The 199,369-nt window shown below is 37.7% G+C and carries 179 protein-coding genes, 1 tRNA gene and 3 pseudogenes; 97 read left to right on the top strand and 86 right to left on the bottom strand.

Annotated elements, in window-relative coordinates:
* The first annotated feature begins 289 nt into the window (after window positions 1-289).
* The 4 genes from ABN236_RS12240 to ABN236_RS12225 all read left to right on the top strand — a co-directional run bounded on the left by ABN236_RS12240 (window position 290) and on the right by ABN236_RS12225 (window position 4,065).
* A complete protein-coding gene (locus ABN236_RS12240) occupies window positions 290-1,075 on the top strand; it encodes an endonuclease/exonuclease/phosphatase family protein (RefSeq protein WP_102949462.1) in 786 nt (261 codons plus the stop codon).
* A gap of 185 nt (window positions 1,076-1,260) precedes the next feature.
* Window positions 1,261-2,454 carry an NAD(P)/FAD-dependent oxidoreductase gene (locus ABN236_RS12235; protein ID WP_349474096.1) on the top strand — a complete coding sequence of 398 codons (1,194 nt, stop codon included), beginning with the start codon at window positions 1,261-1,263 and terminating at the stop codon, window positions 2,452-2,454.
* Between the two features lie 11 nt (window positions 2,455-2,465).
* Window positions 2,466-2,864, top strand: coding sequence for a hypothetical protein (locus ABN236_RS12230; protein WP_194951114.1), 399 nt, complete (start codon window positions 2,466-2,468; stop codon window positions 2,862-2,864).
* Window positions 2,865-2,883: 19 nt separating this feature from the next.
* Entirely contained in the window at window positions 2,884-4,065 is a 1,182-nt protein-coding gene (locus tag ABN236_RS12225) for a methionine gamma-lyase (RefSeq protein ID WP_349474095.1), read from the top strand.
* Window positions 4,066-4,151: 86 nt separating this feature from the next.
* Here the strand turns inward: ABN236_RS12225 and ABN236_RS12220 are convergent, their stop codons facing one another.
* Window positions 4,152-5,519, bottom strand: coding sequence for an L-histidine transporter HutT (locus ABN236_RS12220; RefSeq protein WP_088494719.1), 1,368 nt, complete (start codon window positions 5,517-5,519; stop codon window positions 4,152-4,154).
* Between the two features lie 166 nt (window positions 5,520-5,685).
* Between ABN236_RS12220 and queE the strand changes: the two genes are divergently transcribed.
* Window positions 5,686-6,357 (top strand): 7-carboxy-7-deazaguanine synthase QueE, encoded by a 672-nt coding sequence (gene queE / locus ABN236_RS12215; protein ID WP_349474094.1) that lies wholly within the window; start codon window positions 5,686-5,688, stop codon window positions 6,355-6,357.
* A gap of 79 nt (window positions 6,358-6,436) precedes the next feature.
* On the opposite strand, the gene queD is transcribed toward queE, so the two are convergent.
* On the bottom strand, window positions 6,437-6,802 hold the full coding sequence (queD, locus tag ABN236_RS12210; RefSeq protein WP_349474093.1) for a 6-carboxytetrahydropterin synthase QueD: 366 nt from the start codon (window positions 6,800-6,802) through the stop codon (window positions 6,437-6,439).
* A 297-nt stretch (window positions 6,803-7,099) separates the two neighbouring features.
* Between queD and cysJ the strand changes: the two genes are divergently transcribed.
* From cysJ to ABN236_RS12125, 17 genes are all read left to right on the top strand, one after another.
* A complete protein-coding gene (gene cysJ, locus ABN236_RS12205) occupies window positions 7,100-8,911 on the top strand; it encodes an NADPH-dependent assimilatory sulfite reductase flavoprotein subunit (RefSeq protein ID WP_349474092.1) in 1,812 nt (603 codons plus the stop codon).
* Entirely contained in the window at window positions 8,912-10,642 is a 1,731-nt protein-coding gene (gene cysI, locus ABN236_RS12200) for an assimilatory sulfite reductase (NADPH) hemoprotein subunit (protein ID WP_270754540.1), read from the top strand.
* Window positions 10,639-11,370 (top strand): phosphoadenylyl-sulfate reductase, encoded by a 732-nt coding sequence (locus tag ABN236_RS12195; RefSeq protein ID WP_349474091.1) that lies wholly within the window; start codon window positions 10,639-10,641, stop codon window positions 11,368-11,370. The genes cysI and ABN236_RS12195 overlap by 4 nt, the downstream gene beginning before the upstream one ends.
* A 206-nt stretch (window positions 11,371-11,576) precedes the next feature.
* Window positions 11,577-13,001 carry a siroheme synthase CysG gene (gene cysG, locus ABN236_RS12190; RefSeq protein ID WP_349474090.1) on the top strand — a complete coding sequence of 475 codons (1,425 nt, stop codon included), beginning with the start codon at window positions 11,577-11,579 and terminating at the stop codon, window positions 12,999-13,001.
* Between the two features lie 11 nt (window positions 13,002-13,012).
* Window positions 13,013-13,921 (top strand): sulfate adenylyltransferase subunit CysD, encoded by a 909-nt coding sequence (gene cysD, locus ABN236_RS12185; RefSeq protein WP_194951108.1) that lies wholly within the window; start codon window positions 13,013-13,015, stop codon window positions 13,919-13,921.
* 11 nt (window positions 13,922-13,932) lie between these two features.
* Window positions 13,933-15,384 carry a sulfate adenylyltransferase subunit CysN gene (gene cysN, locus ABN236_RS12180; protein ID WP_349474089.1) on the top strand — a complete coding sequence of 484 codons (1,452 nt, stop codon included), beginning with the start codon at window positions 13,933-13,935 and terminating at the stop codon, window positions 15,382-15,384.
* Window positions 15,384-15,998 (top strand): adenylyl-sulfate kinase, encoded by a 615-nt coding sequence (cysC, locus tag ABN236_RS12175; protein WP_194951106.1) that lies wholly within the window; start codon window positions 15,384-15,386, stop codon window positions 15,996-15,998. The genes cysN and cysC overlap by 1 nt, the downstream gene beginning before the upstream one ends.
* 331 nt (window positions 15,999-16,329) lie before the next feature.
* Complete coding sequence (ftsB, locus tag ABN236_RS12170; RefSeq protein WP_036913758.1) at window positions 16,330-16,620, top strand: cell division protein FtsB; 291 nt, start codon at window positions 16,330-16,332, stop codon at window positions 16,618-16,620.
* Window positions 16,621-16,659: 39 nt separating this feature from the next.
* Window positions 16,660-17,406, top strand: a complete 747-nt coding sequence (gene ispD, locus ABN236_RS12165; protein WP_194951105.1) for a 2-C-methyl-D-erythritol 4-phosphate cytidylyltransferase — start codon at window positions 16,660-16,662, stop codon at window positions 17,404-17,406.
* A gap of 4 nt (window positions 17,407-17,410) precedes the next feature.
* The gene (gene ispF, locus ABN236_RS12160; protein WP_023582677.1) at window positions 17,411-17,896 is read left to right on the top strand and encodes a 2-C-methyl-D-erythritol 2,4-cyclodiphosphate synthase; all 486 of its coding nucleotides are present in this window, start codon (window positions 17,411-17,413) and stop codon (window positions 17,894-17,896) included.
* Entirely contained in the window at window positions 17,893-18,945 is a 1,053-nt protein-coding gene (gene truD, locus ABN236_RS12155; RefSeq protein WP_088494729.1) for a tRNA pseudouridine(13) synthase TruD, read from the top strand. Before ispF ends, truD begins: the two co-directional genes overlap by 4 nt.
* A complete protein-coding gene (gene surE, locus ABN236_RS12150) occupies window positions 18,923-19,687 on the top strand; it encodes a 5'/3'-nucleotidase SurE (protein WP_088494730.1) in 765 nt (254 codons plus the stop codon). The genes truD and surE overlap by 23 nt, the downstream gene beginning before the upstream one ends.
* On the top strand, window positions 19,681-20,307 hold the full coding sequence (locus ABN236_RS12145; protein ID WP_075673789.1) for a protein-L-isoaspartate(D-aspartate) O-methyltransferase: 627 nt from the start codon (window positions 19,681-19,683) through the stop codon (window positions 20,305-20,307). The genes surE and ABN236_RS12145 overlap by 7 nt, the downstream gene beginning before the upstream one ends.
* A gap of 153 nt (window positions 20,308-20,460) precedes the next feature.
* Window positions 20,461-21,579 carry a murein hydrolase activator NlpD gene (nlpD, locus tag ABN236_RS12140; RefSeq protein ID WP_311755821.1) on the top strand — a complete coding sequence of 373 codons (1,119 nt, stop codon included), beginning with the start codon at window positions 20,461-20,463 and terminating at the stop codon, window positions 21,577-21,579.
* A gap of 687 nt (window positions 21,580-22,266) precedes the next feature.
* Entirely contained in the window at window positions 22,267-23,250 is a 984-nt protein-coding gene (gene rpoS, locus ABN236_RS12135; RefSeq protein WP_023582671.1) for an RNA polymerase sigma factor RpoS, read from the top strand.
* Between the two features lie 170 nt (window positions 23,251-23,420).
* Window positions 23,421-24,680 (top strand): hypothetical protein, encoded by a 1,260-nt coding sequence (locus tag ABN236_RS12130; protein ID WP_349474088.1) that lies wholly within the window; start codon window positions 23,421-23,423, stop codon window positions 24,678-24,680.
* Complete coding sequence (locus ABN236_RS12125; protein WP_349474087.1) at window positions 24,677-25,831, top strand: hypothetical protein; 1,155 nt, start codon at window positions 24,677-24,679, stop codon at window positions 25,829-25,831. The genes ABN236_RS12130 and ABN236_RS12125 overlap by 4 nt, the downstream gene beginning before the upstream one ends.
* Before the next feature lie 115 nt (window positions 25,832-25,946).
* Here the strand turns inward: ABN236_RS12125 and mutS are convergent, their stop codons facing one another.
* Window positions 25,947-28,511 (bottom strand): DNA mismatch repair protein MutS, encoded by a 2,565-nt coding sequence (gene mutS / locus ABN236_RS12120; RefSeq protein WP_318619573.1) that lies wholly within the window; start codon window positions 28,509-28,511, stop codon window positions 25,947-25,949.
* A gap of 563 nt (window positions 28,512-29,074) precedes the next feature.
* On the opposite strand from mutS, the gene ABN236_RS12115 reads away from it, so the two are divergent.
* The 5 genes from ABN236_RS12115 to ABN236_RS12095 all read left to right on the top strand — a co-directional run bounded on the left by ABN236_RS12115 (window position 29,075) and on the right by ABN236_RS12095 (window position 40,404).
* Window positions 29,075-29,842, top strand: coding sequence for a Fic family protein (locus tag ABN236_RS12115; protein WP_349474086.1), 768 nt, complete (start codon window positions 29,075-29,077; stop codon window positions 29,840-29,842).
* A gap of 206 nt (window positions 29,843-30,048) precedes the next feature.
* On the top strand, window positions 30,049-31,185 hold the full coding sequence (locus ABN236_RS12110) for a YiiG family protein (protein ID WP_349474085.1): 1,137 nt from the start codon (window positions 30,049-30,051) through the stop codon (window positions 31,183-31,185).
* Between the two features lie 334 nt (window positions 31,186-31,519).
* Entirely contained in the window at window positions 31,520-37,465 is a 5,946-nt protein-coding gene (locus ABN236_RS12105; protein WP_349474084.1) for an alpha-2-macroglobulin family protein, read from the top strand.
* 42 nt (window positions 37,466-37,507) lie between these two features.
* Complete coding sequence (gene pbpC, locus ABN236_RS12100; RefSeq protein WP_349474083.1) at window positions 37,508-39,886, top strand: penicillin-binding protein 1C; 2,379 nt, start codon at window positions 37,508-37,510, stop codon at window positions 39,884-39,886.
* Between the two features lie 170 nt (window positions 39,887-40,056).
* Entirely contained in the window at window positions 40,057-40,404 is a 348-nt protein-coding gene (locus ABN236_RS12095; RefSeq protein ID WP_088494739.1) for a hypothetical protein, read from the top strand.
* 72 nt (window positions 40,405-40,476) lie between these two features.
* Here the strand turns inward: ABN236_RS12095 and ABN236_RS12090 are convergent, their stop codons facing one another.
* The 4 genes from ABN236_RS12090 to ABN236_RS12075 form a co-directional block, all read right to left on the bottom strand.
* Window positions 40,477-41,406, bottom strand: a complete 930-nt coding sequence (locus tag ABN236_RS12090; protein ID WP_088494740.1) for a Dyp-type peroxidase — start codon at window positions 41,404-41,406, stop codon at window positions 40,477-40,479.
* 190 nt (window positions 41,407-41,596) lie between these two features.
* On the bottom strand, window positions 41,597-42,175 hold the full coding sequence (locus ABN236_RS12085; protein ID WP_349474101.1) for a YebB family permuted papain-like enzyme: 579 nt from the start codon (window positions 42,173-42,175) through the stop codon (window positions 41,597-41,599).
* 226 nt (window positions 42,176-42,401) lie between these two features.
* Window positions 42,402-43,226 carry a VanW family protein gene (locus ABN236_RS12080; protein ID WP_311755815.1) on the bottom strand — a complete coding sequence of 275 codons (825 nt, stop codon included), beginning with the start codon at window positions 43,224-43,226 and terminating at the stop codon, window positions 42,402-42,404.
* Between the two features lie 120 nt (window positions 43,227-43,346).
* Entirely contained in the window at window positions 43,347-44,261 is a 915-nt protein-coding gene (locus tag ABN236_RS12075) for a LysR family transcriptional regulator (protein ID WP_349474082.1), read from the bottom strand.
* A gap of 109 nt (window positions 44,262-44,370) precedes the next feature.
* Here ABN236_RS12075 and ABN236_RS12070 point away from each other — a divergent pair, with 109 nt between their 5' ends.
* The 10 genes from ABN236_RS12070 to ABN236_RS12025 all read left to right on the top strand — a co-directional run bounded on the left by ABN236_RS12070 (window position 44,371) and on the right by ABN236_RS12025 (window position 53,644).
* Window positions 44,371-45,864: an SLC13 family permease gene (locus ABN236_RS12070; RefSeq protein ID WP_088494741.1), complete on the top strand. Its 1,494-nt coding sequence runs from the start codon at window positions 44,371-44,373 to the stop codon at window positions 45,862-45,864.
* A gap of 22 nt (window positions 45,865-45,886) precedes the next feature.
* A complete protein-coding gene (locus tag ABN236_RS12065) occupies window positions 45,887-46,492 on the top strand; it encodes a histidine phosphatase family protein (protein WP_075674356.1) in 606 nt (201 codons plus the stop codon).
* A gap of 610 nt (window positions 46,493-47,102) precedes the next feature.
* Entirely contained in the window at window positions 47,103-47,627 is a 525-nt protein-coding gene (locus ABN236_RS12060; RefSeq protein WP_088494742.1) for a fimbrial protein, read from the top strand.
* A 68-nt stretch (window positions 47,628-47,695) separates the two neighbouring features.
* Window positions 47,696-48,364: a fimbrial biogenesis chaperone gene (locus ABN236_RS12055; RefSeq protein WP_349474081.1), complete on the top strand. Its 669-nt coding sequence runs from the start codon at window positions 47,696-47,698 to the stop codon at window positions 48,362-48,364.
* A 24-nt stretch (window positions 48,365-48,388) separates the two neighbouring features.
* Window positions 48,389-50,896 (top strand): fimbria/pilus outer membrane usher protein, encoded by a 2,508-nt coding sequence (locus ABN236_RS12050; RefSeq protein ID WP_349474080.1) that lies wholly within the window; start codon window positions 48,389-48,391, stop codon window positions 50,894-50,896.
* Between the two features lie 86 nt (window positions 50,897-50,982).
* Window positions 50,983-51,504, top strand: a complete 522-nt coding sequence (locus ABN236_RS12045; protein WP_349474079.1) for a fimbrial protein — start codon at window positions 50,983-50,985, stop codon at window positions 51,502-51,504.
* A gap of 12 nt (window positions 51,505-51,516) precedes the next feature.
* On the top strand, window positions 51,517-52,014 hold the full coding sequence (locus ABN236_RS12040) for a fimbrial protein (protein ID WP_349474078.1): 498 nt from the start codon (window positions 51,517-51,519) through the stop codon (window positions 52,012-52,014).
* A 21-nt stretch (window positions 52,015-52,035) separates the two neighbouring features.
* Window positions 52,036-52,329 carry a helix-turn-helix domain-containing protein gene (locus tag ABN236_RS12035; RefSeq protein ID WP_349474077.1) on the top strand — a complete coding sequence of 98 codons (294 nt, stop codon included), beginning with the start codon at window positions 52,036-52,038 and terminating at the stop codon, window positions 52,327-52,329.
* On the top strand, window positions 52,310-53,293 hold the full coding sequence (locus tag ABN236_RS12030; RefSeq protein WP_349474076.1) for a fimbrial protein: 984 nt from the start codon (window positions 52,310-52,312) through the stop codon (window positions 53,291-53,293). Before ABN236_RS12035 ends, ABN236_RS12030 begins: the two co-directional genes overlap by 20 nt.
* Before the next feature lie 48 nt (window positions 53,294-53,341).
* Window positions 53,342-53,644 (top strand): helix-turn-helix domain-containing protein, encoded by a 303-nt coding sequence (locus ABN236_RS12025; RefSeq protein WP_349474075.1) that lies wholly within the window; start codon window positions 53,342-53,344, stop codon window positions 53,642-53,644.
* Between the two features lie 71 nt (window positions 53,645-53,715).
* Here the strand turns inward: ABN236_RS12025 and ABN236_RS12020 are convergent, their stop codons facing one another.
* The gene (locus ABN236_RS12020) at window positions 53,716-55,188 is read right to left on the bottom strand and encodes an anion permease (protein ID WP_088494749.1); all 1,473 of its coding nucleotides are present in this window, start codon (window positions 55,186-55,188) and stop codon (window positions 53,716-53,718) included.
* Between the two features lie 520 nt (window positions 55,189-55,708).
* On the opposite strand from ABN236_RS12020, the gene ABN236_RS12015 reads away from it, so the two are divergent.
* Entirely contained in the window at window positions 55,709-56,614 is a 906-nt protein-coding gene (locus tag ABN236_RS12015) for a LysR substrate-binding domain-containing protein (protein WP_088494750.1), read from the top strand.
* Window positions 56,615-56,689: 75 nt separating this feature from the next.
* On the opposite strand, the gene ABN236_RS12010 is transcribed toward ABN236_RS12015, so the two are convergent.
* Complete coding sequence (locus ABN236_RS12010; RefSeq protein WP_349474074.1) at window positions 56,690-57,562, bottom strand: pirin family protein; 873 nt, start codon at window positions 57,560-57,562, stop codon at window positions 56,690-56,692.
* A 280-nt stretch (window positions 57,563-57,842) separates the two neighbouring features.
* On the opposite strand from ABN236_RS12010, the gene ABN236_RS12005 reads away from it, so the two are divergent.
* The 7 genes from ABN236_RS12005 to ABN236_RS11975 all read left to right on the top strand — a co-directional run bounded on the left by ABN236_RS12005 (window position 57,843) and on the right by ABN236_RS11975 (window position 65,779).
* Window positions 57,843-58,520, top strand: a complete 678-nt coding sequence (locus ABN236_RS12005) for a hydrolase (RefSeq protein WP_109395416.1) — start codon at window positions 57,843-57,845, stop codon at window positions 58,518-58,520.
* 105 nt (window positions 58,521-58,625) lie between these two features.
* Entirely contained in the window at window positions 58,626-59,192 is a 567-nt protein-coding gene (locus ABN236_RS12000) for a YceI family protein (protein ID WP_088494753.1), read from the top strand.
* A gap of 547 nt (window positions 59,193-59,739) precedes the next feature.
* Window positions 59,740-61,407 carry an acyl-CoA synthetase FdrA gene (locus ABN236_RS11995; protein WP_088494754.1) on the top strand — a complete coding sequence of 556 codons (1,668 nt, stop codon included), beginning with the start codon at window positions 59,740-59,742 and terminating at the stop codon, window positions 61,405-61,407.
* Window positions 61,408-61,419: 12 nt separating this feature from the next.
* Window positions 61,420-62,685: a YlbE family protein gene (locus ABN236_RS11990; protein WP_100160111.1), complete on the top strand. Its 1,266-nt coding sequence runs from the start codon at window positions 61,420-61,422 to the stop codon at window positions 62,683-62,685.
* Between the two features lie 43 nt (window positions 62,686-62,728).
* Window positions 62,729-63,556 carry an oxamate carbamoyltransferase subunit AllH family protein gene (locus ABN236_RS11985; RefSeq protein WP_349474073.1) on the top strand — a complete coding sequence of 276 codons (828 nt, stop codon included), beginning with the start codon at window positions 62,729-62,731 and terminating at the stop codon, window positions 63,554-63,556.
* 47 nt (window positions 63,557-63,603) lie between these two features.
* Window positions 63,604-64,509: a carbamate kinase gene (locus ABN236_RS11980; protein ID WP_349474072.1), complete on the top strand. Its 906-nt coding sequence runs from the start codon at window positions 63,604-63,606 to the stop codon at window positions 64,507-64,509.
* A gap of 25 nt (window positions 64,510-64,534) precedes the next feature.
* A complete protein-coding gene (locus ABN236_RS11975) occupies window positions 64,535-65,779 on the top strand; it encodes an MFS transporter (RefSeq protein ID WP_349474071.1) in 1,245 nt (414 codons plus the stop codon).
* Window positions 65,780-65,837: 58 nt separating this feature from the next.
* Here the strand turns inward: ABN236_RS11975 and allS are convergent, their stop codons facing one another.
* The 6 genes from allS to ABN236_RS11945 form a co-directional block, all read right to left on the bottom strand.
* Window positions 65,838-66,752 (bottom strand): HTH-type transcriptional activator AllS, encoded by a 915-nt coding sequence (gene allS, locus ABN236_RS11970; protein ID WP_088494758.1) that lies wholly within the window; start codon window positions 66,750-66,752, stop codon window positions 65,838-65,840.
* A 380-nt stretch (window positions 66,753-67,132) separates the two neighbouring features.
* Window positions 67,133-67,954, bottom strand: a complete 822-nt coding sequence (locus ABN236_RS11965; RefSeq protein ID WP_349474070.1) for a CPBP family intramembrane glutamic endopeptidase — start codon at window positions 67,952-67,954, stop codon at window positions 67,133-67,135.
* Window positions 67,955-68,283: 329 nt separating this feature from the next.
* Window positions 68,284-69,219, bottom strand: coding sequence for a phosphatidate cytidylyltransferase (locus ABN236_RS11960; RefSeq protein ID WP_088494760.1), 936 nt, complete (start codon window positions 69,217-69,219; stop codon window positions 68,284-68,286).
* On the bottom strand, window positions 69,206-69,928 hold the full coding sequence (locus ABN236_RS11955) for a lysophospholipid acyltransferase family protein (RefSeq protein WP_311755808.1): 723 nt from the start codon (window positions 69,926-69,928) through the stop codon (window positions 69,206-69,208). The genes ABN236_RS11960 and ABN236_RS11955 overlap by 14 nt, the downstream gene beginning before the upstream one ends.
* A gap of 3 nt (window positions 69,929-69,931) precedes the next feature.
* Window positions 69,932-70,594, bottom strand: coding sequence for a CDP-alcohol phosphatidyltransferase family protein (locus tag ABN236_RS11950; protein ID WP_088494762.1), 663 nt, complete (start codon window positions 70,592-70,594; stop codon window positions 69,932-69,934).
* A 945-nt stretch (window positions 70,595-71,539) separates the two neighbouring features.
* Window positions 71,540-72,175 (bottom strand): response regulator transcription factor, encoded by a 636-nt coding sequence (locus ABN236_RS11945; protein ID WP_088494763.1) that lies wholly within the window; start codon window positions 72,173-72,175, stop codon window positions 71,540-71,542.
* A gap of 467 nt (window positions 72,176-72,642) precedes the next feature.
* On the opposite strand from ABN236_RS11945, the gene ABN236_RS11940 reads away from it, so the two are divergent.
* Window positions 72,643-73,638: a LacI family DNA-binding transcriptional regulator gene (locus tag ABN236_RS11940; RefSeq protein WP_349474069.1), complete on the top strand. Its 996-nt coding sequence runs from the start codon at window positions 72,643-72,645 to the stop codon at window positions 73,636-73,638.
* Window positions 73,639-73,667: 29 nt separating this feature from the next.
* Here the strand turns inward: ABN236_RS11940 and ABN236_RS11935 are convergent, their stop codons facing one another.
* On the bottom strand, window positions 73,668-75,134 hold the full coding sequence (locus ABN236_RS11935; protein ID WP_349474068.1) for a glycoside hydrolase family 32 protein: 1,467 nt from the start codon (window positions 75,132-75,134) through the stop codon (window positions 73,668-73,670).
* Window positions 75,135-75,407: 273 nt separating this feature from the next.
* On the opposite strand from ABN236_RS11935, the gene ABN236_RS11930 reads away from it, so the two are divergent.
* From ABN236_RS11930 to purT, 3 genes are all read left to right on the top strand, one after another.
* Window positions 75,408-76,355 carry a PfkB family carbohydrate kinase gene (locus tag ABN236_RS11930; RefSeq protein ID WP_349474067.1) on the top strand — a complete coding sequence of 316 codons (948 nt, stop codon included), beginning with the start codon at window positions 75,408-75,410 and terminating at the stop codon, window positions 76,353-76,355.
* 235 nt (window positions 76,356-76,590) lie between these two features.
* A complete protein-coding gene (gene rarD, locus ABN236_RS11925) occupies window positions 76,591-77,502 on the top strand; it encodes an EamA family transporter RarD (protein ID WP_194951078.1) in 912 nt (303 codons plus the stop codon).
* A 125-nt stretch (window positions 77,503-77,627) separates the two neighbouring features.
* Entirely contained in the window at window positions 77,628-78,815 is a 1,188-nt protein-coding gene (purT, locus tag ABN236_RS11920; protein ID WP_349474066.1) for a formate-dependent phosphoribosylglycinamide formyltransferase, read from the top strand.
* Between the two features lie 38 nt (window positions 78,816-78,853).
* Here the strand turns inward: purT and ABN236_RS11915 are convergent, their stop codons facing one another.
* Together ABN236_RS11915 and ABN236_RS11910 are read right to left on the bottom strand one after the other, a co-directional pair.
* Window positions 78,854-79,573, bottom strand: a complete 720-nt coding sequence (locus tag ABN236_RS11915) for a substrate-binding domain-containing protein (protein ID WP_349474065.1) — start codon at window positions 79,571-79,573, stop codon at window positions 78,854-78,856.
* Between the two features lie 11 nt (window positions 79,574-79,584).
* The gene (locus ABN236_RS11910) at window positions 79,585-80,637 is read right to left on the bottom strand and encodes an ABC transporter substrate-binding protein (RefSeq protein ID WP_349474064.1); all 1,053 of its coding nucleotides are present in this window, start codon (window positions 80,635-80,637) and stop codon (window positions 79,585-79,587) included.
* Between the two features lie 211 nt (window positions 80,638-80,848).
* Here ABN236_RS11910 and htpG point away from each other — a divergent pair, with 211 nt between their 5' ends.
* From htpG to ABN236_RS11880, 6 genes are all read left to right on the top strand, one after another.
* On the top strand, window positions 80,849-82,732 hold the full coding sequence (gene htpG, locus ABN236_RS11905) for a molecular chaperone HtpG (protein ID WP_349474063.1): 1,884 nt from the start codon (window positions 80,849-80,851) through the stop codon (window positions 82,730-82,732).
* A 182-nt stretch (window positions 82,733-82,914) separates the two neighbouring features.
* Complete coding sequence (gene adk, locus ABN236_RS11900) at window positions 82,915-83,559, top strand: adenylate kinase (protein WP_088494772.1); 645 nt, start codon at window positions 82,915-82,917, stop codon at window positions 83,557-83,559.
* Window positions 83,560-83,691: 132 nt separating this feature from the next.
* Window positions 83,692-83,979, top strand: a complete 288-nt coding sequence (locus ABN236_RS11895; protein WP_349474062.1) for a DUF2645 family protein — start codon at window positions 83,692-83,694, stop codon at window positions 83,977-83,979.
* Window positions 83,980-84,187: 208 nt separating this feature from the next.
* Window positions 84,188-85,168: a ferrochelatase gene (gene hemH, locus ABN236_RS11890; RefSeq protein WP_349474061.1), complete on the top strand. Its 981-nt coding sequence runs from the start codon at window positions 84,188-84,190 to the stop codon at window positions 85,166-85,168.
* A 163-nt stretch (window positions 85,169-85,331) separates the two neighbouring features.
* Entirely contained in the window at window positions 85,332-86,450 is a 1,119-nt protein-coding gene (gene wzz(fepE) / locus ABN236_RS11885; RefSeq protein ID WP_088494775.1) for an LPS O-antigen length regulator Wzz(fepE), read from the top strand.
* 103 nt (window positions 86,451-86,553) lie between these two features.
* Window positions 86,554-87,864: an inosine/guanosine kinase gene (locus tag ABN236_RS11880; protein ID WP_088494776.1), complete on the top strand. Its 1,311-nt coding sequence runs from the start codon at window positions 86,554-86,556 to the stop codon at window positions 87,862-87,864.
* 118 nt (window positions 87,865-87,982) lie between these two features.
* On the opposite strand, the gene ybaL is transcribed toward ABN236_RS11880, so the two are convergent.
* Window positions 87,983-89,743, bottom strand: coding sequence for a YbaL family putative K(+) efflux transporter (ybaL, locus tag ABN236_RS11875; RefSeq protein WP_349474060.1), 1,761 nt, complete (start codon window positions 89,741-89,743; stop codon window positions 87,983-87,985).
* 238 nt (window positions 89,744-89,981) lie between these two features.
* Window positions 89,982-91,220 (bottom strand): MFS transporter, encoded by a 1,239-nt coding sequence (locus ABN236_RS11870; protein WP_194951068.1) that lies wholly within the window; start codon window positions 91,218-91,220, stop codon window positions 89,982-89,984.
* 261 nt (window positions 91,221-91,481) lie between these two features.
* On the opposite strand from ABN236_RS11870, the gene ushA reads away from it, so the two are divergent.
* Window positions 91,482-93,146 (top strand): bifunctional UDP-sugar hydrolase/5'-nucleotidase UshA, encoded by a 1,665-nt coding sequence (gene ushA, locus ABN236_RS11865; protein WP_088494779.1) that lies wholly within the window; start codon window positions 91,482-91,484, stop codon window positions 93,144-93,146.
* 120 nt (window positions 93,147-93,266) lie between these two features.
* On the opposite strand, the gene ybaK is transcribed toward ushA, so the two are convergent.
* From ybaK to copA, 4 genes are all read right to left on the bottom strand, one after another.
* Entirely contained in the window at window positions 93,267-93,746 is a 480-nt protein-coding gene (gene ybaK, locus ABN236_RS11860; protein WP_088494780.1) for a Cys-tRNA(Pro)/Cys-tRNA(Cys) deacylase YbaK, read from the bottom strand.
* 34 nt (window positions 93,747-93,780) lie between these two features.
* Window positions 93,781-94,590 carry a TraB/GumN family protein gene (locus ABN236_RS11855; protein WP_088494781.1) on the bottom strand — a complete coding sequence of 270 codons (810 nt, stop codon included), beginning with the start codon at window positions 94,588-94,590 and terminating at the stop codon, window positions 93,781-93,783.
* Between the two features lie 109 nt (window positions 94,591-94,699).
* A complete protein-coding gene (locus ABN236_RS11850; RefSeq protein ID WP_349474059.1) occupies window positions 94,700-96,097 on the bottom strand; it encodes a YadA-like family protein in 1,398 nt (465 codons plus the stop codon).
* A gap of 379 nt (window positions 96,098-96,476) precedes the next feature.
* Entirely contained in the window at window positions 96,477-99,419 is a 2,943-nt protein-coding gene (copA, locus tag ABN236_RS11845; RefSeq protein ID WP_349474058.1) for a copper-exporting P-type ATPase CopA, read from the bottom strand.
* Between the two features lie 132 nt (window positions 99,420-99,551).
* Between copA and cueR the strand changes: the two genes are divergently transcribed.
* Window positions 99,552-99,965, top strand: a complete 414-nt coding sequence (gene cueR / locus ABN236_RS11840) for a Cu(I)-responsive transcriptional regulator (RefSeq protein ID WP_088494785.1) — start codon at window positions 99,552-99,554, stop codon at window positions 99,963-99,965.
* On the opposite strand, the gene ABN236_RS11835 is transcribed toward cueR, so the two are convergent.
* From ABN236_RS11835 to tesA, 5 genes are all read right to left on the bottom strand, one after another.
* A complete protein-coding gene (locus tag ABN236_RS11835; protein ID WP_349474057.1) occupies window positions 99,919-100,407 on the bottom strand; it encodes an NfeD family protein in 489 nt (162 codons plus the stop codon). The genes cueR and ABN236_RS11835 overlap by 47 nt on opposite strands.
* 2 nt (window positions 100,408-100,409) lie before the next feature.
* The gene (locus ABN236_RS11830; protein ID WP_349474056.1) at window positions 100,410-101,333 is read right to left on the bottom strand and encodes an SPFH domain-containing protein; all 924 of its coding nucleotides are present in this window, start codon (window positions 101,331-101,333) and stop codon (window positions 100,410-100,412) included.
* Window positions 101,334-101,370: 37 nt separating this feature from the next.
* Window positions 101,371-102,228 carry a co-chaperone YbbN gene (locus tag ABN236_RS11825; RefSeq protein WP_088494788.1) on the bottom strand — a complete coding sequence of 286 codons (858 nt, stop codon included), beginning with the start codon at window positions 102,226-102,228 and terminating at the stop codon, window positions 101,371-101,373.
* 84 nt (window positions 102,229-102,312) lie between these two features.
* Window positions 102,313-103,098, bottom strand: coding sequence for an SDR family oxidoreductase (locus tag ABN236_RS11820; protein WP_088494789.1), 786 nt, complete (start codon window positions 103,096-103,098; stop codon window positions 102,313-102,315).
* Between the two features lie 50 nt (window positions 103,099-103,148).
* Window positions 103,149-103,778, bottom strand: coding sequence for a multifunctional acyl-CoA thioesterase I/protease I/lysophospholipase L1 (tesA, locus tag ABN236_RS11815; RefSeq protein WP_349474055.1), 630 nt, complete (start codon window positions 103,776-103,778; stop codon window positions 103,149-103,151).
* Here tesA and ybbA point away from each other — a divergent pair.
* Both ybbA and ybbP read left to right on the top strand, forming a co-directional pair.
* Entirely contained in the window at window positions 103,749-104,435 is a 687-nt protein-coding gene (gene ybbA, locus ABN236_RS11810; RefSeq protein WP_349474054.1) for a putative ABC transporter ATP-binding protein YbbA, read from the top strand. The two genes, tesA and ybbA, sit on opposite strands and share 30 nt — an antisense overlap.
* A complete protein-coding gene (ybbP, locus tag ABN236_RS11805) occupies window positions 104,432-106,873 on the top strand; it encodes a putative ABC transporter permease subunit YbbP (RefSeq protein WP_349474053.1) in 2,442 nt (813 codons plus the stop codon). Before ybbA ends, ybbP begins: the two co-directional genes overlap by 4 nt.
* A gap of 88 nt (window positions 106,874-106,961) precedes the next feature.
* Here ybbP and ABN236_RS11800 read toward each other — a convergent pair whose 3' ends face one another.
* The 7 genes from ABN236_RS11800 to ppiB form a co-directional block, all read right to left on the bottom strand.
* Window positions 106,962-109,124, bottom strand: coding sequence for an ornithine decarboxylase (locus ABN236_RS11800; protein WP_349474052.1), 2,163 nt, complete (start codon window positions 109,122-109,124; stop codon window positions 106,962-106,964).
* 177 nt (window positions 109,125-109,301) lie between these two features.
* On the bottom strand, window positions 109,302-110,327 hold the full coding sequence (locus ABN236_RS11795; RefSeq protein ID WP_194951058.1) for a mechanosensitive ion channel family protein: 1,026 nt from the start codon (window positions 110,325-110,327) through the stop codon (window positions 109,302-109,304).
* A 67-nt stretch (window positions 110,328-110,394) separates the two neighbouring features.
* Window positions 110,395-111,654 (bottom strand): MFS transporter, encoded by a 1,260-nt coding sequence (locus ABN236_RS11790; protein WP_349474051.1) that lies wholly within the window; start codon window positions 111,652-111,654, stop codon window positions 110,395-110,397.
* Between the two features lie 123 nt (window positions 111,655-111,777).
* Window positions 111,778-112,845 carry a 5-(carboxyamino)imidazole ribonucleotide synthase gene (gene purK / locus ABN236_RS11785; RefSeq protein WP_349474050.1) on the bottom strand — a complete coding sequence of 356 codons (1,068 nt, stop codon included), beginning with the start codon at window positions 112,843-112,845 and terminating at the stop codon, window positions 111,778-111,780.
* The gene (gene purE, locus ABN236_RS11780; RefSeq protein WP_088494797.1) at window positions 112,842-113,363 is read right to left on the bottom strand and encodes a 5-(carboxyamino)imidazole ribonucleotide mutase; all 522 of its coding nucleotides are present in this window, start codon (window positions 113,361-113,363) and stop codon (window positions 112,842-112,844) included. Before purE ends, purK begins: the two co-directional genes overlap by 4 nt.
* A gap of 134 nt (window positions 113,364-113,497) precedes the next feature.
* Window positions 113,498-114,220 carry a UDP-2,3-diacylglucosamine diphosphatase gene (locus ABN236_RS11775; protein WP_194951055.1) on the bottom strand — a complete coding sequence of 241 codons (723 nt, stop codon included), beginning with the start codon at window positions 114,218-114,220 and terminating at the stop codon, window positions 113,498-113,500.
* Between the two features lie 12 nt (window positions 114,221-114,232).
* Window positions 114,233-114,727, bottom strand: coding sequence for a peptidylprolyl isomerase B (gene ppiB, locus ABN236_RS11770; RefSeq protein WP_006533972.1), 495 nt, complete (start codon window positions 114,725-114,727; stop codon window positions 114,233-114,235).
* A gap of 375 nt (window positions 114,728-115,102) precedes the next feature.
* On the opposite strand from ppiB, the gene cysS reads away from it, so the two are divergent.
* A complete protein-coding gene (gene cysS, locus ABN236_RS11765) occupies window positions 115,103-116,494 on the top strand; it encodes a cysteine--tRNA ligase (RefSeq protein WP_349474049.1) in 1,392 nt (463 codons plus the stop codon).
* A gap of 89 nt (window positions 116,495-116,583) precedes the next feature.
* Here the strand turns inward: cysS and ABN236_RS11760 are convergent, their stop codons facing one another.
* The 4 genes from ABN236_RS11760 to folD form a co-directional block, all read right to left on the bottom strand.
* Complete coding sequence (locus tag ABN236_RS11760) at window positions 116,584-117,027, bottom strand: hypothetical protein (protein WP_349474048.1); 444 nt, start codon at window positions 117,025-117,027, stop codon at window positions 116,584-116,586.
* 237 nt (window positions 117,028-117,264) lie between these two features.
* Window positions 117,265-118,206 carry a 1-phosphofructokinase gene (gene fruK / locus ABN236_RS11755; RefSeq protein WP_088494801.1) on the bottom strand — a complete coding sequence of 314 codons (942 nt, stop codon included), beginning with the start codon at window positions 118,204-118,206 and terminating at the stop codon, window positions 117,265-117,267.
* A 652-nt stretch (window positions 118,207-118,858) separates the two neighbouring features.
* The gene (ybcJ, locus tag ABN236_RS11750) at window positions 118,859-119,071 is read right to left on the bottom strand and encodes a ribosome-associated protein YbcJ (protein ID WP_088494802.1); all 213 of its coding nucleotides are present in this window, start codon (window positions 119,069-119,071) and stop codon (window positions 118,859-118,861) included.
* A 3-nt stretch (window positions 119,072-119,074) separates the two neighbouring features.
* Window positions 119,075-119,947, bottom strand: coding sequence for a bifunctional methylenetetrahydrofolate dehydrogenase/methenyltetrahydrofolate cyclohydrolase FolD (gene folD, locus ABN236_RS11745; RefSeq protein WP_075673948.1), 873 nt, complete (start codon window positions 119,945-119,947; stop codon window positions 119,075-119,077).
* A 190-nt stretch (window positions 119,948-120,137) separates the two neighbouring features.
* Between folD and ABN236_RS11740 the strand changes: the two genes are divergently transcribed.
* Window positions 120,138-120,214: transfer RNA gene (locus tag ABN236_RS11740), tRNA-Arg, on the top strand.
* 76 nt (window positions 120,215-120,290) lie between these two features.
* On the opposite strand, the gene ABN236_RS11735 is transcribed toward ABN236_RS11740, so the two are convergent.
* The 16 genes from ABN236_RS11735 to ABN236_RS11660 form a co-directional block, all read right to left on the bottom strand.
* Window positions 120,291-120,479: a helix-turn-helix transcriptional regulator gene (locus ABN236_RS11735; RefSeq protein ID WP_255311101.1), complete on the bottom strand. Its 189-nt coding sequence runs from the start codon at window positions 120,477-120,479 to the stop codon at window positions 120,291-120,293.
* Entirely contained in the window at window positions 120,476-120,793 is a 318-nt protein-coding gene (locus ABN236_RS11730; RefSeq protein ID WP_349474047.1) for a hypothetical protein, read from the bottom strand. The genes ABN236_RS11735 and ABN236_RS11730 overlap by 4 nt, the downstream gene beginning before the upstream one ends.
* Window positions 120,780-121,178: a hypothetical protein gene (locus ABN236_RS11725; RefSeq protein ID WP_349474046.1), complete on the bottom strand. Its 399-nt coding sequence runs from the start codon at window positions 121,176-121,178 to the stop codon at window positions 120,780-120,782. The genes ABN236_RS11730 and ABN236_RS11725 overlap by 14 nt, the downstream gene beginning before the upstream one ends.
* The gene (locus ABN236_RS11720) at window positions 121,165-121,416 is read right to left on the bottom strand and encodes a hypothetical protein (RefSeq protein WP_349474045.1); all 252 of its coding nucleotides are present in this window, start codon (window positions 121,414-121,416) and stop codon (window positions 121,165-121,167) included. Before ABN236_RS11720 ends, ABN236_RS11725 begins: the two co-directional genes overlap by 14 nt.
* Window positions 121,409-121,960 carry a hypothetical protein gene (locus tag ABN236_RS11715; RefSeq protein WP_349474044.1) on the bottom strand — a complete coding sequence of 184 codons (552 nt, stop codon included), beginning with the start codon at window positions 121,958-121,960 and terminating at the stop codon, window positions 121,409-121,411. The genes ABN236_RS11720 and ABN236_RS11715 overlap by 8 nt, the downstream gene beginning before the upstream one ends.
* Window positions 121,960-122,691 carry a DNA-binding protein gene (locus ABN236_RS11710; RefSeq protein ID WP_349474043.1) on the bottom strand — a complete coding sequence of 244 codons (732 nt, stop codon included), beginning with the start codon at window positions 122,689-122,691 and terminating at the stop codon, window positions 121,960-121,962. Before ABN236_RS11710 ends, ABN236_RS11715 begins: the two co-directional genes overlap by 1 nt.
* A gap of 9 nt (window positions 122,692-122,700) precedes the next feature.
* Window positions 122,701-123,183, bottom strand: coding sequence for a hypothetical protein (locus tag ABN236_RS11705; RefSeq protein WP_349474042.1), 483 nt, complete (start codon window positions 123,181-123,183; stop codon window positions 122,701-122,703).
* Complete coding sequence (locus ABN236_RS11700) at window positions 123,180-123,386, bottom strand: hypothetical protein (RefSeq protein ID WP_349474041.1); 207 nt, start codon at window positions 123,384-123,386, stop codon at window positions 123,180-123,182. Before ABN236_RS11700 ends, ABN236_RS11705 begins: the two co-directional genes overlap by 4 nt.
* The gene (locus ABN236_RS11695; RefSeq protein ID WP_349474040.1) at window positions 123,373-123,726 is read right to left on the bottom strand and encodes a hypothetical protein; all 354 of its coding nucleotides are present in this window, start codon (window positions 123,724-123,726) and stop codon (window positions 123,373-123,375) included. The genes ABN236_RS11700 and ABN236_RS11695 overlap by 14 nt, the downstream gene beginning before the upstream one ends.
* Window positions 123,727-123,800: 74 nt before the next feature.
* Window positions 123,801-124,223 carry a hypothetical protein gene (locus ABN236_RS11690; protein WP_072070106.1) on the bottom strand — a complete coding sequence of 141 codons (423 nt, stop codon included), beginning with the start codon at window positions 124,221-124,223 and terminating at the stop codon, window positions 123,801-123,803.
* A complete protein-coding gene (locus tag ABN236_RS11685) occupies window positions 124,220-124,519 on the bottom strand; it encodes a hypothetical protein (RefSeq protein WP_036934667.1) in 300 nt (99 codons plus the stop codon). The genes ABN236_RS11690 and ABN236_RS11685 overlap by 4 nt, the downstream gene beginning before the upstream one ends.
* A complete protein-coding gene (locus tag ABN236_RS11680) occupies window positions 124,519-124,923 on the bottom strand; it encodes a hypothetical protein (protein WP_109391064.1) in 405 nt (134 codons plus the stop codon). The genes ABN236_RS11685 and ABN236_RS11680 overlap by 1 nt, the downstream gene beginning before the upstream one ends.
* On the bottom strand, window positions 124,910-125,107 hold the full coding sequence (locus tag ABN236_RS11675; RefSeq protein WP_109391063.1) for a hypothetical protein: 198 nt from the start codon (window positions 125,105-125,107) through the stop codon (window positions 124,910-124,912). The genes ABN236_RS11680 and ABN236_RS11675 overlap by 14 nt, the downstream gene beginning before the upstream one ends.
* 2 nt (window positions 125,108-125,109) lie before the next feature.
* A complete protein-coding gene (locus tag ABN236_RS11670) occupies window positions 125,110-125,316 on the bottom strand; it encodes a hypothetical protein (RefSeq protein ID WP_349474039.1) in 207 nt (68 codons plus the stop codon).
* Between the two features lie 299 nt (window positions 125,317-125,615).
* Window positions 125,616-127,253 carry an SIR2 family protein gene (locus tag ABN236_RS11665; protein WP_349474038.1) on the bottom strand — a complete coding sequence of 546 codons (1,638 nt, stop codon included), beginning with the start codon at window positions 127,251-127,253 and terminating at the stop codon, window positions 125,616-125,618.
* 208 nt (window positions 127,254-127,461) lie between these two features.
* On the bottom strand, window positions 127,462-128,169 hold the full coding sequence (locus ABN236_RS11660; protein WP_109391059.1) for a LexA family protein: 708 nt from the start codon (window positions 128,167-128,169) through the stop codon (window positions 127,462-127,464).
* A gap of 95 nt (window positions 128,170-128,264) precedes the next feature.
* On the opposite strand from ABN236_RS11660, the gene ABN236_RS11655 reads away from it, so the two are divergent.
* The 32 genes and pseudogenes from ABN236_RS11655 to ABN236_RS11505 all read left to right on the top strand — a co-directional run bounded on the left by ABN236_RS11655 (window position 128,265) and on the right by ABN236_RS11505 (window position 160,164).
* Complete coding sequence (locus ABN236_RS11655) at window positions 128,265-128,489, top strand: Cro/CI family transcriptional regulator (RefSeq protein ID WP_020946099.1); 225 nt, start codon at window positions 128,265-128,267, stop codon at window positions 128,487-128,489.
* Complete coding sequence (locus tag ABN236_RS11650) at window positions 128,461-128,730, top strand: hypothetical protein (RefSeq protein WP_227335954.1); 270 nt, start codon at window positions 128,461-128,463, stop codon at window positions 128,728-128,730. The genes ABN236_RS11655 and ABN236_RS11650 overlap by 29 nt, the downstream gene beginning before the upstream one ends.
* Window positions 128,731-128,986: 256 nt before the next feature.
* Entirely contained in the window at window positions 128,987-130,552 is a 1,566-nt protein-coding gene (locus ABN236_RS11645) for a DEAD/DEAH box helicase family protein (RefSeq protein ID WP_349474037.1), read from the top strand.
* Window positions 130,549-131,523 carry a DUF7146 domain-containing protein gene (locus tag ABN236_RS11640; RefSeq protein WP_072065065.1) on the top strand — a complete coding sequence of 325 codons (975 nt, stop codon included), beginning with the start codon at window positions 130,549-130,551 and terminating at the stop codon, window positions 131,521-131,523. Before ABN236_RS11645 ends, ABN236_RS11640 begins: the two co-directional genes overlap by 4 nt.
* On the top strand, window positions 131,523-132,305 hold the full coding sequence (locus ABN236_RS11635; RefSeq protein ID WP_349474036.1) for an antitermination protein: 783 nt from the start codon (window positions 131,523-131,525) through the stop codon (window positions 132,303-132,305). The genes ABN236_RS11640 and ABN236_RS11635 overlap by 1 nt, the downstream gene beginning before the upstream one ends.
* Window positions 132,306-132,774: 469 nt before the next feature.
* Window positions 132,775-133,080 carry a phage holin family protein gene (locus tag ABN236_RS11630; protein WP_049199107.1) on the top strand — a complete coding sequence of 102 codons (306 nt, stop codon included), beginning with the start codon at window positions 132,775-132,777 and terminating at the stop codon, window positions 133,078-133,080.
* On the top strand, window positions 133,077-133,469 hold the full coding sequence (locus ABN236_RS11625) for a M15 family metallopeptidase (protein WP_311751258.1): 393 nt from the start codon (window positions 133,077-133,079) through the stop codon (window positions 133,467-133,469). Before ABN236_RS11630 ends, ABN236_RS11625 begins: the two co-directional genes overlap by 4 nt.
* Complete coding sequence (locus ABN236_RS11620; RefSeq protein WP_349474035.1) at window positions 133,466-133,843, top strand: DUF2570 family protein; 378 nt, start codon at window positions 133,466-133,468, stop codon at window positions 133,841-133,843. Before ABN236_RS11625 ends, ABN236_RS11620 begins: the two co-directional genes overlap by 4 nt.
* Window positions 133,731-133,985 (top strand): Rz1-like lysis system protein LysC, encoded by a 255-nt coding sequence (gene lysC, locus ABN236_RS19350; protein ID WP_502929627.1) that lies wholly within the window; start codon window positions 133,731-133,733, stop codon window positions 133,983-133,985. Before ABN236_RS11620 ends, lysC begins: the two co-directional genes overlap by 113 nt.
* Before the next feature lie 39 nt (window positions 133,986-134,024).
* A complete protein-coding gene (locus tag ABN236_RS11615; RefSeq protein WP_349474034.1) occupies window positions 134,025-134,417 on the top strand; it encodes a hypothetical protein in 393 nt (130 codons plus the stop codon).
* A 1,031-nt stretch (window positions 134,418-135,448) separates the two neighbouring features.
* Window positions 135,449-135,979 (top strand): Rha family transcriptional regulator, encoded by a 531-nt coding sequence (locus ABN236_RS11610; protein WP_349474033.1) that lies wholly within the window; start codon window positions 135,449-135,451, stop codon window positions 135,977-135,979.
* Between the two features lie 64 nt (window positions 135,980-136,043).
* Window positions 136,044-136,538, top strand: coding sequence for a DUF1441 family protein (locus ABN236_RS11605; RefSeq protein WP_349474032.1), 495 nt, complete (start codon window positions 136,044-136,046; stop codon window positions 136,536-136,538).
* Window positions 136,535-138,637 (top strand): phage terminase large subunit family protein, encoded by a 2,103-nt coding sequence (locus ABN236_RS11600; RefSeq protein ID WP_349474031.1) that lies wholly within the window; start codon window positions 136,535-136,537, stop codon window positions 138,635-138,637. Before ABN236_RS11605 ends, ABN236_RS11600 begins: the two co-directional genes overlap by 4 nt.
* Entirely contained in the window at window positions 138,634-138,849 is a 216-nt protein-coding gene (locus tag ABN236_RS11595) for a DUF6148 family protein (RefSeq protein ID WP_004247869.1), read from the top strand. The genes ABN236_RS11600 and ABN236_RS11595 overlap by 4 nt, the downstream gene beginning before the upstream one ends.
* Window positions 138,846-140,336 carry a phage portal protein gene (locus ABN236_RS11590; protein WP_349474030.1) on the top strand — a complete coding sequence of 497 codons (1,491 nt, stop codon included), beginning with the start codon at window positions 138,846-138,848 and terminating at the stop codon, window positions 140,334-140,336. Before ABN236_RS11595 ends, ABN236_RS11590 begins: the two co-directional genes overlap by 4 nt.
* The gene (locus ABN236_RS11585; RefSeq protein WP_349474029.1) at window positions 140,302-142,284 is read left to right on the top strand and encodes a ClpP-like prohead protease/major capsid protein fusion protein; all 1,983 of its coding nucleotides are present in this window, start codon (window positions 140,302-140,304) and stop codon (window positions 142,282-142,284) included. The genes ABN236_RS11590 and ABN236_RS11585 overlap by 35 nt, the downstream gene beginning before the upstream one ends.
* 88 nt (window positions 142,285-142,372) lie before the next feature.
* Complete coding sequence (locus ABN236_RS11580; RefSeq protein WP_349474028.1) at window positions 142,373-142,714, top strand: DUF2190 family protein; 342 nt, start codon at window positions 142,373-142,375, stop codon at window positions 142,712-142,714.
* 11 nt (window positions 142,715-142,725) lie between these two features.
* Window positions 142,726-142,998, top strand: coding sequence for an ATP-binding protein (locus ABN236_RS11575; RefSeq protein WP_270757093.1), 273 nt, complete (start codon window positions 142,726-142,728; stop codon window positions 142,996-142,998).
* A 9-nt stretch (window positions 142,999-143,007) separates the two neighbouring features.
* Window positions 143,008-143,571 (top strand): phage tail protein, encoded by a 564-nt coding sequence (locus ABN236_RS11570; RefSeq protein ID WP_161681297.1) that lies wholly within the window; start codon window positions 143,008-143,010, stop codon window positions 143,569-143,571.
* Complete coding sequence (gene gpU / locus ABN236_RS11565; RefSeq protein ID WP_167392495.1) at window positions 143,571-143,966, top strand: phage tail terminator protein; 396 nt, start codon at window positions 143,571-143,573, stop codon at window positions 143,964-143,966. Before ABN236_RS11570 ends, gpU begins: the two co-directional genes overlap by 1 nt.
* Before the next feature lie 11 nt (window positions 143,967-143,977).
* Window positions 143,978-144,439 (top strand): annotated as a pseudogene (locus ABN236_RS11560) (phage tail tube protein); the annotation flags it as partial.
* A 71-nt stretch (window positions 144,440-144,510) separates the two neighbouring features.
* A complete protein-coding gene (gene gpG / locus ABN236_RS11555; RefSeq protein ID WP_109391042.1) occupies window positions 144,511-144,900 on the top strand; it encodes a phage tail assembly chaperone G in 390 nt (129 codons plus the stop codon).
* Window positions 144,901-144,965: 65 nt separating this feature from the next.
* On the top strand, window positions 144,966-145,241 hold the full coding sequence (locus ABN236_RS11550) for a phage tail assembly protein T (protein ID WP_228766747.1): 276 nt from the start codon (window positions 144,966-144,968) through the stop codon (window positions 145,239-145,241).
* Window positions 145,210-148,224, top strand: coding sequence for a phage tail tape measure protein (locus ABN236_RS11545; RefSeq protein ID WP_349474027.1), 3,015 nt, complete (start codon window positions 145,210-145,212; stop codon window positions 148,222-148,224). The genes ABN236_RS11550 and ABN236_RS11545 overlap by 32 nt, the downstream gene beginning before the upstream one ends.
* Complete coding sequence (locus ABN236_RS11540; RefSeq protein ID WP_109391039.1) at window positions 148,225-148,554, top strand: phage tail protein; 330 nt, start codon at window positions 148,225-148,227, stop codon at window positions 148,552-148,554.
* A 98-nt stretch (window positions 148,555-148,652) separates the two neighbouring features.
* On the top strand, window positions 148,653-149,024 hold the full coding sequence (locus tag ABN236_RS11535; protein WP_109391038.1) for a superinfection immunity protein: 372 nt from the start codon (window positions 148,653-148,655) through the stop codon (window positions 149,022-149,024).
* 53 nt (window positions 149,025-149,077) lie between these two features.
* Window positions 149,078-149,782: a phage minor tail protein L gene (locus ABN236_RS11530; protein WP_161681303.1), complete on the top strand. Its 705-nt coding sequence runs from the start codon at window positions 149,078-149,080 to the stop codon at window positions 149,780-149,782.
* Between the two features lie 21 nt (window positions 149,783-149,803).
* On the top strand, window positions 149,804-150,532 hold the full coding sequence (locus ABN236_RS11525; RefSeq protein ID WP_349474100.1) for a C40 family peptidase: 729 nt from the start codon (window positions 149,804-149,806) through the stop codon (window positions 150,530-150,532).
* Window positions 150,436-151,086 (top strand): tail assembly protein, encoded by a 651-nt coding sequence (locus ABN236_RS11520; protein WP_196547200.1) that lies wholly within the window; start codon window positions 150,436-150,438, stop codon window positions 151,084-151,086. The genes ABN236_RS11525 and ABN236_RS11520 overlap by 97 nt, the downstream gene beginning before the upstream one ends.
* A gap of 14 nt (window positions 151,087-151,100) precedes the next feature.
* The gene (locus ABN236_RS11515; protein ID WP_349474026.1) at window positions 151,101-155,033 is read left to right on the top strand and encodes a TipJ family phage tail tip protein; all 3,933 of its coding nucleotides are present in this window, start codon (window positions 151,101-151,103) and stop codon (window positions 155,031-155,033) included.
* Window positions 155,034-155,050: 17 nt separating this feature from the next.
* Window positions 155,051-156,691 carry a phage tail fiber protein gene (locus ABN236_RS11510; protein WP_349474025.1) on the top strand — a complete coding sequence of 547 codons (1,641 nt, stop codon included), beginning with the start codon at window positions 155,051-155,053 and terminating at the stop codon, window positions 156,689-156,691.
* A gap of 341 nt (window positions 156,692-157,032) precedes the next feature.
* Window positions 157,033-160,164, top strand: coding sequence for a YadA-like family protein (locus ABN236_RS11505; protein WP_349474024.1), 3,132 nt, complete (start codon window positions 157,033-157,035; stop codon window positions 160,162-160,164).
* 92 nt (window positions 160,165-160,256) lie between these two features.
* Here ABN236_RS11505 and ABN236_RS11500 read toward each other — a convergent pair whose 3' ends face one another.
* Window positions 160,257-161,483, bottom strand: a complete 1,227-nt coding sequence (locus ABN236_RS11500; RefSeq protein ID WP_349474023.1) for a tyrosine-type recombinase/integrase — start codon at window positions 161,481-161,483, stop codon at window positions 160,257-160,259.
* A gap of 232 nt (window positions 161,484-161,715) precedes the next feature.
* Window positions 161,716-161,904: pseudogene (locus ABN236_RS11495) on the bottom strand (integrase); the annotation flags it as partial.
* A 126-nt stretch (window positions 161,905-162,030) separates the two neighbouring features.
* Between ABN236_RS11495 and ABN236_RS11490 the strand changes: the two are divergent.
* The 3 genes from ABN236_RS11490 to ABN236_RS11480 all read left to right on the top strand — a co-directional run bounded on the left by ABN236_RS11490 (window position 162,031) and on the right by ABN236_RS11480 (window position 163,699).
* Window positions 162,031-162,540 carry a GNAT family N-acetyltransferase gene (locus ABN236_RS11490; protein WP_311755783.1) on the top strand — a complete coding sequence of 170 codons (510 nt, stop codon included), beginning with the start codon at window positions 162,031-162,033 and terminating at the stop codon, window positions 162,538-162,540.
* A 130-nt stretch (window positions 162,541-162,670) separates the two neighbouring features.
* Window positions 162,671-163,045 carry a hypothetical protein gene (locus ABN236_RS11485; RefSeq protein ID WP_349474022.1) on the top strand — a complete coding sequence of 125 codons (375 nt, stop codon included), beginning with the start codon at window positions 162,671-162,673 and terminating at the stop codon, window positions 163,043-163,045.
* A 114-nt stretch (window positions 163,046-163,159) separates the two neighbouring features.
* On the top strand, window positions 163,160-163,699 hold the full coding sequence (locus tag ABN236_RS11480) for a hypothetical protein (RefSeq protein WP_349474021.1): 540 nt from the start codon (window positions 163,160-163,162) through the stop codon (window positions 163,697-163,699).
* 147 nt (window positions 163,700-163,846) lie between these two features.
* On the opposite strand, the gene ABN236_RS11475 is transcribed toward ABN236_RS11480, so the two are convergent.
* The gene (locus ABN236_RS11475) at window positions 163,847-164,155 is read right to left on the bottom strand and encodes a helix-turn-helix domain-containing protein (protein WP_088494807.1); all 309 of its coding nucleotides are present in this window, start codon (window positions 164,153-164,155) and stop codon (window positions 163,847-163,849) included.
* A 361-nt stretch (window positions 164,156-164,516) separates the two neighbouring features.
* Window positions 164,517-165,028, bottom strand: a pseudogene (locus tag ABN236_RS11470) (2-thiouracil desulfurase family protein).
* Between the two features lie 199 nt (window positions 165,029-165,227).
* Between ABN236_RS11470 and ABN236_RS11465 the strand changes: the two are divergent.
* Window positions 165,228-165,647 (top strand): hypothetical protein, encoded by a 420-nt coding sequence (locus ABN236_RS11465; protein WP_349474020.1) that lies wholly within the window; start codon window positions 165,228-165,230, stop codon window positions 165,645-165,647.
* A gap of 35 nt (window positions 165,648-165,682) precedes the next feature.
* Here ABN236_RS11465 and ABN236_RS11460 read toward each other — a convergent pair whose 3' ends face one another.
* The 26 genes from ABN236_RS11460 to ABN236_RS11335 form a co-directional block, all read right to left on the bottom strand.
* Complete coding sequence (locus ABN236_RS11460; RefSeq protein WP_311755780.1) at window positions 165,683-166,336, bottom strand: hypothetical protein; 654 nt, start codon at window positions 166,334-166,336, stop codon at window positions 165,683-165,685.
* Between the two features lie 79 nt (window positions 166,337-166,415).
* Entirely contained in the window at window positions 166,416-166,604 is a 189-nt protein-coding gene (locus ABN236_RS11455) for a hypothetical protein (RefSeq protein WP_088494812.1), read from the bottom strand.
* Between the two features lie 119 nt (window positions 166,605-166,723).
* Window positions 166,724-168,460 carry a type VI secretion system baseplate subunit TssF gene (locus ABN236_RS11450; protein WP_349474019.1) on the bottom strand — a complete coding sequence of 579 codons (1,737 nt, stop codon included), beginning with the start codon at window positions 168,458-168,460 and terminating at the stop codon, window positions 166,724-166,726.
* A gap of 59 nt (window positions 168,461-168,519) precedes the next feature.
* Window positions 168,520-169,851, bottom strand: a complete 1,332-nt coding sequence (locus ABN236_RS11445; protein ID WP_349474018.1) for a VasL domain-containing protein — start codon at window positions 169,849-169,851, stop codon at window positions 168,520-168,522.
* Window positions 169,852-169,890: 39 nt separating this feature from the next.
* Entirely contained in the window at window positions 169,891-173,439 is a 3,549-nt protein-coding gene (gene tssM / locus ABN236_RS11440) for a type VI secretion system membrane subunit TssM (RefSeq protein WP_349474017.1), read from the bottom strand.
* A gap of 2 nt (window positions 173,440-173,441) precedes the next feature.
* Window positions 173,442-174,896, bottom strand: coding sequence for a type VI secretion system protein TssA (gene tssA / locus ABN236_RS11435; protein ID WP_349474016.1), 1,455 nt, complete (start codon window positions 174,894-174,896; stop codon window positions 173,442-173,444).
* Window positions 174,897-174,901: 5 nt separating this feature from the next.
* A complete protein-coding gene (vasI, locus tag ABN236_RS11430) occupies window positions 174,902-175,552 on the bottom strand; it encodes a type VI secretion system-associated protein VasI (RefSeq protein WP_349474015.1) in 651 nt (216 codons plus the stop codon).
* Window positions 175,549-176,346 (bottom strand): Fis family transcriptional regulator, encoded by a 798-nt coding sequence (locus tag ABN236_RS11425; RefSeq protein ID WP_349474014.1) that lies wholly within the window; start codon window positions 176,344-176,346, stop codon window positions 175,549-175,551. Before ABN236_RS11425 ends, vasI begins: the two co-directional genes overlap by 4 nt.
* Entirely contained in the window at window positions 176,343-178,979 is a 2,637-nt protein-coding gene (gene tssH / locus ABN236_RS11420; protein ID WP_349474013.1) for a type VI secretion system ATPase TssH, read from the bottom strand. Before tssH ends, ABN236_RS11425 begins: the two co-directional genes overlap by 4 nt.
* Window positions 178,980-178,988: 9 nt before the next feature.
* A complete protein-coding gene (gene icmH, locus ABN236_RS11415; protein WP_196553916.1) occupies window positions 178,989-179,744 on the bottom strand; it encodes a type IVB secretion system protein IcmH/DotU in 756 nt (251 codons plus the stop codon).
* Window positions 179,737-181,095, bottom strand: coding sequence for a type VI secretion system baseplate subunit TssK (gene tssK / locus ABN236_RS11410; RefSeq protein WP_088494820.1), 1,359 nt, complete (start codon window positions 181,093-181,095; stop codon window positions 179,737-179,739). Before tssK ends, icmH begins: the two co-directional genes overlap by 8 nt.
* 2 nt (window positions 181,096-181,097) lie before the next feature.
* Window positions 181,098-181,652, bottom strand: coding sequence for a type VI secretion system lipoprotein TssJ (gene tssJ / locus ABN236_RS11405; RefSeq protein ID WP_088494821.1), 555 nt, complete (start codon window positions 181,650-181,652; stop codon window positions 181,098-181,100).
* Window position 181,653: 1 nt separating this feature from the next.
* A complete protein-coding gene (gene tagH, locus ABN236_RS11400) occupies window positions 181,654-182,898 on the bottom strand; it encodes a type VI secretion system-associated FHA domain protein TagH (protein WP_088494822.1) in 1,245 nt (414 codons plus the stop codon).
* 5 nt (window positions 182,899-182,903) lie between these two features.
* Window positions 182,904-183,953, bottom strand: a complete 1,050-nt coding sequence (gene tssG / locus ABN236_RS11395; RefSeq protein ID WP_502929626.1) for a type VI secretion system baseplate subunit TssG — start codon at window positions 183,951-183,953, stop codon at window positions 182,904-182,906.
* Window positions 183,917-185,701 (bottom strand): type VI secretion system baseplate subunit TssF, encoded by a 1,785-nt coding sequence (gene tssF, locus ABN236_RS11390; protein ID WP_349474012.1) that lies wholly within the window; start codon window positions 185,699-185,701, stop codon window positions 183,917-183,919. Before tssF ends, tssG begins: the two co-directional genes overlap by 37 nt.
* Before the next feature lies 1 nt (window position 185,702).
* Complete coding sequence (gene tssE / locus ABN236_RS11385) at window positions 185,703-186,140, bottom strand: type VI secretion system baseplate subunit TssE (RefSeq protein ID WP_270754766.1); 438 nt, start codon at window positions 186,138-186,140, stop codon at window positions 185,703-185,705.
* 5 nt (window positions 186,141-186,145) lie between these two features.
* Window positions 186,146-187,624: a type VI secretion system contractile sheath large subunit gene (gene tssC / locus ABN236_RS11380; protein WP_088494826.1), complete on the bottom strand. Its 1,479-nt coding sequence runs from the start codon at window positions 187,622-187,624 to the stop codon at window positions 186,146-186,148.
* Between the two features lie 20 nt (window positions 187,625-187,644).
* Window positions 187,645-188,142 (bottom strand): type VI secretion system contractile sheath small subunit, encoded by a 498-nt coding sequence (tssB, locus tag ABN236_RS11375; protein WP_088494827.1) that lies wholly within the window; start codon window positions 188,140-188,142, stop codon window positions 187,645-187,647.
* A 746-nt stretch (window positions 188,143-188,888) separates the two neighbouring features.
* A complete protein-coding gene (locus ABN236_RS11370) occupies window positions 188,889-189,374 on the bottom strand; it encodes a hypothetical protein (RefSeq protein WP_349474011.1) in 486 nt (161 codons plus the stop codon).
* Window positions 189,375-189,481: 107 nt separating this feature from the next.
* The gene (locus ABN236_RS11365) at window positions 189,482-189,970 is read right to left on the bottom strand and encodes a hypothetical protein (protein WP_349474010.1); all 489 of its coding nucleotides are present in this window, start codon (window positions 189,968-189,970) and stop codon (window positions 189,482-189,484) included.
* A gap of 13 nt (window positions 189,971-189,983) precedes the next feature.
* Window positions 189,984-190,592 (bottom strand): aminopeptidase, encoded by a 609-nt coding sequence (locus ABN236_RS11360; protein ID WP_349474009.1) that lies wholly within the window; start codon window positions 190,590-190,592, stop codon window positions 189,984-189,986.
* A gap of 206 nt (window positions 190,593-190,798) precedes the next feature.
* The gene (locus ABN236_RS11355) at window positions 190,799-191,173 is read right to left on the bottom strand and encodes a hypothetical protein (RefSeq protein WP_194951032.1); all 375 of its coding nucleotides are present in this window, start codon (window positions 191,171-191,173) and stop codon (window positions 190,799-190,801) included.
* A gap of 139 nt (window positions 191,174-191,312) precedes the next feature.
* Window positions 191,313-191,642, bottom strand: a complete 330-nt coding sequence (locus ABN236_RS11350; RefSeq protein ID WP_349474008.1) for a hypothetical protein — start codon at window positions 191,640-191,642, stop codon at window positions 191,313-191,315.
* 4 nt (window positions 191,643-191,646) lie between these two features.
* Complete coding sequence (locus ABN236_RS11345) at window positions 191,647-196,173, bottom strand: DUF6531 domain-containing protein (protein ID WP_349474007.1); 4,527 nt, start codon at window positions 196,171-196,173, stop codon at window positions 191,647-191,649.
* Between the two features lie 14 nt (window positions 196,174-196,187).
* Entirely contained in the window at window positions 196,188-197,192 is a 1,005-nt protein-coding gene (locus tag ABN236_RS11340) for a DUF2169 family type VI secretion system accessory protein (protein ID WP_349474006.1), read from the bottom strand.
* Between the two features lie 9 nt (window positions 197,193-197,201).
* The gene (locus ABN236_RS11335) at window positions 197,202-199,322 is read right to left on the bottom strand and encodes a type VI secretion system Vgr family protein (protein ID WP_349474098.1); all 2,121 of its coding nucleotides are present in this window, start codon (window positions 199,320-199,322) and stop codon (window positions 197,202-197,204) included.
* Window positions 199,323-199,369 lie beyond the last annotated feature (47 nt).

Here is a 199,369-nt window from a genome sequence, read left to right as displayed (position 1 = left end):
GGTAGTTCAGTTGGTTAGAATACCTGCCTGTCACGCAGGGGGTCGCGGGTTCGAGTCCCGTCCGTTCCGCCAACATTAAGAAACCTAAGTCTAACGACTTAGGTTTTTTTTTGCTTAAAATTTAGAATAAACCACAAATTAATCAGAAATTTTTAAGTAATCATAACTATTATGCATTAAAATAATTACTTTTGTTGATTATAGTATCCTTTTAAAGGGTGAGAGCGAAGCTTGCCTTTGGTATACTTCAGTTATAGCAAGATATCTTGCTGTTTATCTGAGGTTGCTAATGGCGAAAAAACCGACTTATTCAGTGCGTTTTGTGGCAGGTCAACCTGTTGAAAGGATTGAGCCCAGCCCGCCTTTAAGTGAAAGAAAGGATACACTACCTATCGGAATGCCTCTTTACACTGAAGGCACTCTAAAAATTGCGGTTTGGAATATCTATAAACAGCAACGACTCAATTGGCGTAATATGTTGGAAACGCTTTCAACAGATACGCATTTGCTTTTGTTACAAGAAGCGCAAACAACACCAGAGCTTGTCCGTTTTGCTGGCACTCATCATTTAATTGCAGATCAAGTTCCTGCCTTGGCTTTTCAACAACACCCAGCAGGTGTGATGACATTATCAAGTTCTCATCCTATCTATTGTTGTCCTCTCAGAGAAAAAGAGCCTTTTTTAAGATTACCCAAATCCGCATTAATTACGGTATATCCGCTCATTACGGGTGATCATTTAATGGTCATTAATGTACATGCAATTAATTTTAGTTTTGGTGTTGATGTTTATCAGCGTCAATTAAGTAATTTATCTGTTCACATCACTCATCATAAAGGACCCGTTATTTTAGCGGGTGATTTTAATGCGTGGAGTCGCCCAAGAGTCAATGTATTAAAACGTTTTGCGAGAACGTTAAGACTTAAAGAAGTTATTTTTGATAACGATTGGCGAACAAAAGCCTTTGGTAAGCCTTTGGATTATATTTTTTATCGAGGATTATCGCTAAATAATGCAGAAGTACTGATCACTGATGCCTCAGATCATCATCCTTTAATAGCAACATTTTATTAATGAGTGATTATAATATTAGTTAATATTCAGGCGTTAATATTAAAATTAAATATGATTATATCACTTATCAATTAGATATATTATTTTATAAGTAATTTATCTATCTATTTAATCTATTTGTTATATTAATACCTTTTACTATACTTTTTTTGTTCTATCTAATATCACTAGATATAGGAAATAAAATGCCAACAAAAAATATAGTTATTATTGGCGGTGGTACCGGCGGAACTATTCTTGCTAATATCCTTGCTAAAAAATTAAATGACGAAATATTTTCAAATAAAATTAAAATAACGCTTATTTCAGATAATCCTAATCACTATTACAAACCTGCATTTATGTATATTGCATTCAATCTTTTTTTAAAAGAAGAGCTGATGCGATCAGAAAGAAGCTTATTAAGACCTGAAATCGAATTTATTATTGATAAAGCAGAACGTTTTGACTTTAATAATAAAGTTATTTATTGCGAGTCTAATAAAAAATACAATTATGACTTTTTAGTATTAGCAACAGGTTGTGTTCCTAGTCCTCATAGAATTGAAGGCTTAAAAGAAGCGGGAAATCATTTCTACCAATATGAAGCCGCTAGAACACTTGCTGATAAATTAGCTAAAATTGAAAAAGGCCGTGTATTTATTACGGTTAGTTTTCCTGAAACACCTAATGTACCTCATCAATGTGGTATTGCCCCTATGGAGACAACATTGATGCTGGACGAACTTCTTCGCCAGCGACGAGTGAGAAGTAATATTGAGATTGTTTATACCTATCCAACAGTTGCTCAACTTTTAAGAAACTGCCTGTTTATGCAACAAGAGGTTTGTGAAGTTCTTCCTGCGGTATTCTCTGAACGAGATATTAAAGCTAAACGAGGCTTTACGTTGAGCCATGTTGATCCTGATAAGAAAATCGCTTACTCAAAAGAAGGCGAGGCAGAACCGTTTGATATCCTTATGAGCACTCCACCTATCACTGCGGTTGAGGCGATCCGTAACACAGGTTTAAGTGAACATAATAATGGTGAAGGTTGGTTACCTACTGATCCTGAAACATTGCAAGTCTATGGTCTAAATCAAGTGTATGTTCTTGGTGATACGGTTGATTTACCAATTAGTAAAGCCGGTGGTAGTTGTCATAACCAAGCGGGTGTGATTGCAAATAATATCTGTGGTGAGCTTCGTTATGGTTATCCTGCTGCGATTTATGATGGTCGAGTGCAAGCTGTTGCACAAATGGGATTATCAGCAGGTATGCCATTACAGTATGACTATAAACATGACGTAATTCCTACACCACCAACAAAGCTGGGCGGGCTATTGCGTAATAGTTATAACCGAGGCTTATATTGGGCAACTGTTAGAGGATTATTATAGGGGATACAATAATGAGTGAGAATAATTTAAGCCCAGCAGATATTCAACTATTATCTGATGAAGATAAATTACATCTTCAACATTTATTAGAAAAAGCAAGACCATTATTGGCATTAAAGCGGTTTGATAATATCGTCGATTTATTATCTTTAATATCAGATTCAATAGATATTATGGATAATGCAACAGTTGAAAAACTTTCTGTTGCATTTGAAGAAACATTAATTCCAGTTTGGGAATTAAGTGCTGCTTATAATATGGCAAAGAAAGAATCTATTTATCAAGATAAAAAATATACATTAGGTTCAACTTTTGCATTATTAAGAAATCCTGATACCCTTAAAGGGATCTCAATTATTCTAAGAACAGTTCAAATTATCGGGGAAAATAACCAGCGAATAGAAAGTTAATTAATATTTAGGAGATATAATGACGCAAAGTAATAAACATTTTAATACTCAAGCAATACATTATGGTTATTCTCCGTTAGATTCTCAGGGGGCATTAGTGCCTCCTGTTTTTCAAACATCTACTTTTGTTTTTCCAACGGCACAATATGGTGCTGATTGTTTTGCCGGAAAACAAAAAGGGCATTTTTATTCTCGGATCTCAAACCCTACATTAGAGTTATTAGAAAAGCGTTTAGCTCAATTAGAAAATGGTGAAGGTGCTGTTGTTTTTTCATCTGGTATAGGCGCAATTACTTCTAGTTGTTGGTCATTGCTTAAACCTGGTGATGAACTTATTGCAGATATGACACTTTATGGCTGTACTTTTACGTTTTTCAATCATGGGCTCGCTAAATTCGGCATTAAAATAAAGCATGTTGATTTAACTAACCTCGAAAAATTAAAAGAAGCGATCACAGAGAAAACAAAACTCATTTTCTTTGAGACTCCAGCTAATCCCAATATGCGAGTGAGTGATATCACAAAAATATCAGAAATTGCACATCAGCATAATATTTTAGTAATGGTAGATAGCACTTATTGCTCGCCTTATTTACAGCAACCTTTGGGGCTTGGTGCTGATATTGTTGTGCATTCTATGACTAAATATTTATCGGGTCATGGTGATGTAACAGCAGGTGCAATTATTACTACTCATGCTTTAGCAGATAAAATACGAGTTGAAGGTTTGAAGGATATGACTGGTGCTTGTCTATCTCCTCATGATGCCTCGTTAATTTTACGAGGCATAAAAACGTTAGGCATAAGAATGGAACAGATCTGCCAAAATACACAACGTATTGCACAATATCTTGAAGATAATCCTAAAGTCGAAACTATTTATTATCCTGGGCTAGCTTCATTTCCTCAATACGAACTTGCTAAGCGTCAAATGCGTTTAGCTGGAGGTATGATCGCCATTGAATTAAAGGGAGGAATAAAAGCAGGTAGAGAGTTTTTGAATCGCTTAAATCTCTTTAGCCGAGCGGTGAGTTTAGGAGATTGTGAGTCTTTAGCTCAACATCCCGCGACAATGACTCATGCTACTTATAGTGCAGAAGAACGACAAAGGCATGGTATTAGTGATGGTTTGATTCGATTATCAATTGGTCTTGAAGATGTGAATGATTTAATTGCTGATTTAAAACAAGCGCTGGCTTAGTGAAGATCGCATAATAAAGAAAAAGGCTGTGAATTAATCCACAGCCTTTATTGTTTAGCTCAGAATTGTTGACTCAGAAAAGTGATTTATTTCTGGTTCATTCTTGGTTTGATACCTACATAGTAGCCGATAGTTAAAATAGCTACCCATACCATACCGACAACCAAAGCCATTCTGGTTGACTCAAAATAGCCTAAAATTGCAATAACAAACGCCATAAAGACGATAGTCAGTGCTGGAGCAACAGGCCATAGTGGAACAGGGAATTTCAGTGTTTTCACTTCATCTGCGCTCATCTTACGACGCATCGCAACTTGAGAAAGTAAAATCATTAACCACACCCAAACTGTTGCAAATGTCGCAATAGAGGCGATTAAAACGAAGATTTGCTCTGGGATAAGGTAGTTAAGTACTACGCCCAGCAGCAAGACGACAGACATTACTAGCACAGTCATCCAAGGCACACCATTGCGAGTGAGCTTCATAAAGGATTTTGGTGCTTGTCCTTCTTGAGCCATGCCATACATCATACGACCAGCACCAAAGATATCACTGTTAATCGCAGAAATTGCGGCTGTGATAACCACGAGGTTTAAGATATTTGCCGCTGAATTGATCCCTAGATTTGAGAAAATCTGTACAAATGGGCTACCGTTATGGCCGATTTGTTGCCAAGGAAAAATGCACATTAGAATAAAAATCGTCAGTACATAGAACAATAAGATACGAAACGGTACGGCATTGATAGCTTTAGGAATGGTTTTTTCAGGATCTTTAGCTTCACTGGCAGTAATACCAATCACTTCAATCCCACCAAAGGCAAACATGACAATGGCGAGCGAGGCGATAACCCCTTCAATACCATTTGGCATAAAGCCACCAAACTCCCATAAGTTAGAGATACCAATAGGGTGTTCAGTTTGTTGACCAAAGCCATACATCATAATGACAACACCACCAATTATCATGGCGATAATTGCAGTGACTTTAACAATAGAAAGCCAAAATTCCATTTCACCAAATATCTTCACATGGCAAAGGTTTAAGGCACCAATAAAGCAAACTATCCCTAATACCCATATCCATTGATCAACATCTGGGAACCAGAGTTTCATATAGAAACCAAATGCCGTGACGTCAGCTAAACAGACAATCAGCATTTCAAAAACGTAGTTCCAGCCCGTTAAGAAGCCGGCTAAAGGCCCCATATAATGGCTTGCATATTGTGAAAAAGAGCCCGCAACAGGATGATGAACTGCCATTTCACCTAATGCACGCATAACCATAAATACTGCTGCACCACCAATAAGGTAAGCAAGCAATACCGCTGGGCCCGCTTTCTCAATGGCAGCCGCAGAGCCATAAAATAAACCTGTACCGATTGCAGAGCCTAGCGCCATGAAACGAATGTGCCGCCCTGATAATCCTCGTGAAAGTTGATTCTCTTTTTGCATCTAAAGTATTCCCATCTCTGTCCAACAGAGGAATGCTATCCTCTTTTTCAGTGTCTTCTCGCACGTTAGCTATTCAAAACAAACCATGTACCTTATCATAAAGCCTCTTACGGTGAGATAGTTATCTGTAATAATCATCAGCATTCATTGGATATCAGAGTTTCTTATGCAATACCCCATTAATGAAGTGTTTCAAACCTTACAGGGTGAAGGTGTTTTTACTGGCGTTCCTGCGCTTTTTGTTCGATTACAAGGTTGTCCTGTAGGTTGTAGTTGGTGTGATACCAAACATACTTGGGAAAAAGAAGACGAAAAAAAAGTTCCTCTTGGTGATATTCCTATTAAAACGCAAGAAAGTGATGCTTGGGGAGAAGCCAGCGTTGCTCAGATTTTATCACTTTTCCAACAACAAGGTTATAGTGCAAAACACGTGGTTATCACAGGAGGCGAGCCTTGCTTATATGATTTACGTCCTTTAACAGAAGGGCTAGAGCAAGCAGGTTTTGCCTGTCAGATAGAAACCAGTGGCACTCACGATATTTTATGTAGTGAGAAGACATGGGTGACACTTTCTCCAAAAGTGGGCATGAAGGGGGGCTTTACGGTATTAACCAGCGCAATTAATCGTGCTAATGAGATAAAACACCCTGTTGGACGTGAAAAAGATATTGAAGCACTGGATGCCTTACTGACATTACGCTCAGAGTACCCTGCACCTGTTGTTGCTTTACAACCTATTAGCTGTAAAGAGAGTGCGACAGCACTATGTATTAAAACCTGCATAGCGCGTAATTGGCGTTTCTCAATGCAAACGCATAAATATTTAAATATTGCGTGACCGTGTTTTTAATATAAAAAAATCAGCCAATAAAGGCTGATTTTCTTTTAGGTGATAACGGGTTAATGTTAAAACCGATTTATTCACCGCGATAAATACATCCTGCTGTACACGTCTCTTTCACCATCACCGCAGATAATAATGGTAATGACGGTTTTACTTGTTGCCAAATCCATTTTGCCAGCACTTCGCTGGTCGGATTTTCTAGGCCTTCAATTTCATTAAGATAGTAGTGATCTAGACGCTCAAGAGTAGGTTTAAATGCGGCTTTCACATCAGCAAAATCAATAAGCCAACCTGAATGTGTATCAACTTCACCTGTTAGCTCTAATCTAACAAGAAAGGAGTGCCCATGAAGACGTCCACATTTGTGGCCTTCAGGAACATGTGGCAAATGGTGAGCGGCTTCAAACTGAAAATCTTTAAAGATGGTGGTTGTCATCAAAACTCTCTTGACTTAATTAGTAAAAAAAAGACACAAATAGTACGAAGTGTACCAGTGTAGCCGATTTAGCGTATCACGCCTAATCTCCCTTAATCTTAATGGCTTATTATGTTCCTTTTTGCTTATTGATTATATTGGTAAAGGAAACCGATAAATAAATTTAGCATTTAAGGTTATTAGATAGAGCCAACAGGTCTTTAATTCACCTTCTAGTCGTGGGATACCCTCTCAATATTAGAAATATTATCAAAGAACAATAAAGCACAGATAAGTGCTTCGCTTTTTAAGGCAGGATAAATGAGCAATCAACCTCCATTATTATCAATGCTTCCATTAACACCGGAGCAATTGAATAAATTACAGGACGCAACAAAAGATCTCTCAACAGCGCAAATTGCGTGGTTATCTGGCTATTTGTGGGGGCAGCTTAATCCTTCTGTTGTATCCGCATCGACAGCGGTTACTTCAGTACACGTACCAGAGCAGGAAACCATTACATTGATCTCTGCTTCTCAAACGGGTAATGCGCGTCATCTTGCCGAACAGTTACGAGATAATCTGGTTGCTCACAAATTGAATGTAGAACTATATTCCGCAGGTGAATATAAGTTTAAGCAGATCCATAAAACAACAACCTTGATCATCATTGCATCTACGCAAGGAGAAGGTGATCCTCCTGAAGAAGCAATCGCTTTTTATAAATATCTGAACTCTAAAAAAGCGGCTGAAATGAAAGAAACGTCTTATGCAGTATTGAGCTTAGGTGATACTTCCTATGAGCATTTCTGTAAAGCAGGAAAAGACTTTGATGAGCGAATTGCACAACTGGGCGCAACACGTTTATTACCAAGAGTTGATGCTGATGTTGAATATCAAGCCGTTGCGGATGAATGGATAAAACAGCTTACAGAGATCTTAAAGGCAAGAGTTCCGACACAAAGCACGCAAGTCTTACAACAAACGCAATCAGGTACGACGGATACAATTGAGTCATCTATTTATCATCGAGATGCCCCTTTTACTGCCACATTACTGACTAATCAAAAAATTACAGGCAGAAATTCAGATAGAGATATTCGCCATATTGAAATCAGCCTTGAAGGTTCTGATTTGCAATATCAACCCGGTGATGCACTGGGGGTTTGGTTTAATAACTCGCCTGAAAAAGTTGATGAACTGATTGCTTTGTTGTGGCTAAAGGGTAATGAGTCTGTCACATTAAAATCTCAAACATTCACCTTAAAAGAAGCGTTACTGCATCATTGTGAGCTAACTCAAAATAGCGCACCTATCGTAAAAGCCTATGCCCAATTGACGCGGCATGAAGATCTATTGTCATTAGTGGCTGATAAAACCATGCTTCAGCAATATGCAGACAAACACCCTATTAATGAGATGGTACGCCAATATTGTGCTCAACCTACGGCACAAGATTTTGTTGATATTTTACGTCCACTGACTCCTCGCCTTTACTCTATTGCATCGTCACAACAAGAAGTAGAAGACGAAGTACACCTTACTTTAGGGGTTGTACGTTATGACGTTAACTCTCGAGCTTATACCGGTGGAGCCTCTGGATTTTTAGCAGATAGCTTAAAAGAAGGCGATAGCATCAATGTTTTTATCGAAAAAAATGCGCATTTTCGCCTACCTGAAGATAACACCGCACCTGTCATTATGATTGGTCCAGGTACAGGTATCGCACCTTTTCGAGGTTTTATGCAACAGCGCGACAATGACGCTGCAACAGGTAAAAACTGGTTATTTTTTGGTAATCCTCATTTTGTAGAAGATTTTCTCTATCAAGTGGAATGGCAACGTTATGTCAAAAGCGGTCTGTTAACTCATATCGATTTAGCATGGTCACGAGATCAAGCACATAAAATTTATGTACAAGATAAATTACGCGAACGTGGTAGTGAGATTTGGCAATGGTTACAGCAAGGTGCTTATCTTTATGTCTGTGGCGATGCGTCACAAATGGCAAAAGATGTTGAACAGGCGTTGTTAGATATTGTGATGGAGTATGGCAATAAAAATATTGAAGAAGCAGATGAATACTTAAGTGAGCTACGCCTAGAACGGCGTTATCAGAGGGATGTCTATTAAATGAAATCACACACTCAAGCGCCCTTAGTGGTTGAAGGGAAACTGGCTGATAGTGAACGCATGAAAAAAGAGAGTCACTTTTTACGCGGCACTATTACAGAAGACTTACAAAATGGTTTAACGGGTGGTTTTGAAGGCGATAACTTTCTATTGATCCGCTTTCATGGCATGTATCAACAAGATGACAGAGATATTCGCGCTGAGCGTGCGGAGCAAATGTTAGAACCTCGTCATGCAATGATGCTGCGTTGCCGTTTACCCGGAGGCATTATTTCGCCTAAACAGTGGCTTAGCATCGATAAGTTTGCGACTGAAAATACGCTTTATGGCAGTATTCGTATTACTAATCGTCAAACATTTCAATTTCATGGCATTTTAAAAGGCAATGTAAAACCTGCACATCAAATGCTGGTGGCAACAGGTCTTGATGCTTTAGCGACAGCGAACGATGTTAACCGTAACGTGTTATGTACTTCAAACCCAGTGCAATCTTCATTACACCAAGAAGCGTATGAGTGGGCGAAAAAAATATCAGAACATCTGTTACCTCGTACTCATGCTTATGCGGAAATTTGGTTAGATAAAGAGAAAGTAGCAACAACAGATGAAGAGCCTATTTTAGGAGAAACCTATTTACCGCGGAAATTTAAAACCACGGTGGTGATCCCACCTCACAATGATGTTGATCTTCATGCTAATGATATGAATTTTATTGCGATTGCTGAAAACGGGCATTTAGTTGGTTTTAACGTGCTTGTGGGGGGCGGTCTTGCAATGACACATGGCGATAAAAATACCTTTCCCCGCTTAGCCAGTGAGTTTGGTTATATCCCTATTGAGAATACATTGGCAATTGCAGAAGCCATTGTGACGACTCAGCGTGATTGGGGAAATCGAACTGAACGCAAAAATGCAAAAACAAAATACACACTAGAACGAGTTGGCGTAGAGACATTTAAACAAGAGGTTGAACGCCGTTCTGGAGTAATTTTTGAGGCCATTCGACCTTATGAATTTACCCATCGAGGCGATCAAATCGGTTGGTTAAAAGGTGTTGATGATAAATGGCACCTTACTTTATTTATTGAAAGTGGGCGATTGATTGATACGCCTGATGCTCCATTAAAAACGGGCGTGGCGGAAATTGCCAAAATCCATCAGGGTGATTTCCGACTGACTGCCAATCAAAATTTGATTGTGGCAGGTGTACCAGAAAGTGAAAAAGCCAATATTGAAGCGATTGCTCGTCGATATGGTTTGATTAATAGTGAAGTTACAGCACTGCGTGAACATGCGATGGCGTGTGTTTCTTTCCCTACATGTCCATTGGCAATGGCAGAAGCTGAGCGCTTTTTGCCTTCATTCACCGATACCCTTGATAGTTTGATGACAAAACATGGTGTGAGTGACGAGCATATTGTTGTACGTGTAACGGGATGCCCAAATGGTTGTGGTCGTGCTATGTTGGCAGAAGTTGGGCTGGTGGGTAAAGCTCCTGATCGCTACAACTTGCATTTAGGGGGCAATCGCATTGGGACACGTATTCCTAGAATGTATCGTGAAAATATTACCTCGCAAGAAATTATTGCAATACTCGATCCACTGATTGGCGAATGGGCGATTTCTCGTCATAACAATGAAGGGTTCGGTGATTTTCTTATCCGCACTAATATTGTTAAACCTGTACTGAATTCAGCGATTGATTTTTATGAAGTGCAGGAGGCGGTATGAGTCTATTTCAGCTTGCTTCGCTAAAACAGTTACCTGTTGAAGAGCAAACACATGCTTTGAGTGAGATTAATCAACAGTTAGAGCAATTAAGCGCCGTTGAACGTGTTACTTGGGCTTTAGAACATTTGCCTAAAGCCTATGTATTAAGCTCTAGTTTTGGTATCCAAGCTGCGGTATGTCTGCATTTAATCACTCGACAATATCCTAATATTCCTGTTATTTTGACCGATACAGGTTATTTATTTCCTGAAACCTATCAATTTATTGATACGCTGGCTGAGCAGTTACAACTTAACTTGAAAGTCTATCGAGCTGAAATATCTTCATCTTGGCAAGAAGCGCGCTACGGCAAACTTTGGTTAGAAGGTATTGACGGTATTGAACGTTATAACCAGATAAACAAAGTAGAGCCGATGGAGAGGGCATTAAAAACATTGCAGGCTCAAACATGGTTTGCTGGTCTTCGCCGACAACAAGCTAAAAGCCGTGAACATTTGCCAGTACTTTCAATCGCAAAAGGGATCTTTAAGTTTTTACCTATCGTTGATTGGGATAATAAGCAGGTCTATCAATATCTTAAAGAAAACGGCTTACCTTATCACCCTTTATGGGAGCAAGGTTATCTCTCTGTGGGAGATACTCATACAACTCGAAAATGGGAAGAGGGTATGAGTGAAGAAGAAACACGATTTTTTGGCTTAAAACGCGAGTGTGGATTACACGAATAACGCCATTATCTACCAATAAATAATTGGGGGAATAGAGTTTATCTATTGCCCTTTTTGTCTTTTCTAAAATAAATAACTAATTGAAAATACTTTATTTTTTCTTATTCCTTTCTGTTCCATCACATAGCTTTTTGTCATTTCATAACCTCTAAAGCACCTTTTATAGTCATTAGTTATAAAGTGAACAACGAAGGTGAAATGCGCGTATGGATTACCTACCCTTATTTGTGGAATTAAAAGAACGCCCAGTGTTATTGGTTGGTGGTGGTCATGTTGCTGCGCGTAAAGCTTTACTGTTGTTAAGAGCAGGCGCTCGCTTAAGAGTAATTGCACCTCAGCTATGTGATGAATTACACCTTGCTTATCAGCAAGATAAAATTGAATGGGTATCAGCAAAATATCAATCTGAACATCTATTAGGAATGATGCTTGTGATTGTAGCCACTGATGACAGTGTGCTTAATCAGCAAGTTTATCTTGATGCACAAGCACGGCATATTTTTGTCAATGTGGTGGATTCACAACCTCAATGCTCATTTATTTTTCCGGCAATTATCGATAGAAACCCCATTTTGATTGCCATTTCATCGGCGGGAAAAGCACCCGTTTTGGTGCGTATGATCCGCGAGAAATTAGAAGCCTTATTGCCAAGCTCATTAGGTGCAATGGCGACAATAGCCGGAAAATGGCGCAATAAAGTGAAACAGCACTTAGAGACTTTTCAAGCTCGTTGTCGTTTTTGGGAGCAAGCCTTCAGTGGTAAATTTGCTTCTTTAGTGGCAAGCGATCAATTAGCACAAGCAGAAGCCTTGCTTGAACAGCAATTGAAACAACAAGAGTGCCAACAAGGAGAACTTGCATTAGTTGGGGCTGGTCCCGGTGATGCAGGGTTATTAACACTGCGCGGTTTACAGGTTATTCAACAAGCTGAAGTTGTGCTCTATGACAGTTTAGTGAGCCTTGAGGTTTTAGAGCTTGTTCGCCGTGATGCTGACACTATTTGCGTAGGTAAAAGAGCCGGACACCATAGTGTTTCTCAAGAAGAAACCAATGCACTGATCGTGAAATATGCGCAACTTGGCAAACGCGTTGTTCGATTAAAAGGGGGCGATCCCTTTATTTTTGGACGAGGTGGTGAAGAAATTGAAGTTGCTATTGCGCATGGGATCTCTTTTCAAGTAGTACCGGGGATCACGGCTGCAAGCGGAGCGAGTGCCTATGCGGGTATCCCATTAACCCATCGGCAATATGCTCAAAGTGTCACCTTTATGACTGGGCATTGTAAAGCAGATGGGATCGAACCGGATTGGGCATCGTTAGCGCAAGCTAATCACACTCTCGCTATTTATATGGGGACAGCAAAAGCAGAGCTTATTAGCCAGCGTTTAATCAAACTCGGACGTTCTCCATTAACGCCTATCGCCGTGATTAGTTGTGGCACGCGTCGTGATCAGCAAGTCTTCACGGGAAATCTAACACAATTAGCGCAGTTAGCTGAAAAAGCACCGACTCCCGCTTTATTAATTGTTGGGGAAGTCGCTGCACTACATCACCAACTTGCGTGGTTTGGTGACAGACATGCTTATCAATCCTTACAGTCACTCCATTCACCTTTGGTTCATTTTGCCTAAATGAGGTTGTTATGAATGAAACACAGTTAACTCATCTTCAGCAATTAGAAGCAGAAAGTATTTATATTCTGCGTGAAGTTGTCGCTGAATTTGAAAATCCCGTCATGCTTTATTCAATAGGCAAAGATTCCTCGGTGATGTTGCATTTAGCTCGCAAGGCGTTTTATCCCGCGAAATTACCTTTTCCTTTATTGCATGTTGATACAGGCTGGAAATTTCGAGAAATGTATGAATTTCGAGATAAAACGGCTAAAGAATATGGCTTTGATCTTAAAGTTTATCGAAATCCACAAGGTGTAGAGCTTGGAATTAATCCGTTTATTCATGGTAGTGCAAAACACACCGATATCATGAAAACAGAAGGGCTAAAGCAAGCCTTAGATAAATATGGTTTTGATGCAGCATTTGGTGGTGCACGCCGCGATGAAGAAAAATCACGAGCCAAGGAGCGTATCTATTCGTTTAGAGATAGAAAGCATCGCTGGGATCCGAAAAACCAGCGCCCCGAATTATGGAGAAACTATAACGGACAGATTAATAAAGGCGAAAGTATCCGAGTATTTCCGTTATCTAATTGGACAGAACTCGATATTTGGCAATATATCTATTTAGAAAATATCGACATTGTTCCGCTCTATTTTGCAAAAAATAGACCTGTTATTGAGCGTGATGGCACCTTAATTATGGTTGATGACGACAGAATTGATCTAAAACCGGGTGAAGTTATCGCACAGCAAAAAGTGAGATTTAGAACGTTGGGATGCTGGCCATTAACGGGGGCGATCCCTTCTCAAGCAGAAACACTCCCTGCCATTATTGAAGAAATGCTGATTTCCACCAGCAGTGAACGACAAGGGCGTTTAATTGACAGTGATCAGTCGGCATCAATGGAACTGAAAAAACGCCAAGGTTATTTTTAATCGGAGGAAATATGGGACTTTTAGCCATAAAAACGAATCAACTTGTCGCAGGTGAAATTGCACAACAGGGCGGTGTAGAGCGCTATCTCAAGACTCAACAGAATAAAGGATTACTGCGATTTCTAACCTGTGGCAATGTCGATGATGGAAAAAGCACACTAATAGGACGTTTACTTCATGATACAAGGCAGATCTATGAAGATCAGCTTTCTACATTACAAAATGAAAGTAAAAAGATCGGCACTCAAGGTGAAAAACTCGATCTTGCTTTGCTGGTGGATGGATTAGCAGCAGAAAGAGAGCAAGGGATCACTATTGATGTTGCTTATCGCTATTTTTCAACTTCAAAGCGTAAGTTTATTATTGCTGATACACCCGGACATGCTCAATATACCCGCAATATGGCGACAGGTGCATCAACCAGTACGCTTTCTATTCTGCTGATCGATGCTCGAAAAGGTGTACAAGAACAAACTCGACGGCACAGTTTTATCAGTACACTCCTTGGGATCCGCCATTTAATCGTTGCAATCAATAAAATGGATCTGGTGGATTATCAGCAAGCAACTTTTGATTCGATCCAACAAGATTATCTTCATTTTGCCGATCAGCTCCCAACGGATCTAACCATTGAATTTGTTCCTATTTCTGCCCTTGATGGTGACAATGTGGTTTCTCCCTCATTGAATATGCCTTGGTATCAAGGAAAAACATTGCTTTCATTATTGGAAGATGCGCCGGTTAAATTAGGTTCAGACATGCAATTGCTACGTTTTCCTGTGCAATATGTAAATCGCCCAGATTTAGATTTTAGAGGGTACAGCGGTACGGTGTCTTCTGGTGTTCTTTATCAAGGTCAACAAATCAAAGTATTACCTTCGGGGCAACGTTCTACTATCAAACGTATTGTTACTTTTGATGGCGATTTAACACAAGCGAGTGCAGGACAAGCCATCACACTTGTTTTAGCTGATGAAATTGATATTAGTCGAGGGGATATTATCGTTGATGATAACGATACAACTGCCAATATTAGTACTCATGCATTAATTGACGTAGTGTGGATGTCAGAGCAACCCTTAGTGCAAGGGCATACTCTAGACATCAAGATCGCAGGCAAAAAAAGCCGTGCCAAAATAGAGAATATCCATTATCAAGTGGATGTGAATAAGCTCACCCAACAAGTCACAGATAACTTAAGTTTAAATGCGATTGGTAGTGTTGAAGCCTCATTTGAAGAGCCACTGGTGCTGGATAACTATCAAGCTAATGCAGATATGGGGGGACTTATCTTTATTGATCGACTAAGCAATGTCACAATTGGCGCTGGGCTTATTCGAGAAACAAGAGATAACGCGATACAAACTACGACACAATATGATGCTTTTGAAGTCGAGTTAAATCAACTTATCCGTCGCCATTTTCCCCATTGGGGAGCGAGAGATCTTCTTGGAGGAAAATAGTGGTGATAAGCAACGATATTATTTGGCATCCTCATAAAATTGGATTAAATGAACGCGAATCACAACAAGCACACAAAGGATGTGTGCTTTGGTTTACCGGTTTATCTGGCTCAGGTAAATCCACACTTGCCGATGCACTAGAACAAGCGCTTTATCAGCATTCACAAAAACATTCACTCATTCATACCTATCTATTGGATGGCGATAACTTACGTCATGGATTATGTCGTGATCTCGGATTTAGTGCTGAAGATAGGCACGAAAATATCCGCCGTGTGGGTGAAGTGGCTAAATTGATGGTAGATGCGGGACTGATTGTCTTAACGGCTTTTATCTCGCCTTACCAAAAAGACAGACAACAAGTTAGGGGAAGCTTTGATCAAGGAAGATTTATTGAGATCTTTGTTGATACACCACTTTCTATTTGTGAAGCCCGTGATCCGAAAGGGCTTTATCAAAAAGCAAGACGCGGTGAGATAAAGCAGTTCTCAGGTATTGATTCGCCTTATGAGCCGCCCATTGATCCTGAATTACATTTAGACGGCACACTTCCTATAAATACCCTTATCCAGCAGATCCTCACATACCTACGGCAAAAACAAATTTACTGTTAATTTTATGATGGTATTAAATTATCTCTACACAAATACCCGATAAAAAGGGGATATGTGTAGAGATAATGTATGTATTTAGAGTAAAAAATGCGTATTACGCCATGCTATTTCAATGCGGATTCACACATTAATTAAGTGTCCATTTATTTATAAATAACCCCCATAGCACTTCATCTTAATAAGAAAAAATCAAACCTTAGTCTGAATTTTATAGAAGTTATTCACGTTTATAGTGAGGATAATGGGAATAATAATGTAATATATTCCAGCGCTTTTGTGGCGTCTGTGGTTGAGTTGTGGGATGATTAGCCCATTAATCTTGGGGGTGGTAATGGGGAAATTAACAGTCTTACTTCTGATTTTACTTGGCTGGCTACAATATTCATTGTGGTTAGGTAAAAATGGTATCCATGATTACAACAAAGTAACTCAAGAAGTTGAATCTGCATTGGCGCAAAATACGCAGTTAAAAGAGCGTAATGATCGTCTATTTGCAGAGATTGATGACCTCAATGGCGGGCAAGAAGCACTAGAAGAGCGTGCTCGTAGTGAATTAGGAATGATAAAGCCTAATGAGACATTTTTCCGTATTGTGAGCGATAAATCTCAACCACGTCGTTAATTTATTGAATTAATAGTGTGTCCTGATACAAATATCATAATGAATATAACAAACTCTACTCTTCCTATTGTTGCCGTTATCCCGGCAGCCGGTATCGGAAGTCGAATGCAATCAGTCTGCCCAAAACAATATTTGAAGATTGGCGGATTGACTATTCTTGAACATACCATTAATGCCTTATTGAAACACCCACGTATAACGCAAATTATCGTGGCGATCAGCCCTAATGACAGCTACTTTCACACTTTACCTTTAGCACAAGATGAAAGAATAATAACGGTTAATGGTGGTGGCGAACGTGCTGACTCTGTATTGTCAGGTTTAGCGTATGTTACTCAACATTTTCCTGAAAACACATGGGCATTAGTTCACGATGCAGCAAGACCTTGCCTACATTTTGGCGATCTTGACCATTTAATTAAACTCATTGATGAAAACGTCATGGAACCTCACTTTTGTGGTGGCATTCTTGCGACACCTGTTCGCGATACAATGAAACGTAGTCATCAACAAGATAATCATATTGAACAAACAGTAGAAAGAACAACGCTATGGCATGCTTTAACGCCACAATTCTTTCCTGCATTGTTATTAAAACAAAATATAGAAAATGCACTCTCTCAAAAAGCAACGATTACTGATGAAGCCTCAGCGATGGAGTTTGCTGGATATGAACCTTTATTAGTTAAAGGTCGTGCAGATAATATCAAAGTTACTCAGCCAGAAGATTTAGCGCTTGCAGAGTTTTTCCTCTCACGCCAAATCACCAGTATAAGGAACACATAATAAAATGAGAATTGGACACGGTTACGACGTACATAAATTTGGCGGTGAAGGCCCTATTATTATTGGCGGTGTCAGAGTTCCTTATGAACAAGGGCTGTTAGCTCACTCTGATGGCGATGTAGTATTACATGCAGTGACAGATGCTATTTTAGGTGCAGTGGCAATGGGTGACATTGGCACATTGTTTCCTGATACCGACCCTGCATACAAAGGTGCAGATAGCCGTGTACTCCTTCGTGAAGCCTTCTCACGCGTAAGAGCAAAAGGTTACCGAATTGGTAACTTAGATGTCACGATCATTGCTCAGGCTCCAAAAATGCTACCTCATACACCACAAATGCGCGTCAATATCGCAGAAGATCTTCATTGCCACGTTGATGACATCAATGTGAAAGCGACCACAACAGAAAAGCTTGGATTTGTCGGTAGAAAAGAAGGCATTGCCTGTGAAGCCGTTGTTTTACTAATGAAAGAGTCATTACCTGAATGAGTGATTTACCTGAACTCCATTGGTTACATGGAAAACCACAAGCAACAGGTTTATTAAAGTCAATCCCTGAAGATTTTATTGTCTGTGAAGATCTTGGCTTCACCCTTGATGGGGAAGGCGAGCATGTCATGGTGAAAATCAGAAAAACAGGTTGTAATACGGCTTTTGTTGCTGAAAAATTAGCAAAATTTGTTGGGATCCATCCTCGTGATGCCAGTTACGCTGGTCTAAAAGACAGAAATGCAGTGACTGAACAATGGTTTTGTCTGCGTATGCCGGGTAAAGAGATGCCTGATTTCAGCCAGCTCGCTTTAGAAGGTTGTGAAATTCTAGAAACGACTCGTCAACAACGTAAATTACGTATAGGAACACTAAAAGGTAATCACTTTACATTGGTGTTACGAGAGATTTCTGATCGTGATTTTGTTGATGCTCGTTTGGCGCAAATAAAAGCAAAAGGTATCCCCAACTATTTTGGTGCTCAACGATTTGGTCGTAATGGTGATAATTTACGACAAGCCATGCGTTGGGCAACAGACGAAATCCGCGTAAAAGAACGAGGAAAGCGTAGCTTTTACCTCTCCGCAGCCCGTAGTGCGATGTTTAATCATATTGTCAGCAAAAGATTGGAATGTGATTTATATTCAAAAGTGATGCTCGGTGATGCAATGCAACTTCATGGGCGAGGTAGCTGGTTTGTTGTTGATGAAGCAGAACTAGCTCAAACACAAACTCGTTATGAAGAGCACGATGTTCATATTACTGCGCCTTTACCGGGTAAAGGTGATTTAGGTACCCAATCACAAGCATTAGATTTTGAAACTGAAAATCTGGCAGAATATGAAGCCTTCTGGTCGCTGGCTCGACAAGAACGTGTTGATAATACAAGACGTGCTATCAATGTATTACCAGAAAATATGTCATGGAATTGGGTAGACGATACCACTGTTTCTCTGTCATTCTTTTTACCCGCAGGAAGCTTTGCAACTAGCGTTGTACGTGAATTAATTTTATTAGGGAATGATGATGCTGAAAATATTGGTGAGTAATGATGATGGTGTGATGGCGAAGGGGATACAGACCCTCGCTAAAGCGTTACGCCAGCGTTATGATGTACAAATTGTTGCACCTGATCGTAATCGTAGTGCTGCATCTAACTCTTTAACAATCGACAGACCTCTACGCAAGCAAGAGCTTGAAAATGGGGATATTGCAATTGTTGAGGGGACACCAACAGATTGTGTTTATCTTGGTGTAAATCACTTAGTGCGCCCTCGTCCTGATATTGTGGTTTCTGGTATTAATCATGGTCCTAATTTGGGTGATGATGTTATTTATTCAGGTACAGTTGCTGCGGCAACAGAAGGGCGTTTTTTAGGTTTGCCTGCCATTGCTGTTTCACTTGATGGTGAAACGCACTTTGAGACAGCTGCTCAAGTAACTTGTGAAGTCTTGGCAATGTTACAACAAGTACCTTTAAGAGCGGGCAATATTCTAAATATTAACGTACCTGATATTCCTCTTGATGAAGTAAAGGGTTTTCGTATTACACGCTGTGGTAGTCGTCATGCATCACAACATGTTTATACACATACTGATCCTAGAGGGAATAGTCTTTATTGGATTGGGCCTCCAGGCGAAAAAAATGATGTAGGTCCTGATACAGATTTTGCTGCTGTTGATGAAGGTTATGTTTCGATAACCCCATTACATGTTGATTTAACAGCCTATAAAGCACTTGATTTACTACAAAATTGGTTAAATAAAGCAGAGGTCAAAAAAACATGTTAAGTCGGTCAATGAAAGACTTACTGACAATGTTAAAACAACATGGCATCAAGGATGAGAGCCTGTTGGAAGCAATGAGTAAAGTACCTAGAGAGCTTTTTATTGATGAAGCGCTTTCTCATAAGGCTTACGAAAATACGGCTTTGCCTATTGGCAATGGGCAAACTATTTCACAGCCTTATATTGTCGCCAAAATGACAACATTACTGGAATTACAAAGTACAGATTCTGTATTAGAAATTGGTACAGGTTCGGGATATCAAACTGCCGTATTAGCAAATTTAGTCCATCATGTTAGTTCTGTTGAGCGTATAAAGATATTGCAATGGCAAGCTAAACGACGTTTTAAACATCTTGATTTACATAATATCTCGACACGTCATGGTGATGGATGGGAAGGTTGGTCATCAAAAGCCCCTTTTAATGCCATAATAGTGACAGCATGTGCAACAGAAGTACCACAACAGTTATTGATGCAGTTAGCCGATGGTGGCAGGATGATAATACCTGTCGGTGAACAACAACAAATACTGAAGTTTATCCGACGTTTAGGTAATGATTTTCACTACCAATCTATAGAAACAGTTAGATTTGTTCCTTTAATTGCAGGCGAGTTAGCATAACTTCCAGATAAATCTGACCGTTTTTTATTACTGCTTTTTAATAGCTTGTCGTAATCTGCACTAATAAATGAAACATTTTCAAAAAATTGCAGTCTTTTTGTTTAACTCGACAAATTGCTAGATGCTAATGCCTTTTTAAAGGGAGAAGGAAGTATGAATTCAGAAAGCCCAATTAAGCATGTCCGCTGGGCAATCATGTGTTCGGTAATTGGATTTGCATTAACAGGCTGTGCAGATACACCTTATCGTCCTGCACCAATTACCTCTGTAAATGATAGCTCTTCAAATAATACGGTATCAACCGCACCTGTAATGACTAACAGTAATGCGACGCCTATTGAAAGAACTACCCCCTTACAATCGTCACCTCCTCCTTCAATTAAGGTGAACTCCGCTTCGTCTAATGGAGGCGTGGTTCAATCGCAAAGCCAGCCTCGTCCTCAAACATCGGTTGCAGCTCAAAATGTAAGTACTGATGGTACTGGACGCATTGTGTATAACCGTAACTACGAGAGTATTCCGAAAGGAAACTACAACGGTAATACATACACCGTAAAACGTGGTGATACCATGTTTTATATCGCTTGGATAACAGATAGTGATGTAAAAGAACTGGCGTCAATGAATAACATCCCAGAGCCTTATAGCTTAAACGTAGGGCAAGTGTTGAATATTGGTAACCGTCAGGTCAATACGGGAACAAATACCAATGTCAACACATCGGTTATTAATCAATCAAGTAATGCTGGTGTTCAAACGGCGCATACCAAACCAACAAACAATGGTGCAATGGGACCATTAATTACTAAACCAGCAACAACACAACCGAAGACAACGACTCCGCCACCAACAACAAATACAAATACCACAACTGCGGCAACACCTGCACCTACGGCAGTTTCTGGTAAGTGGATTTGGCCTGCACAAGGTAACATCATCGAAAGCTATTCAAGTGCGCCGGGTGGTAATAAAGGTATCGATATCGGTGGTACAAAAGGTTCACCAATTGTTGCAACTGCAGCGGGTAAAGTGGTTTATGCAGGTAGTGCATTACGTGGCTATGGTAACCTCGTTATCATCAAGCATAATGACGAATACCTCAGCGCATATGCACATAACGACACCATTTTGGTACGCGAACAACAAAATGTGAATGCGGGTCAGCAAATTGCCACAATGGGTAGCTCTGGAACCAGTTCTGTCCGACTACACTTTGAGATCCGTTATAAAGAAAAATCACTTAACCCAATGAGTTATTTACCTAAGAAATAGGTAAGTGATTTTTTACACGTATAGTGAATAATCCTAAAGTTAAGCCCTCTTTTTTACAAAAAGAAGAGGGCTTTTTCTTATCTGTAATTAATTAAAATATTGAAACAAAATAAATTTTATCTAAGTATAAGTGCTTATTTAAAGATTATTAAAAATGAGAGGTCAATATAAAATTATAGATAACGCTAAATTAGATGGTTGATTCTCAATCAATGAATGCGTATGCTAAAAATTGTTATATAAAAAATGAATAAAGATTCGTTGTTATGAAAAGATGAACTATAAAACAACCTCTTGTTTAGGTAGGTATTTTCTTTATTAGATTATCTTTTTAATAATAGTACGTAATATAAATTATTGGATATTATTTTATTATTATGGATTTTTATTTGTTTTTTTAGATGTAAATAGTCACAAATAGCGCATCAAATGGAGTAATTTTACGTATAGATAAATATACGTAAAATATAATAAAAAAACTGTTAATAACCTGCACTCAATAGTTAAGTTATATATTGAATAAAGAAAGAATAAAATTAACAGTAAAATAGATTATGTTATCTTTTATTTTGTAATTCGTTACAAGGGAAAATCAGTAAACCCGTTGTGTCGTGACACAGCGATAAACTGGTAAACAGACTTTAATTATGAGTCGTTTACCTAAATTATCAAGGGTAGGAGCAGCTGATGAGCCAAAGTACGCTAAGAGTAGACGAGTTATATACAGATGAAATTGAAGAGAACATGGAAGAGTTCGATGAAGTTGCTGCAAAAGAGGCAGAAAATGAGTCTGATGCTCAAGATGAAATTGAACTTATTGAAGGAGTCAACCAGCGTGCGCTCGATGCAACTCAGCTTTATTTAGGAGAAATTGGTTATTCTCCGTTGCTGACCGCTGAAGAAGAAGTTTTCTTTGCCCGTAGAGCGTTGCGAGGCGATATTCCTTCAAGACAACGAATGATAGAAAGTAACCTACGTTTAGTTGTTAAGATCTCTCGTCGTTATACAAACCGAGGTCTTGCCCTGCTTGATTTGATTGAAGAAGGGAACTTAGGACTTATTCGTGCTGTTGAAAAATTCGATCCTGAAAAAGGCTTCCGTTTTTCAACTTATGCGACATGGTGGATACGTCAAACTATTGAACGTGCCATTATGAACCAGACTCGTACTATCCGCCTTCCCATTCATATCGTTAAAGAGCTGAATGTTTATTTAAGAACAGCAAGAGAATTAGCACATAAACTCGATCATGAGCCTAGTGTTGAAGAGATTGCACAAACACTTGATAAACCAGTTGAAGATGTGAGTAAGATGCTGCGTTTAAACGAACGTATTACTTCTGTTGATACCCCAATTGGTGGTGATTCAGATAAAGCCTTACTCGATATTATCTCTGACGAAAATGAAGAAGGGCCGGAAGCAACAATTCAAAATAATAACCTCAAGGAAAATATCATAAAGTGGTTATTTGAATTGAATCCTAAGCAACGTGAAGTATTAGCACGTCGTTTTGGATTATTAGGCTATGAAGCAGAGACTTTAGAAGATGTTGGTAGAGAAATTGGTCTAACAAGAGAAAGAGTTCGTCAAATTCAAGTTGAAGGACTACGCCGCTTAAAAGACATTCTACAAAGTCAGGGATTATGTATTGAAGCACTTTTCAAAGCATAGTTAGCCACCCTTTTTCTGTTTATAGCTTTAATTGACAGATTGTTATTACCAAAGCCGATTAGTGGATTTACTAATCGGCTTTTCTTTATCTTGTATTATGCGATTCAAAACGATAAAACAAGAGCGCAGTCTTGCACCTTGTTAGCCTGATGAAAGTGATAAAGGAAGATATGAAAGATTATTTTTTAAACGTTAAATTAGAACGTTGCGATTTTAACCAAAGTAAAATCTCCCCGAATGGAATGGTGAGATTAATAGCATCAGGTAAAAACTTCTATCTTAATGAAGAGGATTTTACTAATTCTCAAGATTTTCTTAAACGATTAAAACAAGGCGATGAGCTTAAAATCTGTGCTGAATTATTGAAAGATGGCAGTTTCTGGGTGCAATGGATTTATCATGATACAAAAGGAAGGCTTGAGCCTGAAAGAAAATTCACGCTAACAGCAAAGCAACAAAAATGGTTATTGCTTGCATTTATTCTGACACTTGTTGGCGGTTATTGGAGCTATTTTTCAATTCTCCATCTTGAGGTGAATTTCTTTATCGTTGTTTCTATGGTTATTGCATGTGGTGCGGTGATAGCGGGGATCAGTTATATCGGAGAAAAAGCTTATCGCTATTTTCAGCGCACCAGACCTAAACATAGAAAGAGAATAAAAGCATTAGATAAAGTTATCGCCAAGCAAGCCTTGATAGCTCCAGATGGCGAGCATCTCATTATTACTGGAATAAAATCGGCACCATTACCTTCATTGACTGTGAGTAAAAAATCGTTTCCTCAAATAAATCAAAGTAAAGTACAACGAGTTCGAGGAACAATACAAATTCATAGTACTAATAGAATTAAAATGCATCATCGCAACGGCGAGACGGTGATAATGCAAGTATCCTGCCTGATTGATAATCATCCTTTCGTATTAAGTTATAGAGAACGCTTATTTTATTCTGATCATAATCTGTTTCTTGCTGATGGTGATGATGTTGAACTTTTCTTTTGGCAAGCTGAAGATAAGAACTCAGGGCCTGTTGTCTTGGGCGTTTATAATCATACAGATAATGGCGCTTATTCAATATCAGGACAAATGTATATTGGTCACCAGCGTACATATCGTTTATCACTGTTAGTAGTTGCATTAGTCAGTGTTTTTATTTTCTCAATGGTTGCAAGTTTCTCTATTTCTGATGTTTATGATAATGGCAATTATTGGGATAAATGGGATTGGTATTCTATTGGTGATAGCTTTTTAGGAATGGGAATTATCTATGGCTTAATCATGAGTGGCATAGCTTTTTTAACTGCCTTGTTTTCAAATCTTTATATTTTGTTATCAGAAAAAGGTTATAGCAGTTATCAAACCTATTTTTTACTTCAGCAGCAATGTGTTAAAAGCAAACAACCGCTATATATTACGGAGCTGCGCCAATGAATCCTTTTTTCCGTAAGCCTTTTATTATTATCACAAGTTTATTTATTTTAAGCTTATTGCTTTTTTATGGCGTGCTTTTTCATGGATTCGCTTCTAAGTGGCAATGGAAAAATGAAAACGCTTCTGAATTATCTTCATACCCTTATTCTCACTATGATTGGCGTAATACTTTTTATGCTTCTAGCGGAATGTTAATTAAAACTGAATCTGATAGTGGGCGATATGATGTAGATATTTATGGCAGACTGCACCGCCAAGATAACCAGAGAAAATATACACTGTACTTTTCTGATAAAGAAGGTATGCGCTTTGTATCACAAGGTCAAGGGAGCTTTTATAACGCTTACTGTGTTGTTGATAAATGTGTTTTATTTACAGAGCAGGGACGACAAACTATAGATTTGACAGAGTTTACAGTAGCAGATTTAATTCCTTGGCAAGAGACTAACAATGGTTATTATCGTTTTCCTTTAGCGCTTATTGGTGGAAAATTACTCTTTTCACAAACAACATCGCAATTAGTATTAGTGGATAATAAGACGATATTAACAAGTTTAGATGAAGGCGAAAGCTGGGAATATTCAGTTAATACTGAAGATCTGGTGAAGCAATATTACGCTGAAGATTTCGGTGAGTTTACACAATTTCATTACGCTCTATCAGGTGATTCCCTCATTATTTTTTATAATCACCATTACACTACAAATACGTTAGAAATCACGCTAAATTTAGTGAATAAAGAAGTGACAAAAACGCGCTGGCTCCCTTTGCGTGTTAAAGAAGTTGCCCAAAATGCTAATGGTGATACCTATCTTATCACTCAACACGCTTCTCGTGATCTCTATTCTGTTGTTCGACGTCAATCTGATGGGAATTTAAACACTTTCTATGAAAGTGGTTATAAATATATAAATGATTTAATGGTAAGTAATGACAGCTTAATTCTAAATAAAGGTTATAACGATGATAAAGTCACGTTAGTTTTTTCATTGAAAACAAAAGATTATACATCTTATGAGAAAGTTACTGATGATATGATGTTTAATCCTGCTTTATCATCATTTGTTCGCTTATTTGACAACTATGGTGATAAAGACACTTTATTGTTATTGGGTGAGCGACTGAAATATAGCCATGCTTCAATTAATTAATTCTGTATTTATCTTTGATTATCTTAGTTTGAAAAATTAAAAAGTCAGCCATAAAAAAGGCTCTGTAAAATCAAACAGAGCCTTTTTGCTATCAATATTTAGTATTTTTTATGACTTATTTTGCCATCTCTTTTAAACGATAGAGTTGTTCTAATGCTTGTCTAGGTGTTAATGCATCAGGATCGATTTTATCTAATGCTAATTCAATGGCAGAAGGCTCAGCTTCTGTTAATAACATCAGCTGTGACGTTTCAACATGACCAGAGCCAGTATGACCTGATAGCATTTCAAGCTCTTTTAATTTCTGTTTAGCACGACGGATAACCTCTTTGGGTACACCCGCTAATGATGCGACGGCTAAACCATAGCTTTTACTTGCAGCACCTTCTTGGACGCTGTGCATAAAGGCAATAGTATCGCCATGTTCAACGGCATCTAAGTGAATATTTGCAGTACCTTCAAGTTTTTCAGGCAGTGTCGTTAATTCAAAATAGTGGGTTGCAAAGAGAGTCATCGCTTTAATGCGATTTGCTAAGTTTTCAGCACAAGCCCAAGCCAAAGATAATCCGTCATAAGTGGATGTACCTCGACCGATTTCATCCATTAAGACCAAACTATTTTCTGTCGCATTATGCAAAATATTGGCAGTTTCTGTCATTTCAACCATAAAAGTAGAACGTCCAGAAGCAAGATCATCAGAAGCACCCACACGTGTAAAGATGCGATCGACAGGACCAATTAAGGCTTTTTCAGCAGGTACAAAGCTACCAATATAAGCAAGTAAAGTAATTAATGCAGCTTGGCGCATATAAGTACTTTTACCACCCATATTAGGACCTGTAATAATCAATAAACGACGTTGAGGTGCTAATTGTAATGGGTTTGAAATAAACGGTTCGCTAAGGACTTGTTCAACAACTGGGTGACGTCCCCCAGTGATTTGAATACCTGTTTTTTCACTCAATTCTGGGCGAGTATAATTTAATGATTCAGCTCGCTCAGCAAGGTTAGAAAGAACATCTGTTTCAGCTAAAGCCTCTGCACTAATTTGTAATGCTGTAAGGTGAGGTAATAGCTTTTCAAAAATCTCTTCATAAAGCATTTTTTCGATAGCTAATGCCTTACCTTTAGAAGTTAATACCTTGTCTTCATACTCTTTTAATTCAGGAATGATATAACGTTCAGCATTTTTCAACGTTTGACGACGAACATAGTGCATAGGCACTAAATTGCTTTGCCCGCGACTGACTTGGATGTAATAGCCATGTACACCATTAAAGCCAACTTTTAGAGTATCAATACCCCATTTTTCACGTTCACGGATTTCAAGTTTATCAAGGTAATCACTTGCGCCATCAGCTAATGCTCGCCATTCATCTAATTCGGCATTATAACCAGAGGCAATAACACCACCGTCACGTACTAATACTGGCGGTGTTTCAACAATGGCATGTTCGAGTAATTCACATAATTCATCGAACTGGCTAATACGCTTTTGTAATTCTTTAATATAAGGCATATCAGCTTGTTCAAGCACTTGATGAATATCGTGATATTGCTGGAAAGCATGGCGCATACGAGAAAGATCACGAGGACGTGCGGAGCGTAGAGCTAAACGTGCTAAGACTCGCTCTAGATCACCAACTTGTCGTAAAAAAGGTTGCAGTTCAAAATAGAGAGGCTGTAATGCACTAATAGCATCTTGGCGTTTGATCAATTGTTCACGTTGGCGCAAAGGCGAGTGTATCCAACGTTTCAGCATACGGCTTCCCATCGGGGTAACACAAAGATCAAGTACGGATGCGAGTGTGTTATCGGTACCACCTGCAAGATTTTGAGTTAATTCGAGATTACGACGAGTTGCCGCATCTAAAATAATTGAATCTTGAGGGCGTTCCATTGTGATGCTGCGGATATGAGGCAATGCAGTGCGTTGTGTATCTTTCACATATTGTAATAAGCACCCTGCAGCACAGAGTGCCAAATGTGCATTTTCAACACCAAAGCCAGTTAAATCACGAGTACCAAATTGTAGATTCAGCTGTTGTTTTGCGGTTTCTGGTTCAAATTCCCAAATAGGACGACGGCGCAAGCCTTGCTGGCGCTCAATCAGTGCCATCGACTCAAAAGTTTCTGGATAGAGTAATTCGGCTGGATGAGTGCGTTGCAATTCAGCAATCATGCTTTCACTATCTGGCATTTCAGTAACACGAAAACGCCCTGATGTGATATCTAACGTTGCATAACCAAATGCGCCATTTTTATCTTGCCAAATAGCGGCTAAAAGGTTGTCTTGGCGCTCTTCAAGTAAGGCTTCATCAGTGACAGTACCCGGCGTTACAATACGAATAACTTTGCGCTCAACGGGGCCTTTACTGGTTGCAGGATCGCCAATTTGTTCACAAATAGCGACAGATTCCCCTAGTTGAACTAATTTAGCGAGATAGTTTTCAACAGCATGATGCGGAACACCAGCCATAGGAATAGGTTGGCCTGCGGACTGACCTCGTTTTGTTAATGAAATATCTAATAAGCGAGAGGCTTTTTTAGCATCATCAAAAAACAGTTCATAAAAGTCACCCATACGATAGAACAGTAAGATTTCAGGATGCTCTGCTTTAATCTTAAGATACTGCTGCATCATTGGTGTGTGGGAGTCTAAGTGTTGAATGTCAGTCATGTTGTTGTCTGTCTTAACGTATTGAATTTTGAGTTATTTGTGAAAATCTGTTGTCACACTGCATTTCGTTCTATTTCACAAGTATTGTATGATCATATCACAAGGTTTCAGTTCATTGTTTTAATGATCCAAATATCTTTTTAGACCAAAAGCTAAATAATTTTACGCACTATAATATCGTTGATTCACCATTAATGACAATCTGCACTTTTCTGAAAACTCTTTATTTTTAATTTATTACATATTGATTTAAATGATGTTTTATTACATTGATAAATAAAGTGGGATACCTTTCACACATAAAATATAAATACGCAAATGACGAAAACAAGACAAGATATTTAAATGCTAAACATAAGAAAATCATCTCTTTTGCGGTACAACTCGCATAAAAAGAGTTTGTTAGCTATTCTTCGATTTTTAATAGATGTAAAAAAATCAAGAGTGTGTAAGAGTAATAGGGTATCTTATGGATAATTAAACAAAAAATAGATAAATAATATTTTTTAGTTATCGTCTTACAGTCGCTAGATTTTCTTGAAATAAACATAAAGAGCCACATTATGAGCCGTAAATATTCGCCCCCCTATACAATTACATCTTCAATTCTTAACTCTGTGGCAGAAATTAGTGAGTTATTAGGGTATTGGTCGGCGACGGGAAAATTAGCTTCACCACAATTACGCAAAGAAAATCGTATTCGTACCATTCAAGCCTCCTTAGCGATAGAGCAAAATAGCTTATCGACTAAACAAATCACTGCAATCATGGATGGAAAACAAGTCTTAGGCCCAATTAAAGAAATCCAAGAAGTTCGTAATGCCATTCTTGCTTATGAAAAAATACCTGATTGGGATAGTAATAATGCAGAACATTTCCTTGATGCTCATGCTTTATTAATGCAAGGGCTTATAGATTATCCTGGGGCTTGGCGTAATGGTGATGTTGGTATTTATCGTGATAGTCAATTAATTCATATGGCTCCACCTTCAAGCCAAATAGTAAGATTGATTGCATCTTTATTTGATTGGCTAAAATCCACTGATGTTCATCCATTAATTAAAAGCTGTGTATTTCACTATGAATTGGAATTCATCCATCCATTTTCTGATGGAAATGGTCGGATGGGACGATTATGGCAATCTGTTATTTTAAGCAAATGGCGTACAGAGTTTGCTTGGTTACCAGTTGAAACACTGATCCAGCAACATCAAGATGATTATTATCGAGTATTAGGTGAGGCTGATAAACAGAGTGATAGTACCTGCTTTATTGATTTTATATTAAAGCTTATTGCTCAGGCGTTAAAAGAAGGAATTGAAAATAGCTAATATAGGATATCTATAAATTCTTTAAAAAATATTTATAAATATATAACGTTACATTTAAGTAAATATACGTTATTAATCAAAGCTCGATACTCTTATCAAGAGTATTGTTGCGATGCTTCAAATTAATTAAATAAATAATAGTCATTAATTATTAAACTCATTATAGTTTGTAGTGAATTTATTACTTAATAATATAATGAGGGATTATGAAAAAGAGCATATTAGTATCAATAATAAGTTTTTTATTAATATCAGCAGTAGGTTGTGATAATTCAAATGAAAATTCGAATACAGGAACACCTTCGCAAGATAAAAATAAAACAGAGCAAACAACACAATCTAAGCCTGATTCAAAAAACACTCAATCTGATGAAGTTCAATTTAGCCAGAAAATTGAAAAAGGTAACTTGTGGTTAGCAACGTTTAACGAAGATTTTGGCACCATCATTCAGAAAAAAACCGGCAGAATTTCGGGCACAATTAACATTAATCTTTTAGATAACACGGAAAAAGTTTTAACAAGTTTAAGTTCTGATAATGGCAAAACCCTTGATCTAACACCTTTCAAAATACTCGAAAATGAAGCAGAGACAGATCAAATAAAAAGAATGAAAGCGAACAGTGCGCTAATGCCTGTTAGAAGTACCTTCTCTATGCATTTGAGCGAATCAGGCGCCGAACGAGCTCAAGAGTCTTTCGAATTTATGAAAACATTTTCTCCTACACTCCCAGAGTTAGACGCTGTGGGGAATGCTTATGGTGAAAGTTATGTTGATCTATATAAGAAACTGCTGAAGTTGGGCGATTATCTCGTTGTAAAAGAAACATACCGCTTAGATGATTTTGCACAAGCAAGTACTTTGTATGAAGATGTGAAAAATGCTTATGCCAAACTAATCGATGAGAAAGAAAAAGCCGCTGAGGCATATGAAAACTATTACCAAGCAATGCATATTGAAGAGCTTGAATTAGTGAAAAAAGAAGGCTTGGTTGTTCGTTATCAAATTATGCAATCATTGGATACAGTAACCAATACTCTTGATTCAATGAATCCAGATAAAATTGATGTGACTGCACTCTCTGCGGCAATTACCAAAATTGAGGCACAATCAATTGAATTAGGAAAAGTATTTGGTGATGAAGCATTGCTAAATAAAGAAAATATGAAAAGTACTGATTATTCAGTTAAAGAGTATTTAAAACTATACCAACAACTTGTTATTGAGTTAAAAGTATTAGAGAAAAAACTCAATGAGAATAAGGATACATCAGGTAGCATAAATACAATTTCAAATGAATATAAATATTTGATAGAGAACTATAACTCTTTAATAGCGAAGTAATATTTACGCTATAAAAATGTAAATCGCACTTTAATAGTGCGATTTCTTTCGCAAAATTTATCTTTTTTACTGTGTTTTATTAAACATTAAATGATTGTTAGAAAAAGATGATCCACACTAATGCTCAGAAGAGTCTTGAAATAGAATGGAATGCTAGGAAAAAAATATTAAGAATGTAATCTATCTTTATATAATAAAATTATAAATTAATGATAAGTATTCATTCTTATTCTGCATTCTTACTTTATTATAGTTGCGTTATCTATTTTGCTTTTTGGTTTAATTTTACTGATAAAAAAATGCGTTTTTATCGGTGCAATATAGGACTATCTATATGGACGTACTGCGTTTTTTACTTTCTCTCCCTTTTAAACTAATCCGTTTATTTGGGTGGATCATTGTTTTTTGTATTCGTCTTTTAGAGAAGATACTCAGCCCATTTATAGGGCAAATACAATGGAGTACGCCTGTCTGGATTGACTTTGTTGCCCGCCATTTGCGAAAGATCGAAAATGGTATAGTAGGTCACCCTAAAACCGCATTAGGTTCTATTGTTTTTCTTATTGTTGCGTCATTTGGTAGCTATTATGGTTATCACAGTTATCTCAATCGACCTGTTCCTATCGATGTCGCTCCTATCGTTGTACAAAATGTAAATGTGAAGCTTATAGGTCCTGCACAAATCAATTATGCAAATGATAATCCTCAACCACAGAAAATCATTTTATCTTTTTCTCGATCAGCAGCACCGATTACACTTATTGATAAAGAGGTAACCGAAGGTGTGACATTAACACCTGCGATTGAGGGTAAGTGGCAGTGGCAAAATGGCTCGACCCTTGTATTTACAGCTAAAAAGCCTTTTGCTATGGGCAATGAATATAAAATTCAGCTTGATGAAACTAAACTATTAGCACCACAATTTTCATTGAAATCAAATAAATATGAATTTAAAACAACCTCTTTTGATTACAGTTTAGGAAATAGTGAGTTTTATCAAGATCCTCAAAATCCATCACAAAAACACGCCATTATAAAGATCTCTTTTAACGCTCCTGTCGATATTCAGAGTTTTGAAAAACGCCTTTCAATGAAATATGGCGATAATGAAAAGCTGAAATATGTCATCAATTACGATAATAAAAAATTAACGGCTTGGGTTCACTCAGAGCAATTAACGCTAAAAGACATTAGTAGCAAGGTTTTTCTTAAAATTGAACCGGGTATTGCCACAACAGTAACCGCCAATACAACATCAAAAGAAAAAACATATCATGTTGAGATCCCAAGTCTATATAGCCTTAATGTTTCAAATGTAGAGAGCGAATTGGTTGAGTCTGAAAATGGGAAAGATGCGCGGGTAATTATCATTTCATTAAGTGATGAATTAAATGAAAAAGAGATAAAAAATGAAGTTTCTGCGTGGTTATTGCCTCAACACAATTTAGAATTAGAGAATACTGACATTCGCCAAGATGAAGACGATTATTACGATTGGAACTTGAATGATGTGAGTAAAACTATTCTTGCTCAATCAGAGAAGCTAACGCTTGAGATGAATGATAATGAGCAAGAAAATCAAGCCAATTTTGCTTTTAAATACAATGCGCCAGCGTATCGACACATATTGGTTAAAATCCCAAGTGGGATAACATCTGTGGGCGGATACCAACTAAAAGAAGATCGTTACCAAATTGTCAGTGTGCCTGACTATCCGCAAATGCTGAACTTTGTTTCTGAAGGTGCTTTGCTTTCTATGACGGGTGACAAGCGGATCACCGTTTCTGCTCGTAATTTACCAGGGCTACAACTTGATATAAAACGAGTTATTCCAGGTCAGTTACAACACATTGTTTCCTTTAAAGATAAATACTTTACTTCAACACGATTTTCTCGCCTTAATGATGAATATTTCACGGAACACTTTACTTATCAAACAGCATTGAATAATGAAAACAAAGGTGAAATTCAATATAAAGGTATCGATTTAAGTCGCTATTTATCTGCTGATCCTAATGCTAGGCGCGGTATATTTTTATTAAAACTCTCTTCATGGGATCCTAATAAAGCATCCCAAACAGACGAAGATGACGATGAATATTACGAAGATGATGATGACGAAGAGCTTTCTGATGCGCGCTTTGTTGTCGTGACAGATTTAGGGATCATTGCTAAATCATCAATTGATGGTTCTCGAGATGTCTTTATACAATCTATCTATAACGGTGCGCCTGTTAGCGATGCGAAAGTCTCAGTTATTGCTAAAAACGGGACAACATTATTGAGCAAAATGACTAGCGCTGATGGTCATGTCGTTTTCCCTAATCTTAAAGATTTTAGAAATGAACAAACTGCCGTTCTCTTTTTAGTTGAAAAAGATGGCGATATTTCATTTTTACCAACAGATGCTTATTACGATAGGCAACTTAACCTATCTCGTTTTGATATCTTCGGTGATGATACACCAAGAGATCCGCGTACTCTCGATAGCTTCTTATTTTCTGATAGAGGCGTTTATCGACCGGGTGAAACCTTCAATATTGGTCTTATTACACGTACCTTTGACTGGAAAACAGCCCTTGAAGGCGTACCTTTGCGTGTTGAAGTCCGAGACCCTCGTAATACATTGATGTTAAATCAATCTATGGTGTTAAACGAGTTTGGTTTCAATGAATTAAGTTATACCACATCGGAAAACTCGCCCACTGGAGATTGGAATATCTATCTCTATTTAGTTGGTAAAAATAATGAAGATGCCAGCTTATTAGGGAGTACAACGATTGTGGTTAAAGAGTTTGAGCCTGATTTACTTAAGGTTGCTCTTAATCTAACGCCAGATAGACAACAAGGATGGGTGAAACCTTCTGAATTAAAAGCTTCAATCGATGTACAAAATTTATTTGGCACTCCGGCACAAGATAGACGAGTTGTTTCTAAATTAACCTTAAGGCCAATTTATCCTAATTTTTCACGTTATTCCGATTATCGTTTTTATGAAAACCGTCGTAATCACGATAGTTTTGAAACCGATTTAGAAGAGACAACAACGAATGAAAAAGGGCTGGCGGATATTGATTTAGGGTTAACATCTTATGATGATGCTACTTATCAATTACAACTTATCTCTGAAGCATTTGATGCTGGAAGTGGTCGTTCTGTAACGGCTGCTGCGCGTGTTATGGTATCTCCTCATGATTATCTGATTGGTGTAAAAGCAGATGGAACGCTTGACTATATTAATCAAAATGCACAGCGCAATCTCAATTTCATTGCAATTGATCCGACATTAAAACAAATTGATCAAGAAGCATTAACGTTAGAACGCTATGAGCAAAAATACCTCTCTGTTTTGACGCGACAAAATTCAGGTGTTTATAAATATCAATCTAAACTCAAAGAAGTGTTTATTGATGATGTTTCACTTTCCATTGATGAAAAGGGAAGCTCTTTTGCATTAGAAACACAAACACCGGGTAACTTTGTATTATTAGTCAAAAATAAAGAGGGCAGTGTACTCAATCGTATTAATTACACCGTTGCGGGTAATGCGAATGTGACTCGCTCACTTGATCGCGAAGCCGAGTTGCAACTCACTTTAAATAAAGACACATATAAAGCGGGTGAGGAGATCGAGATTGCTATCAATGCTCCTTATGTTGGTAACGGTATTATCACGATAGAGAAAGATAAGGTTTATTCTTGGCAATGGTTTACATCTTCAACAACAAATTCGGTACAAAAAATCCGTGTTCCTGCGCAATTGCAAGGTAATGGCTACATCAACGTTCAATTTGTTAGAGATATAAATTCTGATGAAATATTTATGAGCCCACTTAGCTATGGCGTTGTACCGTTTAAAGTCAGTCGTGAAAACTTCCAAGCTCAAATCGAATTAGAGTCACCAGATGTTATCAAACCGGGTGATACCTTACCGATTACGGTAAAAACAGATAGTCCACAACAAGTTGCTGTTTTTGCTGTTGATGAAGGTATCTTGCAAGTTGCTCGATATAAATTAAAAGATCCATTGGATTACTTTTTCCGTAAGTGCTCATTAGAAGTTGAAAGCACGCAAATACTGGATCTCATTTTGCCTGAATTTAGCAAAATGATGTCACTGGCTTCAGCGCCGGGTGGTGATGCGGGGGAAGGTGTCGATCTCTATCTAAATCCATTTAAACGCAAGAAAGAAGAGCCAGTCGCTTATTGGTCTGGTATCACAGAAGTAGATGGAGAAGCTGTCTTTAACTATAAAGTGCCAGAGTATTTTAATGGCAAAATAAGAGTTATGGCGGTATCTGTTACACCAAATCGTATTGGAAATACGCAACGCTATACGACTGTGCGTGATGATTTTGTATTAAGTCCACATATTCCTACTACAGTGGCGCCTAATGATGAATTTGATGTCACTTTAGGTATCGCAAATAATCTGACTGACCTTAACGGCGTTGCAACAAAACTCGATGTGGCGATAACACCAGCGCCTCAATTAGAGGTTATTGGACAGAACAGCTATCAACTGACATTAGGTGAGAAAAAAGAAACGGTAGTTTCCTTTAGATTAAAAGCGAAATCGCAATTAGGTAATGGCGCTATCACTTTCTCAGTGAATACTGAAGGTAAAGTGACTCAAAGAACGGTGAACCTCTCTCTTCGCCCAGCTTCAGCTTATCGCACTCAATCAAGCTTAGGTCGTATGGATGGTAAAGAGCAGAGTGTTACATATATTCGCCAAATGTATGATGAGTATGCGAAAAGGGATGCACGTGTTTCTTACTCGCCTTTAGTGCTAAGCAGCGCATTAGCGCAATATCTGGCTAATTATCCTTATAATTGTTCAGAGCAAATAACCAGTCAGGCAATACCGTTGTTATTCCATCAACGTAATCCTGAAATGAAGGCGATATATTCACAAGATAAAATTCGTACTCAACTTGAACAGACAATGGCAACATTACTGACTCGCCAAAATGGTCAAGGTGCTATCGGAACATGGCGTTCAACACCATCGACTGATCCATTTGTGACTTTATATGTCGTTCAATTCTTACTTGAGGCACAAGAGGCGAATTACCCTGTATCAGATACGCTATTACGTTCATCCAATGAATATTTAACTAAGCTTGCCGTCAATGCTGGGTTAAATAATCAAGATGAACTTAGAATGCGTGCTTTTGCCGTCTATTTGTTAACACGTCAAGGTAAAGTGACTACGGGTGAAATTGCGGCTATTCAAACGCGAATGCAAAAGAATTATCCAAAAACATGGCAAAGTGATTTAGGCGCTTTATATCTAGCGGCATCTTACAAAATGCTGAAAATGGATAAACAAGCGGATGAATTGCTCAAACCTACATGGCAAGAGCTAAGCAAAGCTTATAGTAAAGCGTGGTGGTCACATGACTACTTAGATCCTCTGATCCAAGACAGTACAAGACTGTATTTGATTGTGAAACATTTTCCAGAAAAAGCGGGAGATATTCCGCCACAACTACTGGAAAATATGGTAATGAGTTTTAAAGAAGAGCGCTATACCACACAATCATCAGCAATGAGTATCTTGGCGTTAGAGCATTACACTAAACAGATCCAAAATATGGCAACGCCGACACAGCCATTAACTGTAAGTGTAAAAAGTGGTGAAAATCCACCAGTTGTTATTTCATCTATGACAAATGCCACTGCGATAGGCCAGTTTAAAGCAGGTATTAAAGAGATCTTATTTAATAACCCAACGAATAACGCAGCTTGGTATGTTGTGACACAATCTGGTTTTGATAGTGAACAACCTAAAGAAGCACTTTCACAAGGATTAGAAATTTCTCGTGACTATGTGAATGAAAAAGGCGAGGTTGTTAATAGTGCAACCTTGGGTGAAAAGCTTTATGTGCATATAAAAATCAGAGCGAATGCAAAACAAGGTGTGAATAATGTCGTGCTGGTGGACTTGCTACCTGGTGGTTTTGAAGTTGTACAACAATCAATGGACGATGTGGACAATCCTGAAGTCGAATGGTTATCACCAACCGGTAGCAAAGGAACACGTTGGTCGCCAGAATACAGCGATATTCGAGAAGATCGTGTCATTATTTATGGTACTGCATCTCAACAAGTACAAGAGTTTGTCTACCAAATTAAAGCCACTAATTCAGGAATATTCTCTATACCGCCAGCATTTGCAGAAGCTATGTATGACAGAGAAATACAAGCATTAGCGATTGGTAAAGGTGCTATGACTGTCAACAAACCGACGCAAAATAATGGCAATGTAAAATGAAATTAGTTTGGGTTTCAAACGCTTGTTTCTGGTTTTTTTAGAATGACGAGAAGCAAGCGAGTTTTACAAAACATATTGATGGGTGGCTTTTTAGTCGCCCTCTTTTGTGTAGGATTTCGTCTTTTTCCACATCCAGCACTATCAGAAAGCTTTTTATCTTCAACTGCCTACTATGATAGCAATGGAAATTTACTGCGTTTAACATTAGCTAATGATGAACGTTATCGATTGTGGACGGATCTAGACGATATTTCGCCCTTGATGATAAATAGCGCTATGCGATATGAAGATCGCTGGTTCTATTATCATGTTGGATTTAATCCTTACAGTTTAATTCGAGGCTTTTTTGTCAGTTATGTTTATGGTGAGCGATTACAAGGTGGTTCAACGATCACCATGCAACTGGCTCGCATGCATTGGCAATTAAATACACGTACAGTAGGGGGCAAATTTGTTCAGGTATTACGCGCTATTCAATTAGAACTCAGCTATTCAAAACATGATATTTTAGAAGCTTATTTCAACTATGCACCTTATGGGCGAAATATAGAAAGTGTTGGTGCTGCAAGCCTGATTTACTTTAATAAAAATCCTAAAGAACTAACGTTACCTGAAGCGTTAACACTTGCCGTATTACCTCAATCACCGAGTTACCGAATCGAGCCAAATAGTGATGGTATTAGTCTTTCTTTAATGAAAACGCGTAATCAGCTTTATGATTATTGGTTGGAAGAACATCCTAAAGATGCCGATTTATCTGCACTGTTTCAATTACCGCTTCGGTTACGCCAGCCTGAAAAGATGCCTTATATAGCCCCTCATTTAGTTGAGCAAATTGAAAAGCAGGAAAAGTTTAATCCAAGAAAACCTACAACTATAGTCACAACGATTGATCTTCCATTACAAAAACTAGTTGAAAAACAAGTTGATGCGTTTATTGAACGAAATAAACATCTTGGTGTTAAAAATGCCTCCGTGATCCTTGTTGATACACGAGATATGGGCGTTAAAGCGCTAGTTGGTTCGGCTGATTATTATAATGCTGATATTCATGGGCAAGTTAATGGCACCAATGCAAAGCGTTCACCGGGGTCAACATTAAAGCCTTTTATCTATGCATTAGGGATAGAGCAAGGCATTTTACATCCTCGAACAATTTTAAAAGATGTGCCTTCTACCTTTGGTAGCTACGCACCAGAAAACTTTGATTTACGCTTTTTAGGACCTATTTCTGCCACTCAAGCGTTAAATTACAGCCGAAATATTCCCGCTGTGTCGATAGCCTCTCAACTGAAAAAACCAACGCTTTACCAGTTTCTACAAATGTCGAGTATCAGCAATATGGCGAGTGAAAGACATTATGGACTATCTCTGGTATTAGGGGGCGGTGAAATTACAGTACAAGAATTAGCGAAGCTCTATGCAATATTAGCCAATCGAGGTCAACTTAAACCGTTAAGAATGCAAAGTACAGATGCTATTGCTAAGCCTATTCCGTTATTAAGTGAAGAAGCGAGTTTTATTACGTTGGATATGTTAAGTCAACATCGAAGACCTGATGATACTTTGGCGCAAAAATCAATGACATTACCCGTTTATTGGAAAACTGGTACATCTTGGGGATTTCGAGATGCATGGAGTAGTGGAATTTTTGGGCCTTATGTTTTAGTTGTTTGGATCGGTAATTTTGATGGTAAAGGGAATAGTGCGTTAATTGGAGCTGAAGCAGCCGCACCTCTATTTTTTAACATCATAGATAATATTGTTGCAGATTATCCTAATTTAAAAGAGCCTAAATTTAGGCTTCCTGAAAATATTAAGCAAGTCGATATTTGTTTGGCGAGTGGCAATTTACCTACGCCATGGTGTCAGCGGAAAGGTAAAACATGGTTTATTCCAGGTAAATCACCAATTAAAGTTGATACAATTTATCGTCCTCTGGCAATTGATAAAGCGACGGGAGAAGTCGTTTGTCCTCCATATAATGAAGATCAGGTTAAGATTGAAGTTTTTGAATATTGGCCTTCTGATTTAGCTAAAGTATTTGCTCAAGCTGGGCTACCAAAGCGAACTCCGCCTTCTACTGCTCACTGTAAAAATGGAGATATGGCTATTACAGGAATGCCTCCTCGTATATTATCACCATTACGTAATACCACTTATACTTTAAGACGTACTTCATCACCAAATACATCAATTGTATTCAATGCGACAACGGATAATGACAGTAATATTATTTATTGGTTTGTTGACGATGCTTATCTAGGGAATAGTACAAATCAGCGCTCAATAGAATGGTATCCCAAAGAGAATGGTCGCTATCGTATTCGCGCAGTAGATGATAAAGGAAGGGCGGATACACGAAATATTCGCGTTGATATTATTGGTGTGATTAACAAACAAGAAATCGAAGCACATTAATATTGGAGTTAAAGTCCGTAGGTTTTACTTAATGTTTACCTTAACGCCAAAATATTAATCTCTATCGTTATCTTATTCTAACTGTTTTGCTCTATATTGTTGCGAGATAATTATTAGGTAAAATATTGAAAAATTTATTTTATCTCGTGAGCAAGGAAGAAATAACCAGTATGAAAACTAGAATTCTAAAATTAGCTTTATTAGGTGCATTAGCGTTACCGTTAGTGGGATGTGGTGATGCAACACCTAATTGTGATAGCACTGAAGCAAAGAACTTAGTGGTTGATATTACAAAAGACGAATTACGTGATCAAAAAATGGCTGCCGTGATCGATCAAATTAAGATCAAGGTAGAAAGTGTACGTACTCGTGAACATGATGAGAAGAGAGATACTTACTCATGTGCTGCTGAACTTTCTTTTGAAGGCAAAGGCGGCAAAAACTCTATTCCGATTACTTATACCATTGAAAGTACAGATGACGGCAAAGAGTTTTACGTTAATGTATTTGGTTTGTAATTGATCCAGAAAAAACCAGAATAGAAAGTAGATATATAAGTAACAAGCCTATATATCTACTTGTAATAGAAATTACGCTAGATCATCTAGAAATTCGGGGGATGGAATAAAAAATAATGTACCCGTTACCGGGGTGCTGAATTTAAGTAATTTATCCGTATGCCCTTCAGGTGTGCCTGCAAACATATTTTCTAACATACGGTTAGTTGTTGAAAAATAACGTGCATAACCAATAAAGTAAGTACCATACTCATTTTTAGATGGATTGGAAAAAGGCATATTGGCTCTGACAATTTTTAAATCTTCGCCATTCTCATCTTGAATATTGGTGACAACATTATGTGAGCCGGGCTCTTTTTCTTCATCGGTTAATTCCACATCATTAAATTTATGTCTACCAATGACTTTTTCTTGTTCGATAAGAGGCTGCTTTTCCCATGCTTCCATATCGTGTATATATTTTTGTACAAAGGCGTAACTGCCACCTGTAAATTCAGGATCTTCATCACCAATTACGGCATAAGAAGCACGTTCATCTTCATACTCTGGGTTTTCAGTTCCATCGACAAAACCAATAATAGAACGTCCGTCAAAATATCTAAATCCATGAACTTCATCAACAGGCGTAACTATATTCTTTAGCTTTTGGCTGATGATAGATGCTAATTCGTAACAGGCTGAAACTTTGAGGGCCCGAATATGGAAAAAGAGATCGCCCGGAGTAGAAACCGCAGTATAAGTATTACCTTTAATTTCTTTAAAGGTATTTAGCTCTTTGGGTTTAGGTTGATTGGGAAATAACGTAGCCCATGCATTTGCACCGAATCCCATTACACAACTTGTTTCCAATTCAGGAAAACGTGTTCTCATACTACGTATCAGGCCAGAAAAATTATTACAAAAATCGATCAGTGTATCGCGGTTTTCAGATGAATGGGTGAGGTTAAAAACTAAAAAATAAGCATTCTCACAGGGTGATTTCGTAACATCTTGGTATTTCATAGTGATCCCTAAATGACGAATAATAGATGAATAGTAATTAAGTTATATTTACAAAACATTGTTTTTTAGTTTTACACCAAAACCCTCTCTATTACAAAGAGAGGGTTTGATTATTATTCGGATTTTTATCAATGAATAATATCGTAAGTGATATTTCTTTCTCTATTTTTTATAACACTAATGCTTTGTATTAATTAATATTTTCATGGCTTCGATAAACTAAAGATAAGTGTGGATGTTGCCATAAACTTGCTGGAGTGACAGTGGTTCTTTCCCAAGGTATTTGCCCAATAAACCATAATTTCCAAAATTGTAATTTGGCATTAGGATTTTTGCTTAATAATTCTTGGAATGTTTCTATTTCACCCACACGAATAGAGAGTGCTGATTTATAAATATCAAAAACAAATTTAGAGCAAAACTGGCGGGAAGAATCGTATTTAAAACCTGTATGGTAAAGCTTATTTAATCTTTCAGGAACTTGTGCAACAAGTGCATTTTTTTGTTCATCAGAGAGTTGTGTTGATAGCCGGCGTATTGCATAACGTTTGCCCGCAGAGCGGTTAATAAATCGGGTTAATGTGGTTGTGGTTGAAAGTGGAACTCGGCTTTCGGCAACTAAATAATCCTCACCATTATGACCAATAATAATGCCAACATGATTACTCCAGCATAAAGAAGCTGAGGAAATTTGACGAAATAAAGAGGTACCAATACACGTAAATACGATATCACCAACTTCTAATTTTTGTGGATAATCAATTTTTATCATCATTATATGACCTATTAAATAGAAACATAATCACCATTTTTTGACCATAATAAGTACATAAGGTTTCTATTTGATAACTCAAGTAGCTTAAGATAAAAAGAACACTCCGATTTAAGGCATTCTTAATTTTAAGAGGGATATCATTATTTATTCAGAATAAGAAGATAAAATTAGAATATTAAATTAATATTTTAATCGAGTAATAAAGATATATTTAAGTAAATTAACTTAGTTGTTCATCTGAAATATCATATTTCACGACCACACTATTTTCATAAAGTAATTCTGATGTAATTAATTGAGGAAAAGCACCCACATTGTTTTTAGTGTAAATATCTCGCCAAATTTCATTACAGCGATATACATGCTCCCCCTTTTTGATAAAAGAAGAAGACTTCTCATAAATATGATAACGATATTCCCTTGCTTCGCTACAAAGGAGTTCGCCTTCTAACTGATGTTCAGCGACATGTAATCTAATTTGGTAATCATAAGGCGTTGGATTATATAAGACTAAATCTACATAGTTATAAAAAATAGCAGCTCCTGAGCCAAAAGGAAGTACTCGTCCTTCATCAGGAAAGGGATCAAAACTATGATTTGCCTTTTCAATCACTTTTAATTCAGAATGCAGTGCTAACCAATGTATTAAATTACTCGCCTGACAAATTCCACCGCCTACACCTTTTCTTGCTTCACCATAGGAAAGCTGCATACCATCAATAAAGCCTCTTTTATAGCTAGGCTTACCGACTAAATAACAAAAAGAGAAATACTCACCCGGTTTTATTACGATGCCATCTAACGCTTTTTCGACTAATTTAAGATTCGTTATTTTATTGTATTGTAATTGAATATCACTTTCGCCACGGCGACTAATTAATTTAGATGTGTGTTTTAAATAACGGTAAGAAAGCCGTTGTTCTGGTTGAACATTTCTGCTGTATTTTCGGCCTGAAAAGCGCCAACTAAGAGAACGAAATAAACGACGCTGTGCCACTCTCAAAGTATAAAGAATAGGGTGATAAGACGAGAGTGTTCTGCGCATAAAATCCTTTTAAACAATAGCAAATAGAATGGGATAAACGTGAGTATAATAACGATTTAATGAGGATATTGATACGCTGATATCCTTAAAATAATAGGGCTAAGAATTCAGCTAATAAATTTAATTATTAATATCTTTCGTTAAAATTTGAGCTTGAGATTGTAAGATAGATAAAAACTTCTTGGTGGCTGGAGAGATATACTTTTCTTTATGATAAAAGTAGCGAATACCTCGGCTAAACTGAATATCATCAAATGCAATTTCACATAAAAGACCTAATTTTAATTCTTGCATGATAGATAAACGAGATAAAATTGAGATCCCTAAACCGTGAATAACCCCCTGCTTTATTCCTTCTAAGCTATTTATTTCCATCACATTTTTGAGCTCTTTATTATTTTCTTGAATTCTATCTAATAAAAAATCACGGGTAGCAGAGTGCTCGGGTTTGATCAGAAAAACTTCTGATGCAATATCAGAAAATCTGCAATGTTTCTTTTTTGCCAGCCAATGTTCAGGTGAACAAATAAGCACTAAGGGATCGATAAGAAAGGTATCAAGATGATATTCCGTCGGATCTAAATAGATATGATCAGACATGATCAAAAATTCTAATTCTTGGGTATCAAGTTTACGGATAAGTTGTGTTGAGCTTGAAATATCCATGCTTAATTTCACATCGGGATATTGCTCTCTAAACTGCGCCATAATTTGAGGTAATAGGTAAACGCCAACAAAATGGCTAGCGCCAAATTTAATTTCACCTTTAGAGGGATCATCGAATTGTCGCATATGCTCAGAAGAGGATTTTACTAAATTAATAATCTGGGTTGCGTACTGCTGATAAACCTTACCTTGGGGGGTTAAATAAAGCCGATTATTGATCCTTTCAAACAACGTTGTTTGCAATTCTTCTTCTAGTTTTTTGATTTTAATACTCACGCTGGGTTGAGTGCAGAATAGGCGTTCTGCGGTTTCAGTAACATTAAAACCGTTGGCAAGGAGTAGAAAAGCATCAAGTTGGCTTAAATTCATATCAACACCATAAATTATTTTTATAGTTATAATATATTAATACAATTATCTTTATACCTCAATATTTCTATACTGGACTTCCTACCCTACACATTAAGAGGAATCGGTTATGGAAAAGACTGCGAAGCGAGATGACATCGCTAAACCAGCGCCATCATCACCAAAACAAAACAGTAAGAAAATAACCTTAAAAACAATAGGAATACCTTTAGCTTTATTGGTATTGCTCGTTTTATTTTTTATGCCAACACCAGATGGATTAAGTATTGAAGGGCAAAAAGCCATTGCTATTTTTTGTGCGGCGTTAATTCTATGGGTATGTGGTTCTTTACCCATTTATTTAACCTCAATGCTCGTTATTGTTTTACTTCCAATAACGGGAACGGTTGCAAAAGAGAAAGTGGTTTTCGGTACATTAGGTTATGACGTTATTTGGCTGATGGTTTCTGCATTTGTTTTAACATCCGCCATGATCAAATCGAATATTGCCAGACGCTTTGCTTTATGGATGATCACCAAATTTGGGCAAACACCCAAAAAAGCGTTATTTGTCCTTATTTTAATTAACTTCAGTTTAGTTTTCTTTGTTCCTTCAACGACTGCACGTGCAACATTAATGGTGCCTATTTGTATGATCTTATTAGAGATACATAAGGCAATTCCCGGAAAAAGTAATTACGGGAAATTAATGATGTTGCAAGGTGTACAAGCTGATGCCTTGGCAACATCCGGTGTAATGACAGGTACTGCCGCTAATATTATTGCGGTTGGATTTATCAATTCACAAGCTGGCGGTTCTATTGGTTATATGGATTGGCTAATCGCCTCTTTCCCATTAGCTATTGTTGGTATGACTATCTCCTTTTTTATTGGATTAAAACTATTCTCTTTTAAAGGAGAAGTGGATTTTGAAGGTTCACTAGAGAAATTAAAAAAAGAACGTTCTCAACTTGGTGCATTAACTAAGAATGAGAAAAAAGCCATGTATATCTTTTTAATGGCGGTGTTCTTATGGGCAACCGAAAGCTATCACCAAGATATGTTTGGTTTCAAAATTAGCGTTTATATGACTGCTGTTATTGCTGCCATTCTTTGCCTAATGCCTCGTATTGGCTTATTAACGTGGAATGAAGCCAATATCAAATGGGATCTAATGATATTTGCAGCAGGTGCTTATGCGGCAGGTAATACCTTAGAATCTACAGAAGGCGCACAATGGCTAATTGGTAAAATGGTTTATGGGCTTGGACTAGAAAATATGAGCACTACAATGGTTTATATTGTGGTTGTCTTTATCTGCATGTATAGCCATTTAATTTTTACCAGTAAAACAGTAAAAACAACCATCTTAATTCCAGCCATTATTGCACTTGCTAAAACATTGGGCATGGATCCGGTTACATTGGCATTAGCTGCGTCATTTACACTGACTTATACCATTACCTTACCACCACATTCGAAAGTAAATACTATCTATTTCTCAAGCGGCTACTTTAGTGTGTTAGAGCAAATGAAATATGGATTAATTACCTGCTTTGTCGGTGCGTCGGTAATTTCTATTGCGATATTCACTTGGTTCCAAATTCTTGGATATGGTCTTTAAACCATTAAATTAAGGAATAATAATGAGACTAATTTTATTAAGACACGGTGAAACCTTATGGAATATGGAATCACGCTTACAAGGACATGCTAATTCTTGTTTATCACCAAAAGGCATTAACCAAGCAATGGCGATAAAAGAGAGTATTAAATTGTTATCACCCGCTAGGATTATTACGTCAGATTTAGGGCGAACAGTACAAACCGCAGAAATTGTTGGTCATCCTGAAGCAGTTAAAGAGCCATTATTGCGTGAATTAAATATGGGAGAATGGACGGGGCAGCGAAAACCAGAACTCATAAGACATCATGCAGATAAATACAAGAATTGGCGAGCAGGAACATATACACCACCTAAAGGCGAAAATTGGTTTGATTTTTGTGATCGCATTGGTGCGGCATTACAAGGCTGGGTACATAAAGAAGACAGTGATTTATTAGCGGTTGTGCATAGTGGTGTTATTCGTGCAGCCTGCAAAGTATTCTTAAATCTGTCACCTGAGTTTTTATTACCCGCAACACCGGGCACAATAACGATATTTAATTTTGATCTTAATTCTGATAAAGCACCAAAATTAGAAGCCTATAATATTGGCTCTTATATGCCAGATAAGAATGTTGCTGACTAAGATTAATAAGAAGTGGTTTTTAAATTAATCGTTATAATTTAATTTATATAACTATCTAAAAAAACACTCCGATATTAAATCAGAGCAAGGGAGATCCTTGCTCTTTTTTTTATATAAAAATCAGTATTTAAATCATATATTTTATATGCAATATCGTTTTATTCTTTTTATGTTTAATTTGTAACTGATAAGTTAAGCCGAATTTTGTTCAAAAATAGCACATTAAGGGTTTAATTTAATCAAATAGAATAAAAAGTGGCTTTTATTGTTAAGAGGAAATAATACTTTTTTTTATTCACACCATATGCGTTATAAAATGAAATAAAAAATTTATTTAATAATAAAAAATAGTATTTAACTTTTATTTTGATTTAACAATGTTGTATCAATATATGAAAATTTAAAATTATTAAAAATAAACTTCATTGATTAACTAATAAAGAGTTTGCTTGGTTTTAAATTCTGATTCAAATCAAAAAAGTGAATATTATACTGCTATAACCAAAACTTGTTTATTATAAAAAACAATTAGATAATACTCACATACTGAGTTAATTAAGTATTTTGTAATTAATTTGGTTTTATTAATAAAAATTAATCGGAGAAAAAAATGAGAAAAAACTTACTTGCAACATTAATTGCTGCAACGACTATCTTTGTCACTAATAATGTATTAGCAGCGGATGGTACTATTGATTTTACAGGGGAAATTATTGATAACGCATGTGAATTAGCCGCAGGTTCTGATGCTTTAAAAGTTAATTTAGGCACCGTCTCTAAAAAAGCATTACCAAGTACAGGAAGTACTGCCGCAGCGACAAAATTCACAATTAAATTAATTAATTGCCCTAAAACAGTGACCACTGCATCTGTTAAATTTGATGCAGATTCATATGTAGGTGATGACAGTGTTATTGCCCTGAAAAAAGAGTCGGGTGTAGCAACTGGAGTGGGTATTCAAATTACGGATGATGCGAATGTTGTAGTACCTTTATTTACAGCATCTAAAGCCTATCCATTAAAAGAAAATATTGAAAATAATTTAGATTTTAGAGCTCGTTATATTGCTAAAACAGATTCTGTTACTGCGGGTTTAGCAAATGGTAATGCAACATTTACTATTAACTATAACTAAATAAGATTAAATATAAATTAAGGTTTAAAAGGACTTGAACCTTATTATAAAAATACAGTGGTGATAATATGAAGTCTATTATTGTCTTTTTAATTTCTATTCTTTTTTTTATTAGTCAATCTTCTGCTGGCGTTATTATTGGCGGAACTAGAGTTATTTATTCAGAAGGGAATAAAAACGTTAGCATTAATGTTGAAAATCCAGATAAAATTCCCTATTTAATCCAGTCTTGGATAGATGATGTTAATGAAAATAAACAGTCAAAATTTACCATTACTCCACCTTTATTTAGATTAAATCCAGATAAGGCGAATACACTGAGGATTTTTTTAACTGAAGGGAATTTGCCTAGTGATAAAGAGTCTCTATTTTGGCTAAATATAAAAACAATACCAGCTACAGAAAAAACAGAAAATTCATTGCAGATTGCTTTTAAGACTCAAATGAAATTAATTTACCGACCTGAAAATTTAAAAAAGGTAAATTTTGAGGAGGAGCAGAAAAAATTAATATGGTCAAAAGTTGGAAATAAAATTAGTGTAAATAATCCAACACCCTATTATTTTAATTTTCAGATGATTAATTTTAATGGGAAATCAGTAAATGATGTCTCTTATGTTGAACCTTTTTCAACAAAATCATTTGATATCAATGATGGTAATGAACATGGCACGATAAACTGGGAAGTTATTAATGACTATGGTGCTAGCGTAAACTTATCAGAAGTTAAAATATAATAAATTATAAATTTAGGTTTTAATATGAAAATTAGCAAAATATGTATTAGCCTAATTTTATATTTGGGCTATACGGCTTTATCATATGCGGAAAACGACAAGTCAGATAATATTTATTTTGATCCTGATTTCCTTGAATCGTCGGATAAAGAAAGTATCGATTTATCTCCTTTCGAAAATAACCAACAATTAGCGGGGAATTATTACGTTGATATTTATGTAAATACTAACTTGATTTTAACTAAAAATATTAGATTTGAAAAAAATAAGAATAATCAACTTATTCCCTGTTTATCAATGCAAGATCTTAATGATTTTGGTGTTAAAACAACAGATTACCCAAAACTGTATACAGTGACTGATAGCTGTGTGAATTTATCTGCGATACCTGATGCTAAAAGTGAATTAGAATTTGATTCTCAAAGGTTATATTTGAGTATTCCTCAAATTGCTTTATCTAAGGACCCGCGAGGGTATATAGATTTAAATAAGATAGATAATGGTATCACTGCACTTTTGCTTAATTATAGCTACAGTGGGTCGAGAAATTACGATCGCAAAGATAATAATTCAAGTGAAACGTCGCATTATATAAATTTAAGACCTGGATTGAACTTTGGGGCATGGCGATTGCGCAATTATACCACATGGTCAAATTCAGATAATCAATCAGGAAAGTGGAATACTGTTTACACTTATTTATCGCGTAATATAAATAAGATAAAAAGCCAATTAATGTTAGGTGATGGTGTTTCTCCATCTACTATTTTTGATAGTGTGCCATTTAGAGGTGCTCAATTATCAACAGATGATGATATGTATCCTGAAAGTCTAAGAGGTTATGCTCCCGTTATTAGAGGTATTGCGCGCAGTAATGCCCAAATTACTATTAAGCAAAATGGATATATTATTTATCAGACAGAAGTCGCAGCAGGGCCTTTTGAGATTAATGATTTATATCCCACAGGGAGTAGTGGGGATTTATACGTCACGATAAAAGAATCTAATGGGAGTGAACAGCATCAAATCGTGCCATTTGCTTCTTTGCCTGTTTTACAACGTGAAGGCTATTTATCTTATAGTGTGACGGGAGGTGAATATCGCTCTTATGATAAGAATGTGGATAAAACTAAGTTTGGACAATTTACATTAATTTATGGCCTACCTTATGGAGTGACAACTTATGGTGGTAGCCAATTAAGCCAAGACTATCAATCTTATTCTTTGGGGGCAGGAAAAAATTTAGGTGTTTTTGGTGCAATTTCTGTCGATATTACACATGCAAGTTCAACTTTTGATAATGGTATTAAGCAGCAAGGGCAATCTTACCGTTTTAGATACAATAAAAATCTGAACGATGTGGGCACAAATATAGCGTTAGCGGGTTATCGTTATTCTACAAACGGTTTTTATAGCTTATCTGAAGTATTCGATAGTTTTCGACGTACAAATTATAGTCCAGAAGTTGAACGTCGCCGTAATCGTGCTGAAATTACGATTAACCAGAATTTAGGCGAAGGAAATGGCTCTTTAGCTATCGGTTATATAAAAGAAGATTACTGGAATAGTAATAAAAAAACACAATCAGCAACGTTAGGTTATAACAATAGCTGGCAAGGTATCAGTTATGGGATGAACTATACCTATAATAAAAATACTAATCGTTACTCTTATGTGACGGGAGAAAAAACACAAAGTGATGATGAACATCAATTTGCCTTTTCAGTAAGTGTACCTTTTAGTGTATTTGACGATACTTTCTATTATAACTTTAATACAAATAGTAGTAGTAACAATGCAAGTACAGGAAGTGTCGGAATTTCTGCGTCTCAACTCAATAATCGATTAAATTGGAGCGCACAGCAAGGATTTACCAACCAAGATCAAGGATCTTCTGGAAATATCAATGCATCCTATAAAGGTCAACTAGGTGATATTACGGGGGGGTATAGTTACGGGAAAGATAACCATAATCTTTATTATGGGGTCAATGGTAGCGTAGTTGCTCACTCTGGAGGAATAGTCCTTGGACAACAACTGGGTGAAACGTCTGCAATTGTTGATATTCCCAATGCAGGTGATGTTGCGATACTAAACCAAGCGGGTGTCAAAACTAATAGCATGGGCTATGCATTAGTGCCTTACGTTACACCGTATCGCAAGAATACCTTAGAAATTGATACATTAATGCTGCCTGAAAATACAGAAATGGAATTGACTAGCCAAACGATTTCACCTAGTCGAGGTGCTTTAGTCAAAGCTGATTTTTCTGCTAACGTGGGTTATCGCGTATTGATGACGGTTAATCTTGCAAATAAAAAACCAGTTCCATTTGGTGCTCAAGTTATTTTTAAAGATAACAGCCAATTGAATAGTATTGTTGGTAATGATGGAGAGGTTTATTTATCGGGGTTAGAACAACGCGGAAACTTAACTATTAAATACAACAATGAAACATGTCATGTAAATTATGATTTATCAGGTGTTCTTGATTATTTAGGACTCTATAAAATCACTGTGACTTGTCAGTAGTAAATTTAAATAGCATTAAAGTTAATATATTAAACCCAGTTATTCCTTTTATAGCTGTCGATATTTGCTACGCGTAGGAAAGTGAAATGACTATATTAATAAGATTTTTTATTTTAATAACCAGTGTAATAATAAGTTTTCCTTTACTCGCTGGGGATACGGTTACTGTTAATTTTTCTGGAGATATTAGAGCAGCAACTTGTAATATTTCTGGAGGAAATAATATTAATATTGATTTAAAAGAGATGCCAGCAAATTTATTTAAGACAACAAATTCGAGTTCAGTGTGGAATAATTTTACGATTAAATTAATTAATTGTTCACCCACAATAAATCAAGTAAAGCTAACATTTTCTGGGACACCAGACAATGCTGATGTAAATAACTTATATAGAAATGAAGGAACTGCAAAGAATATTGCTGTGCAATTGCAGAATGAAAATAGTAATGGATTAATACCATTAGGTAACCAAAAATCACTGTATATTGCAGTTAATGGTCAATCCTCAGTGAATATTCCTTTAAGAACAAGAGCATTTAGTAAGCTTGGAAATGCAACACCAGGCACGGTATCTGCAAAAATTACAGCAACTATAGTCTATATGTAGAGGCGGAATATTATGTATAAAATCATACCATTATCCCTACTATTTTTATGTTCTCCTTTTGCAGTAGGAAGTGTTGTTAATATTAATGTTTATGGTTCTGTGATTGCATCACCTTGTGAATTAGAAACAAAAAATTATTTGATTGATTTTAATAAAATAAATATTAGAAATATTAAAAACAATCAAAAATCAGATTGGGTTAATTTTTCTATAAAATTAAAAAATTGCCCAATAACAACGAATAAAGTCACAATGACCTTAAATGGAATCATTGATTTTAATTATCCGGAATATTTTATTAATAATGGAACAGCAAAAAACACGGCATTAAATATCGCAACACAATTAAATAAAAGTATTATAAAAAATAATGAAAAATTAATAGTGAACATTAATCAGCAGACACACAATGCTGAATTTCCTTTATCGGCAAGAATTATAGGTTATGGAAGTAATATCACTGTGGGTTCATTTAAAAGTCATCTTGAATTTACGCTTCTTTATAATTAACGAATAATAAAGGAAATGAAAATGAGTCATATTTATCCTGCCTCAAAAATAATTGGGAAAAAAATAGCTTATTATAGATCTATGAATGGGTATACTTTAAGTGAACTGGCGGAAATAATTGGTATCAGTCAACAGCAGCAATCAAGATATGAACGAGGTATTAATAGAGTTAGTTTGGATAGACTTTATCAATATGCTCGTGCTTTTGATATTTGTTTAAGCCAATTTTTTATTTTAGATGAAGATGAACAAAAAGAGATGAAAACTAAAATAATAGATAAGTTAGGAGATAAAAATGCGCCATGTAAACACTAAATCTATTCTTTTATTAAGTGGAGTCTTATTTTATTCCACATATACTTTTTCTGCTTGTATTCAAAATCCAAATCTAAGAAATATTAGAGTGGATATACCGAATAAAGTTTATTCAATTCAATATGATGATATGGGAACTCGTGTATTAGATGAATTTCGTATAAATTATAAAAATGGACCTATAAATACATTTTCTGGTAACGATGGAAAATGTGGTAATTCAACAATCTCAGGTACTTATATTAATGGTTGGGTACCTAATGCTAATAAAATAGTGCAGACCAATATTCCTGGTATTGGTATACAAGTTAAACTACATGAGTTAGGACTATTAAATTTAACTCATAGTAATATAATAGATCCATCAGGAAATCATTATACAATAATAAATCCATACTGGACTGTTAAAATATTAAAAACAGGTAGGGTTACTGAATCAGGAAGTGTGAATTGGGGAATGCTTGCTAAAGTTGTACAAAATAATACATTACCTCGAAATACTACTTGGAATATATCATCATTATATTTACCGTTAAATGCAATAAGAGTAAATTCTTTGAAATGTACAACTAAATCATCAAGTTATAACGTTAATATGGGCACTTGGTATGATACGCAATTTAAAAATATTGGTGATGTAAGTAAAGATGTAAGTATTCCTATTACATTAAGTTGTGCTGCGGGAACTAATATTAAAGCTACTGTGACTAGTAGTGCTGGATATATTGATGTAAATACAGGTAAATTAAAACTATCGGGTGCAAATCAAGCTACAGGAATTGGAATTCAATTATTAGATAAAAATAATAATCCTATCAAATTAAATACTAAAAATAGTTTACAAAATCAGGTTGCATCTGGCGATTATATTTTTGGTTGGAAAGCGCGCTATATAAAAACAGGAAGTACAATAACACCAGGAAGTGCTAACTCAATTGCTACAGTAAATATTTTGTATGAATAATTAATGAGTTTATTTTTGATATTATCAATTTTATTTTTTGGAGATGTTATGAATAAAGAAATATCAAGATTAGTTGGCGCTAAAATTAGAGAGTTAAGAATAACACACAGTATGAGTGGCAGTGAGTTTGGTGCTTTATTGGGGATAAGCCAGCAACATCAATCTCGTTTTGAAAATGGTGAGTCAAACATCCATGCAGAAAGTATTTATATTTTATCCTATCTTTTTGATGTCGATTTAAATTATTTTTTTGATGGGGTTCAACATGTCGTTGATAAAGATAAAATAGAGAATAAAAAAAGTCATTATCAATCAGAGTCAATTATCGCAAGCAACGGTATCTGGCGTTAACTTTATAAGATGCCTAACAATAAACTAGGCATCTTATATTTGTTTTATTTAAGGCAATATTTTTTAAAGCCTTACCAATATCCCAGTACTTTCCACCATACACTACCAAGGGTTATCCAAACGATAAGGTTAACGACACTCATCACAAATCCTGTTTTCCACCATTCGCCCAATGTGGCGTAGCCGGAACCGAAAATAATTGGCGCAGTACCAGTGCCGTAATGTGTTAATGACATCATTAATGAAGATGAGAACGCCAAAATAAGCCCTAATAACATTGGTGGTGCGCCAAGGGCTAAACCAGCCGCATAGAAAGCGGCAAACATGGCGGTAATATGGGCGGTAGTACTGGCAAAGAAATAGTGAGAATAAACATAGATTAGTACCAGTAATATCATGCCACTGACCCAACTTATTCCCATGCTATCAATACTTGCCCCCACACTGAGTGACAACCATTTAATTAATCCTAATTTTCCTAAGAAGGATGCCATCATTACTAATGCAGAGAACCAAACTACGGTATCCCATGCACCTTTATTTTTTAAAATATCATCCCAATTCAAAACACCTGTACATAATAAAATAGATAAGCCAATAAATGCTGCCGTTGTCGCATTAACGCTAAATCCATCTCCAAATAACAACGCGGGGACTCCTGCCCACATAATTAATAATAAGGCAAAGACGGCAAGGGTTATTTTTTCAGGTAATGAAATAGGCCCTAATTGTGCTAAACGCTCTTTAGCAAAATGAGGTGCATTTGGGGTGCTGGTTATTTCAGGTTTATAAAGTAGATAAATAACAATAGGCATTAAAATTAATGAAACGATGGCGGGCACAAACGCAGCAATTGCCCACATAGACCAACTAAGCTCATGTGTAGGATCAGTTTCACTGATAATTAAACTCACGATAAGTGGGTTAGGAGCTGTTGCCGTAATAAACATGGCAGAAGTAATAGGATTTATATTGTAGTTCACTAAAGAGAGATAACGCCCTATTTTACCACTTGTGCCATCTTCTGCTTTAGAGTTAAAACTATCTGATATTGAACGCATAATCGGGTGAATAATTCCACCACCACGCGCGGTATTACTTGGTGTTACAGGGGCTAATATTGTTTCAGCAATAGCCAATGAATAGGCTATTCCAATGGTTCTTTTGCCAAATAGTGAAATAAAATAATAGCCAATTCGAGCGCCGAGTCCGGTTTTATTTAGACTCATAGAGACCATAATGGAGATACCAATTAACCAGATAAGATCATTGGAAAATCCACTTAATGCATCACCGATAGCGGCTTTAGTTGAATTAGGGTTAGTGACACCAGTGACAGCAACTAATGCGATAGCAATAATAGAAACGGCACCGATAGGGAGAGCTTTACCAATAATAGCGGCGATAGTTCCAACAAAGAGTGCTAATAAATGCCAAGCATTGGGGTCAACTCCTTGTGGCACGGGAATAAGAAACCAGATAATAAGGGTAATAGAAACGGCGATTAATGTAGGTATGGGTCGTAATGGAGTTAATTTATTCATCAGGTATTCCATTAGGTTGCAGGTTAAATAAATAATCGGAAGTAAAAAATAAAGCGAATAAGTATTTTTATTTAAGATGATCTTATTAACATATTATTAAATATTCATTGATTAGTGTCATAAAAATAAAATTATCCATTAACTTAATTTTAAAATAAGAGATTTTATGTAACTCAATGTTATTGAAATATAAGGTGACTATTTATCATTTTGTTTTTATTGGTATTTTTTTATTACAACTAAACTTTAATAATAAAAACCAATTCCAATGATAGGTGGAAATAAAATATAATTATGGTATGTGAATTTATCCCATGTCACATTTATAATATTAAATTGATAAGGTTATAACAGATTGTGTTATTATTTTTGGTCGTCTTTATTTTATTAACCTATGTGATTATAATGTTATTAACAATAGCTGAATAATAGTAAATAATATTTACAATTACTTTTGCCATAATATCGGTGCCTGAAACAATTCAGCTAAATATTGAAAATAACCTAATAGGTGATACGCATGAAGTATGATTTAAATGATCTCTACTATTTTGTGAAAGTCGTTGAGTTTGGCGGTTTTTCTCAAGCAGCAGAAACATTAGGTATACCTAAATCTAAACTAAGTCGTCGTATTGCTGATTTAGAACAGAAACTCAATGTCTCTTTGATTTATCGTTCTACACGTCAATTTCATGTCACCAAAATCGGGCAGACATTTTATCAGCAGTGTAAAAATGTAGTTTCAGAAGCTGAAATTGCAGAAGAAGTTATTTGTTCAGCGCAAGGGCACCCCCATGGCACCATTAAACTCTCGTGTCCTGTCGCATTATTGCAAATTTATATTCAAGATATTTTGGTCGATTTTATGGAAAAATATCCGGATATTAATATTCAGATATTAGCTATTAATCGTCCTGTTGATGTAATTAGTGAAGGCCTTGATTTAGCCTTGCGAGTAAGAGCATTACCGCTAGATGATTCAGGTTTAACGATGAAAATTCTAGGTTATTCTCGGCGTGTTCTAGTCGCCAGCCCTTTATTATTTAAAGGGCAAGAGATCCCCGATTCGCCAGAACAACTGGCTGACTACCCTATTTTGGCAAATAGCGAACACTCACAACAATATACACTTACTTTAACTCATGAAAATGGTACGGTTTCCACACAACATGTGACTCCGAAATTAGCGACAACCGATGTTATTACACTTTATAAAGCAACACTAAAAGGATTAGGAATAACTCGATTACCACTGAGTGTGGTTGAAAAAGACCTACAAGACGGCTCGTTAATTGAAGTGTTGCCAAGTTGGCGTTTTCCTAAAGATGTTATTCATGCAGTTTATCCGTCAAGAAAAGGGTTATTGCCTGCTATTCAGGTATTGCTGGAATACCTTGCTGATAATATGTCGCCATTGAAAGAGTAAGTACAATATAAAAACGGCTCCAAATATTAAAGGGAGCCGTTTGATTTTTATTGTTTGTTGCATGAAATAAAAGTGTTATTCGTTAGGAATACGACCAAATTTACCTTGGTTAAAATCATCAATAGCTTGTTTGATTTGAGCTTCGCTATTCATGACAAAAGGGCCATAACCTACAACAGGCTCATTAATAGGCTCACCACTGAGATATAAAACAATCGCATCTTCAATAGCTTCAAGATTAACTGAACCACCTTCATTATCTAAAATTACCAAATCACCTGTTTGTAGTTGAGTTTGATTATCAAGATAAACACTGCCATGTAAAACCACTAAGCCAACATAGCAATCTTTTTTCGTTGGTAATGTGGCCGATTTTGCACTCTTTAATTGAATGTCCCACACGTCAACGGGTGAAAAAGTTTTTGCTGCGCCATGTGTGTCATGATAATCACCGGCAATAATGCGCATTTGTCCGGCATTATCTGCTAAAGGAAGTACAGGGATCGCGCTTTCTTTTAGCAATTGATAGCCAGCAGGTGCTGATTTAGCCTCAGATGGAAGATTAACCCACAATTGCACCATATCTAACACACCGCCTTCTTTGGTAAATGCATCAGAATGATATTCTTGATGTAAAATACCTGATGCCGCGGTCATCCATTGCACGTCACCTGGACCGATTACGCCACCTTCTCCGGTGGAATCATGGTGTGCAACTTCACCTTTATAAACGATAGTGACCGTTTCAAACCCACGATGAGGGTGTTCACCGACACCACGATTATGTCCTTGAGATGCAGGAAAATCAGTAGGGCCTGCTCTATCTAAAAGTAAAAATGGGTTTAAATACTTACCATGATTACCATAACTAAAGAGTGAGCGAACATGAAAACCATCACCAACCCAATGTTGACGAGGTGCCTTATAAATACCTATGATCTTTTTCATAAAATGTTCCTATAAAATTTCTATAGGGCCTATTTTAGAGTGACGAATATATTTAAGTAGTGCCAAAAATAGGTTTCATCATCCTAAAAATAGAACAATAATAAAATGTTTCAGTGTTCTATTTTTAGAATAGTGTTTATCAGAATTGCTACTACCGAGCTTTTAATTAATTGATTATTGTTTATTACAACGAAAGAGAAACGATATAAAAATATTTTTCTCTAATATTGTTCTTCAATCATGTTAATAATCAACTTTATTAATTAAAAGGAATAAATAAATGAGCACCCCAGCAAATTTTAATGGTCAGCGCCCTGTAATTAATCCAGAAGATGCTGTTATGTTATTAATTGATCACCAAAGTGGTTTATTCCAAACGGTTGGTGATATGCCAATGACTGAATTACGAGCGCGTGCTTCAGTATTAGCAAAAATAGCAACATTAGCTAACATGCCTGTTATTACAACGGCTTCTGTACCACAAGGTCCTAATGGTCCATTAATTCCTGAAATTCACCAAAATGCACCGCATGCGAAATATATTGCACGTAAAGGTGAAATTAATGCTTGGGATAATCCAGAGTTTGTTGAAGCCGTTAAAGCAACAGGCAAAAAGCAATTAATTATTGCAGGTACTATTACGAGTGTTTGTATGGCATTCCCTGCAATTAGTGCCGTTGCTGAAGGTTATCAAGTCTTTGCAGTGATTGATGCATCAGGTACTTACAGTAAAATGGCTGAAGAAATTACCTTAGCTCGCATCGTTCAAGCGGGTGTAGTACCGATGGATACCGCAGCAGTTGCTTCTGAAATTCAAAAAACATGGAACCGTGCTGATGCAGCAGAATGGGCACAAGCGTATACTCAGATTTTCCCTGCTTATCAGCTATTAATTGAAAGTTATAGCAAAGCTCAAGATGTATTAAAAAATAACGAAGTTTTAGATTCTCAGCGTTAATTAATTTTTAACTCTCTTTGTACTTTGTATTCTCTGTGTTTAAAAATGCCTATAAAGTATTTTCTTTATGGGCATTCTTTTATAAAAATATATTAGGAAACTATAATGAAACTTATTTTATCTGCCATCATATCATCATTATTACTTGTGCCAGCAGTACAAGCTAATGAATATAAACTTGAACCAACGCATACTAAAGCCATGTTTTATATTGATCATTTTGGGACTTCAACTAACAGTGGTGGTTTCTATGAAATTGAAGGTGATTTAACCTATTCACCAGAAAACAATATAGGAAAAATAAACGTTTCTATTCCAGTTAAAACATTAAATACGGGTTTAACGGCATTTGATAATCATGTGAAAAGTGCCGATATCTTAGATGCAGATAAATACCCAACAATTCAATTTTCTTCAACAAAATGGTATTTCTCTGATAATAAACCCACATCCATTGAGGGGCTATTAACGATGAAAGGAAAAACATTGCCAGTTAAATTAACAACAACCAAGTTTAATTGTTATGAAAGCCCTGTGTTTAATGCGCCAGTCTGTGGTGGTGATTTTGAAACAACCATTAAACGTTCAGATTGGGGTGTAGACTTTTTAGTTAAAGAAGGGATGGCTGATAATATGACATTAAAAATTCAAGTAGAAGCAATTAAGCAGTAACTTAAGTCATATATTAAATATTCTTTCTATTTTAAAAGCCTTATTAAATACAAGGCTTTTTTGCTATTTGATAAAATAAAATGTAATTAAAAATAAAGGTTAATTTAAAAATCTAAGAAAGAAAAATAGCCTTTTTTTATTTGTTGATAATAATTATTTATTGCTGTATGTTATAAAATTGTAACTTGCAAATCTTTTGTCTTTGTTTTATTTGAAAATTATAGCTTAATGATTGTTTCTTGTTCGTTAAATTCCCCTCTAGAGTTTTTAATTTTATTCCTAAACCAATAAACTTTTCTCATCATAATTTATTTAATAAATATCGTTCCATTAAATAAAATTTTTTTACAATAAATAAGTGTGACTTCTATCACTCTACATTTTGATATTTCTTCAGTATGTTTATACGCAGAGATTAGAAATTAATAAATCAGACATTTATTTATATTGCTTAATAACTTAAGCAAATAGGCTTCTTATTATCAAAAAAACGAAATGCAAATAGATATGTGCTGTTACATATATTAAATGCATTAAGGATATCATAATGATCCATGCTTTTATTAAAAAAGGGAGCTTTCAGGATTCAGTAAGCCTGATGATTATTTCCCGAAAATTAAGTGAAGCCCCAGAGGTGGAAGAAATTTCCGTCATGATGGGAACACCAGCGAATAAATCTCTTCTTGATGTCACCGGTTTCTGGCATGACATGTTTAACGAAGCAACACCGAATGACATTTGTGTTTCGATTAAAGCGGAATCAGACGATCCAGCCATTATCGACATGATTTCTACTGCGTTGGAAGAAGCACTTGCAGAAATTGCAAGCGGTCAAAAAGGCGGCAACAAATTAACGACAGTACGTAGCTGGCGTACCGCTAAACAAAAAAGCACTAATGCCAATATGTTGCTCATCTCTATTGCTGGTGAATATGCTGCTGAGCTAGCAGATACCGGTTTAGAAGATGGTTGTAACGTTATGCTGTTCTCTGACAACGTATCTATCGCAGATGAAAAAGCATTAAAAGAAAAAGCAGCGGCGAAAGGTCTGATTGTTATGGGACCTGACTGTGGTACAGCAAATATTGCAGGAGCTCCTCTTGCTTTCGCTAACATTGCACCGAAAGGTTCAATTGGTATTGTTGGCGCATCAGGTACAGGTATTCAAGAAATTACCTCTCAAATCGTTTTACAACGCCAAGGTATTTCTCACTCAATTGGTTTAGGTGGTCGTGATTTAACAGAGCAAATTGGTGGTATCAGTGCAATCACTGCTATCAATATGCTGGCTGCTGATCCTAATACTCGTGTTATTGCCTTTGTTTCTAAGCCACCAGCACCTGCGGTTCGTCAAAAAATCATTGCAGAAATGAAACGCCATAATAAACCGATTGTGGCTCAATTCTTAGGAACAACACCTGAGAAATTCCAAGACGACAATATCTATTTTACTCGTACTTTAGATGAAACCGCACGTATTGCGGCTGAATTAGCGCGTGTTGAAGATATCGCAGCAGAATTACCAAAAGTTGCAGGTAAGAAAATCATTGGTCTTTATGCTGGCGGTACGTTAGCGGCTGAGTGCGCCATGTTGTTATCTGAAAAACTTAATGTTGAAGTCGATAACGAGCATAAACAAGGCACGATGCTAGATGCAGACGGCCACAAAATTATCGATATGGGTGATGACTTCTATACACAGGGTAAACCACACCCAATGATTGACCCATCTACACGTAACAAATTTATCAGTGAGCTAAGCAATAAAACAGAAGCTGGCGTGTTACTGGTTGATTTTGTTATTGGTTATGGTGCAACTCAAGATCCAGCCGGCGCGTTAATCCAGGAAATCAAAAAACTGAATGAGAAACGTGGCGAAGCTAATCCACTGATCACTATCGCAACCATCACTGGTACTGAAGACGATCCACAAAACCGTAGCGAACAGCAAAAACAGCTGAAAGAAGCGGGCATTATTGTGATGGATACGTTGCCAGAAGCCGTTTTATTAGCAAAAGAATTAATCCAGCCACATCCAGCAGAAGCACATGCTGAAGTGTCGCCACTGCTTAACGGGATCTCTGTGATCAACGCAGGATTACGTAGCTTTGCAGACGATCTGCAATCAAGTGGCACCCCTGTTGTTCATTATCAGTGGGCACCTGTCGCAGGTGGCAATAAAAAACTGGCTGAAATATTAAAGAAATTGAAATAAGGAATTGCAGATATGTACTCAACTATCGAACAAGCGAATGAAGCAGTTATCGAACGTATCCGTGAAGCCCGTCCTCACTGGTGTGATGTTAGCTTAGCAAAAGAAGTTGTTCCTGCTTTAGAAACAGGTAAAAAATTACTTCATGCAGGTCCTCCAGTAACTTGGGGCGAAATGAGTGGGCCTGTTCGCGGTGCATGTATCGGCGCTTCTTTATTTGAAGGCTGGGCAGAAACTGAAGAACAAGCATTAGCTATGTTGGAAGCAGGTGAAATTGAGTTTATTCCTTGCCATAACGTAAATGCAGTAGGCCCAATGGGCGGTATTACTTCTGCTCATATGCCAATGCTGGTTATCAAAAACCACATTCATGGTAACTACGCTTACTGCAACATGAATGAAGGTATTGGTAAAGTGATGCGCTTCGGTGCTTACGGCCCAGATGTGCAAGAGCGTTTACATTGGATGCAAAATAGCTTAGCACCAGTATTAAAAGCAGCGATTGCAACGTTTGAAAACGGTATCGATCTGACTGCAATTATGGGGCAAGCAATTACGATGGGTGATGAATTCCACCAACGTAACATCGCTGCATCTGCACTGTTACTGCGTCAGCTGGCACCAGTATTAGGCACTTTAGATTTCGAAGAAGCTGAAATCACAAAAGTGACTAAATTCCTGAGCATTACAGACCAATTCTTCCTGAACTTAGCAATGGCTTACTGTAAAGCGGCGATGGATGCTGGTGCTCAAATCAAGCAAGGTACTATCGTCACTGTAATGACACGTAATGGTAGCAACTTTGGTATCAAGATCAGCGGAATGGGTGACCAATGGTTTACCGCTCCAGTAAATACACCACAAGGTCTGTTCTTCTCTGGTTTTAGCCAAGCAGACGCAAACCCAGATATCGGTGACAGTGCAATCACTGAAACTTTTGGTATTGGTGGCGCAGCAATGGTTGCAGCTCCTGGTGTAACACGCTTTGTTGGTGCATCTGGTGGTATGGATGCAGCACGTGAAGTGACTGAAGAAATGGCTGAGATCTACCTTGCTCGTAACATGATGTTGCAAATTCCGACTTGGGATTTCCAAGGTGCATGTTTAGGCTTAGATGCACGTCGCGTTGTTGAAACAGGGATCACTCCACTGATTAATACGGGTATTGCACATAAAGAGCCGGGTGTTGGTCAGATTGGTGCAGGTACTGTACGCGCACCTTTAGGCTGCTTTGAAAAGGCGATTGTTGCTCTTGCTGAAGAGCTAGGTATCGACGCTTAATCTCGTTTTCTAACGACAAAGTAGCAGCAATAAAGGGGGCATTATGCAAATTCAAGCACTTCAAACCAGCCAGCATATCACTGACTTTGAAGGTGAGATTAAATGTGTGGGCATTTATGACCATGCTTTGAATTTCATTTGCCCTCAACAACGCTTAATAACTTTTCATCGTGAAGGAAGAGGATTAAGCCCGATGGGATGGTTACTGAAACAAGATGACTTTGATTATTTTGCAAAACAGTGCCATCCCTCGATGGCGATGAACCTTAAAAATCATCAAGCAACACTCGCAAATAAGCTCACATTGATCGCAGGTCAAAGTGAGAATTTGCGCTTACAAGATAAAGCGGATTTAGATTTGCGTTGGTTAGAAAGTTTTTTTTCTCTGTTATCACCCGCAATTGCAACGGGGTTATATGGGTCACTGAAAAATTACCGTCAAATCGCGCAACTCAGTGAAATTAAGTTATTAACTAAGCTGTTTCATAATCAGCTATTAGGCAATGCTGTTAACTGGGCTATTTTTATAGGGAAAGGCCCCGGATTAACACCAAGTTCAGATGATATGCTGGTGGGTATGTTATTTGCACATTATTTAGTCGAGCCAGAAAATAAACTTAATCATTTTTTTAATAACACACCGCCTTTATCTGAATTGACCACTATTGTCAGTAAGCATTATTTGGAATATGCCACACAGGGAATATTTTCTACCTATCTCATTCAACTAGGTAAAAAAATAAAGAATAAAGAGATTATTTTTAAGGATATGTTGGAAATACTCTCTATTGGTCATCATTCCGGCGCGGATACATTACTGGGATTATGGATTGGTTACCAAGCTAAAAAACAACAACAGCATATTGATTAATTTTTTTTAATAAAAGAATTTATATAAACATTCGGATACGGATAATTATGAAAACAATTGTTATTGCTTTAGGCGGAAATGCATTATTGCAACGCGGAGAAGTTTTGTCTGCTGAAAATCAATATAAAAATATTGAATTGATGTCAGAGACAATTAATAAATTAGCTAAAGAGTATCGTGTTGTATTAGTACACGGTAATGGGCCTCAAGTTGGATTACTTGCGCTGCAAAACCTTGCGTATCAAGATGTTCCTGCATATCCATTGGATATCTTAGTAGCAGAAAGTCAAGGTATGATTGGTTATATGATGATGCAAAAAATTAATCAAAATAACCCTGAACAAGCTATTACAACGGTAATGACTCGAGTTTCAGTGGATATTAATGATGAAGCATTTAATGACCCAAGTAAATTTATTGGCCCTATTTATGATGAAGCTGATAAAGAAGAATTAATTGCTAAGTATCAATGGACATTTAAACAAGACGGTAAACATTATCGCCGAGTTGTTCCATCACCAACACCGAAAAAGATTATTGATATCGAGGCAGTAAGACTTTTATTAGATAAAGGTCATATTGTTATTTGTGGTGGCGGCGGTGGTATTCCAGTCAACAATTCAAATAATGAATTTATTGGTAGTGAAGCTGTTATTGATAAAGATTTAACTGCGGCTTTAATTTCTCGTGAATTAAATGCAGAGCACTTTGTTATTTTAACAGAGGCTGATGCTATTTATAAAAATTGGGGTACATCAGAACAAGCTGCAATTCGTGAAGCAACACCAGAAGAGCTTGCACCAATGGCTGTCGCTGATGGTGCAATGGGACCAAAAATTATGGCAGTGAGTGATTTTGTTAATGCAACAGGGCAACAAGCTCATATTGGTGCATTACAAAATATTCAACAAGTTATTGAAGGTCAGTCTGGCACTTTAATTTATAAGTCTTAATAAAAATTCTTTCAGGAGCGTCATTATGAACGATGCACAAGTGAATGAGAAAGGCAAAGTCCCTTATTGGGTCAAACTGACCATTATCTTCTTCTTTGGTTGGATTGCGCTGTATGGTAGCCGTGCCATTGTTGGTCCTTTAATGGTAAATATTGGTGCTGAGTTTGATCTGTCTAAAGCTCAACTTGGCTCCATCATGAGTATTTTCTTTATCGGATATACTGCACTAAATATTCCATCAGGCATGATTGGTGACTATTTAGGTAAGAAAAAAGTATTAGTAACAGGTGTTGTTCTCTTTGGTGGATTTACCATCATTGCGGGTATGATGCCAACTTACGTGACCTTTATGTTTGCATGGGTCATGGTGGGGATATTCCAAGGTTTCTATTATGGCCCTCAGTATGGTTTATCTTCAGAAGCGATACCAAAGCATCGTATTACATTAGGTAGTGCGATTATTAATAGTGGTATGGCATTTGGTCTGTCTATTGGTTATTACATCTCAAGTATTTCTGTTGGTGAGATGGGAATGAGCTGGCGTGCTCCGTTCTATATTATTGGTGTGCCAATCATTATCATTGGTTTAGTGATGTTATGGATCATCAAAGATAAGCCAAAAGGACAACCTGCGACAGAAAATGGCGCTCCAAAACAGAAAGTTAAGCTGACATTTAAAGATTTATTTGGTAATCGCAATATCAACCTTGCGTATGTCACCATCTTTTGTTCAATCTATGGCTTCTTTGTATTAGTAACTTGGTTACCGTACTACTTAGAGACTGAGCGTGGAATTACAGGAACTCAAATTTCAACTATCGCATCATTAATGCCATGGTTTGCTATTCCTGGTTCACTTATTTTTAGCTGGGTTTCAGATAAAATTGGTCGTCGTAAACCTGTATTACTGATCATGTTACCGCTGTCATTAGTCGCTATTCTTGCTGTACCAATGTCAGAATCAATGCCTGTATTAATCGGTGCTCTGATCCTTTACGGTATTGTAGGTAAAATCAGTACAAACCCAGTACTTGTTGCTGTGGTTGCAGATAACTCACCGCGACATGCACTAGGTACATCGTTTGGTGTTTATAACTGTATCGGTATGTTGGGCTCTGTTTTTGCACCAACATTAACAGGTTTCTTATCAGACAAAACAGGTAGCATGGACTCTGGTTTCTACTTTGCCGCTATTCTGATTTGTATCGGTATTGTGGCAAGTTTCTTTATTAAAGAAAGCAACAACAATAATGAAGAAGCTAAAGCGTAATACGCTATTTAGATAATCACTGAATAAACAGTAAAAGGGCAAACTTCGGTTTGCCTTTTTAATTTAAAGGATCGTAAAACGATTGCACGCTAGGATGATTTTGCTTAAACAACTCCACTAAATAACTTACCACAGCGCCTTTTTTATCTTCACACCATGCTAATGATAGAGGGGAGTTATGACGACGATTTTTCACTTCTTTTGCAATTAGCTGTCCACTATCAATAAGCGGTTTGCATAAACTTAATGGCAAAAATCCTATTCCCACGCCTTTTAAATGGCAGGCTAATTTGGTGTGTAAATCAGGCACACGAATTTCATGCTGACCTGATAAGCGCCATGCAGTGCGTTTAGAAAGATGACGAGAGGTATCTTCGACGTTTACAGCAGAATACATACGCATTTGGTCATCACTTAATACACCACTAACATTGGCTAAAGGATGATTAGGCGCGACAACAAATTGCCATTGAATTTCGCCCATCGCACAAATGTTAATATTATTCTTAAGGGATTCATTACCAGTAACGCCGATAGCAAAATGATAATCTTCGTTAATAAGCGCATCCCAAACACCCATATAGACTTGGCGAGTAATATGAAACTGAGTAGAAGGAAAGCGTTGATGAAGACAAGCCAACATACTGGCAACCGCAGTGCGATCATAGAGTAGATTATTGATGACAATATTCACTTGATGTTCGACACCCGCGTTCATTTGCTGAAGTTCCACAGGCATTGACTCTAACCATACAATCCATTGACGACATTTTTCTAATAGATATTCGCCCGCGGGTGTCAGTGTAACGGTTCTTGTGGTGCGATTAAAAAGTTGTGTACCAATATTTTCTTCTAATGTTTTTATACGGTAACTAATTGCTGCTGATGTTTTATGAAGCACATCGGCTGCTTTGGTAAAACTTTGGCAATCGGCGACCTGTATAAAGGTACGTATCATTTCTTGGTCTAACATATCTTTTGTCCTGGTAATAAGAGAGGCAAAATATCAGCAGATAATGCTGAACTAAAAAAAGCAAACAGAGCAAAGCTTACCTATTTTTTCTGAGGTCTATACCGCAAAGTAAGACAACTTCTTATCGTGTTAATGGATGTTATTATTTTTGGCTTATTGTTGTTCGCCGTATGAAGTTTTGATTATTTATAGATAAGCGATAAAGCATACTAACAAAAAATTTCATCAGATGATGGGCGCAAATAAGAATATCTGTATTCTATTTGTGTGATTGCTTTCACGTTTCACTCATCCTTTTACTGACGAAGTTAAGATATCAGTAAAAGGTGGTGATAGTTAGAATAAAAAGCAGATCATCACTGAGATGCTAAAAATAGAGATCACGCTATTTTAAATGGATAGGTAAAAAAGAGCAGGTGAGTCAGATTAAGTGCAAAGTGAAAAGCAGTTGAAACCCAAAGCCTACCACTCCACATCCATGCTAATCCATAAATAATACCCGCCAGTGAAGCAAATATAATTAACAGTAATCCGCCTGCAAAATGCGCTAATCCAAAGATAATGGCTGCTATTAATAGCGCAACATAAGGAGGAAGATAACGTGATAATGTTTGTTGAATAACACCTCTAAATAAGGCTTCTTCAGCAAGTGATACAAAAAAGAGGTTAGCGAGAATAAAGGCAGGTAACCACGATGGTAAATGTAATTCAATCGCCAATCCTCCCAGCTTTACAGCGATCAATAATAGTGCAGGAATGGCAATAATTAGCATTGCCCACTGTAATTTATTTGCTTTTTTTAATGGATCGCAGACAAAAAGTGTAGGAATAAAAATCAGAAGAATAAAAGGTAATAATGCTTTATCGGCATTGAAATAAAAAGAAAAAGGGGCGCTTTTCATCCCTATAATGGCATGTGAAAGGTAACGTAAATTGTTAAAACCAGGAATAAGGTGAAAAGTTAATCCACTGGCAATAATAACAAGTGCGAGAATGATGATTGCTCTAAGTAGAGGCTGTTTTTTATAGCGAGAATAGGCGAACGCGAGTAAGAGAATGCTAAAAATAACTGGCAAGGTTTGCCATGTAATAACACCTGTTATAAATGCGCTAAGTGTCGTAAATATCAGTGTAATAAACGCAAGCGCGCGATTGAAACCCAAAAATAATAAAGAAAAAGCAAGAAGTAGCCAAGTGATCATAATTGTAAAGGATCTAAAATAAAAAGGAGCGCTAGGGTAAAAGATAGCAGCCTTCTAGGCTATCATTATAAATAAAAAAGTAGAGAAATCAGACCTGTTTACTCGCTGTATTTTTATTTAATATTTTGATTTATATATAGAATGTATAATATTGATTTTTAATCTAAAATTAAAACAAATGTTTAATTTATATGATGATAGTCAATTCGTGATATTAAATTAGTGAGTTATTAGCATGAGTAAACAGAGAATATAAAAATGCCGATGGTTTAATATCGGCATTTGAGTCTACATTGGGCTAGTTTTATTTTTGATTAAGCAAAGGAAAACTAAACGTAAAAATAGCGAATAACATGGAAGAATATAGGTGCTGCAAAGCAGAGCGAATCCATTCTATCCATCATGCCACCATGACCTTCGATCATCGTACCAAAATCTTTTACGCCACTGTCTCGTTTGATTGCAGACATACATAAACCACCCGCAAAACCTGCCAATGTAATGACTAAAGAGAGTAAAAATGCCGCCCACCATGAGAACGGTGTTGCCCACCATAACATCATGCCAATAAGGCTGGCGGAGATAATTCCACCAAAAAAACCTTCCACTGTTTTATTTGGACTTAATTTAGGCACGATAGGATGTTTGCCAAATAATTTACCAAACACATATTGAAGTACGTCAGAAACTTGCACCACTATCATTAAGAAGAGCAGTAAATTGATATTACGGCCTTCAAAACCTTCTATTGGTAACATTAAAAGTGCAGGCGCATAACTTAGGCAATAAATTGCTATCATCACGCTCCATTGTACTTTTGCCATACGTTCTAAGAAGTGGCGAGTGTCACCTGAAAGTGCCATACGTGTTGGTATTAATAAGAAGGCGTAAACCGGGATAAACACCGCCATTAAGTTATACCATTGCACGCCAACAAGAATGTATTGGATAGGTAATATAACGAAGAAGCACCAAAAGAGCGCTTCATGGTCGCCACGATGTGTGGGCGTTAAGGTGATCAGTTCGCGTAATGCAAGCCATGAGATAATGGTAAATAGGACGACAGAGCCAATTGCTCCAATTCCTATGGCAACACCTGCGATAATACACATTACCCACCACGCGTTGATCCTTGAATTAAGATTAGTGATAGTGGAAGTAGGGCCTTTTACAGCAGCTAAAATAGCACCAATAATGCTGGCGACAATTAAGAAAGAGAAGAGCCCGATAAAGATCCATAGGACTTCATTATTAATACGTTCCATTGTGTAGCTCCTCTAACGCACTTTTTGCTCTTACCAGAAACTCTTGTTTACTTTCATTTTCATGAGTGGAGCCAATAGGAGCACCAAAAATCGCACTGCAAATAACAGGAACAACTAAACGAGAACCTTTAGGGAGGACTCGATTTAAGTTTTCCAGATAAATAGGGACTAATTGCACATTCGGATTTTTACGAGAAAGATGCCAAAGACCCGCTTTAAAATCTTGAATAGATTCGCCGTTACCTCGAGTACCCTCAGGAAAGATAATTAAAGAATCACCTTGGTCTAAAATTTCTTGCATCAGGGCAAGTGCATTGACTTTATTTGGTGTAGATGATGCAGAGTCATTAGTGGGTTGTTCCACGATCTCTTCACAAGCGTTTTCTTCTTGTGGAAAATTCATTTTGGCTGCATGACGAGGAATAAGAATAGCTCTAAAGATGCGACGAGATAAATAACGGCGTAAGCGGTTTTTATTCCAATAATCTTCGGCGGCAACCGGATGAACATAAGGGCGAATATTGGGCGAAAGACAAGACCAAATAACTAAGCCATCAAGATGACTAGAGTGGTTAGCGTAATAAATACAAGGTGTATCTTTCGCAATAGGAGAGGTTTGTTTAGCGCGAATACCCGTTAAGAATCGGCAAATAGAGACTAAAACGGATGATACCACTTTTGCATCTAAAGCAAGTTTTCCATTTTTCATTAATCAGACACCTTGTGCTAAATCCCGTAAAATTCGACGGGTTCTGAAAATTGTGGTCAGCGTTGAACCTAAAATAATAATCCATAATGAAATAAAAAAGAGCCATATTCCCCAAAGACTCGGAATAAATGCAGCAATAACAGAAACAGTGGTTAATAGCGCCATTCGATGTTGTTTTGCCATAGGACCTGTAAATTGTTGGTCTAATCCACAAGCACCACCTAATACGCGAACATAAGCGGTCATTACCGCAAAAAAAGCGCCCACCCAGCTCAACGTAATTGCCGTAGAAAAGTCAGAGGAGAGTCCATAACCGACACCTAGAATAATTAAAGTATCGGCAATTCTGTCAGGTAATTCATTATAGACAGCACCTACTGGGCTTTTCATGCCGCCTTCGACGGCAACCATACCATCTAATAAATTACAAATTAGGCGACCTTGGATCATGATAGCTCCAAGTATCAATAAAATTGAGCGTAATAATCCAGATGTGTAAAAGAGAGCACAAAAGAGTGATAAGCCTGCAAGTAATGCAAATACGACACTAAACACAGAAATACCATTAGGGGTTGCCCCTTTTTGTTGTAAGTAGCGACTGCACTTTGTAGCCCAGTTTGTTTGCCTTGCTTTTATAGGACGACGGTTTTTATCTTGAGCGTTCATTTTTCTTTGTAAAAGGCGAGTTAGGAGGGTATAGCATAAGGGTATTTGTACAAAGTGAGAATAAGAATAAACGTATAAGTTTATCTTATATTTTTTTTATGCCGATTAATTCCATTTTGTTATGCTCATATTAAGACTATAAATCAATCAGTAATAATCATTTGTTTTTCTAGGTGTTAATACTTATTCAAATCTAGTGCATTATACTTACATGATAAGATCATTTAATGATGCTCTTTATTTGAGTATTATTAAGTAGAAATGGTAAATAATGTATTACGTTAATTAAACTATAAAGAGAATAAATTTCTTAAGTAAAAGGGAGTATAAAGGGAAATACTTATTATTATTTCTTATTTTACTGTTTAAATAATCGCAATTAAAACACTTCGATTAGAATATTCTTATAAGTAATTTTTTGTTTAAAATGAAAATCAAAACGCATAAACAGTCTTTAAATGGGCATAAAAAAAAGAGACAGGAATTCCTTTTGTATTATTTTTTAATCATTAATAATTTTCTTCGTAAAATAAGAATAAAGAAAATGAGAAACTAAAAATGAGAATACTCATCTTTATAATAAGTAAAAAATGATTTATATCAAATGAAGAGCTTCATTTATTCTTATATTGCTATTATTAATAAAAAACAATCATAATAGTTATTAATAATAGCGATTATGAAAATAATATATACAAGTGTTTTAAATTGAAATTAAACGAACACTAATGAAAGGGTGGCATCAAAATAAGTTGCCGCCCTTTCTATCGTAGAATGGTGTTTAACGTATTAATTATTCCCATATTAGGTGTAATTCATCCAAAATAGAATATTTTTAGAAGTACAGCTTTCTCTCATTAATAAAATATAATGAAAATAAAACAGGTCATATCGTTATATCGCTAGATAATACAACCCATTGATAAATAGAAATCACATTGTAAATCAACTTGCTCTTAAGTCATATTTCTTAAAGAAATCATATTCTTGAACTAATTGTGGCAGTGATCTTATTTTCAATTTTGTATACATATTTGAACGATGTACTTCAACGGTACGAGGCGATAGAGAAAGTTTTTCTGCCGCTTCTTTGCTCGTATTTCCCTCAAGGATCATCTCCATAACCTCTTTTTCTCTATTAGATAACTTACCAAATTTATCTTTTAAAGATATATATGTTCGGAATTGCTCAACTTCACTTTCATAATGTAGGAAAGATTCCGAGACAATATTAAGAAGTTCATTCACATTTAGAGGGCGAGTTAAATATTCAAAAGCCCCTGATTTAAATGCGCTACGACAACTCTCAATGGAACTATCCCCAGAAATAATAATAACAGGGATGATGTTTCTCAATTTGTTGAGTTCTTTAATCAGTGCAATTGATGGTGCCGCACTGCTTTTTGTATTAATTATGATGCACTCTTTATGAGCTCCTTTTGTCGATGAAAAATAGTATTTCAAGAAAGCCTGTTCATTTGAATAGGTTTTCACATTCGCCGCTAAAGAAGAAAGAACGGCTTTAAGTTGAACTTTTGTACTGTCATCTTCAAAAGTGATTAAGTGGATTATTGATTCCATATGTTGCTCCTGGTTTTACTCTGCTCTTTCACTAAAAGTGAATGAGTAACGAAATTTGACTAATTTATAAGTTTTTTATGTAGGGTGACATTCACGCAACGGAGCCATATTCAGAATATATCAAATTAAAAATGATTAATACTTCTGTATTATATTATAGATAAAATATCAGAACTTTGTTTTGTTTCAATATTTGTATTTTATAGATAAGAATAATTCATTTCTATAATGAAGGAAGGAGATAACTATTATTAATTGTAACTAGGTTTTTTCTCGTAAGTGATTTTAACTATATTAAACTCATTTAATAAGTAAAAAAATAATATATTTAGGTGTCTTTTTATGAGGCAATTAATAGTCGCATTTAGTTACAATTCAATTCCCTTTGTGGCTTTTTGACTTTACTTCTTGTAAAATAGCACTTTATTTCTATTGATCCTTTTTAATAAACCAATCGAGCCAATACTATGGCGTCACTGAAAGATGTAGCTCGACTTGCATCCGTTTCTTTGATGACAGTCTCAAGAGCGATTAATAACCCTGAGTTATTAAAACCAGAAACACTGAAACAAGTCCAAAATGCGATTGATCAACTTAACTATGTTCCAGATTATTCTGCACGAAAAATTCGTGGTCAAGGAACAAAAGTATCATCAATTGGTGTTCTGGCAATTGATACCGCAACGACACCATTTTCTGTGGAAATGATTTTATCGATAGAGCAAACCGCAAGAGAATTTGGCTGGAGTTCATTTGTTGTCAATTTAACTGCGCAAGATTGTTATGAAAATGCCATTTGGCAGCTTTTAGCTCAACGTCCAGATGGCATTATTTATACCACGATGGGCTTGCGTGAAATCACCGTGCATGAAAAGTTGCGTGATAAGAATTTAGTGTTAGCAAACTGCTTGGATAAAACGCACGCTTTTCCAACTTATATTCCCGATGATTATCATGGGCAGTATTTTGCGATGAAAAAGGTCATCGAAAAAGGGTATCGCCGCCCTTTATGCTTCTATATACCTGAAGAGTCTGTTGCAGGTCCTATTCGTCGTAAGGCTGTTGAAGATGCTTGGCAAGAGGCTGGGCTACCATTGGCGAACTTACAACAATATACGATGATGTTTGGAGATGAGCACTATCGTGATGTGATTGAAATATTGAAAAAGCATTGTGTTCAACAAAAAGCAGATTTTGATATTCTCATTTGTGGTAATGACCGTATTGCATTTCTAGCGTATCAAGTTTTACTTTCTATGGGATTACGCATTCCAGAGCAAGTGGCTGTTTTGGGTTATGACAATATGATTGGTACAGGAGAGCTGTTTTATCCACCATTAACAACGGTACAATTGCCTCATTATGAATTAGGTAAAGAAGCGACGTTGCATATCATTCAAGAACGGAACCATAGAGATACAGTACACGTACCTTGCCAATTAGTTGAACGTGAGTCTATTTAAAGACTCACGTCTTACTTAACTTATCAATATCAGTAAATACTATTTAACTGCCAATATTCACCATTAATCAGTGTTGCATCACCGTTCATGGCAAAAAGACGTAATGTACGAGCATCTTGTTGAGCATAATATCGACTGCTAAAGGTGAACTCACCTTTGTTTACAAAGATTTCAATTGATGAGCGATCAATGAAAATACGTAAATTCAATTCACAACCTTCAGGTAATGGAATACTTCGAGCGCCACTGATATTGTGCTGAGGATAATGACGATTAAGAACTAACCGGTGTGATTGATTATCAACAAAGAGCTCAAGTCCTTCACCTAGCCATAAGCCGAATTTTTCAGCGTTACTGTTTAAAGATAATGTTAAGTCGAGTTCGATAGCTGGAGTGTTATCGAATAGCTCTATGGATTGATTACTGAGTGTTAATGGCTGGATAGACTGTTTTTCTTGGCGCAATGATTCGACTTCTTTAACGGGGATCATGCGTAAGCGATTTTTGGATTTATCAAAAGTGATTTCACGAGGGAGCGTAAAACAGCCAGACCAAAATTCAGATTTTGAAGGCATGGGCGAATTCCACATATCCATCCATCCCATAGAAACGCGACGACCATCAGGTGTCGTAAATGATTGTGGCGCATAATAGTCATGGCCATTATCAAGTTCAATAAAATGCCCTTGTGGTTTAAAGGGTTGGTTTGGTGACCACTGACCAATTAATGCACCAGATTGAAAGAGGTTGCGATATTGATAGCCTTCGGCTCGTTTTCCTTGTGGTGAGAAGACGATTGCAAATTCATTTTCTTGGCTAATAGGGAAGAAATCAGGGCACTCCCACATATAGACATTTTTATCATCCGTTTTTCCTAAAACAGTGTAATCATTGTTCCACCGCTGATCTTCCACAAATAAGGTCTCGCTAGAGAAGAGTAGGACTTGTCCTTGATCTTTTTCATCACGAGCACCAACAACCATCCACCATTTACCTTCTTGATACCAAACTTTAGGATCACGAAAATGCATATAACCTTTAGGGGGTTCTAAAACGATCCCTTTTTTCTCAAAATGAATACCATCTTCACTGATAGCAACACATTGCGCTTCATAGATTTGGCTATCATCACCTTCGTCTGCTAACCAGTTGTGTCCTGTATAGAAAAGATAGAGTTTGCCTTCATGGCTAATGGCTGATCCTGAGAAACAACCACTTTTGTCGTAGTCATCCCCTGGTGCTAATGCAATAGGTTGGTGTTGCCAGTGGATCATATCGGTACTTGTGGCATGTCCCCAATGCATAGGTCCCCAATCTTGGGAATAAGGATGGTGCTGATAAAAAGCATGATATAAACCATCATGATAAATAAGACCATTAGGATCGTTTAACCAACCCGCAGGTGCGGCCAAATGAAACTGGGGATAAAATTTATTGCCTCGTTTTTCAATCAAGGTATTTAAGGCTTTTGTTGATTGTTCTAAGCGGTGTTTCATATCATTATCCTTATTATATGTCAGAGTTATTAGTGTGTTTTTAAGATCACTGAAAGGGTAAAGAACAGATGTAATCACACTATTACTCTTGTTGTTAACGATAACATTTCGAGTGAAAAAAATACGATGTATGAGATTGACTTTATCATATTATCTTATTATGTTAACGTTATCAGTGTGGATTTACGAGCAATATCTTTATTTATTCGTTATGAATAGCCATAAAAACAGAATATAGTTAAGAAAAATAATTGCTTATCTTCTGGAGAGATTATGAAAGTCTGGTCTTTAGGTGACGCTGTTGTTGACTTGATCCCATTGCAAAACATGCAATATGAAGCATGTGCTGGTGGTGCGCCAGTCAATGTTGCTGCAGGCGTTGCTAAACTCGGTCAACAAAGTGGTTTTATTGGGCGCGTAGGTGAAGATGCGTTCGGCCATTTTATGCAAAAAACACTGTTTGATCTGGGTGTTGATACTCGTGCAATGGAATTTGATGAGTTTCACCGTACCAGTACTGTTCTTGTCTCTTTACAAGAAAATGGTGAGCGTGATTTTACTTTCTTAGTTGCTGAGTCTGCTGATCAATTTTTAACAGAAAAATCTTTACCTGCATTTGAAAAAGATATTTTGCATTTTTGCTCTTTAGCATTAGTGAATCCCATTTGTCGCTCGACCTTAGATTGTGCGATCAAAAGTATTAAAGAAAGTGATTCACTACTGAGTTTTGATATTAATTTACGTCCTCAAATGTGGCGTGATCATGAAGAAATGCGTGAAGTCATCGATAATTATGCGCATAAAGCAGACATATTAAAATTATCAGAAGATGAGCTAACATGGATGACACAAGAAGTGACATTGAATAATGCACTCAAAAAATTAGAAATTTATCCCGCTCGTTTAAAAGTGATCACTCAAGGCTCTAAAGGTTGTTTAGTTTTAACGCCAAATACGCAAGTTGCATTTAGTGCCTTTACTGTCGAATGTATTGATACAACAGGTGCTGGTGATGCCTTTATGTCCGGTTTGTTAGCTGCGCTTGCTGAATATGGTTTTGCTGAAGATGAACAATATCTATCAAAAATAGTGACGCAAGCGGCTGCTTGTGGCGCTTTAGCCACCACTCAAAAAGGGGCGATAGCTGCGGCACCAAGTCGTAAAAAATTACATGATTTTGTTCAGCAACAACCACCTTTACATGTTAGGGAGATTTTCTAACAACTCACCCATTTTTTCTGGTTGTGGTTTTTACCACGGTTTTCCCTTAATGGTATTTTCCTATTCTCCATTTATAACTACTTTTCTCGGAGTGGTTATTTATGGAGATTTTTTTATCTCGTCTATTCGGTTGTGCTGATGTTTGATCAATCAATCAGCGATGCTGATCATATTGTTCTGTCTGTTTTAAGCGTATGATATTAAATCTTATTGACTTTTATTGATGGAACATTAAATGTGGGCTCAATCGGGCGCAGTATTAGCCATTTTTTCTTATATTCTTTGGGGAATAACCCCTCTGTTTTATCGGCTGTTACCCGGAGCACAACCGTTAGAAATGTTGGCTCAGCGTTTGATTTGGTCTATCCCTCTTTTATTACTCGTTCGACTCTTTATTAAAAATAGAACACGATGGCGCGCAGTTTTACAAGATAAGCGCTCTGTTTTTATGTGTCTATTTAGCTCAATGGCTATGGCAGTTTCTTGGTGTACGTTTACTTATGCATTAACACATCAACAAGTATTAGAAGCGAGTTTGGGGTATTTTATTAATCCGCTTTTCTCAATTTTATTAGGTGTGATATTTCTTAAAGAAAAGCTTAATCCAGCAGAAAAATGGGCTGTTACCTTAATTTGTGCAGGTGTGGGTTATCAATTATGGATGTACGGTGAATTGCCTGTATTGGCTATCATGATGGGTGGTGCATTTGCTGTATATGGCTTGATCCGTAAGTTTATTCGTTTTGATGTGATCACCTCTTTATTTATGGAAACGCTTTGGTTAATGCCATTAGCAATAGGTGCCACTATTTGGTTGTTTATAACAGATAAAAGCGCATTACCTTCTGCAGATAATCTGACTCGTTTTTATTATATTCTAACCGCACCAGTTACTATACTACCGTTATTGTTCTTTACTGCAGCAGTCAAACGAACCACATTAACTGTAATTGGATTAGCACAATATATTGAGCCTACTATTCAATTTTTATTGGCTGTTTTCTTATTCCATGAAGCTTTTGATGAAGTAAAAGGCGTGAGCTTCTCTCTAATTTGGTTAGGGCTTTTATGCTGTATCTTAGCACTTATCCGAAAACGCCTGAATTATCTAAAAATTCAAAAAGGAAAACGTAGCCAAACAGTGTAATTATTTTATTTCTCTGTTTGATTATTTTTTTGTCTGGCTATTTTTCTATCAAGCTAAATCCGCTATGCTATATAAAAAGCAATCGTTTGCGTGATTGTGGTTTTTATTAATGGTGAGGATAAAAAATGACAGTGTTGGGTACGGCTCTTACGGCAAATGCAACAAAAGTGATGTTATTAGGTGCTGGCGAACTAGGCAAAGAAGTCGCGATAGAGTGTCAACGCTTAGGTATTGAAGTGATTGCAGTTGATCGCTATTTCAATGCTCCCGCTATGCATGTTGCACATCGCCATCATGTTGTAAATATGCTTGATATCGATGCATTAAAGCAAGTTATTGAACAAGAGCGACCTGATTTTATCGTTCCAGAAATTGAAGCTATTGCAACAACGTTACTGGTTGAATTAGAACAAGCGGGGCAAAAAATTGTTCCTTGCGCCCGTGCAGTAAAGCTGACTATGGATAGAGAAGGGATACGTCGATTAGCCTCAGAAACATTGCATTTACCTACATCAAACTATCAATTTGTTGATGATGAAGTGAGTTTTAAAAAAGCCGCTTTAGAAATAGGCTTCCCTTGTATTGTAAAACCCGTCATGAGTTCATCCGGAAAAGGGCAAAGTGTTATTCGTGGTGAAAATGATTTAGCTCAGGCTTGGACTTATTCGCAAGAGGGTGGTAGAGCAGGTAAAGGGCGCGTTATCGTTGAAAAAATGATCCCGTTTGATTTTGAGATCACTTTACTAACTATTCATGCTGTTGATGGTATCCATTTTTGTGCCCCTATTGGTCATCGACAAGAAAAAGGGGATTACCGAAATTCGTGGCAGCCTCAAAAGATGAGTGATATCGCACTTGCTAAAGCAGAACATATTGCGAGTAAAGTGGTTGAGAACTTAGGGGGCTATGGCTTATTTGGTGTTGAGTTATTTGTTCAAGGTGATGAGGTATTCTTTAATGAAGTCTCTCCTCGCCCTCATGATACTGGGCTCGTGACATTAATCTCTCAAGATTTATCAGAGTTCACGCTTCATGTCCGTGCTTTTTTAGGTTATCCCATTGGTGGTATTCGCCAATTAGGCCCTTGTGCATCAGCGGTTATTTTACCGGAGCTTTATAGTACAAATATCGTTTATTCTGGTATTGAAAAAGCGTTGAAGGCGAATCGCCAAATTCGCCTTTTTGCTAAACCTGAAATTGCCGGCTCTCGCCGTTTAGGTGTTGTACTTGCTTATGCAGATACAATAAAACATGCATTAGATGAAGCAAACGCAGGTGCTAACGCTATCATTGTAAGTGATGCTCAAAAATAACGATATAACATAAGGTTACTTACCGCTAAGAAGAGAACTTAACTTAGCGGTAAAAATCCAGCTTTTATAAAATACGCTTTCGCATAAGGAGATAATATCTCCTGATATAAACTATAAGCCTGAGAATGAATAAGTGTCGCACAATAGTGCGCGGTAACATTAAAAGGCTTTGGAATATCGAAGATCTTTAATTCAGGAAATTGGCTTAATTGTATTTGGTAATGCTGATAACCAATGAAAGCATCTGCTTGATGTGTGGTAATTAAATAGTGGGCAGCCATTCTACCTTGAGGAATGGTAAGTGAATGCTCACCTCCAACTAAAGAGAGTGCTCGCATTTTTAATGCCTGACTTAACTTTGGGTCAATCTGCGCAATATTATCAAATAGTTGCCAACTATAATCCCCCGATGGATCTGCTTTTGGTGTGGATATCCCTAATTTTAATGCGGTATTTGATAATACGCTAAGCCAGTTATCTTCTTCATTTACATCATTACGACGAGCAGTAATGCAAAGCTGATTAGTAATAAAAGGAGCATATTGTAGTGCGAAACCTTTATCGATTAATTGCTTTGTATTATTTTCATCAGCAGAAAGAAACAAATGACAGGTTTCCCCTTGTTCAATACGCTGACGTAGAAGTCCTGCAGGTCCAAATGTAAGTGCCCACTTCTCGCCTGTTTTTTGCTGATGATGCTCAATAAAAGCAGGTAGTGTGGTTTTTAAGCTACCTGCTGCAAAAAGGGAAAATGTCATGGTGTTATATCCTACTCTTTTCCTTGATATTGAGTACGATAGAATTTTTGATACCAATCATTAGCGGCTTTTTGTATATCAATATCGCTAAATTTTTCAGGATATAGTTTTTTTGCCATCCACAATTCACCTATTGCCATGGCTTCAGGCATTGGGTATCCCCATGCTTTCGCATATTCAGGCATTAAATAAATTCGATTATTTTTAACCGCACTAATAACTTGCCAACGCGTATCTTGTTTGATTTCATCAACAACTTGAGGGTATCTGTCTTGAATAAAAATGACTTCAGGGTCCCATGCAATAACTTGTTCTAGTGAAACTTGCTTATAACCTTTAACGGTTGATGCGGCGACATTAAATGCACCTGCATGTTCCATCATTAATCCTGTGTATTTTCCTGAGCCATAGGTTGTTAAGTCCGGATTAGCCATATAAGCCCGTACTCGTTGCTCTTTAGGAATATCTTGTAAGCGCTGACTAACTTGTTCACGTTGTTTAAAGGTATCGTTAACTAATGCTTGTGCATTTTCTGATTTATTGACGATATCACCAATCAGCAAAATACCTTCTTTTAGTCCTTCGTTATAGGCTTGCTCTTCATTTTGTAATGTTGGGTTAAGTGTTGATTTATCATCATTAACTTCTTTACGTAATGAAATCGCTACAACTGGAATACCAAGAGTAGAGATCTTATCAATCATCTCTTTAGGGGCGTAGTTAGTCACAAAGACAACTTGAGGTTGCAGCTTTACTAAGCTTTCAGCATCAAAACTGGTGAGATCGCCGACTTTAGGTGTTTTTTCTAGAGATGGCGCGAGTTGCGCATATCCATCACCAAGTTGTTGTTTCCAGTTAGACATCACACCAACAACTTTATCTGTGGCATCCAGTTGAACCAGTAAGTTCAGTGTTTGGTGTTGTAAAACGACCGTTCTTTCTACTTTATCAGGAATGGTAACGGTGCGACCAATTTGGTCTACGATTTGTCTATCTGCGTAAGAGAAAGAAGAGAGGGAGAGTAAGCCAATACCGAGTAAACAGTGCTGTAATAAAGCTTTCATAGTCATAAACCCAAGTTAATATCGCTGTATAATAAAATATACAGCTAAAAATATACAGCAAGTATTATTTTGGCTCAAACTTTAATCATATAAGGTGCTTAATCACTTTTATTAGCTTAATTTTTTACTCGACCCTTGAAACTTGCTTAACTATCCCCACTTTTTACTCATATTGATTTTTTTCGCCAAATTAGGATTAATTGAGGTAAAAATGAGTATGAAAGGTCAGGAAACAAGAGGATTTCAGTCAGAAGTTAAACAACTTCTTCAATTAATGATCCATTCTCTTTACTCCAATAAAGAAATTTTCCTTCGCGAATTGATTTCGAACGCATCAGATGCGGCTGATAAATTGCGTTTCCGTGCATTATCAGATGCAGCGCTTTATGAAAATAATGGTGAGTTGCATGTGCGCATTTCCACTGATAAAGAAGCTCGTACTCTAACTATCAGTGATAATGGTATTGGTATGACTCGTGATGAAGTCATTGATAATCTCGGTACTATTGCAAAATCAGGTACAAAATCATTCTTAGAATCTATCGGACAAGATCAAGCTAAAGATAGCCAACTAATTGGTCAGTTTGGTGTCGGATTCTATTCTGCATTTATCGTTGCAGATAAAGTGACAGTACGCACTCGCGCAGCTGGCGAAAGTGCAGATAAAGGTGTTTTTTGGGGATCTGAAGGCGAAGGTGATTACACCATTGCTGACATTGAAAAAGCAGATCGCGGTACTGAAATTACGCTTCATTTACGTGAAGGTGAAGATGAGTATTTAGACGATTGGCGTCTGCGTAGCATTATTAGTAAATATTCCGACCATATTTCTCTGCCTGTCGAAATTGAAACAAAAAATGAAGAAGACGGTACAGTAACATGGGAAAAAATTAATAAAGCGCAAGCACTTTGGACTCGTAATAAAGCTGAAGTGAGTGATGAAGAGTATAAAGAGTTTTATAAACATATCTCTCATGACTTTGCAGATCCATTAAGCTGGGTGCATAACCGTGTAGAAGGTAAGCAAGAGTATACAAGTTTATTATATGTGCCTTCAAAAGCGCCTTGGGATTTGTGGAATCGTGAACAACGTCATGGCTTAAAATTGTATGTGCAGCGCGTCTTTATTATGGATGAAGCTGAGCAGTTTATGCCTAATTACCTGCGTTTTATCCGTGGGTTAGTGGATTCTAATGATTTACCGCTAAACGTTTCTCGTGAAATTTTACAAGACAGCTCTGTTACACGTAACTTACGCAGTGCATTAACTAAGCGTGCGTTGCAGATGTTACAAAAACTGGCAGAAAACAAGCCGGAAGAGTATCAAGCATTCTGGAAAGAGTTTGGTTTAGTCTTAAAAGAAGGTCCAGCAGAAGACTCATCTAACATTGAAACTATTGCTAAATTACTACGTTTTGCATCAACACATAACGATAGTGATGCTCAAACAGTTTCACTGGAAGATTATGTTGGCCGTATGGTCGAAGGTCAGGAAAAAATTTACTACATCACAGCAGATAGCTATGCTGCTGCGAAAAATAGCCCTCATTTAGAGCTGTTCCGCAAAAAAGGTATCGAAGTACTGTTGTTATCTGATCGTATAGATGAATGGATGATGAATTACCTGACTGAGTTTGATGGCAAATCATTCCAGTCTGTCAGTAAAGCCGATGAATCTCTTGATAAACTTGCTGATGAAGAGAAGCAGGCTGAGCAAGAAAAAACCGATAAACAATTAGCACCGTTCGTCGAACGCATTAAAACCTTGCTAGGAGATAAAGTTAAAGATGTGAAATTAACGCATCGTTTAACAGATACTCCAGCAATCGTGACAACCAGTGCTGATGAAATGACAACACAAATGGCCAAATTGTTTGCAGCAGCAGGACAAGAAGTGCCAGAAGTGAAATACAACTTTGAGCTGAATCCAAACCATCCATTAGTGAAGCAAACAGCCGAGCTAACAGATGAAGCACTATTTGCGGATTGGGTAAATTTATTACTCGATCAGGCATTATTCGCTGAAAGAGGCTCTTTAGAGGATCCAAACCAGTTTATTCGCTTAGTGAATCAACTTTTAGTTCAAAAAGCGTAACTGTTTTCGTTTTCAAACATTTAAACCACGTTTATCTGAAAAGAGAGCGTGGTTTTTTCTTTTTCGATAAAAAATAAAATGCAATCGCTACCGTGATTTCTTGAGAGATGACCTCACAAAATGGTATGGTAATGCGTTTTCGAGTTTAAATATAAAAAATTAAATGCAAGGGGATTTACGCGATGCGTATCATTCTGCTAGGCGCTCCAGGCGCTGGTAAAGGCACTCAGGCTCAATTCATTAAAGAAAACTATGGTATCCCACAGATTTCAACTGGTGATATGTTACGTGCAGCAGTAAGTGCAGGTACAGAACTAGGACTGAAAGCAAAAGCACTGATGGACAATGGTCAGTTAGTGACTGATGAATTAGTTATTGCGTTAGTTAAAGAGCGCATCAAACAAGACGATTGCCGTAATGGTTTCTTGTTGGATGGGTTCCCGAGAACAATTCCACAAGCTGATGCAATGAAAGAAGCGGGTATCAACGTGGATTTCGTGCTGGAATTCGCTGTACCTGATGAAATCATTGTTGATCGTATTATTGGCCGTCGTGTTCACGCACCATCAGGTCGTGTTTATCATGTGAAATTTAATCCACCTAAAGTGGAAAATCGTGATGATGTGACAGGTGAAGAATTAACAACACGTAAAGATGACCAAGAAGAAACTGTTCGTAAACGTTTAGTTGAGTACCATACTCAAACTGCACCGTTAGTTTCTTATTACCAAAATGAAGCTAAAGCAAGCAATGCGAAATACTTCAAAGTTGATGGTACGCAAAAAGTAAGCGAAATTAACGCTGAACTGAAAAGTATCCTTGGCTAATTCGTTATTGTGATGATTAATCCCGGTTGAGCCGGGATTTTTTTTATTTAATGATGTGCTATTGAGTGTATTGGGAATTTGAAACGCGTATTTACTTCAGATTTGAAGGAAACAACAGGATAGACATTAGATATGAATATTGCATGGAAGATATTTTCATTTATATATTTTGTTTTTCTATTGTTTTTGATAAAGATACTTTCAATTTCTGATTATGAATGGATGGTGGGAGAAGGCGATATAAAAAATCTTTGCCAGCTTCCATTAGGCGGACGATATACCATTGAGCCTATTTTAGTGCTTATTCCCGGTGTTTTAATGCTCCTTTTAAATAAAAATAAAAAGATAAAATATGTGTATATTGCGATTACAGGAATGTATCTTTTTTGGTCATTCTTTTTGCGATTTAATTGGTGTTAAACATTAACCCAAATATCTAAATCTACTTTGAAGGTTTGTAATCACTTTATTGTGGAATGAGTAATATCTTCAGATTACCTTTGCTTTTTTCTTTGTTAAATAATGTGTAAAAAGAACAATCCAATAAATTGACAAGCACAATCTATTATTTTCCTTTATTCTTCTACTCTTTGGTTATCCTAATAAAATAACTCTAAGGAGTCATAGTATGAATGATGCTAAGTATGGTGTTCTTTTGGTTAATCTTGGCACGCCTGATGAGCCGACAACGGGTGCTGTTCGACGTTATTTAGCACAATTTCTTAGCGATCCTCGTGTTGTTGATGTTTCTCCTTTGATTTGGAAACCAATATTACAAGGGGCGATATTACCGTTTCGCTCACCCAAAGTTGCTAAGTTATATCAACAGATTTGGATGGATGAAGGATCACCTTTGTTAGTTTATAGCCGAGCACAACAACGTGCCGTTGCTGAGCGATTACCGAATATACCCGTGGAGTTGGGAATGTGTTACGGCAATCCATCGCTAAATGAAGGGGTTGAGAAGCTATTAGAACAAGGTGTTGAGAACATTATTTTGTTACCACTGTATCCACAATACTCTTGCTCTACTTCAGCGGCAGTATTTGATGGTGTTAGTCGCATTTTTAAAGATATGCGTACAATACCTTCTCTTCACTTTATTCGCAGTTATCCTACTCATCCGCTTTATATCAAAGCGCTTGTCACCTCTATTGAGAAAAATTTTCAGCAATATGGCAAACCCGATCGTTTAATTCTCTCTTTTCATGGTATTCCTGAGCGCTTTATTAAAACGGGCGATATATATTATGATGAGTGTTGCCTCACAACAGAAAAACTAAAACAGCAATTAGAAGAACAGTTAGGTTATCCTAAAGAGCAAGTCATGCTGACATTCCAGTCACGCTTTGGTCGTGAACCTTGGCTATCACCTTATACGGATAAAACGATGGAAAAGCTGGGAAGTGAGGGTGTTGAACATGTACAGGTTGTATGTCCGGGATTTTCATCTGATTGCTTGGAAACATTAGAAGAAATTAATGAACAGAACCGAGAGTTCTTTATTCATGGTGGTGGCAAACAGTACGAATATATTCCAGCATTAAATGATGATCCAGAGCATATTGACTTGCTAGAAGCGATGATCCGAGAGGTATGCGAAAAATAATTACTGAATTCTATAAATAAAATTATCGGATTTGATGATATATTAATTTGATCATATTTCAGTTATATATAAACTTATCTTTTCTCATTTTTTAAGTCTTTTAGTGGGAATCACTAAAAGTGCTGATAAACGGACACTGCATTACATAAATTTAGGCAGGAAAATGAATAGTAAGCTTTCAAAACCACAATCTTCAGAAGTTGATAAAGGACATTTTGACGATTTCTATCTAAAACAGAATGATGAGATCGATCTTTTTGAATTATTTTCTGTTATTTATAAATCAAAATTTGTCATTATTGGTATCACGTTATTATTTGCTATCGTTGGCTTTACTGTTGCAAGCTTTTTACCACAAAAATGGACGAGCCAAGCTGCAATTACCAAGCCAATGCTTGATGAAATGAAGCAATTAAGAGCAACATTGACTGAGCTTAGCTTAGTGGATGTTGATACAGGTGTGAATGGTTCATCTGTTTATCAAAAGTTTATCAATAACTATAACTCTCGTGTTTTGCGTGAAGAATATCTGGTAAGTACGGATTATTACAAAAATTTGCTGGCTAAAATGGATGAGCCAACACCTTTGGATAAGCGTAAATTAATTGAAGAAATCGTAACGAAAAATATTAATTTAAAAGCTTCAGATGTTAAAAATAGTGAAGATGAGTTTAGTGGTGAAATTAATTTAAGCTTCACTGCACCAACCCCTGAAGAAGCTTACGATTTACTTTCTGGTTATATTCGCTTTATCTCTACCAAAGTACGTGTAGAAGTAAAAGACGAAATTGATGATCAAATTGAGCGTAAATTAAGTTTTGCGCAAAAAGCCTATGAAATGGATTTAGAGCGTATCGCTAATGCGCGTAACGTTAATGTGCAACGCTTAAAATATGCATTAGAAATCGCAAATGCAGCTGGAGTTAAAAAACCAATTTCAAGTGAAGGCGCACAAATTAAAGATGATCCTGATTACTCTATTGCCATGGGTTCTGATGCGTTAAGCAGTAAATTGGCTATCACAGAAGCTATCACTGATCCAACAACAGTGAGCGCTGATCTGAAAAACCGTTTATACAATATGAAGCAGTTAGAAAAAGTAAAATTAGATGACCTTCAATTTGTACCATTCAAATATATGTTGAAGCCTTACGAACCGACTAAAAAAGATGCACCTAAACGCGCTCTGATTTTAGTTGGTGCCGCTTTTGTTGGTTTCATTCTTTCTGTTATGGGTGTTTTACTGAGCTATATGGCAAGAAGCCGTCGTAAAACTGCATAAAAATATCTTTAAATAAGTAGGTGTACTGACGTACACCTACTGTCTCTCCTATAATATTGTGTTAACATTGCGCATCTTTTTTAGCTGTGTAGCATCGTTCACAATGAAATTCCCTGGCAAACGAAAATCCAAACACTATTTTCCCGTTAGTTTACGAGATCCTCTATTACAACCCATCATCAATATGACGGAGAGCGAATCCTCTCGCGCTTATATCGTAGGTATTGACCAAACATTGGTTGATATTGAAGCGAAAGTTGATGAAGAGTTTATTAACCGTTATAACTTGAGTCAGGGACACTCTCTTGTTATTGAAGATGATGTCGCAGAGGCACTTTATCGTGAATTAACAGATAATAATCTGATAACACACGAATTTGCTGGCGGTACTATTGGTAATACGCTACATAACTACTCTGTATTGGCTGACGACCGCTCTGTGTTATTAGGTACTATGTGTAATAACATTCAGATTGGTAGCTATGCTTATCGTTATTTATGTAACACATCTAGCCGTACTGATCTTAATTACCTCCAAGGTGTTGATGGTGCCATTGGGCGCTGTTTTACGCTGATCACGGAAAATGGCGAACGCACATTTGCTATTAGCCCCGGTCAAATGAACCAGCTTAAACCAGAAAGCATTCCGGAAGAGGTGATCGCAGAAGCTTCTGCATTGGTATTAACGGCTTATTTAGTTCGCTGTAAACCGGGTGAACCGATGCCGTTAGCAACCATGAAAGCGATTGAGTATGCGAAAAAATATGATGTGCCTGTCGTTCTCACCCTTGGTACAAAATATGTTATTGCAGATGATCCACAATGGTGGCGCGATTTCTTAAAAGAGCACGTTTCTGTTGTCGCAATGAATGAAGATGAAGCCTTTGAATTAACGGGGCATGCTGATCCTCTGTTGGCTTCTGATGTCGCCTTAGAATGGGTTGATTTAGTGCTTTGTACCGCTGGGCCTGCTGGGCTCTATATGGGCGGTTATACAGAACATAGCTTTAAGCGCCAAACCACACATCCTTTATTACCGGGTGCGATTGCTGAATTTAATCGTTATGAGTTTAGTCGTGCAATGCGTCGTAAAGATTGTGATGAGCCAGAGAAAGTCTATTCTCATATTGAGCCTTATATGGGTGGCCCAGAAAAAATCATGAATACAAATGGTGCGGGTGATGCAGCATTATCAGCATTACTGCATGATATTACAGCGAATAGCTATCACCGTATCAATGTGCCAAATTCAAGTAAACATCCTCGGACTTATTTAACTTATTCATCTTTAGCACAAGTGTGTAAATATGCTAACCGAGTGAGTTATCAAGTGCTAAGCCAGCATTCTCCACGTTTGACGCGCGGTTTACCTGAAAAAGAAGACAGCTTAGAAGAAGCTTATTGGGAACGTTGAGTTTATATTGTTTCTAAGCCTTGTTTTATCCAAGCGAAATAAAAAAACCTATCAACATTTATTGATAGGTTTTTTATTGACTTAAATTTTAAGGGTTTAAGTGGTTATTAGTATTTGATTATTGCGCTGCACTAGGTGCAATGATTTGTTGACCATTTTCAGGTGTATCATCAATAGCACAACCAAACTCAACTTCTTTAATTAGCATATCTGCCATTGCGGATGCTGTTTGATCTTCATCGATAATGACGTGATTTGCTCCTTTTTCAAGGATAAAAGAAGCTTCTTCATCATAGTTAGCACGCACGATAATATCGTCAAAATGAGCACGAACAATGATGTTTAAATCAGGGTTCATACTTCTTGCAGTTTCTGCGATATCGGCTGCTTCATAACCATTAGGTATCGTCAGTAATAAAGATTTAGCACAATCAATACGAGCTAAAGCAAGTGACTCTTTAGTTGATGCATTACCCAGTACTGTGTTTAAGCTTTTCTCTTTTAATTCAGCGAATTTATTACGGCTATTTTCGATAATAACTAATGGAATAGACTGAGCTAATAATTTCTCCGAAAGCATGCTTCCTGCACGTCCATAACCGACGATAATGGCGTGACCACAAATATCAACAGGGACAGGCATCTCTTCTTCCAGCTCTTCTTGTTGTAGCTGTTCCACTTCTTCTTTGGTTTCTGTTTTTGCCAGATAACGGTCTAATAAAGAGAACAGAACTGGGTTTAGCATAATAGAGACTAAAGCACCGGCTAAAACAAGGTTACGCGCATCTGGCTCTAAAACGTTCAGTGCAACGCCAAGACCTGCAAGAATAAAGGCGAACTCACCAATTTGAGCAAGGCTGGCTGCAATGGTAAAGGCGGTTCGTCTGGAATGCCCAAACATTCGAACAAGCACCAGCGCAGCTGCGGATTTACCAATAATAATGATAGCCAGTGTTGCTAAGATACCCAATGGATGCTCAATTAATACCATTGGATCAAATAGCATACCGACAGACACAAAGAACAGAACAGCAAAGGCATCACGTAAAGGTAAAGTATCCTGAGCCGCTCTATGGCTTAAATCAGACTCATTAAGCACCATACCCGCAAAGAATGCCCCTAATGCGAAGGATGCATCAAATAAGGTCACAGCGGCATAAGCAATACCTAAAGCAAGGGCAAGTACACATAGTGTAAATAGCTCACGAGAGCCGGTTGCTGCTGTTTTAGCTAACATCCAAGGAATAAGCTTACGACCAACAATCATCATGATTAAGATAAAGGCGACCACTTTACCGATTGTGATACCTAAATTAATCATAAGTTGAGAAACATTGGTTTGATCGCTACTTTCCAGCATATTGGCGATAGCAGGGAGTAGAACAAGGGCTAACACCATGGCTAAGTCTTCAACAATTAACCAGCCAATCGCAATTTGACCTCGTTGGCTATCAATCAAGCCTCTTTCTTCAAGTGCTCGTAAAAGAACAACAGTACTTGCTGTTGATAGACACAAGCCGAATACAATGCCACTAAATAAACCCCAGCCAAAAAATGCCGATAATCCCAGTCCTAATAGTGTTGCGACTGCAATTTGAGCAATAGCACCCGGAATAGCGATGGCTTTTACTGCCATCAGATCTTTTAACGAAAAGTGTAAACCCACGCCAAACATTAGCAGAATAACGCCAATTTCAGCGAGTTCAGGGGCGAGAGAGGTATCAGCAACAAAGCCGGGAGTAAATGGACCAGCGAGTACACCCGCAGCAAGATATCCTACTAAAGGTGAGATTTTTAGCCGTTGAGCGATCATGCCTAAAATGTAAGCAAGTGCTAACCCACCAACAATGGTGGTAATGAGGGGTGTTGAATGCGGCATCAATTCTCCTTCTTTTTATAAAACTACATGTATCGGGGGGCGAGTAATATAGCAGGCTGATAGTTTAACGTATTCATGCAATAAATTCGCTAAAAATTATCGATTATTTATAAAAATAGCAAGTTGATTGAGTTTTTTGATGCAAATGCACTTTTTTATGTTATTTTAATCAGTCTTACCTTTTAAAGTAAGAAATACCCTGTTACCCGTTCATTTAGATAACAGGGGGAATTACAAGTTATTCGGTTTTATCTACCCCAATGTTAGGGAGAAAAATGGTGAAAATACCTAACAGTGGGAGATAAGCGCAAATATGATAGACATATTCAATACTCTTCTGATCTGCAATATACCCTAAGACTGCTGCACCAATACCACCCATCCCAAAAGCAAGCCCGAAGAAAAGCCCTGAAACCATGCCTGTTTTACCCGGAATTAACTCTTGAGCATAAACTAAGATAGCAGAAAATGCTGAAGCCAAAATCACACCAATAAATACAGTCAGTACGCCAGTCCAATAAAGGCTGGCATAAGGGAGTATCAGTGTAAAAGGCGCAACACCTAGAATAGATCCCCAAATAACGTATTTTCTGCCAATTTTGTCGCCTACGGGGCCACCAATCATGGTGCCAGCAGCAACAGCAAAGAGGAAAACAAATAGGTGAATTTGTGCATTCTGTACTGAAACGCCAAATTTATGTATTAAATAGAAAGTATAGTAGCTACTGATGCTTGCAAGATAAAAATACTTAGAAAAAATCAGAATAAGTAAAATGGCTAAAGAGCCAAAAAGGGCTTTACGTGGCAATATTGATTTATTATTTAGTGCTTTAGGTTGTTTTTTCTGAGCTTCTTGTTGAATTTTATACCAACGGCTAACTTGTAATAGCACCACAATAGCCAATAACGCAGCAAGAGAGAACCAACCCACATTTCCTTTGCCATAAGGTGCAATTAGTAAAGCGGCTAAAAGAGGGCCTAAAGAACTGCCTAAATTTCCGCCTACTTGAAATAGTGATTGTGCAAGTCCGTGTCTTCCACCTGATGCCATTCTAGCAACGCGAGATGATTCAGGATGAAAAACGGATGAGCCTGTGCCGACTAATCCCGCAGCAAGTAATAACATTGGGAATGTATCAGCAAAGGCGAGGAGAATAAGCCCCGTTAACGTAAAACCCATACCAATAGGTAATGAGTAAGGCTTAGGATATTTATCAGTATAGAGGCCAATAAAAGGCTGTAATAAAGATGCTGTAATTTGATAGGTCAACGTTATCATCCCTATTTGCACAAAACTGAGTGAAAACTCGGATTGCAACATAGGGTAAATAGCTAATATCAATGATTGGATCATATCATTGAGAAGATGTGAAAAACTGATAGCAGTTAAAATACTAAAAACGGTATTACGCTTATTGGCTTTTCGTTGTAAAACATCGGTTTCTTCTATGGGAAGCGTTGGATCGGCATTGCTCATTTTAGTTCCCTGTCACATTATTTTGTTAATAAATTGTTTCTGTTTTTATTAGTCTAGTTTACATCTATTTGGAGTTGAGTGCTTTTGTGAGAAATAGAGTTTGATTCATGTCTCAAAAAAACTATTGGATCAATGAAATAATAAAAAAATTATATAACCTACGTCATAAAATACAGCAAAAGTATTTAACTTCTGTCTTCTTTTTCTACAGTAGAACCATGGCAGAACCTTCTTAATAAATAATATACATGGGGATATACCATGAGCTTATCTTTTAAATTATCAGCATGCGCATTAACGGTTTCTTTAGCGATGGCGCCTGCGATGTCTCAGGCATGGGAAAAGGATAAAACCTACGAAATTACCATTTTGCATACCAATGATCACCATGGCCATTTCTGGCATAACGATCGTGGCGAATATGGTTTAGCGGCACAAAAAACGGTTGTTGATGACATTCGTAATGAAGTGGCTAAAAAAGGCGGTAGCGTACTACTGTTATCTGGTGGTGATATCAATACCGGTGTTCCAGAATCTGATTTACAAGATGCAGAGCCTGATTTTAAAGGTATGAATCTTGTGGGTTATGATGCAATGGCACTTGGTAACCATGAATTCGACAATCCATTAGATGTTTTACGTCAACAAGAGAAATGGGCAACATTCCCATTCTTATCTGCAAATATTTATCAAAAAAGCACGGGTGAGCGTTTATTCAAGCCTTACACCATTTTTGATAAGCAAGGTGTCAAAATTGCAGTATTAGGTTTAACGACGGATGATACCGTGCGTATTGGTAACCCTGCGAACTTCCCTGATACCGAATTCCGCAAACCTTCTGATGAAGCTAAAAAAGTGGTAGAAGAGCTGCGTACAACGGAAAAACCAGACATTATTATCGCAGCAACTCATATGGGTCACTACGATGATGGTAATCACGGCTCTAACGCACCGGGTGATGTGGAAATGGCTCGTGCATTACCAAAAGGTTACCTTGATATGATTGTGGGTGGTCACTCACAAGATCCTGTTTGTATGTCTCAAGAGAACAAAAACTACAAACAAGCTGATTATGTACCGGGAACTCCTTGTGCACCAGATAACCAAAATGGTACATGGATTGTTCAGGCTCATGAATGGGGTAAATATGTTGGTCGTGCAGACTTTGAATTCCGTAATGGTGAATTTACGTTAAAACATTACCAATTAATCCCAATCAACTTAAATCAGAAAGTGAAGAAAGACGACGGTACAACAGAACTTGTCTACTACACGAAAGAAATTGCTCATAACCCTGAAATGATGAAACTGCTGACACCTTACCAAGAAAAAGGTGGCGAGCAACTGAATGTTAAAGTGGGTGAGGTTGTTGGTAAATTAGAAGGTGATCGTAGTAAAGTTCGCTTTGTTCAAACCAACATGGCACGTCTATTATTATCAGCTCAAGCTGAACGTGCGAATGCAGACTTTGCAATTATGAGTGGTGGTGGTGTGCGTGATTCTATTGAATCTGGTGATATCACTTACAAAGATGTACTGAAAGTACAACCATTTGCGAACGAGCTGGTTTATGTTGATTTTAAAGGTGAAGAAGTCGAGCCTTATCTGTCAGCTGTTGCATGTATGAAAGTAGACTCTGGTGCTTACGCACAATTCTATAATGTTAGCTTAACTGTAGATGCAGACTGTAAAGTTAGCGATGTTAAAATTGCGGGTAAACCATTAGATAAAACGAAGTCTTACCGCATGGCGACATTAAACTTCAACGGTATTGGTGGTGATGGTTATCCTAAGATTGATGTTCATCCTGCGTATGTAAATACCGGTTTTGTTGATGCTGAAGTGCTAAAAGGTTATATCGAAGCACATTCTCCATTGAAAGCGGATGATTTCGAACCTAAAGGCGAAATTGTTTACAAGAAATAAGCTCAGTAAGTAACGCTTATATAGACAAAAGGCGACATTAATGTCGCCTTTTATTTTGGGTCTAAATCACGTCAATTTCTTATTTTGAGGATGAGCCTTAAAATAAAAAATCATTAATGATTATGACTCTTTGCGAATAAGTGCGAATTGAGCGCCTAATACAGTACCTAAATCTTTTGCTGATAATTCAATATCTAAACCACGTTTGCCACCAGAAACAAAGATAGTGTCAAATTCAAGGGCTTGTTCATCAATTACTGTCGGTAGGCGTTTTTTCTGACCCAATGGGCTTATTCCACCCACTAAATAACCCGTGACCTTTTGTGCAATCTGTGGATCTGCCATATCTGCTTTTTTTGCCTTAAAGCACTTAGCAACAAGTTTTAAATCTAACTGACCAGAAACCGGTGTTACTGCAACAGCAAGATTTTTAGCATCACCATTTAAAGAAACTAACAGTGTTTTGAATACTTGGCGATTATCTAAACCTAATTTTTCAACGGCTTCATCACCAAAATTATGGACATTAGCATCATGCTCATAAGGATGAAGGGTAAATTTGATTTTTTGTTTTTCCAGTAAATTTACAGCGGGAGTCATAGCTATTCCTACTTATAAGGTTAGAACAATATTTTTATGCTTGGTGCGTTAATAAATCGATCAAATTCTCTTCACCAAATAAATGAAGGGCACCTACTGTCACTACATAACGACCAGCTGGTAATTTTGATAATATGCTTACCCATTTTTGGTTACGGCTTTCCATTAAAATATCAAATACAGCTTTACTAAAGGTATTCGGTAAAGGCGGTTGTTTTTCTCTACTATTATAATTTAACCACCAATTGATCATGATTTGCAATGTACGTGCGTTCTCGTGCCAATTTTTTAATGTGTCTTCGAGTAATTGCTGACCATCATCAGGGAAATTTAATAATAATGCGACCTGACTCTCAATACCTTCGAGTTCAATAATCCTTTTTTTGTGTTCATTAGCCTGTTGGATAACTTGATAATCAACGCCGTATTGCGGTTGTAATCCAAGTTGCATTGCTTGGGTAGACTGTAAAATCAAAGCAATTTGCCAAAGAGGTTTATTCTCAAGTTGAGAAAGTGAGAGCGCGAGATCTTCGCAATAGCGTGTAACTTGAGAGAAAAGAGGAGTATTTAAGCGCGTTTCTAGAGACTCTCTAAAAAGAGATGATTGATCAAAAGGTTGAACGTCAGTTGAAATATCAGCTTCAACAATAATAGCATCTGCATTTTTTATTTCGTTGATAAGCACGTTGGAAAGCGGTGACATTGTGGGAACCCCCATATGGATACTACCCACAAGGTGTAAAGAGATATTATTCGGTAGCGTAATATCAACAGCAGGATAAGGGTAATGAGTAGTGTTTTTTATTCCTACCCACTGTTTGATTTTCTGAAAAATACCCGTCATTGATATGCTCCTTTGAGTATAGAATTACAAAGTTTCAGCATAACGGATTTGAAATGGAATGAAACAACGAAAACTAAGCTTTACTTAGCTTTCGCCGTATTTACGTTATTTACCAACTCACGCCGACACCGCCAGCAGATACCCAACTATTGCTTTCATTCCATGCTGTAGAAGCTCTTATTTTAATATTTTCATTAATACGATATTGCATACCCCAAGCAAGTGCTGTGGCATTACGATAATTACCAATACCAATAGCCGTACTAAATGTAGCATTATCAGTAAAAGGTAAATTACTCATTGCGGCTACAGAAGCAATACCTTGATTGGCACGTTTCTCAACTTTATAAAAGCGATTTTGAGTATCAGATTTAAAGTGCTCAAAATTCTCTTTAAGTGCATTAAATTGGCTTCTATCTGTCGATTGCTCATTATATAAATGAGAAAGGTGGTTTTTTAGAGGTAGTCGAATACCATTAATATTAACATTATTAATCGTATTTTCTTTTATTTCATTGATTTCTGATGTGTTATTGATAATGCTATTTTTATTTAGCTCAATATTGTTTTTATTTTCATTAACTGTAATTTTGTTTTCATTAATATTGATGGTGTTTTTATCAATTTTATTTTTATTCTTTTCTATATAATTAATGTTATCTGTGATTTTTTCTCTGTTTTTTTCAATCTCATTACTATTATCTGTAATATTGTTTTTATTTGTTTTTGAGTTTTTTATCCCCGCCAAAATATCGACTTCATGTTGTTTTATTTCGTTAGCGTTATCTGTGATTTTTTTTTGTTGAAACTCAATATCATCTCTTGTTCTTTGTTTATGATCTTGAATGGAGTTTTTAATTAGATGGTCTTCTTGTTCTAAGCTCTTTACAACTCGATTTATTTTCTCATCTGTATTTTCATCTAATATGAAAAGTGATGAGTTTTTAGTTTCAACATTATCAATATATGCATAAAGGTCTTGTTGATTATTTATTTTTGCTAAATCTATTCCTGGCTTTTCTGTTGTGGTAATAATTATTTTTTCATTTTTACTCATGATATCAATTAGTTTATCACGATTTAACGAGAGGGTTTTATCGCCTTTCTTTATGAATAATGAAGTGAAATAATTAATTGCTTCATTCTTGAAAATTGTATTGTCAGCTTCTATTTCAATATGCCTATCATTATTAACTATATTATTAATAATATATTCTGGTGCATCTTTGATCTTCTTTTCTTCAAAATGGTTTGCAAGATCTTTTGCTATTCTTTTGTCTAACTTAATTTGAAATGTATTTGGATTATATCTGCTTATTTGGACGTAAGAATCATTAATTATTTTGTCAAATAAAGGGTTATTTATAAATTGATGATTTTTTGCAAGAGTCTCATATTCAGGAGTGATTACTGAGTTTGATTTATCACTTAATTTATTGATATCTGAAAAAACATTTGATGAATAAACTAAAGATAAACTAATAAGAAAAAATTTGTTGTATTTCATCTGCAAATCCTTTTGATATTGAAATATATTCGTGGTGTTTATTTTTTAAGTATTTTAAATTTTTATATCTATTTCACTATAAATAAATAACCTTATTAAGTTTTTTTATATTAATTTTATATTTATTATTATGAATAATAAAAACTAATGAAATCTTTATAAGATATTGCTATTCTAGCAATAAGAGGGCGGAGTGATGACTCTCTTGTATAATGAGAAATTCCTCTTTGACTGGCCGATAGAAATGTCGGCTTTTTTTTAACCTTTTGATAATATTAATAATCATTAGAGAAAATTTAAAAATAAGATAATAAAAAACCCCTTTTACCGATCAGTAAAAGAGGTTTTAATATAATATGTCTTAATAAATCTTTAGGTGTTATTGCTTAGGTTTGAAACGCAATAAACGATTTGCATTACTTACAACTGTGATTGAAGATAGCGCCATTGCTGCACCTGCAACAACTGGATTTAACAGTGTGCCAGTGAAGGGATAGAGAATACCTGCCGCAATCGGAATACCTAAGCTGTTATAGACAAAGGCACCAAAAAGGTTTTGCTTCATATTACGCAGCGTACCTTTTGAAATTTCAACAGCATCGGCAACACCATGTAAGCTATGGCGCATTAATGTGATTGCTGCTGTTTCAATGGCGATATCACTACCACCACCCATTGCAATACCAACATCAGCTTTGGCTAATGCAGGGGCATCGTTAATACCATCCCCAATCATTGCAACACGACGACCTTCAGCTTGAAGCTCTGTAATGGCTTGTGCTTTACCTTCTGGCATAACACCAGCAATAACCTGATCAATACCTGCCTCTTTTGCAATTGCATTGGCAGTAATTGGGTTATCTCCCGTTAACATCACTAAGCGATAACCTTGATGATGTAAACGTTGTAATGCACTTACGGTATCTTCTCTAAGTGGATCACGAATAGAAAGTAAAGCCGCAATTTTTCCGTCTTGCGCTAATAAAACAGGAGTAACACCTTTGGCGGCTTGAGAATCAATCAGTGAATTAACTTCGTTAATATCAATACCAGATCCAAGCATTAATTTAGGGTTACCTAAAAGTACTGTTTTACCATTAATTTCGCCACTTAATCCCATACCGGCTAATGTACGGAAATTGTTTACTTCTGGTAAATCAATACTTTCAGCACGCGCTAAAATAGCTTTCGCTAATGGGTGATTAGAACCATTTTCTAGTGATGCTGCCAATGCAAGCGCTTGAGTGTCATCTACTTGATTGAAAGTATGAATTTCAGTGACCTGAGGCATACCTTCTGTCAGTGTTCCTGTTTTATCAAAGACTAAAGTATCTAGCTTACTGGCTTGTTGTAGTGCATCTGCATCACGGACTAACACACCATATTCAGCCGCACGACCAACACCTGAAATGATCGACATAGGTGTTGCTAAACCTAAAGCACAAGGGCAAGCGATGATAAGAACGGTTGTGATAATCACCAGTGCATAGGTAATTTGTGGAGATGGGCCAAAGAAATACCAAATAGCTCCTGCAACAAGAGCAATAGCGACAACAACAGGCACAAATACACCCGAGATTTTATCCGCTAACTGACCTATTTCAGGTTTACTACTTTGCGCTTGGCGAACTAATTTAATAATACGAGCCAGTGTTGTTTTACTTCCCACTGCCGCTGCTTTAAATAGAACAGAACCATCTTGAACTGTTGTTCCAGCATGAATAGTATCACCCACTGTTTTTTGCTGTGGAATTGGCTCGCCTGTCAGCATTGCCTCATCCATCCACACTTCACCTTGGATAATTTCACCATCAACCGGCACTTTATCACCTGTTGCTAAACGTAAAGTCATTCCTTGTTTAACATCAGCCAATGGCATTTCAACTTCACCGTTTTCAGTTATCACTCTTGCTGTTGGTGGAGTTAAATCTAATAGTCTTTCTAGCGCTTTAGATGAACGCTGGCGCGCTCTTTGCTCAAGCATATGTCCCAGATTGATTAAACCGATAATCATCGCACTGGCTTCATAATAGAGATGCCGAGCTTGAGCTGGGAACACTTCTGGCCATAAGTTTACAGTAATGGAATAGAGCCAAGCTGTTCCTGTTCCTAACGCAACGAGGGTATCCATTGTTGCACTGCGGTTTTTTAAACTTTGCCATGCGCTACGATAAAAATGACCACCAGCAACAACCATAACAAACAGCGTTGCAATACCAATACCTAACCAGATGCTGTGATTAGCCTCAGTCAGCATCATATTGTCGCCGATCATTCCCCAAATCATTACAGGAATACCAACGACTAATGCCAACGCAGCTTGCCAGCGAAAACGTTTCATATTGGCAACAGCAACTTCTTGCTGACGTTCTCTGCGTTTTACATCGTCTTGAATAATTTCAGCGCCATAACCTGCTTTTTCAATGGCAGTAACGAGTGCATCATGATCGATTTCACCCGTTACTAAAGCACTACGCTCAGCAAGATTTACACGCACATTTTCAACACCATCAACGGATTGTAATGCTTTGTGAACCTTGTTTACGCAACTCGCACAAGTCATGCCATCGATTAAAAGCTGAACACTGTCGTCATTGTCAGTGTCGATCTCAGCGCTATTATCAATATCAGCATTCTCAACTGGAATATCACAAACAGCCGCTGACGATGCTTCCAGTTGTGCATGCGTTTGCGTCAGCGGCTCAGTTTTTGGGAAATCAGTACCTGCTAGTTGAGCTTCAAAACCCGCTTCTGTAATGGCGTCGATTAACGTTTCGGCGGTTGCAGAACCCGTCACTTTTGCATGTGTTAATTCAACTTCGGCTGTTTCAACACCTGCAGTATTTTCTAGCGCTTTTTTAACTGAACCGACACAGTGACCACAATTTAAGCCTGATAGAGTTAAATGAATTGCGTTGTCAGTGGGGGCTAAGCTTGCTTGAAAACCTTCAGCCGTAATGGCTGCAATTAAAGTATCCGCATCTGCGTCACCAAAAATTTCAGCTGACTCTTTTGTTACATTAACGGCTGCAACACCTTCAACGGCTAATAATGCTTTTTCAGTTTTACCAACACACTTCATGCAGTTAAGTCCGCTTAGGCTTAATTTTACATCAGGTTGTGTTGCAACACTTGCTTCATAGCCTGCATCTTCAATTGTTTTGATTAAGCTTTCAGCAGTTGCATCACTGTCAATTTTAGCGTATTGAATAGTCACAATTGCCTGCTCTATGTCATTGCGAGAATCAAGTGCTTTTTTTACACTGTTAACACAGTGAGAGCATGAAAGTCCTTTCAATGCGAGTATTATAGTTTTTGCCATGTTAATTATCTCCGTCATAAAAGCGTTACCTCTATTATTGCGCAATATTCGGTAACTTGCTTTCTTTAAAGGTTTTTTCTTATCAGAGATAAAGGCTAAACCTTTCCGCAAGGGGAAGGTCAAGGGGGAATTTTGAATATTAGTGAAATCGCAAGTAAAACAGGATTAACGGCTAAAGCTATTCGGTTTTATGAAGAGAAAGACTTGATAACACCACCGGGAAGAGGTGAAAACGGCTATCGTTATTATCAGGCTCAACATATTGAAGAGTTAACATTATTGCGCCAAGCAAGAGAAGTTGGCTTTAGTTTAGAAGAGTGTCGAGCTTTATTAATGTTGCTAAGAAATCCTTCTCGTCATAGTTCAGACGTGAAAGAAGCCACCTTAAAAAAAGTGGCTGAAATTGAGAAAACAATTAATGAGCTTAATGCCATTCGCCAGCGATTACTTTTGTTAGCCAGCGAATGTCCGGGTGATGACGGAGCAGAGTGCCCAATCATCAATCATTTGTCAGGGTGTTGTCATCACCAGAAACAGCCGGTTTAAGTGCAATCACTTGTAAGGTAATACCATCAATTTCGGTTACAACTACCTTATCACCTGCAAGTAATGGCGTGTCTGAATAAACACGCCAACTACCATCAGCTAATTTAACGCGACTAAAACCGTTTTCCGTATCTGATAATAAAACAGCATGAACACCAATGAGTTGGTGACTTTTCTGATTTAAGTTCTCAGCTTCTTTTGATTGTTTTCTGCGTTTAAGCCAAAGGTGCCAAAGAACAGCACTAATAACCGTTAATATCGCAAATAAAACACCTTGAATAGGCCAGCTAATAGGCAGTATCCATGCAATCAACGATACACACAGAGCCGCTATTCCTGACCATAAAAGGTATCCTGCTGTTCCTAACATTTCTGTAATTAACAGCAAGCCACCAAGACAAAGCCAGAAAAGTGCAGGTTGAGCACTAATCCATTCAATCATAATTAATTGCTCTTGTTGCCAGAGTCACTTTTTTTGGTATTAAGTAATTCAGAAATACCGCCAATTGCACCCATGAGATTACTTGCTTCTAGTGGCATCATAATAACTTTACTGTTATTAGCTGAACCAATTTGAGACAGCGCATCAGTATATTTTTGAGCAACAAAGTAGTTAATTGCTTGCATATCACCTTTGGCGATGGCCTCAGATACCATTTGTGTTGCTTTGGCTTCAGCTTCTGCTGCACGTTCACGGGCTTCTGCTTGTAAGAATGCAGATTGACGCTCACCTTCAGCTTTTAGAATTTGTCCTTGTTTCTCACCTTCAGCTTTTAAGATAGCGGCTTGACGAATACCTTCAGCTTCAAGAATGTCAGCACGTTTAGTTCGCTCAGCTTTCATCTGCGCATTCATTGCAGAAATCAATTCTTTTGGTGGGCGGACATCACGAATTTCGATACGAGTAATTTTGATACCCCAAGGGTTTGTTGCATCATCAACAATCAGTAAAAGGCGACTGTTGATTTGATCACGCTGAGAAAGAATTTCATCAAGTTCCATTGAACCTAACACTGTACGAATATTAGTGAGTGTTAAGTTAATAATGGCAAGCTCAAGATTATTGACTTCATAAGCGGCTTTTACAGGATCGATCACTTGAATAAAGCAGACTGCATCGATGCTGACGTTGGCATTATCACGAGAAATAACTTCCTGAGAAGGAATATCAAGTACTTGTTCCATCATGTTGATACGGCGACCAACACGATCGACAAATGGCACGAGAATTTGAAGTCCTGGAGTCAGAGTACGAGTGTAACGACCAAAACGTTCGACAGTCCACTGGTAACCTTGTGGAACGGTTTTAACACCGCATAAAACTAAAATAATAGCGAATAAGATGATAATACCAATGACTATTTCCATATACCTGTCCTAAGTCTGCTTTAATAAGAAAGTAAAATTAATAAAGTAAAGAATACACCATACGACGATATTTAGACGCTAAATTATCATTAGTGCCTAAGGCTGATAAAATATCCATCAGGGTTTTCTTAACTTGCCCATCACCTGCATTTAGATCTTTTTTGATAAAGCTAAATAGCAACTCTAATGCCTCTTCATTACGGGCAACTTCATGTAATTTTAGTGCAAGTTGAATAGCAAGATCGGTATTTTCAGGCTGTTGATTAAAATCGTTCTGTAATTGTTGAATTTCAGGCGTATCAGCCGCCTGTTTTTGTAATTCAATTTGCGCTAACAAACTATGGTAGTAGCTGTCTTGATCTTGTAATGGGATGGTGATTAACAGAGTTTGTGCTTCTTCACTTTTATTTAAAGAAATTAAAGCACCTGCTAGTGCAAGTGTAATTTCACTATTTTTAGGTGCGAGCTGGTGAGCTTCTTTTAGTAGCGGTAATGCTTCTTCTGCTTTTCCTTCAGAAAGTAATTGTGCGGCTTGTGCTGCTTTCAACTCTTCTGGTTTAGGTAATACATTGGCTAAAATTTGACGAATGGCTTCTTCAGGTTGAGGACCTTGGAAGCCATCAACTGGGCGACCTTCTTGCAAAATATAAACAGTTGGAATAGCGCGTAGGCCAAATTGTGAGGCAATCATTTGTTCAACATCACAATCTAATTTTGCCAAAATAAACTGATCAGCAAATTCGGCTGCTAGTTTATCTAATGTTGCGCCAAGCTCTGCACAATGAGGGCTACGTTCTGAATAGAAATACATCATGACTGGTTTCGTCATGGATTGTTCTATAACTTGTTGAATATTTGATTCATTTACATCAACAATATGTGCAGTTGCTAACATTAACTTGCCCCTTTTTGAGAGTTTTAAATATAGATGCGATTTATAAAGCTATTTTATTAATAAGTAAGGGTGGATACTGAAAAATCAAGCCTTGCCACTCTGGCGACTGAGAATTGCATCCATTAAAATATCAGGTAGAAAACGCTTTAGTATTCTGACAGCGTGAGTTAATAAGGTTACGGGATAACGTATCTTAGGTTTTGGGCTTTCTAAAGCATGAATAAGCTTTTTCACCACATCTTCAGGCGTTAATGTGAAACGACTCGCAATCCCCGGATTTTTTACAGGTTTATCTTTTTCGGCTTGAGCGACATTCTCAGTGAAACAAGTTCGTATTGGACCCGGCTCTATTAAACTCACTTTAACTCCAGTGTGCGCTATCTCCATTCTTAGCGCATCAGACCACGCTTCTACCGCATATTTACTAGCAGCGTAAGCACCTCGACCGGGAGTTGAGATGATCCCCATTACAGAACTCGTTTGAATAATGCGTCCTTCACCATGGGGTAACATGGCTGGTAGAAGTAATGTAGTTAGCTGATGTAAACCAAAAAAGTTAGTCGAAAACTGTTTTTCCATTTGTTGGCGAGTAATGGCATCTAATGGGCCATAAACGCCAAATCCACCATTATTAAATAATCCATATAAACGACCGTTTGTCAGGCGAATAACTTCTAGTGCCGCATTTTCAACACTTTTTGGATCATCAAGATCAAGATGAATAGGTTCTAATCCCAGTGTTTCCATGCGTTCAAGGTCTTCACCTTTACGGCAAGCAGCAAGAACTCGATAGCCTCTTTTCTTTAGTGCTTTTGCCGCGCAGAGTCCTATTCCACTAGAACTTCCTGTAATCAATACCGTTTTTTGCATAATTTTACAATTAATCTCGTTTAATCTACGTCAACTACTGTCAGAATAGTCTAACGTGTTAAGTAAGGGGATAATGTTTCATCCATCCACTGCGTAATAAAAGGCTGAGCATCTTCATTGGGGTGTATGCTGTCATTTTGCATCCACTCAGGTTTATCAGCGATTTGCTCCATATAAAAAGGAAGCAGAGGGATCGCATTATCTTCAGCGAGTTTTGGATAGATCGCTGAAAACGATTGTGTATAACGTTTACCGTAATTAGGTGAAATCATTATTTGCATAAAAAGTGGCGTTGCACCGGCATCTTTCACTTGTGTAATGATGTTTTGTAATGCCTCTTTTGTTTGTGCAACAGGGTATCCCTGTAAACCATCATTTGCACCTAATTCAATTAAAACCCAGCGTGGTTGATGCTGTTTTAATAAATCAGGAAGCCTATTTTGTCCCTGAAAGGCAGTTTCACCACTAATGCTTGCATTAACAACATTAATTTCAGGGTAGGTTGTTTTCCATTTATCAGCAAGGCGTTGTGGCCATGCGCTTTCAATCGGAAGACGGTATCCTGCACTCAAGCTGTCACCAAAGATCAAAAAGGTATCAGCAGCAATTGCCTTAAAGCTAAACATCATCATAACGATAAGGAAAAATGTATGTCGACGGAAAAGGTTCTTGAAGTTCATCAGTTAACCAAACAAGTAGGACAAGGTGATAGTCAGATCTCTATATTGCAGGGTGTTGAGTTAGTTGTCGAGCCTGCACAAACAATTGCGTTAATTGGTGAGTCAGGATCGGGAAAATCGACACTGTTAGGGATCATTGCTGGATTAGATGATGGCACCTCTGGCAGCGTGCATTTGATGGGTGAAGATCTCACACAAATGAATGAAGAAGAGCGTGCCAAGTTGCGAGCTCAACATGTTGGGTTTGTTTTTCAATCATTTATGTTGATCCCAACATTGAATGCACTCGAAAATGTGCAGTTGCCCGCATTATTAAAAGGTGAGTCAGAAAAGCACAGCCATGCGCGTGCAGTTGATTTACTTAAGCTGTTAGGATTAGGTGAACGTTTATACCATATGCCAGTACAGCTTTCTGGCGGTGAGCAACAGCGCGTTGCATTAGCAAGAGCATTTTGCACTCAACCAGCTATTCTGTTTGCGGATGAACCAACAGGAAACCTTGATCGTAAAACTGGTGATAAAATTGCTGACTTGTTGTTCTCTCTTAACCGAGATTATGCAACAACTTTGATTTTAGTTACTCATGACAATGAGCTAGCAGCTCGTTGCCAAAGACGATTACGATTAGTAGATGGACAACTTAAGGAGGAGTCATGATTTGGCGTTGGTTTTGGCGTGAATGGCGTTCTCCTGCACTATTAATTGTTTGGCTTTCTTTAGCGCTGGCAGTTGCTTGTGTACTTGCTTTAGGGCGTATAGGTGATCGCATCGATAAAAGCATTTATGCTCAAAGTCGAGATTTAATTGCTGGAGACTTAGTCTTACGTGCATCCTATCCCGTTGATGAAAACTGGCTTACAGAGGCGAAAAAAGAAGGGTTAACTCTGAGTCGCCAAATGCAATTTACCACCATGTCTTATGCTCCTGAAGGTGATACACCTCAGCTGGCGTTGGTGAAAGCCGCAGATAACCTATATCCACTGTATGGTGAGTTAGAAACAGAGCCAGCAGGGTTAAAACCTGAAAAAGGAACTGCGCTTGTCGGTGCCAGATTACTTGAATTACTTGATATAAAAGTCGGCGATAACATTGATGTAGGTGACGCTACATTTACAATCAGTGGAGTATTAATTCAAGAGCCGGATAGCGGGTTTAATCCTTTTCAAATCGCACCTCGTATTTTAATTAACCTTGATGATGTTGAAGCAACTGGAGCGGTGCAACTCGGAAGCCGCCTGACTTATCGCTATATGTTTGCGGGCGATGAAGCTGTGATTGATAGTTATCAGCAACGATTCGATCCACTATTAAAACCAGACCAGCGTTGGAATAGTTTAAAACAAGACAGTGGAGCGCTTTCACAATCAATGGAGCGTGCGAAAAACTTTCTTTTGCTCTCTGCTCTTTTAACGCTATTACTTGCTATATCGGCAGTTGCTGTTTCAATGGCTCATTATTGCCGTAGTCGTCATACCTTAATTGCGGTATTAAAAACACTAGGTGCAGATAAACGAGCATTGAGAAAGTGGATTGTTGGGCAATGGGGAGTGATCCTCATTGGTGCGATTGTTGTCGGTTCATTAGTCGGGCTTATTTTTGAGGCGATACTGCTACAAATTTTAGCGCCTGTTTTACCTAAAAGTTTGCCTGAAGCGAGTTTTTTACCGTGGGTATGGTCTGTGGGCTCTTTACTGTTAATTGCTTTATTAACAGGATTAAGACCTTATTATCAACTAATGGCGACACAACCTTCCCGTGTATTAAGAAGTGATACCACGGCACCTATATGGCCTCTGCGTTACTATTTACCGATTGTAGGCTTAATTATTGTCGGTGCTTTAACACTTTTTGCGGGAACGGGCGTTTTACTCTGGTCAATTCTATTTGGTGTTGTTGTTATTGCTTTTCTACTTGGAATAATTGGCTGGTTAGGATTATGGGTATTAAAGCAGTTTAAATTCCGCCAACTCAGCGCACGTTTAGCGGTGACTCGTTTATTACGACAACCATTTCAAACGATGACTCAACTTGCGGCTTTCGCGCTTTCATTTATGTTATTAACGCTTTTAATCCTTATTCAAGGTGATTTATTAGACAAATGGCAAAAACAGTTGCCAGAAGATAGCCCTAATTATTTTCTAATCAATATGTCTGCGCCTCAAGTTCAAGAAATTAATACTTTATTGGCAAAGTATAATGTTGAACCTACGGATGCATTTCCTGTGGTATTAGCGCGTTTAACACAAATTAATGAGAATAATGCCAAAGAGTGGGCAGATAAACGTGATGCTGGTAATAACACTGTTCGTCGAGAGCTTAACTTAACGTGGCATAGTGAATTGCCAAAAGATAATGTGATTGTTGAGGGAACATGGCCTCCAGTAGGGAATGGTGTTTCTCTTGATCAAGGTGTTGCTGAACAACTCGAAATTAAGTTAGGTGATGAATTAACATTTGTCGGTGATACTCGTGAATTTAAGTCCATTGTGACTAGTATTCGCCATGTTGATTGGGAAAATATGCGTCCTAATTTCTTCTTTATTTTCTCTGAAGAAGGGTTAAGTAATCAGCCAGAAAAATGGATGAGTAGCTTTTACTACAATGGCGAAGGGGCACTAATTACGGCACTTAATCGGCAATTTCCAACTGTAAGCGTATTAGATACAGGCGCATTAATTCAACAAGTTCAACAAATCTTACAGCAAGTCAGTCGAGCATTGGAGATTATGGTTGGATTGGTAATGATCTGTGGTGCGTTATTGTTAGTTGCTCAAATTCAGGTAGGAATGACACAGCGACGTATTGAGCTGGTGGTATATCGTACATTAGGCGCAGGTAAATCATTATTAAGACGGACTCTTTGGGCTGAATTTGCATTGTTAGGTTTAATGGCAGGATTAGCTGCGGCGATTGGTGCCGAGGTTGCATTAAGCTTATTACAAATATCAGTGTTTAATTTTCCTTGGCAGCCCCAATGGGGAATGTGGATCACCGTACCTATTGTTGCCGCACTATTACTTTCATTATGTGGCAGTATTTTAGGGATCAGACTGTTGCAAGATAAAGGGCAGTATCGACGAATTCAGGGTGAATAGTTGAAATAAATAAGGCTCATAAATAGAGTTAAATAAAAATGCTGATGCTATTAAACATCAGCATTTTTTATGGGAAAAGATAAGACAATTATTCTTTTATAACATAAGCATAAATGCGCTTACTGCCATCATCTTCATCATAAATATAAACACCTTGAAGTTCAGTTGAAAAGCCCGGTAGTTGATTAATTGTGACTTCAAGTGCCTGAAAATAGCGTAAAACAGCACCACCCCAAACTTCACCGGGCACAGCACATAAAACACCCGGCGGATAAGGTAAAGCACCTTCCGCGGCAATTCTGCCTTCTAATTTATTTAAAGGTAAAAACTCAACATTACCACGAACAAACTCAATATTAGCTTGTTGCGGACTTAGTGCCCGCTTAGGGAAATGACTTTTTCTAAACATCTGCTTTTGCAGTAGTTTAATATTGTAAGTGACACAAATATCATGCATTTCCTGACAGAGTTGACGTAATGTATAACCCTGATAGCGAGATTGATAGCGACGACAAACAGAAGGCAATATTTTTTCTAATGGCACATCTTCAACTAAGTACTTTTCAAATTGAACAATCAAAGAGGTTAAGCGATCAAATTTTGCTTGGTGCTCTGCGGGAGTCAGCAAAAATAAGATTGAATTAAGGTCGCTTTTTTCAGGAATAACACCGTGCTCACGTAGATAATTTGCCAAAATAGATGCTGGTACACCAAAGGGTTCATATTCCCCTGTATGAGGGTCGATCCCCGGCGTTGTAAGCATTAATTTGCAAGGATCAACAAAGTATTGATTGGTGGCGTAACCTTCAAATGAGTGCCAATTATCATTAGGAATAAAATTGAAAAAACGTTGATCGTGAGCGATTTCATTTGTGTCGTGATCTTGCCAAGCAAGTCCATCAACCATTTCAGGAATAAATGGCTTAATAAACTGGCACTGCTTTAGTAATGATTTACGAGCTTCGATGCCTTGTTTTACGCAATTCATCCACATGGCTTCACCACTTTTACCCGAATGCATTTTGGCATTGACATCAAGAGCCGCAAAAAGGGGATAAAATGGGCTGGTGGACGCATGCATCATAAAAGCATTATTCATACGTTTATGATTAACATAACGTGATTGCCCTTTAAGGTGCGCATCTTTTTTATGTATCTGCGAGGTTTGTGAAAAACCGGCTAATTGCTTATGAACTGATTGAGTAACGAGAATACCGGGATCATCTTCATTAAGCGTTAATAACAAAGGCGAACACTGTTTCATCATCGGAATGAATTGCTCATAACCAACCCATGCAGAATCAAATAAAATGTAATCACAAAGATGACCAATTTTATCGACGACTTGTCTTGCGTTGTAAATCGTACCGTCGTAAGTACCCAGTTGAATAACGGCTAAGCGAAAAGGGCGTTTATCGAATTGGCGTTCTGGCATAATTTCTGCGATTTGTTGGCGTAAATAGTCCTCTTCAAAGCAATGTGCATCTATGCCCCCGATAAAGCCAAAGGGATTACGAGCGGTTTCTAAATAAATAGGCGTTGCTCCGGCTTGAATTAGCGCACCATGATGATTGGATTTATGATTATTTCTATCAAATAGCACTAAATCATTTGGTGCCAATAAGGCATTTAAGGCAACTTTATTAGAAGAGGATGTTCCATTTAAAACAAAATAGGTTTTATCGGCATTAAACACTTGCGCCGCAAAAGTTTGCGCATCATAAGGCGCACCTTCATGAATAAGTAAATCACCCATTTCAACATCAGCATTACAGAGATCAGAACGAAATAGATTCTCACCAAAATATTGATAAAACTGTTCGCCTGCGGGATGACGACGGAAAAACTCTCCACCTTGATGGCCGGGACAATCAAAAGCAACGTTCTTTTCGGCAACATAATTCACTAAGCGTGAAAAAAATGGTGTTGTCAGACTCTTTTCATATTGCTGTGCAGCTTCATTAATCAACGCACTATTTTTTTGATGCGCACTTTTATCTGTGATCACAATCCCTGAAATTTGATTAAGCAATTCAGCACTGAGTGCATCATTAAGATTAACTGCAATAAATACGGGGAGTTGAAAGCCTGTTTGATAAATGCGCTCTAATTCGCCAGACTCAATATCTGACAATGACAACACTACTGCTGACACTTGCGTTAAATTTGCATCAACAATATCAACAATCGGACGTTCACAATAAAAATAGTGTGAAAGAGTAGGGTGACACGCCAACTTCATTTTTTTCATTATGCTCGCGTTTTTATCAATAGAAGAATTGGCGAACAATATACTTGGTTGTGAATGTGATTGAAATAAATTAAAAGACAAATAAGATGATTTTATGCATTTAAAGCGCATAAACCACCACTTTGATAAGTGAGTGAATGGATAAGTCTATGAGAAAATAAACTTATCCATTTTCTATTATTGGGTAATTGGAGAAGGTTTTTCGATATAGACCGTTTGAGATGGAAAGGCAAAATCTGCGCCATGTTTATGCACAATCTCAATTATCTTTAAATAGACTTCTTGCTGCGCTTCAAGCCACTGTGCCCACACTGTTGTTTTGGTAAAACAATACACCATGATATTGAGTGAAGAGTCTGCAAATTGATTAAAATAGACTAACAACGTTTGTTGCGTGTCGATTTTGTTATTTTGCATCAGCATGGTGCGAATATCTTCAACGATAACGCCTATTTTATCTGAATCCTCATAACGTAAACCAATTTCAGTTTGAATACGTCGATTAGTCATTCTTCCCGGGTTTTCCACACTAATAGAGGAAAAAATCGAGTTGGGAATATAAAGCGGTCGATGATCAAATGTGATGATTTTGGTAATACGCCAGCCAATTTCGACTACAGTACCTTCAATATTACGATCAGGAGATCGTACCCAATCACCAATATTAAAAGGGCGATCGAAATAGAGCATGACGCCAGAGAAAAGATTACTTAAGACATCTTTACTTGCCATGCCAATGGCGATCCCACCTAATCCGCCAAATGTCATTAAGCCAGATAAGCTCATACCAAAATGCTCACCGAACAATAAAATGATAATGACAAATAGAGTGATTTTAAATATACGAGAAATAATACGAGCAGAAGTAGGATCACTGCCTTTTTTAATTTGAGCTTTTTCTAACCGATTAATTAGTAAGAAAAATTTCCGCATTAAAATTAATGCAATGCCGACATAGGTGAAAAAGTTAATCATCCTAAAGGAGATAAAGTGGAGATTAAAATCGACCACAGCCATTTCACAATATTGGCTTAAGATAAGCACTAAACTACAAAGCAAGATAGCTTGGCTGATATGAATAATAATATTTCTACGACGTTTTTTCTTTTTGTCATGAAAAAGAGATACGACGACAAAACCAACAAAACAGGCTAAAGCTATGCCAACACCTATTGAGTATTTTATTATTAATGCATCATTCATCAGCTTAACGTCTCCTTAGAAAATGCGTTCTTATAATACGAAACTCACTATCTTGCTTATTTAATGGTTACTTTTCTTGTTCACTTGCATGCTGAAATTTAGGGTAGACGGGTGGTTTCATAAACAGTGTGACCGCTAAAATCAGTAAAACAGGGATGGTTAAAATCAAGAATGCAGGTGTGAAACTACCTGAAATATCTTTGATTGCCCCAGCAAAGAAAGGTGCTAAACAAGCCAGTGTTGAAATTAAATTCATCACTGAAAATAGCTCAAGGTAAGGAGAGCGACCAAAATAGTTAGCAAGCAAAATACTTGATGCTAAGAACGTCATGCCATAACCGATACCGACACAAACCGTAAATAAGATCAGGTAAACCCAAGAATTAGCCATACTTAGCGCGAGCAAGCCAATGATAATAATGCTTAAACTTGCGATAAGTAATTTTTTAGGTTCTAACCATTCACCAATAGCTCCACCCGCTAAGCGTGAAAAAGCATTGATAAAAGCCATACTACTTAAGAGTGTTGCAGCAATAGTTTCACCAAAACCATTTTCAATAATATGTGCAACAGCAAAACTATTGACCGTGATCCCACACCATAAAAAGGCCGTGTAAGTAGCTGCAATAACATAAAATTGCCATGTTCTTAAAGCATGACGAGCCGTCCAAATCTCTTTAGTTTGATAGATACGTTTTGTGGTTTGAAGTTGGCTAATTTTTTTGGCGTGCTCTTGCTCTTTTGTGCCTTCGCGTAAAAATAAGATAGTGAGAAGAGTAACAACAGTGAGTGTGATCGCTGAAATCAGCCAGTGCATTCGCCATGTATGCCATAAATGGGTTGCTAAAAAGTAGATCCAAGGTCCAGCAACACCACCTAATCCACCAATGGTAAAATAGACACCAAAGGCAAAAGATTGTTTTTCAAATAAGCGGGAAATAACATAAGTACCGGGTACGGTAGCCAGTAGCGTAAATCCAATACCTAACAGTGCAGTACCGAGAAAATAACGCGAAATAGTGTATGTTTCATAAAGAAAATAGAAACCACTGACAAAAATAATCAATCCAATAAGTAATGTAAGACGAACGCTTAATTTACGGATCAGCAATGTAGGTAAAAAACTCGCAAGACCACAGGTTAATCCTAATAACGTAAAGCCAAGGCCTGCTTGAGTCCAGTTCCACTCTAGCTCGTTTATCATACTAGGGAGAACAACACCTAAAGAAGTAAATGTGGTTGCGGTAGCTAAAAAATACACAAAGCCCAATAATATCAGCATACTCCACTGATAAACGGGACCAAAAATCTGTTGCGTGGCTTGCATCCTGACTCCATCAAATGGGTGCAGTAACCTGAATAATCAGGAGAAAATAGCGAATAACAGACCTCTTTATCTAAGGTCTGTTCGTTTAAAGGCTATTATTCTCTAACTTTATGAGTCGGACTGCTAGCTTAATTTTTCTAAAGCCCATTTGATAGGGTACTGATAGGCATCATCAAGCATCAAGCTTAATGATTTGAGAGTCTCTTTCAGCGGTTGATTATCGCGATGTACAAGATTGAGATGACCCACTTTGCGGACAGGGCGAACTTCTTTTTCATACCAATGTAAATGAACTAATGGTAATGAAAGCCATTGAGGGTTGACATCAGTACCAATCAAATTAACCATTACTGCTGGTTGGCAAACTTCAGGTTTTGGCATAGGTAAATCTAAAATTGCACGCAGATGTAACTCAAACTGGCTAATTGAGGCACCATTTTGTGTCCAATGACCACTGTTATGAACTCGAGGGGCTAATTCGTTAATAAGTAATTTATCACCAACGATAAAGCACTCCATCGCCATTACACCCACATAATTGAGTTTATTAAGGATGGCAGTCAGCATTTTTTCCGCTGATTGTTGTAGTTTTGACGCAGGTGTTGGTAAGGCGACACTCATGCGTAAAATGCCATCTTGATGCAGGTTGTGAGTCAAAGGGTAGAAAACACAATTTCCGTTACTATCTCTTGCACCTACTAATGACACTTCACCTGAAAAAGGAATACCTTGCTCAACAATACATTCACCATAAATTTCAGCAGGTAATTGTTGTTCTTCACCGGGATGAATACGCCATTGACCACGACCGTCATAACCACCAACACGGCGCTTTACAATAATAAAATCACCCAATTGAGTGAAGATATCAGGCCATTGTGTTGGTGACGTTAATGGTTGCCAAGGTGCGGTTGCTAAACCTAGTTCATCAAGAAGTTGTTTTTGAGGCAATCTATCGGCAAGCAATGGGAAAATATCACGGTTTATAAAGTTAGTATGACGCTCTAATTCTTTGGTGAGTGCGGTTTCAGGCCAGCGCTCAATTTCAGCTGTGATTATACTTTTTTGATAGGGAACGGCTTCAGGCTCTGCATCTAATCCGACTGGGTAAACTGCAATTCCTAAAGGCTCACCGGCTTGTCTTAGCATTCGTCCTAATTGACCATTTCCAAGAACACAAACTGGCTTCATAGTGCCTCCCTTGGATCAGGGTTATTTAAGACATCATCAGTTTGTGCTGTACGCCATGCTGTTAGTGCTTCAAAAATAGTAGGGGAGTGTAATGCTAAAATTTGAGCGGCTAATAAAGCGGCATTGGCGGCACCTGCTTTACCAATCGCTAATGTTCCCACAGGAATACCTTTCGGCATTTGCACAATAGAGTAAAGGCTATCAACACCGCTTAATGCAGCACTTTGAACAGGAACTCCTAATACTGGGACGAGCGTTTTTGCTGCGAGCATACCCGGTAAATGGGCAGCACCACCTGCTCCTGCAATAATGACATCAAAGCCATTACTTTTGGCTTGTTCTGCAAAGCTAAATAGCTTATCAGGGGTACGGTGTGCAGAGACAATCTCAACATGATAAGGAAGTTGTAGTGCGTCTAGTACATCAGCGGCATGAGACATTGTTGCCCAGTCGCTTTTAGAGCCCATTACAATAGCGATACGAGCGGAAGAGGTATTTAGACCGACTTGAGAAGACATTACTTAACTGCTCCTGTAAGCATAAACGGATATAGCCTAATAAACTGAGCATGATAGTATCACGCTAACACGCATAGGAAAACGTTTGCGTAAAGAAAAAACAGCCTTTTTATGAAGAAAATAAGCAAAACAACTTAGAAGGGGAAATGAATAAGTTCTATTTTTTCAGCTGTCACTTTAAACATAGAACCTTCAGTATGCCAAGCACCTAATACACCACGATAATGTATTTTATCATCAATATTAACAGTGTGAATTGCTGGACGATGAGTATGACCGTGGATCATCCATTCTGTATTGAAATGCTTAAAAGTATCAATCACAGCCTGTGGGTTAACATCCATAATGGCATCAGACTTATACTGATTTTCGTGCTGGCTACGCGAACGCATTTTGTCAGCGATACGCAGTCGAATAAATAAAGGCAGTAGTGAGAATAAGCGCTGAATAAATTTATTATGCACTTTTTTACGGTAACGTTGATACGCTTCATCATCTGTACAAAGTGTATCACCGTGCAAAATTAGGATGCGATGCTTCTCAATTTCGAGCACTTTTTCTTGTGGAAGTAAGGTGATACCACTCTCTTTTGCAAAACGAGAGCCAATTAAAAAATCACGGTTTCCATGAATAAAATAACAAGGTACTCCTGCATTTTTTAGCGTCATCAGAGCTTGAGCAATTTGTTGATGCAAAGGATTAGGATCATCGTCACCTATCCAAAAATCAAAAAAATCACCTAAGATATAAAGTGCTTTTGCATGAATAGCTTGTTCTTTTAAAAAGCGAAGAAAACCGGCAGTGATTGCCGGTTCATGTTCACTTAAATGCAGGTCTGCAATAAAAAGCGTACACATAAAAAGTGAGGCTTATTCGCTAACCGTTACACTTTTAATGACGATATCTTCACGAGGAACATCTTGGTGGAAACCGCTACGACCAGTGGAAACCGCTTTAATTTTATCAACAACGTCCATGCCTTCAACAACTTCAGCAAAGACACAATATCCCCAACCATTTGCATTTTCAGCACGGAAGTTTAAGAAATCGTTGTCTGCAACGTTGATAAAAAATTGAGCAGTAGCAGAATGAGGATCGTTTGTACGAGCCATTGCTAATGTACCGCGGTTGTTTGCTAGGCCATTGTTTGCTTCGTTTCTTACAGGTGCTTTGGTCGCTTTTTGGTTCATACCTGGTTCAAAGCCACCACCTTGGATCATAAAACCATTGATGACACGGTGGAAAATAGTGTTATCGTAGAATCCTTCTTTACAGTAGTCTAAAAAATTTTCTACGGTTGCAGGTGCTTTGTCTGCAAATGTATTAATCACGATATCGCCGTAATTGGTATGAAAAGTAACCATATTCAGATCCTAATATAATTTTAGCTTTACCCAGATTTGGGCATAAACAACAGTCCCGTTTTTATATCACAGTTGCCTAATTTAGTCAGTATGCATCTTTTTCTCGCTCTACTTTTTCTTGCCAAATAAATCAGTAATAGAAAGAAAAAACACTTTTCGCCAAAATTTAGCCAAATAATAGAAGTTTGATTGTTCACTATCAACGATTGAACAGTGAAAATAAGCGTTAAGCAGAGTAAGATAAAAGCTCTGATCTTGCGTTTGCTTTGACTGCAAGATCCAATATCCTTATTAATATCATGCTATAGTAGTTGTTATTTTCTTTTATATAAAAACGTAATAAACACGTACAGTTGAAAACGGGAACGTCCACTGATGCTAAAGATTTTTAATACTCTCACTCGCCAAAAAGAAGAATTTAAACCTATCCATGCAGGAAAAATAGGTATGTACGTGTGTGGCATCACTATTTATGACTTATGCCATATTGGTCATGGACGTACATTTGTGGCTTTTGACGCCATAACCCGTTATCTGCGTTACTTAGGATACGATGTTAACTATGTTCGTAACGTAACGGATGTGGATGATAAAATCATCAAACGTGCGATTGAAAATAATGAAACATGTGAGCAATTAACGACTCGTATGTTAGCTGAAATGCATAAAGATTTTGATGCATTAAATATTGCTCGCCCTGATTCAGAGCCGCGTGCAACACACCATATTGCTGAAATTATTGAATTAACAGAAGCGTTAATTAAACGTGGACATGCTTACGTTGCCGACAATGGCGATGTAATGTTTGCGATTGATACCGATCCTGATTATGGCTTACTTTCTCGCCAAGATTTAGAGCAACTACAAGCCGGTGCTCGTGTTGAAGTGGCTAACGTAAAACGTAATCCAATGGATTTCGTCTTATGGAAAATGTCTAAACCGAGTGAACCAAGCTGGGAGTCTCCTTGGGGAGAAGGTCGTCCGGGTTGGCATATCGAATGTTCTGCGATGAATGGTAAAGAATTAGGACATCATTTTGATATTCATGGTGGTGGTTCAGACTTAATGTTCCCTCATCATGAAAATGAGATTGCACAATCAACTTGTGCCCATGATGGTCCTTACGTTAATTACTGGATGCACTCGGGTATGGTGATGGTAGACAAAGAAAAAATGTCTAAATCACTTAATAACTTTTTTACTATTCGTGATGTATTGGCTTATTACGATGCTGAAACCGTGCGTTACTTCTTATTATCAGGCCATTATCGTAGTCAACTTAACTACACTGAAGAAAACTTAAAACAGGCTCGTACTGCATTAGAGCGCCTCTATACTTCATTACGTGGAACTGATGCGAATGCACAGCCTGCGGGTGGCGAAGCGTTTGAAGCGCAATTTATTGATGCAATGAACGATGATTTCAATACACCAGAAGCTTATTCAGTTTTGTTTGATTTAGCGCGTGAAGTGAATCGCCTCAAATCAGTTGATATGAATGCAGCTAATGGCTTAGCGGCAGTGTTACGTAAACTTGCTAAGGTATTAGGCTTATTAGAGCAAGAGCCAGAGTACTTCCTACAAAGTGGCGCTAAAGCGGATGATGCTGGTGAAGTTGAAAAAATTGAATCATTAATTCAACAGCGTAACGATGCTCGTAAAAACAAAGATTGGGCTGCGGCTGATGTTGCTCGTGATGCATTAACAGCGATGGGCATTGTTTTAGAAGATGGTCCTCAAGGAACAGTTTGGCGTCGTAATAATTAATACAATGATTGAGTAATTACACTTAATACGTGTTTAATATAAAAATATCGGATATTTAATATCCGATATTTTTTTGTCTGATGATTATTTTATTGACTAATAATACTGGTTTCTCTTTCGCTATCTTTTTGTTTATCTTCAAAATAAGCAATCACATTTTCAGAGAAAAAAAGCCGATGCGTTAAGATAACGATAATAGAAAAAACAACAAAGCCAATTTCTGACATATTTGTCAATGACATCGAAATACTAAGTATAAAAAAGAGTGAAATAGATAAACATACCCATGAGATTTTCAAAAAAGAGTAAGCATTTTTACTGTTTCTAGCGAGTTTTATCCATGCTGTAACTTGCATTATCATCGTTATAATTAGACACAGCATGATGAACAAACCCACAAGCATTGTTTGACCGCCACCCATTGCCATTGCTAATAAATAAATTGGTGCCCCGGCAACTAATATAAATAAACTGAAACCTAAAAATAATACCGAAATAACTTGGATCCATAAAAGTACTATGGGCCTTTCCATAACTTCTCCTAAAAACAGAAATAAGTTTTTATTGGCTTTAGAATATCTTTATTAATTTTTATTAAAGTGAAGTTTATCGAATAAATAGAAAAAATAAAGTTTGATTTAATAATAAACAAATATTAATCAATTAAAGAGATTCTATTTTAGAGTCTTTATAACATAGCGTTAATATATTTAATGAAGGCAGTGGTAATTCTACTTAATATCATTCAATTTACCACTGAGTGTTATTACTTATAATTTTAGAGGGGTTAATTCTACTTCTGCCATCATTTTTGCTAATTGTTCACGATCGTGAATACCAACATTAGTTTGGCTTACAGCAAGTGCAGAAACAGCAGTAGCAAGACGTAAGGTGTGCTCACTGGTTTGTCGCATCATTAAACCATAAATTAAACCACCCACCATTGAATCTCCAGCACCAACTGTACTTACAACATCACACTTAGGTGGTTTTGCCATCCATGCACCAGATGCATTTACCCACATAGCACCTTGTTCACCTAATGAAATAACAACATGAGCAATACCTTGCTGACGTAATGTTTGTGCCGCTTGTACAACATCAGAAAGCTCAGGTAAAGGTCTGCCAGCCCAAATCTCTAATTCATGATGATTGGGTTTAACCAACCAAGGGGAGGCTTTTAATCCTGCGACAAAAGCATCTCTGCTACTGTCGAAGATCAAGCACATACATTCGCTACGTAAGCGTGTCATCCATGCAGTGAAATCATTGAGATCAACACTCGGAGGAACACTACCGCTGACACAAATCATATCAAATTGACCCGCCCAACTTAGCGTGTCGTTAACAAAGCGAGTCCAGTCTTGTTTTGTAATTTCAAAACCAGAGAAATTGAAGTCAGTCACTTTGCCATTGGGCTCTGTGAGTTTGACATTAATTCGAGTACGGCCTTCAACCATTTGAAAACGGTTCGCGATACCGGAGTCACTAAACTCTTTTTGGAATCCATCTTGATTTTCTTTGCCTAAAAAACCGCCAACAGTAACATCAACGCCAAGGCTTTTTAAAACCTTAGCCACATTGATGCCTTTACCCGCAGCATGGAAGCCAGCCGTTTTAACACGATTAACTTCACCAAGTTCAATGGGATTACTTAAACCGACAAGATCATATGCAGGGTTAAGTGTGATGGTTGCTACTCTGCGTTTCATGCTAGTTCCTTACCTTAAATAAAAGAACAGGCATCGATTTTTGCTGTGATTTAGCAAAGATAGAGATACCTTGAGTGGGTAAGCCGAGCATAAAATCTCCTGTTAGATAAAGGGCAAGAAAGGCTTAAATATCACAAAATAACAACTAAAATAGTATCATCTAGCTGAATCGTTTCAAATTATAACCTGTAATTTAGTACAAACAATGTTCTTTTGCCTAATGAAAGTAGAAATAAATTAGATCTAAATCACATTTAGGGGCATTTAAACATGAATAAACGGATAAAAGTATCAATAAAAAGGGTTGTTGCTGAAGTTTTACAGTAATGGTTAAAAAGTGTTATCCATATATAAAATAATAACTTATAGCACTTCTTTTTATCTATTTTTTTATAAAATGTACAATTTGCTGAACAGCGACAAGTAATTATAACCATAGATTGGCTTAAAAATGATGATCTAAATTTAAATATATTAAATTAATTTTTATGGTTTTATTTTAATTCAATGAGTTATGTTGATTTGTCTTTTTAGAATATAACTAAATAAGAAAAAAGAAGGAGAAAGTGCAGATTAAAGGTAAAAAAGGATTAAAAAGAAAAAAAGCGAGGCTAAGATAGCGACGCTTTTTCAATATTAATTAATTTGCTGATTATTTGCTGACGCTAACGGAAAACTCACCATAGGTGACCACTTTTCCAGCAACAATTTTACAGCGTTTACGGGTTTCAACTTCACCGTCAACGCTCACTAAACCTTCAGCAATGACACTTTTAGCAGAGGCTCCGCTTTCAGTCCAACCTTGAAGTTTTAATAAATCACAAAGCTCGACATAGTCGTGCCCATCTAATTGAAATGTTTCCATCGATTAATTATTTCCTGTTTCAGGGTCGTGGTACTCTTCGCATGCTTGCAAAGTATTTTGAATAAGTGTGGCGACTGTCATTGGACCTACACCACCAGGGACAGGGGAAATCCAGCCTGCACGTTGAGATGCTGCCTCAAAATCAACATCTCCAACAACTTTACCACTTTCGAGACGGTTTATACCGACATCAATCACGATTGCACCCGGTTTAATCCACTCACCAGGAATAAAGTTAGGTTTACCTACCGCCACAACAACTAAATCCGCATGCTCAACATGAAAGCGCAGATCTTTAGTAAAACGGTGAGTAACTGTTGTTGTACAACCCGCAAGTAATAGTTCTAAGCTCATTGGGCGACCAACAATGTTTGATGCACCAATAATAACGGCATTTAAGCCATTCATAGGAATATTACAACGCTCTAGTAGTGTGACAATACCACGAGGTGTGCAAGGGCGTAATTTAGGTGCTCGTTGGCATAGGCGGCCGATATTATAAGGGTGAAAGCCATCCACATCTTTATCAGGATGAATGCGTTCTAAAACCTTAACATTATCAATTCCGGCAGGTAAAGGGAGCTGAACGAGGATACCATCAATGGTGTTGTCTGCATTAAGCTGGTCGATGAGATTTAATAAATCAGCTTCACTGGTAGTATCTGGTAAATCATAAGAGCGAGAAATAAAGCCTACTTCTTCACAAGCGCGGCGTTTACTTCCAACATAAATCTGTGATGCTGGGTTATCACCCACTAAAATAACAGCTAAACCAGGCGCTCGTTTTCCTGCATTAATACGTTGTTTTACTTTTTCTGCAACTTCGCTTCTGATGGTCTGCGCAATCGATTTCCCATCTATAATTCTTGCTGACATCTATACATCCAAATTATTCAATTACGGTATTGGTCTATTTTGTCAGATCAAGAGCAATCTGTCAGTCGAATACTTGCCATATTTTAACCATATAGTTTGATATCGTTGAAAAAGCGTTGACTCTCAGAATGTTGAACGTATAATTCACACCCGTTATCAGCAGTGATTGCTGACGTCTAATCTCTTCTAGGCGCCCTTAGCTCAGTTGGATAGAGCAACGGCCTTCTAAGCCGTAGGTCACAGGTTCGAATCCTGTAGGGCGTACCATTTAAAATCAGCAAGTTAGACGATTTTAAAAAGAAACCCGCAAGAGATGCGGGTCAAGTAACGGGTCAAGTTAGCATTACAGTTTTTCACTTCTAACCCACTCTTCATAGACATGTTCTGGCCAACCTAAAAACGTACCACCTTTTGTTCTTTCTGGTCTGGGAAACTCATTTCGTTTTGCGTACATTCTCCAAATTGTAGGTTTGCTTTTGCCAGTTAACTGGATCATTTCCTTCCACTTAATATATCGAGTTGTAGTTGTCACTTTTTGTCTCCCTTCCTATACCCGTTCTCCATAATATCCCGTGCGATAATCGCTGGTGGGTTATCCCAATGAGCATCAAAAATGATATCGTTTAAATGATATTTGCTAATGTCATCCAATGTCTTAGGCAAATTGTCATGAGGTAATTTTAAATAAATAGAATCACCCGTCATGCTTACTGCAATATCAATGATCTGCTCAGTGGTAAAATCTGTTTTACGATAACCAGCTTTCCAAACTGCATCTGTCATATCACTAGGATCAGCCATGTTGTCTGAAATAAGTTTAATTAAGACAGGATCAGTCGTAATCATGATCTACCTCCAAGACAGAGACTAATTGCGCGCTAGCTTCTGTTTCGGCTTTATTAACAAGTTGCATGAACTCTTCGTGAGTAATGAGCTTTTTAAGTTCAGCAACTAACATTTCATTTCTGAGTATTCGGCGTGAATAATCGACCTCTTTACGTTGGCGTTTTAAGATAGCCAGCTGATCGCAAATCGCTCTACGTTGCCAGTTCAAATATTTACGAGCTGTTTTTGCACGTATCGCCCAATCAGAGTCACTTTCTTGGTGTCTATCTAAACTGGCATCAATACGCATAATAGAAGAGTTGCAATAAGCTAATGCTCTCAGATAGTCTTCAAGTGTTTTTAATTCATCTAAAATTAAGCGGTTATCTTTATCAAACTTCAGCATGGTGAACTCCTTTCGATTTGCGTTTTTTCTTTTTAATAGTCGGTGTTAATTTTGGCTCTGTAACTTGCTTAGGGTTAGGGCGGGGCTTATATACTCCGTCATGGATAAACCGCCTAAAATTTAAGTCATAAAGATAAGGCTCGATATAACAGCACCCGTCATCAAAATGATGAATGGCTTTAATAAGCGGATCGTCATATTCATTAATTTCATGCTCAGTGTTATTCTTCTCAATCATTGTGATACACCTCTACTCGGACAGGCATTACAACGAACTGAGGATTGCCGAACGTAGTATTGACTCCTTCACTAAATTTAAATAAGCAAGTATTTGTCATGCCTGAAGGGTGAAGAGAAACTGCGTTATAACCTCGTACCTTACCGAACATCTTTTCAGGGTAAGAAAGGTAAATAGCCTGCATAGGGGGTAAACAAAGTTCGTATTCAGTTGGGATTACGCGATCTAAATCAGGAAATCGTGCACCTTTATGTGAAACAAGTGCAGAGAACCCCACACGATGACCGTTTTTGTCGCGATGAATAGCAAAAGGCTCTTCAGTAAATTTAATTTCTGTTGTGTTTGCTTTTGCAGGAATAGAACCTCTGAACTCAAGTATTGCATCACGGCGTGTTTTAATGCCATGCTCCATACGCACAGCGACATGTCCGTTAGTCGCTTCAATGTACTTATTGCTGATATGAATACCTTGCAGGTAGTAACGAGGATCGTGTTTAGCCACACAAACTAAAGCCGCACGAAGTAAATGTGTTTGAATAATCATTATTTATCCTCCCAGCCAATTGCCTGAAACAATCCCATTTTAGGATGATGCCAGCGAGTGCCACGTCTCTCGGCTTCATTCATCATTGTCTTGAATGCAGATATAAAATCAGCCTCATGAATAATGGCCATTGGTCTAGGCATACCTTCGGGCGTAAGAATAGTTATTTTATTTTTGCGAACATTGAACTGTTTGGTGAGCGTCTTGCATTTATCCACCGTCATGCCTGATTTAGTTCTTGCCAGAGAGTACCCGATCCAGCCAGCGGGGATGGTTCCTTGCTTTATTTGTTCAACGACTTCATTCACATGTTCAACTTTTTGCTCTACATGAGATATACGGCGTTCGCTTTCTAAGTTAGCCAGCGCCATAGCAGCAATAATTTCTGCCTGTGATTTTGGTTTTGGTTGACTAAGAGACTTTAATGTTGCCAGTACCGAGCGTCTAACCGCTTTTGACTCTCTCATACCAACTAAAGTCATTTGTTCTATGTTTAAATCAATGATGGGGGTTTCATATTTACGAGAAAATCCTAACTCATTGATTTTCTCACAGATATGTTTTTTAGTGTCCTGAAATGTAAGATCGAGTTCGTCTATAACTTTTGCTAGAAAATTTTGATATGTGCTTGATGCTTCTCCTGCTTTATTTCTAGCTGGTGAAATAACGTCATTCCAAAAATCCAAACTAGACATAACAATATCTTTTGGTGTTCCAATTAAATTATTCATATATTTCCCTTAATGAATTAGATTATTTGAGACAGTAGTGCTTAAAAACTGAGTGCCTTTGATAAATACTTCATCAATGAAGTTCTGCATCCATTTTTCACCAGTATCTTTTTCATGTTGGTCATTACTGGTATAGAACCTCCATATAGCTGAGTAGCCATCATTAGGACGCTTCTCTAAGATCATATTTTCAATTTGATGAATCAGGAGCGTTTCAATAATTTCTTCATCAATTGCAATAACGTTATTCTCATGACGAAATGCATAGGTGCTGGCGATCCCTGGTCCAAATCGTATTAGGCAAGAGGTTAAGTATTTATTTGCTTCAATCGTTCTTAAATTATCAACAATGTGCTTAACAAATATCTCTTGTTCTTCTGGTGTTAATTTACGATTTGATTTCATCGCTTCTTTATCTAATAAAGAGGCTGGGAAACCTTTTTCTTTTAAATATTCGATGATTTCATCCGTTGTCATTTTTTTACTATTCACAACAACCCTCCTGGTATTTTAATTTTTGCTTTATCTAAACAACGCTTAGATGATTGATTACTTATTTTTTGTTGATAACTCATTGCGCCTTTGACTGGTGGATCTGCAATAATAAAAGCTTGGTTATATTGCTCTATTGCGCGTCTATAAAAACCTTTCCCCTCTAATTGCTTACCTTTTTTCATGAATTCAGAATACGTCATGATATTTATATTCCTCTCCATTTAAGTAAGGGGGTAAATACTCAACGATATAATCAATCATGAATTTACCCATTTCAGAAATAGAGCCGTTAGATTTATATAAACGCTCATAGGTGTTATAGATATCATTATCACTCCACTTACAACGTTGACGGCAATCTTTTTCTTCATAGATATCACGGAAGAAATTATTTAAATTTTCAAAGTTAATTTCTGTAATAATAGTTTTATTGTTTACCTTTGATTTAAACTCAGCTTTCTTTCCATTTTGTTTAATATAAATAAGCACTGAGTTGATAAAACGCTTTCTTCTTATTTCAAGTAAATTAACTTTATCCATGTTGCTTACTCCTGATTTAGAGCGCAGCAATCCCTAGCATGAACGCTATAATTAATTTTTATTTAGTGGATGATTTATTTATTGGTTAAAGCATTATTTAATTCGTAATATAGTCTATCAGCTTCTTTTTCTGCATCATCATATTTAGCGACAGCTTTAGCATATTCTTTTTGTAATCGTTCAATATTACGCTCTTGCTTTAATCGCTCTTGGAGTTCGGTTAGTTTAGCTTCCTTGCGATCCATAAAGTGTTCGGTAGGTTCGCCACGCTTAAAAGCGATTGTGCCATTTTCAAGTTCGCATTGTTCACCTTCATAGTTAGTCTCAATGCCTTCCTTATGAAGTTCACGCTCGGTGAGGATATTTGCTAGCTTATTTAATGCTGAACGCTCACTTAAGTAAGCACGATTAGCACCTGAAATAATATAAACAGGGCGCATAGCAATAGTAATTTGATTGTCAGTTGCTTTCTCAATAGCTTCGTGTTGTCTGCTCATTTTCTTGTTCCTTTTATTTTTCGATTTGATATTTCGTATTCAATTCCACCAAGTCTGTCATTTAATATTGATATAAATGACGATAGCTGACTTACAAATAATCCCACATCCCCAAGATGATCTTTACCATCGGGATAATTTTCATTAGCATCAGCCCAAAACATAAACTCACCGAATATATTCATTCCTGTAACAAGTGAATCGATAGCTAAATCTAAATTACCTCTTAAGTTACCCAGTTCACCTTCTGTTAATTTACTTAAATCAGGAAGAGTAACTAAGTCATCAATATTCATTAAGCCTCCGTGAAACTTACTTTTTCATAAACAGTTTCTAAATTTAATTTGGCTGACTGGATTAAATTTGTAATTTGAATATCGTAATTTTTAATGTGACCGCTTTCTTCAGAGACTTTTAAATTAATTGCAGTTTCTAATGTATTTAAAATACACCCGACAGCCGTTTCAATTGTATCGTTATTACTGATTTTAATTTCACCGATAGGCTTTGGTGATTTGTCAATATTAATGCTTGATACATTTTCTTTAGCTCTTTCTATATTGGCTACTGCAGATTCAATCGCATTAAACATATTATCGCTAGGTGTTACGTTATCGTTGATAATGAGATTTAAAATAGAAGTCGCATAAAGTAATTCATCACAAGCGGATTGCTTTAGTTCAGTGTTATTCATTGCCATTATCTCTCTGTGCATTTTCTTCAAGAATCCAGTTAACAACATCACCAGATAATTCATGCGCTAGTTCTATTAAAGTTTCAACATCAGGGCTTTCAGGAACTCGAAGATTATTCAGTTGAAATAAAAGCGCATTTAATTGAGAGCTTTTTTTTGTAACAGCTTCTAAGTTGAGTTCGTGAGCCATAATTAAGCCTCGCAAGGAAATTGAGCAGAGAAAACAACATTACCACCAAGTAATTCTTTAGCTTGTTCAGCGCTGGTGGCCATAACTTCTTTTTTCTCTGGACACTCTGTTTTAGTCCAGAAACGAAACAAGAACATAGGTAGCATTACGCCTGTATGTATGTCAGGTTTCGATAAATTAGTGGTTGCGGTAGAATGTATATTGGTCATATTTGTACCTTTATTTTCAATTGACATGATAAATAATAGTTTAAGTATTATTTTATTTCAATACTTAAAGTATTGAATGTTGTTTTTAGTATAAAAGCTATTGATATTTCAGATAATTTATTTTCAAATAAATCTCAGATTGGAATGCAGATCACTTCTTTGGAGGGGAAAGGGCACAAAAAAGCCCTCTTGGGGAGGGCTGTTGACATTTTTTATATTACAAAGTAGCATTAAATCACGCTTCGCCAAGTTGGGGAAGTACCCCGCCACCACACGGGGTCAATAGCAAAGCCCAGATATTATTGTTTGGGCTTTGCTATATTAGGAGCGATGTGGTAAACATCTCCATTGAGCAATAAATCAAAACTCAAAAATAATCTCCTTAACTCTGTTCGTATGTATTCACTGGTAGACACGTCATTGAAAAGAGGTATGGCAGAATCCTGAACGTACTTTATTAAATCATCTTTATCTATATTTCTTATATTCTTAACTATAATCATTAGCTCTTTAGGTTTACTGAATCCACCGTTACAAACTTCTTGCATAGATCTAAAAATTTTTTCAGAGTTCACTTTATCTAGGTCAATGGCCTTTATTATGTCATCCAACTTACCGTGTTTTGATATGCGGCTATTTAGTTTTTTGATTTCTCGTCTTGTTAACTCTAATTTATTGAAATTACAAGTTTTTATTAGCTTTGAGAATGGCGCTCTAGTTGTGTAATTTACATCCAAAAGATATTTAATAGCTGTTTTATTTGATATTTCATTTTTTTCAAGAATATAATCATTTACATAATGATTTTCGTCTATATATGTAGATACGTATTTTTTATCGCCAAGGGCAACTACTAAATTCTTACCTTGTTTTACAGCTTCTTCAAGTTGATCTAGGTCTGCAGGCGTAACCAGAATTGTATCTAAATTTCCTTTTTCACCTTCGTTTAAAATGAGGTTTTTTATAGCTCGCTGATATCGTAAAACCTCGTAAGGTGAAAGTCCCTCATCAACCAACAAAATATCATCATATATTTTTTTATAATTATCCGTTTCTACGGATGTATAACTAATCTTTAATTGCTGATCCGTAGTGTATTTTTTTATAACCTCTAACTCATCTTCTTTAAACTCAATTAGAATAATTCTTTCAGCAGAAACCCTGCCATCTTCGCTAGGTAATTGAGATGAAAAATCAGATAATAACTTCCGTACATTTCTATCTGAAAGAGAGTACCCCATAAACATTATAGGGTTTTTTATCATATTGGATAAAATTTTAGCGCTTATCAATATAGATTTACTATCATAAAGGTCATAATCTTGTTTTGTTATAATAATAGAATGTGGATTATTTACATCTCCATGTATTTTATATAACTCACTCCATCCGACAGTATCATCAAAAAAACCCTCATTACCTATGTATATTTTTGGTATAACAGACTGCTCTTTAAGTAAAAACTCAATGAAAGGGTCGTAGTTCGTTGTAATAATCATTTTTGCTTTCTTTAGAAACTTTTTAAATGATTCGAACTCTTCTTTGTCTATGTCATCTTTTAAGTTTAAAGATGAAAATCTTTGACATAGAGAATATTTGAAGGGGGATATTTTTTCGCTAAATACTTTTTTCGCGGTCAATCCTTCAAGGGTTATAACTCCGTCATTAAACAAATCATTAAATTTTTCTTCAATAAAAGATGCAGCCTCGGTGTATATTTTATGATCTAAATCTGTCTCGTTGAGAAAATCATCCTGATGCTCTTTCTTTAATTTATTTAAATAATTATAAAAATTATCTGAATTATCAGTTACTTTATTCCAATATTCTTCTAACAACCCATCCCATTTTGGAAAATTATCAAGGTATCGCTTTGATATACCAGAGCCAATGAAAACAATAGGGTAGTTTTTAAAGTTAAAAATAGGTTCTGGCATAAAAGACTCCTTAATTTATTTCCACACCCTAAAACGTGTCGTCAGGTATCAAAACCACGCTATGCTAACGGCGATATAAAGTACAAATACCCAGAATGCACCTTTTACCAATAGGTAAATTAGATTCCAGATTGCTGTATCCAAATTCACTAAAGCCTGAAAAAAATCATTTATATGTTTCATTAAAACGTGTCGTCAGGCCATTGTGTTACACAAAACGCATCATCATCTGAACAACAACACCAATGATCTTACAGTTGCCATTGATCGTAATAACTGGGTAAGCTGGGTTCAGTGCTTTAAGATATTTAGCGCCATCCATAACAAGTTTTTTGAATGTTGCTTCATTTGTTTCAGTCAGTTTAGCTATCACCAAACTTCCATTTATAGGCTCTCTTCCTGTATCAACAAGAACTAGCGATCCCTCTGGAATACTTACTCCAGCTGGGGCTGTCATTGAATCACCTTCAACCTTAAGCCAAAAAGCAGATCCCTGAACAGCGACTTCAGACTCGTACCATTCGTCAATCTCACTCAACGTATATGGTTCACAGGCCTCGGTCCAATTCCCCGCCTGAACAAAGCTAATAACGGGGTATTTAGGGGCTGGTCTATAAGGTCTTGGATTACTAACATTTGCATCAAATCCTTTTGATAACTCTGTTATTTCTTTAGCTAAGGATGGGCTAAACTCAGATATTGATACTTGTAGTTTTTTAGCAAAAACAGAGGCAATTTGTAAGTTAAGAGCATTTCGGCCATTAAGATAATGGCCAACGGCTCCTTGACTAATATCTAGTTCATCAGCTATTTGCTGCTGAGTTAGATTAAGCTCTTTTTTCTTTAACTCATACAAAGCTTTCAACCTATAGCAGTCTTCAAGCTGTTCTGTCGTCAGTTTTTTCTCTAATTTCATGAATACATCCTAATACTATTAATATTAATATTCCAATACCGTAAGTATTGATTATAATAATATCTATAGTATTATTCTGTTTATGGAGGTATTAAATGCAAAAAGAACTTTTATCCGAGTTTGTTAGAAAAAATGGGCAAGGAAGAACTGCAGAGCTACTTGGCGTACATCAAACTGCAATTAGCCAAGCTTTACGAAAAGGGCGAATTATTTACATTTCCACTAATGGCTTAGGAGGGTATGAAGCTGAAGAAATAAAGCCATTTCCAAACAAAATCAAGGAGCAATTAGGTGCACCAAATCAACATGCCGATGCCTGATCACTACTTTCCTGATGATGCTAAGTGGATTCAGGAACAGCTGATGAAGTTAAAAGCAACTAATCGGCAGAAGGCATTAATTAAATATTCGGAAGTATATCAAGCGGAATGGGAACGTGAACAAGTTCCCTACCGTAAGGCTAACAAAGCTCGTCATGAAGCCAATGTGAGACTGAGAAAGTTTGTAGAGCATTATCAGAGACCAATGCAAGGGTATACAGCAAAGCCGTTATCGATTTAGCAGTAATTAAATTTAGGAGGTATTGGAGGTTAAGACGTTTAGCCGTCTAGATTGTTTTCTGGGGAAGAGGGGAAAACTTTCTAGGGGGGAAAGGGGGGTGATCTTTGAAAGGGGTGTTAGGGAAGGCACAGCCAAGGGAGTGAGTAGATCTTAAATATAGATCTCTATAGGAGTTAAAAGACCAACAGCCGTTTAGACGTCCAGATAAAAATAAATCCCTTCCTTTGGCAGTGCTAATTATCAAATGAGGAAACCGATGTTAACAATCACACCAAATTTTGCACAGGAACGCGGATTGACGATGTTACGTCAGGCATGGAAGCAAAATAGAACATTCATGATTTATAGCCCAACAGGAAGCGGAAAAACGGCATTAGCCGCGTTTATTACTGACGGACATATTCAGCGTGGAATGAGAGTGATGTTTCTTGTTCCTTACACAATTTTGATTGATCAAACAGCCAGCCGTTTTATTGAGTATGGCTTGCCAGCCGAAGAGATTAGCTATGTATGGCGCGATCATCCTAACTACGATCCGACTCGTTTAATTCAAATCGCATCAGCAGATACCGTTATTCGTAGAGACTTTCCAGACAACATTGATTTACTCATAATCGATGAGGCGCATTTGCGTCGTAAGAAAATATTAGAAGTGATCAGTGAAAGTGAATTCAAGGTAATTGGTTTGTCCGGTACGCCTTTTGCGCCATTTCTTGGTCATTACTACGAAACACTAATCAAACCCACCACTATGAAAGAGTTAATCAAACGTGGTGATTTAAGCTCATACGAGTTCTATGCACCGACTAAACCCGATTTATCAAAAGTGAAATCGTCCAGCAACGCAGAGTTTGGTAGTGATTACAAAGAAGCTGAGATTGCTGAAATTATGAGTGGTGCTGATTTGGTGGGGGATATTGTTGATAACTGGCTTGTGAATGGACGAAATCTCCCTACGATTTGCTTTTGCGTCACAGTCAGTCATGCCAATTTTGTCACCGTCGAGTTCAACCGTGCAGGTGTGAATGCTGAGGTGATTACTGCAGATACGCCACATGATGAGCGTCAGATCATTATTCATCGGTTTGAACAAGGCGCGACTAAGATACTTGTGAGCGTGGGAACATTGATTGCCGGCTTTGATAGTGATGTTCGTTGCATTATTTATGCCCGTCCAACTAAATCAGAAATTCGTTGGTGTCAGGCGATTGGAAGAGGATTGCGTACCGCACCAGGAAAAGAGGCTTGCCTTATTTTCGATCACTCCGGTTCTGTTCACCGCTTAGGTTATCCCGATGATATTGAATATGACGAACTGCCTACCAAAAATGACGGCATGAGTGAATCTTCATCTATCCGAGAGCAAGAAAAACGAGAGAAGAAACCCAAAGAATGTTCCTCTTGCCACTACATGAAGCCTGCAGGTGTTTATGTTTGCCCTAAATGTGGGTTTAAACCTTTAGTTGGTGAAGATATTGATGTTGATACTAGTCGAAACATCAAAAAACTAAATAAGAAAGAACGCACTTACACCCGAGAAGACAAGCAAAGCTGGTGGTCTCAATTGAAATACTACCAGAATCAACGCGCAACACAGGGCAAGCCGATCAGTGATGGTTGGGTTTCTAATACTTTCAAAGATAAATTTGGCGTATGGCCACAAGGCTTTCACAACACACCACAAGAAATCACCCCCGAAGTGAGCAACTTTATTAAATACAAACAAATTGCCTTTGCTAAATCTCGCAAGAAGGCACAAGTCAATATTCAAAATTTACGCACTCAAATTAGCCACCAGCCACAGCAAGGAGGTTTACTGTGAATACAATTGATGCCGTAAAAGGGCAATGGGAAAAAGTATTTGCTCATTATGGATTACCTCCTATAACGGGGCGTAAGCACTTTAAAGGGAAATGCCCTATCTGCGGACAAAAAGGAAAATTCCGTATTGATGATAAAGACGGGCGAGGAACTTACATCTGTACATGTGGTTCGGGTAATGGCTTTCAATTACTGGAAAGAACACAAGGTAAAGACTTTAAAACATTAGCAGATGAAATTGATGTATTGATTGGTAATCAGCGAGAAAAAGAAGCTATTTTGCCAACTAAAATAAATAAGAATAATTTATTCCAACGCATCACTGGCTGTTATTCCAAACTACCCATACTGAAAAACACACCCGCCATGCAGTATTTGCAGAATCGAGGAGTTTTTGAATTACCAGCAGATAATGTCCGTTATTGTGATCATCAACCTGTTCGTAATAGTTTTGACAAATTTCAAGCTATTTGGTCACTAGCTACTGATGCTAAAGGGCAACTTTGTTATTTACATAGAACATATTTACAAGGAGACAAAAAAGCCCCTCTTGATGTTGTGAAGAAAATGACCGCGGTGCAGGAAGATAACTATTTAGAGTATGCAGAATCTGTCGCGATAAGAATGTTTCCTGTCGATACCACACTTGGCATAGCTGAAGGTATCGAGACGGCACTTTCCTGTAAGCAACTCTATGGTGTAAATACTTGGTCGGTCATCAATACTAACTTCATGAAAAAGTTCAAAGCACCAAAAGGTGTTATCCACCTTGTTATCTTTACAGATATGGATTGGAATGCGGCAGGTCATGCTGCAGCTATGGAGTGCGCACATAAAAACCTACTTTCTAATAATGATGTAGAAACGGTCAGTGTGAGATGGCCTGATAATGGTGATTTTAATGACATGCTAACAGAAGCTTGTGAGGTAAGAGAGTTAGTATTTTCAAGACAACATAAGGAAGTGGCGTAATGAAATTAGAATCAGCACTAAAGCAATTTTATCCGAAGTCACCTACATTCAGTGATAGCTCTTGCTCTACTTCACCTGACAGATTAAAAGGGATGGATAGCGCTGGGGCACTAGGTATGACAGAGCAACGAGCTAAGTTTGGCATGTCTGCGTTTTTTGCTAAGAATGACGTGAGTGAAGAGGACAAGTTCAGCACCGTAGAGCAGTTAACGCAATACGCACTTAGAGTAACACCCAAGCTGGTGGCGAAATCGGCGGGCAATAAGTTGGGTTACTGTTTAGTGATCCTCGCAAAAATGGCGTTTGAGGATTACGCCCGTTCAGCGGGTTCAGTTTGCGAATGTTCTGCGTGTGCAGGCAAAGGGCTAATTTACAGTCACAAAGATGTTGTTAAGTACCAAGGGAAAACGAGTATTGATGGAACTGTTGTCATTGAATCTTGGAGTGAAAAAGAAAAAGTTGGTGAGTTATGCAAAACCTGCAATGGTAAAGGAAAGCTAACCTATCGCTGTCGCTGTAAAGGGCGCGGAAAGATTTTAGATGAAGAACAAACCGAGTTACAAGGTGGTGTTCCTGCGTTTAAAGATTGTCCTCGTTGTTCTGGTCGTGGTTATAAGAGAATGCCTTCTTCAGTCGCATATCAGGCAATAAGACACATAGTACCTGAGTTAACCCAACCAACATGGTCTCGTAACTGGAAACCGTTCTATGAGAAGTTAATCAGTAAATGTTTTAGTGAAGAGAGTAGCGCGGATGCAATATTCAACAAGGTTACAAAATAACTGGTTATACAAACAGTGAAAGCTTGCATTTTGAATAAGATTGCCTTATCATCTTTAAATAGTGGGCGATTTATTACTTGCCACACTGAGTTTTATCAAGACCTCGCTTCGGCGGGGTTTTTTGTTATCTGGAGTTTATATGTATGACGAATTCGATGCTTTTGATGAGCATCCTGACTTTTAATTCCCCCGAATTCGATGGAATAAGTTATTGATATTTATCCAGAGTGCTTATTTGCATTGTGGTAATCAAACTCTCTGGAATTACCGGATAGTTCACATGTTCGGTTATTCCGAACAACTCATTTTGAAGATCGCTTAGGCGGTCTTTTTTCGTTTCTACCATATCGAGAATGTGCTCGAAATGGTTTCGTATATGCCGACCACAGAATCAATCACAACACCTCACATTCACACAAGAGCTGTGAGTCGGCGTTCTATTAACTAATTCCTCCAGAAAGGAGGCGGTATGACACGAATGGACGAGAAAGACAAATTCAGTGCCACCGCATGGGGTGTCATATTCGCTATCTCCCTATACGGCGGATTGGCTAGATACATTATTGACAATAAACGTAACGGTTATCGGTGGAGCTGGGTAGGAGCAATTATGCAAATGTTCGTATCTGGCTTTGCTGGGATGATGGGTGGGCTTATATCGATAGAACTTAACGCCTCATTCTACTACACGTTATTTACGGCTGGCTTATGTGGTTCCGCTGGCTCTTTAGCATTGGATTTCTTCTGGGATAAGTTTACAGGGGGTAAGAAGTGAGTAAGTTTAGATTAAGCAAACGTAGCGAAGAAAACCTCCGTGGCGTTCATCCTGACTTGGTTAAAGTAGTACATCGAGCATTAGAAATTACTGATATTGATTTTATGGTGATTGAAGGTAAACGCAACGAAGCCCGTCAACGACAGTTAGTTGCAAGCGGCAAAAGCCAAACGATGAATAGTCGTCACTTAACCGGTCACGCTGTTGATTGTGCTCCGCTGGTAAATAATCAGATCCCGTGGAACGATTGGTCATACTTTAAAAAGGTAGCTGATGCCATGATGCAAGCGGCGAAAGAGTTCGGCGTCGATATCGAATGGGGCGGCAACTGGAAAACATTTAAAGATGGTCCTCACTTCCAATTAACCCATAAGACATATCCAGCATGAGTACGCTAACTAAGGTATTAGCTGGACTACTGGCAATATCTGCATTCTGGCTATGGTGGGTAATAGATGACTACGACAAACTGAGCAAAGACTACAACACAGCAACTAGTCAGTTATTTCGCCAGCAATCCATTACAGAAAACGCCAACCGAACATTCAGGATTATCAACAATGTCTCATCACTTAATAGCGAAGAGCGGAATAGGTCAGCCGTGGATTCTGAAAAAGTTAAAACGGTTATCAAAACTGTTCTTGTCAATAATGATTGCGCCAATACTGCTATTCCTAATGATGCTCTTATCCGGATGCACGACTATTCAGAAAGAATACGTGCCAGTGGAGCACATAGCGATACCGGCACACCTAACCGCTGATTGTCTCTTGCCTTATATACCCAAACAAATGACATGGGGAGAATCGTTAATGTTAAACATCTCCCTGTTATCGGTTATTGAGCAATGTAACTCAGACAAGAAAGCAATACGGGAAATTGAACAACAACGAGCCTCTAAGTAATTAGGGGCTTTTTTATACCAACAGAAACAGGAAGAAAATATGTTTACTTTAAAAACTATTGTTAACGGTGATGTAAGCCTCAGAAGTGAAAGTAGTCTATCAATAATTAAGCTAGGCAGCCCTCGATTCATTGAGTTACTTGATAAGTTTAAAAATTGGTCAAACCCTGATTACGCTATTGAGACTCCAGCAATTTACGAAGATGCTGAGTGTACAAAAGCGATACAGGAAGAGGAGCTAATTGTTAGCGAAAAGAGCATTGATCACGTTGATGTGCAGAAAGACTGCATTGCAATCATCGTTACAGAATGTGAGTCAATCACTCACCCGAATATGAAAGAATTTAACGGGCAGATGTTTGAATTCATTTACAAGGGTGAATCAGCTTATATAACTGACGCAAACGGACATACCGTAGAAGTAGTTCGATAGAAAACAATCGCCTCGCAATAGCGGGGCTTTTTAATGGAGAAATATCATGGCAGTAGAAGGTTCAGATAATCCAGTTAAATTCCGTGAAGAACTGGATAAAAGCACTCCAAAAGAATAAAAAAAGCCCAGCATGGGTGCATGGGCAAACTAACAAGATATCAATCAAAGTATAGTGATAATTACTTAGTATAGCTTAAGTAAGTATATATACCAGATTGATAATTCTGATTAACCTATTTTTACCTAAATAAAAAACGCAAGATAAAAATAACCCTGTGAGTTTGGGCTCCCACAGGGCTTTCACTAGTATGTGTGAAAACATTAGATTACCAATATCCAGTAAGCCAATCTGTTAATAATCAACGTAAGTTTTTAGAAAACAATCGCCTCGCTCAATAGTGGGCTTTTTTATGCGTCGCATTGTCGCAGTCTCCTATGTTAGCTATGACCTATCTTCCTTACGCAGTGAGCGCATAGTGAGAATCAAAAACAATGAATCCACTCTATTCTAGTACGGGTAGCAACGTCAGCTATGAGAGAAGAAACGGCGTGACTATGGAGAGACATAATTAATTCTACAAACGTCATTCATTGAGTGGCGTTGATAGAGTTTATATAGATAGCCATCAGTTAACCGCTGGTGGCTTTTTTATTGGAGATAGATATGTCAGATAAAAAAGAGATAGGCGATCAAAAGGTACTCCCAGCGGGGTACCCTCTCCACGGGGCGGCGCGCACGCGGGAAACGGCGCATTTTTCAATTTTTATCGGTCGTCACCACCAGTATAATTATTTGATAAATATATATTAAAAAAATAACAGTGATGAATTTGCTTGTTTTTTGTTCATCACTATCTCAAAGCTTTAACTCTCATTTTTATTGTTTTACATCTCATTTCACTGCGCATTCACCGCGCAAAATAACCCATAGAACCTTACAGAAAGTCGAACCTGAGAAATCCCGTTAATGGTGTTTCTATGGGGCGGTTATTTCTGGTGAACAGGTTCGCTTTTCTATAAGGATTTACACCATGAGTAATGTAGTCGTTATTCCTGAATTTAATTTTCAAAAAATGGTTATGGCATCTGACGGTAAAGTGTTCACAACGAGTAAAAAGATTGCTGAGTATTTTGGTAAGCACCATAAGAATGTGTTGAAGAAAATAAAGCAAACAATCAGTGATTGCCCTAGTGAATTTGCTGGGCTCAATTTTGAGCCCACTGATTACATTGATAAAAATGGTGATATTCAGCCAATGTATAAGTTATCCAAAGACGGATATATGCTATTGGTAATGAGTTTTACGGGTAAATCAGCAATGCTTATTAAAATAAAATTTATCCAAGCATTTAATTGGATGGTAGATCAAATCAATCGCTGGAAAGGTTTAGGTGAAGAGGCTCAGCATCGGCACGCATTAAAATCTGCTAAGTCGGAGTTAAAAGGTCGCCTTGGTAGCCAGTTAATGAATAAACGTAAGAAAGAAAAGAAAGCATTGCAATTGGAATATGAGCAAATACTTTCACTCACACAACCCAAATTATTATTTGTAGATGAATAGGTCCTAGTGGCCTTTTTTATTATTGAATTCGTTATGATCAGGAGTGGAATAAAACAAATGAAATATGGACAAAGAACTCAAACACCTAAAACTCAATATCAGCCAGATAGCTGCACTTTCTGGTGTCCATCGGCAAACTGCTTCCGCTCGTCTTAATCATTTAGAGCCTGTTGCAGGCAATAGCTCAAATCTAAAACTCTACGCACTCACTGATATTTTATCTGAAATGATGAAGGCGCCAGCCCCTGTCGATAATCAGGAAATGTTACCTCAAGATCGGAAAGCGTGGTATCAGTCTGAGCGGGAGCGTTTAAAGTTTGAGCAAGAAGTGGGGGAGTTATTGCCTGCCTCAGACGTTGCACGAGAATATTCAGCACTGGCTAAAGCGATGGTACAAGTGTTGGAAACGTTACCTGACATATTAGAACGTGATTGTGCATTAACACCGACAGCCGTATCTCGTGTTCAAGGTATTATTGATGATCTTCGCGACCAGATAGCACATCAAGTCTTAAGTGATCAATCGGATGGTGAAGAGAACGATGAGGATGAGTTATGACAGCAACAGTGTCAGCAACCACATTAAGAAAAAATGTGGCACAACTCATTAAAGCACCGAGGCGAATGCCGGTTGCGGATGCTGTGGCAAAATATATGCGCGTGCCTGTGGGAGCGGGTAACTCTGTTCCTTGGGACCCAGCAGTATCCCCTTACATTGTTGAACCTATGAATTGTTTATCGTCACGGCTCTATGATGCAGTGATATTTGTGGGACCTGCGAGAACAGGAAAGACGGTCGGGTTAATTGATGGGTGGGTGATTTACAATATTGTGTGTGATCCGTCGGATATGTTGCTGGTGCAAATGACGCAAGATAAAGCACAAGAGCACAGTAAAAAACGGCTTTCTCGCACCTTTCGTTGTAGTCCTGAAGTCAGTAAGCAACTCAGCCCTCGTCGTAACGATAATAACGTGTTTGATAAATACTTTTTATCGGGCAGCTTTTTAAAAATGGGGTGGCCATCGATTAATGTAATGTCCTCATCTGACTTTAAATGTGTGGCACTCACCGATTATGACCGTTTTCCAGAAGACATCGACGGTGAAGGAGATGGCTTTTCTTTAGCCTCAAAACGGACAACCACTTTTATGTCAGCGGGTATGACGCTGGTGGAAAGTTCTCCGGGGCGTGATATTACCGATACTAAATGGAGTCGTTTATCCCCTCACGAAGCCCCGCCCACAACGGGTATTCTATCGCTTTATAATCGGGGGGATCGCCGTCGCTGGTACTGGCAATGTCCTCACTGCCACGAATATTTTCAGCCTATTTATGATGCGGTAAAGGGGTATCGTGACAATCCAGATCCCGTAGAAGCGAGTGAATCTGCGTATGTGGAATGTCAGCACTGCTTAGGTCGCATCGAACCCCATCAAAAACGGGAACTCAATAATAAAGGGGTGTGGTTGATTGAAGGGCAGTCCATTGATAAGCAAGGGAAGATCTCAGGCACAGGGCGTCGTTCGCGTATTGCCTCTTTTTGGATGGAAGGACCTGCTGCTGCTTATCAAACGTTGTCTCAGTTAGTTTATAAATTACTGACTGCAGAACAAGAATACGAATTAACCGGCAGTGAAGAAACCCTAAAAGCGGTCACCAATACAGACTGGGGCTTGCCTTATTTACCGCGCACAGCACAAGATCAACGTCGGAGCGATGAATTAATCAATCGTGTTGAAGACTTAGGAGAATTGATTGTTCCTGATGGCGTACGATTCTTGGTTGCCACAGTTGACGTACAGGGCGGTAAAAAACGACGCTTTGTGGTTCAGGTGGTCGGTTACGGTGAAAAAGGCGAACGCTGGGTGATTGACCGCTTTGAAATAACCCAATCCCTACGTTATGACAACAACGGTGAATGCCGTCGAATTGATCCGGGCTCTTATCCTGAGGATTGGCAAGTATTAATCACGGATGTATTAGAGAAAACCTATCCATTGCAACATTATCCTCATCATGAAATGGAAATCATGATGTTGGGCGTGGACTCTGGTGGTGAAGATGGCGTTACTGATAATGCTTATAAATTTTGGCGTCGCTGTCGAAAAGAGGGATTACACCGTAAAGTCTATCTCTTTAAGGGCGACGGGCATAAACGCAGTAAGTTAATCACCAAATCATTCCCTGATAACACCAGTCGTTCTGAACGGCGCGCCCAAGCGAAAGGGGATGTGCCTCTTTATTTACTGCAAACGGATCAACTCAAAGACCGGATCAGCTCTGCGTTATCGCGCGATACCGTCGGACCTAATTATATTCATTTCCCTGATTGGCTGGATGAATCGTTCTATGACGAGTTGACGTATGAAGAGCGTGATGAAAAAGGGCATTGGGAAAAGCCGGGTCGAGGTGCTAATGAGGCATTTGACCTGATGGTTTACGCCCATGCCTTGGTGATATTAAAAGGGTACGAGAATATTAATTGGGAAAAACCGCCTAAATGGGCGAGATTGCCTGATGTAATGCTTTCCTCATCCCCGCCAATTGCCGATATCGCCACAGAGCCTGAAATAAAACCCTCACCCGAAACCCAAAAACAGGAAACGCCTGCCGTATCAGCATGGGCACCGGTATCAAACAGCGGAGGCTGGATATGACGAAAGAAGAAATTGAACACATGATTGAGCAATACCGTTTAGCGGAAGAGGCGGTATTAAAAGGCAAATCCATCACCTTTAATGGGCAAGCCATGACAATGGAAAATCTCAACGAGATCATCAAAGGTCGTGAGCGTTGGGAATCTCGTTTATCGGCGTTGATATCACGAAAACGAGGTAATCCAATGTATAAATTAGCGAGGTTTAGATGACATTATTAGACAGCGCCATTGGTTATTTCGCCCCAAACTGGCAAGCTTCGCGCCTCCGCTCTCGCTTACAAATTAAAGCCTATGAAGCCGTTTTACCCACTCGTACTCATCCCGCTAAACGTGAAAATCGTAATGGTAACCAACTGACTCAATTTGGTGGCACATCATTACGGGAGCAAGCGCGATGGCTAGATAACAATCATGATATCTCTATCGGCATTCTCGACAAGATGGAAGAACGCATTGTCGGGGCAAAGGGCATTATTGTTGAGCCACAACCTCTCGATGGTGCCGGACAAATTCATGAAGATTTAGCCTCTCAAATTCGTCAAGCCTGGGCGGAATGGTCCGTGTTACCCGAAGTGACAGGGCAATTTAGTCGCCCTGTATTAGAACGTTTATTGGTGAGAACGTGGCTACGTGATGGTGAAGTCTTTGCTCAGCTCGTCAAAGGTAAAGCCAAGGGGTTAGATCCTCAAGCCAATATCTATTTTTGGCTCGAAGCCTTAGAGCCTGACTTTGTGCCTATTCACATGAATATGCCAGAAAGTAAGATTATCCAAGGCATTAAGTTCAATGAGTGGGGGCGACCCACAGGGTATCAGGTATATAAAAACCTCCCCCAATTCAGTGCCAATTTGGGGGATATCAAAACCATCGATGCTGAAAATATGTTGCACTTGAAGTTCACTCGTCGGCTTCATCAAGCGCGGGGTGTCAGTTTGTTTTCGGGGATCTTAATGCGCTTAAGTGCGTTAAAAGATTACGAAGATGCGGAATTGACCTCCGCACGTATTGCGGCTTCATTGGGGATGTACATCAAAAAAGGGGATGCCGGCTCTTTCCCTGAAGGTGACTACGACGAAGATGAGCAACGTAATATTGATATTCAGCCGGGCATGATTTACGACGGTTTAAAGCCGGGTGAAGAAGTGGGCATGATCAAATCAGACCGCCCCAACCCTAATCTACAAACCTTTCGCAATGGGCAATTACGTGCGGTTTCTGCGGGCAGTCGGGGTAGTTATTCCAGTATCGCCCGTGACTATAACGGCACATATAGCGCTCAACGACAAGAGCTGGTGGAGTCATTTGAAGGCTATAACATTTTTCAAGACACCTTTGTGGCGGGCATTAGCCGTCCGATGTATCGCAATTGGTTAAAAATGGCGATAGCCAGTGGTGTGGTCGCCGTGCCACCAGATGTTGACCCTAAATCACTGTTTAATGCGGTTTACAGTGGACCTGTGATGCCGTGGATTGATCCGAAAAAAGAGTCTGAGGCATGGAAAACCTTATTACGCGGTGGCGCGTCAACAGAAAGTGACTGGATACGCGCCAAAGGGGGCAACCCTGCGGATGTGAAACGTCGTCGTAAAACCGAAATTGACGAAAATAAACGATTAGGACTGGTATTTGATACTGATCCTGCTAATGACAAAGGGGCACAAGATGCTAAACAACAAGAACCTGATAACGATGCCTAAAATGTCGGGGCCAGTAACTCAAAAAAACTGGTTTCGCATGCAAGCTAAAGAAGACCAAACTGCCGATATCTATATTTATGATGAGATCGGTGGGTGGGGAATTAGCGCAAGACGCTTTACGGAAGATTTAATTTCGCTGGGTAATCTCAGTCATATCAATCTGCATATTCACTCTCCCGGCGGTGAGGTGTTTGATGGTATCGCCATTTATAACCAACTTAAAAACCATTCCGCAACAATCACGGTTTATATCGATGGATTAGCGGCTTCAATGGCATCAGTCATTGCGATGGTGGGTGATACGGTCATTATGCCGAAAAATGCCATGATGATGATCCACAAACCGTGGGGCGTTTCATGGGGGGATGCGAATGATATGCGTGAATATGCTGATTTGCTCGACAAGTTAGAAAACGTATTAATCCCTGCTTATGTGGCGAAAACAGGGAAAACAACCGAAGAAATTACCGCCATGTTAGAGCAGGAAACATGGCTTGATGGTGACGAGTGTGTTGAACACGGTTTCGCCGATAAAGTGATTGAGCCAGTAAAAGCAATGGCAAGTCTTACATCTAAACGAATTGAGGAATTTTCATCTATGCCAAGTGCAATTAAAAATCAAATTACCCCGAAAAATACCACTAGCCCTACACAGCCTCATCCAACTCCGGTACCGACACCAGAACAACAACCGAATGCAAATGATCAGGCGCGCTTAAATGGGATTAAAGATTTATTTGCCATGTTCGGTGGTCGTCACAATGATTTGATGATCACTTGTTTATCGGATGCGAGTTGTTCTATTGAGAAAGCGCGTGAGCAATTACTTAACACGGTTGCACAACAACAAAATCCTGAACCATCAAATAAAGGTAATGCGCATATTTACGCTGGAAACGGCAATATCGTGGGTGACAGTGTGCGTGCCTCTGTGATGGCGCGTGCGGGTTATCAAGATTATGAAAAAGATAACGCCTTTAATAGCATGACACTGCGTGAGTTAGCACGCGCATCACTGACGGAGCGTGGCATCGGTGTGGCTACGTATAATCCGATGCAAATGATTGGAATGGCATTTACGCACAGCACGTCTGACTTCGGTAATATCCTGCTAGATGTCGCAAACAAAGCGATTTTACTGGGTTGGGAAGAAAACGAAGAAACCTTTGAAAAATGGACGAAAAAAGGGCAACTCAGCGACTTTAAAACCGCACACCGTGTGGGATTAGGGGCATTCCCTTCCTTACGTCAAGTGCGTGAAGGTGCCGAGTATAAATACGTTACGCTCGATGATAAAGGCGAAACCATTGCGCTAGCGACTTACGGTGAATTATTTAGTATTACCCGTCAAGCCATCATCAATGATGACATGAATATGCTGACGGATGTGCCAATGAAGTTCGGTCGTGCAGCTAAAGCGACTGTCGGTGATTTGGTGTATGCGGTGCTTATCGACAATGAAAAAATGAGCGATAAAAAAGCACTATTTAGTGCCGATCATAAAAACATGATCACCGGCGGGATGGATGTAGAAACCATCAGTGCAGGTCGCACCGCGATGCGTCAACAGAAAGAAGGTGAGCGTACACTCAATATTCGTCCTGCGTTTATGTTGGTACCGACCACACTGGAAACACAAGCTATCCAAGTGGTTAAATCAGGCAGTGTGAAAGGCGCAGATGTTAATGCCAATATCATTAATCCAGTCCGTGATTTAGCGGAAATTATTGCTGAACCTCGTTTAGATGAAGCGAGTACAAAAGATTGGTATATGGCCTCACGTCAAGGTAGCGACACCATTGAGGTGGCGTACTTAAACGGAATCGATGTGCCGTATATTGACCAACTTGAAGGTTTTACCTCAGACGGTGTTACCACAAAAGTGCGTATTGATGCGGGTGTAGCGCCAGTTGATTATCGCGGTCTGCTGAAAGTAACGGGTAAGTAAGACGTCTTTTTTCTTCGTTTTATCCTGATGCCCTGATGGGCTTTTTTTATATCTAAAATCCGGTGCTTCGGCATCGGAAGGAGTTTTTATGGCTAAAAATTATGTACAACAGGGTGGCACTATCGCCGTGGTTAACAGCACAAAAGAGATCATTAAAAGTGGTCAATTGGTACACGTTGGCGCTATTGCTTGTGTTGCGATCACGGATATTCAACCTAACGAAACCGGCGATGGTTTTGCAGAAGGTGTTTTCTTACTGAACAAAAAAGCCGGTATTGCCTTAAAAGCCGGCACTACGGCGTCCGTTAAAGACAATATCGTGGTGGATACAGGTGGCACACCTGCTGGTGTGGTTTGGGATGATGCGGATGCATCGAGTGAAAATGTTACGGTTAAACTCAATGTGTTCGCACCAGCGGGTACGCCATAAGGTAGGAAACGATGAATCCATTTGAACGGTTGGTAAAAAGAATGGATAACGTGACCGAAGAACGGATGGGGATACCCATCCGTATTAATGGTGTTTTTTATCAAGCACTCGAATCTCACTTTATCCCTGAATTGGGTCCGATGAGTGGTGATGGGGTGAGTTATGTTATTTTTTCGTCAACCTATCAACCTGACCGTAAGGATACTGTTGAAATTGATGGAAAAACTTACCAAATTACTCGATATCAAAAGTTTAATGGTAAACCCCATATTTGGATTAAATAGGTGGATGATATGAAAGGGTTAGAGCAAGCCATTAAAAACTTGAATAGCATTAATGATGAAATGGTACCGAAAGCAACGGCAATGGCGATCAACCGTGTTGCTCGCCGTGTCATTAGCCATAGTGTTAAACGGGTTTCAGCTGAAACAAAAGTGCCTCAACGCCTGATCCGTCAACGTGTTCGACTTAGTCGAGCGAGCAGTCGCTATAAAACGCCTCGTGCTAGATTAGTGATAAACCGGGGTAATTTACCCGCCATTGCTTTGGGTAGTGCTCGCGTTCAACTATCAAGAAAAAGAGGTAATCAGAAAGGAGCAGGGAGTGTGTTGAAAGTGGGCAAATTTTCTTTTCCTAATGCCTTTATTCAACAGCTTGATAATGGGCGCTGGCATATTCTTCAGCGCGTTGGGAAAAGTCGTTATCCCATCGAAGTAGTTAAAATTCCGCTCGTCACACCGTTAACAACGGCTTACACCGAAGAGTCAGAGAAGCTTATTGAATCTGATATGCCTAAAGAAATGGCATCGGCATTAAAGCAACAATTACGGCTTTATATAAAAGGGAGGGTTTGGTGATCAAACACACACAGATCCGACACGCAATTAAAGAGGCGATTGAGCCTCATGCCAATGGGGCGACAGTATTTGATGGTCGCCCTTTTTTTGTGGATGAAAACGACTTCCCAGCGATTGCTGTGTATATCACCGATGCTATTTCAACAGGTGAAAACCTCGATGAAGACAGCTGGCAAGCGATTGTTCACATAGAAGTTTTTCTTAGTGCGAATAGCCCTGATGCTGAATTAGATAAATGGGTTGAAGCTGTGATTTATCCCGCACTGACCTCCATTCCCGCACTGTCCGATCTTATCGAAAATATGACCCCTAATGGCTACGACTACCATCGTGATGAAGAAATGGGGTTATGGGGTTCAGTCGATCTCAATTATCAAATTAGTTACTCAATGTAAAAGGAATCATTATGCCTACACCAAACCCATTGGCACCCGTAAAAGGTGCTGGTACCACGCTTTGGATTTATAGCGGTACCGAAGATCCATTAAAAGCGCCGTTTGATGATACAGATTGGACGCGACTGGCGAAAATTAAAGAGTTACAGCCGGGTGAAATTACCGCAGACAGTTATGACGATACCTATCTTGACGATGAAGATGCAGATTGGAAAGCGACTGCTCAGGGGGAAAAATCAGCAGGTGAAGCCAATATTACGCTGGCATGGAAGCCGGGTGAGCAAGGACAAAAAGATCTGGTTGATTGGTTCCAACTGGGTGATGTTCGTCACTATCGCATTCGTTATCCGAATGGGGCGGTTGATATTTATCGTGGCTGGGTTAGTTCGCTTGGAAAAACAGTGCCCGCAAAAGAAGTAATCACCCGCACGATTAAGATCACTAATAGTGGTCGTCCAGCTCTTGCTGAAGAAATTAAATCAGCGTCAGAGCAAGGAAAAAGTGCACCCGTTATTAAAAAAGACAATGAATAAAAGGTAACAGTATGTTTTTAAAGAAAAAAGAGTTTACTTATGGTGGTAATTCTGTTGCGTTATATGAATTATCAGCACTACAACGCATTGAATACTTTGATTTTTTAGTCGAGCAAGCAGAAAAAAACGACGATATTGAAAAAGTAGAAGGCGTTAAAAAAACCGCCCTGATTATTCGTGCAAACACAGAATCGAATGCCTGGTTAGTGTCTCGTTCATTAGCGCACGGTGGATCAGATGATGTTGAACAAATTTATAATGATGTTCTTTCTACATGGAATCCTGAAGCACTCGGTCTCGCAGCTAAAGAGGTGTTGGTGATTAGCGGAATGGCGCAAACTGAAAACACGGAAAATGAAAATATTCACAGTGATGCACAGGAAGAGTCACTGGAAAAGTAGTCGCCCGTGAACATCAATTTATCCTGCGTTTGTCACATGAATTTAAACGTGCTGATTGGCGCAGGATGCTCAGCGAAATGACAGCGACCGAACTTGCTGATTGGTTACACTTCTTTAATGAAACTCCCTTCACCCTCCAACTCATTGATCATGCTTTTTCTGGACTTAACTTCACTGTCGCCAGTGTTTTTGGTGGCAGTGATAATTTATCGCCAGAGGATTTTAGCGTGTTGTTACGAAAACCCGCTGTTGATATGGACGATGAAACCATGATGGCGGTCAGTGAAGGGATAGCGGGCGGAGTACGATATGAGCCAACAAATAGCCGATCTCACGATTAATTTAGGCGCTGAAACAGCCGATTTCAGCCAGCAAATGGGGCGTGTTGAACGCCAGTTACAAGAAACAGCAGAAAAAGCCGAAGCCAGTCAACGGCGTATGGCTCAATTAGTTGAACAGCAAGCGCAATCTGCTCGCAGTTCTGCAGAGAGTACTGCGCAATCTCTTCAAGAACTTAACAATCAACAAGAAATTTCTCAGCAACAACGAGCGGATTATTATCAGCGAATTGCCCAAGAAGAAGCGCGTGCAGCTATTGAATCACGCAAACAAGCCGATGCTTTTATAGAGCAGGCTCAGAGTGTTGGGCAAACGAGAGATGCACTCGAACAACTCACTGAGGTTTTAAACAAATCAACAAAGGCTTATGACAAGCTCAAAATTACAGGTGAGCAGTTTGCCGAAATTCAAAATGTCACTAAATCAAGAATAAGGGCGATACAAGACCAACAAGATGCGAATACGGAGAAATACTACAAACAAATCGAAGCCGTTAAAGGGTTATCAGGTAGCACATCAGCATTAAGAGCCATTCAGGCTCAGTTAAACCAAGAAGTGAAAAAAGGTACCATCCATCAGCGCGATTATCAGGTGCTTATTTCTACCATCACTTCAGAGTCAATGAAATTACGCCGAGAAGAAGAGTCTCTAACACAACAAAAAACACGGTTTATTCAGCGGTTAAAGGAGCAAGTCGCTACTCAAAATTTAAGTCGTGAACAAATGTTGCGTTATCAAGCTTCTCAACTTGGCGTCAGTTCTTCAGCCGAGATCTATATTCGTCGATTATCTGAATCGAACAAAGAAACTAAAGAGTTTGATAAAAACAGTAAGTCATTATCTGGTCGTCTTCAGGGGATTGCTAATTCCTTTAATATGGGCTCACTGGTTCGTGGTGGTATTTGGGGAGGAATTACTGCCGGTTTAACGGGCGTTGCAAAATTAGCTTATGATGCAGAAAGAGAGTTTTCCCAATTTAACAAGCAGTTGATATTAACGGGTAACTACGCAAATAAATCCGCGAGCCAATTAAATGAAATGGCGCGAACCCTTGCGGGTGGCGGTATTACGCGTGGTGAAATGGCATCATCCATTTCGAGTGTTGTCGGTACAGGCGTATTTTCAAATAATGAGATTTCCCGTGTTTCAAAAGCGGCCGCACAGATGAATTACATCGCAGGGCAGGCGATTGATACCACGATTGATCAGTTTAAACGCTTGCAAGATGAACCGCTTCAAATGTCGCTTGAATTAGAAAAAGCGAATCACCATCTCACAGCATCCCAATTAGAGCAAATCAGAACGCTCGAATTGCAAGGTAATAAAACCGAAGCAGCACGATTGGCAATTGATGCTTATGCGCAATCTATCAATGATGGTGCTAATGATATCTCGAGTAGTTTAGGAATATTAGAGTCTGCATGGGTACGCATCCAAAATGAAGCAAAAAAAGGCTGGGACGCCATGCTTAATATAGGGAGAGAAAGGACTCTAAAGGATGAAATACGTGAACATGAAGAAATGTTGGTCAGTTTCCAGTTAAATCCATTTACTGAGAAACTGCATTACGATAGAACTGGGCAAACTGTTGAGGATGTTAAGGCTAATTTAAGCAAACTAAGGGATCAACTCTATGATTTAGAGAAACCTGAAAAAGAATCTCAAGCTATAAAAAACAATGAGCAATTAGAAGTGAACCAAATCAGGTTACAAGAAAAATGGCGAAGTTTTTATAGTTGGGAGACTCAAAGGTTACAAAAATTAGCGGAATTAGAAAAAGAAAAACATGCACTAACACAGGAACAGTATGAAGAAGCTAAGGCGATGATTAATTTTCGCTTAAGAGATCGTCAAATGCCGGGTACTGGTAAAGGCAAGGGATATGTTGTACCTGCTGGCGATCGTGAAGAGGAAAAAGCTTCTCGTGATTTACTCTCATTACAAGCCCAGTTAGAAATTCTTAAAAAACATCAAAGCGCTAATGATGTTATCAGTCAACAACGCAAGGATCTTCAAAAAGAGCAGGCACAATTTGCAATTTTAGAAGAAGCGCAATTGACGCGCCGATTAACTAACGCCGAAAAATCTTTATTATCAAATAAAGAAAATATTCTTGCTCAAAAGGAAAAACTTGCATTAGTGGGTGATGAAGTTGCTTTGCAAGAGCGTTTAAATAAGATGCAAGATCAGGCTGATAAATACATTGCTCAACAATCGGAAAAACGTAAAGCGATTGAAGAAAGTATGGGTAAATCAGCAAGAGAGCAACAACGTTACTTAGAACGCGCTCAACTTCTTGCAGGTCAAAAAGAGAACCCACAGCTAAACAATATGTTAGCCGAGCAACAAAAAACCTATGAAGTTGAAGATCAGAAGCGTGCTGATTGGTTAGCGGGTGCCCAAACAGCATGGGGCAATTATAAAGACACCGCGCTTGATGTTAACTCTCAAGTGCAAAATGCAACATCGATGGCACTCAATGGGTTTAGTAGCCAGTTAACCAACGTGTTATTTGAAGGTGAAGCCAATTTCAAAGATTTTACAAAATCAATCCTCAAAATGCTAACTGATATTTTAATTAAAATGTCTTTAGTCAAAGGAATAGAGGCGATGGGCTTTGGTTTTGGTGCTCCTGTTGCTAATGCGGATGGTGGTGTTTACAACTCAGCCAGCTTAAGTGCTTACAGTGGACAGATTGTGCATAAGCCCACCATGTTTGCTTTTGCAAAAGGTGCGGGTTTGATGGGAGAGGCAGGCCCAGAAGGTATTTTCCCTCTACGACGTGGTGCTGATGGAAAGCTGGGTGTTATTGCGAAAATGCCTAATCAGGGAGGAGGTGTTACTCAGCATTATCATATTAATATTCAAAATGACGGTAGCAATGGTCAGATAGGGCCTGAAGCATTGAAAAAAGTTTATGAAATCAGTAAGCGAGGTGCTCAGGACTATATTATGAGCCAACGTCGGGATGGTGGAGCTATGTAGATGGAAACATTTAAGTGGAAAGTTAAACCTGATATGAAAAAGGAGTTTGAGCCTCGAGTAAAATCAGTGAAATTTGGCGACGGCTATGAACAGCGTCGCCCTGACGGTATTAATAATAATCTAAAAAAATACAATGTAACGCTGATCTATATAAATAGTGAAAGTTTGCAGATTGAATCATTTTTAGAAAAACATGCTGGTGTTACTGCATTTTTATGGAAGCCACCTCATCAATCAGAATTAATTAAGGTACTATGTCGAAAATGGTCGTCTTCAGTAGGGATGATAAGAACTGAAATAACGGCTGAGTTTGAACAGGTTGCGTCTTGATTAGTTTTTGTGGCTTTAGCAAATATTTTAATAGCGAGGATATTATGTTTATATTGAGGTTGCTGGTCTTAATTTTTTTAGTTTTTTATAGTTACTCAATGGGACAAATACCTTCTGCTGGGTTAAATGATTTTGGTAAGTTAATATCATTATCATTTTTTATTTTTGCTCCCTTATTATACATCTTACCTTTCATCGAATCTAAAATTCGCAAGAAAAAAAACAGCAATCAAATACTGGCATTAAATGTCTTAGCTGGCTGGACGTTTATTGGTTGGATTGTTAGTTATGTTTGGGCTTTGGGGAATAACAACGAAAAAAATTCAGATATAAATGATGATAAAGCTGATTCATCTAAAGTAGAGAGAAAAACTAAACAATGCCCTTATTGTGCGGAAGATGTATTAGAGGCCGCAATAAAATGCAAGCATTGCGGTAGTGATCTACCAATTAAAGATAATAAAAATTAAATAACCTTTCTGTTAACAAACCACCTTCGGGTGGTTTTTTTATTGGAGTTAATATGCAACATATTCCTCCTGAAATGCGAATTAGTGTTACCGAACTCTCCTCTACTGATGCCTTACTTGAGCTTTACGAATTTGATTTAACCAAAATAGGCGGTATTCGGTACCGCTTTTTTGATGGACTCAATCAGCGTAAAGAGCCGTTAATCTGGCAAGGAAATACCTATGAACCTTACCCTGTGAAAGGTGAGGGATTTACCTTTAATGGCAAAGGCCCCTCAGGGCGACCCACAATTACATTGTCGAATTTATTCGGGCTGATTACAGGGATTGCCAGTCAGCTAGATAGTGCAATCGGTGGGCTGGTGGTACGTCGCATTGTCAGCACACAATTTTTAGATGCAGTAAATTTTCCCCAAGGCAATCCTAATGCTGACCCATCACAAGAGATTGTGACACGTTGGATCATTGAGCAGATGACCAGTTTAAATTCAGTAACCGCTACCTTTATGTTGGCGACACCCAGTGAAACCGACGGATTGATGCTTCCTGGTCGCGTGATTTTGTCGGATATCTGTCCTTGGGGATATCGCTCTGAAGAGTGCGGATATAAAGGTGCTCCTGTTGCTGATGAATGGGGAAAGCCAACCACCGATCCGTTAAAAGACAAATGCGGTAAGCGTCTTAGTGACTGTAAGTTACGAAAAAACGAATCCCGCATAGGGGCATTTGTTTCCACGTCCCGCATTGGTAACAGTTAATTCCCTCCTAAGGTGTTTCTTATGATTGAACAAGCAATTTTGGCGCATGCAAAAGAGCAAGCGCCCTTAGAAGCATGTGGCTTATTGATAAGTACCGCACAGGGTGAACAGTATTTACCTTGCGTTAATCAGCATGCTGATCCGAAAAACTATTTCACGATTTCTTTTGATGATTTTATTCGCGCCGAACAGCAGGGCGAAGTGATCGCGGTTGTACACAGTCACCCTGATGGTCAGCCTTATCTCAGCTCCTTAGATCGACAACTGCAGGTGAACAGTGCATTGCCGTGGTGGGTGGTCTGTGATGAAAAAATTCACTGCTATCAACCGGTACCTCATCTCTTAGGTCGCCAATTTATTCATGGCTCAACAGATTGTTATGGGTTGTTTCGTGATGCTTACCATTTAGCGGGACATGATCTGCCTGATTTTGAGCGTCACGATAATTGGTGGCGCCAAGGCAAAGAATTGTATCTCGATAACATGGTGAGCAGTGGCTTTCGGCAGGTAAAAAGAGAAGCTCAACCCGGCGATATTATTTTGTGTTGTTATGCCAGCTCTCGCACCAACCACGCGGGGATCTATTTAGGCAATCAAACAATTTTGCACCACATTCCAAACCAACTTAGCAAACGCGAGGAGTATAACGAACGATGGCAACGAATGACGCACTCAATCTGGCGTTACCGCGATTGGCAACCTTCCGACTTTACGGGAATTTGCAACGATTTGGACGTCGCTTTGATTTAAATGTGAATACTGCCTCTGAAGGGCTTCACGCGCTTTTTATTCAAATCCCCGCATTACGCCTCGCCATTCGTGAGGGTTGGTATCAAGTCCGCATTGCGGGTACTGATATTTCCCCGCAAGAAATTCACCAAAAATTCAATGAAACCTTACCTGATAATGCTGTCGTCCATATTGTGCCGAAATTATCAGGGGCTAAAAACGTCGGTGTTTTTCAGTTTGTTGCGGGTGCTGCCTTATTTTCATTGGGATGGTGGGGACCTGCGTGGATCTCCGCAACCGTTGCCACATCTTTGATGGCGGGTGGTGCAGCCATGATGATTGGTGGTGTCGCTCAAATGCTGATCCCCGCGCCTAAACCCCCTAATTTATCTCGTGGCGATGAAGAAAAAGGCAATACCTATTTTAGTAATCTTGATAACGCGGTTGCTCAAGGGATGCCGGTGCCCATTGCGTATGGCGAAATTATGTGTGGTTCACGCGTCATTTCACAATCCGTTGAAATTATGGATGACAGTGACGGTGAAGATATCGATGCCGGCAAACACGGTGGTTAAGAGGAGTTCGTATCATGGGTAAAGGTGGTGGCGGTCAAAAAACACCGTATGAGGCACCAAATGATTTAACATCACGTCAAAAAGCCTCATTAATTGATTTAATCAGCGAGGGACCGATTGAAGGCCCTATTCATATTCAAGGCTCAATAGACGATTTAGGGTGTATTTATTTGGATGATACGCCTGTGATAGACGGCTCTGGCAATAGCACCATTAATGGGATGTATGCACAATGGCGAGCAGGGACATTAGAGCAACCGGCAATGAGTGGCTTTACCGCATCTGCGAATGAAGTTCCAGTGGGGATTGAGGTTAAATATAATTCCCCTGTCACTCGTACTATCACCTCGCCCAATATTGACCGTTTACGTCTAACCTTTGGTACACAAGCTCTGGTTGAAACCAAAGATAATGGTGATCGCGTACCCACTTCTGTTCAATTACAAATCCAAATCCAGCGCAATGGGGCGTGGATAACAGAGAAAAACGTCACGATTAATGGCAAACGCTCTAACTCACCTTATTTAATGGCCGTTGTGTTGGATAATTTACCCCCCGCGCCATTTAGTGTACGCATGATCCGCATCACTCAAGACAGCACCTCTGACAAAATTCAAAATAATACCGTTTGGTCGAGCTATTCTGAGTTAGTGGATATTTCACAAACTTATCCAGGCTCTGCCGTTGCAGGATTGATGTTTGATAGTGAGCAGTTTGGCAATAAATTTCCACGCCGTAATTATTTAATTAAAGGGCGTATTATTCAGGTACCGAGTAATTATGATCCAGATAAACGGATTTATACAGGGATTTGGGATGGCACCTTTAAACCGGCATTTACCAATAACCCAGCATGGATATTATGGGATTTATTAACTCATCCTCGTTATGGCATGGGGAAACGTCTTAATATCAGTGAGGTCGATAAGTTCGCTCTGTATGCGATTGGTCGTTATTGTGATGAGCAGGTTGATGATGGGTTCGGTGGAAAAGAACCCCGCATGACGTGCAATGCCTACATTACGGATATGCGCAAAGCCTATGATGTCATGGGCGATATGTGTGCCATGATGCGCATTATGCCTGTCTGGAATGGGCGAACATTAACCTTTATCCAAGATAGACCGTCTGATGTGGTGTGGCCCTATACCAACGCCAATGTGATTGATGGTAACTTCCAGTATAGTTTTAGTGCATTAAAATCGCGTCATACTGCTGTCGAGGTTCGTTTTATTGATCCCGATAATGGCTGGAAAACCAGTGTTGAACTAGTTGAAGATGATGCCAGTATTGCCCGCTTTGGGCGTAATGTGATGCGCGTCGATGCTTTTGGTTGTACTAGCAGAGGGCAAGCCCATCGTCATGGTCTTTGGTTATTAACCACTGAGAAATTAGAGACACAGACGGTTGAATTTACTGTTGGTAGTGAAGGCTTGCGTCATATGCCGGGTGATATTATCGAAATTGCCGATAACTATTACGCGGACAATCAAGTGGGTGGGCGTCTAACACACATTGATTATGCCTCTCAAACATTAACCTTAGATCGCAATATCGATACACCCAAAAGCGGTAAATCAAGCGTCACACTCATCAATGCACAAGGTGATCCACAATCTTATGAAGTAGTGAGCTATCCCGCATCTAATCAAATAAAGCTGGATACTTTACCGCTAGGATTACGCGAGGGAGGAATTTGGACGTTGACACTCCCGTCTTTACGTCGCCGACTATTTCGTGCCATCAGTTTAGCTGATAATGGTGATGGCAGTTTTACGGTTATAGCCGTACAGCACATACCCGAAAAAGAGGCGATTGTCGATAAAGGCGCTAAATTTGAACCAAAGCCCGATACGCCACTGGGTGGATTTATCCCACCGGTTGAAAACCTTTCTGTGGATATCGAATCAGATGCAAGCGCATGGCAGGTGGAAGCCAGTTGGAACACGCCTTATTCCAGTCGAGGAGTCGACTTTTTATTAAAACTCACTACGGGCGATCGCATTGTCGGTACTGCTTCAACCACGGATACGATGTATCGTTTTGGTGGTTTACCTCAGGGCAATTATGCTTTATCCGTTGTACCTCAAAATGATCGGAAACAAAAAGGCGAGGTGGCCACAACTTCATTTGCGATTAACCCGCCATTGCCACCGAGTTATATTGAAGTGGAATCAGGTTATTTTAGCTTGGGTATTATTCCGCGTTCTGGTGGTCAAAATAGCTTACGAGCACAGTATGAGTTTTGGTTTTCAGAAAAACAGATCACCGATATTCGCGAAGTGGAAAGTCGTGCTGAATATTTAGGTATCAGTACGATGTGGGTTATTCAAGGGCGCAACCTGAAGGCAGGGCATATTTATTACATTTATGTTCGCAGTATAAACGCTGTTGGAAAATCAGTGTTTGTTGAAGCCAAAGGGGGGCCTAATAGCAATACCAAAGAAATACTCGATGAGCTAGACGGCCAATTTATGACAGCAGAAGCCGGCAAGCAACTCAGTGAACGCTTGGATTGGAATGCTGAGACAGCAATTATTCTTAGTAATGCTAACTCTCAACTATCACGCAGTTTGTTAGTGAAACACGGTCAATCACAAGCGGGTATTAAAGAGCTATGGCAAGTCCGCGCAACGGATAACGAAGCGTGGGCACAGACTGTTACTCAGCTCTACTCATCAATTGATAATGCAGAAAATACATTTAACTCTGAAATTAAAGAAGTTAAAACAACGATTTCTGATTTAGATAAAGCGTTCGGGCAAACATCAACTGAAATTCGCACCGAGTTAAAAACGACTAATGATGCAACAAATAAACGCATTGATGGTACCAACCAAGATTTAGCCAACACTAATCAGAAGTTAGGAAACACAGATAAAGAAGTTGGACGTATTCGTGCTGATGTTGCAACAAATAAAGAAGCGATATCTGAAACGAATAAAGCCATGGCTAAATCCGAAGAACAGGTACAAGCGCAATTTGGCAAACAACAGGGCATGATTAATCAAAAAATGCAGGCTGAATTTAGTCAAACAGGTGACGGTGTTGTCACGCATTCCATCAATATCACAATTGTTCACAACGGCACTAAATACAATGCAGCAGGACAGGTTATTAGCGCTCAAGTTAAAAATGGAAAGCTCGAATCATTCTTTGGTTACAACGCCAATAATTTTGCTTGGTATAACCCTGTAAATGGCAAGATGGAATTATTCATGTACGCCAAGAATGGGCAATTGTTTATTCGAGATTTATTTATCGAAGATGGCTCTATTACAAATGCAAAAATAGGGAATGTTATTCAATCTAATAATTATTTAAATGGGAGACCGAGCTGGATAATTAATAAAAATGGGTTTGCTGAGTTTCAGAACATAAAAGCAAGAGGAGAAATAGAGGCAACTTCTGGACGTTTAAAAAATGTAGTTATTGAGAAGAGTTGTGAAATTCTCGGAACATTAAATGTTGAAAACTTAGAGGGGAATATAATCTCTGTTACTAAAGATGTTTATATAAGTGAGTCGTTCAGAGGCAATGATATTTTTGAATTATTTAAGGTTAAACGTAGAACACAAAAATGTCATATTTGGATACAGGGTGCATTAAATCCGTATGAAAAAATCCCATCATCGGGTTCTGGTTATTTTGTACCAAATCGCTCTGCTTTGGCATACAGAGCGCCACAAATGATGGATAGTTACGGTTATGCTGACTTTTATATTGATGGTGTAATTCAAGAGCGACCAAGTTTGTATCGATTAGAAGATGGATTCCCAACCCGTGATTTTTTTGGCTTAAATGAATGTGTGTTTGATTTGGATGCTGGCACCGGAATGGCGAGTATTGGAATTAAAATACCAAACTCTGGAAAAGATATTACACGATTCATTATGCGAGCAAGAATAATCGTATTTCCTGACAATCAAGATGTTATTTTTAATTAAACTATGGAATAAATAAAATGATATACACAACAGGCACTGTTAACACAGTGTCAGGGTCTGCTATTGTCAAAGGCACTGGCACTAAATTTAAAAATAATAATCCAGCAATTAATATTGGAATGACGATTTTAATTAAATCGGGAAACACGAATATTCCGTATATGATTAAATCCGTTAATTCCGACACTGAATTAGTATTAGCACAACCTGCATTAGCCACCGCAACGAACACCACATTCTCAATTCATATTACTGAGCCAGACAATAATAGTGATGCAGCTAGAACCATGGTCGCAATAAATGCATACACGCAATATTTCCTCGATGCGATGAATACATGGATGACTCAGACTGGGCAGACAAAAATTGAGATGCCAAATGGTGAAGTCATTACACTAGATAGTATTAAGAAGATGCAGGAGGATATCAGTAGAAAGTTATCTCCTGGTGATTTTGGGTTAGGTCGTTCAAATGAAACTGGAGATAAACACACTCAGGATGCTAACAGTATTAAATATACAGGGTTTGCGACACCGAACGGCGCTAATGCTGTAAATTACTACAATTCATACTACCCATTATTGAGTATGACAAGAGGTGGTGGCGCAAATGGTGAGGGTAATAACTCTCAAATTCAGGCAACTCCAGAGGGGCTTGCGTATAGATGGATGGGGAATGGTAATATTTCTAACTGGCAGGAGTTAGCAAACAAAAGTTCATCATCAACTCAACTGTTCAAGTCATCAGTTGAAGCAACAACGAAGCTAATATCAAAATCAGCAGATGGGAAAACATCAATATCATTAACGACCAACAATTCTGGTGGAACAAATATCGAACTAAATTCTGCATCGGGTTATAACGGGATACAGATACCAAAAAAATCAGGTACTCTTATGCTTGTTGGTGATTATGGAATTGGTGGTGATGCTATTTCATTAAAAGATACAGATCTACATAATACAAGGACTGAAAGTTATTTGTTTAGGCAAGGCGGGGGACCTGATGACAAATATTTCTCAACGTGGGGAGCGGGAATTAATATTAAATATGACTTTGCAAATTCATTTAAACTTTTTATAAACCCCAAAGATGGGTCTATAATTACCAACGTTAGGAGAACTAATACAAGCCCTATTGGAATGATTTGGAACACAACATGGGGCACTGGCAATACAACCACAGACCCGCAAGGCTTTATCAAAAAAGCATCCCCAATCATCGACATCAATCCAGACGGCACATTTACCACTAATGACGAATCAGAAGGCGCTACGGTTACTCGAGTAAGGCAAGGTGAATATCTCATTGAAGGTGTATTAGGTTTTAACTCAGATGCAGGATGGGGCGGTGTTGATGGTGGTATTGAAATTCCACTCGATGTAAATAAACAGCCTCTTATTTGGGTAGACTCTAAAGTTAACAAAGACGGTTCTATTCTCGTTAAAACGTATCACCGGACTCATCCTAACGCACCTGACTTTGCTCGTAATGACATTAACGGCTTCAATGACGGTGACCCAATTGATATTCCTGATGGTCGTTTTATTTCCGTTCGTGTACAGATGCCAGAGCAATCAATCTATAACGTGAGAATGCGTGAGATGGAAGAAGCACAGAAAGCGGAAGAGGAACACAGACAAAAAGAAGAGGAATAGTTTTTCTATTTGTAATTATCATTGAACAATAAAAATAACATTTAAAAGCCATATTTAATGAGGGATATATAAATTATTTATTACCCAATGTAACTGAATGTGTATTTTATTATATGTTTTTTTTTTAAATATTTTTTTAATCTTCTGTTTTTATTTGTTTAAATTCATGCATCATCGTTTTTTGATGATTATTTTTGTTGCATGATAATACGATAATATACTTATATTTTATAGAATTGAGGCTCTTGATAACTTAGGATTTAAATACCTTAAATATTTAAATCAACAAATAACTATTATCTTAATCATCATTATTAAGTTAACAGTTTATGGTTATCTATATGAAAAAATCAACTCTTTCTCTTATCATCGCTTCCGTAGTTTTCTCTAGTAATACAATGGCAGTTCAAGACCCGAATAAGTATACTCAGGATCAACATCACATTATGTTAGACATCATGGAAGTTGAAGCTCATCAGAACGCAACTGACCAGAAAGTTAATAACATCAATGTTAATGTTGAACAAGCCAATCAGAATTCGTCGGAAGCGTTGAATAAAGTAAATAATCTTGAAGGTCGTGTCACGACCAACGAGAGTAATATCGAAGTTTTACAAGACACTAAAGCTGATAAGTCTGATTTGACAGACTTAGAAAACAAAGGTAAGGATTTTGTTGCTGATGTTAATACACGTATTGAAAACACAGCTCAGTATTTGATTGACAATAAAGATGAAATCAATGGTAAGTTAAATGCAGCTGTCGATAACTCGGTAACAAATTATATCAACAGCGAAGGCAGTAGTGTTAATGTAATGGTTAATGGTGCGAAAGAAACGGCAAATGATTTTGACCGTCGTATCACCGACAACCAGAAAAACATTCAATCTAACAAAGCCAAAAACGAAGCCGTATGGGAATTAACTTTCGGCGGTCAACCTCACTTTAATGACAAAGGTGAGTTCGACGGTTTCTTACGCGCAGAGAGTGACAAGTTAGTTGTTGGCCCTAATGGTGAGTTCTATGGTTATAAAGAAAACGCTGGTCTATACGGCAAGTTTGCTCTGAAAAACCAAGAACAAGATAATCGTCTTAACAATCACACCGCACGTATTGATGGTAATGACAAACGCATCGAAGGACTACAAGAAACTAAAGCTGATAAAACTGATTTAGCAGATTTAGAAAGCAAAGGTCAAGATGCTTACACTGAGCTTAATGGCAAAGTGAACAGCATTACTAATGCAAGCACTACAGTGTTAACCAGCGCAATCAAATTAGGCAACTATGTTAAAGATAACACTGACAGCATCAAAGGTAATATCTCTGGTGTGGTTAATAACGTTATCGATAACTCAGTAACTAATTTAGTAAACAACGAAGGTAGCAAAGTTAACTTAGTAGTTAACGGCGCTAAAGAAACCGCAAATGACTTCGAGCAACGTATTACTAAAAACACTAGTGATATCGCAGCTCAAGACAAAATCATCTCTAAACAAGGTGAGCGTTTAACCAACGTTGAATACACAGCTGATAACAACAAACTGGCAATCACTAAACTTAACACTGAAACTCAGCGTTTAGAAGATGTGAAAGCAGACCGTGTTGAATTAGAAGCCTTAGAGCAGAAAGGTAACGACGCTTACAACAATGTCAATGCTAAAGTTGATTCAGTCACTAATGATGTAGAAATCATTAACAACAAAATCACTAAAGTTGAAGGCGTTGCAGGTTCTATCGTTGCTAACAAAGACGTCATTGTAAACAAAGCAGGTGACGTTTACGAAGGTGTTCGCACAGATATCACTAACGAAATTAATACAAGTGTAAACGCTGCTGTCTCCGGTATTAAAGGTGACATCAATAACTCTTGGGTTAATAACAAAGATGGTATCAAAGCCAATGTAAACGGCAAGTACGAAGGTGCTAAAACTGAAATCACTAACAACGTGTTAAATGAAATCGGTGATATCGCAATCGGTGACAGTGAAACAATTGTTAACATCAAAAATGATATTAGCAAAGACGTCACTAACCAGTTAAAACTTGATGCTAAAGATTTAGCAATTAACATCAAGAAAGATATCGTTGAAGGTAATAACGAATACGTTAACCAAATCAAAGGCGAAGTTAGCAACCAAGTTAACATTGCAAAAGATGCGGCTGAAACAGTGGTTAAAGATTTCCAAGATCAAATCGATGCAACTAACGCAAATGTTGATGGTCAAGTTAAACGTGGTGAAATTGCTTACGCTAACCTGAAACAGCAAGGTGATGATAATTCACAAGCTATCATTAATGTAAGCGGTAAAGTTGACGGTGCGATTGAAGACGGCACTTATTGGATTACTAATTTACAAAACCAAATTGATATGAACGTTGAAGCGGGTAAAACTGAATTAACGAATATCAGTGGCAAAGTTGACAACGCGATTCAAATCGGTGGCGACAAAATTACTAACCTAGAACAACAAATCGTTGAAGGTAACACAACTATCATTGCTGACGTTGACGCTAAGCTTGAGGACAATTCGAAGAAACTCATTGCGATGGGTCAAAACGAATCCAACCGTTTAGAACAAGAACTGCGTAACGACGGTCAAGATGCTTATGATGATTTATTAGTTCGTATCGATAACGCGACTTCTAAAGAAGACGTAGATGCGATTCTTAATGAATACAAGAAACAAGCTCTCGCTAATATTCGCGCAACTGTTACTAAAAATGGCCCCGCTGTAGTTGATGGTTTACAACAAGCTAAAGACGATGCTAAACAGAAAGCAGAAGATTACGTTAAGAACGAAATCGACCAAGCTATAGCGGATAATACGCAAGCGGGTAAAGATTACGTTAAAGGCGAAATTGATAATGCAATAGCTGGTATGGTTCCGGGTGCTAATGACTTAGATGGTCGTATTGAGAAATTAGAAAATACAGTCAATAAAGGTCAGGTGATCGTTAACAATGTTAAAGATGCTGGTAAAACTGCGGGTGGTGCGTTAATCAACAAAGCACCAGTAGTAAAGGGCGAAGTAATTGCTAAAGCGAATACTGCTATCAACGCAGGTCGTACTATCAATGACAAAGCGAATGAAGCATTAGCTATCGGTGCTAACAACACAGTAGCGATCAATCAAGAACGTACGGATCGTATTCAAGGTCAGCGCGAAACATTGAAAACTTCTATGGCTTATACTGACTCTCGTTTTAACAGCATGCAAAACCAAGTAGATGCTAACCGTAAACGTGCAGCAGGTGGTATCTCTGGTGTTTCTGCGATGACAAACATTCCACAATTGTCTGGTTCGGCTACTTATTCATTTGGTGTTGGTATCGGTGGGTTCGATGGTGAGCAATCAATTGCAGCGGGTGGCTCAGCTCGCATTAAAGATAATGTTGTAATCCGTTCATCTGTATCCACATCAACTGAAGGAGAAATGGTGTGGGGAGCTGGTGTTGGTTTTGAATGGTAATTTAAATTAGTATTTTTTAAAGAAGGCCTCAAATGAGGCTTTCTTTATTACTTAAAAACTCCAGCATTGATTAACTTTACGTAAAATAATCATTATCCATCTTTAAGTGACAATAGCTTTTCACACCATGTATCAAGCGTTTCACGTTTTTCTCTTAAATAATCATATCTATCATAATGCTTTTGAGAAACTCCTGGTCTTTTGTGGTTTTGCACCATATCCCTTAATTCAGAACTAATTCCCATCTCTCCAGCTAATGTTTTAAATGTTCTTCTCACATCTCTAGGTGTAAATTTCTCAAACTCATTTTTCTTACAAAATTTATTTAATTGTTTAGCGTATTCAGATGTTAACAGGTGCCCTTCTTTGGTGTCAGCAGGAAACAGATAATTTGATGTTGGATACAAGAGCTCTTGGATATTCAGAATATCAATAGCAGGCCGTACCAAAGGGATCACATGATAATCGCCTGTTTTTGAAATGTGGGGTGGGACCGTTAATGTATTGTTCTTTTTATCCCAATTGTCGCGAGTATTAGCCAGAATTTCCCATGGCCTTTGTCCTGCGGAATAAACGCAAAATAGAAATAGACGCGCATAATCTGAGTTAATAGGGCATTCTATGGTAGGCTTATTGAATAGCTCTAATAATAGTCTCAGCTCATCCCATGATAAAAATCTATCTAACGCTTTATCTGCACCTTTTTGTCTAGGAACCACAGTGACAGGATTTCGCTCCAACCCATAAATAACGCGCTCGTTTATTTTTGCTGGATCATTATCGGCAAATAAACCGAAGTTGAATACCGCATGTAGGTTTGCTCTTACCTTGTTTGAGCCAGCTAAAGCACCTCGGGAGATAAACTCAGAAAGTATTCTTTTTATATGATCTGGAGTCACATCTTTTGCAGGCATAGAGGCATCAATATGCTTACTATCTAGAACCTGATTTAGTCTGTTTCGAGTTTTATCATATGAACGCTTGCCTTGTCGTTTTTGATCTTCAATGTAATCATCAAAAAGCTGTTTTACTGTGGCGTGTTCATATTTAATTCTCTCTGGGGATGATGATTCGGTAGCAGCTGCTACGGATTTTACTGCAGCATCTGCTAGTGATAAATTAGGGTAATCACCAAGCGATATAAATTTCTCTTTTCCATCTTTGAAGTAGCGGTAGACGAAAACTTTTCTTCCAGATGGATATGTTTTTACACCAAGGCGTCCAGTGCCTCTAGTCGCTGATGCTTGCCAAGTATAATACGCAGATTTCTTTGATTTCAGTCCTCGTATTTTACTATCAGTCAGTAATACGCTAGCCATAACTAATTTCCATTTACAGGTTGTTTGCGGGTCAAGTAACGGGTCAAGTAACGAAGAAATGATATGAAACTAGCTGAAATCATGCAAGGTATATAAATCCTTATAAATCAAAAAGATGAAAACTTGTGAAATTATATAAAACTCAATGAAATCAGTATGTAACGCCCTTCTAAGCCGTAGGTCACAGGTTCGAATCCTGTAGGGCGTACCATTTAAAATCAAACACCTACATTCATTTTAAATTCTCTACTTTTCTTAAGTGGGACGTATTTGGGACGCAAGTGCCAAAAATACTGTCTATTTGCTTTGCATGTTCAGTTAAATGATTAGGCGCTAGATGAGCATACCTTCTTACCATTTCTATACTTTCCCTGCCTCCCATTTCTTGTAATGCTATTAGCGGAACACCAGATTGAATCAACTTGTATTTTTCTAATTTGTGGTGTCATTTTTGTTTGTTGTGTTGTACAACTAATTCTTAATTCAGATATTAATAATTTAATAAAATAGAACTACATTAATATTATAAAAACCTTGCAGGAAAATCATGGTGTTTACCTTAACCAAAATAACTGAAAATGATTGGGATTTTTTCAGAAAGTTATATGCAGATGCTGGGATAATGAGGTTTATTTCTGATCCACTAAATGAACAGCAAATTAAAGATGCCTTTGATAGTCGCCTGCCAGAATGGGATATAGAGTCTTCTCATTGGTTATGCTTTGTGATCCGTAGAAAAGTTGACGGGCTCCCAATGGGGTTAACCGGCTTAGTAATTCTTGATAATGTTGAACCTGTAGCCGAGGTGGGATACATAATCGCGAGTGAATTTTCTGGTATGTCTTTGGCTACTGATTCATTATCTGCCTTATTATCACTACCCGAATTATCTGCTATTTCGCGCTATCAGGCCGTGATCACAAGCGGAAACAATGCATCAGTACGCGTTCTGGAAAAAAATGGATTTACCCTTAAAGAGATCATTAAGGATAATTACACGATTGGCGGAGTTATGTTTGATGACTGTATTTATATGCTGAACAAAAAACTGAGTTAAATCAGCCAATAAATCTTAAAGGTCGCCATATACGATCTTTTTTCGTATATAGTCACCGTAAATCATCTAGTTTAATTACTGCTGAAATAAGGGATGAATTTTATAAAAAATCACAAGGTGATCTTCAAAAATGAAATTACTAGCTATTTTTTCACTCTTATTTTCAACATTCGCAATGGCTGCTAATCAATGCAAGCCTGATGATATTTGTTTATCTTTCAAAACTAGTAAAGATGAGCTTTCTATAGCATGTAAAAATATAGTGTCAGCAGAAATTGACACTCATATACAAGAAAACGATTCCTTGGGAATTAGACTTAAAAATAATACTGGGTTGAGTGGTTTTTCTGTTAAAAATATCGGGCAAATAGCAGATATTAATATCAACGGAGTCAAATATACTCAGGCTGTCATCACATCTCGTATGGATACTTCTATTAGAGTTACGATAACTTCAAATCCTAACTTTCAATTAGTAGGTGATTTGATAAAGTGTGTTAATTAGAGCTGTTAATTAAACATGATACTAGTAACCTTAACATTCTCTAAAAAAAATCAATTATTTAATTATATTCAATAACATACGGATTTAATAAAAACAGTATAAACGGAATAAAATATGCCTTTACCTAACAGATTGAAACCAATAAAAATAAGTAAAGCTAAACTCAATGAGTTGATCGATTTACTACGGAAGATAACTAATAAAATCGATAATGGCGGAACTGAAGATGATCCTGATATTAAAATCATGATGGCAAATTGGAACGCACAAGTAGTAACACCTTGTGTATTTTCAGATTTTCGTGATTATAATTCTTGGACAAGTGAAAAAGAGTTTACAAAAATAGCGTTTAATCAGGTCAAATATTTAGATGATCTGACTTATGAAGAGTTAATTAATATTGTTGATTTTATATGTTTAGCTGAAGGGAGTGAATCTGAACATTCCTATGCAATGAAATTGCTCAAAGTAAACTTCAAATCCTTTTCTTCTGATCTTATTTATTGGCCTGATGAGTATTTTAATATTGAAGAAGTCGATGATTTATCATCAGAAGAAATAGCGGCTTATTTGATGGAAGGATCTAATCGAAAATTATCTAATGCTCCTGAAATTCGATTAAAATATTCAATTACGAAAGATATTAACAATTAATTCTTTATTTTAACAATAAATCAAGCGATTGATTTTATAAATAGATGATGTTTTATTTAAATACAAGAAGATGAAAAATTGCGATGTTTTTTAACTAAAATAGTTTAAATATTAAATCAGATAGCGCTAAACAATATTATTGTATTTTTATCTAAGATTACGGCGCTTCTTATTTCTTGATATAACAATTTCATTTGATGACAAAGTTGTTTCAGCCCAAGCATTTAGCATTGGTGACATTATTTCGGGTGTAATCAACAAACTTTGTGGCGATATTCCCAATATTAAAGCAATAGCAATAAGCTGATCGACTGTTATCTTAAGATGCCCATTTTCCAAACGCGAATAGTGCTGCTGACTGATACCAAGCCTTCTTGCCATCTCGATACCTGTTATTTTTAATTGCTTTCTTTTCTGTTTAATTCTCTGACCTACAACAATATTAATTGAACTCATATTAATCCCTCTTTTTAAAAGAGATTACCGTAAAAACACTTAAAGATCGATATGAGCGATCAAAAATAGATTATTAATAGCCATTATCTATCAATTTTTATTTATTAAAAGATTTAAACCGTTTTACCTAAATCAAATAATTAGATAAATTACATTAGTCTTTAGCAGTATTTTTGTTTGTTAATGACGAAATAGGAGTGTTAATTAAGAATAATATGAGCTAATTGGAGATTAGTAAGAATGGAAGGCTCCATTTTGCAGAGCCTGTTTGAAACGATGGATGATGATCCGTATCCGATAAGAATAAGTTAATGTTTTTCAAATGATTATTTGATTAAGCTATCAGCTATTCAGATTTTTATCATAAAATAATATTTTCTTTATCCCAGTTTTCTACCCAATCAATTAATTCATCCAACTGATTTTCAGAAAATACCTTTATACCATGTTGACGTAATAAGGTTGTTGCAACACCTTCACCTTGCTTTGTCACACCAGAGAAATTGCCATCATAGATATATTGGCTACCACAGGTTGGGCTTTTATCGGTTAATAGGGCAACGATACAGTTAGAATCTAAAGCTGTACGCAAAGCAAGCCATGCTGCAAGTTGGTAATGGGCTGTCACACATCGTTACCCGTGTTTTCAATCACTTTTGCGCTATTTTGCATAACTTGATAACCATCAGCTTCCAATATTTCAGCCGAGGCTCTAGGTGTTGGTAACCCAGCTGCAAGTTCAGGGCAGTGGATCACTAATCGTTGCTCTTGTTGCCACTGTTCAAGTACTGTATTTAATCGTGCTTTTTCTGTGCCGTTATAACGAACCTTAAATCCCATCAGGCAAGCACTAACGAGTATTTTATTTTTCATATAAATTTAGTGATCTTACATCCAATTAATGAGATATGTGTTTTGATAGAATTTATATTCTTGGTTGTTATCGTTCAATGCATTTAGAGGATACAATTCTGTTTAAGCACAAAAAGCCACGGTATTTCAGTATTTATAGAGCTACTGTGATAAGGTTTCAAATAGAATATTAATAATACCAAGACAGTAGGAAGAAAATATGAAAAAAGGATATTGGATTACATTATTTCTACTGACTTTATTTACTATTCTTATTTTTTGGGCAATAAAAGATATTAAAAATACAAAAGAAAGAGGTTACACCTACACTGAATATAATATTTTTTCTTATTATCTTAATACATCTTCTGTGATTAAATTAGTACCTAGAATTTCGGATGACTATTTTTTCACTGGTGATGGAATTATTGATAGAGGATTTAGAAGCGGTAGTGTGACATTTTGTCTTATTAATGATTGGAATAAGGCGTATCTACAATTAAGAGAGTTTACCGATAAATTAGATTTTCCAGTTTATTATGGAAATCCTAAACTAAGAGATAGTGAACAATATCTTGAGGTTTATAAATATGATAGTTGTTTGCATATAAGTTATTCTGAAAATTATTTTCGATATTAGTGGATTCTTTTAGTGTTTTAGTTAATTTCATGTGATTATTTAATTATATTGGTAGAATCTAAATTTATTTTTGGTGATGGAATTGGATTGTTAAATACGCTTTGTACTTTCCCCCAGAAACTACTAATAACACCTGATTTTGTCGCTTCATCAGACGACCAATAAGCAATTAAATGAAGAGTAAAAATTAATATCAAGATGGCAAAAACACTTTGAAATCCATTCCATATCCATTTTAATACTTTTATAAATGTTGATGTTTTGGATAGGGAATATTCTTGCATTTTTTCTAGAAGTTCTTTTTTTATATTTGTTCTTGCTATTTTTATTTCTTTTTCAAGTGTTTTTTTATATTGTTTCTCTTTGTATTTTATTACTTGTTGGTGTTGTTCTTTCAAGACATGAATTTCATCACTGTGCTTATTTATTAATCCTTCATCCAATTCCTCCGTTAAAGCTGTCATAATCTTTAACCCTTTCTTTTTGAACTCTTCTAATTGGCCTTTAGTTACTGAAGCATTATGAAATTGCTCTAGATCTTTTTCTACTTCTTCTTCTGACTTATTTGCTTCTCGAAGATCTTGAGCTAATTTATCTTTTTCCATTTTATAGCATGCATAAGCTAAAAGCCCTTGGTAATCATTTTCGTTTTTAACTAATTCACGAAAAACCCATTTTTTAGAATGCACTACTAAATCTCCCCAGAGAAAAGCCCTATCAAAAGGGCTTTAGATATTAATTGTAGTTGGATATTTGCTATGAACGTTATTATTTAATAACAGTAGAGAAAGCTTTTGAAAACATTCTATTTAAATCATCAGTTGAACGTTGCGCTGAGCGCTTTTGAGCTAGCTTTTTAGAGGCTGTGACGCTATTGGGATCGAATGTAGTTCGAGATGCAACAGAAAGGGCTACCGCATAGGCTCTTTCTTTAGCGCTATTATTAACTTTAGCCATTTCTTTTTCTCCTTATTTTTTATTTAGATGAATTCTCACATAAAATAAATTTGTTATCAATAGATGAACACTTAACTCAATATTTTTTTATTTCTCTTTTTATTTGTAGCTTTAAATAATCACAGCAGTGACTTATAACCTTTTAATGGAGATGGTGATAAAAACCATTTTATTTTTTCATTATCTTTAAATTTAATTTTCATTTCTAATAACATATTCTCAGATAAGCAAAATGGAAAGAAATGATAAAGATGAGAAACAAAAATAAAGGCATCGCCCTCATTATCAAAATAATCAGTATCTAGTGTTAATATTAAAGATAAACAACGATGTGGTTTACCCTTTAAAATATAATCATAAGTCTGACTATTTAAATCAATACAGCCATCCAAGGATTTTTTTATTTTTCTTGTAACTTGTTTATCTAGTTCTGAATAAATTAAATAATCACTTAGCATATTTTTTATTGTTGTAATAGACATCAGCATAAAAGCATTAGCACTATAATGTGATAACAAATGCCAATAACACTTATCGTCAACAATAGGTGGAAAACATTCTGATAAAGGTGTGATATTTTTGAGTAACAGATTATCAGGCATATTTTCACTGTGTGCATTCAGCACACCAATGCTGTTATCTTTATATTTTTCAAAGCCAATATATGTACAGGAAAAATGTAGACTTGGTGGAGAGATAAGTTCCTCGCCTTTATTATCATAGAAATGAACCGTATAGAAGGTTCTTCCGGTGATATCTTTATCTATTGTTAAGGAATAGAAAAGAGAGTTTTGATATTGAGGCAATAGGCGAGATGCTGATGTTAATTCAGTTATTGAATAAAAATGACAATAAATACCACGCTCTTTTTCATGTGGCTCTAATGAAAGCATGATTTCAGATAAACTTGAAAGATAATGGTTATCTGGAATAGGCAGTAAATAAGATGATTTATTCTCTTGAAAATCAAGGATAACTGTATGATCTTTCTCTTTATCAACAGTGGGAATACAGTTAAGTAAAAAACAGTCTTGGCATTGTTCTTCCGTTAATGAAATTTGCTTATTTAAATAAATATTAACTGTAAATTGAGTACTTTTTCCCCAATCTAATTGTTTGATAATCACGGGAATATCTAAGCTAATAAAATGATGAACATGAGGAAGATACAACCCCTCCAATAATTGTTGTGGTGCTTTCGGGGTATTCTCTGATTGTGGAAAAATAGGATAATCTTTACCAATTTGAGAGTTAAAACAAAACGTTGCATTATCACCATGATAACTTTGATCGGCATGTTTTAATTCAATATAGTCAAAATGTTGTGTCAACCCAAGTAACAGCGTATCTGCAATATTCTTGATTGGGCTAAGAAATAAATTTAGCGAGCAAGATTGCATTTGCTCTATATCGCCAAGGTAGGCAAAAGTTAAAGAGATACAACTTTTATTAGGTTGATGTGTCACTTGTTTCTCAATAAGAGAATAAGGCTCGATATATAAATCGCGACAAGTTGAAAAACACTCGTTATTACTGCCTAAAGCACTACTATTTTTAGGAATGTAATAGCTGTAGTTAATTTCTTTATCACAACTGATTTGAATAATTGATGTCGATGGTAATCCTTTTATTGCTTGAGAGCCGAGACGTTGCAATAAAGGGAGTGTAATTTCAGGGAATGCATCATCAATTTTTTCTTGCAAATGAGCTGAAAGAAAGGCAAATCCCTCCATTAAATAGCTGGTTTGAGGATCATCTGGCTCTAAAACTTCCGCTAAATGTGGTTTTTTTTGTGCGTAGGATTTAGCCAGTTTTTGCAGGTATTGCCTTTCTTTTAAATATTTAATTTCGCTCATGTTAATCTAATATCACCCCTTTAATAATAAATAATATCTGCCATGATTTCTGGTTATTTTTAATATGAATAAGGCTTTAATCCTAACTCTTCAGCTTCTTTTTGCAGGAGATAATATCGTGCCAATAATCCATTAATATCTGCATCGAGATTATTAATTAATGCAGGAGAGATAGACTGCTCTTTACTTATTTCTTGTGAAAATGCATATAGCTTATTTTCAATAGGAACAGCTTTATTATGGCTTTTTTGAATTTCATAAATGGCTGTTTTTAAATAAGAAAGGGTAAAGCTTCCTCTGTTACGTTCTTGTTGAACAATCCTATCGGAAAGCTGTTGAATTAATTTATTCGTATCTGACCAACTGCTGTCAATTGGTGCGTTTTCTAATCGTGTAGTAAGGATATTTTGCCATTGTCGTGTTGCGTAAGATTGATCAGCATTATTAGGCCAAAGTTTTTTCGCGACTTCCAACATATGATCTGATTTTCTTAAAGCAAATATAGGCGACTGTTTTTCCATTAAAACAAGGTTATTTGCATATGAACTGATATTTGGTTGATATAACCATTGTGTAATGGCACCTTCAGGTTGAGCGGTAATTGCAGAGAGTTCTTTTTGCATCGGCAGATAAATCGCCATACCAATAGTAATAAAAATAGCACTGCTACTTAATAGTCCAATAAAAAAGCCTTTTTTCGCACTCATTGGTTTTTTCTCAAGCGGCGGATCGTCATATAAAACAACTTCGGCGATAGGGTTAGGTTTAGAAGTATTGTTTTCTTTAAGTTCATCAGATGCACTGATATAGACAATAGGCGGAATTTTAACGGCATTATTACTACTTTTTTGAGTCGAACTTTTTGTATTTTGTTCTAAGGTTTTCGCTGCATTTTGGAAAAACCAAAGTAAATTTTCTAGCTTTGGTAATTTAGGCCAATCCGTATGGGCAAGTTGATCGATAATTAATTGTAGAGCTCTTTCTGATCGATAAATTAAACGTAAATCAGAAGGCGAAAAAGTTAATTGGCGTAATAAAGCTCCCGCTTTGGTATTAAACCAATTAATGACATCACACCGATGATTGGGTTGAGTCGGCCAAAGATTATCCCACTGACTTACCACTATATTGGCAAGTAATTCACATCCTTCAGTAAAACCATTTAACCCATTTAAATGGAGACGAGCTAGCGTGTAATAAGTCCCACTTTGCAAGTCGATACCGTGGGTTTTAAATAACGTTAATGAAAGAGACTCAATAAGAGTCCAACTGATCTCTGGTTGAGAAGGATGATTAAGTTTATTAAATTCCGCTTTTAATGCGATAAATTCAGGGATATCTAAAGGAGAGCCTGCAATTTTTATCACAAATTTTTCTTTTGGCGTATTCATGAATGATCCTATCCCCTTATAAATATAAGGGGAAATCAGTTAATAAAGGGTTTCAGGTAATTTGAAGCGAGTAAATAATCCACCAAAGAAAGGATTATTAGATTCATCGATTGTGATCCGATATGTCATATCACCATTATCAAGGGTGAATTTCACATCAAAAGAGTGCGGCTTTATATTAGTAAGCTTGCCGCCATTAATGAGTCGCATTTGTGCCCAAGGACCATTAAATAAAACAGCTCGAGGTGATTTATCGCCAGAAATAGGAACTAAGGTCAGCTTGCTCTCAACATTTGAACGCATTGAGTTAGGCCAAACCATATGTACGGTATGGCTTCTGCCGTGTGAATAATCGAGTAATTGCCCATCAAGATTTAAAACACTACGACGCTTATTACCGGTAAGAGAAAGCGCTTCAATAGCAAATTGCGCTTCTAAATTGCCTTGTGCATTAAAGAATGTATTTCTAATTCGATTTGCAATTTCGAGTTGTTCTAACACATCCGGACGAATAAGTGATTGACCATCACTATTTTCAATCAGGTTGTTTTCAACAAAAAGGCGTAGATTTTGCTGATAGAAGCTATCTAATGTGCCGTTTGGTTTGAAAAAGCGTTCAAACTCACTTAAAGGGACATCTTGTGTCGTTGCTGCGTTAAACGGATAGCGACCTACAATGTAGGTATGATATTGCTTAACAACGGTTTCATTCCACTCAACTTCCATGTAGCGGATAGCTTCTTTTTGTACAACATTCCACGCTTGATCTGCTAATTGTCCTACCCAACGATTCATTGGCTCAGGCAATGTTTTAGCTGATTGAGATAATTCAAAAATAATGTCGCGATTATTATCCTCAAGGCGAGAAGTCACCGCCTTTAATGCTGCTTTACCCGGCACAGGTGAATTATAAATACCTAATAAATAACGATGCAGTTCATTTAATTTTTGATTGAGGTTCTGTAAGTTCTCACCATTATTGCTGACAAGAATTTCAGTTTGAGGTGCAAATTCTTTATCTAATCGTGTGAGTAATTTATATTTCAATTCATCCATTAATGCCTTTTGATCAGCAATTGGTAGTGAACTGTCTATTTTTGGCAATGTTGTATTATCTCTTAATACTTGTAATGCACGACGGATGGGTTGTTCACCGCTAATAATCTGCTCTAATGCATTAATTTCATCTTGTAGTGATTCAAATTCTCTTATTTCAAGATTACTCATAGCTGCACGCCATTGAGCCGTATAATCATTTAGATATTGTTCGGTGATTTGACGTTGGATCTCTTTTCTATCACTTTCACTGTATTGAGTATTTGTACTTAAATTTAATACCCATGCATCCAAAAAGGTCAGATCTACCAGCTCATCATTATGTTGAGTAAAGTAGTTTGTTAGCCCATACAGCGTTAGAAGCTGAGGCATTTGAAGTTTATCTTCATTAATAGCGGTAAAAATAGAGTCAAAGCTAGGGCCAACTTGATGACGTATATTTAATGGTGATGAGAGAACTTGGTTCGCTTTAAGGCGCAAGGTTTGATAAACACGTTGATAAAGCGGTAAACGACTTAACTCTTTTTGCGCTGTATCGATTGGCTGAGTAAATGGTGTAAAAGCATTAATAGCAGTTACTTCACCTGCCTTACGTTGAGTTTGCCAATCGGTATGTTTTAATGCGTATTGTAAATGTGACATTAATTGAGATTGAATATCTCTCTGTCCTGTAAATAAGCGACTCCAATAATTAGCCATGAAGTTTTCAACAATCTCATTATTACGCCCACTCTTATCTTCAAGCATGCGCATAATGCGTAATATCTCTAGCTTTTCCTCACTACCTGCTGGTGCTTTTTTCAATTCAGTCAGTAAAGAATTCATTATTGAAGGCAGATAATGTTCTGTTATCAATTGGAGATAAACATTTTCGACATAAGGGCCGACATTCTTTCCTTGGTATAACCCTAGGTCAGAAAACGTGTCACTTTTCTCGCGATAATTACCGTAAGCTAATGTGGCATCTAATAATGGATTTAATACCGCAAGCTGCTCTTTTCCTGCTGTATTAGTGGTAATGGTCGCTTCTGAAGAGCGAAATGATTTCACTTCATTAAGTACATTTTCGCCAGATTGGTAATTTTTACTGTAATAATGGCTCCAGCCATTCCATAAAGCGATAATACCAACAACACTAATAGCGGAAGCTAATAGAACTCTTCTACGATGTTTTTTAAGCCAAAATTGACTTTCAGCAGCAATATTTGGCTCTGATAACAAAACATCTTGAAAAAGTGATTGCGTAAAATAGCTATGAGTTTCTGCAATAGGCCAAGTGGCTAATGGTGCTGTTGGTAAATGATATTGAACCGATGCCGTTTGACTAAAGATATTATCAACCTGACCAACTTGTGTTGCTGAAGTGAGATATATCCCTCTTAATTGTATATCTTGTTCTTTATTACTGGACGTTAATGCATTAAGTAGGCTAATAACGTTAGTTTTTAGCCCTTGAATTTGTCGAATAAAACTAAATAACTTTGTACGTTGGCTTTCATCAACGCGATTGAGCATCATTTCAGGAAGGGCGCTATTCATTTGGCTTACCCACTGTTCCCAAAATGCATTAAGATCTTTTTCCCAATTATTTTCGCTATTTAATCGGAATGTCACACCCAATATTTCATCACGCTGTTTAGCTTCTAGTGACTGAAACATAGCGTCAAATCCCTGTAATAAATCGAGCTTTGTAAACACGACATAAATAGGTAATTGACTATTAAAAGTGATGCGAATTTCTTGTAACCGCATATGCAATGAAGCAATAAACTGGCTATTTTTCTCTTTATCGTTTGTCAGTAGTTGTAATGTATCAATAGTAAGAATAATGCCATTCATTGGCTGACGAGAGCGATGTTCATTTAACCAGACTAATAACTCATTCCATAATCGGTGATAAAGTTTCGGCTTTTCTAAAATAAGATTGGGTTGTGTAATTAACTTACCTTCTGGCATTAATAATATGGCTTGGTCTGCCAATAACATTTTTATATGCAACGGTAATTTTTGCTCACTGACAATATTTTCAATAGGCGCAATATCTAAAGTATTGAGGCTATTTTTTAATAATGTGTTTTTACCACTTTCATCAGTACCTAGCACAAAATACCAAGGCTTTTGATAAAGCGCATTGGTGTGCCCATTTTGATGTTTAATAAATTGCGATTTCCAATAATTTAAATAACGGTTCTGATGTTCAATATCATTAAGTACAGGATCGACAATTGCGAGTTCAACATCTAATTTCAGACCTTCAAGTTTTCTTACACGAAGCCATGTTGCAATACCAACCCAACTGACAACAACTAAAATAGTAATAACTGTCGCTAGCCAGCGCGCACTGAGCGATCTTAATGGGTAATCTCCTTTAAATTCATAATTAGCTCCCCACCACCAAATCCAAATGACAAATAGAGCTGGAATTAAGGCAATAAAAAGTAAAAACAAGGATTTAATTTTTGATTTATCAGCAAAGAAAATTTTTTTTATAAAATCCGTTATTTTCTTTCCAGAAAGAAATGACCAATTCATTATTATTCCCTATGAGAAGACAAGTTTTGTTGATGTTCCGCTTTTGATGCTAATTGATTTAATAAATTGGGTTCCCACTCTGATAATGAATATCGAAGCGCATCTTGATAAAGCTGATTAAAATAAACATTTGCGATGGAACTCATCTTTGACGCTTCAAATAGTTGTGCTGAGAGTAACTGCAAATAAAACCGCTGGCGGGGTTCTGTTGTGATTGAAATAGCATTATCAATCATCAATAACGCGGCATTAAGACCTTCTTGTTCAAAGCAGGTCATAATTTCTTGTTGTTCACTTTGTAGCGATAACGCAGGGCTCGCTTTATTATTCGTTTTGCTTTCTAAGCTATTTAGCCATTGATGAGTTTCTTCTGAAATAAAGAGCGTCATATCAGAGAAATAGAGATGGTTGAGCTGAGGTAATCTGGTTAAAAACAGTGAAAGCTCTTGAGCAATCGCTGATGAAATAGAAGTTAGCCCTAATGATTGAGCGGCTTGAGCTGCAAGATAGTGACCATCTAACCAGTAAGGAGCCAACGTTAAGCTCTGTTCAATTTCATTGAGTAAACTGAGTGTTGGTTGCATAAGTTGCGCTTTGTAATCGGTCACTCTATCTATTGCCACTGCCGCTAGAGGTGTTTTACCTTGCTTATCGCTCATCGGAACTGTTTGAATATTATGCCAAATAGCATATCGACGTAGGCGATAACCAACCGCATCATTAGGGGCTTGTTCACAAAGAATGCCAGCGACTTTTAATAGTGTCTGCTTCCATTGGCGATCATCACTTTGATTAATTTCAACGTGGGGTTGCTCTGCCTGTGAAGTTGCGCTTACTGGTGTTTGAGGTGTTTTTTTTATTTCATTAACTGGTTCTGCTTTTACACTTTCTTCAACCGTAATAGTCGATTCTTGTGTATTTTCTATATGTTGATACGCTCGGCTTAATTCATCCATTTGCGTAGATAAACTAGGCTGATTGGTGTGCCAAAATTGTGCTAAATAGGCGAATTCACCCAAAATATCATCACGTTGTTCAGATGTGGCTTGCTGACAAAAACTGTTTTTGACTGATTCAAAACGTTTAATAATTTGTTGTGCTAAGCGTAGTTTTAAACGTGGATTACTAGGATAACTGTTATCCCAATAATGTTGCATATAGGCGCTGGCAACCGTGGCAGCAATAACTAGCTCTTCAGGGACAGCAGCATGTTGCAGTGTTCTTAGAAAATGCACCAATAGACGAAAGTCTTTGGTTTGTGTTGCGAATAGTTGTAATGCACGACGTTGAAGATCATCAATATCTAAAGAGCTATGGCTTAGTGAGCCAAATTTTATCATTTCATTTTCGATATATTCCCAGTCGGCACTATTTTCATCAAGCTGGCTACTTATTTTAGCCTCATCCAAAGGTGCTAAAAGTTGTTCTCGCCATGTACAAAGCGTTTTTGTTGTCATTTTTATCACCAATGACAGGCGGAACGCAGAGGTTTTATCTCTTCGTTAATGCCTGAAATATTAAAGGTTAATTTCTCATCATTCGCTAATTTGATGGTTAGTTTTGTGCTGGAAAGTAGTTGTTTGATTTCATCAATACCGGGTATGCCGCGGCTTGCTTCAAGCAAATAACCGTCTTCTCGTAGAAACCATTCGCTACTTAGTTGTGTTTTTTCCGTGATGAGTTGGATGTTTCCTGCAGTTTGTTTTTTGGGTAACGCAATTTGCATACGAGTAATGTTGTCGATACAACTGAGCATTAAAATAGGGCGGGGTGGCTGATATCCCATGGCTGGGATCGTCATAATGACGGGATAAGTTCCTTTGTTATTGGCTGTCACCATAAATCCCGCTGTATAGTTTTCACGCTTCATTTCATGCTCTACCGCTAAGCGCCAAATATCGCCCATCGCACTGATATCAAAAGTAGAAGTTTGTTTGTTCTCAATATTAATTTGGTCATAACAAGATAAACGAATAAGTTGAGATACCTCTTCACGACATTGAGAGAGCGCTTGTTCAGTAAGATTAACTTCATCCTCTTGCGCCTGTGCAAAGGCGTTGTTGAGTAAACAGAAAGCCAGAAAAATGAAATAAATAATCCGTGAATAAATCATTCAAGACATCCATATTTTTTTAATTTATATAGAAGAGATCGCTTTGAAATATTTAAGTTTTCAGCAATTAAATTGAGATCGTCATTACTGCTTTCTTGTTGATAACGCAGAATTGACGCTTCATAGCGTTCAGTGGCTAAAGTAAGATCGTTCACCTCAGCGAAAGAGTGCACGGGTGCTCGCATTGAAGTTAAATTCGATATGGATAATGAACGTAACGTCTGATTAATTTTCTCTTCTTTTTCTTGTTGTAATTTCAATAGATATTGCAGATCAGCAATTTTTTGTTGTGATTGAGAAAACGCCAAAATACTTTTTAATTGATGGTGAAAAATATTGCAGTAAATAGAGAAGATCCCTTGCTTATAAACGGTTTCATCGAGATCTTGCCCTAACATAATAATTAACCCACAAGGTTTATTATTCAGATCAGTAAAAGGAATACTAAACAACCCGCAATGCACAGGTTGTTTGGCGATAAACTGCTGTAAGGCGTGATCGCTAATATAACTGCCTTGCTTTAGATCATTCCAAAGTACAGATTGTGGTTGTGATAGAAGCTGGATCAAGGGGTGATCCGCTTCTGTAATATCGACATCCAAATGTTTTTTCTCTACTTTCTCACTAAGATCAATGCTCCAGCTCTCTAAGCGATTCTCTGATTTATTAATCATTGAAACAATGAGTGCGCTAAATGGACTACGAGGCATACTAAGCTCAAGAAATTGGCTGATCAGTGAGTCCACATCTAAACAAGTTAAGAGAGAGAGCGCATTTTTCAGTCTGTGCTTCATAGTTCTACATTTACCTCTGCAATAAATTGGTTATCTTGCGTTGATAACCGTATCGTCCTGATATCTTCATTCCGTGCGCTGTGTTGCAAGAGAAGAAGTGAAAGAGGAGGGAGTAGAGCGCCATCAATAATAGATTCTAAAATTCTTGCGCCATTTTCTGCTCGTGAAGCACGTTGCAATATCTCATCTGAAACAGTGTCTTCTAGCCTGATTTCTGCATGAAAACGTTGTGTAAGTAGTTCAGTTAAGCGTGTTAGTTTGTAAGTAATAATCTCTTGGAGAATAGCCTGCGTTAACGGTAAAAACGGAATAACTTCCATACGTGCTAAAAGAGCAGGTTTAAAGAAAGTGGTTAATTCTGGGTAGAGGGCATCATGCAACTCATCCGGTTTATTGGCATGAGCCATAATGATGTGATCACCCAAGTTAGAGGTTAAGAAGAAGGCGATATTTTTACAGTCAATAATACGGCCTTCTCCATCGGCTAATTCTCCTTTATCAAAGGCTTGATAAAACAGGTTTAAAACATCGGGATGGGCTTTTTCTACTTCATCAAGTAATACAACAGAATAAGGCTTTTTACGGATAGCTTCTGTTAATACTCCGCCTTCGCCATAACCTACATAACCTGGAGGTGAGCCAATTAGGCGAGAAACCGTGTGTTTTTCCTGAAATTCAGACATGTTGATCGTGGTTAAATACTGTGTTCCACCAAACATTAACTGAGCAATTTGAATAACAGTTTCTGTTTTACCGACACCACTTGGTCCTGCTAACAAGAATGCACCAAGAGGACGACCAGAACGGCGGAGATCGGCGCGCGCTGTCAGTAAGTGTTTATGAAGATGCTTAATAGCAAGTGTTTGCCCTTTGATGCTTTGTTCAAGATAGGTCGGAAGCTCTGTCACCACCAGTAATGCATCTTGTGATAAGCGATTAAGAGGTACGCCTGTCCATTCAGCAATAACGGCAGCGATTTGTTTTTTATCTACATGAGGAGAGACTAATAGAGAGTGTTGATGTAATTCAGTTAACTCTTCATTTAGAGCATTTAAGCGAGATTTTAGCTCATCACTATTATTTTCAACACTTTCAGTGTTTGTCTCTTCTTCAAGTGATTTAGTCAATGCTGATAATAAAGTTGATCGTAATTCAATAATTTCACGAACAATATTTTTCTGTTTTTCCCACGCCTGTTGAAGCACTTCAATTTGTGTTTCAATCTCAATAGACTGATTGTCTAATATCGCCAAGCGCTCTGAATGATCTTTTAAACCTAATTGTTGTTCACGAATTAATACATCTCGCTCCATCTTGATTTGATGGCGTTGCGTTTTTAATGCTGATAGCTGTTTAGGTGGAGTTGAAAGATTGATAGCTGCACGAGCACAAGCGGTATCAAGCACATCAATGGCTTTATCTGGAAGCTGGCGACCAGAAAGATAACGCTCACTTAATTGTGCTGATGCACAGAGCGCTTCATCATCAATAAAAACTTGGTGCGCTTTTTCATAGATAGAGCGTAACCCGCGCATAATAATAATAGCTTCATCGGCAGTAGGCTCTTTCACTTGAACAAGTTGGAAGCGACGCGCTAATGCGGCATCTTTCTCAAAGTATTTTTTGTATTCGCTCCAAGTGGTTGCTGCGATAGTACTTAATTCACCACGAGCTAATGCAGGTTTTAGCAAATTGGAGATATCTAAGCCACCTTGCTGATTTCCTGCACCAATCAAGGTATGAGCTTCATCAATAAATAAAATAATAGGAGTCGGTGATTGTGCCACTTCTTGCATAATGCCTTTAAAGCGTTTTTCAAATTCACCTTTAACGGCGGCACCAGCTTGAAGAGCGCCTAAATCCAACGTTAATAACTCACATTCTTTGAGTTTTTCAGGAATTTCGCCAGCGATAATACGTAAGGCTAACCCTTCAATTAAGGCACTTTTACCGACACCCGCTTCACCGACAACCACGGGGTTGTTTTTACGACGACGGCAGAGAATATCAATCATTAAGTCAATTTCATGATCACGACATAAAACCGGATCTAGCTGGTTATCTCTTGCTTGTTGCGTCATATTTTGTGTAAAACGCGCAAGCATAGAGTCCGATTGAACATGACTATTGGATGATTTATTAGCTTCTGCTATTGGTGCTTCTGCTGATGTCAGCGTCCACTCATCAAAGTTGAGTTTGAGTTGTTCTCTATTGATTTGAGAGAGTAATTCGACTGCTGATTTAGGCAAATAGCGATGAGGCATTTGCAATAAAGTGAGTAATAACGCGCCTGAACGTAATTCGTTATGACTAAGCTCTGCTGAAGCCAATAACCAACTATCTTTAAGCCATTCCACTAATAGTGGGGAAAAGCTTGGATAACTTTGTGTCACGCTTTGGTGCTGTACAGAGTTAAGATCTAAAAGCGCTGTTAATTCAGTTGGATTGATATCAACTTTATTAAAAATAGTGCGGATATCCGTTAGTGGTGTTTCCAGCAGTTGTTGTAAAAATTGGTCTACTGTAATTTCAAGTTGCTGGTGGCTTACACAAAACGCAGCCGCATTTTCTAAAGCGTGTTTAGCAATAGGGTGAAGTCTATTAACTAATGTTGAGAGATCAATCTGGATCATAAGGGCGTCCTAGCTAAGAAGTGTATTAAGCTGTTCCAAAATATTGAGAGTTTGATGTCTCAATCTAGAAGCATAAATTGCATAAATAATCGTGGCGAAGATCAGTGAGCCAATGGCGATATAACGAACACCAAAGCGTTGTCCTAAACGATATTGATGTGATTTAGTGCCATTTTCTTTGTATAAAACAACAGGTTGAGATTCACCTTTAAGTTGTTGGATCTGTTTTTGAAGTTGGCGAAGTAATTTATTAAAGTCATCTCCATAGCCATTGCTGACTTTATAGCGACCGCGATAACCAAGGCATAAACAGAGATAAATAAACTCTAATAAATCAAGGTAACGTTTAGGCTCACCTAATAAGCGTTCTATTAATACGAAAACCTTTTCACCACCCCATGATTCATTATGAAAATGAACTAACAGGGATTGTTTTACCCAATCGTTATCTTGATCCCAGCCTAACTCTAATGCTGCTTCATCAATAAATGTGCATAACACATAGCGGAATGAAACAATGGCACCCGGCTCATAACCGTGAGTTTGAAGTTGTTGTTCAATGGCTTGAATGTCAGTGACCACTTGTTGAAAAAGCTTTTCTGATAGCGGAGTTGCTGACATTGATTTCATTCTGATCACCATACCCAGCAATGGTGTCGCAGCATCAATCATTGGATTGATGTTGTTACCGCGTAATGGTAATTGATATGATTTATGGCTCACTTTTTTTTCAGTAAGTTCTTGTATTAATGATAAATCACTCATGTTGAGTTCCACTTCTTATTGCCCAAAGTTGAATATCAAGTTCAGGGAATTGTCCTGATACGTGGAATGCAATATTTCCGTGTTTCTGTATATCAGCCCATGATTCACCTTGAGGATCTAAGCGGAAATAGGTATAGCCTGAGTGATATGGCAATTGGCGAGGAGCGGTTGATAACGGAATGAAGCCAACACCAGGCATTTGAACACTGACTAAATCACGAATTTGATTCACTGAAGTGACTTTTGCCTGTTGTGCGAATTGGCGACGCAATTGCTCTTGAGGTAACTGAGCGCGTACCGCAATAATAAATTCAGCACTTTGCAGAAGTTGTCTGTCATGAATTGTCGCAACACGAATACCATGTTCTTGTTTTTGCAATGGAATTGGCACCGCTCTTGGTGTGAGAACCACACTTAGCGCTTGTCGAATAGATTTAATTAGAGGTAAAAAGCCCGATGCCAAGTCATAGTGTCGATAAATCGGTAATTTATCAGGTAAACGAGAGCCATTAGTAAAGGTTTGAATTTCACCATTAAATTGAAGTAGCTCTTTAAAGAGTTGCTCTGGGTGAACCACTGTTTGCTTAGATAAATGTGAAAATTGAGGATAAGCACGATTAAGTAGCTGTAACATCATAAATTCAGCAACATCGGCAATACCTTGTTGACCGGGGGAGCCTATACGCTCTGCTATTTGGCGTCCTCGCTCAAATAAGGCACCTTCAACTTCAGCTAAAAACTCAGCTAAAATAGGGCAAATTCTTGAATTTAAACAGGTAGGAATATAGTTTTTATCGAGAATTAAACTACCATCAGCGCTGATCTCTCTTATTTTGCAAATTGGCAACATCACATAAGCGTCTAGCTCTGTTTTTCCTAATTTTAAAATAGGATTAAGCTTTGCAATATTAAGCTGACTGATATCTCCATTCTCAGTATGCAAATCACGTACTTGTGTTAATACATCGCTATAACGAGCTAATAAATGATTACCATTATGGGAATGAGAGATTTCACTGACTGTGTTGTTTTGTAACGGCAATGCCAAATAGACCACATTGTCACTGCCTTCATTAATTTGTGAAATATCAATAGGTGAAGGAAGATTATCTTGCTGTGGAATAGAAAACAGCGTGCCGTCAGGCATAATGCCAGAAGCTTCTTTAAGACCAATACGACCAAGGCTTAATAATTCAGTATTCAGCGTCAATTGGCTTAAACCATAGTAATGAGCGTGATAAGTTTTTATCAGCGTTTCAATAATATAGTCTTGATAACGTTGCTGTTGCTGAAAATGCTGAGGCTTAATAAACAACCCTTCATGCCATATCACTTTATTTTTTGTCGACATTGTTATTGATCCTCTTCTTTTCTAAATTCAATTTCATTTTCTTTGATATGGACTAGCAGATTGTAATAATGACCAATCCCATTGATTTTTAATATTTTCTTCCATTGAGTAACATTGACGTCAGAGTAATAGGCAATGATCCCGATATACTTATTCTTTTTATCCAGCTCAATGGGATCGAGCGGCTTATATTGATCAGGTAAAAGGGTGTAATCTTGATGATCGATATAATTTCTCTTTAATAGTTTTTTCAGATCGCAATCTTCTTCAATAATTTGGTCTTGATCTAAAGAGGCAAAGATCGAATCTTCATTCATATAAACAATTTGTAATTGAACCGGTGTTGCCTCTCCTTGATGATTAGGATTGATTTCAGGCTCAGCTAATAATGTGAATGAGACAACCGAGGATTGTTCTTTTTCTTTACCCACGGGCGTTGATGGGTCCCATATGACTTTGCCTATTTTTGACATGGCTTCAATAGGGCCACTGCACCCACTTAATTGGGTGGCTACAAAAATAAAAAAGAGATAAGCCATGAATGTTTTTATCGACATATCACACCTCATCGAGCCCTTTTCTTAAGGCTCGGTCATAAGCGTGGGTATAGACCTCATAAAATAGTTTCTCAAAACCTTGTTGGCGAGATGATGCTAACTCATTGTAATAATTGGTATACATATCCCAAGCCCAAGCGCTATCACTTGGAGTGTTGTCGTAACTACGACGATAATGAGAAAAGCGTTTTAATAAATGCTCTGGCGAGAATGCTTCTAATAGTGTGGTTAATGCAGCGGAAATGGCTTCTTGATTAGCATAATAATGTAATTGCACATTATGTAAGCTTTCTGCGACAGCCGAAGGCGCAGATAAATGTACAGGGCTACGTTCATCGGTAAACATTAAACGCATAACACTGTCATATTCATTATTTAAACGAAGCGGATTATCTTCAATTGGGCGCAGTTGTTTATCTTGTAAATTTTCCTGCTGTTGTAATGCCAACAAACCTTTTATTGCAGATTGCGTCGTTTTTCCTAATTCAATAAGAAAATCATTTGCTTGCTGTGAATTTTGTAAGTTAAGGTGTACGCCTAGCCCTTTCATTAATGGATTAATTGCGACATAGTCTACGTCTGCATTTGTTTCATTATCTTGAGACGTTATTTCTGGCAAATCCATAAATTCCTGAACCATGAGATCTCCCTGGTTATCTGAACGAGGCGAAGAAAGAGCGTAGTGATGTGTGTTAGATGATGAGCCTTGAATAAGCTCTAAGCTTTCGCTTTCAAGGGCTTTTAATGGATCATGTGTCATTGAGCCTGAAACTGTCGGAGCTAAAGGCATAATATGGCTTTCTGTTTTATGAACCGAAGGGGAATTTTTTTGTAGCAGGGGATCGAGCGGATTATCATCAGTCTCGATCAACGATTGTGGTGTCATCGCCATAAGATCAGGCTTATTGTTTTGCGTTAAATTGATATTAACGGATAAAACAAGTTGCCCAATTTTGATCTGATCATTTTGAGATAAACAGACCGCCCCAATATGAATGGGGATCAGGGCGTTGTTAATATAAACAGGCTCAGCAAGTGTTTTTAAACAAAATTGTTTATCTTGCCAAGCGATAGCGCACTGTGTAGATGCAATAGATGATTGAGTATCTTGTATTACCCAGTGTGATTGTTTACTGCTACCAATCGTGCCACCAAGTTGCGTGAATTGACTATTTGGTACATAGCCACTTTCAAGCAACTCACTATTTATTAAGCGAAAAGAGATTGTGGGTAAATAATTATCCATAAATATTATTCCAAAATAGTCATTGTCACACTAGGATTGGCTTCTGGTTTTCCGAGAAAACTTTGCCAACCTAATTGATTGTGTTGTTCTTTACCTAAGCAGATCCCATATGCCTGTTTATCGGCGATACGTAGGCGTAAATCCCATGCAAGTTGTTCATGCATGATGTAAGAAACAAAAGTAATAAGTGACAAAAAGTCTTTGCCATTGGGAAGAAAAGACATATAGCGATCGAGCGGTAATTCACTGATTTCAATCGTGCATTTACCATTACAATCATAGATATGAGAGCCAATGTTAAAATTCTCACCTAAAACCATTTTGGGGCGTGATTTCTGTCCTGAATGACGAGCAATAATCCCTAAACGGTTTTGTTGATCTTCAGGGATAGGTACTTTGCGTATTTCCCATCCGATCAATTCAACTTTTTCTAAATCAAAACAGTGAGAAATTAAGCTACAAATAACATCGGGAGAGCGACTTGGACTGGCAAGCAATCCAGCATAAGCCAGCATTTTGCTGTGGTTGATGTTCATCATGCCACGATTGGCTTCACTTCCTAGCCCTACCAAAGAGAACATATGACGAGAAAATGCGTCGTGGCCACCATCTTCGAAACAGATGTAATAGCGATATTTACGCCATATACGATGGAGTAAAGTCACTAAGCGGTGATTAAATAAATTAAGATAATCCGTTAATTGATTGGCTTGTTGAGCTTCTTCCCACGCGAAATGATCAAGGTAATAACCCGGCAATGGCGATTGGCTACCATGTAAACCCAAAAAAGAGACTTCAAGGTCAAATTGACCTTGTTCATCTTGGCGTAATGAAACGACATCACGAGTTGGAAACGCGGTATTAGCGCTTGTTCTAAACTGAATAACGCTTTCATTATTCAATGCTGTTTTTTGAGAATGCAGTTTATTAAGCAACTCAACTAATTGATAGAAGCTGTATTCAGTAACAGATTTGCCCGCTTTTTTATTTAGCCAGCTTTGTATTTTCTCAATCTCTGTTATTTGAGTATTTGCTGGTTTATTTTCGCTGGCCAAAGATAAATTTCCTTATTATCTAAATTAATAACTTCCAATTCGTGAAACATATTAACGCTGGTATAAAGAGTGAAAAATTGTGCTAATACAGAACAAAATAGATACATAGCTCCTTCTGAAATAAAGGCATTTTGATGTATCGATAATGTTGTTTTCACACCTCTTACTGGTAAGCCTTTATATAAATACTCGATAGACTCTGTTTTTAAATTTGTGATTGCATCGAGGCATTTTTGAGATTGACGAGCTGATTGCTGATGAAACGTCGCTTTAAAATCATATAGCTGTAATATTTGTTTGAGTGCGGTTAAGCTCAATAGAGATTGATAATTAATAGATAAATTAGTGAGTTCTGACCAATACAACGTATTTCCTAATAAAGGATAAAGTGCTTTTGTTGGCTTAATAATATTACTGGCAGATAACACCCCTGAAATAACGTTGTTCTCATCAAGCTTTATCGAATGAGAAGACAATGAAGAAGCTAATGTACGATTAGTACAGTTCATAGATACTGAAATGCTTTCTTCACAATTTAGTAAATCAGCTTCATTGTTTCGCACAAATGACAAGGTGTGTTGATAACCATAATTTGATTTATGATGTGCTATTTTTAAACGGTAATAACCCGTTCTTTCGGGATTATCTTGATTATTTTGATGATGAAAACTCTCAAAAGCTGTGTATCGTGTAATATAAGAACGCTGATTTGGAATATAGCGCAAACCTTGGATCGTATTTATTGAAAAAATATCATAACAATCTTGTTTTTTATGGCTTTTATTTAAAATATATTCTGTTTCTTTTCCCGTTAAATTTATCGCTTCACTTTCTGATCCAAATAAATTAACAGCAGGTACGCAATTTATCTTTATGCAATCTTCCGTGATCAGCATGGCTTCTGGAATATCACTGTCAAATTGAATTGATAATGTAAAAGTATCAGAAACCAGTGCAGGAGGAATATTATCTAATCCTTTAATGGATAAAGACATAAAAGCTTCAGGAAAACAGAAATATTCCTGTAATAAGCGATATCCTTCATAACTGTTTTTAGGATAAGGCAAAAGAGAGTCTTCTGCATGAAAACCAATAGGTTCAACCGCAAAATGCTCTAAGGAAAATTGACGCTGAGCCGTTGTTATTTTTGCTTTTTTAACTTTGTTATTTAATAAATAAAATAACTGAGTCGTTGTATAAGAAAGACCATTAAGATAAATACACAGTTTCTCTAAGCCAACTGTGGATAGCGACTGTAATTGGTTTAGAGAAAAATGAATATCTAACGTGTCTTGATTTTGAGTCACTTGTGCTATTTGTATTGGAAGTACCCATAAATCACGACACTGCGTAAATTGGCATTTATGCCAATTATCTTCATCATTTTCGGCTAATTCATTTTGAATATAGAGTGGGCGGCTAACAAAAGGTTGCCCCTTTGCTATTTTTATTGCACATTTTTGAGTGGCTTCAGTACGATATTCCATTGCTGTCATACTAGGAAATGGACGTGCGTAAGCAGGCCATAGCATATTGACTAAACTGTTTGTCAGTTCAGGAAATTGTCTGTCTATTTGTTCTCGTAAATTACCTGATAAATAAGCAATACCATCTAAAAGCCGCGCAGCATCAGGATCACGCACTCTTTCAGATATTTGATTAATAAGCTGCGGTTTTTCAGTTGCAACATACTGTTCAAGTTTATCGAGATAACTTAATTCATTATTAAAATAGTGATTTGAAGACATATTAAAATTGCGTCAGTTGATATCTACGGTTGCTGTCTAATTGCACGTTAAATTCAATAAACTGCTTTTGATTTTCTAATAAGATAAAAGCTGTAATATTAAATTGCAGTGACAGTGGCTCTGCTTCATTTTCTATAAAATGAACAGTGACATTGCTTATTCTTGGCTCATAAGTCGTAATGCAATCCGCAATAATATTGGATAAATGAACCTTGAAATCGACTCCTGTTAATGTCGCATCGTTTAAATCAGGAACGCCTAAAGCAGGAGTACTTTGGCAACCTAGAGGTCTGCTATTTAAAACCTGATTTAAATTTTGCTTAATTGACATGAGTAACGCTTGGATTTTCGCGCGTTGGGAAGAGCCTACGCTCTTCCCTTGTATGCGCTCAAATAAACTGGAAGCGGGGTTATCTTCCAAATTATATAGAGCTGTCATTGCACTTATTCCTTATCTAAGCGACCAACAAGTGATAATTCAAAGTTTGCACCCATATATTTAAAATGAGGGCGAACTTGAATAGCCACTTGATACCAACCTGGATCACCATCAACATCAAGAACTTGGATTTGAGCTGAGCGAAGAGGGCGTCTACTACGAACGTCTGCTGGTGGATTTTCCTGATCCGCAATATATTGTTTTAGCCAGATATTAAGCTCACGCTCAAGATCTTGGCGCTCTTTCCATGAGCCAATTTGTTCGCGCTGTAGGACTTTAATATAGTGAGCTAAGCGATTGATAATAAACATGTAAGGAAGTTGAGTCCCTAACTTATAGTTAGTTTCTGCTAATTTCCCTTCGCGCGTATTAGGGTAGTTTTTGGGTTTTTGTACTGAGTTTGCAGAGAAGAATGCCGCATTATCACTACCTTTACGCATTGTTAAGGTGATAAAACCTTCTTCTGCTAATTCAAATTCACGTCTGTCAGTGACTAAAACTTCTGTTGGGATCTTAGTTTGTAATTCACCCATCGCTTCAAAGTTATGAACAGGTAAATCACCTACGGTTCCGCCACTTTGAGGACCAATAATATTTGGACACCAGCGATATTTTGCAAAGCTGTCATTAATACAACTTGCTAATAAGAAAGCAGTATTACCCCATAAGTAATGCTCATGATCTTGCTTCACATCTTCAGAGTAATTAAATAACTTAATTGGATTCTCAGTAGGTGAATAAGGTAAGCGCACTAAGAAACGAGGTGCTGTTAAACCTAGATAACGTGCATCTTCAGATTCGCGCAATGAACGCCATTTAGTGTGAGCCGGGCCTTCAAATACTGATTTCAAATCTTTAATAGCTGGTAATTCAGCATAGCTATTAATGCCTAAGAAATTAGGTGAAACAGATGAAATAAATGGCGCATGAGCCATTGCGCCCACAGCACTGACATACTGCATCAACTTCAGATCAGGCGTGGTGTTATTAAAGGCATAGTTACCAATCACAGTCGCGACAGGTTCACCACCGAATTGACCATAGCCTGAAGAGTAAACGTGCTGATAAAAGCCGGATTGTACAATCTCAGGTGAAAACTCAAAATCTTCTAATAGCTCTTCTTTTGTCGCATGCAAAATATTGATTTTGATGTTTTCACGAAAGTCAGTACGATCAACAAGTAATTTTAATGAACGCCATGAAGACTCAATTTCTTGAAATTTTGGCGCATGTAAAATTTGATCGACTTGAGCACTTAGTTGAGTGTCTAGCTCAACAAGCATTTTATCAATTAGCAGTTTATTGATCGGCTCTTCTTCTGATGGGTTAGCAAAAATATTACTAATAAAGGCAGCAACACCTTGTTTGGCAATATCATAAGCTTCGGTTTCTGGCGACATTCTAGATTGCGCCATAATTTCATCAAGCAAAGAGCCACCAGATGTTATTACCTGCTCTTGTTGGGCTTCATTAACTAAAGACATAGAATAATCCTCTGTAAATATTATTTTTGGCTAGCAATATCGAGCTCTTTGAGTAACTGTTCGCGTGTAGCTTCATTTTCCAGAAGCTCTTGCAGACGTTTTCTAAAAGCAGGAATATTGCCAAGAGGACCTTTTAGCGCAACGAGCGCTTCTCTTAGTTCTAATAGTTTTTTTAGCTCAGGAACTTGGCGTGCAATATTATCAGGAGAAAAATCTTGTAGTGATTTAATCTCTAAATTGACGTTAAGATCAGACTCACTTTTTTCATCTAATGCATTTGGAACCGCAATATTTAGATTAATACCGGCGCTTTCCATAACAGAATTAAAGTTGTTCTGGTTTATCGAAATGGTTTTACGATCTTCAATGGGGGTTTCTTCCGTCTTCCCTTTCATATCGCCCACAATAAGCATATTTAAAGGTAATTCGACTTCAGATTGAACACCACCATCATTAGGGATGTATTTAATATTAATACGTTCTTTGGGCGCAACACTACCAAGAGTATTTTTACTCATTTAAACTAAGCTCCTTATTTAGCTTAAGTTCTTAATTAAATACTCAGCGTATTGATGAATAATTTAAATTAAGAAATACCTATCCTAGGCAATAATGTAATTACCTTATATGAGTTTAATTTTCCTGGTAGAAATAAAATAATAACTAAAAATAAAATAATAAGTAATTTTTTCTAATATATGCATTTAGTTTTATATAAAACCGTCCTTGAGTCAATAAGAAATATTTGATGTTTTTTACTTTTCATTACATTTAATTAGTGTCGTATTTAATTTAAATATAATGATTTAACTTTATAAGTAAGTTTTTTCATCTATTTTACTCATATTATGCAACTCGATAGGGATAAATTAATTTATATTTAATTTAAATTGCAAATATGGAAAATAGAAATTTCACTATGAATTATTTATTCCAAGATTCTATAAGTGCAAGATATTTAACGTTAATTTCACTTTAATTTCTGGTCGGCTATTTATTTTATTTTTTTATATTTAATGTTTGTTTTGATGAAAAATAGAACTGTGATATAAGTGAAAATAATGTAACCTGTCGTTATTATTATGATTGAAAGTTAAATTTGATATAAGGGAATAATATTAAGTGAAATTATTTGATAAAAACAAGAAGGAATTCTTAAGTCATTTCGAATATGATTGGTAAGATTTTAAATGATATATTACTTATCTCTGATTTATAGACAATATGATATTTAACTTAAATAAAGGTAATTTACTCGCTACCATTATCCTTTATTTTGTTTATGGAATATTTTCCATTCGATATCATTATTGAAGCTTGAACGATAATGGCAGACGATAGAGCCCGAACTATTCCACGGATCGTAAGAGACACTAATATGCATTTGTTGACTTGCAATCGGGAGTTTGATTCCGGTTTCTTGGTGAAACCATTGTTTTAGATTGTGGGTTATTTTTCCTTTAGGGCTATTTTGTATTCCATCCATTAATTTTTCGGGTGCCAAGTACCATGAACTGAGCAAGGCGTTTTCATTTGCGGGTGATGTAAAATGAGTGACTAAAAATAACCGACCATATCGGTTTTTCGCTTTACCTAAAACTAGCCGATAAGCAACAGTTTTGCCTTGGGAGTTGGTTATCCATTTTTCCCAAGGATAAAGGGGAGTTATGATATCTTTCAGAGTACAGATAGGAGTTAAGTAGATATCGTTATTTATGATAATTGTATTGTTTTTTTCGTATTTAATCATAGGGGATAATAAGGTATTTATTGCTAATAGTCTTAGTATAATTTAATCAACTGAGAATAAAGTTGCTATGAGGAGTATCTTAAAAAGTAGTAGTGAGTAAAATATTTCTATTTAGTGGTAATATTTTGATTAATGATAAAAATATCATTATTAATTAAGTCTAATATAATGTGAAAATTAGAAGTTGACTGAAAGTAAACTATATTCTCTTTTCGCTTTATACTAACAAATGGGTTTGAAGTTGTTGAATATAAAAACCACAATATATTATTATTTATGTCTGTTTTTACAATAAAGCCATCACTACCCATTTCACCTTCTCCACATAATAAAATGTATTTATCATCAATCAATATTTTGTTATTTATCTGAATTTCAGACCAAAGATCATCATCACTTTGAAGCAAGTTATCGACAGTTGTTTCACCTTTATATGAAAGGAAATATTCCTTTTGATAGGAATGTATTAATTGAGAATTATCAATAAAATCAATATCGATAAATCTTATCAATCCAGACTGATCACAAACAAGATCCAGTCCGATTAGCTGATTATTTATCCATTTGTTTTGGAGTGAGTTAGTTGGGTTTTTCATAATTTATAGCGTATTAAAAATAACCATTTGGGAAAATTTCTGATAAGTGTTTTTTATAAAATTCTATTTTTTTAGGATGATTGATAATTCTACAAGCATTATTAAAATATTGGCTTAACCAGTAAGCATGAATGTAATTAAAATACTCATGAGGGTTATTTTCTGAAAAACTTATGATAGATTCTAATGTTTCTATAATCTGTTTTTCACTAAAAACCTCATTAGAGGATTGTACAATGATATTTTTTAATTTCATATAAATTTTATTAAATTTATCAACACTTAGAGGATCTTTTGATTTATCGTAATTAATAAATAATGCTGACTCTATATCATAAATGAAAAGATCATCAATTAAGGTAAGTTTATTTTTGAGTTTTTTAATATGATTAACAAAATTTTCACTTTGAGTGGATTCTATAATAGGGATGATAATAGTATCGTGATATAAAATTTCAAGGTATTTATCTTCAACCGTACTATATAAATTTATAAGAAAATCGCTATCAATATCGATTAATTCAATAATCGGCCAAAAAAAAGAGTCATTTAAATTAAACCACATATTAAATGAAAGAATTTCGTCACATTTTTCTTTGATCTTATAAATTCTATTTTCCATATTAATCCAGTGGTGACTAATTAATAACAGGTTGTATTATAACTAGATAGTAGTCTGATAGATTATGCTTATTAAGTTCACCTAGCTTTTATAAAAATCAAGTATTATAATGGTTTTTTATTATAAAATAACATTGTTCATGTAAAAATTCTAGTTGTGTATTTTTATTATTTTCTTTATTAAATTTCTTTAATTTATATAAAATTTTATCCCTGAACAATTATTTTATATTCAATAGAGTCTGCAATTATATGTACCCATTCTTTTGAAGAAAAGAACTCTGCTAAAAATGAAAATGAATATTTTCCACCTAGATGAAAATATTTTTGGTAGTTTGGCAAGTGTTCTATAAAATGTATTCTATCAGTAACTTTTATAAATTTCCCATTTGTTGTATCTATCGTCCATGATAGCGGTGCATCAATATAGCTTGCATTTCCAAATTTCAATTCAATAAAATAATTTTGGTCTGTTATATCCAAACATCCTTTAACGATTAGATCATTTTTATGGAAGCCACATATTTCCATATCACACCAATCATTTTCTTTTAAAATAGAGCTTATTTTTTCTATATTCATAATGCCAACAATGTTTTTAATAAGATATACGGGAGGTGAAAATATTATGACCAACAGTTTTCAGTACTTAATTTAAGTAAAGAACTCATCATATATAAAATAATAATTTAATGCATGAATATATTCGTTTATAGTTGAATCATTCAGGCCCATTCCACTCAAGCTTATCTTTTAAATTTTCTGGAACTAATTTAAATAATAATTTAATGTTTTTTTTATGGGAATTATAGTTGTTGAAATATTGTGAGCTAGCATTTTCTAGATAGTAACGAGCTTGATTATTAAGAAAATATACATCATGTTCAGTCATTTGTGGATAGGATAGTGATTTGACAATATCATGCAATAATTCTGCTTCTTGATAGCAAGTCTTGTCTAATGCTTTTCTTAAAGCAGATAGGGTTTGAATGTTTCTGATATAGGATAATACTTTGTTAAGCATGTCAATATATATACTTGTCTTGTCCATTAAATTAAATTCCCCATTTATTTCTTAATGCTCCCCACCAATTTCTTGATGGCATTGGACGGGAAGATGCGACTATATAATCTCTATCTATCTTAGTATATTTTAATAATTCTCTAATATAAAAATCATTTCCTGTTTCTTTATATAGTTCTTGAGCAGCCGCCATTCTATGATGTCCATCTGATACATGATAAACTCCTTTATGATCAATGATTACAGAAATTCTGCCTTTATCTAATGTAAAATCATAATTTCCATTTAGCATGTCTTTCTTAATACTATCAATTTGTTGTGGTTTTTTGAAACCTTCTTGTGTACCTTTTATTACTGGAAGGGGACATGGTGCCAACCCAAACGGATCAACCCACCCCGTTGGACAATACACATACCCATACGGATTAAAGCCTCCTAATAATCCTATGGGGTCTGGTGAAATATATTGCCCAGTGTCCTTATCATAGTAGCGAAAGCGATTGTAATACAAGCCACTTTCTTTATCTTCATATTGTCCCGCAAACCGAAAATGACATTCGGTATATTCAGGGTCATTATCGGCATAATCATCATGCGATTGCCAAAAGGCCATTTGTCCCCAGGTATTTAACCGTCCTGCCCAACTAACAATGCCTTTTTCGCTAAAGATTTCGCGTGGCGTGCCTTGATGGTCAGTGACGACATAATGCAGTTTTCCACGTTGATAACGGGCTGTTGGGGTAATTTCATTGGGTTGATAAAGCCACTGAATTTGAGCGTCATAAGCCGGTGTGCCATCCGCATAAATCGGGGTTTCTTGCACCATCTGGTCGCCAGACCATAGGTAATCAACACGCTGAACACGTTTATTTTTAAAGGGTGAATTGGGCGGTGAAATAGGACGATTATCGACCACCTTACTTTTACTGAGGCGTCGCCCAAAAGCATCGTAAGTGTAACGCCAGCATTCCCCTTCAGGGTTAAAACAGGCAACAAGTTGATTAAGCGTATTCCATTGGTAATACCACGTTTTTGCTCGAAAACCGTGTTGATGAACCACTTTTTGCGTTAATCGACCATTAATGTCGTAGTGATAATCTTGATAACCTTTGGCGGTGATACGGCGAGTGACACGGCCTTTTTGTTGCTGTTGTGCCAGTTGCAAAAAGGCACCTTGTGCATCAGATGGAATAAACTGATGCTCGGTGATATTGAGATTGCTATCGTACTGAAACTTTTCACTTTGACGTTCAAACTGGTTGCTGTATTGGGTTTCAATAATTTGGTCGTTGGCATTATAGCGGTATTGTGTGCGGTTCCAGCGGGCATCATCGATATTGACTAGATTAAAGGCTTTATCGTATTGATAACCTCGATGAACATCAGTCGACATCGGTGGTTGAAGTGGATTATCGTGTAATGACTGTAAAAAGGATTCTGTACCTCTTCCTGCACGTTGATGGGCCAATAATCCGGTGGCGGTGTAATGGCTAGAGTTGGCAAAGCCCGCTTGGCTTTGGCGTAAAAACTCTTGCCCCAGTGCGTTGTAGCTAAACTGCAAGGGTGCATGTTGATTGACTTGCAGTGAGGTCAGTTCATGAAGTTGACCAAAGGCATAATTAAGTTCACGCTCACCAAAGCGGGTTTGAGTGAGAATATCGTGCTCCTCATCCCATTGGTGCTTAATCTCTTGTCCGTTTATCCGTTCACAACATAAATGCCCTTGGTCGTTATACTCAAATTCCACCACCGAATCAGGATTGGTGGCACGAATAAGTTGCAAACGTTCATTGTATTGATAAGTGGTTGTAGAAAGGCACTTATGCTCAATCTCATCGGCAAGCCAAATGCTTTGTTCGGTGACTAACCCTGTCTCATCATAATGATAACGGAGCTCATGATTATCAGGGTAACGAGTCGCAATACGTCGCCCTAAGCGGTCGTAGCGATATTGAATTTCACGTCCTGCAAAATCCACTTCACGAATAATTTGACTGGCTTTATCACGCTCATAAGAATAGACATCGCCAGTGGCGTTAATGACGTTTTTAAGTCGAGTAAGTGAGTCATATTCAAAGCGAATTTCTGTCCCATCAGGGCGTATGGTGGCGAGTAATAAATCAAAGGGGCCGTAACGATAGCGCGTAGTTTTACCTTCGCCATCGGTGACAGCAACAACACGGCGTTCGCTGCCATATTCAATATGTTGATGGATATCATCAGGCAATAAAATATCGCTGAGACTGCCGTTAACACCATCATGCTCTTTACTGTATTGATAGCGAGTGGTGTGGTTTAGTGCATTAGTCACTTGTAGTAAGCGACCTAACTCATCACTTTGGTATTCCGAGCTATGTTGATAAGGGTTGGTGCTTTTTATTAATTGATTAGCTGGGTTATATTCATAGTGCCACTGCGCACCATTCGGCTGAATAGCTTTGAGTAACTCGCCATGTTGGCTGTATTCATAGGCTTGTTGGCGACCTTGCGGATCGGTAACTGCGGTTAAATTACCTTTGTCGTCGTAGGTCAGTTGCCATTTATCGCCAAAAGGGGAGACATATTCTATCAACTGACCTTGAGTATTATATTGATACTCAATGGATCGCTCATCAGGAAAGGTAATTTGCGCAATATTGCCATCATAATGATAGAGATAAGAAGTCGTTTGCCCTAATGCATTGGTTTCACTTATTTTTTGATTATTATGCCACTGTGTTTTTGTTTCACGCCCTAATGCATCAATCGCATGTGTAACGAGACCGGCATCATTATAATAATAGTAAGCTTGCTCACCTTCATTGTTGAAATAGGTGGTCATCTTATGAATATCATCATAAATAAAACCACCACACCAATAACCGGAGGGTGAGCTATTTTTTATCGCTCTGCCGTATTTGTCATATTCAAGGTAATAATCCGTTTGGTCTGTATCATGCCAACGAGACATAAAACCTTCAGCCGTGTATTCATGCCATAAGTGATTTTGCTGGTAGGCATTACATTCACTTAAATAACCTTGTTTATCATACTGACACGTCACCAAAGGCTGAGAGATAACCTTATTCGCTAAGGTGATATGGCTTAATTGATGAGAATGGTAGTCTAAATAAAGCGCAGTAATACCATTACGCGATACAGAGATTAATTGGTGTTGTTCGTTGTAAATAAAATCAATGCGTTGATGATTATTATCTGTAATGGCAGAGAGACGTCGATAAGATCCATCGATATGGTTGAAATGATGCGTTAACTGAGTGCGATTATCGAATAAGCCAATGTTAGCTTCTATCTCACCAGAGAGCAGAACATGGGGATAATAAGCATTACGGATATTGAGGTGATTATCCGTATAAGGATAGGTGATTTGTGCCCCTTCCTCATTGTGATAAATAATATTCTCTGATTGAATTTCTAAGAATATCGACCAGTTATCTGTCCATTTGGGACCAAATAATCCAGAGGCGGAGCCTGTGGAACGATAGGTTCGTTGTAATGAAATGGGTAAAAGCCCTGAAAGGGAGAGCACATCCCAAACTTGAATAAAATCACCTGTGGCAACGTTCACAGGATCGGATTCACAGACCGCTTTATTGTTGCAGGATTTATTGGGTTTTATATTGGCACTGTTTTCGCCTTGCGGTTTTGTTATTACCGTGACTTCTTTCGGCGGAGGTGGATCTTTTCGAATGAGTCGAGGTAATGCTTTAATACCATTTTGTAGTAAGCCAGCTGCCGCTTTGGTGAGAAAAACGTATTCACCCACTTCTTCTATTAAGGCACCTGATTCTTGTGCTTGGTTGTCGTATTTTAGCCGTTCAAATTGGGGTAAGTTTTCCTCTTTGCGCATTTCATGAGCAAGTGACGTCATTGTCTCTGCGTATTGTTGTTTTCCTTCTTCTGACATAAACCATGTTGCTGGACCATAGGCTTGCGATTCCATTTGATAGGAGGCACTGACGGCATTGGCTTTGGCAACGGTTTCAGCCAAACTAATTAAACCATTTAAAAAGCCTTTTCCTGCGCCTATGGTGGTATCTGGTAAGTTTTCTCCGCCAATTAATTCCGCTTCATGGTATGTATCATCCATCAAGCGCTTCAGTTCTTGATAGGACATCTCCTCTGGACGTTTTTTTTCAGGCGGTGCTTCAGCAGAAATCTCGGTAGCTTCATTGGCTTTTTGTAGCGCTTTTTCTTCAGAATAGAGGCGACCTGGTACATTATTGTTGTTCATCATGACGTCAGAGCCATGAAAAGCCGCCGATTGTCCACAAAAACGCACGGTTGGCGAGCCACTAGTAATAACGCAGTTTCCACGTCCTAAACTGGTGCCAGAAATAATGCCAGACCCCGTATTTCCTTGTGTTCCTTTAATTACACTTCCCACTGTTAATGTCGGTACACCATTCACGCGTACCGTGGAAACATAGGTTTCTTCTGCACTGAGTTGCTGAAAACTGTCAAAAGGAACAACAACATTACCGACTTGGCAAACATCAGGACCTGTGGCGATAACGCAGTAATCGGCATTTTTATTCCCGACGATTTTTTTTGTCATGAGTAATATCCTTATTACAACTTATAAGCTTGAAGTTGCAGTGTGCTTTCCATCGTCGAGATCAATTGGCGATAACGCCATGTGAGGTATAGCTTTTGTTCATCAAGCGACACACATATTGTGTCTAGCACTAATAACTCATAGGGCGTTTTTGAATGAGACAAATGAGGAATGGCGACAAAACCAATATTAGGCAATGCAAGATCTACACGAGGCGTTTGTGCAAAGAAACCACTCAGTGAGAGGCGTTCATTGCCCACAAAAAAGCCTTGTTGATGTTGGTCAACGGGCGTACTCATAAAGAAATCAGACTTAAAATCATCAGGATAATAAGGTTTTATGTGATTGAGCCATTTGTCTTTATAGGTACCCGCAAATTGTGATCGTTGTTGCCACCAACGACTATATTGCCCATAGCCTGCAACCTCCCACGGTTTATTCAGGTGAAATGCTTGCTTTGAAAAGGGATAGTGAATTTGAGGCGCTGGGTATTGAAGTGCTTTATCAAGATAGCGACTTTCATACCAACCTAAACCAACAGGGTTTTTCTCATAAGCTTCTAGAAGACCATTCTTGCCACCATAAGTATTTTCATAAATAAGCGGTAAGGCAGAAATGGGCTGTGGAGAGCTTAATTGCCAATCATGGTGATGTTCCCAATAACGAGGGCCACTGACAGTCAATTTCTTGTGTATTTGACCGATTGAGAGCTCAGTCTCCCACTGAGGCAAAGGCGTTTCATCTAATGTTCGAGCGGTACCCACAAGATAAATTTCAGCATTGGGCTTATAAGACACAAGATCTGTTTCGTGCAATAAACTGCTATGTTCAGGTGTTGTGCGGTAAACATCTGCCATAATGAGCGGTTTTTGCTCATCAGCAATGTCACATATACCTGTGAGAGGATCAAAATCACAAGTAACTTTTACCGCAATAGTTTGCCAATGCTCATTTTTATAGCCCAGTTTTTCAAAGGAAAAATGAGGAAAAGGAGTCTGGTTAATAACGTGAGCTAACATCCCAAACCCCTAGTTGATATCGACATCTTTGCCCGTGATCTGCACCGGACCTGAAGCTTCAAAACTAAATTCCGTACCATTAATAGTGATATGGCCTGCACTATCCATTCTTAACACGCTGGCACCGCAACGCAGCTCAAGGGCATCACCTGCATTGATGGCTAACGTATTGCCCACACTGATTTTTTTATGTTGACCGACGGTTTCGGTGTTATTTTCATTGATGGTTTCAGTCCGATTACCTTTTACCTGCATCTCTTGATTTTTATCGATGATCTCAGCGTGGCTATTGAGTACATGCGTGGTGCGATTGTTGAGCACTACCGTATTCATATCCTTCTGTGCATGAATAAAAATCTCCTGCTTGCCACCCGCATCTTCAAAGCGCAGTTCGTTAAAACCATCGCCTTTATGAGTTTTGGTTTTGATTGTCGTGCGGGTCATATTTTCAGGAAATTTCAGCGGGGGTGCGTTGCGACCGTTATAGGTGCACCCTGTGATAATCGGTCTATCAATATCGCCATTAAGATAAGAGACAATCACCTCTTGCCCGATACGCGGTACGGCAGAAAAACCATAGCCATTACCATTCCAACCCATTGCCACACGCACCCAGCACGAAGCACTGTGATCGGGCTTGCCATAGCGATCCCAATGAAAATAGACTTTCACGGCACCCACTTCATTGACATAAATCTCTTCACCGGGAGGGCCTACCACCGTGGCAACTTCATCACCATCAGCCGTCGGTTTGTAATGATGCGGCGGTCGCCATTCTTGCGTACCAGGAATAAATTCGACGCTATTAGAAAGCTGTGTTCCTTCGCCTCCGCTATTATCTGCCAAGGGTTGCACGCCATGATGTGAAACTTGAATAACTTGCCAGTTATCATTCATCATTAAACTAGGGTGATTGCTCAGCGAGAAAATCTTGCCCGGCATTAAGACAAAACAGTTGGTGCTGGCACGTCCAACACGACTGCCGTTGCGCAGTTGTTCAAAACGAATGGCAGTTAAAGGGGCAGCTTGTGCATCTTCTTGAAAACGTCCATAGCTTTCGAACACACTATGTTGACCGCCTTTTTCTAATTTGGCTTGATGCGCCAATGGGTAAGAAGGGCGGATAAAGTTATTGTCTTTTTGAATGGTTTCATCCACACAGAGATATTCGCCGTATTGCCATGTGGTTGCTGTGCTATCTGTAATATCGCTTTCAGCTTGCGGGTTATAGGTAAGGTGAATGCCTGCCGTCATGCCCATATGTTCATCGCTATAAAACAGTTGGTTCTCTTCAAACCAAAAGTTAATCCCTTCTTCAAAGGCTAAACGGCACCAAAACGCATAGGCAGATTCCCGTTTTTGCGTGGTATAAGGGCGTTTTTGGTGTAAATCATCACGGTAAAATTTGCTGTCTGCTTTGATATGGGCTTCTTCTAACAGCGTTTTTAAAATCTCAGGCACTTTTTTATGCTGGAAAATACGGCTGTCTTGATTCAGCGTCATCACCCACATTTCAGGGCGAATATCAAAGTGATACCACGTTTTTACACCGTCGGTATTACCTTGTACGGCACCGGCTAAGATCCCGCGTACAGTCCGGATTTCGTTGCCATTACGCTTAACCGTTAACGATGAAGCCACACCCAATAGCGATTGAAAATCGATAAAAGGCAAAGTGGTGACGGCGCTAATGGACAGTGAAAATAAACGTGATAATCCTTCGTTTAGATTAAATTCAGTGACTTGAAAGGTGCTTTCAGGCAAGCCAGCAATTTGGCAAGTGAAAACTAAACCAGAAGGTGATACCGCACCTAATAGCGAATCTAACAGCTGTGCATAGGCTTTATTTTTAGCCAATCCTTCAGAGAAGGTCAGCCCCGGTACATCGTCGTTATTTATTCCACCGGTAAAACCGCCACCGGGAATAAGCGATGAGGCTTGAGAGGCCATTGACGAGGCTTGCGAAAGCCCTTGTTGTGCCGTTTTTGCTGTGGCGAGCGCTTGCTGAGTAGAGGCTGAAAGTGTCGATGTTGCTTTAGTAATCGCTAACTCTTGTGCTTTATCGAGCGCCTTCTTTTTTAATCCACCCAGCTGAGAGGTGAGATTATTTTTTTTATCTTTTGCAAACATCATTCGCTCCAATATCCACTGAGCAAGCTACCGCTTGTTTTATCCAT

Source organism: Proteus sp. fly-1013, assembly GCF_040140245.1.
Taxonomy (GTDB): Bacteria; Pseudomonadota; Gammaproteobacteria; order Enterobacterales; family Enterobacteriaceae; genus Proteus; species Proteus mirabilis_B.
This window is presented reverse-complemented; position numbering and strand designations above follow the sequence as displayed.

Bases quoted from the DNA above. Each gene is read 5' to 3' on its own strand.
- ABN236_RS12240 (WP_102949462.1), top strand. From the start codon at position 290: ATGGCGAAAAAACCGACTTATTCAGTGCGTTTTGTGGCAGGTCAACCT.
- ABN236_RS12235 (WP_349474096.1), top strand. From the start codon at position 1,261: ATGCCAACAAAAAATATAGTTATTATTGGCGGTGGTACCGGCGGAACT.
- ABN236_RS12230 (WP_194951114.1), top strand. From the start codon at position 2,466: ATGAGTGAGAATAATTTAAGCCCAGCAGATATTCAACTATTATCTGAT.
- ABN236_RS12225 (WP_349474095.1), top strand. From the start codon at position 2,884: ATGACGCAAAGTAATAAACATTTTAATACTCAAGCAATACATTATGGT.
- ABN236_RS12220 (WP_088494719.1), bottom strand. From the start codon at position 5,519: ATGCAAAAAGAGAATCAACTTTCACGAGGATTATCAGGGCGGCACATT.
- queE (WP_349474094.1), top strand. From the start codon at position 5,686: ATGCAATACCCCATTAATGAAGTGTTTCAAACCTTACAGGGTGAAGGT.
- cysJ (WP_349474092.1), top strand. From the start codon at position 7,100: ATGAGCAATCAACCTCCATTATTATCAATGCTTCCATTAACACCGGAG.
- cysI (WP_270754540.1), top strand. From the start codon at position 8,912: ATGAAATCACACACTCAAGCGCCCTTAGTGGTTGAAGGGAAACTGGCT.
- ABN236_RS12195 (WP_349474091.1), top strand. From the start codon at position 10,639: ATGAGTCTATTTCAGCTTGCTTCGCTAAAACAGTTACCTGTTGAAGAG.
- cysG (WP_349474090.1), top strand. From the start codon at position 11,577: ATGGATTACCTACCCTTATTTGTGGAATTAAAAGAACGCCCAGTGTTA.
- cysD (WP_194951108.1), top strand. From the start codon at position 13,013: ATGAATGAAACACAGTTAACTCATCTTCAGCAATTAGAAGCAGAAAGT.
- cysN (WP_349474089.1), top strand. From the start codon at position 13,933: ATGGGACTTTTAGCCATAAAAACGAATCAACTTGTCGCAGGTGAAATT.
- ftsB (WP_036913758.1), top strand. From the start codon at position 16,330: ATGGGGAAATTAACAGTCTTACTTCTGATTTTACTTGGCTGGCTACAA.
- ispD (WP_194951105.1), top strand. From the start codon at position 16,660: ATGAATATAACAAACTCTACTCTTCCTATTGTTGCCGTTATCCCGGCA.
- ispF (WP_023582677.1), top strand. From the start codon at position 17,411: ATGAGAATTGGACACGGTTACGACGTACATAAATTTGGCGGTGAAGGC.
- truD (WP_088494729.1), top strand. From the start codon at position 17,893: ATGAGTGATTTACCTGAACTCCATTGGTTACATGGAAAACCACAAGCA.
- surE (WP_088494730.1), top strand. From the start codon at position 18,923: ATGCTGAAAATATTGGTGAGTAATGATGATGGTGTGATGGCGAAGGGG.
- ABN236_RS12145 (WP_075673789.1), top strand. From the start codon at position 19,681: ATGTTAAGTCGGTCAATGAAAGACTTACTGACAATGTTAAAACAACAT.
- nlpD (WP_311755821.1), top strand. From the start codon at position 20,461: ATGAATTCAGAAAGCCCAATTAAGCATGTCCGCTGGGCAATCATGTGT.
- rpoS (WP_023582671.1), top strand. From the start codon at position 22,267: ATGAGCCAAAGTACGCTAAGAGTAGACGAGTTATATACAGATGAAATT.
- ABN236_RS12130 (WP_349474088.1), top strand. From the start codon at position 23,421: ATGAAAGATTATTTTTTAAACGTTAAATTAGAACGTTGCGATTTTAAC.
- ABN236_RS12125 (WP_349474087.1), top strand. From the start codon at position 24,677: ATGAATCCTTTTTTCCGTAAGCCTTTTATTATTATCACAAGTTTATTT.
- mutS (WP_318619573.1), bottom strand. From the start codon at position 28,511: ATGACTGACATTCAACACTTAGACTCCCACACACCAATGATGCAGCAG.
- ABN236_RS12115 (WP_349474086.1), top strand. From the start codon at position 29,075: ATGAGCCGTAAATATTCGCCCCCCTATACAATTACATCTTCAATTCTT.
- ABN236_RS12110 (WP_349474085.1), top strand. From the start codon at position 30,049: ATGAAAAAGAGCATATTAGTATCAATAATAAGTTTTTTATTAATATCA.
- ABN236_RS12105 (WP_349474084.1), top strand. From the start codon at position 31,520: ATGGACGTACTGCGTTTTTTACTTTCTCTCCCTTTTAAACTAATCCGT.
- pbpC (WP_349474083.1), top strand. From the start codon at position 37,508: ATGACGAGAAGCAAGCGAGTTTTACAAAACATATTGATGGGTGGCTTT.
- ABN236_RS12095 (WP_088494739.1), top strand. From the start codon at position 40,057: ATGAAAACTAGAATTCTAAAATTAGCTTTATTAGGTGCATTAGCGTTA.
- ABN236_RS12090 (WP_088494740.1), bottom strand. From the start codon at position 41,406: ATGAAATACCAAGATGTTACGAAATCACCCTGTGAGAATGCTTATTTT.
- ABN236_RS12080 (WP_311755815.1), bottom strand. From the start codon at position 43,226: ATGCGCAGAACACTCTCGTCTTATCACCCTATTCTTTATACTTTGAGA.
- ABN236_RS12075 (WP_349474082.1), bottom strand. From the start codon at position 44,261: ATGAATTTAAGCCAACTTGATGCTTTTCTACTCCTTGCCAACGGTTTT.
- ABN236_RS12070 (WP_088494741.1), top strand. From the start codon at position 44,371: ATGGAAAAGACTGCGAAGCGAGATGACATCGCTAAACCAGCGCCATCA.
- ABN236_RS12065 (WP_075674356.1), top strand. From the start codon at position 45,887: ATGAGACTAATTTTATTAAGACACGGTGAAACCTTATGGAATATGGAA.
- ABN236_RS12060 (WP_088494742.1), top strand. From the start codon at position 47,103: ATGAGAAAAAACTTACTTGCAACATTAATTGCTGCAACGACTATCTTT.
- ABN236_RS12055 (WP_349474081.1), top strand. From the start codon at position 47,696: ATGAAGTCTATTATTGTCTTTTTAATTTCTATTCTTTTTTTTATTAGT.
- ABN236_RS12050 (WP_349474080.1), top strand. From the start codon at position 48,389: ATGAAAATTAGCAAAATATGTATTAGCCTAATTTTATATTTGGGCTAT.
- ABN236_RS12045 (WP_349474079.1), top strand. From the start codon at position 50,983: ATGACTATATTAATAAGATTTTTTATTTTAATAACCAGTGTAATAATA.
- ABN236_RS12040 (WP_349474078.1), top strand. From the start codon at position 51,517: ATGTATAAAATCATACCATTATCCCTACTATTTTTATGTTCTCCTTTT.
- ABN236_RS12035 (WP_349474077.1), top strand. From the start codon at position 52,036: ATGAGTCATATTTATCCTGCCTCAAAAATAATTGGGAAAAAAATAGCT.
- ABN236_RS12030 (WP_349474076.1), top strand. From the start codon at position 52,310: ATGCGCCATGTAAACACTAAATCTATTCTTTTATTAAGTGGAGTCTTA.
- ABN236_RS12025 (WP_349474075.1), top strand. From the start codon at position 53,342: ATGAATAAAGAAATATCAAGATTAGTTGGCGCTAAAATTAGAGAGTTA.
- ABN236_RS12020 (WP_088494749.1), bottom strand. From the start codon at position 55,188: ATGAATAAATTAACTCCATTACGACCCATACCTACATTAATCGCCGTT.
- ABN236_RS12015 (WP_088494750.1), top strand. From the start codon at position 55,709: ATGAAGTATGATTTAAATGATCTCTACTATTTTGTGAAAGTCGTTGAG.
- ABN236_RS12010 (WP_349474074.1), bottom strand. From the start codon at position 57,562: ATGAAAAAGATCATAGGTATTTATAAGGCACCTCGTCAACATTGGGTT.
- ABN236_RS12005 (WP_109395416.1), top strand. From the start codon at position 57,843: ATGAGCACCCCAGCAAATTTTAATGGTCAGCGCCCTGTAATTAATCCA.
- ABN236_RS12000 (WP_088494753.1), top strand. From the start codon at position 58,626: ATGAAACTTATTTTATCTGCCATCATATCATCATTATTACTTGTGCCA.
- ABN236_RS11995 (WP_088494754.1), top strand. From the start codon at position 59,740: ATGATCCATGCTTTTATTAAAAAAGGGAGCTTTCAGGATTCAGTAAGC.
- ABN236_RS11990 (WP_100160111.1), top strand. From the start codon at position 61,420: ATGTACTCAACTATCGAACAAGCGAATGAAGCAGTTATCGAACGTATC.
- ABN236_RS11985 (WP_349474073.1), top strand. From the start codon at position 62,729: ATGCAAATTCAAGCACTTCAAACCAGCCAGCATATCACTGACTTTGAA.
- ABN236_RS11980 (WP_349474072.1), top strand. From the start codon at position 63,604: ATGAAAACAATTGTTATTGCTTTAGGCGGAAATGCATTATTGCAACGC.
- ABN236_RS11975 (WP_349474071.1), top strand. From the start codon at position 64,535: ATGAACGATGCACAAGTGAATGAGAAAGGCAAAGTCCCTTATTGGGTC.
- allS (WP_088494758.1), bottom strand. From the start codon at position 66,752: ATGTTAGACCAAGAAATGATACGTACCTTTATACAGGTCGCCGATTGC.
- ABN236_RS11965 (WP_349474070.1), bottom strand. From the start codon at position 67,954: ATGATCACTTGGCTACTTCTTGCTTTTTCTTTATTATTTTTGGGTTTC.
- ABN236_RS11960 (WP_088494760.1), bottom strand. From the start codon at position 69,219: ATGGAACGTATTAATAATGAAGTCCTATGGATCTTTATCGGGCTCTTC.
- ABN236_RS11955 (WP_311755808.1), bottom strand. From the start codon at position 69,928: ATGAAAAATGGAAAACTTGCTTTAGATGCAAAAGTGGTATCATCCGTT.
- ABN236_RS11950 (WP_088494762.1), bottom strand. From the start codon at position 70,594: ATGAACGCTCAAGATAAAAACCGTCGTCCTATAAAAGCAAGGCAAACA.
- ABN236_RS11945 (WP_088494763.1), bottom strand. From the start codon at position 72,175: ATGGAATCAATAATCCACTTAATCACTTTTGAAGATGACAGTACAAAA.
- ABN236_RS11940 (WP_349474069.1), top strand. From the start codon at position 72,643: ATGGCGTCACTGAAAGATGTAGCTCGACTTGCATCCGTTTCTTTGATG.
- ABN236_RS11935 (WP_349474068.1), bottom strand. From the start codon at position 75,134: ATGAAACACCGCTTAGAACAATCAACAAAAGCCTTAAATACCTTGATT.
- ABN236_RS11930 (WP_349474067.1), top strand. From the start codon at position 75,408: ATGAAAGTCTGGTCTTTAGGTGACGCTGTTGTTGACTTGATCCCATTG.
- rarD (WP_194951078.1), top strand. From the start codon at position 76,591: ATGTGGGCTCAATCGGGCGCAGTATTAGCCATTTTTTCTTATATTCTT.
- purT (WP_349474066.1), top strand. From the start codon at position 77,628: ATGACAGTGTTGGGTACGGCTCTTACGGCAAATGCAACAAAAGTGATG.
- ABN236_RS11915 (WP_349474065.1), bottom strand. From the start codon at position 79,573: ATGACATTTTCCCTTTTTGCAGCAGGTAGCTTAAAAACCACACTACCT.
- ABN236_RS11910 (WP_349474064.1), bottom strand. From the start codon at position 80,637: ATGAAAGCTTTATTACAGCACTGTTTACTCGGTATTGGCTTACTCTCC.
- htpG (WP_349474063.1), top strand. From the start codon at position 80,849: ATGAGTATGAAAGGTCAGGAAACAAGAGGATTTCAGTCAGAAGTTAAA.
- adk (WP_088494772.1), top strand. From the start codon at position 82,915: ATGCGTATCATTCTGCTAGGCGCTCCAGGCGCTGGTAAAGGCACTCAG.
- ABN236_RS11895 (WP_349474062.1), top strand. From the start codon at position 83,692: ATGAATATTGCATGGAAGATATTTTCATTTATATATTTTGTTTTTCTA.
- hemH (WP_349474061.1), top strand. From the start codon at position 84,188: ATGAATGATGCTAAGTATGGTGTTCTTTTGGTTAATCTTGGCACGCCT.
- ABN236_RS11880 (WP_088494776.1), top strand. From the start codon at position 86,554: ATGAAATTCCCTGGCAAACGAAAATCCAAACACTATTTTCCCGTTAGT.
- ybaL (WP_349474060.1), bottom strand. From the start codon at position 89,743: ATGCCGCATTCAACACCCCTCATTACCACCATTGTTGGTGGGTTAGCA.
- ABN236_RS11870 (WP_194951068.1), bottom strand. From the start codon at position 91,220: ATGAGCAATGCCGATCCAACGCTTCCCATAGAAGAAACCGATGTTTTA.
- ushA (WP_088494779.1), top strand. From the start codon at position 91,482: ATGAGCTTATCTTTTAAATTATCAGCATGCGCATTAACGGTTTCTTTA.
- ybaK (WP_088494780.1), bottom strand. From the start codon at position 93,746: ATGACTCCCGCTGTAAATTTACTGGAAAAACAAAAAATCAAATTTACC.
- ABN236_RS11855 (WP_088494781.1), bottom strand. From the start codon at position 94,590: ATGACGGGTATTTTTCAGAAAATCAAACAGTGGGTAGGAATAAAAAAC.
- ABN236_RS11850 (WP_349474059.1), bottom strand. From the start codon at position 96,097: ATGAAATACAACAAATTTTTTCTTATTAGTTTATCTTTAGTTTATTCA.
- copA (WP_349474058.1), bottom strand. From the start codon at position 99,419: ATGGCAAAAACTATAATACTCGCATTGAAAGGACTTTCATGCTCTCAC.
- ABN236_RS11835 (WP_349474057.1), bottom strand. From the start codon at position 100,407: ATGATTGAATGGATTAGTGCTCAACCTGCACTTTTCTGGCTTTGTCTT.
- ABN236_RS11830 (WP_349474056.1), bottom strand. From the start codon at position 101,333: ATGGAAATAGTCATTGGTATTATCATCTTATTCGCTATTATTTTAGTT.
- ABN236_RS11825 (WP_088494788.1), bottom strand. From the start codon at position 102,228: ATGTTAGCAACTGCACATATTGTTGATGTAAATGAATCAAATATTCAA.
- ABN236_RS11820 (WP_088494789.1), bottom strand. From the start codon at position 103,098: ATGCAAAAAACGGTATTGATTACAGGAAGTTCTAGTGGAATAGGACTC.
- ybbA (WP_349474054.1), top strand. From the start codon at position 103,749: ATGTCGACGGAAAAGGTTCTTGAAGTTCATCAGTTAACCAAACAAGTA.
- tesA (WP_349474055.1), bottom strand. From the start codon at position 103,778: ATGAACTTCAAGAACCTTTTCCGTCGACATACATTTTTCCTTATCGTT.
- ybbP (WP_349474053.1), top strand. From the start codon at position 104,432: ATGATTTGGCGTTGGTTTTGGCGTGAATGGCGTTCTCCTGCACTATTA.
- ABN236_RS11800 (WP_349474052.1), bottom strand. From the start codon at position 109,124: ATGAAAAAAATGAAGTTGGCGTGTCACCCTACTCTTTCACACTATTTT.
- ABN236_RS11795 (WP_194951058.1), bottom strand. From the start codon at position 110,327: ATGAATGATGCATTAATAATAAAATACTCAATAGGTGTTGGCATAGCT.
- ABN236_RS11790 (WP_349474051.1), bottom strand. From the start codon at position 111,654: ATGCAAGCCACGCAACAGATTTTTGGTCCCGTTTATCAGTGGAGTATG.
- purK (WP_349474050.1), bottom strand. From the start codon at position 112,845: ATGAAGCCAGTTTGTGTTCTTGGAAATGGTCAATTAGGACGAATGCTA.
- purE (WP_088494797.1), bottom strand. From the start codon at position 113,363: ATGTCTTCTCAAGTCGGTCTAAATACCTCTTCCGCTCGTATCGCTATT.
- ABN236_RS11775 (WP_194951055.1), bottom strand. From the start codon at position 114,220: ATGTGTACGCTTTTTATTGCAGACCTGCATTTAAGTGAACATGAACCG.
- ppiB (WP_006533972.1), bottom strand. From the start codon at position 114,727: ATGGTTACTTTTCATACCAATTACGGCGATATCGTGATTAATACATTT.
- cysS (WP_349474049.1), top strand. From the start codon at position 115,103: ATGCTAAAGATTTTTAATACTCTCACTCGCCAAAAAGAAGAATTTAAA.
- ABN236_RS11760 (WP_349474048.1), bottom strand. From the start codon at position 117,027: ATGGAAAGGCCCATAGTACTTTTATGGATCCAAGTTATTTCGGTATTA.
- fruK (WP_088494801.1), bottom strand. From the start codon at position 118,206: ATGAAACGCAGAGTAGCAACCATCACACTTAACCCTGCATATGATCTT.
- ybcJ (WP_088494802.1), bottom strand. From the start codon at position 119,071: ATGGAAACATTTCAATTAGATGGGCACGACTATGTCGAGCTTTGTGAT.
- folD (WP_075673948.1), bottom strand. From the start codon at position 119,947: ATGTCAGCAAGAATTATAGATGGGAAATCGATTGCGCAGACCATCAGA.
- ABN236_RS11730 (WP_349474047.1), bottom strand. From the start codon at position 120,793: ATGATTACGACTGATCCTGTCTTAATTAAACTTATTTCAGACAACATG.
- ABN236_RS11725 (WP_349474046.1), bottom strand. From the start codon at position 121,178: ATGCTGAAGTTTGATAAAGATAACCGCTTAATTTTAGATGAATTAAAA.
- ABN236_RS11720 (WP_349474045.1), bottom strand. From the start codon at position 121,416: ATGATTGAGAAGAATAACACTGAGCATGAAATTAATGAATATGACGAT.
- ABN236_RS11715 (WP_349474044.1), bottom strand. From the start codon at position 121,960: ATGATTATTCAAACACATTTACTTCGTGCGGCTTTAGTTTGTGTGGCT.
- ABN236_RS11710 (WP_349474043.1), bottom strand. From the start codon at position 122,691: ATGAATAATTTAATTGGAACACCAAAAGATATTGTTATGTCTAGTTTG.
- ABN236_RS11700 (WP_349474041.1), bottom strand. From the start codon at position 123,386: ATGACGTATTCTGAATTCATGAAAAAAGGTAAGCAATTAGAGGGGAAA.
- ABN236_RS11695 (WP_349474040.1), bottom strand. From the start codon at position 123,726: ATGGATAAAGTTAATTTACTTGAAATAAGAAGAAAGCGTTTTATCAAC.
- ABN236_RS11690 (WP_072070106.1), bottom strand. From the start codon at position 124,223: ATGAGCAGACAACACGAAGCTATTGAGAAAGCAACTGACAATCAAATT.
- ABN236_RS11685 (WP_036934667.1), bottom strand. From the start codon at position 124,519: ATGAATATTGATGACTTAGTTACTCTTCCTGATTTAAGTAAATTAACA.
- ABN236_RS11680 (WP_109391064.1), bottom strand. From the start codon at position 124,923: ATGGCAATGAATAACACTGAACTAAAGCAATCCGCTTGTGATGAATTA.
- ABN236_RS11675 (WP_109391063.1), bottom strand. From the start codon at position 125,107: ATGGCTCACGAACTCAACTTAGAAGCTGTTACAAAAAAAAGCTCTCAA.
- ABN236_RS11670 (WP_349474039.1), bottom strand. From the start codon at position 125,316: ATGACCAATATACATTCTACCGCAACCACTAATTTATCGAAACCTGAC.
- ABN236_RS11665 (WP_349474038.1), bottom strand. From the start codon at position 127,253: ATGCCAGAACCTATTTTTAACTTTAAAAACTACCCTATTGTTTTCATT.
- ABN236_RS11660 (WP_109391059.1), bottom strand. From the start codon at position 128,169: ATGAAATTAGAGAAAAAACTGACGACAGAACAGCTTGAAGACTGCTAT.
- ABN236_RS11655 (WP_020946099.1), top strand. From the start codon at position 128,265: ATGCAAAAAGAACTTTTATCCGAGTTTGTTAGAAAAAATGGGCAAGGA.
- ABN236_RS11645 (WP_349474037.1), top strand. From the start codon at position 128,987: ATGTTAACAATCACACCAAATTTTGCACAGGAACGCGGATTGACGATG.
- ABN236_RS11635 (WP_349474036.1), top strand. From the start codon at position 131,523: ATGAAATTAGAATCAGCACTAAAGCAATTTTATCCGAAGTCACCTACA.
- ABN236_RS11630 (WP_049199107.1), top strand. From the start codon at position 132,775: ATGACACGAATGGACGAGAAAGACAAATTCAGTGCCACCGCATGGGGT.
- ABN236_RS11620 (WP_349474035.1), top strand. From the start codon at position 133,466: ATGAGTACGCTAACTAAGGTATTAGCTGGACTACTGGCAATATCTGCA.
- lysC (WP_502929627.1), top strand. From the start codon at position 133,731: ATGATTGCGCCAATACTGCTATTCCTAATGATGCTCTTATCCGGATGC.
- ABN236_RS11615 (WP_349474034.1), top strand. From the start codon at position 134,025: ATGTTTACTTTAAAAACTATTGTTAACGGTGATGTAAGCCTCAGAAGT.
- ABN236_RS11610 (WP_349474033.1), top strand. From the start codon at position 135,449: ATGAGTAATGTAGTCGTTATTCCTGAATTTAATTTTCAAAAAATGGTT.
- ABN236_RS11605 (WP_349474032.1), top strand. From the start codon at position 136,044: ATGGACAAAGAACTCAAACACCTAAAACTCAATATCAGCCAGATAGCT.
- ABN236_RS11600 (WP_349474031.1), top strand. From the start codon at position 136,535: ATGACAGCAACAGTGTCAGCAACCACATTAAGAAAAAATGTGGCACAA.
- ABN236_RS11595 (WP_004247869.1), top strand. From the start codon at position 138,634: ATGACGAAAGAAGAAATTGAACACATGATTGAGCAATACCGTTTAGCG.
- ABN236_RS11590 (WP_349474030.1), top strand. From the start codon at position 138,846: ATGACATTATTAGACAGCGCCATTGGTTATTTCGCCCCAAACTGGCAA.
- ABN236_RS11585 (WP_349474029.1), top strand. From the start codon at position 140,302: ATGCTAAACAACAAGAACCTGATAACGATGCCTAAAATGTCGGGGCCA.
- ABN236_RS11580 (WP_349474028.1), top strand. From the start codon at position 142,373: ATGGCTAAAAATTATGTACAACAGGGTGGCACTATCGCCGTGGTTAAC.
- ABN236_RS11575 (WP_270757093.1), top strand. From the start codon at position 142,726: ATGAATCCATTTGAACGGTTGGTAAAAAGAATGGATAACGTGACCGAA.
- ABN236_RS11570 (WP_161681297.1), top strand. From the start codon at position 143,008: ATGAAAGGGTTAGAGCAAGCCATTAAAAACTTGAATAGCATTAATGAT.
- gpG (WP_109391042.1), top strand. From the start codon at position 144,511: ATGTTTTTAAAGAAAAAAGAGTTTACTTATGGTGGTAATTCTGTTGCG.
- ABN236_RS11550 (WP_228766747.1), top strand. From the start codon at position 144,966: ATGCTCAGCGAAATGACAGCGACCGAACTTGCTGATTGGTTACACTTC.
- ABN236_RS11545 (WP_349474027.1), top strand. From the start codon at position 145,210: ATGAGCCAACAAATAGCCGATCTCACGATTAATTTAGGCGCTGAAACA.
- ABN236_RS11540 (WP_109391039.1), top strand. From the start codon at position 148,225: ATGGAAACATTTAAGTGGAAAGTTAAACCTGATATGAAAAAGGAGTTT.
- ABN236_RS11535 (WP_109391038.1), top strand. From the start codon at position 148,653: ATGGGACAAATACCTTCTGCTGGGTTAAATGATTTTGGTAAGTTAATA.
- ABN236_RS11530 (WP_161681303.1), top strand. From the start codon at position 149,078: ATGCAACATATTCCTCCTGAAATGCGAATTAGTGTTACCGAACTCTCC.
- ABN236_RS11525 (WP_349474100.1), top strand. From the start codon at position 149,804: ATGATTGAACAAGCAATTTTGGCGCATGCAAAAGAGCAAGCGCCCTTA.
- ABN236_RS11520 (WP_196547200.1), top strand. From the start codon at position 150,436: ATGGCAACGAATGACGCACTCAATCTGGCGTTACCGCGATTGGCAACC.
- ABN236_RS11515 (WP_349474026.1), top strand. From the start codon at position 151,101: ATGGGTAAAGGTGGTGGCGGTCAAAAAACACCGTATGAGGCACCAAAT.
- ABN236_RS11510 (WP_349474025.1), top strand. From the start codon at position 155,051: ATGATATACACAACAGGCACTGTTAACACAGTGTCAGGGTCTGCTATT.
- ABN236_RS11505 (WP_349474024.1), top strand. From the start codon at position 157,033: ATGAAAAAATCAACTCTTTCTCTTATCATCGCTTCCGTAGTTTTCTCT.
- ABN236_RS11500 (WP_349474023.1), bottom strand. From the start codon at position 161,483: ATGGCTAGCGTATTACTGACTGATAGTAAAATACGAGGACTGAAATCA.
- ABN236_RS11490 (WP_311755783.1), top strand. From the start codon at position 162,031: ATGGTGTTTACCTTAACCAAAATAACTGAAAATGATTGGGATTTTTTC.
- ABN236_RS11485 (WP_349474022.1), top strand. From the start codon at position 162,671: ATGAAATTACTAGCTATTTTTTCACTCTTATTTTCAACATTCGCAATG.
- ABN236_RS11480 (WP_349474021.1), top strand. From the start codon at position 163,160: ATGCCTTTACCTAACAGATTGAAACCAATAAAAATAAGTAAAGCTAAA.
- ABN236_RS11475 (WP_088494807.1), bottom strand. From the start codon at position 164,155: ATGAGTTCAATTAATATTGTTGTAGGTCAGAGAATTAAACAGAAAAGA.
- ABN236_RS11465 (WP_349474020.1), top strand. From the start codon at position 165,228: ATGAAAAAAGGATATTGGATTACATTATTTCTACTGACTTTATTTACT.
- ABN236_RS11455 (WP_088494812.1), bottom strand. From the start codon at position 166,604: ATGGCTAAAGTTAATAATAGCGCTAAAGAAAGAGCCTATGCGGTAGCC.
- ABN236_RS11450 (WP_349474019.1), bottom strand. From the start codon at position 168,460: ATGAGCGAAATTAAATATTTAAAAGAAAGGCAATACCTGCAAAAACTG.
- ABN236_RS11445 (WP_349474018.1), bottom strand. From the start codon at position 169,851: ATGAATACGCCAAAAGAAAAATTTGTGATAAAAATTGCAGGCTCTCCT.
- tssM (WP_349474017.1), bottom strand. From the start codon at position 173,439: ATGAATTGGTCATTTCTTTCTGGAAAGAAAATAACGGATTTTATAAAA.
- tssA (WP_349474016.1), bottom strand. From the start codon at position 174,896: ATGACAACAAAAACGCTTTGTACATGGCGAGAACAACTTTTAGCACCT.
- vasI (WP_349474015.1), bottom strand. From the start codon at position 175,552: ATGATTTATTCACGGATTATTTATTTCATTTTTCTGGCTTTCTGTTTA.
- ABN236_RS11425 (WP_349474014.1), bottom strand. From the start codon at position 176,346: ATGAAGCACAGACTGAAAAATGCGCTCTCTCTCTTAACTTGTTTAGAT.
- tssH (WP_349474013.1), bottom strand. From the start codon at position 178,979: ATGATCCAGATTGATCTCTCAACATTAGTTAATAGACTTCACCCTATT.
- icmH (WP_196553916.1), bottom strand. From the start codon at position 179,744: ATGAGTGATTTATCATTAATACAAGAACTTACTGAAAAAAAAGTGAGC.
- tssK (WP_088494820.1), bottom strand. From the start codon at position 181,095: ATGTCGACAAAAAATAAAGTGATATGGCATGAAGGGTTGTTTATTAAG.
- tssJ (WP_088494821.1), bottom strand. From the start codon at position 181,652: ATGTCGATAAAAACATTCATGGCTTATCTCTTTTTTATTTTTGTAGCC.
- tagH (WP_088494822.1), bottom strand. From the start codon at position 182,898: ATGGATAATTATTTACCCACAATCTCTTTTCGCTTAATAAATAGTGAG.
- tssF (WP_349474012.1), bottom strand. From the start codon at position 185,701: ATGTCTTCAAATCACTATTTTAATAATGAATTAAGTTATCTCGATAAA.
- tssE (WP_270754766.1), bottom strand. From the start codon at position 186,140: ATGACAGCTCTATATAATTTGGAAGATAACCCCGCTTCCAGTTTATTT.
- tssC (WP_088494826.1), bottom strand. From the start codon at position 187,624: ATGTCTTTAGTTAATGAAGCCCAACAAGAGCAGGTAATAACATCTGGT.
- tssB (WP_088494827.1), bottom strand. From the start codon at position 188,142: ATGAGTAAAAATACTCTTGGTAGTGTTGCGCCCAAAGAACGTATTAAT.
- ABN236_RS11370 (WP_349474011.1), bottom strand. From the start codon at position 189,374: ATGATTAAATACGAAAAAAACAATACAATTATCATAAATAACGATATC.
- ABN236_RS11365 (WP_349474010.1), bottom strand. From the start codon at position 189,970: ATGAAAAACCCAACTAACTCACTCCAAAACAAATGGATAAATAATCAG.
- ABN236_RS11360 (WP_349474009.1), bottom strand. From the start codon at position 190,592: ATGGAAAATAGAATTTATAAGATCAAAGAAAAATGTGACGAAATTCTT.
- ABN236_RS11355 (WP_194951032.1), bottom strand. From the start codon at position 191,173: ATGAATATAGAAAAAATAAGCTCTATTTTAAAAGAAAATGATTGGTGT.
- ABN236_RS11350 (WP_349474008.1), bottom strand. From the start codon at position 191,642: ATGGACAAGACAAGTATATATATTGACATGCTTAACAAAGTATTATCC.
- ABN236_RS11345 (WP_349474007.1), bottom strand. From the start codon at position 196,173: ATGACAAAAAAAATCGTCGGGAATAAAAATGCCGATTACTGCGTTATC.
- ABN236_RS11340 (WP_349474006.1), bottom strand. From the start codon at position 197,192: ATGTTAGCTCACGTTATTAACCAGACTCCTTTTCCTCATTTTTCCTTT.
- ABN236_RS11335 (WP_349474098.1), bottom strand. From the start codon at position 199,322: ATGTTTGCAAAAGATAAAAAAAATAATCTCACCTCTCAGCTGGGTGGA.